Origin of the sequence: Prosthecobacter dejongeii (genome assembly GCF_014203045.1) — a bacterium.
In the GTDB taxonomy this organism is placed as follows: Bacteria; Verrucomicrobiota; Verrucomicrobiia; order Verrucomicrobiales; family Verrucomicrobiaceae; genus Prosthecobacter; species Prosthecobacter dejongeii.
The window spans coordinates 1-230686 of the sequence record NZ_JACHIF010000011.1; the positions used below are offsets into that span (position 1 = coordinate 1).

At 54.9% G+C, this 230686-nt stretch carries 178 protein-coding genes (1 of these 178 cut by a window edge); 92 read left to right on the plus strand and 86 right to left on the minus strand.

Annotated elements, in window-relative coordinates:
• Positions 1 to 505 precede the first annotated feature (505 nt).
• From HNQ64_RS20540 to mdoH, 5 genes are all read left to right on the plus strand, one after another.
• Positions 506 to 1300: an SDR family NAD(P)-dependent oxidoreductase gene (locus HNQ64_RS20540; protein WP_184212255.1), complete on the plus strand. Its 795-nt coding sequence runs from the start codon at positions 506 to 508 to the stop codon at positions 1298 to 1300.
• A 25-nt stretch (positions 1301 to 1325) separates the two neighbouring features.
• Positions 1326 to 2162, plus strand: a complete 837-nt coding sequence (nadC, locus tag HNQ64_RS20545; RefSeq protein WP_184212257.1) for a carboxylating nicotinate-nucleotide diphosphorylase — start codon at positions 1326 to 1328, stop codon at positions 2160 to 2162.
• A 68-nt stretch (positions 2163 to 2230) separates the two neighbouring features.
• A complete protein-coding gene (locus HNQ64_RS20550; protein WP_184212259.1) occupies positions 2231 to 3178 on the plus strand; it encodes a restriction endonuclease in 948 nt (315 codons plus the stop codon).
• A gap of 71 nt (positions 3179 to 3249) precedes the next feature.
• Positions 3250 to 3828 carry a hypothetical protein gene (locus tag HNQ64_RS20555; RefSeq protein ID WP_184212260.1) on the plus strand — a complete coding sequence of 193 codons (579 nt, stop codon included), beginning with the start codon at positions 3250 to 3252 and terminating at the stop codon, positions 3826 to 3828.
• Between the two features lie 2 nt (positions 3829 to 3830).
• On the plus strand, positions 3831 to 5972 hold the full coding sequence (gene mdoH / locus HNQ64_RS20560) for a glucans biosynthesis glucosyltransferase MdoH (RefSeq protein ID WP_184212261.1): 2142 nt from the start codon (positions 3831 to 3833) through the stop codon (positions 5970 to 5972).
• Between the two features lie 3 nt (positions 5973 to 5975).
• On the opposite strand, the gene HNQ64_RS20565 is transcribed toward mdoH, so the two are convergent.
• From HNQ64_RS20565 to HNQ64_RS20580, 4 genes are all read right to left on the minus strand, one after another.
• Positions 5976 to 6494 (minus strand): TlpA family protein disulfide reductase, encoded by a 519-nt coding sequence (locus HNQ64_RS20565; protein WP_184212262.1) that lies wholly within the window; start codon positions 6492 to 6494, stop codon positions 5976 to 5978.
• A gap of 56 nt (positions 6495 to 6550) precedes the next feature.
• Positions 6551 to 7492, minus strand: coding sequence for an ArsR/SmtB family transcription factor (locus HNQ64_RS20570; RefSeq protein WP_184212263.1), 942 nt, complete (start codon positions 7490 to 7492; stop codon positions 6551 to 6553).
• A gap of 73 nt (positions 7493 to 7565) precedes the next feature.
• Complete coding sequence (locus tag HNQ64_RS20575; protein ID WP_184212264.1) at positions 7566 to 8594, minus strand: serine hydrolase domain-containing protein; 1029 nt, start codon at positions 8592 to 8594, stop codon at positions 7566 to 7568.
• Positions 8591 to 9484, minus strand: a complete 894-nt coding sequence (locus HNQ64_RS20580) for an SDR family oxidoreductase (protein ID WP_184212266.1) — start codon at positions 9482 to 9484, stop codon at positions 8591 to 8593. The genes HNQ64_RS20575 and HNQ64_RS20580 overlap by 4 nt, the downstream gene beginning before the upstream one ends.
• Before the next feature lie 74 nt (positions 9485 to 9558).
• Here HNQ64_RS20580 and HNQ64_RS20585 point away from each other — a divergent pair, with 74 nt between their 5' ends.
• Positions 9559 to 10812 carry an NAD(P)/FAD-dependent oxidoreductase gene (locus HNQ64_RS20585; protein WP_184212268.1) on the plus strand — a complete coding sequence of 418 codons (1254 nt, stop codon included), beginning with the start codon at positions 9559 to 9561 and terminating at the stop codon, positions 10810 to 10812.
• 169 nt (positions 10813 to 10981) lie between these two features.
• Positions 10982 to 12142 (plus strand): diflavin oxidoreductase, encoded by a 1161-nt coding sequence (locus tag HNQ64_RS20590; protein WP_184212270.1) that lies wholly within the window; start codon positions 10982 to 10984, stop codon positions 12140 to 12142.
• Positions 12143 to 12213: 71 nt separating this feature from the next.
• On the opposite strand, the gene HNQ64_RS20595 is transcribed toward HNQ64_RS20590, so the two are convergent.
• A complete protein-coding gene (locus HNQ64_RS20595; RefSeq protein ID WP_184212271.1) occupies positions 12214 to 13557 on the minus strand; it encodes a sulfatase-like hydrolase/transferase in 1344 nt (447 codons plus the stop codon).
• A gap of 171 nt (positions 13558 to 13728) precedes the next feature.
• On the opposite strand from HNQ64_RS20595, the gene metK reads away from it, so the two are divergent.
• The 6 genes from metK to HNQ64_RS20625 all read left to right on the plus strand — a co-directional run bounded on the left by metK (position 13729) and on the right by HNQ64_RS20625 (position 25548).
• Entirely contained in the window at positions 13729 to 14949 is a 1221-nt protein-coding gene (gene metK, locus HNQ64_RS20600; protein ID WP_184212273.1) for a methionine adenosyltransferase, read from the plus strand.
• Positions 14950 to 15132: 183 nt separating this feature from the next.
• Entirely contained in the window at positions 15133 to 17403 is a 2271-nt protein-coding gene (locus HNQ64_RS20605; RefSeq protein WP_184212275.1) for a histidine kinase, read from the plus strand.
• Positions 17387 to 18022 carry a response regulator gene (locus tag HNQ64_RS20610; RefSeq protein WP_184212278.1) on the plus strand — a complete coding sequence of 212 codons (636 nt, stop codon included), beginning with the start codon at positions 17387 to 17389 and terminating at the stop codon, positions 18020 to 18022. The genes HNQ64_RS20605 and HNQ64_RS20610 overlap by 17 nt, the downstream gene beginning before the upstream one ends.
• A 134-nt stretch (positions 18023 to 18156) precedes the next feature.
• Positions 18157 to 23091, plus strand: a complete 4935-nt coding sequence (locus tag HNQ64_RS20615) for a DUF1800 family protein (protein ID WP_184212280.1) — start codon at positions 18157 to 18159, stop codon at positions 23089 to 23091.
• A 35-nt stretch (positions 23092 to 23126) separates the two neighbouring features.
• Complete coding sequence (locus HNQ64_RS20620) at positions 23127 to 24767, plus strand: DUF1501 domain-containing protein (protein WP_184212282.1); 1641 nt, start codon at positions 23127 to 23129, stop codon at positions 24765 to 24767.
• 127 nt (positions 24768 to 24894) lie between these two features.
• Positions 24895 to 25548 (plus strand): hypothetical protein, encoded by a 654-nt coding sequence (locus HNQ64_RS20625; RefSeq protein ID WP_184212284.1) that lies wholly within the window; start codon positions 24895 to 24897, stop codon positions 25546 to 25548.
• A 179-nt stretch (positions 25549 to 25727) separates the two neighbouring features.
• Here HNQ64_RS20625 and leuS read toward each other — a convergent pair whose 3' ends face one another.
• Complete coding sequence (gene leuS / locus HNQ64_RS20630) at positions 25728 to 28328, minus strand: leucine--tRNA ligase (RefSeq protein ID WP_184212292.1); 2601 nt, start codon at positions 28326 to 28328, stop codon at positions 25728 to 25730.
• Positions 28329 to 28673: 345 nt separating this feature from the next.
• On the opposite strand from leuS, the gene vccD reads away from it, so the two are divergent.
• The 4 genes from vccD to vccA all read left to right on the plus strand — a co-directional run bounded on the left by vccD (position 28674) and on the right by vccA (position 34983).
• The gene (gene vccD, locus HNQ64_RS20635; RefSeq protein WP_184212294.1) at positions 28674 to 29411 is read left to right on the plus strand and encodes a Verru_Chthon cassette protein D; all 738 of its coding nucleotides are present in this window, start codon (positions 28674 to 28676) and stop codon (positions 29409 to 29411) included.
• A gap of 155 nt (positions 29412 to 29566) precedes the next feature.
• Positions 29567 to 30094, plus strand: a complete 528-nt coding sequence (vccB, locus tag HNQ64_RS20640) for a Verru_Chthon cassette protein B (RefSeq protein ID WP_184212296.1) — start codon at positions 29567 to 29569, stop codon at positions 30092 to 30094.
• Positions 30091 to 31143, plus strand: coding sequence for a Verru_Chthon cassette protein C (gene vccC / locus HNQ64_RS20645; RefSeq protein WP_184212298.1), 1053 nt, complete (start codon positions 30091 to 30093; stop codon positions 31141 to 31143). Before vccB ends, vccC begins: the two co-directional genes overlap by 4 nt.
• A 48-nt stretch (positions 31144 to 31191) precedes the next feature.
• Complete coding sequence (vccA, locus tag HNQ64_RS20650; RefSeq protein WP_184212300.1) at positions 31192 to 34983, plus strand: Verru_Chthon cassette protein A; 3792 nt, start codon at positions 31192 to 31194, stop codon at positions 34981 to 34983.
• A gap of 72 nt (positions 34984 to 35055) precedes the next feature.
• Here the strand turns inward: vccA and HNQ64_RS20655 are convergent, their stop codons facing one another.
• A complete protein-coding gene (locus tag HNQ64_RS20655; protein WP_184212302.1) occupies positions 35056 to 36456 on the minus strand; it encodes an MBL fold metallo-hydrolase RNA specificity domain-containing protein in 1401 nt (466 codons plus the stop codon).
• Between the two features lie 124 nt (positions 36457 to 36580).
• Here HNQ64_RS20655 and HNQ64_RS20660 point away from each other — a divergent pair, with 124 nt between their 5' ends.
• Positions 36581 to 39454 (plus strand): PVC-type heme-binding CxxCH protein, encoded by a 2874-nt coding sequence (locus HNQ64_RS20660; protein ID WP_184212304.1) that lies wholly within the window; start codon positions 36581 to 36583, stop codon positions 39452 to 39454.
• A gap of 203 nt (positions 39455 to 39657) precedes the next feature.
• Here the strand turns inward: HNQ64_RS20660 and HNQ64_RS20665 are convergent, their stop codons facing one another.
• The 3 genes from HNQ64_RS20665 to HNQ64_RS20675 form a co-directional block, all read right to left on the minus strand.
• Positions 39658 to 41778 (minus strand): putative Ig domain-containing protein, encoded by a 2121-nt coding sequence (locus HNQ64_RS20665; protein WP_221305520.1) that lies wholly within the window; start codon positions 41776 to 41778, stop codon positions 39658 to 39660.
• Positions 41775 to 44756, minus strand: a complete 2982-nt coding sequence (locus HNQ64_RS20670) for a Calx-beta domain-containing protein (protein WP_184212308.1) — start codon at positions 44754 to 44756, stop codon at positions 41775 to 41777. Before HNQ64_RS20670 ends, HNQ64_RS20665 begins: the two co-directional genes overlap by 4 nt.
• A gap of 544 nt (positions 44757 to 45300) precedes the next feature.
• A complete protein-coding gene (locus HNQ64_RS20675; protein ID WP_184212310.1) occupies positions 45301 to 48006 on the minus strand; it encodes an AsmA-like C-terminal region-containing protein in 2706 nt (901 codons plus the stop codon).
• A gap of 117 nt (positions 48007 to 48123) precedes the next feature.
• On the opposite strand from HNQ64_RS20675, the gene HNQ64_RS20680 reads away from it, so the two are divergent.
• The 7 genes from HNQ64_RS20680 (at position 48124) to HNQ64_RS20710 (ending at position 53635) form a co-directional block, all read left to right on the plus strand.
• Positions 48124 to 49452: a hypothetical protein gene (locus HNQ64_RS20680; RefSeq protein ID WP_184212312.1), complete on the plus strand. Its 1329-nt coding sequence runs from the start codon at positions 48124 to 48126 to the stop codon at positions 49450 to 49452.
• A 101-nt stretch (positions 49453 to 49553) separates the two neighbouring features.
• The gene (locus HNQ64_RS20685; protein WP_184212314.1) at positions 49554 to 50246 is read left to right on the plus strand and encodes a 3-keto-disaccharide hydrolase; all 693 of its coding nucleotides are present in this window, start codon (positions 49554 to 49556) and stop codon (positions 50244 to 50246) included.
• An 88-nt stretch (positions 50247 to 50334) separates the two neighbouring features.
• Positions 50335 to 51150 carry an Hsp33 family molecular chaperone HslO gene (locus HNQ64_RS20690; protein ID WP_246431151.1) on the plus strand — a complete coding sequence of 272 codons (816 nt, stop codon included), beginning with the start codon at positions 50335 to 50337 and terminating at the stop codon, positions 51148 to 51150.
• On the plus strand, positions 51147 to 51530 hold the full coding sequence (locus HNQ64_RS20695) for a HesB/IscA family protein (RefSeq protein ID WP_184212316.1): 384 nt from the start codon (positions 51147 to 51149) through the stop codon (positions 51528 to 51530). Before HNQ64_RS20690 ends, HNQ64_RS20695 begins: the two co-directional genes overlap by 4 nt.
• 8 nt (positions 51531 to 51538) lie before the next feature.
• A complete protein-coding gene (locus HNQ64_RS20700; protein ID WP_184212318.1) occupies positions 51539 to 52108 on the plus strand; it encodes a hypothetical protein in 570 nt (189 codons plus the stop codon).
• Positions 52109 to 52166: 58 nt separating this feature from the next.
• Positions 52167 to 53129: a 3-hydroxy-5-phosphonooxypentane-2,4-dione thiolase gene (locus tag HNQ64_RS20705; RefSeq protein ID WP_184212320.1), complete on the plus strand. Its 963-nt coding sequence runs from the start codon at positions 52167 to 52169 to the stop codon at positions 53127 to 53129.
• Positions 53130 to 53248: 119 nt separating this feature from the next.
• Entirely contained in the window at positions 53249 to 53635 is a 387-nt protein-coding gene (locus HNQ64_RS20710; RefSeq protein ID WP_184212322.1) for an ApaG domain-containing protein, read from the plus strand.
• Positions 53636 to 53711: 76 nt separating this feature from the next.
• On the opposite strand, the gene HNQ64_RS20715 is transcribed toward HNQ64_RS20710, so the two are convergent.
• A complete protein-coding gene (locus HNQ64_RS20715; RefSeq protein ID WP_246431152.1) occupies positions 53712 to 56057 on the minus strand; it encodes an FAD-dependent oxidoreductase in 2346 nt (781 codons plus the stop codon).
• Positions 56058 to 56246: 189 nt separating this feature from the next.
• On the opposite strand from HNQ64_RS20715, the gene HNQ64_RS20720 reads away from it, so the two are divergent.
• The gene (locus HNQ64_RS20720) at positions 56247 to 57875 is read left to right on the plus strand and encodes a right-handed parallel beta-helix repeat-containing protein (protein ID WP_184212324.1); all 1629 of its coding nucleotides are present in this window, start codon (positions 56247 to 56249) and stop codon (positions 57873 to 57875) included.
• A gap of 85 nt (positions 57876 to 57960) precedes the next feature.
• Here HNQ64_RS20720 and dhaL read toward each other — a convergent pair whose 3' ends face one another.
• Positions 57961 to 58593 carry a dihydroxyacetone kinase subunit DhaL gene (gene dhaL, locus HNQ64_RS20725; protein ID WP_184212326.1) on the minus strand — a complete coding sequence of 211 codons (633 nt, stop codon included), beginning with the start codon at positions 58591 to 58593 and terminating at the stop codon, positions 57961 to 57963.
• A 10-nt stretch (positions 58594 to 58603) separates the two neighbouring features.
• On the minus strand, positions 58604 to 59566 hold the full coding sequence (locus HNQ64_RS20730) for a beta/alpha barrel domain-containing protein (RefSeq protein WP_184212677.1): 963 nt from the start codon (positions 59564 to 59566) through the stop codon (positions 58604 to 58606).
• Positions 59567 to 59667: 101 nt separating this feature from the next.
• Here HNQ64_RS20730 and HNQ64_RS24400 point away from each other — a divergent pair, with 101 nt between their 5' ends.
• Positions 59668 to 60486 (plus strand): helix-turn-helix domain-containing protein, encoded by an 819-nt coding sequence (locus HNQ64_RS24400; RefSeq protein ID WP_184212328.1) that lies wholly within the window; start codon positions 59668 to 59670, stop codon positions 60484 to 60486.
• A 30-nt stretch (positions 60487 to 60516) separates the two neighbouring features.
• Here HNQ64_RS24400 and HNQ64_RS20740 read toward each other — a convergent pair whose 3' ends face one another.
• A complete protein-coding gene (locus HNQ64_RS20740) occupies positions 60517 to 61173 on the minus strand; it encodes a 3-keto-disaccharide hydrolase (RefSeq protein WP_184212330.1) in 657 nt (218 codons plus the stop codon).
• Between the two features lie 120 nt (positions 61174 to 61293).
• Between HNQ64_RS20740 and HNQ64_RS20745 the strand changes: the two genes are divergently transcribed.
• The 4 genes from HNQ64_RS20745 (at position 61294) to HNQ64_RS20760 (ending at position 65683) form a co-directional block, all read left to right on the plus strand.
• The gene (locus HNQ64_RS20745) at positions 61294 to 61914 is read left to right on the plus strand and encodes a L,D-transpeptidase (protein ID WP_184212332.1); all 621 of its coding nucleotides are present in this window, start codon (positions 61294 to 61296) and stop codon (positions 61912 to 61914) included.
• Between the two features lie 47 nt (positions 61915 to 61961).
• Positions 61962 to 63212: a 4-hydroxy-3-methylbut-2-enyl diphosphate reductase gene (locus HNQ64_RS20750; protein WP_184212334.1), complete on the plus strand. Its 1251-nt coding sequence runs from the start codon at positions 61962 to 61964 to the stop codon at positions 63210 to 63212.
• Positions 63213 to 63266: 54 nt separating this feature from the next.
• Positions 63267 to 63713 (plus strand): hypothetical protein, encoded by a 447-nt coding sequence (locus tag HNQ64_RS20755; RefSeq protein ID WP_184212336.1) that lies wholly within the window; start codon positions 63267 to 63269, stop codon positions 63711 to 63713.
• Positions 63714 to 63799: 86 nt separating this feature from the next.
• Positions 63800 to 65683 carry an adenylate/guanylate cyclase domain-containing protein gene (locus HNQ64_RS20760; RefSeq protein WP_184212338.1) on the plus strand — a complete coding sequence of 628 codons (1884 nt, stop codon included), beginning with the start codon at positions 63800 to 63802 and terminating at the stop codon, positions 65681 to 65683.
• Positions 65684 to 65711: 28 nt separating this feature from the next.
• On the opposite strand, the gene HNQ64_RS20765 is transcribed toward HNQ64_RS20760, so the two are convergent.
• The 31 genes from HNQ64_RS20765 to HNQ64_RS20915 form a co-directional block, all read right to left on the minus strand.
• Positions 65712 to 66272 carry a response regulator gene (locus tag HNQ64_RS20765; protein ID WP_184212340.1) on the minus strand — a complete coding sequence of 187 codons (561 nt, stop codon included), beginning with the start codon at positions 66270 to 66272 and terminating at the stop codon, positions 65712 to 65714.
• 1343 nt (positions 66273 to 67615) lie between these two features.
• Entirely contained in the window at positions 67616 to 68443 is an 828-nt protein-coding gene (gene map / locus HNQ64_RS20770; protein ID WP_184212341.1) for a type I methionyl aminopeptidase, read from the minus strand.
• An 8-nt stretch (positions 68444 to 68451) separates the two neighbouring features.
• Positions 68452 to 69960 (minus strand): preprotein translocase subunit SecY, encoded by a 1509-nt coding sequence (gene secY, locus HNQ64_RS20775; RefSeq protein ID WP_184212343.1) that lies wholly within the window; start codon positions 69958 to 69960, stop codon positions 68452 to 68454.
• Between the two features lie 98 nt (positions 69961 to 70058).
• A complete protein-coding gene (gene rplO, locus HNQ64_RS20780) occupies positions 70059 to 70499 on the minus strand; it encodes a 50S ribosomal protein L15 (protein ID WP_184212345.1) in 441 nt (146 codons plus the stop codon).
• Positions 70500 to 70536: 37 nt separating this feature from the next.
• Positions 70537 to 71070 carry a 30S ribosomal protein S5 gene (rpsE, locus tag HNQ64_RS20785; RefSeq protein WP_184212347.1) on the minus strand — a complete coding sequence of 178 codons (534 nt, stop codon included), beginning with the start codon at positions 71068 to 71070 and terminating at the stop codon, positions 70537 to 70539.
• 18 nt (positions 71071 to 71088) lie between these two features.
• A complete protein-coding gene (gene rplR, locus HNQ64_RS20790) occupies positions 71089 to 71445 on the minus strand; it encodes a 50S ribosomal protein L18 (RefSeq protein WP_221305521.1) in 357 nt (118 codons plus the stop codon).
• A gap of 16 nt (positions 71446 to 71461) precedes the next feature.
• Positions 71462 to 72001, minus strand: a complete 540-nt coding sequence (rplF, locus tag HNQ64_RS20795) for a 50S ribosomal protein L6 (protein ID WP_184212349.1) — start codon at positions 71999 to 72001, stop codon at positions 71462 to 71464.
• 16 nt (positions 72002 to 72017) lie between these two features.
• Entirely contained in the window at positions 72018 to 72407 is a 390-nt protein-coding gene (rpsH, locus tag HNQ64_RS20800; RefSeq protein WP_184212351.1) for a 30S ribosomal protein S8, read from the minus strand.
• Positions 72408 to 72433: 26 nt separating this feature from the next.
• Positions 72434 to 73021 (minus strand): 50S ribosomal protein L5, encoded by a 588-nt coding sequence (rplE, locus tag HNQ64_RS20805; RefSeq protein ID WP_184212353.1) that lies wholly within the window; start codon positions 73019 to 73021, stop codon positions 72434 to 72436.
• Positions 73022 to 73106: 85 nt separating this feature from the next.
• Positions 73107 to 73382 carry a 50S ribosomal protein L24 gene (gene rplX, locus HNQ64_RS20810; RefSeq protein WP_184212355.1) on the minus strand — a complete coding sequence of 92 codons (276 nt, stop codon included), beginning with the start codon at positions 73380 to 73382 and terminating at the stop codon, positions 73107 to 73109.
• Positions 73379 to 73747, minus strand: coding sequence for a 50S ribosomal protein L14 (rplN, locus tag HNQ64_RS20815; protein WP_133797521.1), 369 nt, complete (start codon positions 73745 to 73747; stop codon positions 73379 to 73381). The genes rplX and rplN overlap by 4 nt, the downstream gene beginning before the upstream one ends.
• A 44-nt stretch (positions 73748 to 73791) precedes the next feature.
• Positions 73792 to 74073, minus strand: a complete 282-nt coding sequence (gene rpsQ, locus HNQ64_RS20820) for a 30S ribosomal protein S17 (protein ID WP_184212357.1) — start codon at positions 74071 to 74073, stop codon at positions 73792 to 73794.
• A 37-nt stretch (positions 74074 to 74110) separates the two neighbouring features.
• A complete protein-coding gene (gene rpmC, locus HNQ64_RS20825) occupies positions 74111 to 74320 on the minus strand; it encodes a 50S ribosomal protein L29 (protein WP_184212360.1) in 210 nt (69 codons plus the stop codon).
• Between the two features lie 19 nt (positions 74321 to 74339).
• The gene (rplP, locus tag HNQ64_RS20830) at positions 74340 to 74759 is read right to left on the minus strand and encodes a 50S ribosomal protein L16 (protein ID WP_184212362.1); all 420 of its coding nucleotides are present in this window, start codon (positions 74757 to 74759) and stop codon (positions 74340 to 74342) included.
• A 46-nt stretch (positions 74760 to 74805) separates the two neighbouring features.
• The gene (rpsC, locus tag HNQ64_RS20835) at positions 74806 to 75642 is read right to left on the minus strand and encodes a 30S ribosomal protein S3 (protein ID WP_184212364.1); all 837 of its coding nucleotides are present in this window, start codon (positions 75640 to 75642) and stop codon (positions 74806 to 74808) included.
• A gap of 25 nt (positions 75643 to 75667) precedes the next feature.
• Positions 75668 to 76063, minus strand: coding sequence for a 50S ribosomal protein L22 (rplV, locus tag HNQ64_RS20840; RefSeq protein WP_184212373.1), 396 nt, complete (start codon positions 76061 to 76063; stop codon positions 75668 to 75670).
• Between the two features lie 4 nt (positions 76064 to 76067).
• Positions 76068 to 76862: a hypothetical protein gene (locus tag HNQ64_RS20845; protein ID WP_184212375.1), complete on the minus strand. Its 795-nt coding sequence runs from the start codon at positions 76860 to 76862 to the stop codon at positions 76068 to 76070.
• Positions 76863 to 76895: 33 nt separating this feature from the next.
• Positions 76896 to 77174 carry a 30S ribosomal protein S19 gene (rpsS, locus tag HNQ64_RS20850; protein WP_184212377.1) on the minus strand — a complete coding sequence of 93 codons (279 nt, stop codon included), beginning with the start codon at positions 77172 to 77174 and terminating at the stop codon, positions 76896 to 76898.
• A gap of 31 nt (positions 77175 to 77205) precedes the next feature.
• The gene (rplB, locus tag HNQ64_RS20855; RefSeq protein ID WP_184212379.1) at positions 77206 to 78045 is read right to left on the minus strand and encodes a 50S ribosomal protein L2; all 840 of its coding nucleotides are present in this window, start codon (positions 78043 to 78045) and stop codon (positions 77206 to 77208) included.
• A gap of 42 nt (positions 78046 to 78087) precedes the next feature.
• Positions 78088 to 78372 (minus strand): 50S ribosomal protein L23, encoded by a 285-nt coding sequence (gene rplW, locus HNQ64_RS20860; RefSeq protein ID WP_184212381.1) that lies wholly within the window; start codon positions 78370 to 78372, stop codon positions 78088 to 78090.
• A gap of 1 nt (position 78373) precedes the next feature.
• Positions 78374 to 78982 (minus strand): 50S ribosomal protein L4, encoded by a 609-nt coding sequence (rplD, locus tag HNQ64_RS20865; protein ID WP_184212383.1) that lies wholly within the window; start codon positions 78980 to 78982, stop codon positions 78374 to 78376.
• A gap of 17 nt (positions 78983 to 78999) precedes the next feature.
• Complete coding sequence (rplC, locus tag HNQ64_RS20870; RefSeq protein ID WP_184212385.1) at positions 79000 to 79650, minus strand: 50S ribosomal protein L3; 651 nt, start codon at positions 79648 to 79650, stop codon at positions 79000 to 79002.
• Between the two features lie 36 nt (positions 79651 to 79686).
• Complete coding sequence (gene rpsJ, locus HNQ64_RS20875; protein WP_133797533.1) at positions 79687 to 79995, minus strand: 30S ribosomal protein S10; 309 nt, start codon at positions 79993 to 79995, stop codon at positions 79687 to 79689.
• A 36-nt stretch (positions 79996 to 80031) separates the two neighbouring features.
• Complete coding sequence (gene fusA, locus HNQ64_RS20880) at positions 80032 to 82182, minus strand: elongation factor G (RefSeq protein ID WP_184212387.1); 2151 nt, start codon at positions 82180 to 82182, stop codon at positions 80032 to 80034.
• A gap of 51 nt (positions 82183 to 82233) precedes the next feature.
• A complete protein-coding gene (rpsG, locus tag HNQ64_RS20885) occupies positions 82234 to 82707 on the minus strand; it encodes a 30S ribosomal protein S7 (protein WP_184212389.1) in 474 nt (157 codons plus the stop codon).
• 52 nt (positions 82708 to 82759) lie between these two features.
• Positions 82760 to 83170 carry a 30S ribosomal protein S12 gene (gene rpsL, locus HNQ64_RS20890; RefSeq protein WP_133797536.1) on the minus strand — a complete coding sequence of 137 codons (411 nt, stop codon included), beginning with the start codon at positions 83168 to 83170 and terminating at the stop codon, positions 82760 to 82762.
• A gap of 564 nt (positions 83171 to 83734) precedes the next feature.
• Complete coding sequence (locus tag HNQ64_RS20895; protein ID WP_343075914.1) at positions 83735 to 84211, minus strand: Fur family transcriptional regulator; 477 nt, start codon at positions 84209 to 84211, stop codon at positions 83735 to 83737.
• Positions 84212 to 84300: 89 nt separating this feature from the next.
• Positions 84301 to 86034, minus strand: coding sequence for a lysine--tRNA ligase (gene lysS, locus HNQ64_RS20900; RefSeq protein WP_184212391.1), 1734 nt, complete (start codon positions 86032 to 86034; stop codon positions 84301 to 84303).
• 140 nt (positions 86035 to 86174) lie between these two features.
• Entirely contained in the window at positions 86175 to 87278 is a 1104-nt protein-coding gene (gene hemW / locus HNQ64_RS20905; RefSeq protein ID WP_184212399.1) for a radical SAM family heme chaperone HemW, read from the minus strand.
• A 124-nt stretch (positions 87279 to 87402) separates the two neighbouring features.
• Complete coding sequence (gene rho / locus HNQ64_RS20910; protein WP_221305522.1) at positions 87403 to 89307, minus strand: transcription termination factor Rho; 1905 nt, start codon at positions 89305 to 89307, stop codon at positions 87403 to 87405.
• Positions 89308 to 89324: 17 nt separating this feature from the next.
• Positions 89325 to 90074, minus strand: coding sequence for a YebC/PmpR family DNA-binding transcriptional regulator (locus HNQ64_RS20915; protein ID WP_184212401.1), 750 nt, complete (start codon positions 90072 to 90074; stop codon positions 89325 to 89327).
• A 320-nt stretch (positions 90075 to 90394) separates the two neighbouring features.
• Here HNQ64_RS20915 and HNQ64_RS20920 point away from each other — a divergent pair, with 320 nt between their 5' ends.
• The 3 genes from HNQ64_RS20920 (at position 90395) to HNQ64_RS20930 (ending at position 94362) form a co-directional block, all read left to right on the plus strand.
• Positions 90395 to 92341 (plus strand): NAD(+) synthase, encoded by a 1947-nt coding sequence (locus HNQ64_RS20920; RefSeq protein WP_184212403.1) that lies wholly within the window; start codon positions 90395 to 90397, stop codon positions 92339 to 92341.
• A 147-nt stretch (positions 92342 to 92488) separates the two neighbouring features.
• Positions 92489 to 93994: a peptidylprolyl isomerase gene (locus HNQ64_RS20925; protein ID WP_184212405.1), complete on the plus strand. Its 1506-nt coding sequence runs from the start codon at positions 92489 to 92491 to the stop codon at positions 93992 to 93994.
• 26 nt (positions 93995 to 94020) lie between these two features.
• On the plus strand, positions 94021 to 94362 hold the full coding sequence (locus tag HNQ64_RS20930) for a hypothetical protein (protein ID WP_184212407.1): 342 nt from the start codon (positions 94021 to 94023) through the stop codon (positions 94360 to 94362).
• 46 nt (positions 94363 to 94408) lie between these two features.
• Here HNQ64_RS20930 and HNQ64_RS20935 read toward each other — a convergent pair whose 3' ends face one another.
• Both HNQ64_RS20935 and HNQ64_RS20940 read right to left on the minus strand, forming a co-directional pair.
• Entirely contained in the window at positions 94409 to 94789 is a 381-nt protein-coding gene (locus HNQ64_RS20935) for a rhodanese-like domain-containing protein (RefSeq protein WP_184212409.1), read from the minus strand.
• Between the two features lie 86 nt (positions 94790 to 94875).
• A complete protein-coding gene (locus tag HNQ64_RS20940) occupies positions 94876 to 95514 on the minus strand; it encodes a superoxide dismutase (RefSeq protein ID WP_408004367.1) in 639 nt (212 codons plus the stop codon).
• 186 nt (positions 95515 to 95700) lie between these two features.
• Between HNQ64_RS20940 and trmB the strand changes: the two genes are divergently transcribed.
• Complete coding sequence (trmB, locus tag HNQ64_RS20945; protein ID WP_184212414.1) at positions 95701 to 96291, plus strand: tRNA (guanosine(46)-N7)-methyltransferase TrmB; 591 nt, start codon at positions 95701 to 95703, stop codon at positions 96289 to 96291.
• A gap of 7 nt (positions 96292 to 96298) precedes the next feature.
• Here the strand turns inward: trmB and HNQ64_RS20950 are convergent, their stop codons facing one another.
• Both HNQ64_RS20950 and HNQ64_RS20955 read right to left on the minus strand, forming a co-directional pair.
• Positions 96299 to 97090 (minus strand): hypothetical protein, encoded by a 792-nt coding sequence (locus tag HNQ64_RS20950; RefSeq protein WP_184212416.1) that lies wholly within the window; start codon positions 97088 to 97090, stop codon positions 96299 to 96301.
• A gap of 30 nt (positions 97091 to 97120) precedes the next feature.
• The gene (locus HNQ64_RS20955; protein WP_184212418.1) at positions 97121 to 98536 is read right to left on the minus strand and encodes a DUF1501 domain-containing protein; all 1416 of its coding nucleotides are present in this window, start codon (positions 98534 to 98536) and stop codon (positions 97121 to 97123) included.
• Between the two features lie 444 nt (positions 98537 to 98980).
• Here HNQ64_RS20955 and polA point away from each other — a divergent pair, with 444 nt between their 5' ends.
• The 4 genes from polA to HNQ64_RS20975 all read left to right on the plus strand — a co-directional run bounded on the left by polA (position 98981) and on the right by HNQ64_RS20975 (position 104980).
• Positions 98981 to 101875, plus strand: coding sequence for a DNA polymerase I (gene polA, locus HNQ64_RS20960; RefSeq protein ID WP_184212420.1), 2895 nt, complete (start codon positions 98981 to 98983; stop codon positions 101873 to 101875).
• Between the two features lie 46 nt (positions 101876 to 101921).
• Positions 101922 to 102965 (plus strand): hypothetical protein, encoded by a 1044-nt coding sequence (locus HNQ64_RS20965; protein ID WP_184212422.1) that lies wholly within the window; start codon positions 101922 to 101924, stop codon positions 102963 to 102965.
• Positions 102966 to 102977: 12 nt separating this feature from the next.
• Positions 102978 to 104507 carry a molybdate ABC transporter substrate-binding protein gene (modA, locus tag HNQ64_RS20970; RefSeq protein WP_184212424.1) on the plus strand — a complete coding sequence of 510 codons (1530 nt, stop codon included), beginning with the start codon at positions 102978 to 102980 and terminating at the stop codon, positions 104505 to 104507.
• Positions 104508 to 104590: 83 nt separating this feature from the next.
• Positions 104591 to 104980, plus strand: a complete 390-nt coding sequence (locus tag HNQ64_RS20975; protein ID WP_184212426.1) for a rhodanese-like domain-containing protein — start codon at positions 104591 to 104593, stop codon at positions 104978 to 104980.
• Positions 104981 to 105507: 527 nt separating this feature from the next.
• On the opposite strand, the gene HNQ64_RS20980 is transcribed toward HNQ64_RS20975, so the two are convergent.
• The 3 genes from HNQ64_RS20980 to HNQ64_RS20990 form a co-directional block, all read right to left on the minus strand.
• Positions 105508 to 105852, minus strand: coding sequence for a DMT family protein (locus tag HNQ64_RS20980; RefSeq protein ID WP_184212428.1), 345 nt, complete (start codon positions 105850 to 105852; stop codon positions 105508 to 105510).
• Positions 105853 to 105860: 8 nt separating this feature from the next.
• Positions 105861 to 106565, minus strand: a complete 705-nt coding sequence (locus tag HNQ64_RS20985; RefSeq protein ID WP_184212430.1) for a zinc ribbon domain-containing protein — start codon at positions 106563 to 106565, stop codon at positions 105861 to 105863.
• Between the two features lie 111 nt (positions 106566 to 106676).
• The gene (locus tag HNQ64_RS20990; RefSeq protein ID WP_184212439.1) at positions 106677 to 129062 is read right to left on the minus strand and encodes an autotransporter-associated beta strand repeat-containing protein; all 22386 of its coding nucleotides are present in this window, start codon (positions 129060 to 129062) and stop codon (positions 106677 to 106679) included.
• Between the two features lie 985 nt (positions 129063 to 130047).
• Between HNQ64_RS20990 and HNQ64_RS20995 the strand changes: the two genes are divergently transcribed.
• From HNQ64_RS20995 to HNQ64_RS21015, 5 genes are all read left to right on the plus strand, one after another.
• Positions 130048 to 131580, plus strand: a complete 1533-nt coding sequence (locus HNQ64_RS20995) for a LysM peptidoglycan-binding domain-containing protein (protein WP_184212441.1) — start codon at positions 130048 to 130050, stop codon at positions 131578 to 131580.
• 102 nt (positions 131581 to 131682) lie between these two features.
• Positions 131683 to 133299 (plus strand): sialate O-acetylesterase, encoded by a 1617-nt coding sequence (locus tag HNQ64_RS21000; protein WP_184212443.1) that lies wholly within the window; start codon positions 131683 to 131685, stop codon positions 133297 to 133299.
• A 100-nt stretch (positions 133300 to 133399) separates the two neighbouring features.
• A complete protein-coding gene (locus tag HNQ64_RS21005; protein WP_184212445.1) occupies positions 133400 to 135040 on the plus strand; it encodes a fumarate hydratase in 1641 nt (546 codons plus the stop codon).
• A gap of 72 nt (positions 135041 to 135112) precedes the next feature.
• Entirely contained in the window at positions 135113 to 136546 is a 1434-nt protein-coding gene (locus HNQ64_RS21010) for a DNA-3-methyladenine glycosylase 2 (RefSeq protein ID WP_184212448.1), read from the plus strand.
• On the plus strand, positions 136543 to 137052 hold the full coding sequence (locus HNQ64_RS21015) for a methylated-DNA--[protein]-cysteine S-methyltransferase (protein WP_184212450.1): 510 nt from the start codon (positions 136543 to 136545) through the stop codon (positions 137050 to 137052). The genes HNQ64_RS21010 and HNQ64_RS21015 overlap by 4 nt, the downstream gene beginning before the upstream one ends.
• On the opposite strand, the gene HNQ64_RS21020 is transcribed toward HNQ64_RS21015, so the two are convergent.
• Positions 137039 to 138913, minus strand: coding sequence for a monovalent cation:proton antiporter-2 (CPA2) family protein (locus tag HNQ64_RS21020; RefSeq protein ID WP_184212452.1), 1875 nt, complete (start codon positions 138911 to 138913; stop codon positions 137039 to 137041). The two genes, HNQ64_RS21015 and HNQ64_RS21020, sit on opposite strands and share 14 nt — an antisense overlap.
• 318 nt (positions 138914 to 139231) lie before the next feature.
• On the opposite strand from HNQ64_RS21020, the gene HNQ64_RS21025 reads away from it, so the two are divergent.
• The 3 genes from HNQ64_RS21025 to HNQ64_RS21035 all read left to right on the plus strand — a co-directional run bounded on the left by HNQ64_RS21025 (position 139232) and on the right by HNQ64_RS21035 (position 143076).
• Entirely contained in the window at positions 139232 to 140191 is a 960-nt protein-coding gene (locus HNQ64_RS21025) for a class I SAM-dependent methyltransferase (protein WP_184212454.1), read from the plus strand.
• 345 nt (positions 140192 to 140536) lie between these two features.
• Positions 140537 to 141826 carry a sensor histidine kinase gene (locus HNQ64_RS21030; protein WP_184212456.1) on the plus strand — a complete coding sequence of 430 codons (1290 nt, stop codon included), beginning with the start codon at positions 140537 to 140539 and terminating at the stop codon, positions 141824 to 141826.
• The gene (locus HNQ64_RS21035; protein ID WP_184212458.1) at positions 141823 to 143076 is read left to right on the plus strand and encodes a hybrid sensor histidine kinase/response regulator; all 1254 of its coding nucleotides are present in this window, start codon (positions 141823 to 141825) and stop codon (positions 143074 to 143076) included. Before HNQ64_RS21030 ends, HNQ64_RS21035 begins: the two co-directional genes overlap by 4 nt.
• Positions 143077 to 143129: 53 nt before the next feature.
• On the opposite strand, the gene HNQ64_RS21040 is transcribed toward HNQ64_RS21035, so the two are convergent.
• From HNQ64_RS21040 to HNQ64_RS21050, 3 genes are read right to left on the minus strand one after another with little or no spacing between them, the layout of a single operon-like run.
• Positions 143130 to 143702, minus strand: a complete 573-nt coding sequence (locus HNQ64_RS21040; RefSeq protein ID WP_184212460.1) for a DUF1802 family protein — start codon at positions 143700 to 143702, stop codon at positions 143130 to 143132.
• A 40-nt stretch (positions 143703 to 143742) separates the two neighbouring features.
• Positions 143743 to 144090: a rhodanese-like domain-containing protein gene (locus HNQ64_RS21045; RefSeq protein WP_184212462.1), complete on the minus strand. Its 348-nt coding sequence runs from the start codon at positions 144088 to 144090 to the stop codon at positions 143743 to 143745.
• Between the two features lie 34 nt (positions 144091 to 144124).
• Positions 144125 to 144733 (minus strand): L,D-transpeptidase family protein, encoded by a 609-nt coding sequence (locus HNQ64_RS21050; protein ID WP_221305523.1) that lies wholly within the window; start codon positions 144731 to 144733, stop codon positions 144125 to 144127.
• A 158-nt stretch (positions 144734 to 144891) separates the two neighbouring features.
• Between HNQ64_RS21050 and HNQ64_RS21055 the strand changes: the two genes are divergently transcribed.
• Positions 144892 to 145878, plus strand: coding sequence for a metallophosphoesterase (locus tag HNQ64_RS21055; RefSeq protein ID WP_184212464.1), 987 nt, complete (start codon positions 144892 to 144894; stop codon positions 145876 to 145878).
• Between the two features lie 82 nt (positions 145879 to 145960).
• Here the strand turns inward: HNQ64_RS21055 and HNQ64_RS21060 are convergent, their stop codons facing one another.
• The 3 genes from HNQ64_RS21060 to HNQ64_RS21070 form a co-directional block, all read right to left on the minus strand.
• Positions 145961 to 150370, minus strand: coding sequence for a DUF7453 family protein (locus tag HNQ64_RS21060; RefSeq protein ID WP_184212466.1), 4410 nt, complete (start codon positions 150368 to 150370; stop codon positions 145961 to 145963).
• Between the two features lie 486 nt (positions 150371 to 150856).
• Positions 150857 to 151705, minus strand: coding sequence for an SCO family protein (locus HNQ64_RS21065; RefSeq protein ID WP_184212468.1), 849 nt, complete (start codon positions 151703 to 151705; stop codon positions 150857 to 150859).
• A 1-nt stretch (position 151706) separates the two neighbouring features.
• Positions 151707 to 152162 (minus strand): thioredoxin family protein, encoded by a 456-nt coding sequence (locus HNQ64_RS21070; protein WP_184212470.1) that lies wholly within the window; start codon positions 152160 to 152162, stop codon positions 151707 to 151709.
• A gap of 58 nt (positions 152163 to 152220) precedes the next feature.
• Here HNQ64_RS21070 and HNQ64_RS21075 point away from each other — a divergent pair, with 58 nt between their 5' ends.
• A complete protein-coding gene (locus tag HNQ64_RS21075; RefSeq protein ID WP_184212472.1) occupies positions 152221 to 153396 on the plus strand; it encodes a hypothetical protein in 1176 nt (391 codons plus the stop codon).
• 391 nt (positions 153397 to 153787) lie between these two features.
• On the opposite strand, the gene HNQ64_RS21080 is transcribed toward HNQ64_RS21075, so the two are convergent.
• On the minus strand, positions 153788 to 154033 hold the full coding sequence (locus tag HNQ64_RS21080) for a hypothetical protein (protein ID WP_184212473.1): 246 nt from the start codon (positions 154031 to 154033) through the stop codon (positions 153788 to 153790).
• Between the two features lie 152 nt (positions 154034 to 154185).
• Here HNQ64_RS21080 and argB point away from each other — a divergent pair, with 152 nt between their 5' ends.
• The 20 genes from argB (at position 154186) to HNQ64_RS21180 (ending at position 173713) form a co-directional block, all read left to right on the plus strand.
• Entirely contained in the window at positions 154186 to 155037 is an 852-nt protein-coding gene (argB, locus tag HNQ64_RS21085) for an acetylglutamate kinase (protein WP_184212475.1), read from the plus strand.
• Positions 155038 to 155107: 70 nt separating this feature from the next.
• Entirely contained in the window at positions 155108 to 156409 is a 1302-nt protein-coding gene (locus HNQ64_RS21090) for an aspartate aminotransferase family protein (RefSeq protein WP_184212477.1), read from the plus strand.
• 60 nt (positions 156410 to 156469) lie between these two features.
• Complete coding sequence (argF, locus tag HNQ64_RS21095) at positions 156470 to 157369, plus strand: ornithine carbamoyltransferase (RefSeq protein WP_184212480.1); 900 nt, start codon at positions 156470 to 156472, stop codon at positions 157367 to 157369.
• Positions 157370 to 157389: 20 nt separating this feature from the next.
• Positions 157390 to 157842 carry an acyl-CoA thioesterase gene (locus HNQ64_RS21100; protein WP_184212482.1) on the plus strand — a complete coding sequence of 151 codons (453 nt, stop codon included), beginning with the start codon at positions 157390 to 157392 and terminating at the stop codon, positions 157840 to 157842.
• Between the two features lie 18 nt (positions 157843 to 157860).
• Positions 157861 to 158493 (plus strand): GYF domain-containing protein, encoded by a 633-nt coding sequence (locus HNQ64_RS21105; RefSeq protein ID WP_184212490.1) that lies wholly within the window; start codon positions 157861 to 157863, stop codon positions 158491 to 158493.
• Positions 158490 to 159032: a dihydrofolate reductase family protein gene (locus HNQ64_RS21110; protein WP_184212492.1), complete on the plus strand. Its 543-nt coding sequence runs from the start codon at positions 158490 to 158492 to the stop codon at positions 159030 to 159032. The genes HNQ64_RS21105 and HNQ64_RS21110 overlap by 4 nt, the downstream gene beginning before the upstream one ends.
• Before the next feature lie 63 nt (positions 159033 to 159095).
• Complete coding sequence (locus HNQ64_RS21115; protein WP_184212494.1) at positions 159096 to 159677, plus strand: hypothetical protein; 582 nt, start codon at positions 159096 to 159098, stop codon at positions 159675 to 159677.
• The gene (locus HNQ64_RS21120) at positions 159677 to 160987 is read left to right on the plus strand and encodes a CCA tRNA nucleotidyltransferase (protein ID WP_184212496.1); all 1311 of its coding nucleotides are present in this window, start codon (positions 159677 to 159679) and stop codon (positions 160985 to 160987) included. Before HNQ64_RS21115 ends, HNQ64_RS21120 begins: the two co-directional genes overlap by 1 nt.
• A 69-nt stretch (positions 160988 to 161056) precedes the next feature.
• Positions 161057 to 161641: a thioredoxin family protein gene (locus HNQ64_RS21125; protein ID WP_184212498.1), complete on the plus strand. Its 585-nt coding sequence runs from the start codon at positions 161057 to 161059 to the stop codon at positions 161639 to 161641.
• Between the two features lie 89 nt (positions 161642 to 161730).
• Positions 161731 to 163425, plus strand: a complete 1695-nt coding sequence (locus HNQ64_RS21130) for a GspE/PulE family protein (protein ID WP_184212507.1) — start codon at positions 161731 to 161733, stop codon at positions 163423 to 163425.
• Positions 163426 to 163477: 52 nt separating this feature from the next.
• Positions 163478 to 164716 (plus strand): type II secretion system F family protein, encoded by a 1239-nt coding sequence (locus tag HNQ64_RS21135; protein ID WP_184212509.1) that lies wholly within the window; start codon positions 163478 to 163480, stop codon positions 164714 to 164716.
• A gap of 117 nt (positions 164717 to 164833) precedes the next feature.
• Positions 164834 to 165283: a type II secretion system major pseudopilin GspG gene (gspG, locus tag HNQ64_RS21140; RefSeq protein WP_184212511.1), complete on the plus strand. Its 450-nt coding sequence runs from the start codon at positions 164834 to 164836 to the stop codon at positions 165281 to 165283.
• Positions 165284 to 165363: 80 nt separating this feature from the next.
• Positions 165364 to 166065 carry a pilus assembly FimT family protein gene (locus HNQ64_RS21145; protein ID WP_184212513.1) on the plus strand — a complete coding sequence of 234 codons (702 nt, stop codon included), beginning with the start codon at positions 165364 to 165366 and terminating at the stop codon, positions 166063 to 166065.
• 95 nt (positions 166066 to 166160) lie between these two features.
• Positions 166161 to 166496 carry a hypothetical protein gene (locus HNQ64_RS21150; RefSeq protein ID WP_184212515.1) on the plus strand — a complete coding sequence of 112 codons (336 nt, stop codon included), beginning with the start codon at positions 166161 to 166163 and terminating at the stop codon, positions 166494 to 166496.
• Complete coding sequence (locus tag HNQ64_RS21155; RefSeq protein WP_184212517.1) at positions 166471 to 167346, plus strand: prepilin-type N-terminal cleavage/methylation domain-containing protein; 876 nt, start codon at positions 166471 to 166473, stop codon at positions 167344 to 167346. The genes HNQ64_RS21150 and HNQ64_RS21155 overlap by 26 nt, the downstream gene beginning before the upstream one ends.
• Entirely contained in the window at positions 167343 to 168332 is a 990-nt protein-coding gene (locus HNQ64_RS21160; RefSeq protein ID WP_184212519.1) for a type II secretion system minor pseudopilin, read from the plus strand. Before HNQ64_RS21155 ends, HNQ64_RS21160 begins: the two co-directional genes overlap by 4 nt.
• Positions 168333 to 168401: 69 nt before the next feature.
• Positions 168402 to 169616 (plus strand): hypothetical protein, encoded by a 1215-nt coding sequence (locus HNQ64_RS21165; protein WP_184212521.1) that lies wholly within the window; start codon positions 168402 to 168404, stop codon positions 169614 to 169616.
• Positions 169617 to 169649: 33 nt separating this feature from the next.
• Positions 169650 to 170201: a GspMb/PilO family protein gene (locus tag HNQ64_RS21170; protein ID WP_184212523.1), complete on the plus strand. Its 552-nt coding sequence runs from the start codon at positions 169650 to 169652 to the stop codon at positions 170199 to 170201.
• 19 nt (positions 170202 to 170220) lie between these two features.
• On the plus strand, positions 170221 to 170871 hold the full coding sequence (locus tag HNQ64_RS21175) for a hypothetical protein (RefSeq protein WP_184212525.1): 651 nt from the start codon (positions 170221 to 170223) through the stop codon (positions 170869 to 170871).
• Positions 170872 to 170998: 127 nt separating this feature from the next.
• On the plus strand, positions 170999 to 173713 hold the full coding sequence (locus tag HNQ64_RS21180) for a secretin N-terminal domain-containing protein (RefSeq protein WP_184212527.1): 2715 nt from the start codon (positions 170999 to 171001) through the stop codon (positions 173711 to 173713).
• 105 nt (positions 173714 to 173818) lie between these two features.
• On the opposite strand, the gene HNQ64_RS21185 is transcribed toward HNQ64_RS21180, so the two are convergent.
• The 4 genes from HNQ64_RS21185 to HNQ64_RS21200 form a co-directional block, all read right to left on the minus strand.
• On the minus strand, positions 173819 to 174055 hold the full coding sequence (locus HNQ64_RS21185; protein ID WP_184212529.1) for a hypothetical protein: 237 nt from the start codon (positions 174053 to 174055) through the stop codon (positions 173819 to 173821).
• Between the two features lie 57 nt (positions 174056 to 174112).
• Positions 174113 to 176836, minus strand: coding sequence for an SNF2-related protein (locus tag HNQ64_RS24405; protein WP_184212531.1), 2724 nt, complete (start codon positions 176834 to 176836; stop codon positions 174113 to 174115).
• 91 nt (positions 176837 to 176927) lie between these two features.
• Entirely contained in the window at positions 176928 to 177632 is a 705-nt protein-coding gene (locus HNQ64_RS21195) for an outer membrane lipoprotein-sorting protein (RefSeq protein ID WP_184212533.1), read from the minus strand.
• A 138-nt stretch (positions 177633 to 177770) separates the two neighbouring features.
• Positions 177771 to 179144, minus strand: a complete 1374-nt coding sequence (locus tag HNQ64_RS21200) for a sigma-54-dependent transcriptional regulator (RefSeq protein WP_184212535.1) — start codon at positions 179142 to 179144, stop codon at positions 177771 to 177773.
• Between the two features lie 299 nt (positions 179145 to 179443).
• Between HNQ64_RS21200 and HNQ64_RS21205 the strand changes: the two genes are divergently transcribed.
• Positions 179444 to 180214 (plus strand): hypothetical protein, encoded by a 771-nt coding sequence (locus HNQ64_RS21205; protein ID WP_184212537.1) that lies wholly within the window; start codon positions 179444 to 179446, stop codon positions 180212 to 180214.
• A gap of 43 nt (positions 180215 to 180257) precedes the next feature.
• Here HNQ64_RS21205 and aroB read toward each other — a convergent pair whose 3' ends face one another.
• Together aroB and miaA are read right to left on the minus strand one after the other, a co-directional pair.
• The gene (gene aroB, locus HNQ64_RS21210; RefSeq protein WP_184212539.1) at positions 180258 to 181358 is read right to left on the minus strand and encodes a 3-dehydroquinate synthase; all 1101 of its coding nucleotides are present in this window, start codon (positions 181356 to 181358) and stop codon (positions 180258 to 180260) included.
• Positions 181313 to 182224 carry a tRNA (adenosine(37)-N6)-dimethylallyltransferase MiaA gene (gene miaA / locus HNQ64_RS21215; RefSeq protein ID WP_184212541.1) on the minus strand — a complete coding sequence of 304 codons (912 nt, stop codon included), beginning with the start codon at positions 182222 to 182224 and terminating at the stop codon, positions 181313 to 181315. Before miaA ends, aroB begins: the two co-directional genes overlap by 46 nt.
• A 66-nt stretch (positions 182225 to 182290) precedes the next feature.
• Here miaA and HNQ64_RS21220 point away from each other — a divergent pair, with 66 nt between their 5' ends.
• Positions 182291 to 183202, plus strand: coding sequence for a TlpA family protein disulfide reductase (locus tag HNQ64_RS21220; RefSeq protein WP_184212543.1), 912 nt, complete (start codon positions 182291 to 182293; stop codon positions 183200 to 183202).
• 55 nt (positions 183203 to 183257) lie between these two features.
• On the opposite strand, the gene HNQ64_RS21225 is transcribed toward HNQ64_RS21220, so the two are convergent.
• Positions 183258 to 185138: an ABC transporter ATP-binding protein gene (locus HNQ64_RS21225; RefSeq protein WP_184212545.1), complete on the minus strand. Its 1881-nt coding sequence runs from the start codon at positions 185136 to 185138 to the stop codon at positions 183258 to 183260.
• A 145-nt stretch (positions 185139 to 185283) separates the two neighbouring features.
• On the opposite strand from HNQ64_RS21225, the gene araD reads away from it, so the two are divergent.
• Both araD and HNQ64_RS21235 read left to right on the plus strand, forming a co-directional pair.
• Positions 185284 to 185982: an L-ribulose-5-phosphate 4-epimerase AraD gene (araD, locus tag HNQ64_RS21230; protein WP_184212553.1), complete on the plus strand. Its 699-nt coding sequence runs from the start codon at positions 185284 to 185286 to the stop codon at positions 185980 to 185982.
• A gap of 25 nt (positions 185983 to 186007) precedes the next feature.
• Positions 186008 to 186574, plus strand: a complete 567-nt coding sequence (locus HNQ64_RS21235) for an alpha-ketoglutarate-dependent dioxygenase AlkB (protein ID WP_184212555.1) — start codon at positions 186008 to 186010, stop codon at positions 186572 to 186574.
• Between the two features lie 29 nt (positions 186575 to 186603).
• Here the strand turns inward: HNQ64_RS21235 and rbfA are convergent, their stop codons facing one another.
• From rbfA to nusA, 3 genes are all read right to left on the minus strand, one after another.
• Entirely contained in the window at positions 186604 to 186984 is a 381-nt protein-coding gene (gene rbfA / locus HNQ64_RS21240; protein WP_184212557.1) for a 30S ribosome-binding factor RbfA, read from the minus strand.
• Between the two features lie 74 nt (positions 186985 to 187058).
• Positions 187059 to 189332: a translation initiation factor IF-2 gene (gene infB, locus HNQ64_RS21245; protein ID WP_184212559.1), complete on the minus strand. Its 2274-nt coding sequence runs from the start codon at positions 189330 to 189332 to the stop codon at positions 187059 to 187061.
• 79 nt (positions 189333 to 189411) lie between these two features.
• Positions 189412 to 190665 (minus strand): transcription termination factor NusA, encoded by a 1254-nt coding sequence (nusA, locus tag HNQ64_RS21250; protein WP_184212561.1) that lies wholly within the window; start codon positions 190663 to 190665, stop codon positions 189412 to 189414.
• Positions 190666 to 190984: 319 nt separating this feature from the next.
• Between nusA and HNQ64_RS21255 the strand changes: the two genes are divergently transcribed.
• From HNQ64_RS21255 to HNQ64_RS21265, 3 genes are read left to right on the plus strand one after another with little or no spacing between them, the layout of a single operon-like run.
• Positions 190985 to 191764 carry an ABC transporter ATP-binding protein gene (locus tag HNQ64_RS21255; protein ID WP_184212563.1) on the plus strand — a complete coding sequence of 260 codons (780 nt, stop codon included), beginning with the start codon at positions 190985 to 190987 and terminating at the stop codon, positions 191762 to 191764.
• A 31-nt stretch (positions 191765 to 191795) separates the two neighbouring features.
• Complete coding sequence (locus tag HNQ64_RS21260; protein WP_184212565.1) at positions 191796 to 193004, plus strand: FtsW/RodA/SpoVE family cell cycle protein; 1209 nt, start codon at positions 191796 to 191798, stop codon at positions 193002 to 193004.
• Between the two features lie 34 nt (positions 193005 to 193038).
• Positions 193039 to 193581, plus strand: coding sequence for a cob(I)yrinic acid a,c-diamide adenosyltransferase (locus tag HNQ64_RS21265; protein ID WP_184212567.1), 543 nt, complete (start codon positions 193039 to 193041; stop codon positions 193579 to 193581).
• Positions 193582 to 193586: 5 nt separating this feature from the next.
• Here HNQ64_RS21265 and HNQ64_RS21270 read toward each other — a convergent pair whose 3' ends face one another.
• The 4 genes from HNQ64_RS21270 to HNQ64_RS21285 form a co-directional block, all read right to left on the minus strand.
• Complete coding sequence (locus HNQ64_RS21270; protein ID WP_184212569.1) at positions 193587 to 194837, minus strand: PQQ-binding-like beta-propeller repeat protein; 1251 nt, start codon at positions 194835 to 194837, stop codon at positions 193587 to 193589.
• Positions 194838 to 194890: 53 nt separating this feature from the next.
• Positions 194891 to 196294: a Gfo/Idh/MocA family protein gene (locus HNQ64_RS21275; protein WP_184212571.1), complete on the minus strand. Its 1404-nt coding sequence runs from the start codon at positions 196292 to 196294 to the stop codon at positions 194891 to 194893.
• Between the two features lie 37 nt (positions 196295 to 196331).
• Complete coding sequence (gene abc-f / locus HNQ64_RS21280) at positions 196332 to 198197, minus strand: ribosomal protection-like ABC-F family protein (RefSeq protein ID WP_184212573.1); 1866 nt, start codon at positions 198195 to 198197, stop codon at positions 196332 to 196334.
• A 127-nt stretch (positions 198198 to 198324) separates the two neighbouring features.
• The gene (locus HNQ64_RS21285; RefSeq protein WP_184212575.1) at positions 198325 to 198819 is read right to left on the minus strand and encodes a redoxin domain-containing protein; all 495 of its coding nucleotides are present in this window, start codon (positions 198817 to 198819) and stop codon (positions 198325 to 198327) included.
• Between the two features lie 147 nt (positions 198820 to 198966).
• On the opposite strand from HNQ64_RS21285, the gene HNQ64_RS21290 reads away from it, so the two are divergent.
• Positions 198967 to 199629: a putative polyvalent protein kinase domain-containing protein gene (locus HNQ64_RS21290; protein ID WP_184212577.1), complete on the plus strand. Its 663-nt coding sequence runs from the start codon at positions 198967 to 198969 to the stop codon at positions 199627 to 199629.
• A gap of 18 nt (positions 199630 to 199647) precedes the next feature.
• Here HNQ64_RS21290 and HNQ64_RS21295 read toward each other — a convergent pair whose 3' ends face one another.
• Positions 199648 to 200775 (minus strand): prenyltransferase/squalene oxidase repeat-containing protein, encoded by a 1128-nt coding sequence (locus HNQ64_RS21295; RefSeq protein ID WP_184212579.1) that lies wholly within the window; start codon positions 200773 to 200775, stop codon positions 199648 to 199650.
• A 173-nt stretch (positions 200776 to 200948) separates the two neighbouring features.
• On the opposite strand from HNQ64_RS21295, the gene HNQ64_RS21300 reads away from it, so the two are divergent.
• Positions 200949 to 201230: an SWIB/MDM2 domain-containing protein gene (locus HNQ64_RS21300; protein ID WP_184212581.1), complete on the plus strand. Its 282-nt coding sequence runs from the start codon at positions 200949 to 200951 to the stop codon at positions 201228 to 201230.
• Between the two features lie 12 nt (positions 201231 to 201242).
• On the opposite strand, the gene HNQ64_RS21305 is transcribed toward HNQ64_RS21300, so the two are convergent.
• Positions 201243 to 201560: a GIY-YIG nuclease family protein gene (locus HNQ64_RS21305; protein WP_221305524.1), complete on the minus strand. Its 318-nt coding sequence runs from the start codon at positions 201558 to 201560 to the stop codon at positions 201243 to 201245.
• Between the two features lie 37 nt (positions 201561 to 201597).
• A complete protein-coding gene (locus HNQ64_RS21310) occupies positions 201598 to 204840 on the minus strand; it encodes an efflux RND transporter permease subunit (protein WP_184212583.1) in 3243 nt (1080 codons plus the stop codon).
• Positions 204841 to 205032: 192 nt separating this feature from the next.
• Here HNQ64_RS21310 and HNQ64_RS21315 point away from each other — a divergent pair, with 192 nt between their 5' ends.
• Positions 205033 to 205872 carry an NAD(P)-dependent oxidoreductase gene (locus HNQ64_RS21315; protein ID WP_184212585.1) on the plus strand — a complete coding sequence of 280 codons (840 nt, stop codon included), beginning with the start codon at positions 205033 to 205035 and terminating at the stop codon, positions 205870 to 205872.
• 5 nt (positions 205873 to 205877) lie between these two features.
• Positions 205878 to 206750 (plus strand): CAF17-like 4Fe-4S cluster assembly/insertion protein YgfZ, encoded by an 873-nt coding sequence (gene ygfZ, locus HNQ64_RS21320; protein WP_184212587.1) that lies wholly within the window; start codon positions 205878 to 205880, stop codon positions 206748 to 206750.
• Positions 206751 to 206773: 23 nt separating this feature from the next.
• Here ygfZ and HNQ64_RS21325 read toward each other — a convergent pair whose 3' ends face one another.
• Positions 206774 to 208471, minus strand: coding sequence for an exosortase/archaeosortase family protein (locus tag HNQ64_RS21325; protein ID WP_184212596.1), 1698 nt, complete (start codon positions 208469 to 208471; stop codon positions 206774 to 206776).
• A gap of 101 nt (positions 208472 to 208572) precedes the next feature.
• Between HNQ64_RS21325 and HNQ64_RS21330 the strand changes: the two genes are divergently transcribed.
• From HNQ64_RS21330 to HNQ64_RS21340, 3 genes are all read left to right on the plus strand, one after another.
• Positions 208573 to 209631: a hypothetical protein gene (locus tag HNQ64_RS21330; protein ID WP_184212598.1), complete on the plus strand. Its 1059-nt coding sequence runs from the start codon at positions 208573 to 208575 to the stop codon at positions 209629 to 209631.
• A gap of 199 nt (positions 209632 to 209830) precedes the next feature.
• Positions 209831 to 210688 (plus strand): PEP-CTERM sorting domain-containing protein, encoded by an 858-nt coding sequence (locus HNQ64_RS21335; protein WP_184212606.1) that lies wholly within the window; start codon positions 209831 to 209833, stop codon positions 210686 to 210688.
• A gap of 165 nt (positions 210689 to 210853) precedes the next feature.
• The gene (locus tag HNQ64_RS21340) at positions 210854 to 211384 is read left to right on the plus strand and encodes a YcxB family protein (RefSeq protein ID WP_184212608.1); all 531 of its coding nucleotides are present in this window, start codon (positions 210854 to 210856) and stop codon (positions 211382 to 211384) included.
• A gap of 20 nt (positions 211385 to 211404) precedes the next feature.
• On the opposite strand, the gene HNQ64_RS21345 is transcribed toward HNQ64_RS21340, so the two are convergent.
• A complete protein-coding gene (locus HNQ64_RS21345) occupies positions 211405 to 211776 on the minus strand; it encodes a hypothetical protein (protein WP_184212610.1) in 372 nt (123 codons plus the stop codon).
• 8 nt (positions 211777 to 211784) lie between these two features.
• Entirely contained in the window at positions 211785 to 212444 is a 660-nt protein-coding gene (locus tag HNQ64_RS21350; protein ID WP_221305525.1) for a L,D-transpeptidase family protein, read from the minus strand.
• Between the two features lie 109 nt (positions 212445 to 212553).
• Between HNQ64_RS21350 and HNQ64_RS21355 the strand changes: the two genes are divergently transcribed.
• Both HNQ64_RS21355 and HNQ64_RS21360 read left to right on the plus strand, forming a co-directional pair.
• Entirely contained in the window at positions 212554 to 213159 is a 606-nt protein-coding gene (locus HNQ64_RS21355; protein ID WP_184212612.1) for an acyloxyacyl hydrolase, read from the plus strand.
• 9 nt (positions 213160 to 213168) lie between these two features.
• Entirely contained in the window at positions 213169 to 214632 is a 1464-nt protein-coding gene (locus HNQ64_RS21360) for a class I adenylate-forming enzyme family protein (RefSeq protein ID WP_184212614.1), read from the plus strand.
• A 49-nt stretch (positions 214633 to 214681) separates the two neighbouring features.
• Here HNQ64_RS21360 and HNQ64_RS21365 read toward each other — a convergent pair whose 3' ends face one another.
• Positions 214682 to 215809: an aminotransferase class V-fold PLP-dependent enzyme gene (locus HNQ64_RS21365; protein ID WP_184212616.1), complete on the minus strand. Its 1128-nt coding sequence runs from the start codon at positions 215807 to 215809 to the stop codon at positions 214682 to 214684.
• Between the two features lie 110 nt (positions 215810 to 215919).
• On the opposite strand from HNQ64_RS21365, the gene recO reads away from it, so the two are divergent.
• From recO to HNQ64_RS21385, 4 genes are all read left to right on the plus strand, one after another.
• Positions 215920 to 216477, plus strand: a complete 558-nt coding sequence (gene recO / locus HNQ64_RS21370; protein WP_184212618.1) for a DNA repair protein RecO — start codon at positions 215920 to 215922, stop codon at positions 216475 to 216477.
• Between the two features lie 24 nt (positions 216478 to 216501).
• The gene (locus HNQ64_RS21375; RefSeq protein ID WP_184212620.1) at positions 216502 to 217656 is read left to right on the plus strand and encodes a cysteine desulfurase family protein; all 1155 of its coding nucleotides are present in this window, start codon (positions 216502 to 216504) and stop codon (positions 217654 to 217656) included.
• Positions 217657 to 217794: 138 nt separating this feature from the next.
• Positions 217795 to 220269 carry a U32 family peptidase gene (locus tag HNQ64_RS21380; RefSeq protein WP_184212622.1) on the plus strand — a complete coding sequence of 825 codons (2475 nt, stop codon included), beginning with the start codon at positions 217795 to 217797 and terminating at the stop codon, positions 220267 to 220269.
• 139 nt (positions 220270 to 220408) lie between these two features.
• Positions 220409 to 220723 carry an HPF/RaiA family ribosome-associated protein gene (locus HNQ64_RS21385; RefSeq protein WP_184212624.1) on the plus strand — a complete coding sequence of 105 codons (315 nt, stop codon included), beginning with the start codon at positions 220409 to 220411 and terminating at the stop codon, positions 220721 to 220723.
• A gap of 191 nt (positions 220724 to 220914) precedes the next feature.
• Here HNQ64_RS21385 and HNQ64_RS21390 read toward each other — a convergent pair whose 3' ends face one another.
• A complete protein-coding gene (locus HNQ64_RS21390) occupies positions 220915 to 222327 on the minus strand; it encodes a right-handed parallel beta-helix repeat-containing protein (RefSeq protein WP_184212626.1) in 1413 nt (470 codons plus the stop codon).
• Positions 222328 to 222607: 280 nt separating this feature from the next.
• On the opposite strand from HNQ64_RS21390, the gene HNQ64_RS21395 reads away from it, so the two are divergent.
• Positions 222608 to 224353, plus strand: coding sequence for an SUMF1/EgtB/PvdO family nonheme iron enzyme (locus tag HNQ64_RS21395; protein ID WP_246431155.1), 1746 nt, complete (start codon positions 222608 to 222610; stop codon positions 224351 to 224353).
• Positions 224354 to 224521: 168 nt separating this feature from the next.
• Here HNQ64_RS21395 and HNQ64_RS21400 read toward each other — a convergent pair whose 3' ends face one another.
• The 3 genes from HNQ64_RS21400 to HNQ64_RS21410 all read right to left on the minus strand — a co-directional run bounded on the left by HNQ64_RS21400 (position 224522) and on the right by HNQ64_RS21410 (position 226689).
• Positions 224522 to 225430 carry an anti-sigma factor domain-containing protein gene (locus HNQ64_RS21400; RefSeq protein WP_184212628.1) on the minus strand — a complete coding sequence of 303 codons (909 nt, stop codon included), beginning with the start codon at positions 225428 to 225430 and terminating at the stop codon, positions 224522 to 224524.
• Positions 225430 to 225996, minus strand: coding sequence for an RNA polymerase sigma factor (locus tag HNQ64_RS21405; protein ID WP_184212630.1), 567 nt, complete (start codon positions 225994 to 225996; stop codon positions 225430 to 225432). The genes HNQ64_RS21400 and HNQ64_RS21405 overlap by 1 nt, the downstream gene beginning before the upstream one ends.
• A gap of 174 nt (positions 225997 to 226170) precedes the next feature.
• Positions 226171 to 226689: a glutathione peroxidase gene (locus tag HNQ64_RS21410; protein WP_184212632.1), complete on the minus strand. Its 519-nt coding sequence runs from the start codon at positions 226687 to 226689 to the stop codon at positions 226171 to 226173.
• A 159-nt stretch (positions 226690 to 226848) separates the two neighbouring features.
• Here HNQ64_RS21410 and HNQ64_RS21415 point away from each other — a divergent pair, with 159 nt between their 5' ends.
• On the plus strand, positions 226849 to 229206 hold the full coding sequence (locus HNQ64_RS21415; RefSeq protein ID WP_184212634.1) for a DUF1592 domain-containing protein: 2358 nt from the start codon (positions 226849 to 226851) through the stop codon (positions 229204 to 229206).
• 11 nt (positions 229207 to 229217) lie between these two features.
• Positions 229218 to 230480 carry a DUF1552 domain-containing protein gene (locus tag HNQ64_RS21420; protein ID WP_184212636.1) on the plus strand — a complete coding sequence of 421 codons (1263 nt, stop codon included), beginning with the start codon at positions 229218 to 229220 and terminating at the stop codon, positions 230478 to 230480.
• A gap of 3 nt (positions 230481 to 230483) precedes the next feature.
• Here HNQ64_RS21420 and HNQ64_RS21425 read toward each other — a convergent pair whose 3' ends face one another.
• On the minus strand, positions 230484 to 230686 hold the end of the coding sequence (locus HNQ64_RS21425) for a tryptophan 7-halogenase (RefSeq protein ID WP_184212638.1). Its footprint extends 1396 nt past the window's final position; the window shows 203 of its 1599 coding nt (coding positions 1397-1599); the start codon falls outside the window, past its right edge; it ends in the stop codon at positions 230484 to 230486.

The following is a 230686-nucleotide window of genomic DNA, read 5'->3' on the forward strand; positions in this document are numbered from 1 at the left end:
CTTTCCTCAGCCGCTCCTGTTTCGGTGGCGGATTGGAAGTATGCCGAGCCCCAGATTCCCCGCAACTCCTTTTTACTCTTTTTTGAAGGTTTTTTGATGATTCACTGATTTTTAGGCGGCCAAAAACCGCTGTTTTTCGAATACTTTTTTGTTAGACGATCGGTCATAACTTTGAGTGTGTTCACCGTTACGAAGGAGAATCGCGTTTTTGCGGGTTCGATGCTGTGTTTTCACAGAAACGCTCAACCAAACTGGAGATTTTTCGGCTGAATCGGTTCTTTTCGATTCCAAAACGCACGAGATTCGATTTCGAGGCTTTCCCTTGAGAAGTTTCGAGACCCCTTTGTGTCTTTAAAGTGGGCGATTTCTTTGAAAATGTGAGGCTTTTTTCTTCACCTCCATGTTTTTCCAGTCGGTGCCGACGTTTGCCCTTGGTAGACGAGGGCCCTGGGGTTGACTTCCCTTCCCTTCTCTCCGATTTCAGCGCCTCACTTGTTTCTATCTTATGAGCCAACCCCATTCTTTTGATCTAACTGGCCGCACGGCCTTCGTTTCTGGAACTTCACGCGGCCTGGGCGAACGATTTGCGCTAACCCTGGCCAAGGCGGGTGCGGACCTGATTATTTCTAGCCGTACGTTGGCCTCTCTTAAAGACATGGAAAAGCAGGTGACAGACCTGGGACGCAAATGCCTCTCCGTGGAATTGGATGTGCGATCCATGGATAGCATCACCGCAGCGGTCGCTACGGCTAAGAGTCAGGTGGAGAAGATCGACATTCTCGTCAACAACGCTGGCTGCAATGTGCGTAAACCAGCGACGGAGATTACCTGGGATGACTGGAACCTGGTCGTGGACACGAATCTGCGTGGCACCTTTTTTGTCGCCCAGCAGGTGGCAAAGGAATTCATGATTCCAGCGGGTTATGGCCGCATCATCAATATTGGGTCTGTCACCTGCGTGGCTGGCTATGCAGGGCTAGCTCCTTATGGCGCAAGCCGTGGTGGGGTGAAGCAGATGACGATGAGCCTGGCCCATGACTGGGGGAAAGATGGTATCACGGTCAATGTGCTGGCCCCAGGGTGGTTTAAGACTTCTCAAAATCGTGTCATGTATGAAGATGCAGGCTGGGTAGAGTATCTGACGGAGCGCATTCCTCTGGGCCGCCCTGGGGCGATGGATGACCTGGAGGGGCCTCTACTGTTCTTGGCGGCGGAAGAAAGCCGCTATGTCACTGGCCAGTTGCTATTGGTGGACGGTGGAATCTCGGTCGGAGCCACACGAGCGCTGCCGAAAAAGTAACTCTCTTTATTATATAGTCACCTTCATGGACGCTAGCACCGAACAACTCATCCGCACCGCCATTGCTGAAGATGTGGGCAGTGGCGATGTCACGGCTACTTACTTTGTGCCTGCTGATTCCACGGCAAGGGCGCAGATCGCCGCAAGAGAGCCTGGGGTGCTAGCAGGCATGGAGGTGGCTCTGAGGGTGTTTCGAGAGATTGATCCGAAGATCGAAGTCAACGCACGCATGTCTGATGGCAGCGCCTTTGTGCCGGGTGATGTTCTCATGGATATTTCCGGCCCTACACGAGGCATTCTCACGGCAGAGCGCACAGCGCTGAATTTCCTGCAACGTCTTTCGGGCGTGGCCACCCAGGCGCGCCGTTATGTAGAGGCGGTGAAACCACACCCAGTGCAAATCTGGGACACGCGTAAAACGACGCCCGGTTGGCGTCTTTTAGAAAAGGCGGCGGTCAAGGCGGGTGGTGGCACCAACCATCGGCTTGGATTGTATGATCACGTCATGGTGAAGGACAATCACCTCGCGGCCCACGGAGGGCTGCCGGAATTGCAGGCGGCGATCAATCGCGTGCGCAAAGAACGACCAGGCACACGCATCCAACTCGAGGCCGATCATCTAGAGCAAGTGGCCGGCTTCCTCACCCTCCAGGGAGTGGACATGCTGCTGCTGGATAATATGGGTGCGGCACGCCTGCGTGAGGCTGTGGAATTGAATGCAGGGAAACTCTGGCTGGAGGCCAGTGGTGGTATCACGCTGGAAACCATCCGAGACATTGCGGCGACCGGGGTCAATGCCATTTCGGTCGGGGCACTGACTCACTCCGCCAGGGCCTTGGATTTAGGTTTGGATTTCATCTAATCTGCGACGGCTTCAAATAAGCACTTCCTCTTCGTGGTATGTTTGCTTAGCTTCTGGTTTCTGCGCTCATGCTAGATCCCTTTGCCACGCTGAGCTCACCTGGACTCTCCTCTGCGAAGAGTTCCTCTGAACTCACGCCGGGAGAGTGGAGTCCGGAGTTGATTGTGAGCTTGGATTGGATGCGCGTGGCGGAGTTGGTGCGGGGTATCGCCTCTCATGCAGGGTGTGAGCTGGCAGGTTCGCGCGTTCTGGGAGATGGATCGCTGGCTTTTGGAATGATTGAGCGGCCAACGACCATGCATCCACAACGGGCTTTGGTGAAAATTTCTGCCTGGAATGAATGGGGGGCGACGCCTGAAAGCGTGACGCAGTTTGCGCAGGAAGTGAGCACGGCTAAAAACACCCGTGGGATTCTCATCGCACCAGCAGGCTTCAGCCCCTCGGCCATTTTAGCGGCGCAGCAATATCGGATCGAGACGGTGGATGCTGCTGCTTTGTGTGCGGTCCTACAAACCCTGCCACCTGAGCGTAGCGACCTCTTTTTCACCATCGCGACTGCGGGGGCGTTCACACAACCTTCTTGCCCGGTCTGCCTAAACAAGCTGGAGAGAGTGGACTCCGATACTCAGAATGCTCCGCCTGCGATCCAAGTGATCTCCGAACGAGGGCTGTATGCAGAGCACATTACCTGTGATTTACTGGACATTGCCGCAGGGGCGGAGGTGAATTTCCTCTATCCTGTGCAAACGCGGGCAATGCGGGTCTGCGGACATGCCACAGGGGACTTTTCCTGCGATGGCACGATCACGATTGAGGTAGGAGGCACGCTGGATGGCCGTATTGCCGCCCGGGCACTGAATGTGCTGGAAGGTGGAGAACTGAGAGGCCAATTTCGCATTTTAGAGAGTGGAGACTTGGAGCCCTTCGTGACACGGCCAGATCGCTGGCACTGGAGTTGTCGGAACTTGGCGGGAAAAGCAGGATGCCTCAGTATCCAGTTCGCCCCCCACGGATGAAGAGACTTTGAAAACCGCTTCCCTCATGGATAAATCTGCGCATCTTATGCCCGGCTCGCCAGTGAGCGCCCATGGAAGCTGTTAATATTCAATTCGCACCCGCAACGGGGTCGGAAGTCGAGTGGAACGAGGCTTATGCCCGTCTCGCCGATTATTTCCGCTCCTACCAACTGCACAATCGTATCCGCCGCACGCAGCTCATTCTTGAGACCTTGCGACGTGCGGCTGAGGCCCATAAAAAAGACCCGAAACGCACGCCCACGGCGCATAGCATCGAGCAAGCACGCGCGATGATGCATGAATGGCTAGCGGCGATTTACAGCGACATGAATCTCAATGCCTCGCAGCTAGAGGCTGCGGGCCGCCTGGGCTTCCACCTCAGTGGGGGGCCTGCGCGCTGGCCTAACTTCTTTCTCGACAAAGAAAATCTGCCGAAGGATATGACCGAGGCCATGCGTGCAGCGGTGCGCACCTCGGGGCCAGGCATGCAGGTCAGTAAAATGACCCCGCGTGACATGGACCTGGGCATCGTTTCTGAAGTGGCTGAGGACACCTTTGACCGCCTAGGCCGCCACCCCCTCCTGCGTTATTCCATTCTTGTCAGCATCGTGGGGGGCGTGCTGGGTTACCTTTACTTTCTTCTCGGATGAGCATGATCGGAGCTAGTACGGCCAATCTCAATCTTACGGCGGGGATGCCGCCCCCGCGCATCGCCCGGACACGGCGCGCCACGTTCTTTTCATTCGTCGGTCTGGGCACCATCGTTGGTGTGTGGCTGATGTACGTTTATCTGTCTGAGCACGGCATGCGGTGGTCTGAATGGGGCCTCTTGGCAGTTTTTGTCCCACTGTATTACCAGCTCAATGTGGGTTTCTGGACAGCGCTCTTCGGTGTGTGGTTGATGAATCGGCCCAAGCCAGATCCACTGGATCTCTGGCGCACCTTGAAGCCTGAGGACCTGGAGGAGGACATCACGGCCAGTACCGCCATCATCATGCCCGTTTTCAATGAAGACGTGACACGGGTGTTTGAAGGGCTGCGTGCCATTTACCTCTCGCTGGAGCAAACCGGCCAATCCAAAAACTATGACTTCTTCATTCTCAGTGACTCGAATCAGACGAGCCAGTGGATCGAAGAGGAAACGGCCTGGCTAGAACTTTGCCGTCAGCTCAATGCCTTTGGTCGTATTTTCTACCGCAAGCGGCGCAAGCCTATCAACCGCAAGAGTGGTAACGTCAGTGACTTCTGCCGCCGCTGGGGCAAGCGCTACCGCTACATGCTCGTCCTGGATGCAGACAGCCTGATGTCCGGTGGCCTGCTCACCAGCATGGTGCGGATCATGGAGAAGAATCCTGGGATCGGCATCCTGCAGACGTTTCCCAAACAAATCGGAGCGGAGACTCTGCTGGGTCGTGTGATGCAGTTTTCCCAAGCCCTGTATGGCCCTCCTTTCATGGCGGGTCTGGACTACTGGCAGTGCGGTGAGGCGAACTTCTGGGGGCACAACGCCATCATTCGCCTAGAGCCCTTCATTAAAAACTGTGCGCTCCCTGCCCTGCCTGGTAAGGAACCCTTCGGTGGTCACATCTTGAGTCATGACTTTGTGGAAGCCGCTCTCATGCGCAAGGCGGGCTACGCGGTGCGTCTGCTGAATACCAACCGAGGTAGCTATGAAGAAGGCCCGCCCACTTTGGTGGACATGCTGAAGCGTGACCGCCGTTGGTGCCAGGGGAACATGCAGCATTTTTGGCTGCTGTTTGCCAAAGGCTGGCACCCGATGAGTCGGTTGAATTTCCTCCACGGCATCCTCAGCTATGCGAGCAGCCTGCTGTGGTTCCTCTTTTTGGTCTTTTCCACCTTCTTAGCAGCGACCCGCCTGCCGCATGACAATCCGCAGTCCATCCTGGCCGAGCAAATTTTGTTAGGTGTGACCATCATGCTCATCTTCCTGCCCAAAGTCACCATCCTTCTGGATGAGGTGATCACAGGACGTTTGTTCAAGCCTTTAAACCGCCGCCTCATGACCTTCGTGAGCAGCATGGCAGATACCGTTGTCTTCACGCTCATGGCTCCCGTGCTGATGATCTTCCACTCCCAGTTTGTGGTGTACACCGTTCTTGGCAAAGGCGTACGCTGGGTGACTCAACGGCGGAAGATTGACGGTGGAGTGGACTGGGCCGAGGTGTTTTTCACCTTCTGGCCGGTGACCGTCATCTCCGTGGTGTGGGGCGTGATCGGCTGGTTTGTCTCCCATAGTTTCCTCATGTGGATCAGTCCGATCCTGGGGGCCCTGTTCTTGGCGATTCCGGTAGCGCTGCTTGTCTCGGGAGGGAGTTCTGGCTTTCGTTTTGGCCTCTTCACCACGCCAGAGGAAACGGATCCTCCAGGAGTCTTGGCGATGATGAATGAGAACCTGCAGGAGATCAAAGGCCGCATTCATCTGCCGCCTGAGCTTGAGAAACATCATGGCCTGCTGCAGGTGTGCCTAGACCCCTATGTGAATGGTCTTCACGTGAGCCTGTTACGCCGACGGAAAAACATCCATGTTTCCCGGGCTTATCTAGATCAATTGGCTTCACGCCTGATTCATGAAGGGCCACAGTGCCTGAATCCTCAGGAGATCAAAGCCATGATTCATGATACCGAAACGGTGACGGATCTCCACTATCGCCTCTGGTCAGCTCGGGATCATGAGCTCGCGCCGTTTTGGGCCATCGCAATCCGTCAGTATAACCTCGCTGCCTCCAGCCCATTTACACACACGCTGGCACAGCGAGGAGCTGTTGCGGCCTAACCATTATTGTTTAGACAACTCGGTCACCTTTTCGGCCAACTTTTCGAAGGAAAGGCGATCGCTGTTGCTTGTACCGACGTAACGGAAGACTTCCTTGCCATCGGGCCCAATCAAAATGGTGGCAGGGTAGTGAACGACTTGGCCGTGGAATGCGTAGCCATCTGGAATGTCAAAAGCCTTGGCCAGCTTGGCATTCGGATCGCGATAAATGGGGTTCTTTTCCAGCGCTTCCTTGTCAAGCTTGCCAGCCCAAGCCTCGATTTCCTTATCCGTATCCGGTTTTAAGAAGATCTGAACCACATTGGGTAACGTGGCAGCCTTAGTCATGTGATCACGCGTGTGGCGCAAGCAGACTGGGCACTCAGTCTTTAACAGAAAGTGGATGGCAACGAACTTGCCCTTGGCCTCAATCAATGAAAAGGAACCTGTGCCCGTCGCCGATTTGACGGTGAAATCTGCGGGAGCAGCCGCGTTCGCAAGAGCAACCGTCAACAATAGGAGTGAAGAGAGAATAGCTTTCATAGTAGGAGTCTGAGCTCCTGAGAGAACTTTCCCTGTCATTTATTCCCATCCATTCCTCATCCCTTGTTCGCTAAAGCGAGCACGGTCTGAAAATGCGGGCTTTGGCTTTCGCGATGCACGACGCTGGTCTCAGCTTCGCGGAAGCCTGCCTTGGCTAGCATCTCATGCAATTCAGCTTCGGAAAAGCCCAACCAGACATCGGCATAAAGCTCGCGCGCTTTTTCGAACTGATGCTTTAAAAGGTCCAGAATCACAATGCGACCTCCGGGTTTTAAAATCGTGTAAGCCGCACGAATGGCGCGTTCTGGGTTAAGAGCATGATGCAGAGCCTGACTCAGAAAGACTAGGTCCACGGTGCCCGGTTCAATCGGTGGCTCCTCAATGTCTCCCAGCCGATATTCTAGATTGGCAAAGCCGTGCTTGCTGGCGAGATCAGCACCGTAGGCCACCATCTTTTCGCTGTTATCCACAGCGATGACTTTCTGAGCACGCTGCGCGAGCAACTGAGATAATGTCCCCTCCCCAGCCCCGAGATCCGCAATGATCAAAGGCGGCAGTAACTTCAAGAGTGTCTCCCCCAACCCCTTCCAAGAACGACCGGGAATGTAGTGCCGCCCAAATTTCCCGGCTAGGGTATCAAAGTATGCTTGGGCGGAGCGGAGGCGTTTACGCAGCACCACTTTTAGTGCAGCATCGTCCTTTTTGGCTTCCTTAAGTTCGCCGCCTGCAGCTTCCATGAGGGCAATGAAATGCTCATGCGCGGCCTTCTCTTTGCTATTAGGTTCATCCAGCTGATACAGCCGATTTTTGCCACTGCGACGATCTGTGACGAGCCCAGCGGACTTCAGTTTGGCCAACTGGGCGGAGATGTTGGATTGAGGCAGGGCCAAGACTTCCTGGAGCTCTGCCACACTCAGCTCCTCCTGCTTCAGCAGCAACAAGATGCGTACCCGAGTCGGGTCGGAGATGAGGCTGAGAGACTTGAGGATCGAAGGCATGAAACCAATATATCAACATATGATCATTCATCAATGTTGAGTTCAATACCCAAGGGATAACGTAACCATCAGCTTAAGTACCAAGCAATGTTCGCAAAAAATCACCATCTGAAAAACGGGCATTCAGCCCCTGACGAACGATGACTAACCCGAGTGAAGGAATGGCATAGAGGCGCTGATAGCCGCTGCCGATGCAGGCGATGAGGTCTGACGGCACCCCTCTGGCTATGCACACACGAGACCAATTTTGCCGATCCCAGTCCACTTCAAGTTGATCTTCGATGTCGATTTCGCGTGCGCCAGGTTTACTGGCAGCGTGATTGTTCCAGAAACCGAAACTGTAAGCGCTATTGGCCGAGGAACCCTCAAGCAGCGGTTTCATAGAATCAGGTTTTAAAACCGGCTTCCCATTTGCAAGCAACAGATCTCCCATGCGTGACCATTGGTTGGGCGAAAGAAGGAAACCCGCAGCCAATAGGGGGTTCCCTCTAGCATCGGCCAGGTACCGCTGGGGCCCCAGTCCAAGCGGGCGCAGGACACGGCGCTCAAGATAACGGGTGGGAGTATCCGAACGTTTACGCGCTGCAAGTTTGCGCTTCAACACCTCGTGAAAGACCTGGAGAGCACTGGGACCGTAGATAAAACTTTTCCCGGGTGTGCCGACGAGTGGTCGATCCATCGCCATTTGATTGCGGTCGGTCAGCCCATCTTGATGCAGTTTCAGACAGCGCTCCAGACCGCAGTTGAAATCGAGCAATTGCTCGATGGTGATGGCTTTTTTACTACCTGTCCATTCGGGCAGTGTGGTGGATACTTTTTCATCCAAGGTCAAAAGCCCGTCCTCCACAGCCGCCATGGCCGCAAGTCCCCAGTAGCCCTTGGTACCGCTGTAGATGCGTCGGGCTTCTCCTCGCTGGGCCCCATTGGCATAGCTTTCATGAATGACTTTGCCGTGTTGTTTGATGAGGAGCGCGTAACCTTTCCGTTCTTTGACGTAAGCGGCCGCTGCAGATAGGTCCAATTTTGGACCTTCCACACCTACAGCCGGACTAGCGGCCAAAGCGGACACGAGATGCAAAAAATGGCGACGGGTGGTGATCATGAGCCGTGTTTGCTGCGCAGATCAATTATATGCTCTTCTAAGGCATCCTGCCAGCATCGGGGAGACTCGCCCAAAAGAAAACTCAGCCGCGAATTACTCATCACGGTGAACGGTGGCCGCGCGGCTTTGAACTGAGGAAAATCATGCAGTCTTAAGCCATGCGTGAGGTGGGGCCGATCCAACATCCCATGTTGATGAGCTAGATCCAGAGAGACTTGGGCGTAATCTCGCCATGTGGCGACGCCCGTGTTACAGAGATGCAGAAGCCCCTTCACCGAGGAGAGATCTGTAAACAACCTTTCCAGCCAATGCGCAATATCGCGGGTGCTGCTAGGCACGCTCCACTTATCCTCAATGAAGCCGAGCGGCTGGCCCTCTCTCGCCCGCTGAAGAGCCGTTTCGGGCACGCCCCCACCGCCAGTACCAAATAACCAAGAAACTCGTGCGACTAACGCATCGGCATTCGTTTTGAGCACGGCCTGCTCCCCCGCTAGCTTGGACCTGCCATAGGCATTGACTGGTACCGCTGTAGCCTCTTCACTGAGGAAAACACAGCCATTGCCTCCAAAGACATAGTCTGTGCTGATGTGAATGTAACGGAGCCAACGGTTGGCGCAGACCTTTGCCACAATACCGGCGGACTCGGCATTCACCCGCAGGGCGAAGGCCGGATCTTCCTCACAAAGGTCTGGACTGGTCACCGCTGCCGCATTGATGGCCAAATCAAAATCCAAATGCTCCAACTCTTGTGCCACAGTTTCGGGACGTGCCAGATCCAACTCTTCCCGCCCCGGCGAGATCACTTCATAACGCGGTGAATAATGAGCAGCCAAGGTGCGCCCCAGGCGGCCTGTGGCACCAAGAAGTAACAAGCGGGGACGATCCATCATGAGAGGAACATCACAGACGGCACCTGTGCAGCTTGCAATCAGAAATCTGTCCTTCATGTTGCGGCTTATTCACAATGAGCCAACGAACGCCTAGCATCGCCATCATCGGCGCCGGACTTTCCGGGCTGGCTTGCGCGCGCGCGCTAACGCAGGCTGGACTGCGTTTCACCATCTACGAGGCTGGCGCTGCCGTGGGTGGCCGGGTGCGGTCCGATGTGGTGGATGGATTCACCCTGGATCGGGGCTTTCAAGTTTTGCTTCCCTCTTATCCAGAGGCTCGACGCGTGTTAGACTATGATGGGCTGAAGCTCTGCCCGTTTTATCGGGGGGCGGATCTGTTTTATAAAGGTCGCTTTCATCGGCTCTCAGATCCCTTCACCCACCCTCGTGATGCCATCAAACATGCACGTGATCCCTTCGTTTCTTGGATGGACAAGTGGTACACTTTGGTCCTGCGCAAAGAGGTGCTCACGACGCGCAAGATTGAGCGCCGCATCCCGGAAATCGAAACGGAGGACTACCTCCGTGATTTTGGCTTCAGTGAAGAGTTTATTGACCGATTTTTCCGCGCTTTTTTTGGGGGCGTCTTTTTAGAGAAGGATCTGCGCACTTCCGCCCGCATGTTCCTGTTTCTTTACTCCATGTTCAGCACAGGAGGGGCAGCCATCCCGGCCCACGGTATGCAGGCGATTCCGGATCAACTCGCCATTTCATTACCGCCCGGAAGTCTAAAGCTAAACACGCCCGTGACCTCCGTTCGTGCGGGTGAAATCACTCTGACGAGTGGTGAAGTCGTGCACGCAGATCACATCATCGTGGCCGTCAGCGAAGAAGTAGCCGCTCGCCTGATTCCGGAAGCCATGGGTGAGAAACTGCTTCCTGCACGCAGCACCACATGTCTGTATTTCACGACGGACCAACCCGTGCCTGAAACACCGACAATCTACCTGGATGGGGATGGCCGAGGGCCTGTCAACAGCGCCTGTGTATTATCAAAAATCTCTCCGCGCTACGCACCCGAAGGTCAGCATCTTATTTCCGCCAGTGTCATCGGCTCCCCCTCCAGTGGTGAGCTAGAAGGAGTGGTGAGAGACCAAATGGCGGCTTGGTTTGGGGAATCTGCATACCTTTGGAATCACCTGCGGAGTTACCAAATCCGCCATGCACTGCCGGAGGGGCGCCAATTGCGCCTGGGTGAAGGCCCTCTTGGGGCCGTGCTTGCACCGGGGCTTTATCGTTGTGGTGACTGGTGTGAAGATGCCTCCATCAACGGGGCACTGATCAGCGGTCGGCGTGCGGCGGAGGCCGTGCAGGGTGCTTTGGGATGATTTTCTGCCCTCAGTAAGCCCTGACCCATTGCGCAAATGAGCGCTGATTCTTCACAAATTTAGGGCAACATGCGCCGAGGTCCGGCACGCGCCCTGCTAAGGTCGAATTGACAACCAGTCTCAGCGGTCTAGTCTCCGCGCCCTTTTTCATCTCCAAACCTAACCATCAATGAGCACCCCCGCGCCCGGCAAACCCGTCTATAACGTCAAGAACCCCTTCATCGCCAAGGTGAAAAAGGCTTATGACCTCTCTGGCCCAGGCGCACCGAAAAACACTCGGCATTACGAAATTGATCTCGCCGGCAGTGGGTTGGAATACACTCCCGGAGATTCCCTCGCAGTGCAGCCTCAAAATGACCCTGCCCTGGTGGACGATATGCTGAAGGTGCTGGGCTTTTCTGGCGAAGAGACCGTCACTCACCCGAAGACCGCCGCCCAGGTGCCCATCCGCCAAGCCCTCATCGAAGGCAGCCTCATCACCGAGGTAGATAACAAGCTCATCAAAGCAATCATCGAGAAGACCAATGGCCAGACGCTGCTGGCCGACATGGCCACGCCTGAGACCAAACAAGCACTTAAAGATTACCTCTGGGGCCGTTTTGTCATTGATCTCCTCATCGAGAATCCAGATGCCAAATTTGAGCCTGCTGAGTTTATGGGCGTGCTGAAGAAACTGAACATCCGTCTTTACTCCATCAGCAGCAGCCAGAAAGCCCATCCAGAGGAAGTGCACCTTACCGTTGCCACGGTGAAATACACCAGCCATGGCCGCGAGCGTGGGGGCGTGGCCTCCACTTTCCTGGCGGAGCGCATCACTCCAGAGACCACCATTCCTGTTTTTGTGAATCATGGGAAAGGCTTCCGCCTGCCTGAGCCCGAAGAGGAGACCCCCATCATCATGGTCGGCCCAGGCACCGGCATCGCCCCATTCCGCGCCTTTGTGGAAGAGCGCAAAGCCACTGCCGCGAAGGGCAAGGCCTGGTTGTTTTTTGGCGAAGTCAGCAGCGCGACCTGCTTCTTCTACAAGGACGAGTTCGATGCCTACCTGGCAGATGGCACCTTGACCAAGCTGACCACTGCCTGGAGCCGTGATCAGGCCGAGAAGATTTACGTGCAGCATAAGATGCTGGAAAATAGCGCCGAGATCTTCGCCTGGCTTGAGCAAGGAGCCATCGTCTATGTCTGCGGTGATGCCGCACGCATGGCCGTGGATGTGGACAAAGCACTGCATACCATCATCGAAAAAGAAGGTGGCAAGACCCCAGAAGAAGCCGTCGCTTACATGACTGCCTTTAAGGACGCCAAGCGCTACCGCCGCGACGTCTATTAACCCAGGCGGGTTCATTGGTAAGTTTCAGGGCCTCAACGATCTTCGTTGAGGCCCTTTTTGTTAGGGAGCCCTCACTCCATCTCTGCCCGCCATTTCAGAGCCATCTGTTTCAGGCGCGCAGCCTGCTCAGGTTCACGCTCGGTAAGGTTTGTCGTTTCTTTTGGATCTATGATGAGATGGTAAAGCTCCATTTCACGACCATCGGCATTGACCAGCAGTTTCCAAGGTCCCTCCCTCACCCCGACATTGGGCGATTTAGCCCCCGCCTCTTTTGGATAAGGAAAAGTGCGGATCCCCTGCCCTTTCAATGCCGGTTTGCGCCCATACTCCCAGAACAAAGGCCGACCACGCTCACGAGGTGTGCCTTTAAAAGCTGTGGTCATGTCTTCCCCATCAGAGATATAACCTTCAGGTAGAGGTAGCCCAGCCAGTGTGGCCAGGGTGGGAAATAAATCCATCGCACTCACCACTGTCTGCTCATCCACCTGCCCCGCTGGCACCACGCCAGGCCAGCGCATGATGAGCGGCGTACGGATGCCCCCTTCATAGAGGCTCCACTTCATGCCTCGCAGCCCACCTGTGCGTGAACGGTCGAAGGATGGTTCTGGCCCATTGTCACCTGCCAGCAAGATCAAGGTGTCCTTCTCCAGCCCTAACTCTCGAAGTCCCTCCATCAACCGACCGAGTTGGCGATCCGTCTCCGTAAGTACCGCCCGGAATTTTTCCAGTGGCTCACGCTCATCAGCCCCCTCCATAGGGCGGAAAGGCGTGTGGGTATCGTCCAGCCAGAGATTCACGAAGCAAGGCTTGGCCGATTTCGCTTTCAAGAAGGCTAACGTCTCATCCACCATCCAACGAGTGCGCTCATGCCTCGCCACCTGCTGCGGTTCACGCTCCATCGTCCAAGGCATGGATTTTATACCAAGAGCGGCGGCGGGTTCAGGGCTTTCATAGGTGCCCAGTCCCAAGTCATAACCATAAGCGGCAAATTTCGGCGCATCCGTGACGTCCCGCCCACCGCCTAAATGCCATTTGCCAATGTGCGCCGTCGCATAACCTGCTTTGCTAAAAAGACGGGGCAAAGATGGGGCTGAGGGGGCCAGATAATCCACCTGTTCACAGGCACGATTTCCCTCCCGCGATTGCAAATAACTCGTGATGTGCCAGCGTGCTGGATATTGCCCAGTGATGGCTCCACAGCGCGAAGCTGAGCAGATGGGTGAAGCGACATAAAATTGGCGAAACTGCATCCCCTCTCGGGCTAGGCGGTCCAGATGCGGCGTCGGTATCTTGCCCCCGAAAGTCGCTGGATCTCCCCAGCCGAAGTCATCCACTAAAACAAAGACGACATGAGGAGGGGCGGCTTGGCCAAATAAAGATAAAAATAGCCCTAAAATCAGGATCACGTACTTCATGCTCCATGAACGTTCACCGCTTGGCAGATTCATCCAAGGATTCACGCCTGCACCTATCCTAAAACCACCCAGGGAGATCATGAATTCCACATTGACGCCAACGCACAGGGCGATACTCTAGCGTGGACGCATCAACGCATCATCATTCGTCCATATAACCAACACAGCACCATGTCCCGCTCTTACATCTTCTCTTCTGAGTCCGTCGGCGAAGGTCATCCAGACAAAGTCTGCGATACCATCTCCGATGCCATCCTCGACGCATGCCTCACCGTGGACCCGAAGAGCCGCGTCGCTTGCGAAACCTTCGCCAAGAGCAACATCGTGGTCGTCGGCGGTGAAATCACCATCCCAAAACTCCAGGACAAAAAGAAGGGGACCACCAAGCCGATTGATGAAGTGATCAACGTCGGCAAAGTCATTCGTGATGCTGTTCGTGGCATTGGTTATACCAATGACGACGATATCTTCCATGCTGACCAAATCTTCATCAACAACTACCTCACCATTCAGAGTCCAGACATCGCCCAGGGCGTGGACGAAAAAGCTGCTGAAGGTAAAAAGCATGCTGAACAGGGTGCTGGTGACCAGGGCATCATGTTCGGTTACGCCTGTGATGAAACGGAAGAGCTCATGCCAGCCCCCATCATGTATGCCCACCGTCTGGGCCGCGAGCTGACGAAAATCCGCAAGGCTGGCAAGGCTGCTAAGTGGCTGCGCCCCGACGCTAAGAGTCAGGTGTCCGTGGAATACGTGGACGGCCGCCCGACCCGCATCGTCAACGTCGTCATTTCCACCCAGCACGCCGCCAGTGTGGAGCACGCAGAGATTGAAAAATTCTGCATCGAGCAGGTCATCAAAAAAGTCCTGCCAAAAGGCATGCTGACCAAAGACACCGAATACCTCATCAACCCAACCGGCAAATTCGTCGTTGGAGGCCCTCAGGGAGACAGCGGTCTGACAGGTCGTAAGATCATTGTGGACACCTACGGCGGCATGGGCCGTCATGGTGGTGGTGCTTTCTCTGGTAAAGACCCGTCCAAAGTGGACCGCAGCGCTGCCTACATGGGCCGCTGGGTTGCCAAGAACGTCGTCGCCGCAGGCCTAGCCTCCAAGTGCGAAATCCAGTTTGCTTACGCCATCGGTCACCCTCTGCCTGTGAGCGTGCATATCGACAGCTTCGGCACTGGCACCATTAGCGATGACGCGATCCTGGATGCCGTCTTGAAGACCTTTTCCTTCAAGCCCGCTGATATCGTCAAGCAGCTTGACCTCCTCCGCCCCATCTACTCCAAGTCCACCAACTACGGTCACTTTGGCAAGATCGGCGATGCTGACCTGACCTGGGAAATCACCAGCAAGGCCGAGGCACTCAAAAAAGCTGCGAAGTAAAACTTCAAGTTAGACATCTCCAAGTAAAAGCCGCACAGGATTTCCCTGTGCGGCTTTTTTGTCTTAAGTGACTTCCATAAAGAAGTCTTAGACCACCTGAACGATCTTTGATCAGCCAAGAGCTTTCATGAAATTGGCGCTTGCCACGACTCGCTCAAATTTGAGAGACTTGGCACGCCTCAGATGACCCACCCATCTGCCACCACCTTTTACGTTGGGGTTCTCCTCGTCGTTTATAGCTGGCTCGCCTCCCCTCTACAGGCGGCGCAGCCCGTCATCACCATCGCTGAAGCTAAGGCTTTGATGGCACGGCGTGATGTCAAAGACCCGGTTCGCGTGCGGGGCTCTGTCACCTTTACCAATCATCGGCTAGGCATCGCTTTTGTGCAGGATAGCTCAGGCGGAATCGGCTATGACCCGCGCACCCGCACCAGCGCTAAATTTCCGATCCCCGGTGACACGGTGGAGGTGGAAGGATTTCTCACACGACGGCAGGGCTTGGCCATGATCCTGAAAGATAGCAGTGACTATGGGGCACCAGAAGTGCTTCCCGTTCCGGATGAAAAAACGGCGATTCCAGCCCTACCTTTTGATTTAGATGATGCGGCTCAACTCAGACTGGATGGTCACCTCACCCGGGTCTCGGGTGTTGTTCGGCGCATTTCCGTTCCCCCGCTAGAGAGTGCACCCATGCTGGTAGAAATTAGCACCCCCAGCGGATACGCCATCGCACGGTTACCCTGGCGTGAGCCTCAGCCCGTGTTAGATCAGTGGTTAGACTGTCCCGTGACTTTGACAGCGGTGCTGGTCTGCCGGGCAGACCCGCCACTTTTGCCAGAAGATGCAAGTGCGCTCTTACTTGTATCCTACCGTAGCCGTTGGGTCCTGCAGCCTCGAGCTTTAGAGGAAGCCTTCGACAGTCCACCTATCACGGCCCTCCGTGACATTCAGGCCACTCCGCGAACCAATGCGCGTCAGCGTGTCCATTTACAAGGCATTGTCACAGCAGCACGCCCCCGCTCATGGGTGTGCCTGCGGACAGAAGACGGGAGCATTGAAGTGACGACGCGCCAGTTAACCACCTTTGTTCCCGGCCAGCGCCTTGCTGTAGCAGGTTGGCCGCAGAATGTGGAAGGCCGATTAACCCTACAAGACGGCATTTGCCGTTTGATTGATCATTCAGGAGCCCCTGCACCCATTCATCTTGAGCAGGGATTTTTTCACCCTCGCATGCAGCGCGAGTTAGTTTCTCTCAAAGGTATTTTACATACCCACACTTTGTCTGGCGGCATCCCCCGCCATACGTTAGAGCTACCCAGCGGGGTGCACTGCCACCTCGCCTGGCAGACCTTTTTGAGACCTAACCAAATGCGCCACCTCTTGGAAGGTAGCCACATTCAGATCACCGGAATCTGCCACATTCACAGCCCAGGCAGCTTCGAGGCGGGGGCAGATGGCACATCGCCCAGCATCTCCATCCATCCTCGAAGCCTGACAGACCTGACTCTTTTAGAAGGTCCCTCTTGGTGGACGCCAGCGCGCCTCACCCTAACGGTGTGGCTTCTCTCTGCACTGGCAGGTCTGGCTATCCCTGGCGCACTCATTTTCCGCTGGCAACTCTGGCGGCAGGCGCGCCACATCCGTGAAATCGAGAGCCATGCCGCAGCTGAAGAAGAGCGCTTGCGCATCGCGCGCGAATTTCATGACAGCCTCCAGCAGCAGCTCAGCAGTGCCGCCCTGCACCTGGAAACACTCAAAGGCGCCATCCATGCGGCACCGGACATGCTGCCCCGTCTGATCGAAGACACCACTGCGATGCTCCGGCATTGTCAGGTCGAAGCCCGCCACACCATCTGGGACCTGCGCAGTGAAACGACTTTGGCCACAGGTCTCATTGCATCTCTAAAAAATTGGTTAGAGAACCGTGTTCAGCCCAGCATCTCGACCCAGATTGAGTTCACTCATGAAGGTCAAGAAGCGCCTTTACCCGAAGCCATTGCGCTCCAACTCATGAGAATCGTCCAGGAGTCCGTCCACAACGCACTCACTCACGCCTCCGCGCGCCACATTCGGGTCCACCTCAGTACTGTGGCCACCGCACCCGCCCAACGAAAACGCTTAACACAGGGCTTCCATTTGACCAAAGTCACCTCCAAAATCCCAACCCAAGGCAAGCGTTTACGGGAATCTTCAGCAGACTCTTCTGAACGGGTTCTTCAGCCGCAGCGCCCGCCTACCATGCCTCATCTGCACCTCTTGATCCAAGACGATGGAGTCGGCTTTGACCCACGCCTCCTCAGTAGCCCACCTCCAGGGCACTATGGCTTGGCAGGTCTCAAAGAAAGGGCTGCAAAAATACGCGCTCATCTTGAGATCAGCACCCATCCGCAAACAGGCACACGCATTTCACTGCACCTGCCGCTGAGTTTTCCGTCCCATGCAGTCACCCACTGAAAACACCATTCGCGTCATGATCGTGGACGATCACTTTTTCACACGCATCGGCCTAACCGCGACGCTTAACCTGGAAGAAGGCATGGGCGTCATCGCAGAAGGTTCATGCGGACAAGACGCGATTGATCTCTACACGCAGCATCGGCCCGATGTCGTCGTGCTTGACGGTAATCTTCCAGACATGCATGGCACCGACGCCGCACGAGAAATTGTTAAACGCTTCGACGCAGCTCGACTGCTTCTTTTCTCAGTGGAGGAAACAGAGGAAGACATCCACCGCGCAGTCTCAGCAGGTGTCCGGGGGTACTTACCTAAACATGCATCCCGGCCAGATCTTATTCAGGCCATCCGCACGCTCGCCTCTGGCAAACGTTACTTTCCGCAACCCGTTTTGGGGAAATTACACGAGCGCCGCAGCCACGTCACTCTTTCAAGCCGCGAACAAGAAGTGCTTCAAAATATGGCTAAAGGCTGGCCCAACAAACTCATCGCCGCAGAGATGGCTGTCTCTACCGAAACCATCAAGACCTATGTGGCACGCATCCTAGATAAGCTGGATGCTCAAGATCGTACCCAAGCGGTGATGACAGCCCTTGATCGTGGACTTTTGAAAAGGTAAGTGGGCTCACCACATCCCCATATTTCCTGTTATCCTTCATCGCCGAATTTAAGGCTTAAGATTTACCATCCCCCAAAAAGGGGACAGCGCGAATCTTCCCCCCGCCTTCAACGACCGCTGAAATATGCGGCGTTATGGCTAACCAACCACCTCGTTATCAACCTGGGTTAAGAGCCCTCACTTCTTGGGTGCGAAATATCGCCCTCAGCGCCACCCTCGCTGCAGGAGCGGCTTTTGCCGTGCCAGCAAATTTCGAAACTGGCGTAATCACCACTCCAGTCCAAAACACAGGAGATCAGTGGAACTCGATCACCTTTACACGCACCTTCGCCACCCCTCCCGTGGTCGTCATGGGCCCTGCTACACAAACAAATGGTGAGCAGTGCGTGCTGCGCGTGCGCAATGTTACAACCACGGGTTTTCAGTATCAAATAGACGAGTGGGATTTTAAGAACGGTTATCATCCGGCTGAAACAGTTCACTACCTTGCCCTCACCGAAGGAACTCACGTCTTCGGCACTCAGCGCTGGCAGGTGGGGCGCATCAGCGCGGTGAATCGCACCAATATTGCATCTACCCTCACAGGCTTTTCTACAGCTCCCGTCGTCTTGGGCCAGGTGGAGACCACCATCAACACCGCTGGAGTCGCCGGACTAGGAGTCAAGGCACTCAAGACCCGCATCAGCGGTGTCACCAGCACCGGTTTTCAGGTCAAGTTAGAGACGCAGGAACTAGATACAGGCACTATTTCCAATGAAGGCATTGGTTACATAGCCGTCTCCACGGGCACTGGTTATCTGGATGGCAAGGTGTTAAGTGCTGTGCGTACCACCGGTGGTGTCACCAGCACGCTTGCCACGGTCACATTTCCCGCGACGCGCACGGCCCCAGTCCTCATCGCACAGACACAGTCTGCAAATGAAATGGATCCTGGTGAAGTTAAAATGGCGGCGCTCACGACCACCAGTGTTCAACTTCGAATCCAGGAAGAAACCTCCGCAGCAACTGAAACCGCCCACGTCGCTGAAGACCTTGGCTACATCGTGCTCGGGGACATGGCTGGGGAAATCGCGGCCAAGGTGGAAGTGGGTGATGTCATCGTGACTCAGGCCAGTGCCACGACCTGGACCCCCGTCACCTTTGCCATGCCATATACAAATCCCGTCATCATCACCGGCCCACTCTCTTACCGTAGCAGCACCTCCATGACGATTCGCGTGCGCAATGTGACTAGCACGGGTTTTGAATTTCAAGTGGATCGCTGGGACCATCACACCACTCAGAGCCATAACATTGCGGAAAAACTCAGCTACCTCGTCATGGAGTCTGGCACCTTCGCCATCGGCGGCACTCTTTGGCAGGCTGGGGCCAAAACCGGCGTCACCCAGACTGGCACAACCCAGGCCCTCGCCTCAGGCTTCCCTGCGGTCCCGGTCCTTTTCTCTCAGGTCACCACTGTGGCCGATCCACAAGCGGTTCAATCCCGTGTCAGTGCTGTCACGACCAGCAGCTTCGCTGTCGAATTGGATGAATCTGAAATTGATACCACCGCCCATGCTGCAGAGACCGTCCATTGGGTAGCTATGACTCAGGGCAGCAGTAATTTTTTCACCACGCGCATGCGTTTCCAAGCTGGAACCGGAACGAACATTGACAGTGCCTTCCGCACCCGCACTTTTTCTCGGCCGCATGCAGACCCTTACATCTTTGCCTCCATGCAGACGAAGAACGATACTGATCCCGCCACCCTCCGCTGGCGTTACCTCTTTGCAGATCGCGTGGACCTCGTCGCTCAGGAGGATGCCCACCCAGCCCAGTATGGCGAAGGCACCGTCAATAACACCCACAGTGCTGAAACCGTGGCTTTCCTTTCCGTTCAAGGAGCAGAAGACCTTGATGAAGACGGCGCACCCGATGCTTGGGAAACCACGGTCGGGCTGGACCCCAACAATGGCACCGACGGCGCGCTAGACCCAGACAGTGACCTCCTCACCAGTCAGCAGGAATATCATAATCGTTTAGACTTTGTGACATCCAGCAGCCACACCGCTTTTACAGGCGGTGTTATCACCGTCAGCACTGTCACAACCAATGGTTATGAAATCAACGACGTCACTGCTGGTATCACCAGCAGCACAAATGCTCGACTGCGCATCAATCGCAATGGAGGCTTCGCCCCCATGACGGTCAATTTCACACTCGCGGGAACAGCGACGACTGACACCAATCGCGCGCCTGCCAGCAGTGCAGACTACACCGCATGGACCGCTTCCACTGGCGGCACACAGGTTACTACCAGTATCCCTATGACGGCCAACGCGCAGAGCGTGGACATCTACATTCGCCCCGTAGATGACGGTCTCAATGAATATCCCGAGGGACTGCGGCTGACAGCTACCGCCAATGCATCTCTCTACACCATCACCTCTCCCACGAACTCCGTTGTTTTGATCAATGACTCCATGGACATCCCGGCGAATGAAAAGCTCTTCCTGGGCACTTTCCTTGCACAAGGCACTGCCGTCACCAGTGCCTCCGGCTTTGCCACAGTGATCTTGAATGGGCCTAACAACAAAGCTCGCATCTCTACCGTCTTTAACGGCCTGACCACCCCCCAGGCGGACATTGATGGCAGCCATGTTCACTACAACGGCGGCACCATTGTGTATGGTGACCCTGACGGCCTGCCAAACGGCCCTCTTTCTGACTACCCTTGGACCATTGTGGACTCCGCTGGCTATAAAGCCCAGCAGCTCATTGATGCGCTGTTCCGTAAAACACCGGCCGAACTCCTGTATGTCAACGTCCACACCACCCGCTACTCCAGCGGAGAAATCAAGGCGGAGCTCACCCGTGTCACAGGTGTTGGCCCCTTCGTCACCCCACCTGCTGCGCCAGGATTGGAAAACTTCACGACCGATGAACAAGTACGTCGGGACATCATCCGCTTCCTCACTCAGGCCACCTTTGGTGCTAACCAAGCCGATGCCGATGCCCTCTATGCGACCATCTCAGGTGACAAAAAACTAGCCACCAACCGCATCGCCGCCTACACCGCTTGGATCAATGATCAGTGGAGCCGCAGCCAGACCACACTGTATGACTACCATCTCGCCGCAAATAACCAAGAGTTCGCTCTTCGCGGTCTTCAGGCAGATCTGCCCGCAGTCGTGGACAATCCAGCCACGACCACCGTGGATGAAACTTACCCTGCTGCACCACCGCCAGACAACGCACTCGACTGGACTCGCTGGGGTTCAGTCCCCAGCCCAGCGGGCGCCTGGACCTACCGCCCCATCCCCCCAGGCCTCAACAAGGAGTCCTACGATACAGACCATATCAACCGCCGACGCGCCTGGTGGACAGTCGTCAACCGTGCTCACGATCAGCTTCGCCAGCGCACCGCCTACGCCCTGGAGCAGATCTTTGTCGTCTCGGATCGTGAAGGCACTGTGCAATCTCGAACCTACGGCCACAGCCGTTATTATGACATGCTGGGTGACTTCGCCGATGGCCAACGCCACCTCCAGCCGCCTAACGGCACGTATAGCAGCGCTACTGGAAGCACCATCACCTTCCGACATCTGCTAGAGGACATCAGCAAGAGCCCCATCATGGGCAAGTACCTTAGCCACCTGAAAAACCAGAAAGCCCAGTTCGATGTGAACGGAGTGCAAACGCTTTCGCCCGATGAAAACTACGCTCGTGAAATCATGCAACTGTTCTCCATTGGCCTGCTCGAACTGCATCCAGACGGGACCATCAAACTGGCTAACAGCGGCCAACCCATCGCCACCTACGATAACGATGACATCAAGGAGCTTTCCAAGATCTTCACGGGCTGGAGCTTCGCCTACGTTCAAAACAGCGCGGCCAATGGCTATGTCCCCACACTTGTTCAGAACACTTTCCTGAACGCCAGCGAAGGGGCTGAATACTTCCACCCTGGGTATGAAAACCCCATGAAAAACTTCCCCGCCTATCATGACGAAGGGGCCAAATCCATCCTCGGAGTTACGCATGATGCCTACACAGGCACCAGCACTGACACGACGGCGCGAACCAACTATGCAGAAGCAGATCTGGACAAGGCACTCGACACACTCTACAACCACCCGAACACTGCACCCTTCATCTGTAAACGACTCATTCAGCGTCTGGTCACCAGCAACCCTAGCCGTGGCTACGTTTACCGTGTCTCGCAGGTGTTTTTGAACAATGGCAGTGGAGTCAAAGGTAGCCTCAAAGATGTCGTTAAAGCCATTCTCCTCGACTATGAAGCCCGCAGCCTAACCAATGTAGATCCCCAGGTGGTCAACAGCACCACCTCGGTCAACGTGGGCTTTGGCAAGGTGAAGGAACCTCTCATCCGCTATACCCAAATCCTACGCGCCTTCAATTCGACATCCCAGATCAATGTGGGAGATCTCAGCAGCTATGGTTACCCTGCTGGCCAGCTCGCCAATCTGGGCTCAGGAGCCACCAGCTATCGGTATAGCGATACCCTGACGGACCTCGGTCAGATTCCCAACAATATGCCGAGTGTGTTTAACTGGTACCTGCCAGACTATACACCTGGTGGCCGTGTGGCTGCGGCCGGTCTTGTCGCGCCGGAACTGCAGATCATGACGGAAAACCTCGTTGTCCGAACCGTGAACTACCACCGCACGATTGACAATGGCTCCATCATTGATCCTGCCGCTACCACAGCCAGCGGCCAGTCCACAGGCACCATCCTCGGAGATGCCACGGGCAATCTCGACAACGTCTTCATCAATCTCGCTAGCCTCACTACAGACTACCGCCTGGTGCGGGAAACGTCTGGCCAGACTGAGATCAGTGCGACGACTTATCTTGTGGATCGACTGGATGCCCTTCTGTGCGCAGGCTCCCTGAAGGCTAAATATCCCTACGTCTCAGGCGGCAAAGACCCGCGCAGCATCATCATTGATCAGACAGCCGCCACTTATGTGGACGCACCACCGGTGACCCAGGCCAATGCCGGTTCCCGCGTGCGCACGGCCCTCTACCTCATCACCAACTCTCCCGAATTTATCGTCCAGAAATAGTCCGCCCGAATCGAAACCCGAACACCTTGACCTTTATGAAAAATCGCAAGCATCAAGATCACTTCGATACCCGGCGGAACTTCCTCTGCCGCTCCGCCTGCGCCAGCCTCGGCGTCACCTCCGTGGTCAATACCCTGGCTCACCTCCGCCTCGTCCAGAGCGCGATGGCCCAGAGCGCTCCGACGGATTACAAGGCCATCGTCTGTCTCTTCCTTTATGGAGGCAATGATGCCAACAACATGCTGGTGCCCACTGCCGGCACTGCGCGAACCAACTATGATACAGCACGGCCCACCACCCATCCACTCCATATCAGCACCAGCGCCGCGCTCCCCCTCACGGCTCCAGCCGGTGGGTTCAATCAGGCAAGTGCTAGCAGCTTCGGCCTACACCCCAGCATGACCCACACCCAGGGCCTGTTTAATAGTGGCGACCTCGCCTTCGTGGCCAATGTAGGCACCCTCGTCCAACCCATCACCCGGGCACAATACGTCGCCGTGCCGCGCACCACGCCTGTCCCACCGCAGCTCTTTTCCCACAGCGATCAGCAGCTCCAGTGGCAGAGCAGCATCCCGGACAAGCCTTTTCAAAATGGCTGGGGTGGCCGCACCGCCGAGTTGCTCAACTCCATCACCAATCCCACGAGCAAAGTCTCGATGAACATTTCCATCGCCGGCCAAAACTCTTTTCAAGTGGGCAGCAGCGTGGTGCAATACGCAGTCAGCACGGGTGGTGTCGTGGGCCTCTCTGGCTACAATGCCACCACCAATCCGGCCTACAACACCGGCACTTACGGTAACTCTGCCAACTACGGCGTCAGCCCAGTTCAGTATGCCGCCAACAATTCAGGGAATACGCTCAAAGCGCTCGATACCATCACCAAGTTGACACGCTTAGAGTTAGGTGAAAACGAAAGCCATTACCAACACCATCTTGAAGAAGGCTACAATGACGTCATGAAAAGGGCGCGCGACAATGAAGCTGTCGTCGGCGCATCCCTGGGCTCATCCACTGCTGCCATAGATGCGGCCTTTGCTGCCGCCTTCCCCGGTGTCACCACGCTGCCCGATGTAGCCAACCAGCTCAAAATGGTGGCTCGCCTCATGCAAGGCCGGGCGGCATTGGAGAACAATCGACAGATTTTCTTTGTCAGCATGGGCGGTTTTGACACCCATCAAAACCAACTCACCGACCACGCTACTCTCATGGGAAATCTCGACAAAGCTCTCAAGGGATTCAAAGATGCCATTGATGCCATCACCGCCGCCGAAGGCAGTGGCGACCTCTGGAATGACACCCTCCTCTTCACCCACTCCGACTTTGCCCGCACGCTCCAACCCAATGGTGGCATTGCAGCTTCTGGAACCGACCATGGCTGGGGCGGTCACCAGATCGTTATGGGAGGACCTGTCATTGGACAAAATGTTTACGGCAACTTTCCTGACCTAGCCCGTGCCACTGGCCAGGATGTGGACAGCAACCGTGGCCGCTGGATCCCCACCCATGCGGTGGACCAATACGCCTCCGTCATTGCCAAATGGTTCATGAGTCAAGGCACCAGCTACGTTCCCGGCGTCACTGGAGCCAACATCAATGACATCTTCCCCAACCTCGGTCGCTTCCAAAATTCCCTCACCATCCCTACCGAGCTCAGCTTCGTTGACTTCACCGTGTAAACCTCAGACGCCCACAACGCCCAGCCCTTCTTCAAAGGGGGCTGGGCCTAACATTGAGCCTGACTGTCAGTTTACAGATCCCTCAAGTCATCGTTTTAAGTTTATCCTCACCTGATTCCCCCTTTTCATGAAATCCGTCAAACACCTCGATTTCGCCATCGTTCTGATAACTATCCTCTCATTAGCATGGTGGATTGCAGGCGAACCCGAAGTGGCCTCAAGAGATTTCCTCACGCAGCGTGCCGCCACTCAGGGGCCTATCGAACCTGCCTTCTGTGGTCCGTTACGCCCACCGATGCCACCGCCTCCGATTGACAGTCCTGACGGCATCCATCTCTATGCCACCACACCGAAAGGCACTATTCATCCTCTGCCTGTGATTGAAATCGTTGACGCTCTTCCCGCTCCTGAAGGCATACCTAACCCAAAGTACGGCAACGCTAACTACCCCAAAAACGAAACCCTCTTTGACGACGTGCAGACCGTCACTACGCTGCTTGAAGAATTCCGCCGTTCCTTTGGGGCCATGCCTACAGGCGAGCTGAATGACGAAATCGTTCGCCGTCTCCAGGGGGAGAATCCCAAAGGCATCGCAGTCTTGCCAAAAACCCACCCCTCCATCAGTCCAGACGGCGAGCTCCTGGACCGATACGGCACCCCTTATCGTTTCCACCCTGAAAGCGCTTGGCAGATGACGATCCGCTCGGCCGGCCCTGACAAACAGATGTGGACGTCGGACGACCAACTCAGCGAAAACGCTCCCCTCACCACTCAGCTTTAAGCGGGAACGAGCCGCCAGAACGGTTTTCCGCGAGACGCAGAAAACAGCAGGAGGGACGCCCGCGCTCCATGAAGAGCTGCCGCCCCACACGAAGCTTCCAAGATGCGGAACGTCCCACCTCTCATAAACAAAAAAGCCGTGCTCCCAGGCAAGAGCACGGCTTCAACAAATCATCCGGATTACACCACGATGTTAACCAGCTTACCTGGCACCACGATCAGTTTTCGCACGGGTTTACCTTCCATGAACTCCTGCACACGCGGACTCGCGAGAGCGATTTTTTCGATCTCTTCCTTGGTGGCCTGAATGGCGATGCGAGCTTTGTCACGCAGCTTGCCATTCACCTGAAAGACGATTTCGACTTCGTCTTCCACCAGGGCCGCAGGATCATAAACTGGCCAGGTTTCATCACTCAGCAGCCCTTTCACTGCCACCTCAGGGAAGGCCCCAGCGATGCGTGAATTCAGCTCCTCAGCCAGATGCGGGGCAAAGGGGCCCAGCACCTTCAGGAAAGTCACGATTTCACGCACGGGCTTGGCGGTGGCTGCCGTGAAAGCATTTGTGCACACCATCATCTGCGCGATCGCGGTGTTAAAGCTCAGCTTCTCGATGTCCTCTCCGCACTTCTTGATGGTCTCGTGCAGCACCTTCGTCACGGCCTTGTCCGCAGGTACATCTTGCAGCGTGCTGGAGATGCTCCACACGCCTTCCGCGTTCTGTTCCATGACCAGACGCCACACGCGGGCCAGGAAGCGATACACGCCCTCCACGCCCTTCATACTCCACGGTTTCACCTGCTCAAGCGGGCCCATGAACATCTCATAAAGGCGCAGTGCATCCGCGCCATACTCGCGCACCACATCATCCGGGTTCACCACGTTGCCGCGGCTCTTGGACATCTTCTGCCCGTCCTCACCCATGATGAGGCCCTGGTTCACCAGACGCTGGAAGGGCTCTGGCGTGCTGACGTAGCCCAGGTCAAACAAGACCTTGTGCCAGAAGCGCGCATACAGCAGATGCAGCACGGCATGCTCCGTGCCGCCCACGTACAAATCCACACCGCCGGGCTTGCCACCGCCCATCCAGTATTTCTCCGCCTCTTCGCTGACGAATCGTTGGTTATTCTGCGCATCACAATACCGCAGATAGTACCAGCAGGAACCCGCCCACTGTGGCATCGTATTCAGCTCACGAGTCGCCGTTTCGGAATACTTCACCCAATCCGTCGCCTTGGACAGCGGCGGTTCCGGCGTGCCAGTAGGCTTGAAGTCTTCCAAAGTCGGCGGCAGCAGCGGCAGCTCCGTCTCTGGGATGGAACGATGCTCGCCATTCTCCCACACGATGGGGAAGGGTTCGCCCCAATACCGCTGACGGCTGAATAGCCAGTCACGCAGTTTGTAGTTCACCATGCCCTTGCCCAGGCCTTTTTCCTCCAGCCAGGACGCCATCTTCTTTTTGGCTTCTGCGGTGGACAGGCCATCCAGAAAGCCAGAGTTCACGGCAAATCCTTCATTTGCAAAACAAGCAGCAGGTTCCATCTCACAGACGGCCCCTCCTTCTCCGCTCAGCTTCGGAGCAGCGGCAACGACTTCACGGATTGGTAGATGGAACTTCGTGGCGAATTCCCAATCCCGTTCATCATGCGCAGGCACGGCCATGATGGCACCGGTGCCGTAGCCCATCATGACGTAGTCGGCGATCCAGACGGGGATCTTCTCGCCATTGACCGGATTGATGGCAAAGCCGCCTGTGAAGACGCCGGTCTTATCTTTGGCCAGCTCGGTGCGCTCAAGGTCGGACTTGGAACCGATGGCTTTCTGATAAGCTGCCACGGCGTCCTTCTGTTCGGGTGTCGAAATCACTTCCACCAGCGGATGCTCTGGGGCGATGACCATGTAGGTCGCACCAAACAACGTGTCTGGACGTGTGGTGAAAACCGTCACTGTTTGCTCGCTGCCCACCAGGGCAAACTTCACTTCAGCACCTTCGCTGCGGCCGATCCAGTTGCGCTGTAGCAGGCGGATGCTTTCTGGCCAGTCCAGGCCGTCCAATTCATCGATCAGGCGCTGGGCAAAGGCGGTGATGCGCAGCATCCACTGTCGCATGGGGCGACGCTCCACCGGGAAGCCACCCACCTCACTCTTGCCATCCACCACTTCTTCATTCGCCAGCACCGTGCCCAGCTCCGGGCACCAGTTTACCGGAGCCTCGCTCACGTAAGCGAGGCGGCGGGCGTCAATCTCTGTGCGGCTCAGGCCTTGAGCCTCCAGCTCGCTGATGGGCGCAGCTTTGCCTTCGGCATTCACGTAGCTATTGTACAGCTTGGTGAAAATCCACTGCGTCCACTTGAAGTAACCCGGATCGGTGGTGTTCACCTCGCGGCTCCAGTCATAGGCAAAGCCCAGCCGCTTCAACTGACCCCGGAAGCCCTCAATATTCGCTTCCGTCGTCACGCGTGGGTGCTGACCGGTCTTGATGGCATACTGCTCCGCCGGCAGGCCGAAGGCATCCCAGCCCATGGGGTGCAGCACGTTATGCCCCGTCATCTTTTTATAGCGGCCGATGATGTCCGTGGCCGTATAGCCTTCCGGGTGCCCCACATGCAGGCCCGCACCGCTGGGATATGGGAACATGTCGAGCACATAATACTTCGGCTTGGAAGCATCAAAGTCCGCATCCCCAGGATTCGGGGTACGGAAAGCCTGCCTGGCATCCCACTCGGACTGCCACTTCGGCTCAAACTCAGAAAAAGGAAATGCTTTACGCTGCTCGCTACTCATACAGGGGCGCGCAAGAAGGCGTGCCCCGGCCATTTCGCAACCAAGGAGTTTACCTATCCCCAGGATAACGCAGGCTGCACTCAGACTGCGCCCACCTCCAGAGAAGATGGTGACACCGTCCCGACTGAAAAACACTTTTCTCCAAGTCTCACCGTCCCCCTAACTAGATTTGTAAAACAAGATTGGCTTTTTCAAAACCCATTTCCCGTGCAACCGAAGCTGTAAAGCCCGATGACACGCCTCAATAAGAAAAATCTTTCTTGTTAACCGCACAAAGTCATAAAAAGACAATCAAAAATCATTTTTATATTGAGCAAATTTGTCCGTGTATTTACAAAGTAATACATGAGAGCGACTCATCCCACCAGCCAAAGAGTGATTTCCGCTTCTACCCCGGGTGAATTTTCCCCGCCTTCACGGCTCAGGAGCGAGACAGAAGCTTCGCTCCACAGGCTGTCTTTAAACAACGCCCGCCAGCGGCGATCTGGTTTTACCCTGATTGAAGTTCTCGTCGTTGTTTCCATCTCTACCATTCTCCTAACCTTAGCCGCCAATGTGGCTCAGGATGTGGTGGTGGCGAATCAGATCACCTCGGCCGGTGAAACCGTTATGGATGAACTCCGGTTAGCCCGCCATACAGCCATCGCTAAAGATCGTGTGGTGGAAGTTCGGCTTTACCGTCCCAACGTCCCAAACTCCTTTGGTGAGGACCAAGGGGTGAATGCTCTACAAGCCTTCATATTCGACGAGGACAATGCTACAGCGAAACCCTTGCGCGAAGCACGCCGCCTGCCCGAGGCTATCCACATCAGTGAAGATAGCAGCCTCTCCACCCTGATCTCAGATTCCCGTCTGAAAAATGACTGGAAGACAGGGGATGAGCAAATTCCCCTGTCAGATGGTGGCACAGATTACAGCGCTTTTCGCATTCGTTTCCTACCAGATGGTAGCACGGACTTAGATAGCCAACAGCAGTGGTTTTTGACGATGTATCCTCGATCCGTCAAAGAATCACCACCGCCTAACTACGTCACCGTTCAGATCAAACCGGCGCGCGGCACCATCCGCAGTTACCGGCCCTGATTTGAGCTCAGCATAGCCCCGCGTCACTGTAATCCAGCGTGCCGCACACGACGCGGGAAAAGACAAACCCAACAATAATACACTTTTTGTTAGGCTAATATTTAGCTTTCTTTCGAAAAAGGCCAGAAGCCATACCCCTCAGCCCCTATCTCCCCATGAAAACGTCCCTCCCCCCCAGGTCACGTCTCGGATTCTCATTGGTTGAAGTCGTCGTCGCCATCGGCATCGCAGCTTCCACGATCACCCTCATGATCGGCCTGATTCCAGCAGGTTTAACGAATTTTCGCGATGCTCTCAATACCACGGTCACTTCACAGATCGGCCAGCGATTGTTGTATGAAGCTGCGCAGACAGACTACCAAGTCCTCACCGCTGCACCCGCTACGAAGCCATGGCGCTACTTTGACGACGAAGGCACTGAATTAACAAGTGAAGCAGGAGCCATCTATCACGCCCTGACTCGGGTGCAAAATACCACCTCCATTCCCACGGAGGCTGGAGGCACCCCACAACCTCATCTCGCTACCGTCATCGTGCAGGTGGCACTGAATCCTGAAGGTCAAGAGCTGCCGATTGCAGGCCCATCCACAGGCCCCGCAGATCCTCCTGAAGGCACTTTAGACTCCAGCATGACATCCCTGAAGTTTTCCACTTTCACCGGCCATGTGGCTAAAAGTCTATGAGCCCACACCATCATCCTAATACTCAGTTAGGCCAAAGCCATAGAAGCACAGGCTTCACCCTGGTCGAATTGCTAGTAAGCATGGCTGTGGTGACCATTCTCATGCTCATTTTCGCCACATTGACAGATCGTACAGCCAATATATGGCGCAGCACTCGGGGCAAAGTCAGCCAGTTTCAACAAGCCCGAGATGCCTTCGAAACCATCTCACGAAATCTGGCACAAGCCACTTTAAACACTTATCTCGACTACTATGACAGCACAGGGGCCAGACGCGATGCAACGAACTCTGCCACCTTTCAGCCAGACCGTTATGGACGTCACTCAGAGTTACGTTTGCGGTCTGGTCCAGCAGCAACTTTGCTAGAGCAGCCCGCAGCCCAGGCCCCCGGTCACGCGCTCTTTTTTTATGCCCCACTAGGCGAATCGGGAGCACCGGCCAATACAGCTCTGCATCATCTGCTAAATCTTACCGGTTACTACATCACCTACGGGGAAGACACCGAAAGACCAGACTTCCTACCCACGGTGCCCACCTACGGGTTCCGCCTTTATGAGTTCAAGCAGCGGTCTGAAAACCTCATTCGTCCTGGCGCGGGCCGCTGGCCCCCAGATGTGACGAACCATCCTGATGCTCACATCATTGCCCGAAACATCGTAGCCATCACTTTCCTACCCAAACTCCCTTCCCAGGGGCCTGCCGGAGATCCCTCCATTGATGCAGATGGCAGCGCATTAGCGCCTAACTATGAGTATGATACCCTGACTGCAGGCCAGGCCGGAGTGCGCAAAGAGCTCAATAGCCTGCACCAGCTCCCGCCCATCGTGGAGGTGACCATGGTGGCGATTGACGATGCTTCAGCGGAGCGCATCGGTCGTGATCCCACACCTCCAGACTTTGGGCTTTCAGGACTCTTTCAAAATGCTGATCCTCTTTCAAGAAAAGCAGACCTCAAGACCCTGCTTGAAACACTGAGGGCACAGCGTCTGAACCCCCGAGTCTTCACCACTGAAGTCAGCCTCAAGTCGGCCAAATGGAGCCGCGAATAATTTCCAACGCGCGGCTTTCAAACTCCTCCCCCCCTCACTTTTCCTCTCATGAAAACTCACCTCCACACACCCCGCAGCGGCGTGGCCTTGGTGCTCGTCATCGTTTTCCTGGCCTTACTCACAGGTCTCATCGTCGCATTCCTCTCCACCGTCAGCACAGAATCTCAGGTGGCGACTCGCTCCGCAGCCACCAGTCGTGGTCGCGAGTTAATTGATACCGTCAATGCTCTCGTCACTGGACAAATTCGGGAAGCTACTTCGCAGGGGGGCGAGATCGCCTGGGCTAGCCAACCCGGCATGATTCGCACGTATGGCACAGCCGATGGCAAAGCTTCTGCGGCTCCCCTGAAATATTACAAGCTCTACTCCGCCCAAAATCTAGTCTGGGCCCCCGGAGCAGGAAACTTCGCGCCTGGAGCGGATGTGCCCGAAGGTTGGGCTGACAATGCGGCTCTCTACAATGATCTGAATCGTCCGGTTACTACCCTCACAGGTCAGCTTCGCTACCCCATCTTCCAGCCCCCTGCCACCACGCCCCCCGCAGATCCCGCCGCTCAACCACCGGTGGGTCTCAGGCTCACCACTCCACCACTGGCTAACACGGGAGCCAGTCCTGCCGCAGGAATCAATGCTGCGCCCATGCCTGTGCGCTGGCTCTATGTCCTGCGGGATGGCCGTCTCACCTCGCCGACCCAGTCCACACCAGCAGGACCCGATGGTGAAGGCGCCACCGTGAGTTGGGAGCCCGGCACGCCAGATGCCCCCACCCAGGCGAACCCTATTGTGGGTCGTGTCGCCTTTTGGACAGATGATGAGACTAACAAAATCAACATCAACACTGCCGCTGGTGACACCTGGGCATCAGCCTCCCCGCTTGAGGCAGGATCTTACTGGGACCTCCCTCGTGTCACCTCCCAATTTGACCGTCAAGCACTGGCCAATTTCCAACCCGCTCAGCATGAATACCAGCGCTACCCCGGCCACCCAGCCACCACTTATCTTAGCGCAGCTATCCCATCTCTGACGCGAGGCCAGATTGCACAAATTTCCACTCGCATCAGTTCCGGTGGCTCTCTGGGAGGGACCAGTTTAGCAACTGCCCCAGTGACTCTAGATGCCGACCGCCTCTATGCTTATGAGGATGAACTCATCTTTGACGATCTCCGTGCAGCCTCGCCCATCACGCCAGCCCAGCTAGAGCAGGCGCGCTTTCTCCTTACCGCTCACAGCCGTGCACCCGAGGTGAATTTGCTCAATCAGCCCCGCATTGCCGCCTGGCCAGTGAGTGTTAACCCGGCGGCCACCCACCGCAGTGCCTATGATCGCCTCATCGCCTTCTGCTCACGCATCGGTGGACGAAACTACATCTTTGATCGGCTCAATGCCGACAGCGCCACCGCCGATTATGTGGGACGAAATGTACAGCTCTACACCTACCTGCAGCGCCTCACATCTGCGCCCATCCCGGGATTCGGCGGCAGCTTTCTAACCAAGTATGGGCAAGATCGGGATCAGATCCTCACCGAGATCTTCGACTACATCCGTAGCACCAATCTATTTGACGACACCATCGAGCCGCAACCTTACGTTTACCCAACCACGGGCAACCAATACACCAATGGCCGCGCAAACCGCACCGGAGCACAACCAGGGCACGGGCAGGTCACCCCTATCCGCATCGGCACCACGCAGGGATTTGGCCGTTTCATGACACTTTCTGAAGTGGGCATGCACTTCATCGCCACGGCTGACTTCACCGTGCCCGAAAGCAACATCATTCCGAAGGACAACGAAGGCCAAGCTTCTCCGAAGCCGACGAATCGCACTTTAGGTTCAGGCGCGAGTGCGGTGAAGCTGAAGACTGGGGAACGCCGCATCGAAGCCATGCTGCTGTTAGAGGCCTTCTCCCCTAGCCAAGGCTGGGGCCCCCTGCGCCCCGACATGCAAATCCGCATTCGTGGCCTGAATACACTCACTGTAAACGGCATTAGCCTCGGCTTCCCTGCTGAGGGGGTGCTTCGCATCGAATCGAATGGCGGTTACCACAGTCGCATGTGGGGTGGCCATGCAGGCACTCGTTTCATGCTCAATGGCCGCCGCTTACCAGCACGTGGAGTGATGCCTGCGGATTCAGGCCACAATGCGAATAACTCGTACCCTTTTGTCAGCGTGCCCATCACCGTCACCGTGCCCTCTGCTGGCACCATGCAGTTCAGTGGTGGTGAGATCACTGTGGATCTGTTCTCAGATTCGCAACAGGCTGGAGGTGCGTTTGACCCACTGGCAGGTCAGACACCCGTGCAGACTCTTACCATCCAGCTACCTGGCGGCACCTTCCCGGTGCCCCGCCTAGCCATGAGTGGCACCATCTATCCCCCTTCCACCACAGACACTCAATCGGTGCAGACCAACCGCGAATTTTGGTGGACCTTTTCGCGCGACGGGGCCCTCGCCGGCACACCAAGCTTCGTCGGCACCGCTGCGGTGCCTGCGGCTGCCGCTGGTCGCATCCACCGCACTGCCGCAGACCCGGGGAGCCGCACCGCACCACGTTCTGGCAACCCCATCCATTTTGTTAGCGGCACGCCCAGCGATGTCGTTCGCACCGTCCAGGTCAGTCATGGCGACTATCGCCTGCTCGCCGCTCAGGCCGCGCCCCCTTCCAGCCTCTGGGTAAAACATCGTTATTACGACAATACCAGTCAATTCAATGCCCACTCCCTCCAAGAAGCGACAGGTAGCAACTACATGGCCGGGGCCGATGACCAAGCTGGAGCTTATGTAGCAGGAGCTCCCTACAATGGCAACAAACGCCCCGACATGCCTTTTGATGCCATCGCCCTCGCCCAGGCCAGCGGCGACTGGGACACTGGCTCCGCTGCCGTTCAAGATGGCCCCTACATCAACAAACCCGACGAAGGCAACAACTACCGCGATAACAACGGCGTGCCCTACTTTGATGCCAATCAGGCACATGAAACGACAGGTCCCACCTTCTTTTCACCCAATCGCCAAATGCCCTCACCCGCCATGTTTGGCTCTCTGCCTAACCAAGTCAAAGCAGGTAAACCTTGGTCCACCCTGCTCTTCCGCCCAGACACTACCGGCACCCACATCGGTGGCCAGACACCTCCAGATCATCTTTGGTTAGACCTTTTCTGGATGCCCGTGGTAGAGCCCTACGCTGTCTCTGAGCCGCTTTCAACGGCCGGTAAAATCAATCTCAATCACCAGATCGTTCCCTTCACTTACATTGACCGCACCACCGCTCTGCGCGCCCTGCTGCGTAGTGAGCGTGTCCTAGCCGTTCCCACCACCACGGCCAATGTCTATAAATCCTCCACCTCAGCCACAAACTACCGCCTGGAGATAGATGCGGATGAAACCTTGAAGCAGTTCAAACAACGCTTCGACGCCGGAGACATCTTCCGCAGTCCCAGCGAGATCTGCGCCATGCATCTGGTCCCCCAAAACTCCACGCTGGAAAACATGACTGCCTTCTGGGAAACGCATAAACTCACAGCGGATAATAGCCGCGAACATCCGTATGCCACGCTGTACCCACGACTCACCACGAAGTCTAACACCTATCGAGTCCACTACCGTGTGCAATCGCTTCAACAGCGCAGCCGCAGCCGTGGGGATGATGCGGATGCCTGGGCCACCTGGGAAGAAGGAAAAGACCGGATCGTCGCAGAGAATCGCGGCTCCTCTATCATTGAGCGCTACATTGACCCCGCAGATCCTGCGCTGCCAGACTTTGCCACCACCCCGAATTCACCCTTGGATTCATTTTATCGGTTCCGCATTCTGGGCAGCACCAAGTTTGGGCCTAAATAAGAATCCTCTCGTCTTGGGTTAACGACCAGGCTCGATGATGATAATCATCAAGTCTGGCCTCTTGCACGCCTGTTACAGCTCCACCGTCTGCATGAAGTTCGCGACTTCCACGCTCCCTCCCGGATGACGAGTGGCTAGGGCCTCACGCAAAACTTCAGAGCGTTCCCTTTCGCCATGCACCAAGAACACACGTCGCTTCGGTCCAGAGATACGGTCAAAGTATTCCAGCAACTCCTCATGGTCTGCATGACCGGAGAAAGAATCCAAAGTTTCGATCTCCGCTCTTACCGTGAATTCATCACCCAAAATATTTACCTTCTGGTGTCCACTACGCAGCTTCCAGCCCAGCGTGTTTTCAGCACAATAACCAACGAACAACAAGATGTTCTGCGCGCCGCCCACATTGTTTCGAAGATGGTGCAAAATACGCCCACTTTCTGCCATGCCTGAAGCCGAGATGATGACCGCCGGGCCCTTCAAAAGATTCAAAGACTTCGACTCATCCACGCTTCGCACCAGGCGCAGCCCCTCAAAGCCAAATGGGTCATCTCTCATAAAAACGGCATCACGCACCTCCGGCTTGAGGTCTTCGATGTGCAGGCGAAAGATCTCCGTCGCCCTGACTGCTAGTGGGCTGTCCACATACACCGGCACTGGGGGGAAACAGTTCTCCGCACGCAATTTATCCAGCGTGTAGAGCAGTTGCTGCGTTCTTTCCACGGCAAAAGCCGGGATAATCATGTGCGAGCCTCTTCGGTGAATCTCACGGATCAGATGGCAGATGTGCTCAGAGGTCTTGGCTGCCATTTCATGATGCCGCCCGCCATACGTGCTTTCCATGATGAGGTAGTCCACATCCGCACACGGCATGGCCCCGTTGAGGAGATCGTTGCCAGGGCGCCCCACATCTCCACTGAACAGGAGACGACACTTCTTTTTCGTTAAATGATCTTCGAGATCCAGCACCACCTGTGCACTACCCAGGATATGTCCTGCATCTATGAAGGTCATCGTCACCCCATCCGCAATGTGCATCGCACGCCCATAGCCGATGGTCACAAATTGCCGCAGACATTCCTCCGCATCCAGCTTCGTGTAGTTGGGCACTAGTAATGGCAGATCATCGCGCTTGCGGTGCTTATTCAGCCACGCGATGTCACTCTCATGAATGTGCGCCGCATCCGGCAGCATGATGCTGCAGAGGTCTCGCGTCGCAGGTGTGGAATAAATGTTCCCTGTAAACCCCTTCTTATAAAGATGCGGCAGATTTCCAGCGTGATCAATGTGCGCATGTGACAGCACCACACAGTCCACTTTGGCCGGATCAAAAGGGAAATCCGCATTCCTTTCCATCGCTTCTTTCCGCCGCCCCTGATACAGCCCGCAATCCAGGAGAATCCTGGCTCCATTGATCTCGATCAGATGCTTGGATCCCGTTGTCGTTCCCGCCGCCCCACAGAAAGTGATTTTCATAGTTGGTTTTGACTATCCCAGCGGAGACTTCGATCAGTAGCAAGAAGGAAAGCACACCCCATGCTACGTATCCTCTTGTCAGCATTGTCACACGCTTCCATCTTTTTGTGTCTCCCCCCCGCTCATGCGTTTCATCCCCCTGCTCCTCGCCCTTCCCTGCGCCCTCCTGGCAGATTTCCCCAAGGTTTACAACAGTGACCCTGGTGATGCCCAGCCCCCCACCCCGCAGCAGGCCTTAGCGAAACTGAAACTACCCGTAGGTTTTCAAGCCACCCTCTTTGCCGCAGAACCCGATGTGCAAAACCCTGTCGCCATGGCCTGGGATAGCAAAGGCCGCATGTGGGTGGCTGAAAACTACACCTATGCCGAGCGAAGCAAGCGCTTCGATCTGGCCCTGCGTGACCGCGTGATCATCCTGGAGGATAAGGACAACGACGGTGTGGCCGAGACGCGCAAGGTCTTCACCGACGACGTTCAAATGCTGACCAGCGTGGAAGTGGGCCACGGTGGCACCTGGCTCATGTGTCCGCCTCAGGTCCTCTTCATCCCCGATGCCAATGGCGATGACATCCCGGATGGCCCCCCACAGGTGATGCTGGACGGTTTCACCGTCGCCAAAGACAACTATCACAACTTCGCCAATGGTCTGCGTTGGGGGCCCGATGGCTGGCTTTATGGCCGCTGCGGTCACTCCTGCCCAGCCAGCCTCGGCGTCCCTGGCACCCCAGAGGCTGAGCGCATCCCCATGAAGGGCGGCATCTGGCGTTTCCACCCTCAGCGGAAAACCGTCGAAGTCCTCACCCATGGCACCACCAATCCGTGGGGCCATGACTGGGACAAAAATGGCGAAATGTTTTTCATCAATACCGTCACCGGTCACCTCTGGCATCTCATGCCTGGCGCACACCTGCATGACACCTCCCCATCCCTGAATCCAGGGGTCTATCAGCGGCTTGATACCATCGCTGACCACTACCACTTTGACACCTCAGGCTCTTGGCAGGAAAGCCGAGACGGCAAAGCCAACGACCTAGGCGGCGGCCATGCCCACATCGGCATGATGATCTATCAGGCTGACCAATGGCCTAACGAGTACCGTGACAAACTCTTCACCCTCAACATGCATGGCCGCCGCGCCAATGTGGAGCGATTAGAAAGACTCGGCTCCGGATACGTCGGCAAGCATGAGCCCGATGTCTTCCTGACCGAAGACGAATGGTTCCGAGGCATCGAAATCAGCACGGGCCCCGATGGCAGCGGCTACTTGCTTGATTGGAGTGACACAGGCGAATGCCACGACTCCACCGGCGTCCACCGCACCAGCGGTCGCATCTTCAAAATCAGCTATGAAAAACCCAGCGCCCGCCAGCCAGCTCTTTACCCCCGCTGTCTCATCGGCGAGGGCAAACTGCAAACCATTTGGAAACAATATCAAGCAGGTCAAACCACCCCCGCGATGCTGCTATCTCACCTGAAAGACGGAAACGAATACGTTCGCGCCTGGGCTATCCGTTTGCTGACTGATCACTGGCCACTCGACACGCTCAAGAGCCAACGTCCTACAGGAGCTGACGCCGCCACAGCCTTTGATGAATCCATCTACACATCATTGGTTCACCTAGCCAAGACAGAGCCATCAAGCGCCGTTCGTTTGACTCTCGCCAGCACTCTTCAACGTCTGCCGCTTCAACATCGTGCTCTCCTGGCCAGTGCACTGGTGAAGCACAAAGAAGACGCTCAGGATAAATTCCTCCCCTCCCTCGTCTGGTACGGCCTCATTCCCTTGGGCAATAGTGATCCGCAAGCACTCGTCACTGTGGCCAAAGACAGTCAGTGGCCTGACACGACTCGCTGGATCACCCGGAATCTCGCGAGCCGATTGGAAAAAAATGCCACTCCTCTCAATGCCCTCTTAAAGAATACCTCGAAGCAACCCGATGCGCACCGGATCGCTATTCTGCAGGGCATGAGTGAAGCGTTCCAAGGCTGGCGCAAAGCCCCCAAACCTGAGGCTTGGGATAGCTTTATTTCTCAGCCACCGCAGGGCTCCGAAAAAGCCATTCGCGAACTCTCCACCCTGTTTGGAGATGGTCGTGCCTTGGATGAAGTCAAAGCCCTTGCACTGGATGATCAGGCTCCGCTTGAAAACCGCCTCGAAGCCCTCAAAACACTCCTTGATGCACGGCCTGCGGATCTCCGCGCCCTCTGTGAAAAACTGCTGGATGTGCGCGGACTGAACGGGTTAGCCGCAAAGGGCCTGGCTCAGTTTGACGACCCGGCCATTGGACAAAAACTGGCTTCCAATTACCGCAAATTCAGCCAAGAAGATCGCCCAGGCATTATCGCGGCTCTGGTATCGCGCCCGTCTTTTGCGAAGGTGCTTCTCGATCAAGTCGGGGCAGGGAAAATCCCCCGCAGCGAGCTCTCCGCGTTTCACGCACGCCAGATTCGGGGTCTCAATGATAAAAGTCTAACCAAAAAGCTCACTGAAGTCTGGGGAGAATTGCGTGACTCCGCAGGAGATAAAACCAAACTCATCGAAGACCTCAAGGCCAAGCTAAGTCCAGACGTCCTCGCCAAGGCTGATCTCAGCAAAGGCCGCGCCATGTACCAGATCTGTGCCGCCTGCCACGTCATGTATGGCGAAGGTGGCAAAGTAGGTCCTGATCTCACAGGATCCGGCCGGGCCAATCTTGATTACCTCCTCGAAAACATCGTGGACCCCAGCGGGGTCGTCAGTGCCGACTACCGCATGAGCATGCTCACCCTCAAAGACGGCCGTGTCCTCAGCGGAGTCATCGCCCGCCAGAACGACCGCACCCTCACCCTCCGACTGATGACGGAAGAAACCACTGTCGAGAAAAGTGAGATTACCAAACAGGATACCTCCCCCGTCTCCATGATGCCCGAAGGCCTCCTCATGGCCTTCCAGCCTGATCAAATCCGCGATCTCATCGCCTACCTCATGCACCCCTCCCAGGTCCCCCTACCCAAGTAATTCCTAACGGAAAATAATTGCGTAGAACAAAGGACAGCAGCCAAGCGAAGCTAAAGTAGTCACGAGCTTTAGCTCGTCTGGAATCCGCATTTCATTAGACACGTTATTTGGAAAACCACATCACCGCCGTTGGCGGAGCCAAGGTGCGCAAAAGCTTCACGGTCAAACTCAACGCGCAAATCACTCACCAGGACGGATTCAATCTAATAATTCACCGCACTCACAGCATCCAGATCAAAACCGGAACTGCCATTGCCGTTGAGTGAATTGTTTTCTGCGGTATGGCGAACCACCTTTCCTCCTGCATCCCGCATGGCCGCATCGCCCGTGGCTGTGAGTCGAATGAAGCGAAACCATTGCAGATCTGGCCGCCCCAAAGCACTCACATCGAAACTATCGCCACCGCTGCGCGTTGGATTGGAGGGGTCATCCCCAGTCGTAGCATTCACGCCGGCAAATCCTTGAGCGTAGTACGATGGAAGAGTCACATCCGCCGTTCCATCAGCAGCCACATTCACCCGGAAAGGAAAACGCTGCCATTGTCCCTCAAACAAAGCCACCTCAACCGTGGCTGGCTCCATGAAACGCTGATTGGGATCCTTGTTTTTAAAGAAGACATTTTCAAACACCGTGAAATCCATCCCGGCAGAAGACTCGATGATGTTATCCGTAAACTCCAAAATGATACTGCCACCGCCAGCCGAACTGGCATGGAGAGATAATAACTGGTTAGGCAAGTAAGCAGGTGAAAAAGTGCTAGCCCCTTCAGGCGGCCCAGTCACATTATTTGGTAGGCTACCGGAGCCAAAACCACCCGCAGAGAGTGGCGAAAACTGCTCCACTCGATCTGCAAAGGGATCTCCCGAAACACCCTCCTGCCCGCGCTGGCGCGTCATCGGCAAAATCTTGGTGACCGCTGCGGCATAAGGCAACCAGCGCCCATCTGGGGTCACCGCCGTGAGTTCGTAAGTATATCCCATACCCGTGATGAGTTGGCGGTCCACGACATTGGTTCCTTGGCCGCGATAGATCTCCACTCCATTTCTCTTCAAACTGACGCCCGCCACTGCCGTGCCTAAGGCGGCACTCATGGCATCGTATTGCCAGGCCAACCCCGCCTTGTCACGAGAAGGGATGACCAGCAAGCCCTGGCTAACGGGGATCCGAAACGTCTTTTGAAAGATCAGCCCCAGGGAATCTTCCACCTGAATTTGAAATTCGAACCGTGCCTCCACCACAGGTGCAAGCCCCGCCAATACCCCTCCTTCGGTGAGTGACCACCCAGACGGAATTTGCCCCGCCAAGACACTCCAGCGATAAGGCGCCGTTCCACCTTCAGCCTCAAATTGGCCGGTATATTGCACCCCAGGTGCCGCAGGCGGCAAGAGAGACGGATTGACAATGTCCAACCCACCACCAGCCACCACTTTGAAAGTGCGCTGTACTTGAGTGATCGAATCACTCAGCGTGACCCCCACGTCATGTTCCCCAGGCTGGTCAAAGCGCCCTGTTATGATCCCCGTCTGCGCATCGCAGGCCCATCCCGCTGGAGCAGCGGTCAAGCCCCAGGTATAGGGCTGGGCACCGCCTGCTGCGCTCAATGCCGCTTGGTAAGGTTGCCCCGGCACGGCCAGCGGCAATTCCTGAGTTACAATCGACAGAGGCTCCTCCGAAGCGATCACCAGCATTGTGGCAGCAGAGACCTGAGTGCCTTCAGCATCGGTCACATACACATTCATGGGCACATTCAGCGGTTTTTCTGCCATGCCTGAAAACTCACCCGTTTGGGCATCCAAAGAAAATCCAGGAGTTTCCGCCTCCATCTGAACCGTCCAGGCATAAGGCGGCAAGCCCCCCACCGCGGCAAAACGATGGGACAACCATTCCTTGGCTCGCACGGGCGTAGGATGCGGAGTCACGATCATCAAAGGCACGCGATTCAGTTGCACCAATCCAGATTCCGCCGCGCCTTCGTCTGAAATTTGGGACAGGTCAAAGACCGGAAACCAGAGTCCGTGGGACCGGACTTGACGCCCCAGTCCATGCCCGCCACTGCCGCTGATTTCCGTAATCCCACGCGGCAATAGATCATCAAGCGCACGGTCATCCTTACCATGCAAGAAACGGTCTAACAAACTTTTCAACCCAAGATCTTCATCAGCCAATTCACGTTGAATAGCTTTAGTATCCAAAGAAGAAGGAGCCCCGCGATCCCTCGCAGAGCCCCCTTTATAAAAGCCCATCCACGCCCCACCCATCGCCAAAGCCACCAGCAGAGCCAGGACTGAAGCTTTCAAAGAGATGCGTGGCGAGCCTGCGATCATGAGTCAGTCAAGGCAGATAGAATGACTGCGCCCGAGCGGGTCACCCCAGGTGTGGCCGATGGCAGCAGGAAATAACCGAAGCCCTCACTGTCGAAGGCATTGGCCGTGCTGGCATCAGGCACGAGCAACCCCTGAATCGGGATAACTTTTCGAGAAGCCCCTTCCCCAAGTGTAATGCTACCGCTGAAAGCACCCGTCGCATTGACGATCTTCAGCTTCTGCGGGGCAATCATCGTCACGGTTGAGAGACTCACAATGCGCACACCAAAGGTTTTAGGGTTGGCACTGCTACCCACAGCTTCGATACCGCCATCTTGCAGCACCAGCTCCGCGTTTTCACTGGAGGATTCTTGCGCATCCAGCGGCAGTGTTGCCCCAGCAGCGAGGCGATACTTACCGCCCAGCGCCGTAAGCGTCAGCGGAGATTCCCAACCGTCCTGATAGATCGGTCCTTTGGCCTGTTCCGGCTTACTCCAAGTCAGCGTGCCCGTGATGGAATGAGCCAAATTATCTGCCAGATTGACCCGGCCAGCCAGACTCCCCACGGTGGTGTAAAGCGCCTGGTAAATGACCACATCTCCCTGGAGGGAAAGTGGGCTGCTGCTAGTGAATTTGCTACCGTCAGCCAGCACCCCAGTGACAGTGGCGACCGCTTTAGAAGAGAGCTTCAAGCAACCGTAGCTGGCCCCCTGAGGCAAACTGGCTGCCGGAGTTCCAGACTGAGCTGCACGGAAGTTATAGATGCCCGTGCGCTCCGTGGACGATTGAGCCCGCCACCCGGCCAAATCAGCCCCTTCAGGCAATGTCCCCGATAGAGCTCCTGTTGTAGAATTGAGGACAAAGTCCAGACGACGAATGACGTTGCCCATCTTCAGCTCCGCAAAGCCTTTGGGGTGAGTCGTCGTGGCATCCAGATTGCCTTTGATGGCATAGGCTTTTTTCCCGATCATCACTTTGCCTGTGTACGTTGCTTTAGCCGTCGTCGTGAGTGAGACAGAAGCCCCGAGGCCGTCTGTCACCGTCCCCACACGGTCCACCAGACCAGTGAAAGTCCCCACAGCTCCAGAGGGGAAAGCTTCCACATTCATCAGCAGCACGACCGATGTGCTCACGCCGTAAGCATTCGTGGCCGTGAGGATGACTTGATCATACTCACCCGCAATTGTGGGCGATCCCGTGATCGTTCCATCGGCATTGATTTTCAGCCCAGGAGGCAGTCCCTTCGCAGACCATTTCACTGCCGTGCCACCAAAGGTCAGCACTGGCACATTCAACGATGCGCCCACACGCAGCGTGCCGAAATCCTGGTTCGCAGCAATACGCGCCCTGTTGTCATCATCTTGGATTGTCAGAGTAAACTGGCGTGTCCCCGGCAGGCCCAGCCCTACTTCGTTGGCTGGCAGGCTGCCAAAATTGACGACAATCGTCTCATCCGTTTCCAGTGTCGTCGTGTCATTGACCACCTGAAGGGTCAAAGTCTTGGTCAAGTCCCCAGGCTCAATCACCAATTCGCCCACGGTCGTGAAGTCCTCACCGCTCGTCGCTGTTCCTGAAATCATTAAAGGAATCGTGACTGTTTGAGTCACCGTCGGAGAAACATTCACCGTCACATTCACCGCACCGTCCGCTTCATTGACCGTCCGCGATGCTTGAGCAAAACCAATGATCGGCAAAGGATCATTGTCCTGAATCGTCAGCGTAAAGAATTCCGAATTTAATGCCCCCAAGCCAGCCTGAGCAACCGGCGTGGGTGAGCCCAAGGTCACCACCACCGTTTCGTTATTTTCCCCTTTGAGAGAATCATTCACCACCGTGATATCGAAGGTCCTGCTCGTCTCACCCGCAGCAAACACCAGCGCAGCCGGAGCGGTCGTGGTGTAGTCACTGGTCAACGTCGCCGTGCCAGACAAAGACACCGGAACCGTGACTTCCACAGTCGCGGCAGGAGTCAGTGTCACCGTTACCGTTGTCGTGCTTGCATCGCCCTCAGAGACAGTCTGAGAAGCCGTAGTGACCTGTGCCGCACGCACCACCATTTCGGCAGTCGGCCGATAGCCCAGCAATAGGTCTGAGGTGGTAGTGTAATAGCTATCATTCGCCAGGTAGCTCACATACTCCGTCGCTTCTTTGGAAAAGACCTTCACCGAGTACGCGGCTGGGCCCGCCGCATTGGCCAGGGCCGGATGGTCGGGTGTGAATCTCCGCGTTGCACCGGTAGCCGTGTCATAAGATTGGATATGGCCAATCTGATAACCTGTAATCCAGAGACGCCCCAGTGAATCTGCAGCCAGACTGCCGGAAGCATCCGCATCAAAGACAGGCGTAGAGGCACCTACCGCGAGGGGTGCAGGATCACCCGCCAGCACAGCCACCACAGCGGCATCCATTTGCGCGGCAGTGAACTTCACGATCTTGTTGTTAATCGCAGCATTGAAGTCTGCAAGACTCACAAAAACGTTTCCAGAAGGATCCGTTGTTAGGCCACCAGAAAAAGCGCTGATCGCCCCAGTTACCGCCCCGACAGATTGTCCATCGGTCGAAACAAACGTGAGGTTACTGGAAAAGCCCGCATTTGCGCCACCGATGATCCAGCCTTCACGGCCGGAAGTTGGGTGCTTCCAGAACACCGCATTGTAATTCTGTAAAGTTGCTAAAGCTGGTGTTACCAGAGGCGTCGCAGGGGCAGAGGGATTCAAAAGATACACGCCAGACGGCCCCGAAAAACCACCACCGCCCACCAACGCCTGGGTTCCAGAGCGACTCGTTACAAACGAGGGGTCCAGCAGGATGCTCGTCGGGTTCGCCACTTCTGTGGCAGCCGCAGCACCAAAGGCATCTTGAACAAAAACTTTGCCCACCGTGCCAAACAAAAAGCGTCCATCGGGCAGATGATCATGACTGAAAGAAAAATTGGTCAGTTCGCCAACCTTCAGGCTGGTCCACTCTTGAGCATGAACTGCGGAGGACGCGAAGGCCATGGCCGACGCGCAAAAAACCGCAGCCCTTTTGATGAGGCTGATGTGCATAGATAGGTGCTATATGTCTCTAACGGGGTTTGTGCGAGAGACGGGCACCTGACCCTGAGGCCAGCCGATCACATCTCTCACTCTTCATTGTGCGATGAAGTTTTCTCACCTTCCCAAGACGGAAAGGCGGAAGTGAGCATTCTCAGCGAGATATTCGGACTCCGGGTTTGTGGCGGCTCCATGACTCAAAGACTCCGAAAACTCAGACTCATCTGACTCAGGACCGCACGCCTTTCTCACTCGCCTTCACCCCAGATTGCTCTGAGATTGACTTCGCCTGACCGTCATCACTGACGATCACGTTGTGAGATTGTGACCCGATACCGCAGCGCAACTGTGACCGATTCTAACGGTCTTCCCTGCATCTGTGAATGGCTGCCGGAATGACTCATGCATGATTCCGGTCTTGATAAAGAAAACGTGCCTGCGCTGCATGCTCAGGCTCGCCATGAAATGCAGATAGATTGCACCAACCTCCAGCGCAACGTAAAAAAATTCACCGACCGCCCGGGCGATTAAACATTGAGGCAGGCCGCTTGGGTTCTTCCTTCTTGGCTGGCAGTGACTCCCCAGCGATCCGTTCCGCTGCCTCCATATTTTCTTCACTCGGTGGCGCACGATCCGTGGCCTTTTTATTTCCACTCAGCAGGTTTGACTTCCAGTTCGTCTTGCTGATCGAGCCCGTTCCCCGGTATTCGAGGAGTTCACTAAAAGGTAAAAATACCAGCCCCGGGAGCCCCCGAATACGCACCTGAGCCGTGAGATCCACCGCATCCCGAATGAAATCAATTTTGCCCCCCATGGCGATTTTAAAGACGCTCGTGAGTGCTTCAAAGTTGTTCGTTACGGCATAACCATCCGCCACCTCAAAAGTACAATTCGCCTCTTTAGCCACATTGTACCCCTTGATCTGGCCTGGCAAAACACTGCCTAAAATAGGCGTGAGAGGGCCCAGAATGGGCACGGCGTAAAGGTTACCATTCACGATGATGGCAGCCCCGCCACCTTTCAGCGCCATCCAGTCATTCTGCCGCCCAGCAAAACGAAAATGGCCAGTGATGTCCCCCTCCGTATCATTCGTTTCCGAGTACACCTGAGCAAACCGGCGAAAGCTCACCCCATCCAGCCTGAGTTCTCCTTTGTAGGGTTGTGGTAGCTTCGTTTCATCCATGCTGCCCTTCAGAGAAAAAGCGCCGCCCATCAAGGAAGAGCGAATATCAAACGAAGTCGTCCCGCCCTTGCTTGAAACATCGGCAACCACTTTTTCAAACGGCACTTTCTTCCCAAAGATCTCATACGGAAACTCGCCTGCATTCACCACCACATCAAAGTCATTGGTTCCCGGTGCCACATCCACGCTCCCCTTCGCCGAAAGCGCTTCACCAAATAAGCTGCCGCGAATATTGAACTTCATGTCCAGCCCTTTGAACACCAATTCCCCCTCCGGTGAACCAATGATAAAATCATCTCCCCACAACGAATAACGCCCCGTTCCAGTCGGGTGCTTAAACTTCACCTCAAAGTCACTCTTCGATCCTTCACGGTAGTAGATCACGCCATCCATCTCCACCGCCGTGGTCATTGGTAGCCGATACTTCGCGATCTGCTCCGCCACCTTGGGAGCGAAGCAACTGGTCACTGCCACGGGATCAATCCCCGCACGGATGCCCTCCAGCCGCACCCATTTCTCCCCCACCGCATCGTTGACATGCACATGGGCCACTTCTCCAACCCCCTCTTCACGCCGCACCTTCGCATTGCGAAAGTGCATGATCGGCCCCTGAAATTCCACATCCGCTTGTAATTGCTCCAGGTCCACCCCTCGATAGCGAAGATTGCGCAAATCCCCACGACCTTTGTTGAGACACACCTGTAAGTCCGGCTTTGGCCCAGCGCCTTCCACTTCAAAGTAGATGCTGGATTCCGGATTGCATTGAAAGCGACTGATCAACTCCCGAGTCTGCTTCAACTTCGCGAATGGCATGAAGGCATTCGGATCCATACGCAGCACCGCGCGATATTTGAAACCTTCCACCTCATGCGAGAGAGCCTGGGCAGTTAAGGTACCCGTTTCATGTTTCAGGACAAGATCCCGTACATAGACGCCTTCCGGCGCTACGCCGATGTTGGCCTCCAACCCATCAAACACCGCCCCACTGGTGCTAAAACGCCCACAGTCTAAACGACCTGTTGCTTGAACGGGTCGTTTACTTTGAGCTAAAGGACCATCCACATGCCACACCCCGTTTAAGGCCAAGTGTGGGGTGCCATAAAAAACAATTTCACGCAGATTGTCACTGTTCAGGAAAGCCTGTGCCATCCCCGGAAGATCTGCACTGGAGGTGAGCTGAAAGCGCAACTCCGGCGTCCCCATTCTCCAAGTCGCACTGGCATTTACCTGACCTGTCGGATCTTTAAGATACAACCTCGTTAGATCGATCAAACCAGCGTTGTACTCTGCCTCCGCGACCAGTTCTTGACACACATAGGTATCATACCGCAAACCACGCGTTTCAAAGAATAGCCTCGCAGACAACTCCAAAGGCCGATCCAGCGCCCCATTCACTTCCAAGCGCAACTGCGGGGCCACATCAAATTTGAAACGTTGTAGCCAATCCAACCCACGCTGAATGCGGCGGTGATGGGCATTCAGCACCTGCATTTGATGCGCGACCGAAAGGCTGTCCACCTTAGGTTTAGGGGGGTCATCCACCTTTTTCTCTGGCAGCGTCAATAGCCCTGTAAGGCTGAGGCGAATACCAGACAAGGTGCCCTGGGCCTGGCGCACCTCTAACACTCCTTCGCGCAAAAAAGCTCGGGCGCTCAAGTCTTCCACAGCAATCACGGTCTGCCCACCCGCAGAGTCATCCACAGGCAGGGAGACACTGGCGTGGCTGAGTTCCAGTCCTTCCACCACAAACTTTTTCTCCATCAGCTTTCCGTAATCGAAATCCAGATTCAGCCGATCCACCGAGGCCAAGACATGTTGCCTATCAGCCCCTGTAAAAACTCGCACGTCTCGGGCGATCAGTCCCCCAAATGGATTGAGCAACAACCCCTCAAAGTCCAGATGCAGACCTCTCTCCGCCATCTGGCCCACGATAAAATCCCGCCATTGCCGAGAAAAGGAATCCGTCCCCGCATACAGAAGCCCGCCCAGCATGGCCGTTGCCACGCAGAACTTAAAGAGGCGTCTGATCATCCGTTTCATCAGTTTTTAAGCTAACGGTCATCCTTCGCATGACAAGGGGCAGCCGTCTGCATTTCTGATTCATGCAGGTAACATGCCATTTTCCTCATTGCTGCCTCGCAAAAGTACATGAACCATCGCTTCCCCATGCGTCAGTCCACCTATGTACATGCCTCGCGCACCAGTCAGATCATCACCCGCTGGCGTGGCATGGGGGCTATCTTAGCCGTGGCATTTTACAGCCTCTTTTTTGCCGCCCATCAGCATTTTCAAGACACGCCGCTGTATGTGCGGGATCAGGTCCTCTTCGGGGCCGATACCCAAGCGTTCTTTCGTAACCTTACAAACTCTCACACAGGTGACCACAGCAGCATCGGTGCTGAGCACCCCGCCTTCGTCATCCTGCATCACCCTCCCGCGCAACTCCTGATCAAAGGGCTAGAAAGCGTGGGGCTGGATGTTAATCGCGCACGCAAGCACGGCATCGCCATCTTGACCTGCCTCGCTGGCGCTTTCATGGTCGTTATGGTCTATCATGCTCTTCTCTGGAGCGGCGTCCCCTCCCTGCGAGCCATTTTATTAGCCATCGCCTGCGGAGCTGGCCCCTGCGTATGGATCTCTGCTTCTCTGCCTGAGGTGTGGATCTTCGCCGGACTTGGCGTTGCCGCCTTAGCAGCACTCACCGCCCAGGGCACACTCGCTCCTTGGTGGCTGCATGGGTTGGTGACGATTTATGCCTTGGGGTGCTTTGTGGGTAATTTACTTCCCATTGTCTTGCTTGCTCTGGCTCGTTGTGCCCATGACAGCAGCCAGCAGCAGCGTTTCATCCCTCAGCCACTCATCATCGCCCTAGCCGCCGTTACGCTCACCTTTGGTTTGGCCAATGTGCAACGCTCGGTTTATCCACTCTCATCTCCTTTGCCCGCTTCACCCTTGACTTGGGATATCCAAAAAGCCCCCTGGGTAGCAGACAGAGCCCAGGCGGGGTTGGTCGGCCGGGAACTATTTCTTTCGAACATCGTCGCCCCCCACTCCATCGCCACAGAGCCCGACGCCAGCTTTGGCAATCGCCGCCGCGTCGTTTTACAAGAAGCCCAATGGTCAAAGCTAGACTTACAAAAAGGCGTGGGTGCCGCCTGGTTCCTCCTCCTGGCCCTAAGTTTTGCCGGCCTCATTTGGCGGGCGCAGTTGGATCCTTTTACCCTCGGTATCGTGGCTGTCATTGTCTGGTTCATCGCCGCCCTGCCTTGGTATGGCGACCGTAGCAAACTTCTCCTCCAGGCCTGTCTTTGGACGCCTGCGGTCGTCATTGCCACGGGCCTCGGCTTAGAGCGCAGCCTGGAGCATTGGCCAAAAATCAAACTCCCCATCACCGTCCTCCTCGCAGCCTTTGTCGCCGCCCAAATCACTCGGAACTGGATGTTTATTCAGGAAGTGCTCACCCAAGTACGCCTCTAACCAGCCCGAAAGGCTCTCTCGCTCGTTCCCTTCATAGGCCGTAGGATGACATGCCTTGCCTGTTGCCACCTCTGCCGCTCCCGTGTAAATCGGCCTCCTCCATGAAAATCAACCACCTTACCGCTATCGCCGTCCTTCTAGGATTGGCCGTCTGCCAGGCTGCCGATGACAAGTCCGCCGCAGTACCAGCTACCACCGCCGCTGCCTCGCAAGCAGATGGCTGGGTCTCCATGTTCAATGGCAAGGACCTCACGGGCTGGAAATCCAATGAGGAAACTCCCGGCAGCTTCTCCGTCGAAGACGGCACCATCAAAGTCAGCAATGGCCGCTCCCACCTCTTTTACGTGGGCCCCAATGGTGATGCCAAATTCACCAACTTTGAGTTCAAAGGCAAAGTGAAGCACATGCCCGGCTCCAACTCCGGCCTCTACATCGCCACTGAGTACCAGGAAAAAGGCTGGCCTGAAAAGGGTTACGAATGCCAAGTGAACAGTACCGAGCACAAGGACCCCAAGAAAACCGGCGGACTTTACGCCGTGAAAGACGTCCTCAACACCGCTCCCGTAGGCGATGGTGAATGGTTCGACTACAGCATCAAAGTCGAAGGCAAACACATCACCATCAGCATCAATGGTAAAGTTACCACCGACTGGACCGAGCCTGAAGGTTGGGATCCTGCCACGGCTCTGAAAAACATGGCCGGTCGTAAACTCAGCCCCGGCACCATGGCCATCCAGGCCCATGACCCCAAGAGCGTCGTTTACTACAAAGACCTCTACATCAAGCCTCTCTGACTTCTGCATAGGCAGCCGAGAGCTGTCTTCGACCTTTGAAGTGGGGGCTGAAAAGCCCTCACTTTTTAATACCCTCTAAATCCTTGTTATGAGCCAGATGCTCAGCCCAGATCTCTCCGCCACTGAAATCCGTTGCTACTTCGTACGGAAGCGTAACTGCCTGCTTGTGCGTGGCCGTTTCAGTCCCATGTACATGGATTACTACCTGCATCTCATGCAGCACGGCATCAAGCATCCAGACCGCCTTGACCAAATGCTCAAGGATGGGTTCACTGCCGTGGCTCTTCATCTCGCCTCCCGCCCACATGATGAAGGCTGCGCCTGGACCATCAATATTCATGATCCCCTGCTGAATATCTTCGTCACTGGCAATACCATCCCAGGCCGCGTCACAGGCCGTCTTTTTACCGAGGATGTCAAAGACTCTGGCAAGAGCCTTTTCATCTCCCAGACGACCCGCACTCACATGCAAAACCGCCAGAGCATGATCGAGTTTCAGGGAAACGACGTTCTCGCTGCCGTAGAACAGTTTTACACGCAGAGTGAGCAGCGCCTCACTCGCATCTTCCGCCTTCCTGATGAAGACTTCGTCCAGATCTCTGCCGAGCCAGATGCCGATGAAGAGTGGCTGGCCAACCTCACCGAAGCTGAGATTCCGAAACTGGATGAGGCTGAGCACCTTACCCTTCTAGAAACCCGCAGCTACGTCTTTGACTGCGGCTGCACCGCAGACCGCATGTTCCCCATGCTCAGCCGTCTTAGCGAAGAAGATCTCGGGTACATTTTTGAAGACGGCTCTGCCACCATCACTTGCCCACGCTGCGCAGCCATCTTCCGCACCCCCAAGGCTGACTTTGAGGCTTGGAAGTCGCGCCAGAGCGCACAAACGCCCCCACTCTCATGACCGCCAACGCCGCTCCTCAAACCGCGCCTAACTACAAGATCGGCAACGAGAAACTCATCAAAGTGCTGCCTAATGCGGCCCGTAAACTTACGGGTCTGCTGACTAAACAAGGCCGTGCTGAGCATGGAGCACTGCGAGTTGCCGTCGTCGGTGGCGGCTGTTCGGGTCTTCAATACAAAATGGACCTGGTCGATGGACCGGCCAATCGAGACATCATGGTCCTGTCAGCAGATGTTCGGGTCGTGATTGATCCCAAAAGCGCTCTTTTTGTCAGTGGTTCGGAGTTAGACTTTAGCGACGATCTACAGCAGGGCGGTTTTAAAGTCACCAACCCAAACGCCATTGTCACCTGCTCCTGTGGCGAAAGTTTCGCGGCCTGATTTGCACCATGTCTGCGGATGCCTTTGCCCTTTTAGGCCTGTCCCCCAGCGCAGCCCTGAATGAGGAGTTACTCCAGTCAGCCTACCTGAACGCCACCCGTTCAGCCCACCCAGATCAATACGGTGGGGATGCCACGCTCAGTGCCGATTTAAACGCGGCGTTGGAGACCCTCAAGTCTCCCGTCACTCGACTCAAACACCTGATTGAGCAGCATTCCGATACCCCCTGGCGCGCAGTCCCGCTGGATGCTGCCCTGATGTCGCTTTTTGAAAAAGTCGGCCCACTGCTGCAATCGGTCCAGGTCTTCCTCAAAAAGAAACAAACCGCCACGACCGCCCTTTCCAAAGCCCTCCTAGCAGGAGAGGAAATGCGACTGCGGGAAGCTTTGGAAGAACTTGGCTCCCAGATCGAAAACGCCTGGCTGCAGATGGAGTCTCAGCTAGGGCCTTATGATGCCCGCATTGCGAGTGGGGATGAACATGTTTGGCCGGAACTACAGGCCGTCCAGGCACGCCTCGCTTATCTCTCCAAATGGCGGGCCCAAATTCGCGAAGCCTTGCTGGGTTTGATGCTCTGAGGGTTGCACTCCAGCCATTCATGCCGACTGTGCGCGCCCAACTTAAACCGCACACACTATGGCCGACATCAGCACCAGCGCAGCAGACAAGAAAGAGAAGGAATACTTCGCCAACATCCCTCAGGAGGCCCCGGGCTTTTTCCTCAAGGGCTCCCACCAGTATGACTGGGGGCTCAAGAACCGCCTCAGCCAGGTCTTCAATCCCAAGGACGGCCGCACCGTCATGCTCGCCTTTGACCACGGTTATTTCCAGGGCCCGACTACTGGCCTCGAGCGTGTGGACCAGACCATCCTCCCTCTGGAGCCCTATGCCGACTGCTTGATGCTCACCCGTGGCATCCAGCGCAGCGTCATCCCTGCTTCCACTCGCAAAGCCATCGCCCTGCGTGCTTCCGGCGGCACCTCCATGGTCAGCCCCTTTGAAGAGTGGGAAGGCGAACTGGACGGTAAGAAGGTCAAGTTTGGTCGCCCTGGCTTTGAGCCCCTCTCCAACGAAAGCACCGCGCTGAACATTGAGGAAGCTATCCGCCTCAACGCCAGCATCCTGGCCGTGCAGGTCTTCATCGGCAGCGCTTATGAGCGCCAGTCCCTGAAGAACCTGACCGACCTGGTGGATGCCGCCAGCCGTTACGGCATCGCCGTGATGGGCGTGACCGCCGTGGGCCGTGCGATGGCCCGCAACGCGCAGTATTTCCGCCTGGCCACGCGCATCATGGCAGAGCTGGGAGCCAACGTGGTGAAGTGCTACTACACGGAAGAAGACTTTGAAACGGTGACGAGCTGCTGCCCAGTGCCGATCGTGATCGCGGGTGGGAAGAAGCTGCCCGAGTTGGAAGCCTTGAGCATGTGCTACAACGCGATCCAGCAGGGAGCCAATGGAGTGGACATGGGGCGAAACATCTTCCAGAGCGATGCGCCGATCAGCATGATGCAGGCGGTGCGAGGAGTGGTGCATGAAGGTCTGACGCCTGAACAGGGCTACCAGATGTACAACGACCTCAAGGCCAAAGGCACTAAGTAACATTATCCCCAACCACGCACGGTGGCTGATTCGTCTGACCACCGTGCGCTTCTGGTCAAATACCGAAGGGGATGGCCATTTCTTGACCCCTGCCCCCTTTGCCCCTATTCTGCGGCATCATGAACGTCCGCTTTGAGCATCTCACCGGCCTCTCCGTCACTGTGGATGAGGTACAGTATGATCCGACGCGGCCCGCGCCGCCAGATCGGCCCCACCCGTTCGTGTATCATGTCTCCATCCACAATGCTTCCGAGGAGACTGTAAACATCTTCGGCCGTAAGTGGATCGTCCGCGATACCGATGGCGATACTCTTGTGGTGGAAGGTGATGGCGTTGTTGGTCAGTTCCCGAAACTGGAGCCTGGGCAGACCTTCAGTTACAATTCCTACCACGTTATCAAGGCGGAGAGCACCGCCACAGGCTCATTCTTCGGCACCACCACGCAGGGCAGACCCGTCTGCGCTCGCATCCCCCGCTTTGAGATGCATCCCCCTTTACTGGCCTAACCAGGGATGGATTCCTCCCATAAAAAAAAGGCCGATTCCAGAGGGAACCGGCCTTTAAAATAAACGGGCGTAAAGGTTACTTCTTCACCACCTGCACGGCATCCAGGTGAACGTTACCCTTGGAACCTTCCGTCCGGAAGATCACAGAAGCCTCTTCACCGGCATTGAACTTGAACGTGCCAATCGTATGAGCCCCCTGCTTGCCATTGGCAGGCTTGCTTTGGTCCACTTGCACAGTCTTCTCTCCGTCAGCACTCAAAACGGTAATGGGTACAGACTTACCGCGATTTTCATGCGGCTGCCAATAAACGCGCACTTCATATTCGCCACTTTCTTTCACCGCGAAGGCAAACTTTGCACTGGCACCTTTGTCCTGGCCATAGCTGTAATGGTCACCCACGAAAGGCTTCAGGCCTTCACCTTGAGCCCACTTACCCGTGAGTTCAGCATCTGCGTCATCAATCACCAACCCATCCATCTTCTTCACATCCAGCGTCTCATTGACGATCTCAGGCAGCTTTTTGGCATTCGCCGGAAGGTAAAGTGGACCTTCCAAACTGTCGCGACGCATCGCCCCAGGTTGGTTCATCAAGTCCTTCAAAATGTCCAGATACTGCTCATACACACCCCGTGGAGTCGTGTGATGACGCACGCTGATCCACGCAGCCTTGCCCACCACTTCACCGAACATGCCGCACGTACGCATCACGCGTGTGCTGCCCAGAGCGTAACGGTCCACACTGATATTGCGGCCCGCCATGAATAGGTTGCCAATGTCTTTGGAATACAGGCAGCGATAAGGCACCGGATAACCGTTTTTGCGGTCCGTGTGTTTGCCAAATTGAGCGCGAGAGATAAACGGGTTCTCAGGAAATTTCACTGCATACTGCTCTTTTGGATAGTGCAGATCTTGGTCCCAAGTCGTCGGCACGCACGCATCAGGATGAATCACACCTTTCACCATGTCTTCCCCTGGAAGAATGAGGTCACCCACAATGCGGCGGGATTCGCGAGTCCCGCCCACATAGGCCAACCACTGCATGTCGTAGCTGCCATACTTGGCCGGCTCAAACTTCTTCAAAGCACTCACCGCCCCATACACTGCACGGAAGTTCCAGTCACGAATGCGTTCCAGACCATTGATCGGGTCCTGGTCAAAACCGCTCTCCCAGAACCACTCACCATGCAGATAGTCTTCAGCGTTTTCCACCGGGGTGTAACCCAGGTCATAACCCGTCATGTTTGCCTTATTCTTGATGCCCGCAGGCTCCATCACTTTAGGGGCCGGAAAATCTTCCAATTTCAAGTCCAACGCCCAAGGAGTTTCAGGCCAGGCCTTTGGTTTCTCAGACTTCTTCAGGACCCACATGTTGCTCATGCCCATGCGGCCTTTGTCTTCTTGAAGAATGCTAGCCCCTGCCAGGAAACCCACACTGCCATGGCCGGTGCAATCGCTGAAGAACTTGCCACGAAAACGGGTCTCTTTCCCCGTCCTGGTGTCTAGGCCCGTGACGCTGCGAATCTTCTTATCCGCGCCCTTTTCCATCTCCACTGCATAGACGTGAGTGTTGAGGAAAAGATCAATCGTCTTCTCGGCCTTCACCACTTCTTCTTTGAGTTTGTCGTTAAACTCTTCAGGCGTGGCCGCAGGACTGTTACTCGCACGATCGGCGAATTCTTCCACGATCTCGCCCAAGTGAGGATACAGCCCCCGACGAGTGCCCCCCATGGCCCAAACCTGCACTTCGCTGGAGCCATTCCCCCCCAGAACCGGACGATTCTGAATGAAGGCCACTTTCAAACCTTGGCGTGCTCCTGATAGAGCGGCACCCATACCCGAATAACCACCACCGACGACCACGAGATCATACTCCTCAGTCTCCGGGGCTTGCGCAGGAAGGCCTAACAACTTTTTACGCAGCTCATTCGTTGCAGCAAAGTCAGCAGGCGGGGTGAATGTTGCATCCTTGCTCAGAACGAGGGCATCCACTCGGCCATCAAAACCCGTGTTATCGACGAGGCCTATTTTAGCCTTTCCTTTCAATTCGACCGTGCCCGCTTCCTGCCATAGCCAATCCTTGCCCTCCGTGCCCAGCACTTTATCCAGCGTCTTGCCATTCACGCTGACCTGGAATTTCCCTGGAGCTCCCGGGGCATCCCATGGGCCCACCCAGTTTTTGGTGCGCACCCAGACCTTATAGCTTCCAGGCTCTGCCACCGTGATCTCTGTCTCGGCGTTTTTGACAGGTGTGCCCATGCCATGAGCCAGCAGGTAAGGAGACCCCATAATATCAATGAACTGGGTATCCAGCATCCAGCCACCAGGGTTGGCAAAAGACTCCGCCTCCACCCAGACTTGCTGAGCAGGAGAAGAAAGAGCAGTGGCCGCTAGAGCGGCTAATAAGGTGCGACGTAACATCATGTGTGACAAAACAGGGTTGGTTCTTCTAAGACTCTCATAAACGCCAAGAACGGGCAATGACAATCAATCACAAACTGTTACCGTAACATATCTTACCTCTCTTATTTGGCAAACCTGCACGTGTGTGAGCAAAAACAGCGAAATACTGTCCATGAATGGAGTGGGCGCTTCTATCGTCCCATTTTCGTCATGCCTCCTCGCCCAGCTTTCATCGCCCATGTTGCCGCGCTGATTCAACTGACCTTCTTGGTCGTTGGAGCAGTCCTGGGAGCAGAATACCATGTCTCACCAGCAGGCCTGGATTCCAACAATGGCACTCAGGCCGCCCCTTTCCGGGAAATCCGTAGAGCCCTTAGCGCCATTTCGCCCGGAGATACCGTCATCGTCGCCGATGGCAGTTACAAAGGCTTCGATGCCGTGAGCCTCGGTTCTGCAAACACTGTGACGAAAATCATTGCGCCAGGTCGCAAAGCCATCATCACAAAGACAACGGATCGTGGCATCAATAATCCTAACAACATGGTCGTTTGGCTCTGCACCAACGTCGTTTTTGAGGGGCTACAGACCTTCGGCTCCGCCAATGCAGGCATGCGCATCATTGAGTCCAACCACGTCACCGTACGTCATGGAGTTTTTGGCAATCACTATCGCTGGGGCGTTGTCACCAGTCATAGCAACGACATCGTACTCGAATACAATGATTGTTACGGCAGCATCGAACAGCATGGCATTTACGTGGCCAATAGCGGAGATCGGCCCATTGTGCGCGGCAACCGCCTGCACGACAACGTTGGCTCGGGACTTCGTTCCAATGGCGACGTCATTCAAGGGGGAGACGGTATCATCACGGGCGCTTTGTTCGAAAACAACATCATCTACAACAACGGCTCGTTAGGCGGGGCTGGCATGAACCTGGACGGCCTACAGGATGGCATCATTCGGAATAACCTCTTGTATAATAATTTAGCCACCGGCATCGCTCTTTTCAAAGGCGGCGGTGCCGAAGGCCCCAAGGGCATGCAGGTGCTCAATAACACCATCATCACCCCTGCCGCAGCCCGTTACAACCTGCGCATCACCGATGTCATCGGCCCCATCACCGTGCGTAACAATCTGCTTTACAATGCCACCACCGCTAAAGGCCCCTTCTCATGGAACACCCCATCTGATGCCGCGTGGACGGATAGCGACTACAACGCTTTTGGCGGCGGGCGCTTCATCTCTACCGACGGGGAAACCAGCCGCATTTCTTTAGAGACTTGGTTCGCCTCCGGGCATGAGCCCCACTCTATCCCTCTTATAACGCTGGAAAACTCGGTTGTGGCCCCAGCCGGCGCTGACTTCCGCCTCAAAACGGGCTCGCCCTTGATTGATGCAGGAACCACACTTGCCAACGTCACCACAGATATTCTGGGCACATCCCGCACACTCGGAAATGCACCCGACATCGGTGTTTACGAGCACGGCCTTTATGCCGCCTGGAAAGCCACCCTGGGCATCCCTCTTGCCACGCCAGACAGCTTCGATTCCGATGCTGACGGCATTCCCCTCCTGATGGAATACGCCATGAACTCTGACCCCAAAGCAGCCATTCCCATGAGGCAACTTGCCGTGACTCGCCAAGCAGGCTCGTTACAACTAAGCTACCCACTCCAAAGAGCCGATCTTGTGTATGCCGCCGAAACCTCATCCGACTTGAAAAACTGGACCAGCAATGGGGTGGAACATAGCTCTCCAGGCACGGCTTCTAGCGCATCCGTTTTAATCATTCCTAATCGCAGTCGTCAATTCTTGAGACTGAAGATTACCCTGCCCTAACCAAATCTTAAAACAAAAAAACGTGAAGCCAGTTTCCCAGCTCCACGTTAAGTGAGACCCAGAGGATCTCAGACACGAGTTCAAGTTAGTCTGCTGCCTTCACAAAGGACAGCATGGTCTGCAACATGATCGTGACCGAACATGCCCCAGCATCTGGAAACCCGATGCAGGCTTCGCCCAGAGTTTTGGCACGGCCAAACTGAGCGATCATCGCTTTGCTAGCTTCCTTACCGGCTTCAGCCGCAGCGGCCACTGCCACCAAAGCTTCCTCCAGAGGCAGCCCGCTGACTTCCTTGGCTTTTTCAGCCGCAGGAGCTAGCGCGTCGATCATGGTCTTGTCACCAGGCTTTGCACCGCCACGCTTCATCACGCCTTCCAGCGCAGCTTGAAGAAAGAGGGCCAGACCTTCGGCATCCAAAACCTCGCGACCTGCCACAGCCTTACCACCAGCACGATAGACCGTACCAAAAAGCGCGCCGGAGGCCCCGCCCATGCTGGTCATCATAGCTGTGCCTGTAGCGACGAAGACTTGCTCCACGCTAGCAGCTTCCATAGGCTCAAGCTGGGCTTTCACCGCTTCCATCCCTCGCTTCATGCCCAGGCCATGATCACCATCACCGAGATCGCGATCTGCCTGAGACAGCATCGGCTCTGCCACAATGATGGCATCCGCCACCTGCAGCATCATGAGCCGGACTTGATTGGGTTTCAGTTCCATGAGGATGATCTTACTTAGTGCCTTTGGCCTTGAGATCGTTGTACATCTGGTAGCCCTGTTCAGGCGTCAGACCTTCATGCACCACTCCTCGCACCGCCTGCATCATGCTGATCGGCGCATCGCTCTGGAAGATGTTTCGCCCCATGTCCACTCCATTGGCTCCCTGCTGGATCGCGTTGTAGCACATGCTCAAGGCTTCCAACTCGGGCAGCTTCTTCCCACCCGCGATCACGATCGGCACTGGGCAGCAGCTCGTCACCGTTTCAAAGTCTTCTTCCGTGTAGTAGCACTTCACCACGTTGGCTCCCAGCTCTGCCATGATGCGCGTGGCCAGGCGGAAATACTGCGCAGTGCGGGCCATCGCACGGCCCACGGCGGTCACGCCCATCACGGCGATGCCGTAACGGCTGGCGGCATCCACCAGGTCGGTCAGGTTCTTCAGGGACTGGCGCTCATAAGCGCTGCCGATGAAGACCTGCACGGCCAGGATGCTGGCATTGAGACGGATAGCTTCCTCAATGTTCAGCGCGGTGCTTTCGTTGGAGAGGGGCTCAAAGCCAGGGCGACCAAACTTGACCTTCTTACCGTCCAGTTCGCCTTCCCACTCTTCAAAGGGGCTGACCATGGAGGTGCCGCCGGAAGCACGCAGGGCGATGGCTTTGCGAGTGGAAGCAGGGATGACGCTGCGCTGGATGCCACGGGTGAGCATCAAACAGTCGGCATAGGGCTCCAGAGGGAGGATGGTCTGGTCCACACGCTCGAGGCCAGTAGTCGGGCCCTGGAAATAACCGTGGTCAAAAGCGAGCATGACGGTGCGGCCGTCCTTGGGATTGAAGACCTGGCTGAGGCGGTTCTTGAGCCCCCAGTCATACTGGTGGGAGCCCTTGAGGAAAAAGCCCGGGGCCTCCTGAGGGATGTTGGCGAAGTATTCCTTCTCTTTCTTGTCTGCTGCGCTGGTGCTGATGTCGGCCATAGTCGTGGTTAGGTTGGAATTAAGGGAGCACATGCTAACCATCCGGCCCTTGTCATCCATGCCACCAATGGCTAGACTTGTGTCGAATTTCGCAATCCACCGTGGAGAAACCCGTTCTTAGCCTCGTTCCCTCAGGCACCGCACACCGTGTGGTGGGAAATCGCGCCGTCGCCCTTCCTGGCGTCACCGTGGACATTCTCACCACGCGCAAAATCGAACTTGAGCAGTGGGAACTACGCCGGTTTCACGATCCCTACTGGCGTCTCTACTGGCCCCTCATCGCAGGTGGCATAGTCGAGATCGACGGCAAGGAAACGCCCCTCATCCCTGGCAGTGTGTATCTCATCCCTCCACACACCACCTTCAGCACCAGCACGCACCAGCCCTTCGCCAAATGGTATGCACATTTTAATTTGGGGCCCCTCGCCGACCGCGCAGCTCCCGGCATCTATCAATTTCCCATCACACCTGAGATGCGGCGGCTGATGCAGAAGCTGACCAAGCCAGCCAGTGAGTTCCATCGCTTCCCCTGGCACTCCATCCTTTGGGTCACTGAGGCCGTGCAATGCCTGCCCGATAGCGTCTGGGAGCAACAGCGGCTCGACGCACGCGTCTTGACGGCGATGGAGTTCATGAATACCCACTTGAGCCTCAAACTGACGGCAGAACAGATCGCCAAATACGCCGGGCTAAGCGTGCGCAATTTGAACCACCTTTTTCAGCAGGAACTCCAGCAGGCCCCCATGCGGGTGCTCTTGGACTATCGGCTGGATGAAGCCTGCCGCCTACTCCGCCATGGCGATACCAGCATTGACGAAATCGCGGAGCAATGCGGCCTCATCAATCGCCACTACCTCAGCCGCATGATGCGTCAGTACCGGAATACCTCCCCGGCTGCTTATCGCAATGAGATGCTCTGATCCAGAAAAGTCGCGATCCCAAAAGTGTGCTTATTTCGCCGCAGGAATGACTTTAAAACGCACGCTCTTGATCGCCGCCATCGTGTTGTAAGTCGTCAAAGAAAGCGGCGCGTAGGCATCAATAGGGCCCTCACGAAGAGCCACTTTTCGTCCTTTGATATCCTGATCCACCACCTGCTTTTCATCCACCCAGACGCTCAGGTTTTCAGGCGTTACCCGGAGACGAATGGTGTACCACTTGTCATCTTCATAACGCTGGTAGGTTCCCGTCGCATTGTTGGCAGCGTTCAGATCATCAATGCTGCTGATGCCCGTCACACTGCCGCCCCAACCACCGCAAACGAGCGTGGCGCATTTTTTCACATCTCCAATAGGGAAAGTCAGACCGCAAAAGAAGTCCACGCCCTGCAACCGCTTGGCCTGCACGGTGATTTCATAATTCGTCAGAGGCAGCTCTTCGACCTTCTTATAAACCACACCACTCAGACTCTCCCCTTGGTTGATGACCATCTGACCGCCTTCCACCGTCACTTCGCCGCTCCCGCCCATGTCCACCGCCTCCCAGTTGGCCATGGATTTGCCATCAAAAAGCACCCACTCTGTTTTTGCAGGGACCTCTTTTGCTCCCTCCTGAGCCACAAGGGAACAGACAACAAGGAGGGAAAGGACGGAGAACAAGAGTTTCATGGACGCAGATAAAGCAATCAAGCTACTAAACGCGGCCATTCGTCAAGAGTACCGACATTTTCTCCACAATAAAAACGAGTGGAGACACGGCTAGAGCATGCTAACCATTTCCTCCCCTGCATGAAAGCCACTACCCCACGTCGTCTCCTCCAAGCCATCGCCCTCGTCGCGGTGGCCGCTACCATGAGCAGCTGCGCCACCAAAAAGCGCGGTAATTTCTCTACCAGCTTTGACCCACCTGCCAAGGCCGTCACCAATCCTTCCGCCGTGAAGGTGAAGCTTAGCACCAGCGCCCAGCGCGTGTACGTCATGCAGGGCAATGAAGTCCTCCTCGCCACCCCTTGCTCGGTCGGCACTGCCAGCACCCCGACCCCTCATGGCACTTTCCGCATTTACAGCAAGCAGGCAAACCGCCGCCGCCAGAGCAGCCCAGGCGCAGGTTACCCGATGAGCTTTTGGATGGAGTTCAAGACCGCCTACGGCATGCACTGGGGCTGGGTGAAACCCTACCCTTGCACCCACGGTTGCGTCCGCCTGCCCATCAAGTCCGCGCAGAAAATCTTCTCCATGGTCCCCCAGGGCGCTCCTCTGATCATCGCCTCCAGCCATCCTGAAGACGCCACCATCGGCAAGACCCTCCCCGTGCTGGATGACTCCACTCTGGCAGACCCTCCGATGAACTACATGCTGAGCCAGCAGGTCTTCGAAGATGCCAAAAAAGGCAAAATTTACACTTACTAAGCTGAGCCCTCTCTGATAGCTCCCCTCCCCTGATTCCGTCTCCACTCATGTCTGCTACCCCTTCAGCTCCCGCCGCCCGCCGTGTCAACGTACGCACGCCGGAAGTCATGGAACGTGTGCAGGCAGAGGTGGAGACCCATTATCGCAGCACCTTGGTCGAGGCCATCCGCGTCCAAGGCAGCGTGATTCAAATTGGCAATACCACGGTCCGTCTGGCCCGCGATTTTGGGTTTTGTTATGGGGTGGAGCGTGCCATTGATCTCGCCTATGCCGCGCGCCGTGTCTTTGCAGACCGGCGCGTTTTTCTCCTCGGGGAAATCATTCACAATCCCGAGGTCAATCGTCAGCTCACCGAGATGGGCATCGTCAGCATCCCCGTCAGTCAGCATGAGGAAGAACTGGCCAAGCTGAACAGTGACGATGTCGTCATCGTGCCCGCTTTTGGCGCGGAGACCAAGCTGATGAAAATCATCGCCGAACGCGGCTGCATGGTTGTCGATACCACCTGTGGGGATGTCATGAGCGTTTGGAAGCGCGTGCGTAACTACGCCAAGAACGATTTCACCTCCATTATCCATGGCAAAGCCAGCCATGAAGAAACCCGCGCCACTTCCTCCCGCGCATTAGGCGACCAAGGCAATGGCCATTACCTCGTCGTTCTCACCCTTTCAGACGTGGATTACGTCTGCGAATACATCCGCCATGGCGGCGATAAAGCCCTCTTTCTAGAACGCTTCAAAGGTGCCAGCGCCCTTTCCGAAGGGTTTGATCCCGACCTACATCTCCAGCGCATCGGAGTGGCCAATCAGACCACCATGCTGAAGTCCGAGACGGAAGAAATCCAGCGCCGCCTTCAAAAGGCCATCGAAGACCGTGATGGCAACGACGCCACACAAAAGAATTTCCAGGTCTTCGATACCATCTGCGGAGCCACCCAGGAGCGTCAAGACTCCCTCTTTCTTCTCCTCCAGCAGCCTCTCGATGTACTGCTCGTCGTCGGTGGTTACAACAGCTCCAATACCACCCACCTTGTGGAAATCGGCGAGCAACAGCTTCCCACATTCTTCATTCGTACAGCCGAGTGCCTGACATCTCTGGAGCAGATCGTCCACTTTGACCTCCACTTGAAAGCGGAAAAAACCAGTTATTCCACTAAACTGGCTGAAGACGGCCCCGTCACCATTGGCATCACCGCCGGAGCCTCTTGCCCGAACAACCTTATCGAAGACACCCTTCTCAGGGTCTTCCAACTTCGCGGCATTTCGCCTGACCAAGTGCGCGCCCAGGTCGGCGTCTAAAAACCCTCATTTGCCTGAGCGAATGAGCCGATTGAGAGCGTTTTTGCCCTCATCATGACACGCTTGCTTTTTCTCCTCGGCCTCTCCGTCCTCCTCAGTTCTTGCTCCCTCGGCTTCAACCGCGAGTGGAAAGCCGCCCTCCGGGCTCCTGTGACCGAAGGCATCGAAGGTGCCTGGGAAGGCACCTGGCAGAGCGAATCCAATGGCCATCACGGCCGCCTGCGCAGCGTCGTGGGCCCCACTAAAAACAAAGAGGGAGATCACGCCTTTCATTATCACGCCACCTGGGCTGGCATCCTTAGCGGCGCTTATCGTGTGGACCACCGCGTGACCCCAGCCACGCCCGCAGGTCAACTACAGTTCCAGGGCCAGCACCAGATGCCCAGTTGGGCAGGCGGCCTCTACACCTACCAAGGAACGGTCAAAGGTGATGACTTCCACGCCACCTACGAGTGCGCTTTGGATAAAGGCAGCTTCCGCATGAAACGCGTCAAAAAGTAGCCTCACCGAAAAGAGTTTGACCCTCCAGCGCAGCTTTCGGCTCGACATGGAGTTAAAGCCTGCAGCACCATCTAGGAGCTGCCTCCATGAAACTCTTTTCCAGTTTTCGAGCGAAGCTCATCTTGACGATCTTTCCTGTCGTCGCCGCCGTGACCACGGGAGCTCTCCTGCTGGCCGAATGGAAATTCAGCGCCACCTATCAGCACCTCTTTGAGGAACAATTTGAGAGCCAAATCAGCGCAGTTACCCTCGCCAAAGATCGGCGTTTTCACGCCCTCTCAACAGTTCTGGAGCGCATGGCGCAAAAAACCGAACTGATCGCAGCGATGAAAGAAGGTGACTACGCCAAAGCAGGGAGAGACCTCCGCCCGGCCTTGGAATCCCTCGCCCAAGAACGACTCCAAAGTGAATTCACCAACATCGGCAGGCTCACCACACAGCCCCATGAACGCAAAGAAGATCACAAACGCCCGTTTCGAGAACCCTCGCGTTCTACGAATAGCGGCCAATCTGCGCCTTTCATTACCCTCATCAATGCCGAAGGCCAATTTGTCATCAATTCACGCACCCGTAGCAATACGATCCCCTTCCCAGGGCAAGCGAATGAAACCCTACAGCTCCGGCGCAACTCAGACCGAATACCCTGGCTCAGCGATCGCAAATTTGAAGAAATCCTTAAACAGCAAGAAGTCGGTTATTTACTGGTCGAAGCCGGCGAACGTCGCGCCGAACAAGTGCGCGAGGTTTTCATCACCCCAGTCAGAGATCCTCAGACCCAGACCTTTCTAGGTGCCTTCGTCTTCGGCCTGCCCCTCCCTGCCATCGCAGACCGCATCCTGTATGAACAAACGCGCCGCAGTGACTACGGCGAAATCATGGGGGGCATCTTCATCGAGGGAAAACTCGTCTCTTCCACAGTTCCTGAAGACCAAAAAAACGTCATCGAAAAAGCCCTCGCAAACGCCCTCGTGCATTCATCCGAAGACAATCAAGAGATCCTTCTCTCTATCGGTCATAGTCAGCATCGGCTCATTTACCGAATTCTCAACCCAGACAGTCCTTTTCCTAAAGCTCTTCAGGTCAATCTATATCCCCTCGCCTCACTCCAGAGAGAGATTCTGGATCTTCGCCGCAGCGCCATCAGCTTAGCCATCATCACCCTTCTCGTCGCTTTCGTGCTCGTCATGCTCATCTCTCGCAGTCTCTCAGGTCCCATCCGGACCCTCGTCACAGCCACTCAGGAGATTGAACGCGGCAATTACGACGTCCGAGTCCCCGTCACGCGAGATGAAGTCGGCCTCCTTGCCCATGCCTTCAATGACATGGCCGCAGGCTTGGCACTCCAAGAAAAGTATCGCAGCATTCTCAATGCCGTCGCAGATCGAACGGTGGCTGAACGCTTGATCGAAAATCGAGAAGCCTTGGGCGGAGAATTAAGAGATGTAGCGATGCTCTTTTGTGACATTCGAGGCTTTACCGCTCTGACTGAGAGAATGCCACCCCATGAAGTCATCGATCTTCTCAACGAGCACATGACTCTGCTCACTCAAGTCGCCTATAACCACGGGGGCATTGTGGATAAATTTGTGGGAGACCTCATCATGGTCCTCTTCGGCGCCCCCATCACCACGGGGCACGATTCTCAACGAGCCGTCGATTGCGCCCAAGCCATGCTCAAAGCACGTCACCACCTCAATCAAAAATGCCGTCACCCACTGGAAATCGGCATCGGCATCGCCACCGGCAATGTCGTCGCTGGCTGCATGGGCTCAGACCAACGCCTCAGCTACACCGTCATCGGACATCGGGTCAACTTAGCCTCGCGTCTTTGCAGCATCGCCCAAGCAGGTGAAATCGTCGTGGATGCAGAAACTGCCCGGAGTTTATCATCCACCACTCCCATCGCCCCCCTTCCCGTCATGCAACTCAAAGGAATTTCCGAGCCCGTGGAGATCTTCCGTATCGCTTGATCACGAAAGTCTCCACGGCATTCAGGCTTTAAACCTCAGCTCCTTTATGACCGAGCTGCTTCACAGCCTTGTTAAGCTGATCATACTCGATCGGCTTCTTGATGACAGTCACGGGTCCATGAGAAAGAATGCGACTCAGGATTTCACTATCTGGATAGCCTGTGATGACCACGATGGGCAGATCCGGATACATCTCCTTGAGCTGGGAATAGACTTCATCTCCAGGGACATCCGGAAGCTTCAAATCCAGGAAAACAAAATCAAAGCGCTGCTTCTTGGCCATACTGATAGCCTCAGCACCCGTGCCAACGACCAAACGTCCAAAGCCTGCTTTCTTTAAAAATTGCTTAAATAAAGCCTGCAAAGCAGGGTCATCGTCAACAACCATCACGGTGGGCTGACCTGACTCGTCCTCTTTACGCAGCACGTCACGATCCAAAAGACTGCGTTTGATACGCCACCGTCCACCAATCTGGACAGCAGGCAACTGACCACGCTGAACAAGATAATAAACGGTAGGCAGGGGAATGCGAAGATACTCAGCAGTCTCTTTGACCGTCATGAGTTCAGGGGAGGTTAATTCAGCCATAAAAAGTATTGTGGTAAAAATGAAGATTGCTGCCTGTCATTGTGAACAACTAAGCAAAATCAGAATTGAGTCGAAGTTGCTATATAATTACCATGACATCAAGCCTATTCTTGCAGATTTTAGTGGTCTTGAAAAATTCCAAACATATCACATTTGAGAAAATGCCCGTAATTGAGCTCTAAGCTCATTCATTTCCAAGAATCCTACCAAATTTGCAATCTTATTAAAGAAACCTTAACATTATTCTAAAGCTTAGAGATCTCAGAATACAAAGCGTTCAAAAACAATCCCACACTGCCTTTATGTGAAACACGGAGTAAGTCCTCCGTGAGGCCAAACAATAGAAAGGCGACCGATTAAAAAGCCAAATCTCGAAAGACTAGTCAGCCAAACCCAACATGGAAGCGAGCCTCCTCTTCAAAAAATCAATAAAACAGATGCATTAAAGAAACGACAGATAAGACAGACTTGGCAGCCATGTTTTCAAAGCGCCAAAGGCCCACGGCTGGATGAAATTCACACTTTCTCCATCACCTTCTCCAATTTTAGCAGCAAGCCCTCCACGGCACGCCGTCCGACAAGAAAAGACTTGAAACCAAACCTTCGACTTATGGATCCAAGACCAATTTCCAAAAAGAGGGCCTGATTGAAAAGGTGGGCGCGGTGCGATGGGTGGCAAGACCAAAGCTCAGGCTGCAATCTTGACGATAACAGCCAAGTCCAGCTTGCGGTGAACGACAACCGTCCCGCCCCGTCGGCGCTTATCGGAAAAGGTTTTTGGAAATCAGTTCAAATACAAGGCACGAGACGAAAAGGGGTCAGAACATGACCACCAAGTTTTAACACTCTAAAGGCCTCAAATGTGACCTCAATCATTCATCAATGTAGGCGTGAAAGAAGCAGGAAGCACACAGATGTGCAGCCGGGAGAAATAATCCGGATTTTCATCAGGGTGGCGAGATCCCACTGGCAGAAATATTCACGTCATCACCATCCTTCACCATGTTCGGATATGGTTTTTAAAATGGGAAGAACTTGTTATTTTTTCAGTTGGCCGGTGAAATCCTACTGAAAACATGCGGCATGACATGACGATTAAAGCCATGAATAAAGAGCTTCTCGTTCGATCACAGAATCCACCCATCTAGTCTAAATTATAGCACCACCTCAGTATGATAACTGAAGGGAGCGAACACTTCGGCCTCCGTTTTCCTCAGGCCTTCATGAGACTATCCGATGACAAGAAAAGTGTTCAGTAAATAAGAAGCTCATAGAGCCCTGTCAGTACCATTGAATAAAAAAAAGCCCTCTGAATGAGGGCCTTTTTGGAAAATACAAATGAATCAGAACAACTCACTCACAGGTAAGGGTGTCAAATCATTGACTCCCTTTGGGAACATGCGCTTGCGGAATGTCAGGATCTCAGGCTCTTTATCTGTCACCAAAACAACATGCTCGAAATGAGCACTCGGTTTACGATCCTGAGTAATCGCTGTCCAATTATCGGAAAGGACTCGTGTTTTGCCCGTTCCCATATTGATCATAGGTTCGATAGCCAACGTCATCCCGGATTTCAGACGGGGACGATCCCCTTTCGTTCCGTAATTCGGGATTTGGGGCTCTTCATGAAGCTTCCGCCCAACACCATGACCCACAAACTCACGGACAACCGTGTAACCATACTGAATCACGTGCTCCTCAACCGAAGCGCAAAGGTCACCTAGCATCCAACCATCACGTGCGTGCCTGATAGCTGCATGCAAAGACTCCTCCGTGGCCGCTAACAGATGCAACGTTTCTTTGGCAACATTACCCATAGGAACGGTGAGAGCGTTATCACCAATCCAGCCATTGTATTCAATCCCGACATCGATTTTCACAATATCGCCATCTTGAATGACACGTGGCCCACCGATGCCATGAACCACCTCCTCATTGATCGAGATACAAATGTGCCCAGGAAACTTCCTGTAGCCTAGAAAGGCACTTTTACATCCACGGGCTTTCATCTCAGCAGCCGCAAACCGATCCACTTCTCCAGTGGTCACACCGACATGAGCCTGAGCTGCCGTCTTCAAAAGGATATCACGGGCCATTTGACAGGCTTCGCGAATCCCCTGTTGCTGAACGCCGTGGCGGATCGGAATTTTGCTACTGCTGAGGAGTCCCATGGATCAAATCACATGCCTTTGTTGTAGATCAGCCAAGCCACTCCCAAAAGAGTGATCAGGGCGATACCGGTCCAAAGAACGGCAACGGTGGTCGGGTTGGCCACTTCACCAGTCTGCTGCATCCGATCAAAGCGGCCACGAATACGACCCTTCTTCAGGAAGCCATCATAGTGGCTCTTGAGCAAGTGAGTTTCGATCTGACGCATCACGTCCAGGACAACACCCACCAAAATGAGAAGGCTGGTGCCACCGAAAAACTGCGCCGTCTGAGGTGCGATGCCCAGCAAGGCACTAATGACACCAGGCATGACATAAAGAGCCGTCAGGAAGATGGCCCCCGCAAAAGTCAGGCGGCTCATCGTGAAATCCAAGAAATCAGCCGTCGGCTTACCTGGACGAATGCCAGGGATGTAACCGCCACTCTTCTTGAGATCTTCAGAGATCTGGGTTGGCTGGAACATGGTCGCTACCCAGAAATAACTAAAGAAGAAAATCAGAGCTGCAGAAAGACCATAATAGATCCAGCCGGAAGCAATCGCCTGAGAAAAGCGCTGCACCCAACCCACATCAGGGAACATCGAAGCGATGATGGAAGATGGGAAAAGCAAGATTGCCTGGGCGAAAATAATCGGCATCACACCAGAATAATTGATCTTCAGAGGCAGATACTGAGTCTGACCACCATAGACCTTGCGGCCCACCACGCGCTTAGCGTACTGAATGACGATTCTACGCGTCGCCTGGGTCAGCGCAATCACACCAGCGATCACCAGGATCATAAACGCCAGGAGGAGCACCAAGGTAGCGGGCTTACTCATGTCACCATCCACGTTACCTACGTAGGTCTGCCACACCTGCACCATCGCACCAGGAAGATCCGAGACGATGTTCACACAGATCAGCAAAGAGACTCCGTTACCAATCCCCCGGTCGGTGATCATTTCTCCCAACCACATCATCAACATCGTTCCTGCTGTAATCGTGATCACTGAAGGAAACACAAAGCTCCAAAAGCCAAAGTCAGGAACCAAAGGACGCTGAAGACGCTCAATCGTCTCATTCAGCCCGCCCAAGAAAATATTTTGACCTGGATTTTGCAATGACTGCGCCAGCAAATAACCCTGGAAAAGGCAAAGCACGATCGTCGCGATTCGCGTATATTGTGTGATCTTCTGCCGTCCACCATCTTCTCGAGCCATCTTACTCAAACGTGGCACCACAGCAGTAAGGAGCTGTAACATGATTGATGCGCTGATGTAGGGCATAATGCCCAGAGCAAAGATGGCACAGTTTTGCAGGCCACCGCCACTGAACACATTCAGCAACGCAGCCACTTGAGCAGCACCTGAACCGGCGTCCGCTGTGCGAGTTTTGATCCACTCATCCAGCACAGTGACATCTACCCCTGGAAGGGTGATAGAAGCACCGATGCGGACGATGACGATCATCGCCAGCGTGAACAGAATTCGGGAACGCAGGTCTGGGACTTTGAAGCTGTTAGCAAAAGCAGAAATCATGAGAAAGGGGAGTATAAGAAAGCGGGCCTAGCCATCTAACAACCGAAAAGGTTGATTGGTGACTGGCCCGCTGACGGGTTGAGTTAGATCTTAAATGATCAAGCTGCGACTGAGCCGCCAGCCTTCTCGATCTTCTCGCGGGCCGAGGCGCTGACATTCTTGATTTCGATGGTCAGCTTGCGGCTGAGGTCACCAGAACCCAGGATCTTAATCGCATCGCAGTTACGGTTAACAATGTTGCTCTCACGAAGCAGAACTTCATTGATCACCGTGCCGTCTTCGAAGGCATTCAAAGCACTCACGTTCACGACTTCATAGACATCGCGGAACTGAGCATTGCTGAAACCCTTTTTGGGGAGACGACGGTGAAGAGGCATCTGGCCACCTTCGAAGCCTGGACGGATACCGGCACCTGCACGGGCTTTTTGACCCTTGTGTCCTTTACAGGAAGTCTTGCCGTGGCCGGAGCTTTCACCGCACCCGATACGCTTGCGGCGCTTTTTCGCCCCTGGGCGAGGTTTGACGTCTTGGAGTTGCATACTGATTTGAAAATTAAACTTTGAACTTGGGGATCAATTACAGAGCTTTCTTCTCTTTGATCTCTTTACCGCGAGCACGCAGGATTTCGTCTTTCGGACGCAGGGCGCCGAGAGCAGCCAGGGTGGCCTTGACAACGTTGGCGTGATTGCTGGAACCTAGCGACTTGCCGATCACGTCTTTCACACCAGCGGCTTCCAGCACAGCGCGGGCTCCACCACCAGCAATGATGCCAGTACCAGGAGTTGCAGGCTTAAGCATGATGCAACCACCACCGTGTTCACCGATCACTTCATGAGGGATCGTGTTATTATTCAGGTGAACGCGATTCATATTCTTGCGGGAAGCTTCAGTCGCCTTCTTGATCGCATCTGCGACTTCGTTAGCTTTACCAAAACCCCAACCCACTTTGCCCTGCTGGTCACCAGCGACGACAAGTGCGGAGAAACTGAAACGACGACCACCTTTAACGACCTTGGCGCATCGATTGATGTGCACCACTTTTTCAATGGAGTCCGGGCGGGAATCGCCAGAGGATTCGCCGTTAGCGGGACTGAATGTAGCTGCTGCCATAAATGGGATTCGTCGAGATTAGAATTTCAAACCTTTTTCGCGGGCGGCGTCGGCAAGCGCTTTCACTTTGCCGTGGTAGGTGAAGCCACCGCGATCGAAAACCACGGCTGTGATATTAGCTGCCAAAGCACGCTCAGCCACAGTCTGCCCCACCTTAGCGGCGGTGACGCTGTTAGCGCGGCTTTCGCCAAAGCCTTTTTCCTTCGTGGAAGCAGACACTAGGGTCTTGCCTGCCACGTCGTCAATCAGCTGAGCATACACGTTGGAGTTCGAAAAATAAACTGCCAAACGTGGACGCTGAGGAGTGCCACTGAGGGTCTTGCGGATGCGCGCGTGGATACGCGAGCGGGTAAGTTTGCGGTTCTTCGCTGCCATGATGACTTTCCTCCTATTACTTCACACTCTTGCCTGCCTTCCGGCGGATTTGCTCGCCTGCATAACGAACCCCTTTGGCCTTGTAAGGCTCTGGTGGGTAATAGGCGCGGATATCAGCGGCGAGCTGCCCGACGACCTGCTTGTCAATACCTTCGATCGCGATCTTGGTGTTATCTGCCACAGTGACTTTCACACCTGCTGGGATCGGATGGAGACGCGGATGCGACTGGCCCAAGTTCAGGTCAATCACATTACCCTTCACCGCAGCGCGGAAACCGACGCCGTGAATTTCAAGGTTCTTTGTGTATCCCTTGCTTACGCCTTCGATCATGTTGCTGATCAAACGCTGGCTGGTGCCATGCATTGCGCGAACTGTGCGGTCTTCGCTAGAACGTGTGACAGAAAGCTCTTTGCCTTCGTTAGTCACTGTAACGCCCTCAGGGAGCGTCCAGGTGAGTTTGCCCTTGGGTCCTTCGACGACCACGCCACCAGTGGCGCTGATCTGCACGGTGACCTTGTCCGGGAGAGAAATGGGTTGTTTACCGACTCGTGACATGATGATGATCCTCGTGTTACCAGATTTGCGCCAGAAGTTCGCCGCCCACTTTGGCTTTCTTCGCACGGGCACCAGTCATGATGCCGCGGGATGTGGACAGGATAGAGATGCCAAGGCCGCCGAGCACGCGAGGGATCTCGGTGGAGCCAACATATTTACGCAGACCAGGCTTGCTGATACGAGTCAGGCTGCGGATGACCGGGGACTTGCCCTGGTACTTGAGTTTCAGTTTGAGACGAGGATGGGTCTCCTTCGTATCCACTTCGTAGCTCCAGATGTAGCCTTCTTCTTGCAAGATACGGGAAAGCTCAGCCTTCATTTTAGAGAAGGGCACGAACACTTCCTGCTGGCCAGCAGAGGCTGCATTGCGGATGCGGGTAAGGAAATCGGAAATCGGGTCAGTCATGGGACGCGGAATATCGGCTGTTAGGATTAAGCGGCGGCTTCGGCGGACTCACCAGGCTTGGCCTGAGCGGTTTTGCCACGGAAAGGCATGCCGAGAGCGCGCAGCAATTCACGCGCATGATCATCGCTATTGGTCGAGGTCACGAAAGTGATATCGAAACCCAGGGTGCGCTTGACTTTGTCGAGCTCGATCTCTGGGAAAATGGACTGGTCACTGATGCCCAAAGTGTAATTGCCACGGCCATCAAAAGCTTTTGGAGCAACACCGCGAAAGTCACGAATACGTGGCACAGCTGTCTTGACCAAACGCATCAAAAAGTCATACATGCGAGTGCCACGAAGAGTCACCTTCACACCGACAGCCTCACCTTCACGCAATTTGAAGTTGGCGATGGCCTTTTTCGAGAGAGTAATGACAGGCTTCTGACCGGTGATCAAAGTCACTTCGTTAACAGCATCTTCAATCGCCTGCTTGCGCTCACCTTGGGAGCCAACGGAGCAGTTGATGACAATCTTCTCAAGCTTAGGGACTTGATGAACGTTTTCGAGAGCGAGCTGCGCTTTGAGCGCATCGCGAACGGTATCTTTATAGAGCTTTTGCAGCAGGGGTTCCATGGATCAGATTTGGCTGAGCTTCCTTTCCTTTGCAGGCCACGCGAAGACGGGGCGCGAAACAAAGGGGGTGAGCATATTCGTTGACTTACTTCTTCTTCGCAACTGTCTTCTTCGTCGTTTTTGCTTTTGTTTCAGCAAGTTTGACGTTGGAGATGTGAATCGGGCCTTCTTGCTCGATAATACCACCGTTTGGGCGCTCCTGAGAAGGCTTTACAGTCTTCTTAATCATGCGTACACCTTCAACAAGAACACGGTTCTTAGCGGTTTGCACTTCGATGATGGTGCCCTGTGCACCTTTATGGGCACCGGAGGTGACGACGACAGTGTCGCCTTTTTTGACGTGGGTCTTGATCTGGCTCATAGCACTTCAGGGGCAAGGGAGACGATCTTCATGAAGTTTTTGTCGCGCAGCTCACGAGCTACAGGACCGAAGATGCGAGTTCCTTTAGGATTGTTGTCTTTGTCAATGATAACGATTGCGTTCCGGTCGAAGCGGAGGATCGAGCCATCATTGCGGCGGATTGGGTGAGCGGTGCGCACGACCACAGCGCGGACGACTTCGCCCTTTTTAACGCTGGCGGTCGGGGTGGATTCACGAACGTGTGCAGTGATGATATCACCGACGTAAGCGAAACGGGTATTCTTCTTGCCGAGCACGCCGATCATTTTGGCGACTCGGGCACCGGTGTTATCGGCCACCGGAATTGACGACTCCATTTGCAACATAACTTTTCTTCCTCAGATGAATGGGTTGAACTGTTTCAGTCTGGTTAGTGCTTCTGCACTTCGACCAGGTTCCAGCGCTTAAGCTTGCTCAGCGGGCGGCATTCGACGATGAGCACTTTGTCACCCACTTTCGCCTGTTCACTTTCATCATGCGCATAGAACTTGGAAGTTTTGCGAATGATTTTCTTGAAACGTGGGTGTGGCACGCGGCGCTCCACCTCGACCACAATGGTCTTGTTCATCTTGTCGGAAACCACCATGCCAACACGTTCCTTGCGGACGGGGGCTTTGATAGGTTGCGCTTCTGCGGTTGTAGCCTCACTCATGATTTTGGAAAAAGGTCAGGGGGATTTCAGTAGAGCCTTAAGCTGCCTTGTTGGCGACGGCATGAGCACGATCCGTGATGACGGTCTCAATGCGAGCCACTTCACGACGAAGGACTTTCAGGCGGGATGGGTTTTCAAGCTGGCCGCTCTGCTGTTGCAGACGAAGGTTCAGCATTTCCTGGCGCAGCTCACGACGACGGGCGTTGAGCTCTTCGACAGACAGTTCACGGAGTTCTTTGATCTTCATGATGGTCAGGTGCGAGGAATTAGATGGAAGCGGCACGGCTCACGAAGCGTGTGCGCAGGCCAAGTTTATTAGCCGCGAGACGGCTGGCTTCACGGGCAGTAGCCTCGTTCACACCGGAGATTTCAAAGAGCATGTGACCAGGAAGCACCACAGCCACCCAAAATTCAGGAGAACCTTTACCTTTACCCATTCGGGTTTCAGGTGGACGGGCTGTGACTGGCTTGTGAGGGAAAATGCGGATAAACACCTTGCCTTTACGCTTGAGGAAACGGTTGATCGCAACACGGCAAGCTTCGATCTGATTGTTTTTGATCCAGCCACGATCCAGTGTCTGCAATCCAAACTCACCGAAGTCGAGTTTGTTGCCACGGGATGCGGTGCCAGAGCGGCTACCACGCTGGGTCTTGCGATGTTTTACACGACTTGGAAGAAGGGCCATAGGTCAACTCCTGTTGGGAATCCTGAAAAGGGGGTTACTTTGAAAATTACTGAGCTGCGGCAGGAGCGGCTTCTGGCTGAGGAGCTGGAGCCTGGGACTGCTGGTAGGAGGACTGGCCTCCCTGTTGATAACGTGGGGGGCCGGAGCGCTCACCACCGCGGCGTCCGATGCCGCCGGCGCCACCACCACCGCTGTTGCGGTCACCACCACGATCACCACGCTCACGGCGGCGGTCGTTGCGAGGTGTGGTGTTTTCAGGAGCGTTGCCACGATTCATCCAAACTTTAACTCCGATGATACCGTAAACCGTGCGAGCTTCAGTGAAGCCATAATCAATCGGGATACGCAGCGTCTGAAGAGGTACCTTACCCTGGCGATACTGCTCAGCGCGAGCAATGTCAGCACCACCGAGACGTCCGGCAACACGGATACGAATGCCTTCGCCACCCATATCCATAGCGGTCTGCACAGCACGCTTCATTGCACGGCGGAAAGAAATACGGCGTTCAAGCTGAACAGCAACGCTTTCAGCAATAAGCTGAGCATCAAGTTCTGGCTGCTTGATTTCGAAGATGTCAATCTTCACCTGCTTGCCACCACACATTTCAGAGACCTTCTGGCTCATCACTTCGATCTCCTGGCCTTTACGGCCGATCACAAGACCTGGGCGGGCTGTGTGAAGAGTCACGCGGACCTGGTTCCAGGCGCGTTCAATGATGATCTTCGACAAGGCTGCCTGCATGAGCTTTTCCTTGAGGTACTTGCGGATAGCAAGGTCGCTGTGCAGAGCATCAGCGTATTCTTTCTCAGGAGCGTACCACTTAGAGCGCCAGTCTTTAGAGACCGCGAGGCGGAAGCCGATTGGATTAACTTTCTGTCCCATAAATCAGTGTGTGGTGTCTGAGTGATTATTCGGCGGCGACTTTGGCCTTAGCAGACCGATTTTTACGGACAGGCTTTTCAGCCTCTTCCGGTTTGGCGCCGAGCACGACGGTAATGTGTGTCATGCGTTTTTTGATTGGAGATGCAGAACCGCGTGCACGTGGCGTGATGCGCTTCAGGGCTGGCCCTGGAGTAGCGACGGCACTGCGGACGACGAGTTCATCGGCATCCAGTTCATGATTGTTTTCTGCGTTGGCGACTGCCGAACGAAGAACTTTGCCCACAAGGAACGCTGCCTTCTTCGGAGTGAAGTCGAGAACGCTGAGAGCTTGTGACACCGGCATACCGGTGATTGCCCGTGTGACTTGACGCGCCTTCTGCGACGAGATGCGGGCGTATTTATAGATTGAACGCACTTCCATAACCTTAGAATGATCTGTTGATATCCACTTTGCCTCTGTCTCCGACCTTCACCGGATCAGCTGCGTTTGCTAACTCCTGAACCACTGCACCGCTTACAGAGCTGCGCACTTCAGTGACGAGGATTTTTGCGATGGGTTTGTCCTCGCGATAAATTTCAAATGGCATCCCAGGCTTTACGCCATCACGGGATCCAACTGACAAAACGGCAATGCCAAGATCTGGCTTAAGACTTACAATGCGAGCGTCTTGCAGATTAGCGGGCTCACTAGAAGCTTCGCTGCTAGGGGTTGCTGCCGCAGTAAGAACTGCTTCAGCTTTAGAAAGAGCCTTCGAAAGGCGGTCACTGGAAGCTGCATCCGGTGTTTGCACCGTTTTAGCGAACTGCAGAGAGGCCTCGGCTAGCTCCATCAAGCTGTCAGCCAGCTTTTGTCGAGAAGTTTCAGCAATCCGAAGATCGCTAAGAGAAGAGAGCAGACGCCCCTGCGTCTGATCGGTTGAGTTTTCCAGAGCCGCGATGCCAAGACCTTCAAGGAGACTACGAAGTCTCTCATAGCGATCTTTGAGCTCGTTGGCTTCCTGGTTTGCAGCAGCCGCGCTTTGCGTCAGTGCATCGGTTTTGTCTTTTGAAGCCGCTACCTGGGCTTCCAGAGCTTGAATCTTCTGAGCAGCAACCTGCAAAGTCATGTTCAACTCCTGAACTTCAAAAGCTGTCTGCGCCTGCGCACCACCTAACACTGCCACCGCTGCAAAAAGCAGCGAAGCGCGCCGGGCTAGATGGTGATGAAGACGAGAAAACATGAAATTCAGAAGTAAACGATGCGCTTTTAAAGATTACTTAGCAGCCTTCACGGTATGCGCGCCATGGCCCTTGAATATACGAGTCAAAGCGAATTCGCCGAGACGGTGTCCCACCATGTTTTCCGTGACGTAAACGCTCACGAAGTCCTTACCGTTGTGCACCAAGAAGGTGTGACCGACAAGGTCAGGAGTGATCATCGAACTGCGAGCCCAGGTTTTCACCGGGCGCTTTTGTCCCGCGTCGTTGAGCTTGTCCACTTTGTCGAGCAGGGCTTGCTGGACAAAAGGTCCTTTTTTGAGTGAGCGTGCCATAGGGCTATTGAATCAGGATTCGGAAAAGAGGTTACTTCTTGGCGTGGCGAGTCTGAACAATCAACTTGTTCGTCGCTTTCTTCTTGTTGCGGGTCTTCTCACCCTTCGCATGACCCCAAGGGCTGAGAAGGTGCTGACGACCACCACCGGACTTGGAACGACCTTCACCACCACCGTTCGGGTGGTCAATCGGGTTCATACACATACCACGGACGGTTGGGCGGGTGCCTTGCCAGCGTGTGCGGCCAGCCTTACCGGAAACCACATTCATGTGCTCTGTGTTGCCGACCTGACCGATCGTCGCGTAGCACTCAGCGTGAATCTTGCGAATTTCGCCAGAAGGCATTCGCACCAGGGCGTATTCACCTTCACGGTTGGAGAGGATGGCAGCCTGACCAGCAGCGCGGGCGGCAACGCCACCACGACCCTGAGTCAATTCCACATTGTGGATAGAAGTTCCAAGAGGGATTTTGCGCAGAGGAAGGGCATTGCCAACATCTGGAGCAGCCTTTTCACCTGCCATCACACTTGCACCCACCTGGAGGTTGTTTGGAGCAAGGATGTAGGCGCGTTGGCCGTCCTTGTATTCCACAAGTGCAATACGTGCGGAGCGATTAGGATCGTATTCGATAGCAATCACTTTAGCGGCTTCATCACGGCGGACACGTTTGAAATCAATCAAACGGTAGCGGCGCTCATGACCACCACCAATGTGGCGAGTCGTGATACGACCAGTGTTATTGCGACCGCCGGACTTACGAAGAGCAACGGTGAGGCTGCGCTGCGGGGTGTCCTTAGTGATCTCCTCAAAGGAGTTCCACTCCTTGTAGCGATTGGACGGGGTATTAGGCTTGAAAGTTTTCAGCGCCATGGCTCTGCGTCTTTCTGTTTAAAGGGTTACCGAAATTGAGGATTACACGAGGTCGATGCGCTCGCCGTCTTTCAGACGCACGATGGCCTTTTTCCAGTGATTGGTGCGGCCAGAATCAGCACGACGTTCGCGACGGGCTTTGCCTGCATAGTTGGCGGTGCGGACAGCTTCAACTTTCTTGCCGAAGTGTTTTTCAACCGCTTGCTTAATCTCAAGCTTGTTGGCCCTTGGATGGACGACGAACACATATTCATTGTTCGTTTCGCCAAGCATCGTGGCTTTCTCAGTGAGACGGATCGTTTGGATGATCGTTTGCGGATCTTTCATATTAGACTGCAGTCCTCCGGGCAAGGATTGGGAGAGAGTCAGCGATCACCAGAACCTGCGGATAAAGCAGCAGATGTTCTGCATTGACCTCTTCAGCGGAAATGAGCTGGACATTCTGCACGTTGCGTGCGGAGCGGAAGGTCAGTTCGTCGAACGCGCCGACGATCAGAGTCTTCTTAGCGGTGGAGAGAGCCGAAACGGCACTCACGAAACTTTTGGTCTTGCCGTCACTGACGGCAAAGCTTGGGATAGTGGAGATACCACCATCAGTAATGCGGGCAGTAAGAGCCGTGCGGAAGGCGAGCTTACGAACGTTCTTGGTGGTCTTCTTGGACCAATCGCGGGTCTTTGGACCGAAGACGACACCACCACCAGACCAGATTGGGGAGCGCTTGCTGCCCATACGAGCATTACCAGTGCCCTTCTGATTCCAGAGTTTCGAGCCGGAGCCGGAAACTTCTGCGCGGGATTTAGTGTGGGCGTTACCCTGGCGACGGTTGGCGCGGTAGGCGACGAGGACGTCGTTAAGTGCTTGCTTGCCCTGATGACCCTCAACGAGGTTCAAGCTGGCCTGCTTGGCGCTTTCAGTGGAAAGTACGGTTGCTGACATGATTCAATTCCTCGGGGTTACTTGGCTGGAGCAAGCTTTTTCTTGGCAGGGCGCACCACGACGATGCTGCCTTTGTTACCAGGAATAGCTCCGCTGATGAGAAGCACGCCTTCTTCAGGACGGCTCTGGATGACTTTCAAATTCTGGGTGGTCACACGATCCACACCGTCATGACCTGGCATCTTCTGGTTTTTCCAAACAAGACCTGGGGTCAAGCGGCAACCAATGGAACCTGGACGACGATGCATCATGGAACCGTGCGTTTGCGGTTGACCAGCAAAGTTCCAACGTTTCACAACGCCTTGGAAACCTTTACCCTTGGTCGTCCCGATCACGTCCACCCACTGACCAGGGCTGAAAAGGCTAGCATCGATTTTTGCATCAGCAGCAGGGAGCTGATCATCAGAAGTCACACGGAATTCCTTGATGATGCGTTTGGGGGCGACGCCATGCTTCTTGAAGTGGCCCAGCACCGGCTTGGTCATGCGGCTTTCCTTCTGGTCATCATAACCAAGCTGAACTGCACTGTAACCATCCTTACCGGATGCCTGTTTCACCTGGACCAAAGCGTTTCCGCTAACATCCACAACTGTGACGGCGATGGCTTCGCCTTTGTCGGTATAGACTTTCGTCATGCCGATTTTTTTGCCAATCAATCCTAAAGACATAGTGATTTACCTCTTGGGGTCGTTCGAAGAGTGGAACTAGATTTTGATCGTGATGTCCACGCCGGAAGGGAGATTGAGCTTCTTCAGCTCATCCACTGTGCGGGATGTTGGGTCCACGATGTCAAGCAAACGCTTGTGGGTACGGATTTCGAACTGGTCCATGGACTTTTTGTCCACGTGCGGGGAACGGTTCACGGTAAACTTCTCGATGCGGGTCGGAAGAGGGATCGGGCCGGCCACTTTGGCACCCGTGCGCTTCGCTGTCTCTACGATGTCGGCAGTGCTCTTATCAAGCACGCGGTAGTCGTAAGCGCGGAGGCGGATTCTGATTCTCTGATTGCTCATGGCGTGTGTCCGTGAATGGTTATCTTTTAAAGGGTCTTAGTTCTTGGCACCGCCGCGCTGCTCGACGATCTGCTCAACGATCTGCTGTGGCACCTGCTCGAAGTGGGAAGGCTGCATGGAGTAGCTAGCACGACCGGAAGAAAGGGTGCGGATGGTGGTAGAGTAACCAAACATCTCAGCCAGAGGCACTTCGGCACGGATGATGGCAGTCGTACCGCGGGTATCAATACCCTGGATCTTACCACGGCGACGGTTAAGGTCACCCATGATATCACCTTGATAATCTTCTGGCGTAGAAGCTTCAACAGCCATGATTGGCTCAAGGAGGATGCACTTAGCTTTTTTCAGAGCATCTTTGACGGCGAAAATAGCCGCCATCTTGAAAGCGTTTTCGTTGGAGTCCACATCGTGACTGGAACCATCCACCAGATCAATATGCATATCGATCACGGGATAACCGGCGATGATGCCATTCAGAGCTGCTTCGATACAACCAGCTTTAGATGGGTTGATGAACTCTTTCGGAATGCTGCCGCCAACAGTCTTGTTTTCGACAACGATACCAGAACCTTTTTCACCAGGACGGACCTTGATCACCACGTGACCATACTGACCACGACCACCAGACTGCTTGACAAGCTTGCCATCGCCATCGGCTTCCTGTGTGAGTGTCTCACGGTAGGCGATCTGTGGCTTACCTGTGTTGGTTTCCACTTTGTGCTCACGCTTGAGGCGATCGCAAAGAATTTCAAGGTGAAGCTCACCCATGCCAGCAATGATGGTCTGGCCAGTCTCTTCGTCTGTCTTGACGAAAAAGGTTGGATCCTCTTCAGAAAGGCGCTGCAGAGCATTGCCCATTTTTTCCTGGTCACCCTTAGTCTTCGGCTCAACAGCCATGGAGATCACAGGCTCAGGGAAGGTTGGAGGCTCGAGAAGAACATCCAGGCTTTCATCGCAGAATGTGTCACCAGTGCGCACATCTTTCACACCAACGAGAGCAGCGATATCACCGGAGTAACAGCAATCAATGTCCTTGTGGACGCTGGCCTGAATCTGAATCAAACGGCCAACGCGCTCAGACTTACGGGTACGTGGGTTGTAGATAGTGTCACCTTTACGGACACAGCCGGAGTAAACGCGGAAGAAAACCAAACGACCGAACTTGTCAGACCAAAGTTTAAAGCCAAGAGCAATGAACTTACCATTGTCATCCGGGATCGCCTCGATTTCATTTTCAGGCTCGTCAATGACATGGCCTTTCTGAGGCTCAATGTCGAGAGGTCCCGGAAGGTAGTCGATGACAGCATCGATCAAATACTGAACACCTTTGTTCTTGAATGCCGAACCACCCGCCATTGGGATGATCTTGTTGGCAATCACGCAACGGCGAAGGCCTTCTTTGAGCTGCTGAATGGAAATCGGCTGTTCTTCGAGGAACATCATGCCAATTTCTTCATCGTGGCTGCAAACTTGATCCAACAGACCTTCGTAGGCTTCTTTTGCTTTGGCAATTTCAGCGCCTTCAAGGTCACGAACTTTGTAAGTAGAACCGAAACGGTCATCATCATTGTAAATGATGGCTTTCTGGTTCACCACGTCAATCTGGCCAGACAAATTATCTTCAGCACCAATCGGAATCAGGATTGGCCAGGCATTGGCCCCCAGTTTTTCACGGACATCTTTGACAACGTTTTCAAAGTTGGCACCCGTGCGGTCCATCTTATTAACGAAAGCGATACGAGGAACGCTGTATTTTTCAGCCTGACGATAGACTGTCTCGGACTGCGGCTGCACACCTGCCACACCGCATAGAACGAAAATTGCACCATCCAGAACACGAAGAGAGCGCTCGACTTCGGCGGTGAAATCCACGTGCCCTGGGGTGTCAATGATGTTGACACGCATGTCTTCATTCTCACGCAGCTTGAAGATACCCTCTTCTTTAAGCTGTTTCCAGCGAGCTGTTACAGCGGCGGAAGTGATGGTGATGCCACGCTCTTTTTCCTGCTCCATCCAGTCGGTGGTAGCAGCGCCATCATGAACTTCACCAATTCTGTGAATCATCCCTGTGTAAAACAGGATACGCTCAGTCAGAGTGGTCTTGCCCGCGTCAATGTGAGCACAGATCCCGATGTTACGGGTGCGCTCCAGAGGATATTCGCGGCTGGGGGAGTTAGGATTCGACATGTGACAGAAGAAGTGTGGTGTGAGCGAGCAGCGTGATGGGAATAACCGCGATTAGAAGCGGAAGTGAGCGAACGCGCGGTTGGCCTGAGCCTGCTTATGAACGTCGTCACGCTTACGGACTGCGGAACCCTGCCCAGTGGAGGCTTCCTTGAGCTCATTTGCCAGCGCACGGTGCATTGGGACACCCTTGCGACCACGAGCATAACCAACAATCCAGCGCATGGCCAGAGACTCAGAGCGAGACTGATTCACTTCCAGAGGAACCTGGTAAGTAGCACCACCCACGCGGCGAGCTTTTACCTCAACCTTAGGCTTAGCGTTTTCGATCGCACGATTGAAAAGATCCAAAGGATCAATGGAATCGGTTTTCTCATTCAGCTGCTCGATGGCTGCATATACAATGCGCTCAGCGAGAGACTTTTTGCCGCTCTGCATGACGCGGGCAATGAGGTGAGCCACAAGCTCGCTATCATAGCGAGAGTCTTTGTGAACAGGCTTGTCGTAAACGCGTTTTCTGCGGGCCATAACGGGTAAGGGGACGAGGTGGGCTTAAAGGAGGGGTAAATTCAACGAAGGCTTACTTCTTGCCTTTGGCAGGAGCGGCAGCAGCAGCACCCTTCTTCGGACGCTTAGCACCATACTTGGAACGGCCACGACGGCGCTTGTCCACACCCAAGCAGTCCAGAGTACCGCGAACAATGTGATAACGAACACCCGGCAAATCCTTCACACGACCACCGCGAACCAGCACGATGCTGTGTTCCTGGAGGTTGTGGCCTTCACCACCGATGTAAGCGATAACTTCGAAGCCGTTCGTCAGGCGAACTTTGGCAACCTTACGCAAAGCCGAGTTTGGCTTTTTAGGCGTGCGGGTCATGACCTGAAGGCAAACGCCGCGACGCTGCGGGCAGCTTTCAAGCGCAGGCGACTTCGACTTCACCGCTTTATCTTTGCGGCCGTGTCTGACGAGTTGATTGATGGTGGGCATGGTCTGAAAAATATTCCGTTCCTTGATGGCCGCAGAGGGCATGGAATCAGAAGAAGACAGTGCAACCACCCTCAAGAGGGTTTAGCACAGTGTTTTTCCGGTTCACTGCTCCGATAGCAAAGACTCACTCTCGTGAATCATTAGCCAGCACTCACGGGGAGTGCTTGGGCCGGGGAGCGGGCACTTTGGGTTAGATCCTCTTTTGTGCAAGATCTTTTTCATGTCTTTGTGAAGTTTTTCACAAGTAATTGTCTAGGATAACTTAACAAATGCGCCACTTCCACAGTTCTTATGGATTCACTGAGTCTTGAAGTGCTTTTTGTTATTCCCTTCCCCAATCCCTGTAAAATGGGCATTCCAGCCGCACCCGCCAAATGTAGACATGCAAGAAACACCCAATATTCAGGTTTTCGTGGCCAAGATGACAATGGCCAGAAGCTCTGAGTTATTGACACTAAAATTAGGTTAGGCGGACTCATTGCTCTCCCCTTCCCTGCCCGATTACAACAAAGCCACCTCTGTTCGAGATGGCTTTGATCCGCCGAAAACTGTCTCAGAAGCCTTTTATTGGGCGCAATCTGGGCACTGACCGAAGAACTCCAGTTCATGGTAAAGCTTTTTGAAGCCGGATTTTTTAGCGATTTGCTTTTCCAGCGCCTGAACTGGGCAGGAAATATCCAGTTTTTCGATTCTGCCGCAGTCATTGCAGATCAAGTAATCATTATGCTCACCAGGAAGAATCATCGTGTAATAGGCCGCGCGATCATGCAGGCCTAACCGACGGATGAGGGTGCGTTCCTCCAGCTTCATGAGCAGTCGATAGACGGTGGCTTTATCCGCACCACTGCCCAGGTGCTCAGACTCGGCGATATCCGCCAGCGTCAGCGGTTGACAGGCGTGGATGAGGATGGAGAGCACATCCTCCAAGGCTTTTGTGCGGCGTAGCCCAGATTCACGGGCACGCTCCATGGAGTCACGCAGGAGCTTTTCCGGTTCCAGGCGCACGCAGCCGTCGTGGTGGTGATGATGGTGTTTGCTCACGATGCTTTTGGTTATCTCTACAGCTCCGTCTAACGCCAAGTTAAACCTTGGTGACGATACGATCAATCGCCACCAAGGAGAATCAATGGTTAGTCAGCTTTACGCTTCAACTGAGGGAAAAGGACCACATCACGAATGCTTTCGGCCCCAGTCAGCATCATAATGAGGCGGTCAATGCCAATGCCGATGCCCCCTGCTGGCGGCATGCCGTGCTCCAGAGCCAGAATGAACTCTTCATCAATCTTCTGGATCTCTTCCCCGGCTTGGTGCTCCAGGCGCTGACGCTGGACGATGGGGTCGTTCAGCTCCGAATAACCGGGGCTGATTTCCTGGCCATTGATCACCAGCTCATAGACATCCACCACGGAGTCATCTGCCGTGTTCTGCTTGGCCAGTGGCACCAGTTCCTTGGGCACGTGGGTTACGAAGAGTGGGTTAAAGCTTTTTTCCTCCACAAGCTTTTCAAAGATCTTTTGATCCAGCTCATAGTGCTCATCTCCGGCGTGGATCTCATGCACACCCAGGCCCTGAGCGCGCGCCACCTTAGCCTCCTTGCTGAGGCTAAACCAGTCATCCCCCACCGCACCTTTGATGAGGTCGCGATAAGGTGTGCGCTTCCAGGGACGGCTGAGGTCAATGAAAGCGTCTTCGCTAAGGGTGTCCAACTTGGCCAGCATGGCGTCAAAGAAACCCTTTTGCCCAGGATTCAGATCGTTTTCACAAAGGCCTAAGAAGCGGCCCAACTCGGTCCTTGCGGTTTGAGCGATTGCAGAGGCTTTTTCATGATCCAGTTCATTGAGAGCCTTGTGGGCCATGGCAATGACGGCCTGGAACTCTGCATTCGCTTCGGCAGAAAGCACGAGGGAATGCTCCTGAACAAGCCGAGGAATCATGAACAGAATGGCGCGGATTTCCGTGACGCGATTGCGCTTGATTTTGAGGCCCCCACAGAATTTCTCCGCCAGGTGGCAGACGAGGCTTTCCACCAGATCGGCCATCTGCTCGAAATCAGAGTAGGCCCAATAGGCCTCGAGCATGGTGAACTCTGGGTTGTGACGGCGACTCACGCCTTCGTTGCGAAAGTTGCGATTCAGTTCATACACCTTGGTGAAACCACCCACGAGCAGCCTTTTCAGATAAAGTTCTGGAGCGATCCGCAGGTACATTTTCTGGTCCAGCGCATTGAAATAGGTCTCAAAGGGTCTGGCAGCGGCGCCGCCTGGGACGTCCTGCATCATCGGAGTCTCCACCTCGAGGAAATCGCGTCCGTTGAGGAAGCTGCGGATTTCCGCCACCATCTTGCTGCGAGTCACAAAGATTTCACGGCTCTGCTCATTAGAAATCAGGTCCAGGTAACGTTGGCGATACTTGATCTCGCGATCAGCAATGCCATGCCATTTGTCTGGCAATGGACGGAGGGCCTTGCTCATCGGTGTGAAAGTCTTCACGTGGATAGAGTTTTCTCCCTTTTTGGTGACAAAGCTCAGACCCTCAATGGCGACAAAGTCACCAATGTCAATCTGGTGGACAAAGAGGTCGTAGGCTTCATCACCCACATCGTTTTTACTCAGGTAGCACTGGATGCGACCAGTAATGTCACCAATATCAAAGAAGGTGGCTTTGCCCATCTGGCGGCGAGAAAGAATGCGGCCTGCGATGCGAACATCCAGCCCCTCCGTGAAAGTTGCCTTTAGAGTGCCTGGAGCATGAGTCACATCAAACTTGCCACCGAAGGCTGCAATGCCACGTTTCTGGAGCTCCTCCAGCTTGTGACGGCGAAATTGAAGCAGCTCGGATTCGGTATGTTCAGGGGCAGGTTGCATGGTCAGACGAATAATAGGGCCGTGTCTTTAACTGATTTGCAGCCGTTTACCACTGCAAAACCACATTCGCAGCCGCGTGGAAGTGTGGAGAGCTGGGCAAAATCCCACTTTAAACTCAGATCAAAGCTCCTTCGTCCACTCTAACCCATAAGGGCTACGGCGATGGAATCCACCAGCGGCTTGCCCTCACGAGTGAGGATGATGTGACCGTTTTTGAGAATGAGCAGGCCTTCATTTTCCAGGGTGGCCAGCATGCGTTCTTGCTCAGGCTGCACCAGTTCAGTGGGGAGACCACGGATGGTGCGTAGCTCCAGGCCAAAACGCTCGGTGCGGCGACGGTCTTCAGTCAATTCTTCCCCAGGTTGCGCGGTCCCCTGCCCCGCCTGGATGAGCTCCATGTAGCGAGCCGTGTCAGGGATGTTCTGCCAGCGCTGACCTGCGGCTGTGGAGTAGGCACTGGGGCCCAGGCCCAGGTATTCCTCGCCTAACCAATAACTCTCATTGTGGATGGAGCGGAAACCAGGCTTTGCGTAATTGCTAATTTCGTAATGCTGATAGCCAGCAGCTTCTAGACGATCCAGCGCTCGATAAAAAAACTCGGCATCGCGGCCTTCATCTTCTTGATATTGACCTTTGCGGAGGCGCTGGAAGAACTCCGTGTCCTCCTCGTAGTTCAGATTGTAGGCCGAGATATGGTCAGGCTGGAGGGAAATAGTTTTTTCCACCGTTTCCGTCCAGGTTTGCAGGCTCTGCCCAGGTATCGAGAACATGAGGTCAAGGCTGACGCTGTCAAAACCGGCTCCGCGCAAAAGTTGGTAGGTTTCCTCGGCATCCGCTGGGGCATGATCGCGCCCCAAGATCTTCAGCGTCGGCTCATCCCAGGCCTGGATTCCGAGACTGATCCGGGAAACGCCCTGGCTGCGCATCATGGCGGCTTTGCTCGCGGTAATGGTGCGCGGATTTACCTCGCTGGTGTATTCTGTGACACGGGAGAAATCGAAAATCTCTCGCAACCCCGAAAGCAAACGCTCCAAATGTTTTTCGCTCAGTGCCGTAGGCGTGCCGCCGCCGAAATAGACGGTGCGGAGATCTAGCTCACGGAGGGCCTGCTCGCGGCGTGCTTCAGCCAGCACCGCTTCAACAAACCCTGCCATGTCCGTATTGCCGTGCTGATGCTTGTAAAAAGAGCAGTAGGGGCAGATGCGGTGGCAAAAAGGAATATGGACGTAGAGGTGCTGAATCACGGGCCTGCAACTATGGCATAAAAAGAAGGAGAGCGTGAGAAAAAGACATCGCTTACGCCCTAACGAAACGGACCCAGGTTTTCACCTGGGTCCGCGGACATTCATTCAGCCAAAACGGTCAGAGCTAACTCTTGTTGGGTAGATCCACCAGCATCTGCGCATTGCTCGGGTAGCGCTCCATGAGAGTCAGTACGCGCTGAATGGCATCAATCGGCTTATGCCCGGCGAGGCCACGGCGCAGCATGTGAATCTTGTCCAGTTGGAAGGGTTGTAGCAGCAGTTCTTCACGGCGAGTGCCCGACTTGAAGATGTTCACGGCGGGATAATAAAATTGTTCGGCAATTTTACGATCCAGTACCAACTCCATGTTCCCAGTGCCTTTAAACTCCTGGAAAATGAGGTCGTCCATGCGACTGCCCGTTTCCACCAAGGCGGTGGCTAGAACGGTGAGGCTGCCTGCCTGACGAGTATTTCGCGCAGCAGCAAAGAGACGACGAGGAATCTCCATGGCCCCTACGCCCATACCACCACTCATGGTGGCACCGCCCTGCTTGGCGTTATTAAAGGCACGCGCCAGACGGGTGATGGAGTCCATGAGCATGAACACATGCTCACCGCATTCCACTAGGCGCTTCGCACGCTCCACCGCAAAAGCGGCAATGCGGGTGTGGCTCTTGATGTCCTGATCGTTCGAGCTGGCATAGATTTCCGCCTTCGGCAGGATGCGCTTGAATTCAGTCACTTCTTCAGGGCGCTCATCCACCAGCAGGATCATGAGATGCATGCCAGGATGATTGGCCACGACGGCTTCAGCGATGTGCTGGAGCATGGTAGTCTTACCCGCACGTGGGGGAGCCACGATGAGGCCACGCTGCCCACGTCCCACGGGGGTAAACATGTCAATCACACGTGTGGTTAGGCGATCTTTGGTCGTCTCAAGTTGAATCTTTTTGGTCGGGTTCGTTGCCTTCAGTTCTTCAAATAAAGGCAGGTCGCGCATGGCTTCAGGCGCACGTCCGTTCACTTCGGCGACAGAGGTGATCTGAAGCCCACGTTGGCCCTTTTGGGCCACACCCTTGACCTGCATGCCCTCACGTAGGCCATACTGGCGGATGAAATCTGCTGAAATGAAGGAATCATTTGGGTGCTGGATAAACATCCGGTCACGCTGACGCAGGAAACCATAGCCTTTGGGCGTCAATTCCAAGATACCATCGGCAGGCTCAGGTGGGCCCAGCGGGATTTCAGAAGGACGATTGCGATCTTCATCGCCTCCAGCTTGAACTTCCTGATTCTGATGACGCGGCTGCGGCGCATAGGGCTGGCCATTGCCTCCATTGGCCTGCTGACGAGCGATTTTCTCCTGGCGGAAGCGTTCACGACGCTCCTTCCAACGCTCGAATTTAGACTTGCGGCGTTCTCCAGGTTGTCCATCCCCAGGCTGACCGTTAGACTCCCCTCCAGGGCCGCGCGGAGCCTGCTGGTTTTCATACGGGCGCTGGTGCTGCCGTGGGGCCACAGACTCGGGCTGAGCCACTGGGGGATTTTCGATTGGGCGGGAGGCAACAGGTGCCTCCTCGATAACGGGCTGAGAGGCCTCGACCACCGCCGGAGCAGGCGCGGGAGCCTCGACCACCGGAACTTTCGCTACAGGGGCTTCCACTGGCGTCTCAGCCTCAGCCGCTTGCATTTGAGCCAGCATTTCAGCCGCCTTTTTCAGCACCGCAGATTTGCGTGCAGGCTTGGCCTTTTTAGTGGCAGGAGCTTCGCTAGCAGGAATCTCGACCACCGCCGCTGGCACAGAGACTTGCACAGCTTCCACTTCAGCCGGGGCCTGTGCCTCCTTGACCTTAGCTGCCTTTTTAGCAGGTACTTTTTTCGCCGCGACACTTTTGGTTGGAGCTTCTTTCACCGCCACCGCTTTGGTCGGGACTTTCTTCGCGGCCGCCTTTTTCGCAGGTGCTTTTTTGGCTCCCTTGGCAGGTTTGGATTCTTTGGCAGACAGATCGAGCAGGAGTTCTTCGCTCATGGTTTTTTCAAAATTGGTTAGGACAGTTCATCGGCGATCTCATCGGCGATTTCGAAGTTTGCGTGCACGTTCTGGGTATCGTCGTAGTCGTCGAGGACGTCGTAGAGCTTGATGATGGAGCGGCCCAGCTCGACATCCGTGATGGTCACCGTCGTGCTGGGTTGATAAATGAGGTTCTGTGACTTTGTCGCCACACCCTTCTCACGCAGCGCGCTGGCCACCTGGAAGGTTTGTTCAAAAGTGGTGTAGAGGATCCATTCATCCCCATCGTCCTGGACATCGTCAGCGCCCGCTTCCAGCGCCAGTTCCGTCACGGCATCCTCCGTGAGAGAGCCTTTTTCCATGCGGATCTCACCGCGGCGAGTGAACATGTAAGCCACGCTGCCAGCATCGGCAAAGGTACCTTGGTTTTTACCAAACAGCACTCGCAGATCATTGGCCGCCCGGTTGCGATTGTCAGTCACGACTTCCACCATCAGCGCCACGCCACCCGGGCCGTAGCCTTCATAAGTGATTTCTTCAATGGCTGCGCCTTCAAGCTCGCCCACACCTTTTTTGATGGCGCGTTCGATGTTGTCATTCGGCACGTTCGCCGCGCGTGCAGCCAAGATGGCGGAACGCAGGCGGGCATTTAGATCGGGGTTGGAGCCGCCATTCTTCGCGGCTACGGTCAGCTCCTTTGAAAGTTTGCTGAAAACCTTGCCACGCTTCACGTCCACCACGGCCTTGATGTGCTTGACCTTGGACCACTTGTTATGTCCTGCCATGTTGCGATGTCTGGGGTTGGGGGAAAAATGGAAGGGTGCTCCGGCGCTTCGCGGGCGGCGGGTCCCGTTCGGGAGGAATGAATGAAAATGATCAAGAGCGGCCTTGCCGCGGTGTCTGCTCTGAAACAAGCCTAAGCCCGTTGCAGGAAAGGATTTCATGAGCCTTGGCTTTTTGAAATCACAGCTCCAATCGCCGGAGCAGTCACCAGTGTTCACCTGGTTGAGAGAACCAGGAACGACTTGAGTGTGCTGGAGAGCAGGCCGGGATGCAAGGTGTTTTTTCTTCGATGCCGGATGATGGAGTCGTGTTATCATCTCACATGCCCGATCAAACCCCTTCTCTCTGCCCTTGTGAACAGCATGGTTTTGTACGCGTCGCCACGGTGTCCCCAGAGCTGAAATTGGGCGATGTGGGTGCCAATGTGGCCATGCTACGCAAAGAAATGCAGCATCTAGCAGGCCAGGGCTGCCGCCTCATCGTTTTTCCTGAACTCAGTCTCACAGGGTATTCTTGTGCAGATCTTTTTTACCAGCGCAGCCTCCAGCAGCAGGCACTGGCAGGGGTCAAACAACTTGCAGAAGCCAATGCTGGCCTGGGGTGTTGCGTCGTTGTAGGCCTGCCCCTAGCGGTTCAAAACCGATTATACAACGTTGCCGCCGTTATCGCGGACGGTGAAATCCTCGGTTTTGTGCCGAAAACTTTCTTACCCAATTCGGGCGAATTTTATGAACGGCGCTGGTTTTCACCGGCCACCACGCTCACGGACACCCATACCGAGGGAGATGGCATCCCCATCGGCGCAGACTTGCTCTTTGAAGCAACTGATCTGCCTGGCTTCGTTCTAGGCGTGGAGATCTGTGAAGATCTCTGGACAGTGATCCCCCCTTCCAGCCATGCCGCTCTGGCCGGGGCCACGTTGCTTGCCAATCCATCTGCCAGCAATGAAGTGCTGGGTAAATTCACTTACCGCCGCCAGCTCATCACTCAGCAAAGCGCACGCTGCCTCGCGGCCTACATTTACGCCAGTGCGGGTGCTGGGGAGTCGAGCACGGACACGGTTTACTCAGGCCACGGTCTCATCGCTGAAAATGGTTCTTTGTTGGGCGAGACGGAGCGTTTCGCTTTTGAAACCCGAGTCGCCATCGCTGATGTGGACCTCCAGCGTTTGGAGCATGAGCGAGTGCGCAGTACAGCATTTAGGGACGCCCCTGCGACGCAGTCATATTCACGCATCACTTTTAATTTAGGGGAGCCCGCAGCTCAAACAGGCGCAGCTTTGCAACGCCCCCTATCTGCCCACCCCTTTGTTCCACCCGCAGGGGCCGATCGCAAAGCCGTGTGTGAAGAGATCTTTGCCATCCAGGCCACTGCGCTCGCCCGCCGGCTGCGCCAAACCCGCAGTAAGACAGCCGTGCTCGGCCTGTCGGGAGGATTGGATTCTACCCTTGCGCTTTTGGTGATGGTGGAGGCACTGAAACGTGCCGGGATGCCGAAGGAAGCAGCTTTAACGGTCACCATGCCCGGCTTTGGCACCACCGCCCGGACCAAAGGCAATGCAGAAAAACTGGCTGAAGCACTCGGCATACAGCTTCGTACCATCAGCATCGCCGCAGCCGTGGAGCAGCACTTCAAGGACATCGGCCATCCTCCTGGGCTCCATGACATCACCTATGAAAATGCCCAAGCGCGTGAGCGCACTCAAGTGCTCATGGATGTGGCTAATCAAACAAGTGGCATCGTCATTGGCACCGGTGATTTGTCTGAATCGGCCCTGGGCTGGTGCACCTTCAATGGTGACCACATGTCCATGTATCATGTCAACGCAGGTGTGCCCAAGACCCTGGTGAAATACCTCATCCAATGGTGTGCCACAGAACTGTATGCCGCTGAGGCAGGCACTATTTTACAAGACATCATCGATACTCCCATCTCCCCCGAGCTGCTACCTTTAGCGGCTGATGGCAGCATGGAGCAAAAGACGGAAGACACGGTGGGCCCTTATGAACTGCATGACTTCTTCCTCTTCCACTTCATCCGTCATGGCTGTGATCAGGCGAAGATCCGTTTTCTTGCGCTCCAGGCCTTTGATGGAAAATATTCGTCTGAGTTGGTGGATAAATGGTTAGCCACCTTCCTACGCCGGTTCGCCCAGAGCCAGTTTAAGCGGTCTTCCATGCCAGATGGCCCGAAAGTGGGTTCGGTGGCCCTGTCTCCAAGGGGAGATTGGCGCATGCCTAGCGACTATGCGGGTAGCTTGCGAGTATGATTTAACCGCCTAGGTTCCCTCTCTGGAGGCCTAGGCGGGCATCGTATTGGCCTATTATCTCCTGTTGCAGCACATCTGGGCTACTTTTCCGGTTGCCGTCTGAGGGCCAGCGGCTTACTTGCGCGCCCGTTTCACATTCCGCCAGCCATGCTTGAATTTTTCCGCCGCCATCGTGGTGCCTTCCTCATCACCGTCACCGTGATCATCATCATCAGCTTCTCCGTTTGGGGTGGCTGGAAAAGTGGCCGCGAAAGCCTGGAGGCCCAGCCGACCGATACCGCCTTTACTATCTACGGGCGTAACTACACCATCGCCGAAGCACAGCGCCTGGGCCGCCGCATGCAGATGATTTACAATTTGCAGATGTTCGAACTGCTGAGCCTCTCCCGCATCGGCTCCCAGGAAGACCAGAACAATAACATCGTCATCAACCAGCTCATTCTTCAACATGAGATGGAACGCCTGGGTATCCACCCAAGCGATGCCGAGGCAAAAGAAGCCATGAAGAAGCTGCCGACCTTCCAGGAAAATGGGGCCTTCAGCGCAGAGCGCGCTTACAATGTGGAGCAAATGCTGGCGGCCAATGGCTTCAATAGCTCGGACCTGCTGGAAATCGTCAAGCTCAGCATCGGCTTCAGCAAACTGCGTGACCTCATCGGTAAAAACTATGCCGCCAGCCCCCTGGAGGCTGAAAAAGCCTACGCGAGCGAATACCAGACACTCAAGGTCAACACGCTGAGCTTCAGCCTGGAAGACTTCAAAAAAACCGCCGTGGTCAAGGACGAAGAGATCCAGAAATACTACGACGAGAAGAAAGAAAGCTACAAGTCTGCGGGCAAGCGCGCCATCAGCTACGTGTACTTTGAAAATCCAAAAGCAGACGACAAGAAGTCTGCTGAAGATCGCAAAAAAGAAGAGTCTGCCGTGGTGGACCGTGTGAATAAATTTAATGACGCGAGCATCCTGCCTGCCGCCAAGTTTGACGACATCGCCAAAACTCAAAAAGAAACCGTGCTGAAGGCTGACCTCTTCACTCAGGACGCTCCTCCAGAAGCCCTCAAGGCTGAAAAGGAACTCGTAGAAGCAGTTTTCGCTCTGAATCCTGAAGTGCGCCCTATTAGCGACCCCATCAAAGGCAGCAATGGTTACTACATTTTCTCTGTCACCAAGTCCGAAGAACCCAAACAGCAGGAGCTGGCAGAAGTGAAGGAGAAGATCAAAGAAACTCTCGTGGCCCAGAAAGCCCAAGAAGCCCTCACCAAGGCTGCCAATGATGCCCGCACCGCTCTTGCTGAAGGCCTGAAGGCAGGCAAGAAAATCGAAGATCTGGCTAAGGACAAAAAACTTACCCTTTCCCCTCTCACAGACATCACCGTGGCAGAACCTGCTATGGAAGTAGCCAGCAGCAACCTCATCGCTGGCCAGGCCCGTGATACCGCTGCCGGTGAACTATCCAAGGTCATTGATACCGAAACAGGCTCCCTCCTGGTCTATGTGAGTGCCAAGGAACTGCGCAAGCGCGACGACAGCAAAGCCCTGCGTGAAAACATGAGCAATGGCCGCGCCGACCAGGAGCGCACACGTTTGTTTGACGCTTGGTTCTCCCGCCGCCGCGAAGAATCGAAGCCCAAAATGCTCATCACCCAGGCTTAATCGCCTGATGGAGGGACCGTAGAACCATGAACGACACGATCCCTCTCGAAGATTTGTTTGATGAAGCCAACGGTCATTTGGCCGTTGGCGAACTGGAAGAAGCCATTGTCATTTATCGGCAATGTGTGGCCCGTGACCCTCAGTTTTTCGATGGCTGGCAGGCCTTAGGAATGGCTCTTCTCAAGGTCAATGAGGTGAAGGAAGCCATCGGCGCTGGACTCATGGCTACCACGTTGAAGCCCAATGATCTCCTCGCCTGGACTGGGCTGTCCCAGATGTACGTGCGCAACGGCCAAATCGCCGAAGCCGAAGATGCCAAGGGCAAAGCCCGAATTCTGTCTCTGGGTGGCAAAGTGGCGAAAGAATAACAGGGGAATATCCCCTGCTCTCCAGCGCCGCTAAACCGCAGTAGGCTTATTTTTCCACGGGTTTATCCGCTTTCACCCAATCGGCCATGCCGCCATCCAGGTGGTAAATCTCAGTGAAGCCAGCCTGTTCGAGCTTTGGCAATGAACGCGTGCTGCGCCCTCCTGCTTGGCAATGAACCAGCACAGGTTTGGTTTTATTCGCCGCCTCCAGTTTCTTCACAAAGTCTTTGGAGAGGATATCCACATTTGTGGCTCCTTTGATGTGGCCCTCTTTGTATTCCTCTTCGGTGCGCACATCCAGCACCGTCACTTTGCCTTCAGCCACCAGTTTGGCGGCCTTCTCAGCATCCACATGTTTCACTTTGTCTTCAGCAAATCCAGCCAAAGGCAGGACACAAAGCGCGGCGATAAAAGACAGACGTTTCATAAAATAAGCGATTCTGGAAATGAAAGGGATGAAAAATGAAACGGGCTGTGATTTCACTCACAGCCCGCAAAAATCAGACCGATGGATTAGGCCTTAGCGGCTTCGTAGCCTTTGGCCACCGCCGTCCAGTTCACCACATTCCACCAGGCCGTGATGTAATCTGGGCGCTTGTTTTGATACTTGAGATAATAAGCATGTTCCCAAACATCCAATCCTAAAATAGGCGTGCCCAGATCCGCGTCTGGTACCAGCCCCTTCATGAGTGGATTGTCCTGATTCGGCGTAGAGGTCACAGCCAGTTTGCCGTCTTTCTTCACGATCAGCCAGGCCCAGCCTGAGCCAAAACGCTTCGTCCCAGCTTCTCCGAAGAGTTTTTTGAAGTCATCCAGACTACCAAAAGTGCTTTGGATCGCTTCGCCCAGCTTACCCTCAGGGGCGCTCGGGCCACTGCCTGCTGGGGCCATCCACTGCCAGAACCAGGTATGGTTTACATGTCCACCACCATTGTTGCGAATGGCAGCCAGAGAGTCCGCAGGGACTTTAGAAAGATCGGAAATCAGTTCCACGATGTTACGGGTCTGGATCTTGGCCGTTTCTAAGGCTTTGGTCAGATTGGTGATGTAGGCCACATGGTGTTTGCCAAAATGGATGTTCATCGTGGTGGCATCAATGTGCGGCTCCAGGGCCTCAGCAGGATAAGGCAGTGCAGCCTGCTCTAAAGTGATGACTGAGGCGGCCTGGGCCCCCGTGGAAATGAGCGAGCCTGCAACGGCGGCCCCCGTAGTGGTGATGAAAAAGCGGCGGTTCATGATAAACGAATCAATCTCAGGGTTCAGTGGCCAGTGACTTTTGTCACTCGCATACGGATTACGTTGCATGGCGGCGAAAGTCACGGCTGATTTGTATTCGTAATGTCCCTCTTCATCCCGCCTGATTATTTTCGAGAACTTGATACCCGTGAAATCTTTCCCAATCCCGCCCGCGCTCTGGAGGTAGAACTGGGTTGTGGCGATGGCACCTTTTTGGTTGGCATGGCACAGGAGTATCCTGAGCGAGATTTTCTCGGTGTGGAAAGAATGTTGGGCCGAGTCTCCAAAACCAGTCGCAAGATCAATCGTGCGGGCTTGACCAATGCCCACGTCATGCGCCTAGAAAGTGGCTACACCACCGGGTGGCTCCTGCCGACAGGAGGCGTATCTCGCCTGCACTTGCTGTGTCCGGATCCCTGGCCCAAAAAGCGTCATGCCGCACGCCGTCTGGTTAATCAGGAGGAATTCCTCAGCGGTCTCGCCCGCATCTTGAAGCCAGGGGGCGAGTTTCTCCTGAAAACCGATGACCAGGTGTATTTTGAAGATGCCCTCGCCAGTCTGGGCGCACGCCCTCAATTTGAGCGACTGGATTGGCCTGAGAATGCCTTTTTTTATCCCACCACTGATTTTGAGCAGCATTGGCTGGAAAGCGGTCGGCAGATCCATCGCGCGCGATGGAGAAGAGTTAGCTGAGGTTCATTCACTGAAGTGTATTGATGCCTTTCTCTAGCCCATGCATCATGGGCTCGATGAAGCGATACCCCTGAGGCAGCTCGATACGTGCCAGTTCCCCCACTTCGGTGAAGTACCAGCGTACCTCTTCGAGCTGCATCACCTCCAAGGTGACGATGTAACAGCGGCGTTGCTTGCCCGCCAGATCCATCACACCTTCACGCGCCGTCAGCGGCACCGACTTCGCTTGTTCTTGGACCTTGGTGAGTTGGTTCAGCCAATCATAGTCTCCCCCCAGAGTGCCCTTCACCGCCATCAGCGTCTGCACAAACTGGGTATTCATCACCAATTGACCGTCTTTTTTCACCTCCATGGCAGGTAATTTATCGCCTTCTTTCCAGACCACCGTGGCAAAGAGATTGGCCGATGTAGATTTAAACTCCAGATCCAGGCTGCGCCAGCGCTCACCATCGGTCAGCTCCCCACTCAATCTGTAGGTGATGTCATGGACCACTTTACCCTCATCGGGCAATTCCAGAGAGCCACTAGCCAGGACGGAATAGACTGCCGGCACGGCATGCTCTTCGTCCTTCCGGATGGTGAAGGTGGTATGACCGATCTTTTCCTTTTCGTGATAAAGGTGCAGCGTGTTGTTAAACGCAGCGGCCTCGGCCAAAAACAAGTCAAAGACAAAACTTGGCGGCACCACGGCAAATCTCGACTGATCGGGAAAGTAAGTATCCCGAATCAGCAGCCCCATCATCGCAGCCCAAAATAGCACAATGATGGCCGATAATATGCGCCACAGCATGAATGACATACTGATGCCAAAGCCACCTGGATGTAAAGATCAGGCGATCAGCTTCTTCACTAAATTTCCAGCCACCCCCGTCAGGCGAACATCCAGCCCCTGGAATTTCACCGTCAGTCTTTTGTGATCAATGCCGAGCAAATGCAGCATCGTGGTGTGCAGATCGTGCACATGCACCACATCTTCCACCGCACGATACCCAAGCTCATCCGTCGCTCCATAGCTAAAGCCCGGCTTCACACCGCCACCTGCCATGAAGACATTAAAGGCTAGAATGTGGTGATCCCGCCCCGTCCCTTGCCCCATCGGCGTACGGCCAAATTCCCCGCCCCAGAGGATCAGCGTATCGTCCAGCATCCCGCGCTGTTTCAGGTCCTTGATCAGCGCTGCCGTCGCCTGATCCACATCCTGCGCTGAGGTTTTCATTCCCTCTACAATGCCACCATGGTGATCCCAGGCGCGGTGGTAAAGCTGGATCATTCGCACCCCTCGCTCAGCCATGCGTCGGGCTAACAAACAGTTTGATGCGAAGCTACCATCACCCGGCTCTTTTACCCCGTAGAGATCCAAGATGTGTTGCGGTTCGCTTTTCACATCCGTGAGTTCCGGCACGCTGGCCTGCATCTTGAAGGCCATCTCATACTGAGCGATGCGAGTCTGGATTTCCGGATCCAATTTCTCTTCCATGAGCATGCCATTCAGCCGCTGGATCTCCTCCACCACCTGTCTCTGCGTGCTCTGGCAGACGCCATCAGGGCTGCCCAAGTAATGCACAGGCTGCCCCTTCGCCTGAAACTGAATTCCTTGATACTTGCTGGGCAAAATCCCTGCCGACCACTGCCGAGCGGAGACTGGCTGCTGCCCCGTTTTTCCTGCCGAAGTCAGCACCACAAAACCCGGCAGGTCACTCGTCTCACACCCCAGCCCATACAGCAGCCAGGAGCCCATGCTGGGCCGCCCCTTAATGATGCTGCCGGTATTCATGAAGGCATGAGCCGTGTCATGATTGATCTGCTCCGTCTGCATCGAGCGCACGATGCAGAGATCATCCGCTACACTCCCGATGTGGGGAAACAGTTCTGAAATCTCCTGGCCACTTTGCCCCCACTTTTTGAACTCACAAAAAGCTCCACGCGCCTTCAGTTCAGCCCCTTGGAGCTGCGCCAGTTGCTGTCCCTTGGTAAAGGATTCTGGAAAGGCCTTGCCATCCAGTTCTTTCAACTTCGGCTTCCAGTCAAAAGTCTCCAAGTGTGAAGGTCCACCCGCCATGCAGAGAAAAATCACCCGCTTGGCTTTTACCTGAGTGTGAGGTTGCCACATCGCTCCCGCCACCCCACCCAACGCCTGAGGTGTCAATCCCGCCAGAGCCATCCCTCCCAAACCATAGGCCGACTGCGTCAAAAACGCGCGTCGATTTACATTGAGAGCATGGGTCGTAGGGTCAAAAGTGTTCATGCAGTTGGAGACAAATACGTCTCAGCATACCCTGCCCTTACCTGCGAAAGCCAGCCTTCCTTGATGGAGATTTCGCGCATGCTGATCAACTCATAAGCGGGTCCGTTTCCATGTGAGGAAACGGACCCCCTTAAAAAAAGCGGCTTCACGTGCAGTCACGCAGGAAAAAGAGCACGAGAAGAATGGGAACGGGAATACCGATCAGCCACAAAAAGATCCAGCCAATTTTACCCGATTCACGAGGGCGATGCATTGAGGTTTTCATAAACAATTCCTTTCTGGTTGGTTACTCTGTCACCCAGAATTCGGATGAAGCCCTCACCCCAGCCCTGTTTTTTAACTCTGTTATGATCTTACCTCGCTTCTTTTTGAGCACCATCTTCCGAGATCATCCTCCTAGCCTTTTCACTTCACCCCGGCCTCATTCGCGCTAGGCTCACCCCAATGTCCAAACGTCTCTTTCTGCTCGATGGCATGGCGCTGCTCTATCGCGCCCACTTTGCTTTCATCAAAAATCCCATTCGCACCAGCGACGGGCTGAATACTTCTGCTCTCTACGGCTTTACCAACACCTTGCTCGATATCATCAAGAGCTGGCAGCCCACTCACTTGGCTGTGGTGTTAGACACATCTGCCCCCACACCACGCCACGAGATTTTTCCGGAATATAAAGCCCAGCGCGAAGAAATGCCGGAGGATCTCTCCCTGGCTATCCCCCAGATCCATCGCCTGTGCGCAGCCATGAACGTCCCATTGCTCACCCGAGATGGATATGAGGCCGACGACATCATCGGCATCCTCGCCAAACGGTCCGAAGGTAAGGATTTCGAGACTTACATGGTCACTCCAGACAAGGACTTTGGTCAGCTCGTCTCCGACTCGGTGAAGATCTACAAACCCGGCCGCCAGGGCAGCGATGTCGAGATTCTAGGTGTGGCTGAAGTCTGCGCGCGCTGGGGCATCGAACGGCCCGAGCAAGTGGTGGACATTCTGGCACTCATGGGAGATGCAGTGGACAACATCCCCGGCATCCCTGGCTTTGGTGAAAAGACTGCCACCAGCCTCATCCAGCAATACGGCAGCCTAGAAAACCTCATTGCCAACGCAGGTAAACTCAAAGGTAAACAGAAGGAAAAGGTGGAGCAAAATGTGGAAAAGGCCATCCTTTCCAAACAGCTCGCCACCATCATGCATGATGCACCGCTGGAGGTGGAGCTCGACTCCCTAGGCGTCAAGAGTCACGATGACGAAGCCCTGAAAGCCTTGTTCACCGAGTTTGAATTCAACTCTCTAGGCAAGCGTCTTTTTGGCGATGAGTTTAAAGCTGGGCGAGGGCGCCAACTAGCCAAAGACACCCCTTCCACAGCCACAGCCGCGAGCGATCTCTTCTCCATGGAGGAAACCACGCAGCAGACCTCGCACAACCTGCGCACACTTGCCGATACGGAGCATAAATATCATCTGATTCGTACCCCAGAAGAACGCCGCGACTTCATCTCCCAGCTACAAGCTCAGCCACGCTTTTGCTTTGACCTGGAAACCACTTCGCTGGATCCACGCGACACTCAGATTGTTGGCATCGCTTTCTCTTGGCAGGCTAATGAGGGCTGGTTTGTCCTCTTCCCTCGAGACCCAGCCGAAGCAGCCTCGGTACTCGAGGAGTTTCGAGGTATCTTTACCTATACAGCTCCAGCGCTGGAGGTGACCGATGCACCCTGGGATGGTGGCGATACCACAACCACAGCACAGCCAGCCCCTGAATCTGGCGTTGAGAAAATCGGGCATAACCTCAAGTTTGACCTCAGTGTCATGCTCGCTCACGGGCTAGAAGTAGCAGGCCCCTTCTTTGATACCATGCTCGCTCATTCATTGATCGAGCCTGATCAGCGCCACGGCATGGATTACCTAGCCGAGTCCATGCTAGGCTACACCCCAGTGCCCATCACGGCTCTCATCGGCACTGAGAAAAATGATCTCTTTAGCCAAGCCACCATGGCAGATGTCGCCGAGGCAGATCCACAAAAGATCACTGACTATGCCGCGGAAGATGCGGATGTGACCTGGCAACTCGCTGAAAAACTGCGTGCACTGCTGCCCCAGCATGGAGCCGAGCGGGTGTTTTATGAAATCGAATGCCCGCTATTGCCCGTGCTCACTCGCATGGAAAATCGCGGAGTCGCCATTGATGTGCAGGCCCTGCGGGAATTTGGCCTGGAACTGGAAAAGCGGGCCAATGACATGCACCATCGCATTCAGGAAATGGCGGGAGGCCCCTTCAATCTCAACAGCCCCAAACAGCTCGGCGAGATCCTTTTTGAAAAACTCAAACTGACCGACAAACCGAAGAAGACCGCCACGGGTCAATACCAGACAAACGAGCAAGTATTGCAATCCTTGTTAGGACTGCACCCCATCATTGCGGATATTTTGGAATACCGCGAAGTGACCAAACTGAAGAACACCTATGTGGATACCCTCCCGGGCACGGTTTCTAAAGTGACCGGGCGTGTACACACCACCTTTCATCAGCTCATGGCCGCCACCGGACGCATGGCCTCCAGCAATCCGAACCTGCAAAATATCCCCATCCGCTCCGATTCGGGCAAGGAGATCCGCAAGGCCTTTGTCCCTGGCCAGGAAGGCTGGGTGCTGCTGAGCGCCGACTACAGTCAGGTGGAGTTGCGCGTGATGGCCGCCCTCAGTGAAGATGCCGCGATGATCGAGGCCTTCCAAAACGGTCACGACATTCATCAAGCTACTGCGGCGCGCGTGTACGGCGTCACCCTGGATGGCGTGCTGCCTGAAATGCGCCGTACGGCAAAGATGGTCAACTTTGGCATCATCTATGGCATCAGCGCCTTTGGTTTATCCCAGCGCCTCGGCATCCCTCGGGGTGAGGCCGCCACCATCATCGAGAACTATTTCAAGCAGTTCCCGGGCATCCACCAATACATGGAGCAGATCGTTAAAGACGCGAAACGTTACGGTTATGTGGAGACGATCACAGGCCGCCGTCGCATCATTCGTGATATCGCCAGTGGCAACGCCAGTGTCCGTGGTGGGGCTGAGCGCATGGCCATGAACACACCGATCCAAGGCACTGCCGCAGACATGATCAAACTCGCGATGATCAACGTGGACAAAGCCCTGGAAAAAGCCGGACTGAAAACCCGCATGCTGCTCCAGGTGCACGATGAACTCCTCTTTGAAGTCCCCGAAGCAGAGGTGGAACAAGCCAAGTCCCTCATCCTCAAAGAAATGAGCCATGCCCTTACCCTGGGAGATGTCCCCGTCGGTGTGGAGGCAGGCACTGGCCAAAACTGGCTGCAAGCTCATTGACCTAATGCAACTTTAACCGCCATCCATTCGTTGACGCCACAGACTCATGCTTACCCGCCTGTTCATCATTGGCCTCACGCTCGCAGCATCCACCGCCTGTGCTTGCACTATTCCGGTGTTTCGTTATGCGTTGGACCGCTGGGAGGCGGATAAGTTTCATCTCGTTTTACCGCCTTCGGTTACCCAAGATGCCAGCGTCAGTGATCTGCTGCGCCCACTCAGAGCCAACGGGAAAGCCAACCTAGACATCACCACCGCTGCCACAGCCACCACCGCAGAGCTCAAATACTCCCGTGAAAGTGACCGCCCAGTTTGGGCCGGCCAGCTCGATTCAGCGAGTCTCGCCACTCTTCTGGACTCCCCTGCCCGCCAGCAACTGCTAAAGCAGATCCTCGCGGGAGATTCCGTGATCTGGGTCATCGTTCAGGGCAGAAGCGAGGCTGATAAGACCGAGGCTGACCGCATCGAAAAACGTCTTCGCTTCTTGGAACAAGTCGCTGCTCTGCCGGTCCAAAACCCCAATGATCCTGATAGCCAGCTGGGCCCAGGCCCCCCACTGCTGCTAAAATTCACCACGCTGCGTCTCCAACGAGATGACCCAGCCGAGCAGACACTCATTCAAATGTTGGCAGGTCCCCAGGGAAAGGTAGATCCAGCCTCCACCAGCTTTGCCGCCGCCGTTTTTGGTCGGGGGCGTGTCCTTGGGGCCTGGCCTCTGGTTGATCTAGATGATGCCTCGCTGGAAGATGCCTGCATGTTCCTCGTGGGCCGCTGCTCATGCCGAATGAAAAACGAAAATCCAGGCTGGGACATCCTCATGAATGTGGATTGGGAAAAAGCGCTAGCGGCAGCCAAAGAAAGTGGGGCCAGCCCCTCACTACAAGTTGAACAGAAAGTCTCTCCGTCCCCTCACGTTACGGTTACCACCAAAGCTGCCACAGCCCCACCGCCTGTTTCCAAAGATATCAATGCGTGGATCGGGCTTCCCATGGATGACACCTATGTTGTTGGACTCGATAAGCGTGCTCTGGCTGGCATTGCGGCTGCGGCCCTGGCAATCATCGCCATATTCCTTCTGCGTAAAAAGTAATCACTGTCTCTTATGTCTCGGAAACTCATTGCCGCCTTGCTCCTAGTCGCCGCAGGGGCCCTGGTTCTTTACAGCCTGCGCTCGGGCAGTCGTGCAGCGGCACCGACGCTTACCGTGTATTGTGCTGCAGGTTTAAAGAAACCTGTCGAAGCTATCGCCGCACAATATCAAAAGGAGTTAGGCGTCTCCGTTTCCCTTCAGTTCGGCGGTTCAGGGACCTTGCTTACTCAGCTTCGAGTGGCTAACCGAGGGGACATTTTCATCGCTGCAGACGAAGGCTCTTTAGCAGATGCCCATAAGATGAAGGTGACGCGCGAAGTCCTTCCCTTAGCCATTCAGCACCCCGTCATCGCAGTGGCCAAAGGCAACCCCAAGAACATACGCACTCTAGCCGATCTAGAAAAGCCAGACGTGCGGCTGGCCCTCACCAACCCCGAGGCTGCCAGCATCGGTAAGGTCACCCAAAAGTTGCTCGGCCCACGCTGGGAAAACCTGGTCCAAAAAGCCGCCGTCATGAAACCCACCGTCACCGAGGTCGCAGCAGACACTCAGTTAGGAGCCGTAGATGCCGCCCTCGTTTGGGACAGCGTTTTAGCCCAGTTTAAAGATCTCGAAAAAGTGGAGGTTCCAGAGCTTTCGAATCACGAAGAAAAAGCCAGTGCAGCGATCCTCAACAGCGCCGCATCTTCTACTGAGGCCCTTAAATTCGCCAGATATATGGCAGCCCCTGATAAAGGTGGCCTCATCTTTAAAACGTTAGGCTTTCAGCCAGCAGGAGGAGACAAATGGGCAGCTAAACCCGAACTCATTCTTTATAGCGGTGGTGTCAATCGACCCGCCATTGAAAAGCTTGTGCAGGACTTCGCCACCCGTGAAGGCATCAGCATCACCACCGTTTTTAATGGCTGTGGCATCCTCTGCGCGGCCATGAAAACCATGGGTGACAGCACCAGTCCCAAGTTCCCCGACGTCTATTATGCCTGTGATGTTTGCTTTGTCCCACCTGTAGCCGAACACTTTCCAGAAGCGGTGTTGCTAACAGAAGCCCAAATCGTCATTGCCGTGCCGAGAGGCAATCCCAAAAACATCCGCACCCTGGCAGATCTCGCCCAACCAGGCCTTCGCGTCGGCCTTTGCAATGCCGAGCAATCCACGCTCGGTTTCATGACTCAGGGAATTTTGAAGTCCATGAATCTCCTGGAGAGCGTTAGCAAAAACGCATCTAGCCAAGTTCCCACCGGCGATTTTCTCGTCAATCAACTCCGCACTGGTTCCCTAGATGCGGCCATCGTTTATCAGATCAACATTCAGAATCAGTCCCAGCAATTCGACGCCATTCCTCTACCGGCGGACAAAGCGAAAGCGGTTCAACCCTTTGCCGTTCGAGCCAATTCCCCTAACAAACAACTCGGCCACCGAATGCTCCTTTGGTTACAAGAAAATCAAAAGAGCTTCACCGATGCCGGTTTTGTTTGGAAAGGTAATACCCCAGCCATCAAAAGCAGCGAGATTGAAGTCCCCGAATGGCTAAAACAGAAGTGAGCGAAGAGTTGCAGCGCACGTGGATCATGAAGATGTTATCGCTAATCATGCGCCTTTTTTTGCTATCGCTCAGTTTCTGTCTCATGGCTTGCAAGCCTCCATCCATCGCCCCTGCGGCAGTGGAACCGCCAGCTGTCCTTTTGCCAGACAGTGTGCAGCCATTAACCCCTGCTGAAACAGCCACTTGGATCACCACTCATCCTGGTGCTTTGATCCTGGATCTCCGGATGCCGGAGGAAGTCACTCGTGAAGGCAAACTTACGGGATCTCAAAACCACGATTACCTCCAACCCTCCACGACAGAATACCTATCAAAACTAGATCGCCGTAAGCCCTACCTTTTGTATTGTGCCATCGGCGGCCGCTCCACCCGTGCTGCTGTGCAAATGCAAAACCTAGGTTTCACACAACTTTTCATTCTCAAAGGTGGACTTAATGCTTGGCTTACCGAAGGCCGCGAAGTCATCAAGTAGGTGTGGTTGTCAGCCCCTGCGGAGACATCATTCAAACCTCGCCCAACTGAGCTGCCCCACCAGGTTGCACCTGGAGCCATTCGTTCTACTTCGCGATCTAGCTTTTCAGTTCAACCTTCTTGCCTAATGGACTTTAAAAAATTCCAGTCTAGCAATCCAGCCTGCCGTTTATTGACGAAAGCTTGTGGCCACGGCTCCGCAACGTAGAGACATTTTTCACCTTTCCGATCACAATCACGATAAGTCCAAAATTCGTTTTCATCGAGCCTGAATCCGTCGCGCATCTCCCCATGGTAACACTGGACAAAGCCACTGTCACCAAACGACCAAGAACTAGACCGCTCGCTTTCGGCTACGCTCTAAAGGTTAGGCGATCCCCAGATACGGAAAACGAGGTGAAAGCCACGCCCCTAACCGAAAGCACGAAAAAGAATCGTCATGCTTTCAGGTTACTAGATTCACTATTCCGCTCAGCCACTAGACCGACTGATTTCAGGCAACAGTGATTCTACTACCGAGTGCCAAAACTACTTTCTGAAAATGAAATAAACCGCACCACACATGCAACAAGCCGCCCACAGATAATCCCATTTCAAAGGCTGTTTCATGTAGAAGAATACAAATGGCACAAACACCGTCAGCGTAATCACCTCTTGGATGATTTTGAGCTGAGGCAGATTCAATGCGGTGCTACCGATGCGATTCGCTGGCACCTGCAGCACATATTCAAAGAAGGCAATCCCCCAACTCAGTACCGCAGCGATGAACCACGGCTTGGCCTTCATATCCTTGAGATGGGCATACCAAGCGAAAGTCATAAAAACATTCGCCACAGAAAGAAGACAGACGGCTTTAACGATCGCCCAGTTCATAAGCTTTTTTATTCCACCAAATACAAGATGCGGCCACAGCTTTCACACTGGGTCATAAGCTCTCCTGCACGAAGTTGCTGCACGGTACCCATCACTACTTTCATGTGGCAGCCTCCACAGATACCGTTGGTCAAAGCAACCACTGCGGAGTCACCTTTTTTGTTAAACAAGCGGTCATAAAGACTGAGAGTTTCGGGTGCCACGGGCTCGGCCAGCGTTTTGCGTTCAGCCTCTTCACTTACCAAGCGAGTTTTTACCCCTTCCGCACGGACGGCCAAAGATTTTAAATCTTCATTCACACGCTCCTGGGTCACCGCCAGTTTAGCCTGTGCTTCTTTCAAAACGGCTTTGGCAGCTTCCAGCGCTTCCATGTGCTCCAGCTCCGTATCCTCCAAAGCGTGAACGTCACTTTCGTAGCGTTTGATCTCATGCCCTAAGGCCTGGAATTCATCATTCTTTCGAGTCTCAAACTGCTGGTCGTGCAGACGTTTGATGGAGTTTTGACGAGTGGCAATGTCCAGCTCAACCCCTTTGATTTTCACTTCGATTTCTTTAGCCCGCTGATTGGCCGCCTCGACGGCAGCTAAATCACCCGCAAGCTGCATTTTGGCCATCGCCTCATTTTTGGGAATGTCTTTGAGCTCTTTCTGGAGGGCGCGGATACGCTGGTCTCTCTGCTGCAGTTTGATCAGTTGGGTTATTTCTGGAAGCATCTCATCCACATGATGGCGCAGAGTCACCCGAGCATGCAAGAGACATCATCACCGAATGAAAAACCCCCACTCTTGCGAGTGAGGGCCTTTCAAACCTTCATGAAAGATGAATTACATGGAACGACGGCGGCGCAGCCCCAGAACCATGAAGGCAAAGAGCAACAACATGACACGGCTTGGCTCAGGAATGACCACCAAGATGCCTGCGGTGCTGAACAAGCTGGTATCCCAGAACAGGTTATTACCCAGAGTTGGAAGAAGCAGGCTATCCACAGAACCAGGATTGAAGGTGCCGACGCCGCCCGAATCACGAACACCCAGAGTGTTCCAGTCGAAGAGGTTGAAGATGTCCCCGAAAGTGTAGTTCGTGTAGCCATCTGCAGTCACAGCCACCGTTGGTGAGCCAGTGGTGCCATCCGTTAGGTTCAGGGCTCCCGTAACACTGATGAAATCATGATTCCGTGTGCCTGAAGCCTGAGCGGTATTCCAGAGTGCACGCTCTGCGGGTGACAAAACGTTGTTGTAATAGTCGAGCGCTGAAATCGGTGACAATTCGTATGCCGCCGTGTAGCCAGCGGAGTTCAGCGTTGGCATGGAGACATTCATGCGGATCTGACCGCCTGTGGTTCCACCAATCACAGTCCCGAGAGTGCCTGTGATGCTCAGATTGCCATTCCGATCAACAGCAAGCATTGCCGTGGAATCACCAGGGGAAAGAATCCCGCCGCTAGCGATAGTGGTATTACCCCCAAGAGTGCCGGTGCCCGCCAGTGTCGCGCCGCTGGCGACAGAGATGGCACCAGAACCCGTGCTTGCATTCAACACCGTGTTATTGCCGATCTGAAGCAAACCCGCATTCACCGTGGTGGTGCCTGTGTAGGTGCTGCTGCCAGTCAAAATCCAGGTACCTGCACCAGCTTTGACCAGGGAAGTTGCACCACTACCGTTGTTACCCAGCGGAGCTGCAAAGACGTTGGCCGCAGCGTTGATCCCACCTAAAGTAAAGCTGCGAGCAGTATTTGTTCCTGCCAGAGTTGGGGCCGCTGTGTTGGTGAAGTTCACCGCCCCTGTTCCAGAAGACTCAATGGTTGCACCTGTCGTGCCGATGGTGAAGCTGCGATTGGTGCTATCACCTGCCCCAATGTATCGAACGGTGCTACCGTTGATCACCAAGTTGGCTGCGGCATTGGTCGAGTTACCGATGCTGCTGGCAGAACCGCCATTGTCGAGTTTCGTTACTTCGAGCACGCCAGCATTCACGGTGGTGGTGCCTGTGTAATCACTGACGGAACCAGTCAGAGACAGCGTGCCAGCCCCGGCTTTCACAAGAGCCAAGCGGCTGCTAGTCGCGGCAGTGTCATTGTCTGTAAGGACACCTGCGAAGGTGCTGTTGTTCGCGTCACCGACGGTCAGCGTCTTGGTGCTGTTAGCAGAGTTGGTGATGAAACCTGCCCCACTGATGTTAGCCAGGGTTTGATCAAAGTTATTCAGATCATAACCTGCACCTGCACTGACAGCAACGGCGCTAGTCACAGGGACGGCGTTGTTCACACCATTGCGGAGAATACCGCCGATCACTGCCACGCCTGCACCCCCGAAGGTATTGCCAGCACTGGAAAGAATCAACGTACCAGCACCTGATTTAGTAAGCGCTGTTCCCGTTGCCGTGCTCGTGATCGCACCGCTGATAGTTGCGGTAACGGCAGGGCTTGTGACAGCCAAGTTGCGTCCAGCAGCACCTAAGTTCATCGCACCAGAGAGCGTCAGGTTATTGCCTACCAGCGTGCCACCGAAGGTAAAGTCACCATTCACAGTGGTCATGTTACCAATTGTGCGTGCAGTGCCATCGCTCAAGAGAGCCGTGCCACCTTCGATCGTCAGGGTGCCCGTTCCCACTGGACCATTGGTCACTGCTGGAAGGGTACCAGTAGTGCTGTTACCAAAGATCAGACTGCCTTGATTGAGGTTGAAGCCAGTGGTGAAGGTATTTGCACCGCTGAGAGCCAAGGCACCGGCTCCAGTTTTGGTCAGCGTCAGGAAACCGCCCGTACCATTGATCGGGGCCGTGATATTCAGGCCCGTCTCAGCCAGGCCCGCATTCACGGTGATGACTGGATTTGGATGGCTGAAGGTCAGGGCGCTGTTAGCTGCGGCACTTGTAGCGGCAGCAATCGTTGGCGTCGTTGCAAGGCTATTGTTGATCGAGGTGAGCGGTGTTGCGGAGGAGAGCACGATCGTGCTCAGAGCTGTCGGTGCACCGAAGTTCAAACCAGGGTTGGCGGTCCCACCCTCATTATTGAAGGTCAGGCTAGACAAGGTCTGGCTAGTCGTCGCGGTGTAGGCAAAGAGGTTCAAGGAGCCCCCACCATTCAGCGTGACATTGCTTGTAGGAGCGATCTGGCCCACAGTCGCGTTGCCTAGGGTGACGCCCGCATTCGTGATCGCCAGGTCGCCAGGGATCGCGATGAAGCTAGGGTTCGCCAACAAGGTCGTCGAGCCACCATTGATGAAGGTGCCACCTGTGTAGGTATTGGATGCAAACTGAGGACGCAGGCTCAATACGCCGGGACCATTCGAGATCAGCGCCGAGCTACCCACAATCGCAGGCTGGATTGCCGTCGTGCTCTGGTTGATGTAGAAATACAGATCTGCTCCTGTACCCGTGATGGTATTAGTCGCATCCGTCGCAGTCAGCGTAATGCCTACGTTCGCGTTGGTGATCAGACCCACATTCAGAGACAAGGTAGCGCCCGAGTTGAAGGTGAAGTTCGTGGTGGCTGTTTGACCGCCGATGCGCCAGGAGTTCGCCACTCTTGCACCCGTGGTCAATGTTCGGGCTGTAGCACCATCGCTGTAGTTGCCTGTAGCTACGGTCGTAACACTGACGTCCGATCCAGTGAAAGCTGGAGCAACAAAGCCACCATAGCTGTTCCCCATGGCAACTACGCCGAAGGTATCGGAATAAGTAGCAAACGCGCTGCCATCAGCCACGGCCCAACCACCGATCAGGTTATTCACCAAGTTAGCAGAGCTGAATGCAGCACCGTTCAATTGGTTAATCATGATATTGCCATTAGTGGTCAGCCCCTGCCCGCCCAGTGTGTTAGAGCCACTGCTGTTATTGGTAGTGAATCCATTGAAGTTCACGCCGCTGCGGTTGGTTGGATTGCGGACCAGATTGCCGATGGTCAGCTTCACGGTGCTGCCAGAGCTGATGTAGGGCAATGTCGCAATCGTGTTCTGACCGCCTGCGATCGTGACGGAGTTCAGAGAAACCGTCGTATCCGTGGAACCCGCACCATTGATGCTGAAAGAACCACCTTGAAGGGTCACTGGCACTGTCGCTGCAAAACGAGTCGGATTCAGGTTTCCTGCCACATTGAGGCCATAGTTATCCCAGAGCAATGCGCCGTAGTTGACGTTCAGAGCAGAGGTCCCTGTCAAAGCACCGGAGTCACGAAGTTGGAGAGTGCCCCCGCGGATGGTTGTAGCGCCGGTGTAGGCACTTTCGTTGGTAAGCAAGGTGGTGGAGTTACCCGCACGAGTGAAAGCAATGTTACCATTGATCTGGCCACTGAAAGTGCCACCGCCCGTGCTGGTGAGGCTGGAGGCAGCCCCACTGTTGTTGATCACAGCATTCGAGGTTGGGAAGGCATTGTTGTTACTGATCGTGCCAAAGACCTGGCTGCTGCCGTTCAATTCAAGCGTGCCAGAATTGACCTGAAGAGCATTCACGGTCGCAGCTCCCTGAGTAGGGGAGACCACGATGGATCTGTCTCCGCCATTCAGATTCACGGTGCCGCCACTGACGACCAAGCCACCGGTGAAGTAAGTGGCTCGGTTCAGGTTCAGCGTACCACCATCAGCCTTATCCAGACCACCTGTGCTGCCGATGCCGACAAAGCTATTCGCATTGAACACGGCATTACCCACCGTGTGGAGTTTGATCGTCGTGCCACCGTTACCTGCCAAAGAGCCGATAGAAGTTGTTACTGTGCTGTCATTCAGCGCCAGAAGACCTGCGACGTTCAGAGACTGCGTGAGCAGCGTGCCGCCTGGCCCGTAAGAACCGAAAGCGGTCGCATCCAAGCCGGACAGGAGATTCGCAACACCGCTGAGGGTGAGGCTATTCGCGTTCGTATTGGCGCGGATGACTGCATCGCTGTTGAGGATACCCGCGTTCTGAGCCGTAACCCAGGTGGTTGGGGTGGTATTCAACTCAGCGGTCGTCAAAGCACGCACACGGTTGGTGTTTACCGAGTCACGCACCAGGAAGCCAGTGCCAAGCCCAGTCGCAGAAGAATCCACCAGGATGTCTGGACGGATGGACATGTTCGTAGAGTTGTTAGCTCCGCCGCCTTGACCGCCTTGGAATGCAGCGTTGGTCAGAGTCAAAGTAGAAGCACCATTGCCAGCTACGGTGCTAATCCCACGAATGAGTCCAGTTCCGCTAGTGTTGGGGTTTCCAAGAGTCACGACCGTCACGTTCAGAGGCTGGGCCACATCTGGGGTCAAATTCACCACGCCCATACCGTTCTGGAAGGTGAGGTTATTGATCGCCTCGGTGGTGGTGGTGGTGCCGTTACCGATGATTTCAAAGGCTCCACCCTGCATCGTGACCTGGCCCGCCGTGCCATTCAGACTCAAGCGATTGTTCACATTTGAGAGCGTGTTATCGAGAGTCAGCTTACCGTTAGTATTGACGATGAAGGAAACCGCTGATGTCGGAGCCGTCGCCGTTGGGACAGAAACAAAGGCTTTGCCGGCACCGCTGTAGGTGATGCCACCACCACTCACGGTGATGCTACCCGAGGACCCAGTGGTCGCGTTCTGAACAGAATCAAAGGTCAGCACCCCGGTGCCCACTTTATTGATGTTAACCGCGTTTGGAGCAGCGGCATTGAAGCGGCTGAACTGACCGGAAAAGGTTGAATCTGTGTTGTCAAAACCCACCGTCAAAGTCGGCGTGCCAGTGTAGCTAAAGATCTCGCCGCTACCTTCCAAGGATCCCCAAGCTGTGCTTGCACCAGACAAATCATAGCGGGTGCCTGCATTCAGAGCCAGACGAGCAAAGCGAGAACCCGTGTTTGTCGTGCCGTTTCTCAAGCCGCCAGACACCACAGTCAGCTTCCCAGTGAAGATTTGCTGCGCACCCAGTTGCAGGACCCCGTTACCCGTCTTGTTGATACCGCCGGAGGAACCGACGATGCCCTGAACGATAAGAGCGGCCTGAAGCGGCGATACATCGGTCACTCCATTGGCGCTGATCGGAGCCACGTTAATCGTATTGACGGAGGTGCCGAAGTCGATCCGGCCCGCCAGAATGTTTGTGGTTCCCACATTGGAGGAAGTAGCGACCACACCGGCAGAACCGATGGTCAGCACTCCCACGGAACCTGCTCCGGTAGATGAAGTTGTCGAAAAGGACTGCACCGTTGGGTTTCCAGTTCCACCCGTGTTATTGAAGACAAAACCCTGCTGGGTGTTGTTGCCAAAGTAATTCAACGTGCTGCTTCCATTGAGGGTAACAATGTTTCCTGTGGCGATCTGGCCGGCAGAATTATTCATGTTCACCGTCGCGCCATTCAGCACTAGACCATTGGCTGCAACCGTCGCCTGAGGCACAACAACTCCACCGGTTGCATGATTCAGGTTCAGTGTGCTTCCATGCACCACCGTGCCTCCCGTGTAGCTAGCATTAGGATTGACCAAATTGATCGCTCCACCCGAAGGAGTCAGCACGACACGCACAGAGGAACCGATGCCATTGGTGTTATCCACCAACCGTGAATTGATGGTGAGGGTGTTCGCACGGTTGTAGATATACAAGTCCGAGTTTGCAGATGGCGTCAACCCACCCGCAGTGATGCGTCCAGAATCCAGAGTTGCTCCAAAGTTCTGATTCGCGTTAGGCCCGATAAGACCGCCACTGACAATGTTCAGTGTATCCGTAGGCGTTGCAAAATTCAGGGCAATGTTGGAACCAGACAAGCTCAACGAGTAAATCGTAGATCCACCATTTGGAACCGTAGCGGTCGCATTGAAACGGACGTTGTCATTGCTGTCTGCACCGATGAAGGAATTATTAAAGTCGTACTGCGCAGCACCTGCCTGGTTGAGTGAGGCAAGCCCAAGCCCTGGAATGTAGGTCAAGAACTCATTCGCACTGCTGATGGCCCAGCCACCCACAATGTTATTTGTGAGGCCGCTACCATTTGCAGAGTAGGCCACCGACGTTGTAGCCACGCCATTCAGAGTGCCCACCGTTACGCGAGAGTTGCTGCCAATGGTGCCCAAGTTTGTCCCCTGAACAATCAAAGTCGCCGAGGATCCTGCGGGGCGAGACAGACTGGCCAAGCTGACATCGACTGAGTTGATGCCTGTGCCGCCGATCAATGGGTTGATCACGTTAAAGCCTTCAGCCACAGTAACGGCTCCAAGAACTTCCGAAGAAGCAGTCTGGGCGCGGCCCTGAATGGTCAGCGTGCCACCACGAATGGTAATGGTCGCAGAATCGTTCAAGCGATTTGCTAGGTTGATCGTGCTCGTGCCACTATCAAGCAACAGGGTCGCATAGTTCAACTCCAACGACGAAGTCCCACTGAAGGCAGCTTCATCGCGCAACGTCGTCGTGCCACCATTGATCAGGGTGCTGCCAATATAAGTCTGATTGCTGTAAAGTGTCAGAGTGTTCTGGCCAGAACGAGCAAAGTTAACATTACCCTGGATCGAGCCTGCAAAGCTGCGGCCTGCGTTGTCTTGGTTAACGAACAAGCTACCAGTTCCCGAGCTGCTTGTGACAATACCGCCGCCGTTGGCCACCACTGAGTCTCCGAAGAGAGAGAGAATCTGCTGAGAGTTACCATTCAAATCCAAGGTGCCGTTGTTCAGAGCCACAAAGTTATTGGTCTGGATGGCGTTCTTGGTGTTGGAACCCAGACGTAGGGTACCACCATTGATGACCAACTGGCCACTTATGGTATTGATCCCCAATCCAGCAAGTCCAGCCACAGAAGCAGTCGCAGGTGCCAGAGTCAGCATGCCTGCCCCCGCCTTCACAAAGCCGATGCTACCATTCGCCTGACCGTTACCGCCATTGATCGTTGAGTTGATCGTCAGGTCTCCCAAGGTCCAAATATTCAGAGGAGAAAATCCACTGGTCTGGTTGATGACACCACCCGTGATGACGGATGTGCTCCCACTCCGGACGAGGATACCACCGCTGCTCAAATTGAACAATACGCCATTGCTCAAGCTGAGTCCGGCATTTCCTTCGATTGTCACCGAGTTGGGTGTCACCCCGGTTGTCACTGCCGTTGAGCCACTGGTCAAGAGAACGTTGTTGTTCGCAGCGACGGTGTTATTGGCGCTATACTCATTCGCTGCCAGCGGACGTAAGATGGAAGTAGCCGTGCTTGCCGTGGCGAAAGAAGTACCATTACCGTTCGCTGTGGCATCAATCAGAGCCCAAGGAAGAATTCCTTTGGTCGAAGTTCCGGCAGCACCGCCCTGGCCTGCAAAGGTAAAGCCGGTGCCTCCCGTGGAAGCAATCGTGGCGACTCCGTTAGCTGCGGCTGCGCCTAGGCTGGTGCCACGGAAGAGGACGGAAGCGCCCGAAGGAGCTGTCCCAGAGTTCTGTGCAGTCGCTGGGTTATTAGCCTGGCCAGAGAATACCAAGTTTGAACCACCACCTGCACCAGCCGTCACGGTGATCACCGAGTAACCACGGCCAAAGGTTGGAGAGCCGAAGGTTTCTGTCGTGGTCGCGGCAGCATTGCCGATGAGGTTGAGGTTACCACCAGTAAGGTTGATCAAGCGGCTGGAGCCGAGACGGTTGTTCAAGTTGGTAGCCGTATTGTCCAGCGTCAAAGTAGCACGTGGGAGCACCAGGAAGTTGGTGCTGGTGCTCGAGAAGCTGCCTCCCCAAGTGCCGTTTCCATTGAACAAAACGGTACCCGCATTGACACGGAAGCCCGTGGCATCAGAGATCAGGACATTGTTGGCGTTGCCAATCGTCAATGTTCCATTGCCATACTTTTGGACGGCAAAGAAACCGGTCGCTCCGCTGCCAGCAGCCAGCGCAGTGCCGTTAATGTTGATGTTGCCTGCACCCGTGAACCAGAGTTGATGGTTCGCCAGAGTGTTTGTCACACCGCCAGTGATATTCAGTGTGCTACCCGCATCCGCACCAATCGCCGTATCCCAAGGCATGGAGATGGCACCCGCGTAAGTATTGACACCAGAAACGCTCTGCAACTGACCACCGAAGTTCAAACCACCTAACAACTGATTGGTCACACCCTGTGTGGTGAGAGGGTTGGAAATGGTGACATTATTTGCCAACTGGAGTGCCGCACCTACTGCACCAGAGTTCGGTGAAACCAAAATCGCACCAGAGCCCGCCGCGTTGTTATGACTGAGGCGAACTGCACCTGCATTGATATTCAGAGTGCCGGTCCAGCCCGTGTTGTCTGCAGCGATCTCCATCACGCCATTGTCAGCCTTGTGAAGGACATTGTTAAGGGCAGACAAATTGAACGGAGTCGTCAGCGTCATCACACTGCCCACTGTCACCTCAAAGCTATTATTAGCCTGAGCAAGATTGAAAGTGCGAGCAGTCGTGAAGGTACCAGTAGCGCGGAAGCCAACACCTGCGGAACCATCCACATTCAATGTCACAGTGTTCGATGCATTCCCCAAAGCCTGATCGGAATTGACGGAAAGAACACCGTTAAGGATGTCGATCGTCTGGCCAGCACCACCAAAAGTGTTCACCCCGTTGAGGGCAAGAGTTCCTGGACCAGATTTAATCAGGCCAAAAGTGCCAGCCCCATCATCAACTGCCCCTGTGAGATTAAGTCCCTGAACAACGTTGGAAGAGGTGGCGATGCCGACGGCAAAGTGGGCAGGGCCCGTCATGTTCGTGGCACCAGTGAACTCCAAGCCATAACCATTCTGGTTAGAAACACTGATGATGTTTCCAGGAATGGTCAGGCTGCTACGCTGCAGCATTTTGTTGCGCGCGTTCGGGGCTGATCCAGAGCGGTTGACCGTGATGGCGGTATCGCCCGTCAATGCGAGATTTCCCCCCAGAGCCAGAGACTCAAATGTCCCCAGGCCATTTCCGTCTCCCGTAAAGACCAATCCGCCTACAGCCTGAATGGTACCAGCATAGTTACCCACGACGAGGATCCCTAAACCAGACTTGTTGATGAAATCGCCAGCCAGCGATGGTGAAGCATCAGCGATGGTCACCGTGGTCTGCGGCGCCGTCACTGTGGCATTCCAAGTGGAAGGCAGCGTGGTGACACCGTTGAGAGTGATGTTATTCAGGCCATTGAAGACCGTGTCACCCAGGAAGGTGAAGTTGTTGGACACGGTCACCGCTGTGCTAGAGAGCAAGGAGGTATTAGCAGCCATCGTCACATTACCGGTACCTAAAGGCCCGGTAATGACAGTATCACCGATACCACTCGGAGTACTACTAGCACCAATGATGAGTCCACCACCGATGACATTGATGCCGCCAGCGAAAGTGCTCTGGCCGCCCAGTTGCAAGACACCAGCACCCGATTTCACGATGCCCCCATTCTGAATTACGGAGTTGATGGTCAGGCCAGACTGCCAAGGAGCCACATCTTTGCCATTCACCAAAGTCGCCGCCACGTTGACAGGGAAACTTCCAGACGCATTCAGGTCAATGATGCCGTTGCTAATCGTAGAGATGACACCAGCTGCGGTCGGGGTGGAGGAAATTCCACCAGTCAGGGTCAGGGTCCCTGTCGGATTCAGCGTTGGGCCACTGCCACCATTGCTGACGAAGTTGATGTTGGTCAGAGTGTTAGCCCCAGCAAGAGTAGCCACGGCACCACCGTTCATAGTCAGGACCTGGCTTGGAATGATGCCTCCTGCCGTCTGAGTAAAGGTGGCCTGATTGACGGTGATACCACCAGTGCCAAGACGGCCAGTCGCCCCGAGAACCAAGGTACCTTGATTGAGCACTGTGCCACCGGTGTAGGTGTTGATGCCGTTGAAGGTCATCACACTCGTTCCTGTATCACCAGAAGTTTTAACGACACGGACAGGACCCGTTCCGTTGTCGGTGATGGCAGCCCCGATAGAAACAGTGCGATTCGTTCCGGTAAAGTTGGCGTGTGTGATGTAAAAATCACCACCCACGTTCAGCAAACCACTGGTCAGATTGCCATTGTTGATCGCAAAGTTGACGTTGTCAGACTGTTGCGCCAGCAGCAAGCCACCACCCTGAATGGTCAGAGTCTTGCCATTCAAGTCCAAAGTGGTCGCCGCATTCTGGGAAGCGAAATTCAAGGTCCCCAAAGTGGTGTTCGCTGCCAGCACGGTGGTTCCGGTAGCGGTGAAGCGCACGTTGTCTGTTGGGAGAGGATTGGTGTTTAATCCGCTGCCGTCGTAGTTTGCCATACCTGCCTGACCCAATGCACTCACACCGTAAGTTGGGTCATAAGTAGCAAATTCGCGGTCCACGATCGCCCATGGCCCGATGATATTGTTGGTCAATGGCACGCCACCACTGAAGTAAATACGGTTTGCAGAGCCAATAACACCGAGAGACCCCAAAGCGTTAAAGCGAATGGTGGAGGAAGAATTGGCAGCACGAGTGAAGGTGCCGAAATCCAGTCGAGTGGTATTGATACCAGTGCCGCCTTGGTTGGTGAAGATGCTGTTATGACCATCCACAACGGTCAAGTTACCGAACACTTCAGAAACATCACTCTGACCACGGCCGTTGATCGTGATGTTACCAGCCATCAAGGTGATAGGCGCTGCATCATTGATGCGGTTCGTCAGGCTGTAGAGGTTACCATTTGTAAGTGTCAAGCTCCCACGGCTGACAGTGATGGCCGAGGTATTCGCCAGCGTGCCCTTATCAGCTACGCTTAGAGTGCCACCATTGACCAATGTTGCACCTGTATAGGTGTTCGCCTCTTGGAGGTTGAGAGTATTGGTGCCGGTTTTATTGAAATAAATGCTACCGGTGATCTGACCATTGAAGCTGGAGTTGCTATTGGTCACCAGCGTGGCTTCCGCACCGCTGTTGGTAACGGTGCCGCCGCTCAAGTCTGAATTTCCACCACCGCCAGAGCTCGCAAGGTTACCAATGTATTGGACCCCATTTTTGAGATCCACGGTAGCCCCCGAGTTCACTGTCAATGCGTTATTGAACAAAAGAGTGTTGGTCGTGTTGGGGTTCAAGTTCAGCGTGCCTGCATTGACCGTGGTCGTTCCGGAGTAATACTGCTGCTGATTGAAATTCAGGATACCGTTCAGTGACTTCGTTAACCCACCCGTTCCGCTGATACCACTCGTGATGTCCAAGCTGATGCCTGAAGCCACGTGCATGATGGCTTCCGTGCCAGCAAAAGCCAAGACTGGAACTGACAGGATCGCATTGCTACCCGTTCCATTCACCAAGATACCACCACTGGTGACAGTCAGCGTGGTCGGATTTAAACCCGCCAAACCACCGACGTTCAGGCTGCCTGCACCTGTGTTCAGGTTCAGCGCATTCAAGGTTTGGTTGCCTGTCAGAGAATTAGCGGTTGCAGGAGTAGCTCTGAAAGTTTGTGTAGCTGTCGCGCTCAAGATATTCGTCGTAGCAGCATAGCCTGTGAAGGTAGCCACGCCGTTAGCCCCGTAGGTGGCGAACTCATTGTTGTTCGTCAGCACACGAGCCAGAATCCCAGTGTTTGCCGGAGAGAGCGTAGGAGCGGTCGTGAACGTCAAACGGTTCGTTGCCGTGCCAAAGTTACCAATGAGGTTCAACGTCGAACCACCATTCTGCGTCAAAGAACCGAAGGTGATCGTCTGGCTACCACCTGTCACCATATTGATCGTGCTGGCACCTGAACTGATCTGAAGAGCACCTGTGGAGACGTGGCTAGAGCCTGCTGCATTCGGCACAGCCCGGAGCGTGCCGCCGAGAAGCTGCACCACTCGGTTACTGCCAAAACGATTGGCAGTGTTCGTCGCACTGTTGTCTAGAACGAGAGTACCATTTTGGTAAACTTGAGTCTGGAAGCCGCTTGTGCCCAACACACCATTTCCATTCAGGATAAGATTGCCACGATACACGCGCACTTCGCTGTCGGGCATGGCGTTGGCATTGGTCAGAGTCAGATCGCCAGCACCATATTTGAATACAAAGGAGTTACCAGGTGTCGCATTGGCGTTGTCCAAAGTGCCACCCAAATTCACATTCCCTGCACCCCCGATGTAAGCAATGACGTTACGGTTCGTGCCACCCGAAGTATGGTTGAAGGTGATGTTGCCGCTAAGAGTCAGCGTTGCCCCAGCATCTGCTCCAAAGCCAAAGTTACGAGAGGTGTTATCAGTGACGGTTGTGGCGTTCACCGTGATCGGGCTAGAGACGATGTTCGTCCCACTCAAGCTCTGGATCGCACCACCAGTGTTGATACCCGTGAGTGTTTGGTTATTACCCGTGACATCCACAGTGATTGCATTCGCCACCGTGATACCACCCTGAAGCTGTAATGCAGCGCCCACCGAATTGATGGTGATAGGGCCTGAGCCAAGTGAGGAGGCAAGCCCCGTTCTAACAGCACCACCTGAGATTGTCAGAGGACCACTCCAACCCGTGTTCGCAGCCGTCAAAAGAAGAGTGCCGCGATCTGCCTTGATGAGACCTGCGGAGGCACCTGCCCCAGCATTGAGGTCAAAGGCGCTGTTCAGGGTCAAAGTTTTACCCGTTACAACTTCAATGGCACGCAAGTTGGTCGTATTGGAGAGTTGAATAACGCGGGAGGTGCTGATGTCATCCGTCGCACGCAGGGTTGCTGTGCCAGTTTGTGGATTCAAGAGAACGAGATTTGCGGCATTGCCAAGTTGGCTATCGCTATCCACAGAAACAACGCCCTGGTTGATATTGACGTTGCCGGTGAAGTTGTTACCAGCATTGCCCAGAACCAATGTGCCAGCACCCGTCTTGACAAAACCAGTCCCGCTAAGAGCACCATCCAGATAGAGTCCCTGAGTGACGTTGGAAGCCGTCGCATTGGCCACGGTGAAGGCCGGAACACCACTCAAAGTCGCTGCCCCTGTGACGCGCAATCCATAGCCGTTGTTGTTGTTCACAATCAGGCCATTGCCGATGTTGCTAACGCTGGCAGGCACCAGAATTTTGTTCGCCGCATTCACAAATGGTCCATTAGCACCGGCACGGCCAATGTTGATCGTACCCACAATACCAGGGTTAAAGATTACATTGCCTAGAGCAATGGACTCAATGGTGGAATTGCCAACGTTTGGAGGATTACCGTCATGCAGGAGTGACACAGCATTCTGGTTACCGAGTGCAGCGGCATTGAAGTCGCCATTATAACCCGTTGCATTGAAGATCAAGGTTCCAAGCCCCGTCTTATTGAAGGATGTGATCGAACCGATGTTCGGGATATTCCCCAGCAGAGCCACTGTCAGAAGTGGGTTATTGATTTGAACGGTGGAAGCGCCGTTGGCCAAACCACTGATGTCACCGTTGAGTGTCAGCGTCCACGCGGTGTTTGCAGTGCTATCAAACAAGGGGGTTCCTGCAAATGTGACATCGTTACCGATGGTGCGGCTGCCATCCACCAGGAGGGTGGTGCCAGCAGCTGCACTGAGAGTACCACTACCGAGAGGACCACTGGTGATTCCCGTGCCACCATAAGTAGGTGAGCTGTTGCCGCTGATCAAAATTCCACCAGCAGCCAAATTGAGACCTCCTGTGAAGGTGCTCTGGCCGGAAACCTGAAGAACACCAGCACCCGTTTTGTTAATGGTTGCGCCCGGGCTCAAAATGGCCGCAGAAATGTTCAAGGTGGGAGAAATGCGTGTGATCGTATTTCCAAAAACTTGGATGCCAGGAGTATTGATCGTCTTGGTTCCCGTCCCAAGGTCCAGGAAGCCAGCGATGGTAGCCACCGTGGAAGGATTGTTTGAGGCAACCGTGATCGGCGTAGCATTCGATAGAGTCAAAATGCCGTTTGTGGTCACCGTTGGGTTGGTGGTGCCTCCGTTGTTATTGAAGTTGAGGCTGTCGAGCGTGTTATTGCCGACGAGAGTCAAAGCTGAACCTCCATTCAGGGTGACTGCGTTGCTGGATGCAATCTGCCCCGCATTGGTGTTCATGGTCAGGGTAGCTCCAGTCAGCGTGATGCCACCTGCGGGAATCACCGTGCCATTGCCATTAAGATTGACTGTTCCCTGGCTGACAAAAGTGCCGCCAGTGTAGGTATTGTTGGCAGTCAGGTTAAGCACACCGCCACCCGACTTGACTAAGCTAACCGAGTTACCGGCTCCGTTGTCTGCGATAACGGAGTTCACGATCAGGTTGCTCGTGCCAGCGGTGAAGGTAAGCGCCGTAGCGGTCGCTGTCGCTGGTCGGCTTAGAGTCACTTGAGTTGGGCTATCCACCGAAAGAATGAAAGTGCCGGCAGGAATGTTTGTTCCAGTGAAGGTCATGCCTGAAGCCAGACCAACCGTCGAGGACATCGTCACGACCTGAGAATTGATGGTGGTCGCCCCAGAAGGGATGACACCTACAGTTGTGAGTGTCTGGCCAGTCTGCTGGGTAGCATTCGTGCTCGTTTGGCTCACGGTCACTTGGTTGAGCGAGTCAATGGAGAGAATCGTCGTTCCCGCAGGGAAGTTGGCGTTGCTGACAGCCATACCCGGGCGAAGACCGAGCGTCGTAATGCCAGTAACGATGTTGCTCAGCGCAGGAATGGTGCCGCTGCCATAAGCTGGATTACCAGAGCTGTTGTTAAAGATCACCAACTCACGAAGACCACTGGTTTCAGTGCCACCTGCGGTCAGAATACCGCGATTAGCCAAGGTGCCGATACTCGTCTCGAATTGGTTATTGCTACGAAGAAGGCCACCATACTGAAGGTTCAGCACATCGGAGCCACTGCTAAACAAGATATTGTTCGCGGCATTACCAGCGAGTTTCAAAACACCTGTGGTGGTATTTCCTGTAAGGGTTGTGTTGACGAGGTACGTGGCCGGAATCTCGGTCAAATTGCCGATACCAAAGGTCGCATCATATCCAGTAAAACCACCTTGACCGACAATACCCACACCGCGTGCTGTGCTGTAAGCCGCATAATCTGTGCTGTTGGCAATCGCCCAGGCACCTAAGATCCCACTTCCAATGGCGGTCTGAGGCGAAGCGAAAACAATACGCGCATTGTTGCCCTGCTGCCCGAGCTGGGTGCCGGTGAAGTTCAGGGTTGTGCCAATATTTCTTGTCAGGCTAGCGATCGTCAAATCAGCCGAAGTAATCGTGCCACCGCCTGTATTGGAAGCAATCGAGTTAGCACCTTGAGCAAGCGTAATGGCACCGACGGTCTCTGTAGCTGCGGTGCTGAGGCGACCTGTGAAAGTCAATGTGCCGCTGCGAAGAGTGATCGGAGCTGTATCAGACAGACGATTATTGATAGAGGTCTGAATATTGTCATTGTTTGCCAGGAACAGAGTCGCGTGGTTGATGTCAATGGCCGAGGTATTCAGTAAGGTTGCGTCATCACGCAGGGTGGTGGTGCCGCCCATGAGCATCGTTGGCCCCGTGTAAGTTTGTGCCATTTCCAGAGTGAGTGTGTTGCCACCCACGCGAGCAAAGTTGATGTTGCCCATGATTTGGCCAGAGAAACCCGTGCTTCCACCTGCCATGTTGGTGAGGAATGAGGCATTAGCACCGCCGTTAAGAATGGTGCCGCCAGTGCCAGGAAGCCCACCAGGGCCACTGAGTTGGGCAATGTATTGGCTGTTGCCATTCAGGTCCAAGATCGCGCCGATATTCATCTGCAGGAGCTGGTTCGGGAAAAGGGTATTCAGCCCTGCATTCAGCTTCAACGTGCCGTTGAGGATGTTCTGAGTTCCTGAAATAAAACTAGGGGTATTGAGCTGAAGAGTGCCATCCAGTGCCTTGGCCCAGTTGCCAGTGCCAGTCAGAGAGCTATTCACTTCGAGAGTCGTGCCTGCATTCACTTGAATGAAACCAGTATTCCCAGCGAAAGCAATTTCAGGAATATTCAGCGTATTGTTGCCACCAGTGTTGAGGATGGCGCCAGAGGTCAACGTCAGCCTGTTGAGGGCAGCACCGCCGAGAGTAAGCCCCGTGCCATTGATTTTGAGAGCATTCAGTGTGCGGTTAGCCGTCGTGCTAATGCTTGCGGTCACATTCAGGGTATCCGTGGCGCCTGATGTGTTTAAATTATTGGCATTGTTGTAGGCCGTGAAAGGCACAACCCCGTTAGCTCCATAAGTGGCGAAATCACTGCCAAGGAAAACACGAGGTGCGATGCCCGTCGTTGCGGGGATCAGGGTTGGCGCTGCCGTGAAGATCACTTTATTGGTTGATCCCAAGCTCGGAATTCCGGTTAGATCTAAGGAAGAACCACTGTTTGCAAAGTTGACTGAAGCAAAGGTCAGCGTGTTCGGGCCAGAACCTGACATCGTGATCCAAGACTGGATGTTATTGATGGTCAATGCACCGAGAGTCTCAGAAGTTCCGTTGGCATCACCGATGAGATTCAAGATACCTCCGTTGAAGGTCACCGCACCAGTATCAGCCAAGCGCCCAGCCGCATTGTCTCCCAGCGTATTGTCTAGAGTCAGAGTGCCGCCAGCATTTAAAGTGACTGTTCCTGCATTCCAGGAGCCCCCAGCTACGGTGGAGAGAATGGTGTTGCCACGGCTTACCGTAAGCGCACCCGTAGCCAAGTTTGTGCCTGTCAGATTAAGAGTGCCAGTGCCAGCCATCTGCAAACCATTGGCCCCAGTCCCTGCGTTATAAGCACTGTTGATCAGCGTGTTGCCGGTGCCATAAAGTGTGAAGGTGGATGCAGCGCTGTTGGTAATGCCTCCAGAAATAATCAGCTCTGCTGGGCCCGTGAGATCGTTTTGCAGGTTTCGGCTGCCGTTAAGTGCGACACCACCACCGAAATCAATCGAATTGGTTCCTGCGACACGTGGAGGTGAAGCATTGATTTGAGTGGCGTTGGTGATTTTGTTCACGCCTACCAAACCACCAGAAACTCCAGTGGTGAGTGTACCGCCGTTGAAAGCAAAGGTCCCGGTGCCGAGTGCTCCCACTTTATTGAGAGCCAAAATGCCGTTCGAAAGAGTTGTCGTGCCCGAATAAGTATTGGGCGTGGCACCAGCCATGGTGAATGTAGCGTCGGGTGCAATGGCAATGTTCCATGCCGTGAGAACGCCCGAAGTTGCAGAGTTACGAATCACACCATTCCAGACAGTGGATCCGTAACCGCGAATGTTGACAGTGCGAGTGCCAGCCGTCTGATCGAAGTTAACAAAGTCGCCATTGATGGTGAGGAGTGATCCATTTTCCAAGTTGTTGCTCAAACCGGGAACATCATTAGCACCCGTTGCCTTGTAAATGTTGGCGTTGATCGTGATTGGAGCCGTGCCAGCAAACGTAGAAGACGTGTTGTTGTTCAGGATGATTGGCTGGCTCAGAGCCAACCCGCCCGTATTGGAGGAAAAAATCCCAGCGTTGGAAATCAATAAGCCACCGAATACCAATTCACCGCCGGCCGGGATGGTGCGCGCCGAGGAAAGGGTGAAGGAGCTAGAATTAGGAATCGTCGCAACCGTATCGCCGTAACTAATTCCAGGACCATTGACGTTCATACCAATAACGAGACTGCCCGTGGTTCCCGTAGCAAGGTTCACGGTCGCTGAGTTAGCCACTGCCTGGGAGGTAAGCCCTGTAGGTCCTGCTGTGCCCAAAGCCGCATTGCTAGCGATACCGAGGAGACCACCGTCAACGCGAGTTCCCCCTGTGTAAGTGTTATTGGCGTTCAGAATCCAAACACCACCACCGCCTTTGAGCAACCTCAGAGAACCGCCATTGTCAGCAAGGATGGAATTAACTGAGTTAGCATCCGTATTGGAGCCCTGCAATTCCAGAGTCTTGTTGCCACCCGTGGTGTTGACCGAACCAGCAGTATTATTCAAAAGGTTCATCAAGATGAGAGGCCCGCTGCCACTGGAATCAATACGGCGAGTGCCCGTGGTACCCACAATGTTGATCACACGCGTCGTGGTTTCTCCCGGACCAACGTACATGAGGTTGGTCGTAGTCGTGTTGCCAGGATTACCCAGCTCAATGACACCGCCACTCACATTCGTACCAAAGCTCGAAGAGGTGGCTCCTGCTGAACCAATCGAGGTAGCAAAAACGCTCTCCTGACGAATGATCGTTTTGCCAGAGTAAGTATTGGCATCTCCAAGAATCAGAGGGCCGCTACCGATTTTACCCAAACCAGCAGTGCCACTGATCACTCCATTTAAAGTCGCGTAATCGAGATTGGTTGTGCCGTTGTCATTGACCTGGATTTCCTTCCAGCCACCCGCAGTAATGGTCGCAGCAATTCCGCTTCCGGCGGCGGTGGCGTTTTGACTGATGTTGAATGTCGTCAGACCCGTGATCGCGGTGATGTAAGAGCCCGCAGGGATATTGGTACCCGTGATAGCTTGGCCGACCGTCAATCCATTGGTGTTACCTGTAGTGATGGTGATGCCACTGTTGGCATTCGTCGTGGTGATCGTGGGAGTCGCAGCAACACCGGCCACGCCCAAGCTGAAATCTCCATTGATGGTCACATCAGCCAAAGACGTCGCTGAATTGAGGAGCAGCACACCAGCACCCAAAAAGTTTGCCGTGGATCCCCAAACTGGATTTGCCAGAGACGTCCAGTTTACTGTCAAAGGCAGTTCACCAGCAGAGAAACCGCCGTTGCCATTCGCCACAAAACGGAATTGACCTGCCCCAGTTCCCAATGTGCGATTGAAGGTGCCTGTGCTTTCAAAAACACCGCCGCTCAACAGTAAATTACTAGCCGTCGGCAAAGACAAACCATCTTGAGCACGGAGTGCGCCCCCTGTGATGGTCGTAATGCCTGAATAACTGTTTGCATTGTTTCCCAAAATCCACAAACCACCGCCGGACTTCGTGAGGCTGAGGGCTTCATTGGCATTGGGGTTGTTTATAAGGCGGAGATTGATCTGGTTATCTCCTGTCGAGTCGCCCTGAAGGGTAAGAGTGCGAGTTCCCGTGCCGGAAAAGGCCACTGGAGCTGTATTGTTGAAGATCATCGTCGCATTGTTAGCTGCACGAGAAAGGTTGGGAGCACCATAGCTTCCTGAAGAATCCAGAGTGCCGTTACCAGCCAGCGTAAACAAACGGTTCGTGCTGACACTAGGCGTCTGAGTGGTCTGGTAAATCGTGCCCGTAGCGCCAGTGTATTGAAGAATACCTCCGTTGAATACAAGGCTTGCGGCGTTGGTGGCATCATTGCCAGCATCCCCGGTGCCAATACCGCTCGCCACACCGATATTTGCTAAAGAAGTGACAGCCAGAGTCCCGCCGAGAATGTGTAGAGGTCCGCTGAAAGTGTTAGCAGCGGTAAGCGAAAGAGTTCCCGTGCCAGCCTTCACAAAACTCAAAGCCGCAGAGCCGTCTTGGATAACACCCGTGAAATAGCCACTTGCATTGTTGTTGCCAACTCGAAGGGTTGCTGCCGTGGCTCCATTGTTGGTAATAACGCCAGCGCCGTTGAATCCGTTAACGGAGTTTGTCGTAGAAGCAGCCGTGCCGATGTTCACACCATTAAGGTCAAAAGTAGCGCCTTGACGGACAGTCAGCCCGATATTGGTAGCACCAAGAAGACCGCCAGCAGACATTTGAAGAGTTCCCTCATTCACCGTCACGGTGCCGGATTGATTGTTGGCCGCACTCAGAACCAAAGTCCCAAGACCATTTTTGGTCAGTCCACCCGTGGTGGTGTTTGTCATAGGAGCAGCCAAGTTCAGGATGTCACTGGAACCATCCACACGAACGACCAAGTCACCTGAACCAGCCGTGGTGACGCCTGTGCCTGTAATCGTTCCAGAACCACCTGTCTGGAGAATGCCCCCCGAAGTATTGGCACCGACATTGATGGTCAGAATTCCCGTCTGGTTAACCGTTTGGGAACCACCAATTTTCAAGGAACTGAGGCTAATGGCACCTGTTGTGGTCTCAGCAGAGACCAAATTGTGGGCACCTGGGGCGAGTTGAGTGCCGGCAATGACGAAACCATCGTCCATGCCGTACACGGGCGTAACCAAAAGACCATTGTTGGAACGCGCAAAATCAGCCCCATTGATGTAAATACGACCATTGCCTGGAAGGGTATTGGCAGCGGTGGTAGATAAACCTGCAATCGTCACCGATCCGGTGCCTGGAATCACATTCAACCCGGTACCCACGGAAGGTGCTGCAAGGCTGGCAAAGTTCAGTGCGGCAGTGCCACCAGCACCAGCGTTGACACGAATGGTTCCTGCGCCTGCCGATAGAGTCAATGCTCCCACGGTTTCAGTGCTTCCAGCACTTGCAGCCCCGTTGTATTCGAGAACACCACCCGCGACTTGGTTGAACGAATCCACGTTGAAAACAAAGGCTGCGGTATCTGGGAGAATATCAAAATTTCCAGACGCTTCTTGAAGTTTCAAAGTTCCTCCCGAGAGGGTCGTCGAACCTGTAAAAGTATTGTTTGCGGTAGGATTCAAAACCCAAGTGCCAGATCCGATTTTTTGCAGACTCGTCACAGATGCTGGCGTGCTGTTGATCGGAATGACAGTATTGACGGTATTGTCCGCAGTGCCGGAGCCACCTAAGACTAGGGTATGAGCGCCATTCACGGTATTGAGAATGGTGCCAGTCAGCGTCAAGGCACCACTGCCATTCGAATTGATGTAGATTGGCGCTGTGGTGGTGTTCAGAAGGATCGGACGATCTAAAGTAGCTGTTCCACCTGTGTAAGTTAGAGCTCCAGGAGTCGTCGTGGCATTGCCGATATTGATTTGGCTGGTCTGGCCAATCGCACCCACATTGCCAAAAGAAAGCGTGCCGCCATTGATGGTGGTCACCCCTTTGTAACTGCTGGCATTGCCGCCGATGATCAAGGTGCCCGTGCCGTTTTTCGTCACATTGTGAAGCGTAACTACGGGTGCCAGAATACTTCCAGTGACCGTTGTGTCTCCATTGCCGCCGATTGATAAAGTACGTGCTGTGCCATCGGATTGATTCCAAATATTGGCATCCAACAGCAATAGACCGTTTGAGTTGTTATTGATGGTTGTGCCGTTACTCCCGCCACCGCCGATCAATCCGTTGAGTCCTGTGAAAGACACACCGTATCCGTTCCGGCCTGAAATGTTAAACGTGTTGTTCGTATTGAACATACGAAGGTCTCCAAAGGTGACCATCTGATTGATGAGTAGCGAAGAACTATTCATCCCGCGTCCCACGAAAAGCCCGCCAGTCGTGTTGTCACGGATGAAAACGTTGCGATCCACGAAGCTGCCGGGAGTATCTGTGCGGACCTCTAAAGTGCCGTTGTTGATGTCCACGGATTGAGAGGTGGGGTTGATCCCCAAAGCACCGTTATCCCCAACACGAACCGTGCCGCTGTCAATTCTTAACGTTTGGGCATAGTTGTTGCTATTGTTTTGTAACCAAAGCGTAGTCGCCAGAATATTTCCAGATTTGACAAAACGATCCCCCGCTGTGTCCAAACCCGTGATTTGCCCACTGACAATCCAATTTCCATTGCCATAGAAAATGTTGCCTGCGCCTGCACCCAGATACACACCGCCGGTGACATTCGTGATGCCATGCGTTGCAAGAACTCGGCTCTCCGTAGCGCCCGATGCGATGGTGAGACCACCTGCGAGAGTGTTATTGCCGATGCTGATCAATGCAGCACTGGCATTGGCAGCGCCAGGACCACGACCAGCTACAGAAATTTCGCGATTGAGAGTCAGGCCAGCCCCAATTCCAGGCCCTGCAAGAATCAAACTTCCACCCGAGAAACCAGGATTGCCGGTGTTAGCAATACCCGTCACCGAAATGGCCGTGGTTCCCAATCCCAACTGCGCCGGATTCGTCACCACCAAATTGCCCGCCTCGACGGAAAGATCCCCAGTAAAGGCATTGCCATTATTCGTTAATACCAAAGTCCCATTGCCCGATTTGGTGAATCCCTTATTTCCAGCTAACAGGGAAGCGATCGTGGCCCGATCCCCAAAAGTGCCACGATTACCAACCTGAATGAACGGAGAATTGACTCCTGCTGCGGGCGCTAAAGTCAAAGTATTGCCTGTCAGCACATAACCACCGGAGGTGAAATTCAGCCCTCCTGCGGTAATGGCTTCTTGAAGCGTGAGTGTACCAGCAGCTCCTCCAAACACGGCTGTGTTTAGGGCGGCATTGTTCCAAGCCGCTCCGCTCCATTGTAGGGAAGACGTATCCCAATTACCGGTTCCCCCTACCCAATTTAAATTCGCACCCTGGAGTTGCATACTCCACAGGCTGAAAGTGCTGAGCATAAGGGTGGTCAACGGCGTCTTGAGATGACGACGCATCCACTGGAGACTGGGGCTCGATTTGGACATGGTGGTTGGTTGGGGGTCGGAATAATCCGAATTTTCGGGAATTAAGGCGCGAGTGAAACACAAAGGTAATTCCTATTCTATCAAAAAAAGGGTTTATTTATCATTTGCCGATTTACTCTCATTTTGGGCCAATTTGTCTTTAGCTGAATGCGCTTTTGCCCATCCTTAATGAATCGATTGCATGCACAAAATCTATTCACTACCTTTAATTTAAATAAGATGTTTATTTTTCAATTAGTAAAAAAACCAAAAACCAAAAAAAATGCGAGAGGACCGCTAAATTCATTTTCACAAAATCTTATTTTAATTAAGCTGTAATCTTATTTTTTATCATTAATGATAATCAAATTACTTATTATTAAATTCTTTTTAACCCACAATTAAATTTCACCCAAATCCGAACCAAGGCCCTGATTTTTTTTGCTAAAATCGGGAATCACATCGGATTGATGCTCATAAAAGGCGCATTTGAGATGCTTTTAACTTGATCAGATACAAAATTTTAATTTTCTAAAAAGCATTAAATCAAAATTTATTCTTAATATTTAAACTTGAAAATTGCGTTACGCACGACTTCTTTCGCCTCTTTTTATTTTCCGCTTTTTGCAGCTTTTGGACAAATCGCCGACCTTGGATGAAGAACGGGAAAATAGAAGTAAGACTCAAGTTCCTTAGGTGAAATAAACGTGCATATAGCAATACCATTCAGATCTTCCATCATCGGCCTGGAATGTTCTTTGCTCCCCGTCCCCAGAAAAGAAGGCCTGTGAATTTTAAATTCGGCAGTCCAGAATCGAAATATTTGAGCCGCTGAGATCTTTTTGACGTCCGCACAGATCCTGGGCCCTCTCCAAGTTACTTCATCATTTCGACAGAGTGTCACTTGGTGATTTCAGGCGGCCCGTTCTTTTGTTCCCTCGTGAGGTTTCGCAGAAGGACCAAACCAGTGCTTGTGCTCCGCACGATAAGGGCTTTGATCTCAATTATGGCTACGAAATACCTCCCGTTCGGTGCCTCCCGCGCCTACTGGCTGGCTGCTTTCTCCCTGAGTTTTTTACTCACCGGGTGGATTGCAGTTGCGGAATCGCTTCCCCCCGCAATTCATGTCAAACCGCCATTGCCCAGAGTAGAGCCCGGCCTCGAAAAAGCGGTGCAGTGGCGCTGGCTACCGGAGGCCTCAGACCTAGCCGTCTGGGGAGTTGCCTTACCGCCAGTTTCCACGCCTCAAACATTTTCGGCGGAATCTTCCACTCCTTCCACCCAAAAGAAACCACTGCCTCAGGGTCCCCCACAGGAAACTCAGGAATACGTGGTGGCGAAGGGAGACTCTCTTTATGTCATCGCTCGGCAGAATGGGGTCACGATCGACCAAATCAAGGCCTTCAACCAGATGAAGCGTGATGTCATCGTCGTGGGCCAAACACTGCGTATTCCTAGCCTTACGGATATTCAAGCCATGGCACCACCTCCCGCCCCGGAACCCAAACCCAAGGCACGTGCGCCTAAATCCCCACCTAAGCCTGTTGCTGAAAAAGAACCGGAGGTAAAACTCTTGATCAAGCGCCCCCTGCCCTCCCCAGCCTCCAGCGTGGCGCGCATCGTTCTCATGCAGGCGTATCTGGATCGCCAAACATTTTCCGCTGGGCCCATCGATGGTACAGATGGCCCGTTGTATGATGCCGCATTGAGATCCTACGAAACTGCACACCCAGCAGAACTGAATTCAGAAATGGGCCAGCCAGCCGCCGTGCTTCGTGAAATGGGCGGAGCGTATGCGGAATACCAGTTAAAAGAAGAGGACCTGCGCTGGATCATCCCACAGGCCCCTGCACCGCCAGCCCACACCCGGAAATCTCGTCAAGCACCACCGCCCCCTGAGCCTGCTCTGACGTTTGAAGATCTCACCGCGCCTCCATTTCTTGCTTATCGCAGCGTCTGGGAATTTGTGGCTGAACGCTACCACTGTTCGGAATCTTTTCTGCGCCGCATCAACTCGGGGTTGAAATCCCCCATCCAAGTGGGTGCCCTGTTCTTTGTGCCCAATGTGGTGCCTTTTGAGATTGAAAATGCGCTCACAGAGCCCCTGCAACCTACGGCGGATCCTGCGGCCCCCGTCACGGCCACCATCATCAGCAATTCGCGGCTGGAAATCCGCCGCAGTGGCAAACTCATCGCCAATCTTCCGGTCTCCGTAGCCCGCCCAGGACTGCGTGGGCGTGGAATTTGGAAAATTTTAGACGCCATCGCACGTCCCCGTCTTGTTAGCTCAGGAGATCCCGCTGCGCCCATGACTCCACCGTTGGTTCTCCCTCCAGGTCCCAATAACCCTGTGGGTCCTCTTTGGATCAATCTTGCTAAAGGCAGTGAAACCACACCTTTACCCTATGGTTTGCATGGCACCAGCATCCCTGGCTACATGACACGTCAAGAGAGTGTGGGTGGCTTTCGCATGACCAATTGGGACATCGCCAGGGCGGTGCGGCTGCTGCCTGTGGGCACGCCACTAACCTGGGAGTAAGAGTATCTTGAGGCGCATGCCTGTCCTCAGCCCTTGTATCTGGAGAAAGTCCGTTGTTACGTAAAGGCTACGTCGTGCGTTTACACCGTGCGTATCCTTGCCATGAAGCGTTTCCTTGCATCTCTACTCATCCTGACCAGTCTCCCAGCCTTCGCCGAGGTGACGATGCCTGCGTTTTTCACCGATGGACTCGTGCTGCAACAGGGCAAGCCTGTGGCCATCTGGGGAAAAGCGGCTGCTGATGAAAACGTCAGCGTGACCTTCGCTGGGCAAACCAAAGTCACGCAGGCTGATCTGGAAGGAAAATGGCGCGTGACGCTGGATGCCCTGCCCGCCAATGCCACTCCGGCTGAACTCACCGTGGTAGGCAAGAATACCCTGACGTTGAAAAACATTTTGGTAGGCGAGGTGTGGCTCTGCTCGGGCCAATCCAACATGCAGTGGATGGTGTCACAGTCAGCCAATCCAGAGCAGGAAATGGCGGCAGCCCATTTTCCGCAGATTCGCATGTTCAGTGTCGAGCGTGCCACCGCCATGGAGCCTGCGGCAGATGTTAAAGGGACCTGGAAAGAGGCCAGCCCAGCCAATGTCGGACAATTTTCTGCCGTAGCGTACTTTTTCGGTCGTCATCTTCACCAGGTTTTGAAGGTGCCTGTGGGCCTCATCAATACCTCCTGGGGAGGCACCCGAGTGGAGGCCTGGACCAGCCGGGAATCTCTGGAAGAGCGTCCCTGTGCAGCTCAACTTTTGAGTGATTGGGAAGGCACCAGGCAGTCTTATGATGCAGACGCAGAAGCGAAAAAATTTGAAGCGGCCAAAGCCACCTGGAAAGAACAAGTCAAAGTTATTCAAGCCCAAAATGAGAAGCAGCCAGCTTCTCCAAAAAAGGAGATTCCTGCGGCACCTCGCCCCACGGATGATCCCAACAAAACGCCGCATTACCCTGCCGTGCTTTTTAATGCCATGGTGGCTCCACTGATCCCCTACACCCTGCAAGGGGCCATCTGGTATCAGGGCGAGTCTAACCAAAAGCGCGCTTTCCAATATCAGGAGCTACTGCCTAACATGATCAATGACTGGCGCACGCGCTGGAATGAGGAATTCAGCTTTTACATTGTGCAACTCGCCAGCTTTGGCAACGGCCAGCCCACCACGAAAGATGCCGGTGCAGCCGATACCTGGGCTGAATTGCAGGAGGCTCAATACCTGACCGCCATCACGCTACCGAAGACTGGCCTCGCAGTGATTAACGACATTGGCGAAGAAAAAGACATTCACCCGAAAAACAAACAGGAGGTAGGCCGACGCCTCGCCCTTTGGGCCCTGGCCAAAGACTATGGCAAAACGAGCACTGTGCCCAGCGGCCCGTTGTTTAAAAACAGCATCATCGAAGGTAGCCAGGTACGCATTCAATTCGACTATGCGGGTGGAGGTTTAAAGACACGCGATGGCGGTGAATTGAAGCATTTTCAGATCGTCGGTGCAGACCAAAAATGGGTGTGGGCACAGGCGAAGATTGAGGGCCAGGAAATTGTCGTTTCTAGCCCTCAGGTAAGTGCCCCGGTGGGTGTTCGTTATGCCTGGGCAGCCTGGCCAGAGGGAGCGAATTTAATCAATGCAGAAGGCCTGCCAGCGAGTCCCTTCCGCACGGATGAATTCATCCTCAGCACCATGGGTGTGACCTCGCCTTTTCAGGAAGTGCTCAAGGCAGTGAGATAGCTTCTGCGCACCCAGTCGCATGGCCCCAGGAGATCGCACAGGCTCCCCGCTTTCTCCATTGCCCACGCGCGTATGCTTTTCAAAGTAGAATCCCACCCACATGCCAACGCCCCCTTTTCACTACCAGGAATTGTTTGAACTCGGTCAGGACGATACCGAATACCGCCTGCTCACCCAAGACCACGTCAGCGTGCAAAATTTCGGCGGCAAGGAAGTTCTCTGTGTGGACCCACAGGCGCTGACTTTGTTGGCCAATCAGGCATTTCATGACATCAATTTCTTTCTGCGGCCTAAACATTTGAAACAGGTAGCAGCGATCTTGGATGATCCTGAGGCCAGTGAAAATGACCGCATGGTGGCTCTGACACTTTTGAAAAATGCGGATGTATCCTCCGCAGGTCTGCTCCCCTTTTGTCAAGACACTGGCACAGCCATCATCATGGGCAAAAAGGGCCAACAGGTGTGGACGGGTAGCAGTGATGAAGCTGCCCTCTCCAAAGGCGTGTATGAAGCCTACACAGAGAATAATCTGCGCTACTCCCAAAATGCCGCGCTCGACATGTTCAATGAGAAGAACACGGGTACGAATTTGCCCGCCCAGTTTGATCTGTATGCAACCGAAGGTGAGGCCTACAAATTCCTCTTCATCTCCAAAGGCGGAGGCTCAGCGAACAAGTCCTTCCTTTACCAGGAAACTCGCGCAGTGCTGAATCCCAAGAGCATCGTCAAGTTCCTCACGGACAAGATGCTGTCTCTGGGCACCGCAGCCTGCCCCCCTTACCACCTCAGCTTTGTCATCGGCGGCACCTCGGCGGAGGCCACGATGAAGCATGTGAAACTGGCCTCCACGAAGTACTACGATAACCTGCCCACCACTGGCAATGAGCATGGCCGCGCTTTTCGCGACCTGGAGCTGGAAGCTCAGATGCTGGAGGCTGCGCGCACCTGCGGCATCGGTGCCCAGTTTGGCGGCAAATACTTCGCGCTGGATGTTCGCGTCATCCGCCTGCCCCGCCATGGGGCCTCCCTGCCTATCGGCATCGGAGTCTCCTGCTCCGCAGACAGGCAGGCTAAAGGCAAGATCACTCGAGACGGCGTCTTCATCGAAAAACTGGAAACGAACCCGCTGCAATACATCCCAGAAGAGCTGCGCCATCGCAAAGATACCAACGCGGTCCGCATCGATCTCAACCAACCGATGGAAGCCATCCGCGCGGAATTGAGCAAGCATCCAGTCACCACCCGTCTGCTGCTCAATGGCCCCATTGTTGTCGCGCGCGACATCGCCCATGCCAAGCTCAAAGAGCGCCTAGATGCTGGGGGTGAACTGCCAGACTATTTCAAGGCCCATCCCGTGTATTATGCGGGCCCAGCTAAGACCCCAGCGGGCATGCCCAGCGGGAGCTTCGGCCCCACCACCGCCGGCCGCATGGACAGCTATGTGGACCTGTTCCAAAGCCACGGCGGCAGCATGATCATGATCGCCAAAGGTAACCGTGGACAGCAGGTCACGGATGCCTGCAAAAAACACGGCGGTTTCTACCTGGGTAGCATTGGTGGACCCGCAGCCATCCTGGCGAAAGAAAACATCAAGAAAGTCGAAGTCGTCGAGTTTCCAGAACTCGGCATGGAGGCCATTTGGAAAATCGAAGTGCAGGATTTCCCCGCATTCATCCTGGTGGATGACAAAGGTGAAGACTTCTTCCAGAGCGTCGGCACTGGCTGCTCCGTGAAACATTGATGGTTAGTCCCGTATCACTACCATGTCCGAAAACGGCGAGCGTGAAATGAGATTCTGCGCCATCATTGGTGCATGAATCTCACGGATGACACCTGCTACACGGCGCTCCAGGCACGCGATGCGCGCTTTGATGGGGTGTTTTTTACAGGGGTGAAATCCACGGGTATTTACTGTCGCCCTGTCTGCCCAGCGCGGACACCTGCGGCCAAGTCCTGCGCCTTTTATCCCACAGCGAGTGCGGCAGAAGCGGCGGGTTTTCGCCCCTGCCTGCGCTGCCGCCCAGAGTTGGCCCCTGGTTGTCATGGTAGTTCGCTGGCGGAAGCGATCCTGAGTAGGCTGCAAGAACGTGCTGTCGAGGGGGTGTGGCTGGCAGATCTGGACGCTGATCTCGGGTTAAGCACGCGTCAAGTGAGACGCATCCTAGAAGCCGAATACGGAGTAACGCCGGTGCAGGTGATCCAGACTCAGCGCCTGCTCCTGGCTAAGCAACTTCTCCAGGAAACAAGCCAGCCCGTGAGCGAGATCGCCCTAGCGGCGGGCTTTCGTAGCCTGCGGAATTTCAATGCCCTGTTTCAGCAGCGCTATGGGCTAGTCCCCAGTGCTTGCCGCAGGAAAGTTAGCTCAGGCAGCGATGGCATTCGCCTTCGGTTAGCCTACCGTGCCCCCCTGGCTTGGACGGCATTGATGGATTACTTCCGCAGCCGCCTGGTGCCAGGGGTGGAAGAAATCTGTGGTGCCGAATACCGCCGCACCGTCACACTAGGAGAGGCCACAGGGTGGATGCGTGTGTGGCCGACTGAAGGGGCGGCGGTCTTGAACGTTGAAGTCTCTCCTTCTTTGATGCGACACTTGGGAGCCGTGCAGGCCCGGGTGCGGCGCATGTTTGACCTGGATGCCAGACCCGATGCCATTGAGAGCGTGCTGAAAGCCGATCCTCTTTTGGCTCCCGTCTTTGCCGATTTCCCAGGCCTACGGGTGGGCGGTGCCTGGGATACCTTTGAGCTCGCGGTGCGGGCTGTGCTAGGGCAGCAAATCACTGTCGTTGCAGCGACCACTCTCTCTGGCCGATTGGCCGCCCGTATCGGAAGTAAAATTGAGACACCTTTCCCAAATTTACACCGCCACGCCATCCAGGCAGCCGCTTTGGATATACTCACCGTGGAGGAGATGTGCCAACTCGGGCTGGTGCGTGCGCGGGCGGAAACGCTGAAGCACCTCGCCTCTTTTGCTCTTCAAGGTGGGCTTCAATTTCCCCCAGGATTGGATCACGAGAGCGCCGTGGCGCAGTTGGTCGAGCTCCCCGGCATCGGTCCCTGGACGGCACACTACATCGCCATGCGCGCCCTGCGTTTTCCAGATGCTTTTCCAGCCGCGGATTTAGGATTACGCAAAGCCATTGGCCAGGGTGTTTTGATCCCGACCAAGCAGGCCGAACAACGCTCGCTCGACTGGCGTCCCTGGCGCGCCTATGCCGCTGCGGCCCTTTGGAAAAGTCTTACCCCATGAAACCGACTCGCTATTACACCCACACATCCTCCCCCATTGGAGGCATTACCCTTGTGTCCACAGAGGTGGGACTGTGCGGCCTTTATCTCGAAGGCCAGCGCCACTGGCCGCGCGATGCGGACACCTGGGTGCGAGATGATGAAGGCGCGCGCTTTGATGCCACCTTGATGGCTCTTGCGCGCTACTTCATGGGTAAAGATCTGCGCTTTTCCCTGCCCCTGGATTGGGTCACAGGCACGCCATTCCAACAAAAAGTGTGGCAAGCTCTGTTAGAGATCCCCGCCGGTAAAACCTGGACTTACGGCCAGCTAGCGGAGCGCCTGGCAGCCCCAGCGGCGGTGCGGGCCGTAGGCGCAGCCGTGGGGAAGAACCCACTCTCCATCATCATTCCCTGTCACCGCGTGATCGGGCAAAACGGCAGTCTCACGGGTTATGCGGGAGGGCTAGACCGCAAGCGCTGGCTCCTCACGCATGAGGGCGTGGAACTCCCTGCTATGCTCCTTTAGGCGGCCCGGCGGTGTCCCACGCATCTTCGGCATCCAAGTGCTGACGTTTGAGATCCTGCCGAAACACCGACTCCAAATTTTCTAAATGTTGGCGGGCCATGGAGATGTAAGTGGCCTGGTCTCCCCCATAGTGTTTGGCCAGTTCGCGCACGCTTTCTTCGTCGTAGCAGCGGAAAAGTTCCACCGCACGCACAGCCCGGTGAGCGCGGTAGCCCAGCGCGCGTAAGACATCCACACTCAGATCCAAAGAACTGCCTAACAAATCACGCCGATAGTCCATGATGCCGCGTTTGATCAGCTCATAGGCATGATTGCGACTGGTAGCCCTGGCGAGGATGCGCAGGTGAGGAAATTCATGGCGGACGAGGTCCACGATCTCCAAAGACTTCGCTTCATCATCCACCGCGCAGACGAAGATTTTCGCTTTTTCAGCCCCCGCCGCAGCGAGGAGATCTGCACGGGAAGCATCTCCATAAAATGACTTGAGACCAAAACGGCCCAGCATTTCGACCTGATCCGGGTCATTGTCCAAAACGGTCACGCCAAAACCATTCGACTGCAAGAGACGGCCGATGATGTGACCGAAGCGACCAAAGCCTGCCAAAATCACTGGGTGATCATGGCTTTCCACCACGTCATGCTCGCGGGGCGAGGCCAGTTTAGAAAACCGAGGTTGGATGAGCCGATCATTGGCGATCAGCATCAAAGGAGTCAAAGCCATGCTGATGGCGACAGCCGCATTTAAGGGCCCCGCTAACTCGGGACCGACCAACCCTAAACCACCTGCTGTCCCGAGCAGAACAAAACAAAATTCGCCCCCCTGAGCCAGGGCGCAAGAAAAGATGAACGAAGCGCCCCAGCCAAGCTGAAAAAGCCCACCAAGTGACAGGAGCACCAGAAACTTCACTGCGATAAGCCCGAAAACGAGGACGGCAATCAGGCCGGGCTGCGCCACCACCAAGCCCAAGTTTAACCCGGCCCCAACCGCCATGAAGAATAACCCCAACAACAGGCCTTTAAAGGGTTCCACATCCGCTTCCAATTGATGCCGATATTCGCTTTCTGCCAAAACGACCCCTGCGATAAACGTGCCCAACGCGGCAGAGAGCCCCACGAGTTGCATGAGCCATGCTACACCTGCCACCACCAGCAAAGCGACGATGGTGAACATCTCCCGCAGCTTAGATGCCGCCACATAACGGAAGACGTATCGCAGAAAGTAATGCGCCACCACGACCACAGCCACCACGGCACCGATCGTACACAAGGTCTGTGCCCACTGCGGCAGGTGGGCCAGGGCAGATTCATGGCCATGCGCATGCTCCGCCTCCCCTGCCCCGCCATTTGCTTTCGCCAGCCAAGGTAGAGCCGCCAAAATAGGGATGACGGCAATGTCCTGAAATAACAGGACGGAAAAGCAGGCCTGACCTCCTCGGGTATTCAGCAGTTTCCTTTCCGCCAAAGACTGGATGACGATAGCGGTGGAGGACATCGTCAAAATGAGCCCCACCGTAACGGCGATAGGCCAGGTCAGCCCCAAAGCCAGCGCGATTCCTGAGACTGCAGCAGCAGTGCCCAAGACCTGCGCACTGCCGGTGCCTAAAATAGGCCCTCGCAACCGCCAAAGCAAACTCGGCCGGAGTTCCAACCCCACGACAAAGAGCATCATCACGACGCCGAATTCCGCAAAGTGCTGCACATCTTCCACCTCACCAACCAAACCCAAAAGCGAAGGGCCGATGACGATGCCTGCCAATAGATAACCCAAGACAGATCCCAACCCCAATCGCTTCGCTATGGGCACGGCGATGACAGCAGCGATAAGATAGACAACGGCCTGAAAAAGGAACTCGGGAGACATGAAGCGTAAATCTAAAGTTTGGCAGTAAAACTCTGCCATTAAGAAGGCGGTAAACTGCACTCAACTGTCCAAAAAGCACCCTTATCATGGTCCTTTTTGAGTCATTCCGCCCACTAGCGACGCAAATTTGCACACCACCTACCTTTTTTGAATCCGAAGAATCCCATTCTTCGGAATGACTAGAATGGAGGTGAATTTTCAGAAACAAAGTTTCCTCAACAACTCAATTCGCATTTTGCCCGGCCTTATATCTCGGTTATTTTAACAAAATACTTCCACTTATTACCAAGTGGTCCCGATATTTTAAAAATAAACGAGATGCCGCCTCCCTACTCCATCCTCACCGCTGAGTCGCCGGTGCTCTATCGGCGTGATTCGCATCTCTTGAATGCTTTCGACGAGTTGCTACATGACTTCCTCAGCAAAGGAGGGCCGCGCCCGCCAGAATACAGCGTGCTCAATCGCGCCGTCCGTCACTTGGGGGATGCTGTGCGTGGGGGCAGCCTGAGCCTGGAGGAAGTCTCGGATTACGTGCGCGAAATGACGCAACTGCACCTGCCTGGTACCATGCAGGCTGAGGCGCTCGCCCGCAAATATGGCTACAGCGGTGATTTTGAAATCATCGACCATATCTATACCCGGCGAACACAGACAGATCCAAATCTGCGCTTATGGGATCTTTATTTTCATAGCCAAGCGGCCCCGGTCGCTGTGCGGAATCGCAAAGCCTACTTCCAAGACTTAATGGCCAGCCACCTGGAGCATCACCCTAGGGGGCAACCCCTCTCTGTCCTTAATGTGGCAAGCGGCCCGGCGCGGGATGTGCGGGAATTTTTCATGAACACTCCCGACGCGGACGTGCAGATTGATTGTGTGGATATGGACGCTCATGCCATCGCTTATGCTCAAAATCTCTGCACACCTTGGGAATCCAGGTTGCGCTTTCACCACCGCAATGTCCTGCGTTTTGTCCCCACACGCGGGTATGATCTCACTTGGTCTGCCGGTTTGTTTGATTATCTGAGCGATCGGCTTTTTGTCCATGTGCTGAAGGCCATGATGGCCGTGACCAAGCCCGGCGGAGAGGTGGTGGTGGGGAACTTTTCAGACTTCAACCCGAGCCGCGATTACATGGAACTGCTGGGCCACTGGCAGCTCATTCATCGCAGCCGGGAGACTTTAACCGCCTTAGCAGCCAGAGCTGGGGCCTCCCCAGACCAAATCCAAATTCACTGGGAGCCTGAAGGCGTGAATTATTTTTTACATATTCAACGCTAAACTTTAATTCCCCATAGATCTGAAGAAAATTCGTAGAATATTGACTTTAAACCACATAGCAAGGGCGTGCTGCGCCCGGCAAAAGACCCAAAGAATTAGTTGCTAGCCTTTCTCGATCCAGTATAATTTACAATAATTATACAAATTGTGATTGCTCTAACAACCAAGTCACCTAATACGGCTCCGCTGCACTTCCCTGCTGCGACACGTGAGGTGCCTGTGATTTCCAGAGCAGCCCCGCCTATTGATCCAAAAATTCTCGCAGAAGCGGAAAAATCAGCTCGCTTCGAGGGAGAGCTACAAGAGCTCAATATGCGGAATGCACGATTGGGAGCCTGGTTCGTCATGCTCTTGGTCCCGTTCTGTGCGGTGTTGGATTGGCTGGCCTACCCCACGCATTTCAGGGAGTTTGTGTTGCTGCGCATTCTCTGTTCAGCCATGTGTATTCCGTTGCTCTTGGCTCTCGATCGTCCCTGGGCAGCCCGTTATCACCGCGTTTATCCCGTGATTTTGCCCTTGCTGCCAGCCTTGGCCATCTGCCTGATGATTTACTTCTCAGGCGATGGCAGTTCCAGCTATTACGCCGGGCTCATGCTCTGCCTTGTCGGTACCTCCTTTGTCTTTCATTGGACGTTCCGGGAGATTGGAATCACCGTCGCTCTGGTGCTGCTGTTTTATTTCGCAGCGACGATTCCCAATCTCCGTTACGATGGTCACCTCAGCTCCATCGGTCTATTTATCAATAACACGCTCTTCATCCTGCTGACCTGCGTGATTCTTTATTGCGGCAGTCGGCAGCACCACGCCATCCGTCTGCGGGAATTTGTGAACCGCTGCAAAGTCGAGGCGCAACGGGAGGAACTGAGCCGCCGCAATGAGGAACTTTCCGCCACACTCAAACGTCTTCGTGAAACCGAAGCTCAATTAAATCAAAGTGAGAAACTGGCCTCCATCGGTCGGCTAAGCGCTGGCATCGTTCATGAGATCAATAATCCCCTGAACTTTGTTAAATCTGCGCTTTTCGTCCTGAAGAAAAAGACCAAAAACCTCCCGCCTGAAACTGTGGAGTCCCTGGGACTCATCCTCACGGACATCGGTGAAGGAGTGGACCGCGTGGCCTCCATCGTTTCTGACCTACGCACGTTTGCGCATCCGGAGAACAAGGGCTCCTCCCCTGTCAATTTGAGTCAAACGGTGGCCAAAGTGAATCGTCTCATGGCCAAGCAGATCGGCGATGCAGAAGCCCTGCTACACTGCGAAGTCCCGGCGGATCTCATAGCTTTTGGAGATGAAAACCACATCATTCAAATTTTGATCAACCTTGTTCAAAACAGTCTGGATGCCTTGCAAGGACACCCCCATCCAGAAATTACCCTGAGTGCGATGCAAGAGGGTGACGAACTCGTTTTGCGCGTTCGTGACAATGGCACCGGGATACCAGAGGAACACTTGCAGCGCATTTTTGACCCTTTCTTCACCACCAAAGAAGTAGGCCAGGGCATGGGCCTCGGCTTGAGTCTTTGTTATCGAATGATGCAGGGCATGAACGGGTCTATCACTGCGGCTAGCCAGACTGGAACCTTCACTGAATTTACCCTTCGCTTTAAACCCGCCGCCGCCCCCGCAGCCGCATGAATCCCCCCCCTTTAGCTAACTACCACGTGCTCTACGTGGATGATGAGGAGAAAGCGCTCCATTACTTCAGACAGATGTTTGAGGATGAATTCATCATCCACACCGCCAGCAATGCCGCCGATGGTTACCGCATTCTAGAAAATTACGGTCCGCAGATCGGTGTGTTGCTGACAGACCAACGCATGCCTGGAGAAAGCGGGGTCGAACTGATGGACCGTGCCCGTAGGCTGCACCCCAATCTTGTTCGCATTCTCGTCACCGCATTTACCGATTACCAAACTGCGGTGAAAGCAGTCAATGAAGGACGCGCTTACCGTTACCTACACAAGCCCCTGGACCCTGAGCAACTGGCCGCAGTGCTACGCCAGGGGATGGAATATTACGAGACCCTGCAAGAGCGCGAAGGTCTGCTAACTCAAAATGCGGAAAACATCCGCACAACTTTGATGGCAGACCGAGTCGCAGGCATGGGCATCATGGCTGAAGGACTGAATCACCACCTGCGCAATGCACTCACCGTCGTCCGGGCCTTCATTGACTTAGCGCCGATGAAGCTGATGGAAGAGATTGACGCGAGGCCCCCGCGCGATCCAAATTTTTGGGTCGAAACACAGCATCAGGCACAAGCACAGATTGAGCGGATCCAGACCCTGCTGAACCACTTGGCCCACGCCTCCCACGCACGGAAACTGAATCGGCAAGATACGGTGTCTCTCCCAGCTTTGCTTGAGGAGACTTTAAACACTTACATCGGCCATTTTCAGGAGAAAAACATTCGGGTGGAGTTCGATATCTCCCCTACCCTCCCTCCGCTATTGGTACATGAGGAGCGATTCCGCCAACTTTGGCGCCTACTTTTCATTGAGGAGATCACCCACCTGCATCCGGGAGATCGTGTGGTGGTGAGGGCCCGCATGGAAAGAGATGCCTCCGGACAAGAGCAGGCGGTGATGGTCCTCACAGACAATGGCGGATGGGGGGCCCAAGACCGAGCCGCAAACTTGTTCGATCCCTTTTTCACCCGCAGTCGCAAGCCTGATGACTTTGGTGTCAACATGATGGCCTGCTACGTCACCCTTCACCTGCATGGCGGCAGCATCGAGGCCAAGCGATTAGAACCTCAAGGACTTGAGCTCACCATGCGATTACCGCTGGATCCCAACCAAAGCACTCAGGAGGCCAACGATTTTTTTCTTCACGCCACCCAGCATGAGCAGCGGTGGCAGAAACGAGAAGAACTGGCGGCTTAGAGTCAATCCTTCTGAAATAGTGGGGAGCCTTTAAGGCGGAGCCAGACACTCCACTACACCCCCAAAACTGAGCGTAGCTTTGCAGCTATATCTTCCCACTCAGCATTCCCGATGGCGGGCGTTGCTTGATCCGCAAGTGCTAAACCCTCCTCAGGTAGATTGACCCAAGAGCGACATCCCCCATAACTCTTCGAATAGGGAAAGGACCAGCGCTTGGGCAACTTGTAGGCACGCACGAGGGCCACATGCAGGCAACTCTCCTCATCGTAAATAAAGCGCTCTTTGACGATTTCTTCCTTCCAAATATGCAGAGGAGCGATGGCCTCCATCTGCGCCCAGTCAGTGACTTTCCATACCTGCTCTAGCGTAGCAAACCCATCCACATCCACACTCGTTCGCTCTTCTTCTGGGGGAAAGGAACCTGCCCCGTCAGGGGACCAAGTGAGTCGCTCGGACTGCGTATGAAACCAGGTCGGGAAAAGAAAAAACTGCCGATGCTTCCACTCGAAACCACCGCGGCCCTCATGAATGCCGCCTTTGCGTAAAATCAGAGATTGCACTCCCTGAACCAAGGAATCGCAGACATAGGCCCACTCTTTAAATCCGACCGAAGAAGGAGAAAGCATTTCCGATTTCAAAACAAAGAGAAACAAACAATTAATCAGATCAATAACGAGCCATCTCAGGCTCCACCAAATCCGCCCAGGCATCAATGCCGCCGCGCATGGACTGCGCCTGCGTAAACCCATGCTGGCGTAGCCACCCCGCGGCACGCTGACTGCGCATGCCGTGGTGGCAGTAGATGATGATGTGTTCAGCAGGATCGGTAAAACGTTGTGCTGCCAGTTCTCCGAACTGAGAGAGTGGCACTAGCTCCGCTCCTTCGATACGGCAGATCTGCCATTCATCCTCCTCGCGGCAATCCACCACTCGAGGTGGAGGGGTACCGGGACGATTCAGAAGGTAACTGGTATCATCCACACTGACTTCGAGAGGCAGTTCTACAGGAGGCATGATCGCGGAAAAGCTAGGTTGACAGAATTCAGGCTCAGGGGCGCACCGTCACGGGAGTGCCCTGCGTGACATTGTTATAAAAAATAGCCGCCATGTGTGGGGGCATACGCACGCAACCATGGGACGCTGGGTAGCCTGGAAGGAAACCTTCATGCATGCCGATGCCGCCCACGAAACGCATGAAGTGGTGCATCTTGGAACCTTCAAAACGTGTCCCAGGAGGGGCTTTGTCCTTGGTTACGTCCACGTTTGCCACCACCACATTGCCTGCGCCGTCCACAAAGTCTCCGTAGAGATTGGATTTATGCCACTGATCTTTCTGCGTGATTTTGAATCGCCCCAGGGTGGTCGCATGCTTCTCATCCCCTGTGGAAAGGGCAGATACGCCTGCGAGAGAACTGCCTTTGTAAAAATAGGCTTTTTGGTCGCTGATATCAATCACGATGCTAGGCGCACCCGCCATGCCGTCGCCATCCCAGTAGGAATCCATGTCCTGATTATACAATGCCGAATGAGGCACTGAGGTAGGAGCGAAGGCTTCCAAATATTGAGTCTGCCCCTGCGGTCCCGAAGGAGTGGTGCAGGAAGCCAAAACAGCGGCCAGAGAACCAAGGGCAAACGAGCGGAGGGCGGCTAGGGTCATCGGATATAAAAAAGGGGGGCGAAAAATCGTTGCTAGATAAGCTGCCAAATTGCCCCACAGGGAGGGGCCTGTCCAATGCTTCCTCAGGGAAGCCCTGGAGTGAAATCTCGCTGATATGTCGCCTTGCACGCGTGCGTTATCATTCGTCCATGAATCCCATGAATCGCCGCCGCGCTCTCAAGACGCTTTTCTGCTCCAGTGTTGCCCTTTCGCTGAATCTTCGCACTCAAGCCCAGGCTGAGCTTGCTCCAGGGGCGCTGCACCTTCTTGCCATCGGTGATTTCGGCACCGGAGGCCAGGACCAGAAAATCGTCGCTGAGGCGATGAAAACATTCGTGGGCAAAGAGAAACTCACTCCCTCAGGACTCTGGTTCATTGGCGACAATGTCTATGGCCCGACCAAAGGTGGTTTCACCGTGGAAGCGCAGCGCTGGAAAGAAGAGATCGAAGACATGTACCCAGCGAGCCTCTTCCCCGGCCCTCAATGGGCGGTCTTGGGGAACCATGACTACCATGACAATCCCGGGGGGGAACAGGTACAACTGGCCTATGCCAAAAAAGCCGGTGTGCGCTGGCACATGCCTAACAAATGGTATCGCGTGGATGTAGGCAGCCCAACTCCGCTGGTGACCTTCTTGGCCCTCGACACCAATTTCCCCAAAATCAGTGGCGGGAAGGACAAAAAAACAGGAAAACCGAAGACGCACATGGCCGCGGAGGAGGAGGCGCAGCAGCTCGAATGGCTCAAGCTTGAGCTGGCCAAACCACGTGCACCCTTCACGGTCGTTGTCGGTCATCATCCTCTTTATTCAAACGGTAGCCACAAAGACACTCAACCGCTCATCGAACAATGGGGAGATCTGCTGCAAGAACACAAAGTGCATGCCTATCTCTGCGGGCATGATCACGATCTCCAGCACCTCGAACTGGAAGGAAAATTCACCTCCTTCGTCCTTTCCGGCGGCGGTGGCGCACGCATTCGTAAGTTAACAAATGAAGCACGGAAAATGCCGTATGGGAAAGACATCCACGGTTTTACCCACCTGCAAGTCCTGCCAGATGCCCTCACCATCACCCACTTGGGTGTGGACGGCGGCGTGCTGCACCGTTTCACCAAGAAACTCGACGGCAGTGTGGTGATGTAAATACCCCTGCCTCGCAGTTTGTTTTGTGCCGAATAAAAAAGGCGCGACCAGCAAAGGTCGCGCCTTTTTTCATCTGCGTCACTTAAGGGATGATCACCTGGCTGGTGCTGCCATCGGCAAACGTCACATACACCACTATCCGGCCAGTGCTGTCCATGACAGGCTGCTCCCAACGGCGGTCCGTCTGGCCAGAGCCTGGTAGGTCAATCTTCGTCACCACTTTAGTGCCTTCAGTCGTCACCACCGATGCGCCCTTACGAAACACCAGGGACAGTGCACCGCCATTCGGAGCACTTCTCCAGAGCCCTTGGTTGTTGGCAGTGACGGCATCTCCGCCGGCCAGGTTGCCGATGATGGCATACTGGTTATTGCCGCCGACGATTGGCAGATCAAATCCACTGAAGGTCGCACCCGTTGTCCCAGGGGCAGCATCACCCACCCGGAGAGCCAACTGCATGGCTCCCGACAGATCCGTGAAGATGGCGTTCACATCCGTCGGAGCTGCGCTATTCCCATCGCCATTGACATCCAACCAGGCTCTCCAGGCCCCACGGTTGTTGTTGTTCAGCCAGCCACCCCATGGATTCCCAACGAGGCTGCCCACGGGCAAGTTTGACACAACTGAAGAACCATCCCCACGGCGGAGGATGCAGGTGAAACTGGCCGGGGTGGAAGCCGTGCCCCGCCAGATGCCGTCATTGCGCATGTTGGCCGCATTGTCACCGTCCCGGTTCAAGGTAGCACGGAAAGCGACAACGCCGTTATTGCCTGAAGACGGGCGCTGGAGCCGCGCAAAGGTAGCACCGCCAGTGCCGGGGGCCGTTTCACCCGCATAGAAGACCTTCGATACCGCACTGCCCACTGGCTGATACCAGATGCCCTCTTTACTGCTGGTGGTGGTGAGAGCAGAGAAAATGAAATTGCCCTGCGCATCCATGCGGCCAGGGTCCGTGAAGCTACCAGCCACGTTTGCATACAAAGCGGTTGTGCCTGGAGCAGTCGCGCTTTCTTCCGCCACCACGCTGATGGTGGTGGTAGCACCACTGACTTGGGCACGCAGAACAGCGCTCTTGGTGCTCGCTCCTTTAAACGTCACAGACACAATGGCGTGGCCAGAATTCACCCCGGTGCTAGCCGTGGCGTAGATACCCGAAGCAAAGCTACCGATTTTGACGCCGGCCATTCCGGGCACATCGTCATCTTCACGGAGCAGGAGACGCAAGCCCCCGCCACCAATTTCGCTCCAGAGACCGGTGTCATTAGCAGTCGTTACCCCACCAGTGCCGATGGTCATACTCGCAAGGAAACTGACCAGACCCGATTCACTGATCCATGGCACCTCAGGAAGGGTCGCAAAGGTAGCGCTGGGTACATCTGGCACCGTGGTTCCTGTGCGAGCGAGGAGAAACAGATTTCCACCTCCCGTTTTCCAGAGACCGGAATTGCTGGTAGCAGGCACCCCTTGAAGGAAGCCAGGAAAGGCTAAAAAGCCATTTTCAGCCAAGAAACCACCCCGCCGAAGCACACCGAATTGGCCAATGTTCGAGGTGCCATCTGCCCCAGGAGCGTTGCCTGCGGTAACCACATCATCAAGCGTCGAAGGAATCGGCAAAGGAGCCTGTCCGTTCCCTGTGATGGTGAAAGTGTAGGGAGACTCATCGGCATCGTCGCTCAAAAGAGTCACCGTGGCCGTTTTCTGACCAACGGAGGCAGGATCAAAAGTAATGCTGAAGGTGGTGGTTCCCGTCAGGGCGGATACGGGAGTGACAGGCTGAGCGGTAACGGCAAAGTCTGCCGTGGCACCGCTGAGAGTGACATAATTAGGAGCCGTGCCACTCAAGTTTAAAGCAGCGGTGCCCGTATTTACGATTGTAAATGTCCGGACAACACTGCTGCCCGTCACTCCAGCATTGCCGAAATCTGTGTGATTGCCTACGGCGGCCGTGGCACTGCCATCAACAATCGCATTGCCATTGCCAGTGATCGCAATCTCCGAGCTGGCGGGGCTGCCCGTGACGACATCGAAGAACACATCTGCGTTATCAGAATGACGACCTGAACCTATTGCCGTCCCACAAGATTCACAGGCATAATTCCCAACCATGATGTCCCCTGCAGCGCTCTTATCAATGATGGAGGCGCGCAGGTGATGGGTGCCAGTTGGCGAACCTGAGGGAAGTGTGAATGTGAAATTTAAGTCCGTGTGGGTGTTCACGGAAAACTGGCCCGGATTGAGGTTTAAGCTCTGCAAAGTATTCCAGGTGCTGCCATTGAAGTGGAATACCTTCAAATGAATCCCATCTGTGGTGGTGTATGAACCTGAACTGGAAGGGAACCAACGAACTGAAACGCTGAGCGTGGTGGGTGTGAGGTAGGTGACATTGACATAATCAATGTGATCGTCTGTTTCGAGGGCTGTTGAGCTGGCTCCATCAGCCACTAGGATGCCATTGCCCGAGCGAGTGCCGCCAAAGACCACCAACTCAGAATCGGCGCCGCCGCCTGTGATGGCAAAGGTGTAAGGATTTTCATCGGCATCATTGTTCGCGATGCTTACCGTGGCATTTTTAAAGCCGAAACTGCTTGGATCAAAAGTGACGACGAAGGTCGTGCTACCGCTGGCTACCACCGAGCTGGCGGGCTGGGTAGAGACCGTGAAATCGGCGGCATTGGCACCGCTCAAGGTGACATAATTCGGAGCAGTGCCAGTTAGGTTCAAAGCGCCTGTACCAGTATTGGCGATCGTAAATGTTCTAGAAATGGAACCGCTGGAAACAGCCACATTGCCAAAGCTGGTGTGATCCGCCGTGGTGGGCACCATGTCACCATTGTCGATGGTGAGGCCATTACCTCTCAAGACGATTTCGGGAGAGGCAGCAGCTACATTGATGGTGACTGTAATCTCTTGGTTAAGAACCGGCGTGCCATTGTCCTGAGTCAAGAATTTGACGGTGGTAAGACCCACTTGACCCGAGGTAGGCGTCCAAGAAAAAGTGCTGCTCACGCCTGCAGACGCCAAGCCCGAAACTGTGGTGAAGGTGGCACCCGAGGGAATGCCAGCATTGGCAGAGAGGGTCAAGGTCTGAGCCAGATCCACATCCGAGCCAGAAACCACGAAACTCAGGTTTTGCCCAACGGTAACATTGTGGGACAACGTTGCAGTGGTGACCGGCTGGTTGTTGCCAGCTCCAACGGTGATGGTAATGGTCTCGTTATCCGAGAGATTTGGCACACCATTGTCCGTGGCACGCAAGGTCACCCCCGTGTATGTGGTGTTGTTCTGGCCAGCGGTTGGAGTCCAAGAAAAAGCGCCTGCGGGGCTTAAGGTCGCTCCAGCAGGACCATTAAACATCTGATAAGTGATACTATGGCCATCAGGGTCTGTTGCAGAGAGATTGAAGGTCAAAGTGCCTCCGTTGGCCACAGATTTGCTGCCGACGGCTGCCAGCACCGGAGGATTGTTGCTGCCCGTAACTGTGAAAGTGACTTCCTCTGAATCAATCAGAGTCACGGAGGCATTGTCGTAAACTTCAAAGTTGACCACATAAGTTCCTTCCTGACCTGCTGTCGGAGTCCAGGCAAAGGAGGAAGAAGCACCGGTGCTAGGTCCAGTGGTTTGAGGAAAAGTCGCCCCTGTCGGCAAAGCGGAGGACCGGAGCGTCAAAGTCTGACCAGCATCCGGATCGTTCCCCGTCACCGTGAAATTTAGAGAAGTCCCGATGTTGACTGTTTTTGGCCCGATGGAAGCAAGTACGGGCGGGCGGTTAACATTGGTGGCAGTGGGATCTGCTGCGACTACGAGAACATCACGAATAGCAGTGCCACCGGAGCCATCCGTCACACGAATTTTGTAACCCCAGCGCCCAAGAGCCATGGTGGCTGTGCTGGTACCTGGAATGCCAACGGTGCCTGATGCGCTCACACTGATGCCTGGCATAAGGCTCGTTGGAGCGTAATCAGGGTAGGCATTGCCCACCAGATTTTGATAGGTTACAGGGGTTCCATCTGGATCCTGGCTATTCAGGTTCTGGGTGTAAGGGAAACCTCGTCCAATAATATCAATGGTAGCAGGGATCATGGTAGGTCCCGCACTGGCCTGCCCCGGTGTGTAGGCAATCTTCAATTCCAATGACCAGGTGCTTTCAGGCACATTGTTGATACCGCTCACCCAGTTGTTGCTACTCCACCAAGCATAATAAAAACCTGCAGCTCTGCCATTCAGATTGAAGGTAAAAGTGTCTTTTCGAATGGTGTAGGCAGCCCCTCCAAACTCAGTGCCTGTCGAGAAAGGGTTGACCGCTGTTGCCAGAGTCATTGAACCCAGTGAAGTGCCCGTGGCGCCAGATCCTGTGTAAACTTGGAAAAAGGGCGTATCTACAAAACTACCCCAACCTGTGTAAACAGTGACCGTTACCAAGCCACTCGAATTGATGGAGTAAGACGCCGCTCCTCCACGGTAGTGAGATGCCTCTGAAATGCATGGAAACAGCATGGCTGCCGCCATAAAAAACAGACCCCAAAAACGGGTCTGAATTTTTCCAGCGAGTCCAATCGCCGGGTTGTGCTTCCCTTTCACGCATGCGGTCTTCACATCTTCCATAAAGGAATCCTTGTGTAGGAATAAAGGAAAATCAATTTCGATTTAATGCGAAATAAAAATTATAAAATCAGCCGACGATAGAAATTTCATCCTAATCTTAATGATTATTTAATTCAAAGACTTGAAATAGACAAATCCTTGATTATGAATTGATTAAATCATATCCAGCCAAGCCGAAACGTAAGGTTTGAGCAAAAAAGGCATTTGGATAAATCTTAAATCTTAAGATTTAAACGATTAAGTAACACCTAAACTAAACTAGTTGATCGAGATTTTATGACAGTATGCGGCTGCTAAAACGAGGAAAAAAGATGCCAGCTCAACTTATAGACGCTCCACATTTCCTACAATTGGAAGGACTCTAAACCAAATGTTCCCTCAACGCTTTTCACCATCATGAATGGCTTCGAGTAGATCTTCAGAAGTCCAGCGATTGTCTGAATAGAGACGCTGGATCTTCCCGTTCGAATCTATGACTAGAGTGCGTAGGGTGTGGTTGATGAGTCCCTCATCTTCCCAGAAATCAGCCCCACAGCGAGAGGCCAAACGACGGATTTCTGGAAGCGAACCTGTGAGAAATGTCCACACCTTTGGGTCGGCCTGACAGGCCTTCGCATAACTTTTCAGCACTTGAGGGCTGTCATTGAGTGGATCTATCGTGACACAAAGTATGCTGACAGCAGACGCATCCGCACCTTTGCGAGCCTTGAGTTTTTTTTGGAAATCTCCCAGCTTTGCCATCAATAAAGGACACATTTCAGGGGATGGGCAGCGAGTAAAAAAGAAGCTGAGTACGATGGGACGTCCAGATAGCTTTGCTGGCTCAAACACCCTTGCTTCTTGGTCTTTCAAAAGAATATCTTCAAAAGAAAAGGAAGCTCCAACTTTGGCTTTAGCCACTTTCGCAGAGTGACTTTGAATCTGAGCTTTCCCACGACGCAGCACCTCAAAATGAGTGATGCGATCTTCCTTATCCGTGACCTCTAAGCTGAAGCGGACCTCATCCCCGGGCCGCACTTCCTTAAACCAACGAGTGCCCTTCACCGTAAATGGCATCACCATGGCATCCATGTAACCAGGAATGGCCTCATGTTTGATGATCATCTCTTGAGTCTCTGGGCGAAGCTCTCGAATGGTGCCTAATACCTGGAAATTTTGTGATTTCTCACCTGCAAGCGCACGCAATGAGGGAAGCAGTGCAAGGACAATGAAAGCAAATAGACGCATCTTAGTTCCGCTTTTCTGTTTTCCCTGCTCTGGACAGCCAATCATGCAGAATTTTCGCCATGGATTCGACGGTCGCGGCATGGAATTCTAGGCGACCGATCTCGCTGCCATCAGATCGCAGAGAAATCAGGGTCGGAAAATGGGAAACCTGGAATTTTTCCGCGAGTGCGGTGTTGGCTCTTTGTTGCTCAGACGCAAGTTTAACGCGCTGGGGAAAGTCCACCATCATTAGAATAAAAGAGGTTTCGAGAATCTTTTCGATCGTTTGGTTTTCCAAAAGCTCTTTGTCCAAGGTGACACTTCGAAGGCTCCAGTCAGAGCCCGTGAACAGCAGCAAAATAGGTTGGTCACGAGCAGTGGCTTTAACCATGGCGGCTTCCAGAGTGGGCTCGAACGGTAGCCTGCATGCAAACAAGGGTGCTGCTAGTAAACTGAGGGCCAGGGTTATTTTCCACATTGGCATTTGGCACGAGATTGTGTGATGGATGAGACTTGTCAATACGATTGCCCAGAGAATGAGCTCTTTCGTGAATCTTTCCAACATTTGGTTAGTCTGCTTGTTCATCCTAGCTTTCACAGCGGCTGCCGAAAAGCCTGCCGTATTGGTTTGTGGTGCCGATGTGGTAACGGTGGGAGATGCCTGGACGAAGATTTCCCTGATGCGAAATGAGGCGGATACACTGCTAATGCAGGGGAAGATGGACACCTTTACCGCTAAAACGACTGCCATCCTGGTCCACCTACGTTTCATGGAAACAAACGCCATCATGCTGATAGGCCGCCGCCAAAGGATTTTGCAACGCAGCCTGCTTTCTGCGGAAAGCCTGACCGATGAGATCATGCGACTGGCCCAAGAGGGCGAGGCCCGAAGCCTCGACGAAAGATGGACTGAAATGAAAGCGGTGCTCCAACTAGCTGCGGCTCAATTCCCGGATGAGGCCCTCATGTCCACGGAACGATTTGCCCATCTTTTGCCACCGGTAAAACCTATACTGCATATCCAGATGGAGCCGCTGACGGAGCTACAGCCCGGCAAGCCTGTGCGACTGAAGTTTCAAATCGTTTATATCCAGGACCTTCGTCCTGTGGCTGGTGAAGACCTTCTTTTGACCCACGGCGCTCTTCTGCATGCAATGATATGCGACGAGTCACTAACGGACTATCATCACGAACATCCCGAGCCCACCGGCAAGTCTGGCGAATGGGAGTTGACCTTCGTGCCCCGCTTGAACCAGCCTTACCGATTGTGGATCAATGCGGTTCCAAAAGAAACAGGGCGGGAAGAATTTGCGATGAACCAGATTTCCCTTCTCTCTAACCCGAGCGCAGCAGCCAAAAAGGAAACTGTCCTTGCAGCCAATGCAGCAGAGCTAAGAGCAAAGATGGCCTGGATCACGGAGTCCCCGCCTAAAGCTAAAGCCATCAATCGAGCCAATTTGAAGATCTTAGACGCTGCGGGAGATGCCGTCACAGACCTTGAAGATTACATGGAGGCGCAGGCACACATTGTGGGAATCCATGAAGACTTTCGCACATTGCTGCATGTCCATCCAGAAAATGAGCGTGATGAGGTGGGGGGAGAAATCCGGTTCAGCTTTAATCCACCTCAAGCTGGATTCTACAGGCTCTTCGTTCAAATCAAAAGGCAGGGAGTATTTCTCACATTCCCATTTGGGATTCAAGTGAAGTGATCCTATGAAACTAACATTTTGTTAGGATTCATGCGGCCACAAGGACGAAGACCGTGATGCCCATGCGTTTTTTATTGGGTCCTCTAAAACTTAGGGGGTGATTATCTGACGGTGCTGCCCATCGGCCAACGTCACGTTCCCCCTTGTGACCCGTATATTCCATTACGGGCTGAACCCAGCGCGGTCCGCTGTGTTCGATCTTAGCACATGAATCTTTTTACCACTTTGCGCTTTCCTTGGTCGTGATGCACACCTGTTCGCCGTTGGTCAACTCACCATCCTGGGGGATCCCTAACGTGCTGCCGAACGGCAAGCTCGAGATCTTTCGAGACCTCATTTTCTCGACGTCACACAAGCAGTGCTCCAGCTCAAGGATTGAGCCAGATTCAGTTCAGCGGCGCTGCACTCGTACGTCCTCCACCTGTTGCACCTGCCGCTGCAACTCCGAGGAAGATGGAGTGCGGAGGAGGGTCACAATCATGCTGCCAAGCACGTAAATGAGCCCTGCTCCTAATCCGGCACCGATGGCGATGAGGCGGCGCTGAATGACGTTCTCCTTGGAGATCAAAGTGTAAAAACGCATGCACAGCATCACCCAAAGGAAGCAGAGGAAAAGAAGAGCTGCGGTGACGAGCATGACGCTACTGAAACAGAGCCTCTGGGCCCTGACGAGAGAAAAAAAGGAACTTTGGAGACTAGAAACATGGCGGATTTTTTTCAGAAATTTCCCGTTGAAGTGCTTGACGCTGCGCCTGGGTGCCTATCCTTCCCACCTTTCCCCCTTTGCCAATGAACGAGCCCCAGATCCAGAAAGCCGATGTCCTCCTCGAAGCCCTCCCTTACATGCAGGGATTCCGAGGCTGCACGTTTCTGATCAAGGTGGGCGGCAGCGCCATGGAAGACCCAGCCGTGGTGGACACCTTCTTGAAAGACGTGGTGTTTCTGGAGGCTGTGGGCATCAATCCCGTCATCGTGCATGGCGGTGGCAAGGCCATTTCTAAAGCGATGAAGGATAGCGGCCTGGAGGCCAAGTTCATCAACGGCATGCGCGTGACGGATGAGGAGACCATCAAGATCGTGGAACAGACACTGGCGCGGGTGATCAACCCCGAGATCGTCAATAAGATCAATGCCTTTGGCGGCAAAGCCGTGGGCGTGCCTGGCACGGAAGTCTTCACGGGCGAAAAAATGAAAGGCGATCTCGGCTGGGTAGGTGAAGTGAACGACTGCAAGCTGGGCCTGATCCAGGCAGCCGTGGCGGGTGAATTTGTCCCCGTGGTGTCCCCGGTTGCCCGTGAGCTAGCCAGTGGCAAAACGTTAAACGTGAATGCTGACCTCGCTGCGTGTGCCCTAGCCACACGGCTAAAGGCGACCAAGCTGATCTTTTTGAGCGATGTGCGCGGCGTCATGCGCGATCCCAAGGATGACGACACTCTGATTCCGAGCCTGGACCCGGCCGGCATCGAAAACCTGAAGAAAGAAGGCATCATCAGTGGAGGCATGATCCCAAAGGTGGACTCTTCCTTGGAATCTCTCCGAGGAGGCGTGGGCAAGGTGCACCTCATTGACGGACGCATTCCCCACGCACTTATTTTGGAGATCTTCACGGACGTGGGGATCGGCACTGAAATTCATCTGTGAGCTTCGGTAGGAAGACAGAGGCGGATGAAGCAACAGTAGGAACGTAAGCAATTTTTTCAGGATCAAGAAAATGGACAGAATCAATGACTTTGAGCCCGCGTGGCTGGACCAGTATGTGATGCCTAACTATGGGCGCTTTCCCCTGTGGCCAGAGCGTGGTGAGGGGCCGTACCTGTGGGATAGTGAAGGCAAAAAGTACCTGGACTTCGCCAGCGGTGTGGCGTCCTGCCCATTGGGGCATGCCCATCCCGAAGTCGCAGGTGCCATCGCCGCTCAGGCGCACAAGCTCATGCAGGCATCCAACTGGTATTGCAGCAAAGGCCAGGCACAACTGGCCCGCGTGCTGGTGGAGGAAATCGTCAAGGTTCCCGGCAAATGTTTCTTCAGCAACAGCGGGGCGGAGGCGAATGAAGGCATGATCAAACTAGCGCGCAAATATGGCGTCACTAGGCCCCAGGCAGATGGTAGCCCGCGCTATGAGATCATCACCTTCACGGGCAGCTTTCATGGGCGCACTTTCGGTGCCATGAGCGCTACCGCGCAGGAAAAGATCCATGGTGGCTTTGGCCCCATCGTGCCGGGTTTTGTCTATGCCCCTTTCAATGACGTCGAAGCCCTGAAAAAAGCCGTCACGGAAAAGACCGTGGCGATCTTTTTTGAACCTGTGCAGGGAGAAAGCGGAGTGAACCCCGCCACCCCCGAATTCCTACGCACCGTGCAGTCGCTCTGCAAACAACATGACCTGCTGATGCTGCTGGATGAAGTGCAGTGTGGACTGGGGCGGACAGGTGACTCCTGCGGCTGGCGTTCGATCGTTCCGGGCGATGAGATCCAGCCAGACTCGATTAGCTGGGCCAAGTCCATCGGCAGCGGGTATCCCTTGGGCTCTTTCTGGATCCGTAATCGTGCCTTGGCAGATGGCGATGAAAGAAGGCTGTGCGACCTCCTTGGCCCAGGCACCCATGGCACCACCTTTGGCGGCAGTCCCCTGGCCTGTGCGGCAGGGCTCGCGACACTGAATGTGATTCTGCGTGATCAGTTGGCGGAAAGCTCTGCGGTTTTAGGCCGCAAGATCGCCGGTGAAGTCGCTTCTTGGAAACAGCCTCTCATCACAGACATCCGCGCCTTTGGCATGCTGATCGGCTTTGAGTTGGATGAAGCCGCTTTGTTGGCTAAAGCTGCTATCAAGGCCTCTGGTAAGATCGCCTCGATCTATGTGGCGAAGGCCATGCTGGATGCTGGGCTACTGGTGGTCCCCGCGGGCCCCAAAGTGGTGCGTTGGCTGCCACCGATGAACCTCACCGAGGCTCAGGCCGCAGAGGCCCTGACGATCTTTAAAACCATCCTCGGTGAGCTATCGGCACTTGATTGAACAGCCCCGCTCAATTGCGACCTCAGCCCTTTATTTCCGTCCCTCAAAGTCCCTTTAAAGATGAAGCATCTCCTTTCCATTGAGCAGCTCAGCGCCGCTGAAATCGAAAACCTGCTCGCTCAGGCAGCCTTGTTGAAAAAGAACCGCAAGACATCCCCCCAAGTTTTGGCCGGGCAGAACTGGGCGCTCATTTTCAGCAAGTCCTCCACACGCACTCGGGTGAGTTTTGAAGTCGGCGTGCGCGAGCTCGGCGGACAGGTCATGTTCCTTTCCTCGGCAGACATTCAGTTAGGCCGGGGCGAACCCATCAAGGACACCGCACGTGTCATGGGGCGCATGATTGACGGGGCCATCATCCGCACCTTCGCCCAGCAGGACGTGGTGGACTTCGCCGCCTACAGCGGCATCCCCACCATCAATGCCCTGACCGATGACGAGCACCCATGTCAGATCCTGGCCGATTTGCAGACCATCAACGAACGCTTCGGAAGCTGGAAGGGCAAACGCGTGGCCTTTCTGGGCGATGGGGACTGCAACGTCGCCCGTTCCTGGATCTGGGCCAGTGCCCGATTGGGTTTCGAATTGGTCATTGGAGCACCCAAGGAGTTCCAGCCAGCGGCTGATTTCATGGCCAAAATCCCCAGCGGCACTATCACGGTGACGGATGACCCGAAAGCCGCCGTGGCAGGCATTGATGCCATCTACACCGATGTGTGGGTGAGCATGGGCAAGGAAGACGAAGCCGCTGGCCGCATCGAAACGCTGCGCCCCTGGCAGATCAATGCAGCTCTGATGCAGCATGCGAAGTCAGACGCCATCGTCATGCACTGCTTGCCTGCATATCGCGGTAAAGAGATCACTGAAGAAGTCCTCGAAGCCCAGGCTGCCGTGATCTTTGACCAAGCTGAAAACCGTCTGCATGCGCAGAAGGCCGTGATGGTGGAACTGGCAAAAGCCTAAGGCCTGAGTAAGATACAGACATGCACCGTCATACACTCACTGACCGAGTCCAGTTCGCCGATACGGACATGGCGGGCATTGTCCACTTCTCCAATTTCTTCCGCTACATGGAGAGGGTGGAGCATGATTTTTTCCGAGCTCTCGGCATGTCCATCTGGGATAAGTCGGCTGAGATTCCAGTGGAGGAGCGGGTAGGCTGGCCGCGAGTCCATGTTTCCTGCGATTTCCGCGCTCCGCTTTTTTTTGAGGAGGAGTTCACCATGGAGCTTCTAGTGGAGCAGGTGCGCCCGCGCACGCTACGTTACATCATTCGTTTTTGGAAACAGGATGGGGAACTGAGTGCAGAAGGCAAACTGGTAGCAGCTTGCGTACGCAAAGACGCCCAAACGGGTAAAATGAAAGCGGTGGATATCCCCGAACGAATCCGCTCACGCATCTCGGTAGCTCCGCCTGAGCTTTTGAAGCTGCCCTAGCCTAAGGTCTGTGCGATCATGATTCTAGAACCGACAACGGAGATTTTCATCGGTCGCGGTGAAGTGCAAAAAGGCTGTTTTAAGGCGGCTGAGGTAAGGCTTAAACTGGCCAATGGAACCCTGCTGCCTACCGACCTCTATTGGATCGAAGGCATGGAGGAGTGGCACCCTCTGAGTTCCCTGCCCCCGGAACCGCCCCCTCTGCCAGAACGTGCTCTTGAGGACGAAAAAAATCCATATCGTCCCCCACTCGCAGAGACACTTTTGAATCCGGCACCGGTCAAGCATTCAGGCATCGGAAGACGCCTTTACCTGCTGCTCTTCATGCTCCTCACTGGCGGATTGGGCTACCTGATCGACCGTTACCAGTTCAAGCCAGAATCCATGCTGGATCACTTGGTTGTTGTCAGTTTTTTCCTTCCCATCATTGCCCTACGGCTCAAAAATATTGGGTTTCATCCTTGGAGTTGTCTGATCGCTGCGGTCCCTTTGGTCAGCATGATCATCCTGCTGCCCTGCCTTTTTTGCCAGGCGGGCTACGCCACGAGCCGAAAGCTGGATAAACCCGGCCGCATCGCCATGGTGGTGTTCCTGGTGCTATTCGTCGCTACCGTCGTTTTTTCCTCGGGACTTCTTCCTCAGCCCTCATGACTTGCACAGCCTTCATCGCCACCAGTCTAGATGGGTTCATCGCTCGCAGGGATGGGGGCATTGATTGGTTAGCCTCTGTCGAAACGGAGGGAGAGGACTATGGTTACGCTGCCTTCATGGCCACTGTGGAGGGAATGGTCATGGGAAGAGGCACCATTGAAACCGTTGTGAATTTTCCCGAATGGCCGTATGGCGAAACTCCGGTGACAGTTCTCACAAGTCAGCCACTTGCCGTGCCTGAAAAACTTCAGGGGAAAGTCAGCCTCCTTCCGCCAGAACCAGCGGTGGCGGTGGAGCATTTTCGCCAGCGCGGGTTTAACCATCTGTATGTGGATGGCGGCAAAACCATTCAGGGTTTCCTGGAGGCTGGTTATCTGGACCGCTTGATCATTTCACGCATTCCCATCCTGCTTGGGGATGGATTGGCATTATTCGGGGCTTTACCTCATGATGTGAAACTGCGTCATGAAGAAACACGCAGCTTTGCTTCTGGACTCGTTCAGAGCCGATATGCTGTGATGAAGACGGGGCAAAAGTAAGAAACCCTTTTGTTTCGACAGCTTTTTGATCCAAATAGAGGCTGCCTAACGTTTCTCACCGACGTGAATCAAACCACCTCTCCCACTCAAATGATCCCTAACTGGCTTACCTTTGCCCTTCTCACCGTGCTCTCCTGGGGCGTCTATGGCATCATCCTTCATAAGGGCCGTGGGCTGATGCCTGACGGCACACTGCCAGGACCTGAAACGGCGAATGCCAGCCTGAAAGCCTTTTTGTTTGTTGGCATCGCCTACTTTGTCGTGGCCGTGTTGGGCCCCGTTCTGGTACTTTGGCAGCGTGGCACGAACTGGAGCTTCACCAGCAGCGGTATGACCTGGAGCTTTATCGCCGGCGTAGCAGGTGCGCTCGGTGCTTTCACCTTGGTGCTGGCTCTTGGTGCCGCCGCAGCGATTTATAAAGGTGCAGCACCTGCCGCCGTGATGCCCATTGTCTTTGCTGGTGCTCCAGTGGTGAATACCGTGGTGGCCATGTTCATCCATCCGCCAGCAGGAGGTTTAAAAAGCCTTCCTTGGCAGTTCGTCACGGGCATCGTGCTGGCCGCTTGTGGGGCCTTCATGGTGGCCAAGTATGCCCCGACCAACCGCCCTGCAGCCAAGCCTGCAGGCGTCGCCGCGAAGCACTGATGTTCAAAGCCGCCTCCCATGTCATCCGCACGCTGCGCAGCCACGGCCACCAAGCTTTATTAGCTGGCGGCTGCGTTCGTGATTTTTTGTTAGGCAAGGAACCGAAAGATTATGACGTAGCCACCAGCGCCACCCCGCAGCAGGTCGTCGCTCTGTTTCCAGGGGCGCTCACCGTAGGTGCCCATTTCGGTGTGGTCATCGTCAAACATGACCACCACCAGATCGAGGTGGCCACCTTCCGCACGGATGGCAGCTACAAAGATGGGCGTCGCCCAGAAACCGTTACCTTTGCCACGGCGGAGGAAGATGCCCAGCGTCGCGACTTCACGGTCAATGGGCTCTTCCGTGATCCGGAAGAAGACCGCATCATTGATTATGTCAATGGCCAGGAGGATCTCGCTGCCAAGCTCCTGCGGGCGATTGGTGATGCGTCACAACGTTTTGCTGAAGATCGGCTGCGCCTAATGCGCGCGATCCGTTTCGCCACCGTGCTAGGTTTTGAAATTGAGCCCGCTACCTGGCAAGCTATCTGCGACCATGCTGAGGCCATCACCACCGTGAGTGCTGAACGCATCCGCGATGAGTTGATCAAAATCTTCCTGCACCCAAATCGGTTGCGTGGTTTTGACCTGCTGATGGACAGTGGCCTGATGGAGCGCGTGCTGCCGGAAATCCTCGTTTTGAAAGGCGTGGAGCAACCTCCGCAATGGCACCCCGAGGGAGACGTGTTTGTGCATACCCGCCTCATGCTAAGCCTGCTGCCAGAGCAAGTTTCTCTGCCATTGGTACTCAGCGTCCTCCTGCATGACATTGCCAAGCCAGCCACCTTCACGGTGGATGAAGGCACAGGCCGCATCCGCTTCAATGGCCACGACAAACTGGGGGCTGAGATGGCGGGGGACATCCTGCGTCGGCTCAAGTTTCCCAACGATATCATTGAGCCCACACAGGTCGCCGTAGAACATCACATGGCCTTTAAGGACGTGAAGAAGATGCGTAACAGCACCCTAAAGCGCATGATGGCCCGCCCGACCTGGGACGATGAAATGGCACTGCATCGCGTGGACTGCCTGGGTTCCAATGGTTTGCTGGACAACTATGAATTCATGAAGGAAAAGGCCGAGGAATTTTCTCAGGCCCCATTGATCCCGCAAACGCTGATCAATGGTCGCGATCTTATAGAACTGGGCTGGCAGGCTGGCAAAAAGATGGGAGAAGTCCTGACGGCGGTGCAAAATGCGCAACTCGAAGGCCTCGTGAGCACGCGGGAAGAGGCACTGGCGTGGGTCAAAGCCTACAGCCTGCAATGAGAGTCCCAAGAAGCGGCTAGCCCCGCGCTATTTTGTTTTTCACTTTCGAATCCCTGTTTCCCTTTTCCCATGGCTGAAGTCCCCTCCACCCGCATCCTCCCCCTCGGCAGCATTGCCCCTGAATTTGAACTTCCCGACGGCTCGGGGCAGACCTTCACGCTGGATGATGTGCGTGGCCCGCGGGGGCTGCTGATCATGTTCGCCTGCAATCACTGCCCTTTCGTGATCCACTTAGCCAACGCTCTGGCCGCATTTGCCAAGGAACTCGATAGCCAGGGCATCGGAGTGGTAGCGATCAACTCCAACGATGTGGAAAAGTACCCCGCCGATGCCCCAGAAAAGATGTTGGAGTTCACCGCCAAATACGATTGGCAGTTCCCTTATCTCTACGATGCCGACCAGAGTGTGGCCCATGCCTTCGTGGCCGCCTGCACGCCAGATTTTTACCTTTTCGATGGCGAGCTGAAGCTGACGTATTGCGGCCAGTTTGACGGCTCCCGCCCCAAAAATACCACCCCGGTTACGGGAGATGACATGCGTGAAGCCGTTCGAGGAATGCTGGCCGGGGAGGCTCCCCTGCCCTCGCAGCGCCCCAGCACCGGCTGCAACATCAAGTGGAAAGCCGGGAACGAGCCGGACCACTTCACCAAGTGATCCTACTCAGAGAACTGAGGGTGAGCCAAAACTGACCCACATTATTCCGCAACCTTGACGGATCTCGGGCGTTTAAGCACGATTCCCTCATGGCTCTGCTCTCTCTTTCTGATGTGCTTTTTCAAACCGCCAGCCAGGCCGGCTGTCGGGACCAGTCGCGTTTGCGCCATGCGCTGGATGAGGCAACGGACAAAAGGCTGCCGCTCATTGATGCGGTGCTGGATGCCAATGTGGTGGACGAAGAGAGCTTTTTCTCCAGCCTCGCCACCCACCTACGCCTGCCTTATTCCAATGAAGATTCGGCCGAGCAGGAGGGTTTACACAATCGCTTCCCCGCGAAGCTGGCGCTGAGGCACCGCATCTACCCCGCGCATGTCTCTGCTGTGGAAGCCACGGTGCTAACCTACAATCCCTTTGACCTCAATGCCCGTCAAGCCGTGGGCCAGGAATTGCAAAAGCGCGTGCACTGGCAGATCGCCAGCCGCCACCGCATTTTGGAAGCTCTGCACCAGGGCTACGGGGTGGGAGCTGAAAACTTTGAAGAACTGCTGGAGGGCCGCGATGGCGGCGAGCAGGACGATGACATGAAGCAGGAAGTGAACGTCCTGGATGAAGCGGACGAAGAGGCCACAGTGATGAACTTTGTGAATCAGGTCTTTCGCGAAGCTTTGAAAGAACGCGCCACGGACATTCACGTAGAGCCCCTCGAGCGCGACTTGCGCATCCGCTACCGCGTGGATGGCAAGTTGATCGAAGTTCCGGTGCCGCCTAACATGCGAGTGTTGCAAAATTCTTTGATCTCTCGTTTGAAGATCATGGCACACCTAGACATCGCCGAACGGCGCATGCCTCAGGATGGCCGCATCAACTTGGAACTGGATGGCGAACCGATTGACGTCCGTGTTGCCACCATCCCCAGCGTGAATGGTGAGTCTGTCGCATTGCGTTTGCTCACCCGCAAAAAGTTCGACATGGCGGCCATCGGCCTGGATGCCGATACTGAGGCGAAGTTCCGCAAACTGCTGGCAGCCCCGAATGGCATCATCCTCATCACAGGACCCACGGGTTCAGGCAAGAGCACCACGCTCTACACCTTGCTCAAGGAACTGAACACCAAGGATCGCCGCATCGTCACCATCGAAGACCCTGTGGAAAACAAGCTGGACGGCATCATTCAGATTGCCGTGAAGCCAGAGATTGATCTCACCTTTGCTGCCGGTCTGCGAAGCATTCTGCGAGGTGACCCGAACGTCATCATGGTGGGAGAAATGCGTGACCAGGAAACGGTGGAAATCGCCATCCGTGGCGCACTCACGGGGCACTTGGTCTTCTCCACCCTTCACACGAATGATGCCGTGGGCGGCATCTCGCGTCTGCTCGACATGGGCATCGAGCCCTTCATGGTCTCCTCCTCGGTGCGTGCCTTCCAGGCTCAGCGTTTGGTGCGTACCCTCTGCCCGCATTGCAAGGCTCCCGCGCATCATGAGGAAAGCTTCCTCCGCGCCTGTGGCTTCCCATTGGAATGGAAGGATAAACTCTTCCACCCCGTAGGTTGCCGCTCCTGCCGCAATACCGGTTTCACAGGCCGTCTCGCCATCATGGAAATCTGCCTGATGACAGAAATGCTTTCGGAGAAAATCAATCTGCGAGCCACCACCATGGAACTCAAAGCCCAGGCCCTGAAAGACGGCATGGTCCCCATGCGCCAGTACGGCTTCCGCAAAGCCTCCCAAGGCATCACCACTTTGGAAGAGGTGATGACCGTCACGGCCGCCAGCGAGTGAGGGAAATTGTACATCTTTAGAAGACAGCCTGTTTTCCTGACTCAGCCTTTTCATGCCCTCTTTTACTTACATCGCCCTGAATGCCACTGGCCAGACTGTTACGGGCAGCCTTGCGGTCGGCTCCAAAGCGGAGGCTTTTCGCAAGCTGGAGGCTCAGGCCCTAACACCCGTGAAAGTAGCCGAGGAGGCAAAGTCGGCGAAGGCAACCGCAGCTTTGGCGGCGAAGGCGGAGGACAACCAACCCGTGCGACTCAAGCGTAGCCAGATCATCCTTTTCACCGAGGAACTGGCCGACATGCTGGATGGAGGGCTCCAGATTGACCAAGCCCTGCGAGTCATTGCTGAACGCCAGGAGGATGTGGGCCTGCGCAAGGTCTCCGTCATCCTGCGCGATCAGCTTCGCGAAGGCTCCACCGTAGCCAAGGCGCTGAAAAAGGCATCGCCCAGTTTTGACGAGTTGTATTGCAACCTCGTCGCTGCGGGGGAAGTCAGCGGCTCCTTGCCGGAGATCCTGCGGCGGCTTGCGCAGAACCTCATGGTGATGGCAGAACTGCAGGCCAAGGTGACCTCCGCCATGATCTATCCGGCCTTCCTCATCGGGGCGTGCATCGTGCTGATGATCGTGTTCATGACGGTGATGGTGCCACAGATCACAGACCTCCTCGCCAAGAGTGGGCAAAAGCTGCCACTCGCCACGCAGATGCTTATCAGCTTTAACAATTTCCTAGCTCAATGGTGGTGGGTGATGCTGACGGTCATCACCATCGTTTCCCTTTCTTTTAAAGCCTACATCGCCACACCAAAGGGGCTGATGTGGTGGCATGAGACCAAACTCAAGTTGCCTCTCTTTGGCCCCGTGATTGCCACGCGATTCTATGCCCAGTTTGCGCATTCCATGGGCAGTCTGGTTGGAAATGGCGTGCCTCTGCTCAACAGCATCCGGTTGGTTTCCAAAATCTCGGCCAATGTTTACATCCAGTCTCTGTTAGCCAAGGTGACGAGTCTGGTGGCGGAAGGGGGCGCTCTTTCCAACTCGCTCAAAAAGGTATCCCACTTTCCCATGACGCTCATAGACATGATCGCCGTGGGGGAACAAACCGGCACCTTGGGCAAGTCTCTGGAAAAAGCGGCTGGCCGTTATGATAAGGAGTTGGACAAACGCATCAAACGTATGACGGCCCTCATTTCCCCCATCATCATCGTCTTCATGGCGGTCATCGTCGGTGTCGTTGCATACTCCATCATCTCTGCCGTGTTCCAGTCCGTGAATGGCATCAAGAGCCGGGTGTAGCTGACGAGACCGCCTTTCCTCATGCCAAAAAACCATCCTTTTCACCTTCCAAGCCGCCACCCTTTTCATTATTTTCATCTTCTGAAAATCCACGCTTTGCCCATCGTTAATCATCCCATGAATACCTCACACCCCTTCCTGCGCCACTCGCGCCAAGCCTTTACCCTCATTGAAATCGTCATCGTGTTGACGATCATTTCCATCCTGGCGGCCGGCTCCATTTACATGCTGAAAGGCAACGTGGATGTGGCCAAGGAAACCCGCGTGGATGGTGACCTGCAAAACATCATGACGCAGATCCAGCTGTATGAGGCCCGCAACATGCGCCCACCAACGACCGAGCAAGGCCTCAAAGCCCTGGTCGAAAAACCCACCTCCGAGCCGCTGCCAGAGAAGTGGACGGCTCTCATGGAAGAAGTGCCGAAGGATCCGTGGGGACAGGAGTACAAATATCGCTACCCAGCCCAGAAATCTAAAAAAGCCTTCGATGTCTATTCCATCGGCAAAGATGGTGCTGAAGGGACTGAGGACGATATTGGCAACTGGAAAGCCTCCGCTACCAAGTGAGTTGAGTCAGTCGGTCTGCGCCTCGTTAAAAGGCGCGGAACCACGGACCATTTCTGGGGTTGGAATGAACTGACAGCCGAATGATTTCCCTCACCCCCAGTCCTTATATTTCGCAAGCCCAGCCGGGTTTTCCGGCTCGGGCCCAGCGTGTAAGATCGGGTTTCACCCTGGTGGAAATTGTCATTTCCCTAACCATCATCATCGTCATTGCGGCGGGTGCGGTGCCCATGTTTAAAGGGCTGAGAGAGGAACAACAGGCGCGCGAACCCATCCTGGAGTTGGTTCGATTGGCCAAGGAGGCACGCATCCGTGCCATGAGGGAGAAACGCCCTTACCAGGTCGCCTTTTATCCTGGCGGTTTTGTCGCCTCACGCTACTTCACGCCTTACTTGCAGCTTTCTGAACTGACCACCTTTCTGCAAGAAGAAGAGGCAGGAGTTAGGCGATTAAACCCCAATTCGGATGACAATGACTCGGACCTTGATGCGGGAGCTGGGGATGTGCCGAAGACTTCCCTGCCCTTGGCCCCAACAGCCCCTAAACTGGATGATCACTGGGAAGAACACTATGACCTGCCGCAGGACGTCCAATACTCGCTGAAGTTCTGGCACGATCTTGAAGAAACATTGATCGAGGGAGAGGTGGTCAGACTTTGGGTCTTCCAGCCTACAGGCATCTGCCAACCTCTGAAAATTCATCTGGATCGTCAAAGCGCGACCTTTGATGTGGAGTTTGGCGCCCTCACCGCAGACATCACCAAGGAGATCATCGACCTGAAATGAAGATCTCGAAAACACCTCTCTCAGGTCAACCTCACTCAAGTTTGAGGAGCATCCCCCGCGGTTACATCCTGCTCGAGCTGATCATTGCACTCTCCATGTTCGCGATTGGTGTGCTTGGGCTGGCGAATGCACTGGGCACCTCGGTGGAGGTGGCAAACATCTTGAATAAGGACCAACGCATTCGTATCGGCATGCGGTCCTTTTTAGAAGAGGTACGGCGCAAGCCGCTCAATGAAATGTCTGCAACGGTAGCTGATGCTGCCACAGGAGTGACCTACACAAGCAGCATTGAGAGGGTGGCCTTAACGACGACTCGAGGGGAGACCTTGAGCGATCTCTACAACCTTAAAATCATCGCAACTTACTCAGTGGGGAATGAACAACGGGAGGAAAGCGTGGACGTGTATGTTTACAAACCTGCCACCAAATAAATCCACCCAACCAAAAGTGTGGTCAAGCCTTCATCATGGCTTCACGCTGATGGAGGTCGTGATTGCATTGACCATTCTCGGCATGATCACTGGCACTCTTTTTTCCATCATCCAGGGCAGCGTGCGCGCGGCCGCTCAGGTGGAGCAACTGCAGCGGGAAAACGATGCCATCAATCGCTTCCTCGACCTATGCCGGAAGGCTTTTACCACGCTGCCCAGTACCGCCACGCTGACCCTGACCGCGCTGGACCCAAACTCCCCCACCTCTTCTGCACAAGAGCTGACGATCAGCGGCTCCACCCACTGTTTCGGTTTTGGCCTCAGCCCCATTTCCTATGAGGACACCATTTTGGGTCTGAGACCTGACCCCAATGGAGCCACCGATGCCAATGGGCTATTAGTGCAGTACCTATGCCTTTCCCGCGAAGACCTCATCCCCGAAAGTGATGACAGCAGCATGGCCCTGCGCCAGGAAACTACGGGCCTGAGTGCGCCAGATGAACAAGGCCGCTACTGGATGCCGCTGCTACCGGATGTGGTACAGATGAAATGGCGCTTTTACAAAGAGGCCGACGAAACCTGGCTAGAAGAGTGGGACGAAACTAACTGGCCTGCCCTCATTGAATTACAGCTCGTCATGCGGGACCGCACCACACCGCTACGCATGGTCTATAGCGTGCCGACGATCACCATCGTGGCAGGCAATGGCACAGCGACGAGCACCAGTAACGCTACCACAACCACCACAAGCCAAAACAACCCAGGAGGAAACGGTGGCAATGGACGAGGGGGACAAACGAATAACCCCAGAACCAACCCCGATACCCCAAACTCAAATCCACAGCGATGAAGCTGCCACACCGCCAATGCGATGGAGCAGACATGATGGATCGCTCCTCCCGAAAAATAGCCTTCGACATGATGCCAAGGGTGGCTTCACAGACAGGCTCCGCCCTCATGCTCATGGTCTGGGCCCTGCTGCTGATGTCCGTCACGGTCATGGGGGTAGTGGAGTACATTCGGTTCAGCGCCGAGGAGGCCGTCTTAGCCTCGGCCGAATTTCGGGCCCTCCATTTGGCAGAGAGTGGACTGGCCGTGGGGCTGCACCCTTCAGCGAGGCGTGGAGACAAAGTGCTGAAGCAAAAGATCGGCACTGACAGTGGCTTTGACGTGGTGATCAATTATGAAGGCGCGCGCATTCCCATCAATTACGTCACGGATGAACGATTGCGTGAGGCTGTCTATGAACTCTTTGTTAGGTGGGGACTCAACAGCGATGAAGCCAGCATCGCCAGTGAATCCTTAGCAGACTGGGTGGATCGTGATGATAATGTGCGCAGCAATGGTGCAGAAACCGCTTTTTACGAAAGCCAGCGCCTGTTTGAATTACCGCGCCAAAAGGGATTCATCAATGTGGACGAGATGCTGCTAGTCCGTGGCATGGGCATTGTGGACCGACTGAAGCCGGACTGGCGTGAATTTTTCAGTGTCTATGGGGACGGCACGATTGATCTGCGGACGGCGTTTAAAGAAACGCTCATCGCAGTCGCCAGAGCTTCCGAGACGGATGTGGTCAACTACATCAACCGCCGTGATGGGGCCGACGGCATCGCCGGTACAGAAGACGACCAGCGCATTTCAGACAGTGAGGCCTACCGTCTGCTGGGGCTCACTGGAGATCGAGCCCAGGCCATGCAGGGCATCCTAACCAGTGATGATGATCTGCGCCGCATCACCAGCACGGGCTACGTGGGTGAAAAGCGCGCCCAGATCATCATCATTGCCCGCCGGGGTGAAGACAGATCCCTCACTTACCTTGCCCGGATCGAAGAGTGAGTCAGATCCCCGCACTGAATCTGACTTTCCTCGCAACTCCTGACCACTTCACACGTTAAAGCCCACCGCATGTCGTTTGCCGCCACTACCCTCCTACTCCCTTCACCCGATGCCACCTGGCGTGTTTGGAAACCACGGAGTATCAGTGGAGGTGAAGCTGTGGAAAATCCCGCCTCCGTTTCCAGCCAAGGAAAACCTCTCTTGGTGGGCCTGCCAGCCACCGCCTGCCGCACGGTGGGACTCGTGCTGCCCAATGCGGATCATGAAATTTTAGAGCAGATCATCATCACCCAGCTTGACCGCAAAGGGCTGAAGCTGGAGGGAGGCACCCATCGAAACTTTCGCTGGCATCTACTCACTCAAAACGCCTCCGTCGCCACCGTCAGTGTGGATATTTTGGCTGAGCCGTTCCCTCAAGATTTGGCTCTGCCACAAGCCTCTGACTACACTGCCGCACTGCGTCTGCTAACGCTGCCCAACGGCAGTCTCATCATCACCGAGGAACACGGCTCCCTGGTACTCGCGGCCAATTACCAGGGAAAGCTGTACCACAGCCACCTCTTCGCCCCAGCGACAGCCTCGAATGAAGACATCGCCCAAGAAATCCAGCTCTCGCGCCTCGCACTGGAGCAAGATTTAGGCGTGGGGGGCATCACAGGTATCACCCTCGTAGGCACCTCCTGGCAGCCGGGGCAGGCCATTGATTTGGCAGCCCTGACAGACCTTCCTGCAAACATTCTCCCTCACCTCTCGCCGAATACAGATCTAGACACTCGCGCATGGCCACGACTGCTGCCTCACAGTGTGCGGCAGGCCCAAGATAGCACAGCCCGGCGCGGCAAAATGACCCGGTTCGGGATCTTAGGCGGGCTCCTTGTCATCGCCCTGGCTTTTTGTGCCTTTGCCTACTTACGCCTTCAGGAGAGGACGGCGGCAGAACTCGAAGCTGCTGTGGAGGCCACTGCGGAACCGGCTGGCAACGTGAAAAAGACCGTCGAACGCTGGAAGGCTCTCGCTCCAGCTATCGAGCCCAAACGCTATCCCATGGTTCTGCTGGCTGAGATCACCAAACTGATGCCCCCGAGTGGCATCGTCATCCGCGAGTATGAGATCAAGGACACAGAGATTGACATTCGTGGTGAAGCCCGAGATGCGCAGATGGCCTTTCAATTCGTCGAAGACCTGCAAAAACACAAAACTCTGGGTCTCTACAAATGGACCAAACCCCAACCCACCGTGCGCGAAAAGACCGCCCAGTTCCGCGCCCAGGGTAAGCTGCAGTGATCCTTTCCATCCTCCTACCTCCTTTTCGACCGAATGGCTCAGAAACTCACATCACGTGAAAAAAATCTACTGCTCGCCTGCGTAGGCGTGCTGGTCTTCATGGTCTTCGCCATCCTGGTGAATACTTTCCTGGGAAGACGCAGCGTGGCCCTGCAAAAAATCGCCACTTTGCAGGCCCAAAAAAGCGAAAACGATACCTGGATGGCCGACCGGGCCTTTTGGGAAAAACGCCGCGCCTGGTTGGTGGAAAAAATGCCAACGACGGAGAGCCTCGGACGCGCCCAAGGCCAGTTGCTTGAAGACCTACAAAATCAAGCTTTAGAATTTGGCTTCACCACGGAGCAACCCACGCTGCCCCCGCTAGCAGCACCTAACGAGAACTACCGCGAAGTGACCGTCTCTGTGCGCCTGCGGGGCGACCAGACGATGGTTCTGCAATGGCTGGCCACCCTGCAATCCCCAGAGAAATTCCAAGCCGTGCGCCAACTGGAAGTGGAGATTGATACCCGTTCCCGCGAAAAGACCCCGCAAGTCGTCTGCAACCTCACCCTCGCCCGGTGGTTTAAGCCTGAACTTGGACTATAACCCGCACCATCCACAGCTCATGAAGACTACCCCACTTCGCTGCCTCTCCGTGTTGCTGCCCTCGGCTTCCTTACTCGCCGCTGAGCCCGATCCTGACCTACCTCAGGCTTTTGATCCAGCGACTCTATCCCCTGTCGTGACCACGTCCCCCTTCACACGGATGGTGAACATGTCGGATAACTTGGTCCTCACTGGCATTGCCTACATCAATGGCAAACCCGTCGTCACCGTCTTCAATAAAGAAACGAAGCAGTCCTTCATTGTTGGCACCGAGCCTAACTTTCAGGGTTGGACGCTGCAAGAAGCCCAGCCTGCGCCCGACATCACACGCAGCCAAGCGCGCATCAGTATCGGCGGCGAAGTCGTCAGTGTGCGTTACGCAGCCCTGACCTCCAAGGACATGAAACCAGACGCCAAGTCTGGTGAACAGCGATCTGACCGAGGCCCCTCTTCAGGAGGTGAACGTTTTAGAGGCAGCTCCCGAGGCCCCTCGGAAGAGGATCGGAAACGTTATGAATCCCTTTCAGACAAGGCTCGCGAAAAACTACGCGAAACATTTCGGGCGAAGTTTAGCGACCCCAAATTCCAAAACGCACCTGAGGAGGAAAGGCGGAATATAATGCGCAAGACGTTTGAAGACATCGAAAAAGAGGACAAAGGCCGCAAGTAATTCTAACCAAATGCATCGAACAATAGTTGCTCGATCCATCTACGCTCCACATCCCCTTCCCTCACGCCTTAGATCTTCATCAGCCACGCCGCCGTTTCTTCATTTTCCCAGCCACACCCTTTTTTTCATGTTTTTCTCCCGGCTCCGTCCCCACTCCCTTAGCTCCCTGAGCGCGCTGCTGCTCATCACTGGCCCCCTCAGCGCCCAGGAAGCAGCGCCTACGCCCCCCTCAACACCCATAGGTGCCCCTGCGCCCGCCACCCCACCCACAGGAGCGGACACACCCGCACCACCGCCTGACGGTGCGCGACCTCCAGGCACCCCAGGAGAAGGTGGCTTTGGTCCTGGCGGAGGACGTTTCGGCCCAGGTTTTGGTGGGCGCCGCCGGACTGGCGAAGGCGGTCCGGGCTTTGGCAGTGCTCCAGGAGCAGGAGGCCCTGGCGGTGAAAACATTCAGAGCACCCTCGCTCAGACCATCCGCATGGAAGGTGACAGATACGTTCTGCAATTCCCAAACAATCCCGTCGCGGACATGCTCAGCATCTATGAGTTGCTGACCAACATTACCCTGGTGAAAGACACGAACATCTTCAATGAGGGGGCTCCCGTCAGCCTGGCCACCCCAAGAGCTGTGACCAAGGAAGAAGCCGTCAAACTCATCGAGGCCACGCTCCTCACCAATGGTTATGCCATCGTCATGGAGCCCGATGGTAAGAGTGCCCGTATCCTCCCCGCGCGTAATCAGAGCGCCAATGCCGTGCAGTTTTCTCACGGGGTGCGCTTTTACACCTCAGCCAAGGATCTACCCGAAGGAGAGACCATCATCACCTACTTCATGAAGTTGGCGTATCTGGATCCCGAAGAGGCTGCCACCATGCTCTCTGGCCACGTGGGCCTCAGTGTCTATGGCCGCATCACTCCCGTGCTCACACCACCAGGCCTCCTCCTAACCGAAAGTAGCACTGTCATTAAGCAACTCATTAGCATCCAAGAGGCCATAGACATAGGCGATACAGGTTCTTCCCTGGTCACCAAATTCATTCCTGTGGAATATGCCGAGGCTGCCACCATCGCCCAGATCATTCAGGCTACCCTCACCGCTCAAGCTCAAGAAAAAGAAACCAAAGGCGTCAACACCATCCGCGGCAATGCCGCCAGCGATGGCCGTAATCGTGAAGAGCGGCAGGACAATAATAACAACAATAATAATCGCTCACAGCCACCCGTCATCATCAACGGCCAAGTTGTTCAGGGTGGGGCTAAGACACCCATGCCAAGCGCCCAGGTGGTGGCAGACACGCGACTGAACCAAATCCTCGTCGTCTCCTCTCCTGAAGACTACACGTACATCGCCAGCTTGATCGCCGAATTCGACAAACCGCTGGTGGTAGATGAACCGTACGAGCGCAAACTGAAGTATGCCGCTGCAGTGGATGTCCTCAGCGCCATTACCGATCTCCTCCAAGACACCAACACGGGAGGAACCGTCCAGCTTCCAGGCGGCGGCACCATCCAGCAGCAGCGCACGCAGCCGCTGGCCAGCAGCAGTAGCCAGCTCCTGACAGGTCGCACCACCACCGGCACTCGTGGAGGCCAAGTTCTCGCCACCAGCGGCAGCACTTCAGACGATACAGCCACGGCCTCCTCCGCCGGAGCTTCTCGTGCAGATCTCATTCAGGCGCCCACCGAAGACAATGCCCCCATCTCCGTGCTCGTGGGTAAAACACGTGTCGTAGCCGATCCGATGGCAAATTCGATCCTCGTCATGGGCCGCAAGGAAGCGATTGATAAGGTCAATGGCCTGCTGGACAAGCTGGACCGCAAGCCCTCCCAAGTTTACCTTTCCACCGTCATCGGCCAGCTCACGCTGGGGGATGGTTTTGAGTTCGGCGTTGACTACCTCAGTGCGCTTAACAACAAGGATGGCACGAATTTCAGCGCCGGTGGCATCTTCAGCCGTGAAGACATCCTCAATGGTACTGCGCTGACAAGGGCCGTGGGTGATGTGCGCAACAACGCCATCACCAATGCATTTGGTCCCGCTAAGGGCCTCAATCTTTATGGAGCCATCGGCGACAGCCTGGAGGTCTTTGTCACGGCCTTGGAGACCACCAATCGGTTTAAGGTCCTCTCTCGCCCCAGTATTTTTGCCCTGAATAATAAGAAGGCCTCCATCACCTCCGGCCAGCTCATCCCAGTGCCCGGTGAATCCACCACCAATGCCAATGGAAACAACAATGGCATCATCACCACCAATGTGGAATACCGCGATGTGGTACTAAAGCTGGAGGTCGTTCCTTTGATCAATGAAGACGGCGAAGTCACTCTGACCATTGCCCAGGTCAACGACACCGTCATTGGCACTCAGCGTGTGGAACCCAACAACATCCCTATCATTGGCACGGAGCAGATCATCACAACGGTCACGGTACCTGATGGCAACACCATCGTCCTTGGTGGTCTCATTTCCGAACAAAACAAAAAAGACACGGAGGGCGTGCCCTTTCTCAGCCGCATCCCAGGTGTGGGAAATCTCTTCAAAGAGAACAAGGATAGCAACTCTCGCAACGAACTCATCATCTTCATCCAGCCTCAGGTTGTGACGGATAACAACTCTCTGCGCAATACATCCTTACGCGAAGATTATCGCACCCAAGTCGGAGCCGATGCTGCTGAAAGGTTCCCCGAAAATGTGGATATTCAGGCACCACGGATCAGTGACGCCAAAGAGGCCGAAATCATCGAGACCGAGGCTCAACAAAAGCAGGGATTTTTCTCCCGCATGTTCCGCCGCAGTAATACACCCAAGGCAATCACACCCGCACCTGGTTTGAGGAGGTAAAGTCAAGGGGGCTCGCCTTCCAAGGCCTGCTGTATCGAGCTTTTGAGGAATACCTCAAAAGCTCGCTCTATCCTCCACCCTGTTAGGGTGAAAATGCCTTCAAGGTTACCTCAGAGTCTCGGGCACCTGCCCGACTAAGCGAGGCTCTAGACCGATGTTGGTAAAGACCTCCATCAGTTCTTTGAGGCTCGCAGATTCAGGATCATCCAGTTCGAAGTACACCAGCTCATGGTGAGCATCCACCTTGTAACGGATTTTGGGAAACAGGTCCATCTGGCCTCTCAATTCCAGCAGTCTGGACTCAGCACGGAGCCCACGGGCGTAAACTTCGATTTCGATCATTGCGTTCTTTTTAACCAATGAGCGTGAAAACGACCAGCAAAAAACTTGAGCTGAATTTTAAGCCTCCAGCAGGCGCTGAATATCATCCTGGGTGAGACGCAGTTTATCCGCACGCCCAGTCAGCAGTCCTTCGATTAAAGCAGCCTTGGTCTTTTGCATTTCCACGATGCGTTCCTCGATGGTGTCTTGGCAAATGAGCTTATGAATGAAAACAGGCTTCGTCTGACCAATGCGATGTGCACGGTCACTCGCCTGGGCCTCCGCCGCTGGATTCCACCAGGGGTCATAGTGAATGACGGTATCTGCAGTCGTGAGATTCAGCCCTGCACCGCCGGCCTTGAGGCTGATGAGAAAGACAGGCACCTCCCCTGCTTGAAAACGGCGGATAGGGGTCTCCCGGTCTTGGGTATCCCCCGTGAGTTTCACAAAGGCAATGCGTGCCGCTTTCAGTTGTTCCTCAATGATGGCCAGCATCCGGGTGAACTGGGAGAAAATGAGAACCCGATGCCCTTCATCAATGAGCTCCGGCAAGAGGTCCTCCATAAGGTAAGCGGTCTTGGCAGACTCTGCCATCTTTTGGGCAGCCTCCATCTTCAGGAGCTGCGGGTGGCAGCAGACCTGACGGAGTTTTAATAAGGCATCCAGGACGATGATTTGGCTGCGGTCCAGCCCCTGGGCACTGATGGCCTCCTTCACCCGCTGATCCATGGCTGCGCGGATGGTTTCATAAAGGTCTGTCTGCGCCTTGCCTAACTCAATGGTGTGCAGAATTTCCGTCTTCGGGGGCAGATCTTTCGCCACCGCACTTTTGGTTCGGCGCAGGAGTAGGGGCTGGAGACGGGCTGCCAATTGCTTTTGGCGTTCGGCATCGCCGTCTTTTTCGATGGGGTTGCGGTAATAACTCCGGAACGAATCGGCATCCCCCAAAATGCCTGGCATGAGAAACTGAAAGAGACTCCACAGCTCCCCCAGGTGATTCTCGATGGGCGTGCCGGTGAGGCAAAGACGATGGCGGCTTTTCAGGGTGCCACAAACTTGAGCCATTTTACTCTTGGGGTTCTTGATATGTTGAGCTTCGTCCAAGGCGACGACATGCCATTCGACCGTCCGCAAAATATCGGCATCCCGGACTAACAAAGGATACGAAGTGATGACTAAATCATACTTGCCGATGCGGCGAAAATCACTGTGACGCTCATCTCCATGAAGCAACAGCACCCGTAAATCTGGGACAAACTTTGCCGCTTCCCGTGCCCAATTTCGCAAAACGGAAGTCGGTGCCAAAATGAGGCAGGGACGATCCATACGGCCAGATTCCTTTTCCAAAAGCAGGTGAGAAAGCGTCTGCAAAGTCTTGCCCAGGCCCATGTCGTCCGCCAGCACCCCATGCAGGCCAAACTCACGCAGGAACTGTAGCCAACTGAGCCCCTCATGCTGGTAGGGCCGCAGGGAAGCCCGCAAGCCCACAGGCAAAGATACCTGAGACATCTCCGTGAAGCCTTGAAGACGATCCTTCAAAGCAGCCAACTCGGCAGGCACTCGAATAGGCAACCCCTCCAGGCTGGCTAGCTGGGCAGCCCGCAGTTTGTCTAATTGGAGTTTCCCGCCTTTGCGAGCCACACGTGAGGCCAGCAATTCATCCAAAAAACGCAAGAGCACCAGCAGACGCCGGGCAGGCACGGCCAAGACCGGATTTCCAGGTCCAGGGAGGGCAATGAGATACTGCTCATCCAAATTCGCCTCCAGCTCCGCCGTCGTCAGCCCGCGATCAATGCAATCCACCAGCAAGGGCACAAGAGAGATGCGCTCCCCCTGGACATTCACCCCAAGATCCAGAGCGAAACTATCCCGGCTACCCGTCACATCTTCCACATCCGTAAACCAGGCATCATCTTCGGCCTCATGAATGCTGAAACCAAAATCTTCCGGCACCTCCACCTCCCAGCCCTCCGCTCTCAGCACAGGAACATCATCTCTCAAAAATTCAGACCAATGGAGAGACTGGTCCCTGTCACTCATGGTAAACAGCGCCGTCAGAGGCTCCTCCGCACTGGCATCAGGGATGGCTTGCATGACCGGCATCAAACGTGAACGAACGAGGTCCGTCAGCAGCAGGCGCTCCATTTTGGCATTCCGTGTCAGCGCCCGAGTCCGACCATCCTCCCCCTGCCAGCGCGCGCCAGACGACCGGCCTGGCAAAGGGAAACTTTCCGCGCAGCCGTCATACCTAACTGAAAGTTCGGCCACGCCAATGCTGATCTGTGCATGACTAAGCTGGCTACGCCCGATCTTAATCTGAGGCCGCGCCACTGTGACGCGCCTGAGTCGCAGAAAAGGGCGCGGTTTTTCATTGTCTATCTGGACGGCATCGTCGGCCCCACTTGCGGTTCCACCAGGGGCTTTTTCTCCAACTGTGCTAGCACCTGGCCGGGCGATTTTCTCAATGTGCTGCCGCCCCGCCTCACCTTCACACAGCAGCATCAAAGCCGCAGCGTGTTCACAAAGGGAGCCTGCGTGGCAGCTACACTCTGTCGTGAGATGAAGATCGCCATTGGCAGCCAGGCGCAGGCGCACACGGGCTTCTTCATGCGTGAGATCGCTGCGCCCCACCGTGCCTGCCATTTCAAGTTCCTGGGCACTGATGAGCGCCACGGCATTCACCTTGGCATGAAACCGCACCCATTTCGTCGCCGCCTCAATCTGGTGCCGCTTAAAAAGCCACATCCAGGACTTGCGGCGCACTTGAGACCAAAGCTGGGGGAAAGGAAACGGATCAGGCACGCGGACGGCCTGAAATAGCGTGCAGCGCAGTCCTGCCAAGTTCTTTTGCGAAAAGAACAGCGAGAATGAATAACCGAGTGATTCGAGAGCCCTACTGCTTCTCTGGCTTATCCATGGTCATGTAAGTCATGCCCTTGCGATCTCCATTGAGCGGATTGAAGGACTGCACACGCATCTCACGTAGAGCCGTGGCATCACCGACTTTCCAGACTTTGGAAACTTCAAAACGCTTCACCAGTTTGCCGCCTTTGTTGTAGGCTTCCATCTTCGCCACACCACCGCTATCCTGGTGGACCCAGAGATCCACAGTGTAATACGGGCCGCTAGTATCTGGGGCCGTCACGCGCACCAGCCAGCATTTGATACGAGCAGTGGTGAGGCGGGCATTGGCATCCAGCAACTTCACGTCTTTCCAATAAAGGAAGCGCTGAGATAGATCCTCATAATTGAAGTCCATGCCCCGCACTGCATCCGCTCCGTTTTTCAATGGCACCTGACTGCTGCCCCCTGGTTTTACCTGCCAAAGGGTGGCGGGATTGGTCGTGAGGTCCAGATGAATGATCTCTGGCGGTTCACTGGCAAAACGGAAACGCATGACCGATTTCGTGAGTGTCAGCTCCAATGGCTCTTCTTTCCCTGTGTCATCATCCCGCAGTTTCCCGGTCATGCGGTGATCCTGCATGGCGTAACTGCGGCGGACGAGCCCCAAGATTTCTTCAGCACTGGGGGTAGGCTTGTCCTGAGCAGATGCGGTGGTGATCAGAGCTAGGGAAGCGAGAAAAAGACGACGTTTCATGAGATGCATCATAGACCCTGTGGGCAGGGCTTTCATTCAAATGTCAGTGACGAAAGACAACGGCTGCGCAGGTTTCCAGAAAGGTCTCATGCGGCTAGTAGCCGTGAAGATTCGAACATCCCTTCGTATCTGGCCTTATTACGCCGTCGTCTTGCGGTCCACATTCAGGCCCATTTTACGATAAAGCGTCGCGATGCTGACGCCGAGCATGGAGGCCGTTTTTTCACGTGAGCCGTTGTTATACTTCAGTGTTTCCTGAATGAAGAGACGCTCCTGCCCACGAATGAAATCATCCAGAGTGGACCCGATCGGCAACTGGGTAGTACCCCCCGATACCGAAGTCGTCGGGACCTCGATCTGTTGAGTGACTTTGGCAGGAAGATCAGCCGGGCGGATGCGGTCATTTTCAGCAAACGCGCAGGCACGCTCCACGGCATTGCGCAGCTCAGAAATATTCCCTGGCCAAGGGTATTTCTCCAAAAACTCTAGAGCATATGCATCCATGCTCTTGGCACGAGAATCGGTGCGATCTGTGAGTTCTTTGAGAAAGTGGTCCACCAGAGGCTTGATGTCTTCACACCGCTCACGCAGAGGTGGGATCTTCAATGGGACCACCGAGAGCTTGTAATAGAGATCCTCACGAAACGTGCCTTTTTTGGAAGCTTCCTCCAGGCAAATGGTCGTGCTGACCACCAGGCGAAAGTCAGAGCCATTGCTGTTGCTCCATGCACTGCGGCGGGCCTGCATCTCATCCAAGAAGGTATTCAGTTGCGCCTGGATACGGGCTGGCAGGACATGCACTTCGGCTAAGTGAACTGTCCCACCACTGGCGCGACTGAAGATACCGCCCTGGCCATTGGTATGGCCGAAAAGTTCAGCCTCAAGAGCATCTTCAGGCATGGCACTGCACTGGAGTTCTTTGAAAGGAGATCCACTGCGGCGGCTAGCCTCATGCAAAGCACGTGCGACCATGTGTTTTCCTACGCCAAATTCCCCCTCTAGGAGTACGGGGCTGTCATTATCGGCCACACGGCGCACGATCTCAAAAATGCGTTGGATCGCATCGCTATGGCCGATCAATTTTGAGGAGGCAGCACTTCGTACTGTAGCTGAGGTCCCCAGAATGGGGTTGGAAGTATTGGCTGTTGGATTATTCCGATTCAACGCCTGGTTAACCGTTTTAATCAGGTCTCCCAAGTCGAAAGGTTTAGTGAGGTAGTCAAAAGCCCCCAAACGCATGGCCTCGACGGCCGTTTCGACGGTCCCATGGCCCGTGACCATGATGACAGCCGTATTTGGAAACTGGTCCTTGCACATGCTTACCAGATCCAAGCCATTGACGTCGCCAATCCTTAAATCTACGATGACTAAATCAGGCTGCTGGCTACGAATCGCAGCCATGCCATCAATCCCAGTGGTACAGCCGAAAACGGTATGACCTGCGGCACGGCAGAGCTTGCTCATCAGCTCCAGGATAGCTGCCTCGTCGTCAATGATTACCAGTTTGGCCATAAATAGTTAAAAATTGAGAGTCAATTTTGATTATTAAATATGCTAAATGCACAGCCTAGCCCAGTCAACGCCGTTTCCATTGACATAGTAAAATTGTAAGGAAGCGCGTAACACCGTGCAAGTTGAACTCCAATTCACAGGTTAACGAAGCCCGCCCCTTTTAGTTTTCCACCCATTGCCACGTAAGACAACAAGAAGCCTCTGATTTCCATTGGATGACAGCCTTTTAACAGAAATTATTGAGCTTTACTGATTGAAGTCTTGCCTCTTGGTTTGCCACCTGCTTGCATCCGCCCTTGATGTTAAGCCTTCCCGAGAAACAAATCTACATCCTCGCCATCTCTTTTATGGCGGCTATTTTCGTCGCGGCCTTGGTTCGCCTCTGGCTCGTCCGACGCGAAGAAGAGCGTCTTGTGAAAAACAAAGACGTTTTAGAAAAACAGATCGTTCTACAGCAGAAGGACCTCATGACAGTCCGTCAAGAATCCAATGCCTGGCGCACCGAAATGCAGCGTCAGTTTGATCTCTTTCGCCACATGGCCAGCGATCAGTTGGGAGTGGAAGAAAAGCGCTTTAACGACCTTCTGGCCCAATCCACACGCCGGGAATATGAGCTGCAGACAGCCCTCGCCTTGGCCAAAGACATGTGCATTGAGCTGCCCTCTGCCAAGGCCCGCATCCTGCATCTAGAATCTTTGCTGGGAAATCCACGCCCACCAAGCGACAATGATGGAGGCCTGCCAGTCACAAATTCGCCCGTCTGCCCGTTGCCTGATCTAGGAGGTGGTAGCCCCGATGCCCCTTTCGAAGAGCCCGAAACTGAAGCTCTTACTTTCACGGATGCACCGCCACCTGAAATCGAAAAACAAGCCGACATTCCACCTGCACCGGATGTCACCCCAGAAGAGCCTGCTCAAGCGGAAGACAGGCTCAGTGAGTTGGAGCAAAAGCTGAATGACGCTGTAAAAAAAAACAGCTTTTTGCAGCAAGCTCTGACGACGGCGAGACTGCGCTCCCGCCCCCACTTCTCTAAGACCGTGCGCAAAACGCGGGCTAAACAACGGGCATGAAGGCTAGGTCAGGCCGAGTGGGTGAGTCCGCTCGACTGATCACTCAACGCCGAACTTCATCCAGAGCATCCATCAGATCCTGTTCCGTCACGTCACTGCTCACCAGGGCATCTCCCATCTTGGGCAGTAAAACGAAACGAATCTTGCCTGTCTCAAATTTTTTATCCATGCGGGTGATACGCAACAGCTCCTGTGTATCAAAACCTGCGGGTAGGCGAGTGGGCAGATCAAACTGATGAAGGAGGGAGATCATGCGGTCACAGTCACTCTGAGGTAGCCCCGCTTTTTTCACTGAGAGCCAGCCTGCAGCCCTTAGGCCAAGAGAGATCGCCTCCCCATGAAGGAGGGTGCCGTAACCAGCAGCGGCCTCAATGGCATGACCTAAGGTATGGCCGAAATTCAGCAAGGCGCGGAGCCCCTTGGTTTCAAATTCATCGGCCTCGACGATGGCGGCCTTGATGGCAATATTTTGACGAATTAATTCTGCCACATCGCCAGTCCCCTTTGCCACAGCTTCGATGAGATCCAGCATGGCGGCATCGCGAATGCAGGCGTGCTTGATGATCTCTGCAAAACCTTCATTCCATTCCCGCTTATGCAAGGAGTCCAGCGTCGCGACGTCTGCGATCACATGCACCGGCTGGTGAAACGCCCCCACCATGTTCTTCGCGTCGGGGAGATTGACCCCCGTCTTCCCCCCCACACTACTGTCCACCTGACTCAGCACCGTGGTCGGCACCTGCACATAAGGAATGCCACGCTGGAAGATGCTAGCGCAAAAGCCGCCCAGATCCCCGATGACGCCACCGCCAAGGGCGATGACAAAACTTTTTCGGTCCAGCCCGGCGCGCACCATTTCCCCACAAACAGTCTGGGCACTCATCAGTGACTTGCTCGCCTCTCCCGCAGGGACGGTGATCAGGTGTGCCACCTTGCCAGCCGCGCGGAGACTTTGCAGCACGATTTCTGAATACAGTGGGGCCACATTGGAGTCGGTGATGACTGCACAGCTTTTCTTCTCTGGTAAACGAGCCGCCACCTCTTGGCCGATGCTCTCTAGCAATCCCCTGCCCACCTGCACCGTGTAACTACGCGAGCCTAGGTTAACGGCGACAGACTGGATGGTGGCAGTGACTTCAGGCATGGGAAAGACGTGAGGATGGAGTTGGCCAATGACTCTGCCGTGGACTCTGCATCCAGGCAAATCGTTTGCAGCCACGTCTCACGGCGGAACCACGTGACCTGGCGCTTGGCATAACGGCGTGTAGCCTGCTGCATGGCGTCCAGCGCCGCCTCCAGACTCATCTCTCCGCGCTGGTACGCCTGCATTTCGCGCAGGCCGATCGCCTTGGCAGCCGTCAGTCCCAGGGCGGGCAATGCAGCCACTTCGGCCAGCAGTCCCGCAGCCAGCATGGAATGCACACGGGCATTGATGCGTGAATACAGTGCCTCGCGTTCCCAAACCAGCACGCCACCACAGCCAGCGGGCTCGCTCTGGCTAAAAGTCTGGCGCAGGGTGGACTGAGGCAGCCCAGTCTGTAGGCAGATCTCCAGAGCGCGGCTGACATAACGAGGATTGGCCAAAGGAACGTTTTCAACTGCCTGCGGATCCAATTTCAAAAGCAACTCCCGAGCCTCCTGAGCGGACATCTCTGCGACCCGCGCTCGGACCTCTGGATCTGGCTGGGGGAGTGGGGCCAGCCCATGAGAGAGGGACTTGATATACAATCCGGAGCCGCCGACCAAGATGGGCAGCCGATCACGCGCCAAGATATCCGCAATCACAGGCAAGGCCAAGTCGCGATAACGCTGGGCATCGCAGCTCTGCATCAAAGGCACCACGCCGTAAAGATGATGAGGCACACGCCGCATCTCTTCCAGGCTAGGTTTTGCCGTGATGAGGTCCATGCCTTGATAGAGCTGGAAGGCGTCAGCGTTGACGATCTCCCCACCGACTTTTTCTGCGAGGGTCACAGCCAGGGCCGACTTCCCGCTGGCAGTGGGACCCACGAGAAAGAAAGGAAGCGAAAACCGGCTCGACATATTTGCACCTAACTGACGTAATCTCTCCTGTCCATGAAACCCCTGCGCCCTCTTTTTTTCATCGCCCTCCTCTGTGCCCCACTGTCTGCTCAAGAGGCGGCATCCAGTCCCCAGGAGATGATGCAGCGCCTGTTTGATCCCCAGGCTAGCAAGGCGCAATTTGAAGAGGCCGCTAAAAAAGCAGGCATGGCAGGCATCGCCCGCCAGCAAATCATTGAAGCTCGCCTCGTCTGGGGTTTGCGGAATCAAGATGCCTCATGGCTGGAAAAGATGCTGCCTGAACTGGAAGTTTTGGCCTCCAATTTTGATGCGGCCCAGTCCTCGGGCTTCAAGTCGGCGGGGGAAATTCGTTCCTTCATCTCTTACACTAAGGCCCTCATCGCCCAGAGCCAAAAGGACAACGATGCCTTTAAAACAAATATTCTAGAGGCGGTTTGGTTGAATCCTGGACAGGCCCAACTCTTCACGCAAGTCATCGAAAAACAGCGGATGGAAGCCAAGATGGCCAACATGAAAGTGGACCTAAACCTCGTCGTCAATACCCACGATGGTGAGGCCACCACCCTGGCGGACCAACTGGGCGACAAAAAAGCCCTCCTACTGGATTTCTGGGCCTCTTGGTGCGGCCCCTGCATGCAGCTCATGCCAGAACTGAAAAAGAAGGCAGACCTTCTTTCCAAACACGGCATCGTGGTGGCGGGGATGAATAAGGATGACCAAAATGCCCCCGCCGTAACGGCTAAAGTCAGGGAAGAACAAGACATCACCTTCCCTTGGCTCATTGAGCCTGCTGAACGCCCTTTTACCAAGTTGCTCGAGATCGAAAGCATTCCCCGCATGATTCTCATCGCTCCTGGAGGGCAGGTTTTATTCAACGGTCACCCGCAAGACCCTGCCCTGTGGATAGCCCTGCAAAAGGTGAATCCAGAGATTAAAGCACCGTAATTGCACCTCTGCTGCCCTGCCGTTGAAACACCGGCAGGGATCGGTTGGACGACGATTACTCGTGGAACTGCAGAGAGTAGAGCTTTTGATAGAGCTCACTCGTCTTCAAAAGTTCTTCATGGTTCCCCACATCAGCCACTTGGCCGTCTTTCATGACCACGATTTGATCCGCCTGCATGATGGTGGATAAGCGGTGGGCAATGGCGATGACGGTTTTCCCTTCCGAGAGGACATGGATGGCTTCTTGGATGATTTTTTCTGTCTCCGTATCTAGCGCACTGGTGGCCTCATCCAGGAGCAGAATCGGCGCATTCCGCAAAATGGCCCGGGCGATGGAAAGACGCTGCTTTTGACCACCGGAGAGATTGCACCCAGAGTCTCCCACCACAGCATCATAGCCACCTTGCTGAGCCAGAATGAAATCATGCGCGTGGGCTTTTTTGGCAGCCGCGACGATCTCTTCCTCAGTCGCATCCAGGCGGCCGTAACGGATGTTTTCACGGATGGTATCGTGGAAGAGAAAGGTGTCTTGACTGACGAGGCCGATGTTTCCACGCACGCTGTCTTGAGTGACGGCGCGAATATCCGCACCATCCAATAGCACCCGCCCAGAATCGGGATCGTAAAAACGAAGCAGCAGCGAAAAGAGGGTGCTTTTTCCCGCACCGCTGGGCCCGACGAGAGCATAAAACTTACCTGGAGCTAGGTCGAGATTCACGTGAGTGATGGCGGCTTTATCCAGCTTGGTCCCATCCATCTTTCCATAAGTGAAAGCCACATTTTCAAAAGTCACAGCCCCTTTGATGCGCGGTAATGAAGGAGCACCCGGCGCATCTTGAATATCCGCCGGACGATCCAGCAAGTGCACCACTTTATTCACGGCAAAGACGGTCTTTTGCATCAGCAAGTTCACCTTGCTGAGCTCTTTCGCCGGCGGGTAAATCCGCGTGAGCGACATGACGAGGACGATCAAGTCCCCTGCCCCACGTTGCTGCACCCAAAAATACACCAATCCAGCAGCGATGCCGATGGAGGCCACTGACTCCACAATCGGGCCGATCAATTCCATGGCTCGTGTCCAGCGCAGCATGTTCTTGCACATCTCGGCATTAGCATGGTCGAACCGCTGCACCTCGTATTCCTCGCGGGCATAACCTTTCACCAGTCGAATGCCCGTGAAGGATTCATGCATAGTGGTCATCATCGTTCCCACCTCCTTCTCCTCTCGTGAGCCAGCCTTACGCACCTTCCTCCCGATGGCAATGATCGGAGCCAAACAGAGCGGGAAAATGATCAGTGACATGAGGGTGAAGAACCAATCCTTAGCGAACAACACAAAAAGAATAGTGATGATGGTGAGGGGACGATTCGTGAGCAACTGCACCAACTGCACGGCATTGGTCTGTGCGACACGCGATTGGTTGAAGACAGTCTGCATGAGCTCCCCCGCCTTGGCATGGCTAAAGAAAGCCGGCGACTGGCGAAGAATGCTGCGAAAAACATCACTTCGAATATGAAACAACATTTTGTTACCCACCCAGGCCAGGCAGTACTTATTCAAGTACTCTAGGAACCCATTTAAAAACATCAAAATAGGGATGCACGCACAAGCGATGATGACTCCCGTCAATCCCACAGGGGTATCAGTAGCCACACCTAACATGTCAGCCACATTCACGTTTCCAAGAAAGGGGAGGTCCAGTGGCTGTCCCAGCGTTTTACCTTGCCCATCAAGGACCAGTTGAAAAATCACCTGGAACCCCATGATCATGACGCCATTGAACGCGGCCGCAACGACGCCGATCAAAATGCCGACGATGAATCGGCCCATCCAAGGTTTGAGGTATTGCAGGATGCGGCCGTAAGGCATCTTCAACTGCGCGATCTCAGCATCAGTCATCTGAGATGGATTCTTCGAAAAGGGGGCTTCAGCCATGTGGGTAGGGAAACGGCCGCCAGCAGAGCCAGCGGGCTGCATGCGTAGCACGGGACACCCAAAGCGTCGAGATGAAGTTCGTCCTTGCCAAACGCAGATCCGTGCCCTTGAAAAACGGCTTCGCCCATCGCAACATCGCTACCTCATGACTCTTTCCGATCTCAAATCCCAAGTCTGCGCAGCCAACCGTGCCCTTGAGCCCAGTGGTCTGGTGAAACTGACTTGGGGAAATGTTTCGGGTATTGATCGCGCATCCGGCCTTTGGGCCATCAAACCCAGTGGCGTGGACTACGGAGCCCTCATGCCGGAAGACATCGTGGTCATGGATCTGGAAGGCAACATCGTCGAGGGCAAGCTGCGTCCTTCTTCGGATACCAAAACGCATCTGCATCTGTATCGCGAGTTTCCAGAAATTGGCGGCGTGACCCATACCCACAGCCTGCATGCCACTGTCTTTTCTCAGGCAGGCCGTGAACTTCCTTGTTATGGAACGACTCACGCAGACCACTTTTATGGCACCGTCCCCCTCGTCCGTGCCCTGTCACCTGAAGAAGTGAATGCCGATTACGAACACTACACAGGGGTGGCCATCGTCGAGCGCCTGCGTGAACTGAAGCTCAGTCCGCTTGAGATGCCTGCGGTGCTGCAACGACACCACGCCCCATTCACCTTTGGTAAAAATGCGATGGATTCACTCAACAACAGCATCGCCCTGGAAATGTGCGCCCACATGGCCCTGCAATCCCTGGCCATGAATCCCACTCTGGCCCCCATCCCTTCTCACATCCTGGACAAGCACCACCTGCGCAAGCACGGGCCGGGTGCCTATTATGGTCAGAAGTAGCCTTTGGAAACCCTGCACACGCAAAATGTACTCACCGGAAGCCGAGCTCATTCCTTCCTATCTCAGCAACACGGAGGCTTCGGCACTTTACGAGGCCTTGCTGAAGAGCATCGTTTGGGATGAACGAATGAAAGCCCGCAAGACTGCGTGCTACGGACAAACTTATGATGATTCAGGGGTGGATTATCAGGTCGTGCCAATGCATCCACTTCTCGTGCCCATTTGTGAGCGACTGGTCAAAAACCTTGGCTTCCGCCCAACCAATTGTCTGATCAATTACTATGAAACGGGACGCTCCTCGATGGGTTTTCATTCAGACGCCACCCACAATCTTGCAGAAGGCACCGGTGTCGCGATTCTTTCGCTGGGGGCAGAACGTAGCCTGACGTTTCGCAGCAAGACCGATCTAACTCACACGGTCAGTTATCCGCTGCCAAACGGTTCGTTATTCTACATGACCCAGGCGACTCAGGAGTTCTGGACTCATGCGATCAAAAAAACCGAAACAGATGACAGTCGGCTCAGCCTCACGTTTCGACACATCCTTACACCAGAAGAACTGGAACAAAAAAGAGCCACGAGGATGGGCTAGCTTCGTCCCAGTGTCGTTTCAGCGTTTTGCTACTTCATCTCAGGCTCCTCCTCACCTTCAGGGAGAGGATCAGCAGGAGGAGGCAGATTATCAATGGCGTTGAGAATCTTCACCCCACGCTCGACAGATTTATCCAAACGGAAGAAGATCTGCGGGGAGTTTTTCATGACGATGCGTTTGTGTACTTCTCGCTGGATGGCACCACGCTGTTTGTTGAGCTTTTCGATGATGCTTTCCTCATTCCCAGCGGTGCTGATGATGCCTACATAGGCAAAACATTGCTTCAGGTCGGGAGTGGCCCGCACTTCATGCACGGTCAGGATGGCATTATCCATGCGATAATGGCGCTCCAGCACCATGCTAAGCTCGCGTTTTACCAATTCGCTGACGCGTTGGACTCGTTGGGACATGGGGATCTTTGATTGGAATGATCAACCTACCAGCGCACCGAAAAAGCGGTGCTCTGGTGGGCTGAACCATAAGGTTAGAGAGTCTGGGCAAACTTCTCGAGCTCGTAACACTCAATGACGTCGTTCTCTTCGTAATCGCTGAAGCCGCTGAGTTTGATGCCGCACTCGAGGCCGTTGCGGACTTCTGAAACTTCGTCGTGGAAACGACGCAGCGTTTCGAAACCACCGTCATACACGGCCTGGCCATTGCGCAAGACGCGAGCACGCTGCTTACGATCAATGCGGCCATCTGTGACGATGGAACCACCGACGTAACCACGGTTGACCTTGAACACCTGTTTGACCTTGGCATGACCCAGGACCTTCTCACGGGTGAGCGGGTCAAGCATTCCAGTCATGGATTCCTTCACCTGATCAATGAGTTCGTAGATGATAGAGTAAAGTTTGATCTGAACGCCTTCACGCTTGGCCACACTGAGGGCCTTGTTCTCGACCTTCGTGTTAAACCCAATGATGACGGCGTCTGAACCCGAAGCGAGGAGCACATCAGACTCAGTGATCGGCCCCACATCGGAATGAAGGATCTTTTGATTGATCTTGTCGCTGGTGATTTCACCCAGGCACTTGACGATGGCTTCCACAGAACCCTGCACGTCCGCTTTGAGGACGATCTTGAGGGTCTTCTTGTTGCCTTCATCAATGCTATTGAAGAGAGATTCCAGAGTGGAGCGACGGGTGACCGTGAGCTTCTTCTGGCGCATTTCTTCCAGGCGCTCGATGCTGAGTTTCTTGACGGAGCGTTCGCTATCCATCACCACGACTTCATCACCCACGTGAGGCATGTCGCTGAAGCCGACGAGTTCGACCGGCATACCGGGACGCACTTCCTTGATCGGCTGGCCGCGGTCATTGATGAGCGCACGGGACTTACCCCAATGAGGTCCACAAATGAAGGGCTGCCCCACTTTCAGGGTACCCTGACGGACGATGACCGTGGCCACAGGGCCTTTGCCCTCGACCATCGAAGATTCGATGACGGTGGCGCGAGCGGGGGCTTTCGGATCGGCTTTGAGTTCCAAAACTTCCGCCTGAAGGGCCATGGTTTCCAGGAGACTATCAATGCCCAAACCAGACTTGGCAGAGACTTCCATGCACTCGGTCTCGCCACCCCAGTCAACGGGTGCGAGCCCGATCTCTTGAAGCTGGCCTTTCACACGCATGACGTCGGCGGCAGGCAGGTCGCACTTGTTGATAGCGACCATGATGGTCACATCGGCAGCTTTTGCATGATTCAGGGCTTCGCGCGTCTGAGGCATGATACCGTCATCGGCAGCGATGATGAGGACCACAATGTCCGTCACATGAGCACCACGAGCACGCATGCCAGAGAAGGCGGCGTGGCCAGGAGTGTCAATGAAAGTGATGGGCTTGCCATCATGGAAAACGCTGTAAGCACCGATGTGCTGAGTGATACCGCCAGCCTCTCCATGGACCACCTGAGTCTTACGGATCGCATCGAGAAGAGAAGTCTTACCATGGTCAACGTGCCCCATGAAAGTGATGATGGGCGCACGAAGCTCCAGTTTCTCTTCTTCGATCTCTTCAACCACCTGAGCCACGGGCTCGACGATGACTTCTTCTACTTTGTGGACACCGCCGCCTTTTTCGCGCTTCTCGCGTTCCAGGTGGAAGCCGTGCTTCTCACAGACTTTTTCAGCCACTTCGATGTCGATCGCCTTATCTGCATTGGCCACGAAGACCTTCAGGGCGATGAGATCCGCAATGATTTTGAAAGGGCGAAGACCCATCCGCTCAGCCAGCTCTTTGACAATGACGGGAGCTTTCAGGTGAATGATTTTCTCACCTTTTTCTGTCAGCTCAAATTCAGGGGCGATGGCTTCCTCGACCTTGGGAGCTGGAGGTGCCACAGGGGTGGGCAGCGAGGGTGGCGGCGGCATGGCCTGCACCGGGCCTGGCTCACGGATCATCGAGATCGGTGGCAAGGATTTCGCCTGTTCAGGCGGACGACGCTTTACCTTGGGCTTGTCATCGTCTTCGAAAAGATTCAGCGCTTCGCGCTTGTGGTCGTCGAGCGTCTTTTTAGGCGCTTCGGGTGCCTTAGCGACTGGTTTCGCAGGCACTGGGGCTGGTTTGGCACCTAGAGCAGGCAGCGGCGTGGCATCACGTCGGGGCGCTCGGGCTTTGGGTTTATCGTCCTCCTCAATCAATGAGAGCACTTTTTTGGCCGCCACTTTCTTGGGGGGCGTGCTCTCAGCCGTTGCTTTCTCCTCAGCGGTGCTGTCGGGAGTGGCTTTGGCAGGTTTGGATGAAGAGGATCGGCTTGGCATGAGAAACGTTGGTCTTTCGAACGGCGGGGCGGGCTGTCGGTGTGGGATTTGAAAAGTTGAAGGAAGCGTGGCTCATAAGCTACGCTTTAGGGATGTAAGCTGCAACTAGGGCGTACACCTGTTCGGCGAGCTGTTGATCACCCCCAAGGGCGTCCGTGATGGATTCGACATCCTCCTGCTGGAGGGTTTCGATCGCTCCCAGACCGACATTAGCCAGCTTGCGAGCCGTTTCGAGATTGATGCCCAGGGCACGCTCCAGTTCATGGGCAGCAGTGTCCAATTGACCTTCAAAGACTTCAGCGGCGTGCTCATCGCGCTCGATGCTCAGCTCCATGCCGACTAGGCGGGAGGTAAGACGGGCGTTTTGACCACGGCGGCCAATGGCTTTGGACAGATCTTCTTCACTAACGGTGAGGCGAGCAGCCTTTTTGTCAGGGGAAACCTGGATGGAGAGAACTTTGATCGGTTTGAGCGCCTCGCGGACGAACTCGGCCGGATCTGACTTCCAGCGGATGATGTCCACCTTCTCATTGTTCAGTTCACGAACGATGTTCTTCACGCGGGCTCCACGCAGGCCCACGCAGGCACCCACCGGATCCACTTTATCATCACCGCTATGCACGGCAACTTTCGTGCGATAACCAGCTTCACGAGCGATGCTGGCAATCTCCACGGTGCGATCACCGATTTCGCTAACTTCAAATTCAAACAGGCGACGGACGAAATTCACATGAGCGCGGCTGAGGACGATCTCAGGCCCACGGGCCCCTTCACGCTCAACGGCCTTCACGTAGAAACGCATGCGGTCACCCGGGGTGTAGTCTTCCGTGGAGACGCGCTCCTTGGAAGGCATACTGCCCTCAAATTTACCCAGGTCCACAATGACGTCAGATTTGTCGAAACGACGAATGGTACCGTTGACGACATCGCCCGTACGGTCCTTAAATTCATCGTAAAGATTCTCCTTCTCAGCCATGCGCAGGCGCTGGAGCATGGTCTGCTTCGCCGTTTGAGCGGCGATACGACCCATGTTTTTGGGAGTGACTTCGAGGTCAATCTCATCACCGAGTTGAGCGTCTTTCTTGATCATCCGGGCCTTCGCCAGCGGAAGCTCTTCCCAGGGATTGGAAACGGTTTCGACGGCGAGCAGCTTGGCCCACGCCTTGATCGTCCCCTTGTCAGGATCAATGTCAATGCGCAGCTCACGTGCCGGACCGATGCTCTTCTTCGAGGCAGCGAGAAGAGCCTGAGAAAGTGCTTCAACCATCTTCTGACGGTCAATCCCCTTCTCTTTCTCGTAGTAATCGAATAGTGCTTTTAGTTCGCTGATCATAAAAATGGTGACCTATCCAGACAAAAAAGAGCGGGGAAGACCCCACTCTTGCCAAAAAACAGTGCCTTGTCCCGGAAAGGAAGCGAGATTGTAATTCAGGGAGGCATTTCAGCAAGCCGAAATTCCGAGAGACTTATCGTCAGAGAAATAATGAGGGGGGATGGGCAGAATTTTGACCTTTCCGCAACTCGATTGGCCAAGAAGTGAGTTGCTAGAAAAATTCAGCCTGGAGACTTTGGCGAAAATTTGCTCATTCCAGGCCCATATTTCCTCCAGCCATCATTTGGCACGGGGACGCGGTGTGATACACTGGCGGCTTATGGCCCTCCTCCGCGTTGAAAACCTGCAAGTTCATTTCCCGATCCGTTCGGGCTGGCTGGGAAAGCGTGATGTTGTGAAAGCGGTGGATGGAGTGAGTTTTGAAGTGAACGAGGGTAAAACCCTGGGCCTCGTAGGGGAGAGCGGCAGTGGTAAGTCCACCGTCTCCCGCGCACTGTTGAAACTCATCCAGCCTACCGGCGGTAGCGCCTATTATAAAGACCGTGAGATCTTTGGTATGGCTGAGGCGGATTTTCGCCCGCTGCGCAAGGAGATCCAAATGATTTTCCAAGACCCCATCGGCTCACTCAACCCACGGATGACCATTGAGTCCATCCTGGCGGAACCGCTGACGATTCATTTTAAAGAAATGACAGCCAAACAGCGCCGGGATGTCTCCGCCGCCCTCCTGCACCGCGTAGGCCTGCCAGAGGACTCCCTCCACCGTTACCCGCATGAATTCAGCGGCGGGCAGCGGCAGCGCGTTGGCATTGCACGAGCCTTGGCCGTGCAGCCGAAATTTCTGATCTGTGATGAGCCGGTGAGCGCTTTGGACGTGAGTGTGCAGGCCAGTGTGCTGAATCTGCTCAAGGATCTTCAAGATGAGTTCAAACTGACCTATCTTTTTATCGCTCATGATCTAGCCGTGGTGAGGCACATGAGTGATGACATCATTGTCATGAACCGTGGCCGAGTCGTTGAAAGTGGGCCTGCCGATGATCTCTGTGAGCGCCCGCAGCACGACTACACTCGCAAACTTTTGGCCTCTATCCCTGCTTAATTCGCGGATAGCCCCCCCTTCCCCAACCTCAATGACACCCCTTTTTAAAAAGTTTCTCGGCATCAACTGGATTCTGATCCTGACGATGCTCGGCCTGCTAGCCTTCGGCGTGTATGCCATTTACAATGCGTCTTACTTCCGTGAGACTGGGGATCTGGCGCTCAAATGGAAACAGCAGATGACCTGGATCGGCCTGGGAGTGCCTTTCCTTTTCACCGCCAGTTTGATTGATTATAAGTGGGTGCGCTGGGCTTGCTGGCCTATGTATTTGGCAGGCATCGGAGGCCTCGTTTACCTGCATTTCAAAGGCATCGAGATCAACGGTAACAAAAACTGGGTCATCATCGCAGGACAATCCATCCAGCCTTCGCAGTTTGCCATCATGTCCGGCATTCTGATGCTGGCCGTGGTGTTTGGGGAGCTACCTCGCATGTGGCCAGTCTTTCGTCGTCCCTGGTTGCGGATCATTGTGGGAGGTTTGCTGGCGGGCATTCCAGCCGCCATGGTTATCAAGGAGGACTTGGGCTCGGGCTTGGTTTGGGGACCGGTGTTCCTTTCGATGATGCTAGTGGGCAGCATCCCATTCCGTTACCTCATCACCTTGGTATTGGGGGCTTTATGCGTCATCCCTCTGATTTATTTCTTCGTGCTGAAGCCTTACCAGCAAGCGCGTATTGACACCACCTGGTATCTCCTGACCAATCAGATGGAAAAAGTGGACACTCGCGGGGATGGTTGGGTGCCTAACTTCGTGCAAACGGCCGTGGCTTCAGCAGGCTTTGAAGGCAAAGGCCCCATGTCTGAAAAGGTGCCAGATCAACGCAGCATTCACCGCAATTTCTTCCCTGAAGCTGAGGCTTTCAGTGACTTCATCTTCAGCGTGATTTGTGAAGAGTTTGGCTTTCGAGGAGCGGTGCTGCTGCTGACAGGCATTGCCCTGCTTTTGATCCAGGGGATCTTCATGGCCTTTTACTCCCGAGATCAGGTAGGGCGATTGTTGGTGGTAGGCGTGGTGACGATGTTCTTTGCCCACACATTTCAGAATGCGGGCATGAATCTCTGCATGCTTCCCGTGATCGGGCTGCCCATGCCCTTCATCAGTTACGGGGGGACTTTCATGATCGTGACCCTCTTTCTGGTGGGGATGATGCAGAGCGTCTGGGTCCACCGGAATATTTCTCCTGTGAGGAAAAAGACCGTCGGTGGACGTGAAATCCGCGACGATGACGACGAAGATTAAGGCAGCCCGATTCTCCCAGGCGTAGATTACATTCATGTCCATTGCCACCCGCCGAGGCGACCAGGGGGAGACCGATCTCCTCTTTGGTCAACGCACGTCCAAGTCCCACCCTCGTGTCCATGCCCTCGGGGCGGTGGATGAGCTCAATGCCGCCTTAGGCCCTCTGCGCATTGCCGCGCTAAAATCTGAGACGAAGGAGATCGTAAAAAAGGTGCAGCCCCTGCTGATCAGCCTCATGGGGGAACTGGCAACGCCCGCTGGGCTAGAGGCCAAGTATGCGGCCACGCACCCGCCTTTCGAAGCAACACACGTGCTCTGGCTAGATGAATGGGTGGCCAAGCTGGAAGCGGGTGGTGCCCTGCAATTCAAAGGCTGGGCACTCCCCGGTGAAGCCGGAGTGATGAGCGGGGCCTATGCGGATCTCGCCCGCACCGCCTGTCGCCGTGCGGAGAGGCACGTAGTGGACCTTCTGGGCACCGATCAAGAAGTACCGAACCAAGAGGTCGTGCGCTACTTGAATCGGCTGGCCGATGTACTCTGGCTACTGGCCCGCTGGGAAGAGCGGCCTCTGCGCTGAGTTTCTCACTTTGAGCCGATGCGCCACAGATGGCTCTCGGTGCGAATGAGAAAGTCATCTTCAATCACTGCGTAAGAAGCCAGTGAGCGTTCAGCGAGGTCATTCTTGGCCAAAATGCGGAAGGTTTTGCCGGGCTGGACAATCACACCGAGCCCTTTTTCATCCTGAAGATAGAGCTTACCATCGGCATGCAGAATGGAGGCACTGATAGGGCCTGTGCAACGCTCTTGGTAATGAACGGTGCCTGTTTTAGCATCCGCACAGGTGAGCACTCCATTATCAGCGACGAAGTAAATCTCATCCCCCACAATGACCATGCTAGGATTGTGCGGAACGAACTTTTCAATCTTCCAGGCGATATGAGTATCCGTCACGTCACCTTTGCCATCCACGCGAATGGCGAGAGCCAGGGGTTTATTATAACCCGTACCAATGTAGATCATACCATTCGCATACAAGGGACGCGGCACGACGGAATAACCCTGGTCATAACGTGCCTTCCAGATTTCGGTGCCCGTGAGAGGATCCAAAGCATTCACCACCCCACTACCCGCACTGATGAGTTGGCGCTGTCCATTGACCTCAATCACCAGCGGGGTGCTAAATGAGAACTTGTTCTTGGCATCGCTGATGCGGGAAAATTTCCAGACCTGAGTGCCCGTTTTTTTGTCCAGAGCAATCACAGCAGGATCCGTTTCAGCATCGGCATTGAAGATGAACAGCCCCCCTTCGATAACAGGGCTGCCCCCATTGCCATGCACTGGCTTGTAGCCAAAGGATTGGGTTTTCCAGACCATAGTGCCGTCCGCCGCATTCAGGCAGGCGCTGCCCTGGTGACCAAAGTGGACATACAATTTTCCGTCTTCATAGACAGGCGTGGGGCTAGCGTGACTGTTCTTTTTATGAACGGCGGGAGCGTCTTTGGGTTGGATGAAAACCTCCTGATCCCACACCACCTTACCATCTACAGCCTGGAGGCAGAGAGCCCGCAGGCTGCGCTCTGCATCTGGCTTTTCCACTCCGCCCTGAGTGACCGCAGTAGTAAGATAAACACGATCACCCATCACCACTGGAGACGACCACCCCACCCCTGGCACCGATGCCTTCCAAAGGATATTTTTGTTTACGGAAGGACTCCACTCCGTGGGAAGGCCCGTCGTTAAAGTCTGCCCCTGGTGAGTGGGCCCACGAAATTCGGGCCAGTCTTCAGCGTGACAGAAGGAGGAAATGGCAAGAAGGGGAAAAAGAAAACGCATAGGGTAGGTGACTGAAAGAGAACTCATCATTGATCTAGCGTGGAATCACCATCCTAAAGTTTCCATCCGGCACGTGGGGTGCGGCTGAGGAAACGATTCGCGGCTTCATTGTTGGTGATTTTCATCGCTTTGGCATCCCAGAGAATTTTGCTACCGGCACGGAAAGCAACATTGCCGAGGTGATTTGCCTCGCTGAGGGGGCCTGCATAACTGAAGGGGCTGGCAGTTGGGCTGCCAGTCTTGATCGCATTCAGCCATTCGGTGTGCTGCCCTGGAGAGTCAGGAATGAAGGGCGCCGGGCGCTGGAAGTTCTTGAAGTCGGCCTCAGGAAGCAGGACGTGTTTATTGTAGTCAGAAAGCAGCATGCCTTTGTCGCCAACGAAAAGCACGCCGCTGTTCCATTTGCTGATGAAGGGATCGTTCTTCCACACTTCTGGTTTGGCGCTGCCTTGGTTCCAGTGGACTTTGCAGGCAGCACGCGAACCACGTGCTGCATATTCGTAGGTGGCCGACATGGAAGCTGGTGCAATCTCTGGATGTGGCTCAGGGCCGAAAGCCTCCACGCTCAGCGGGGCGTCCAGGTTCAACGCCCAGAAAGGCAGGTCATTCCAATGGCTGCCGAGATCTGACATGGTGCCATTGCCAAAGTCCCACCAGCGATACCACTTGGGCCCAGGAAAATAGACTTCATGATAAGGGCGGTAGGGGGCTGGGCCTAGCCAGAGATCCCAATCGAGATACGGCGGAGGTGTCTGCCCCTCCTTCGGGCGCTCGGTGACAAAGACGATGTCCTTGTTCGCTTCAGCTTCTTCCTTACTTTGCAGTCCCCAGGCACGAGAAACGCATACGTGAGCGTCGGTGACTCTGCCGATGGCTCCGCTCTGGATCAATTCCACCACACGACGATAGTTAGGCTGACCATGAATCTGCGTTCCCATCTGGGTGGCGACTCCGGCCTTAGCCGCAGCCTCGGTGATGAGACGTGCTTCCGCCACATCGCGGGTCAGCGGTTTCTCACAATAGACAGGCTTGCCCATGAGCAAGGCTGGCAGCGTGGCATAAGCATGGGTGTGTTCTGTGGTGCTGACGACTACGGCGTCAAAGTCCTTGGACTCTTCATACAGCTTCCGAAAATCACGGAAAGCTTTGGCTTTTGGGAAAGCCTCGGCAGCACGATCCAGGTTCATACCGTTCACATCGCAGATAGCCACCACATTCTCCGAGGGTTCTTTGATCGGCGGTGCGGCCTCTCCTTCCTTGAGTTTCGGCGGGTATAGGGAGGTGCCGACGAGGCTTTGAATATTCGCGGCACCACGACCGCCTACGCCAATGAATGCCAGATTCACCTTGGCATTGGGTGAGCGTGAACTGACGATGGCCGGGAAGCCCAGGGCTGCTCCAGCCGCGAGTGAACTTTGCGTCAAAAACTGGCGGCGAGAGGAAAGTGAGCTGGACATGGCGAAGGAACGCCCGTTCCCCGCCAGGTCTTACGGATCAACCGACAGCCTCTTTGGCAATCAAGGCTTCTAACTCACCCGCAGCTTTTTCCCAAGCCGTGGTTTTGGTGGCGACGCGAGGTTCGATCTCTTCCAACTCCTTGCTCAGGGCCTTAAACCGAGCGGCATCGGAATACACCGCCCCATCCTGCAGCATCTCCACGAGCTCCATCTTACGTTTGTCGAGCGCGGCGAGTTCTTCTTCAATACGGGCGACATTTTTCTCCAGGTCCTTTCGGCCTTTGGCTCGGTTGTTCCGGGCTTCTGCCTCCAGGCGCTTTTGTTCTTTCGACTTTGGTGGGGCGTATGCCTTCTTGGGTGCATCCCAGGCACCGGGCTGGCTGTTGGTCAAACTGGCAGTCAGGGCCTCGCGGGCAGAGGTGGCCTTGGTCTTGTCGAGGAAATACTGGTAATCTCCGGCATAAGGAGTGAGCACCCCACCGGCAATGTGGATAACACCCCGGGCCATGGCACGGATGAAGTGAACATCGTGGCTGATGAAAACCAGCGTGCCTTCATAGTCTTCCAACGCACCGATGAGCGCATCAATGCTGCCCATGTCCAGGTGAGTGGTCGGCTCATCCATCAGCAACAGGTTCGGCGGATCCAAAAGCAGGCGCACCAAAGCGAGTCGGGATTTTTCGCCACCGCTAAGAACTCCGACCGGCTTGAACACATCGTCGCCATGAAACAGAAAGGAGCCTAACAAGGTGCGGCACATGTTTTCCCCCGGGCGGCTGGGGAGATCCATGGCTGATTGAAGCACCGTGTGCTTCATGTTCAGCACGTCGCCACGATACTGCGCAAAGTAGCCCTGCTTCACATTGTGACCGAGCTCGCGCTTGCCTGCCTGCGGTGTCAAAGCGCCGGCGAGGAGCTTCAACAGCGTGGATTTACCGGCTCCGTTTGGCCCCACGAGCACGATGCGCTGACCTCGTTCGATCTCAAAATCCAAACCATTGTAAACCGGTGTTTCGCCGTAGGCGAAGTCCAGCCCCTTCAGCGTCAGCACGCGCTGGCCACTGCGTGGAGGCTGGGGAAAACGGAACTTCACGGTCTTCGCCGCTGCTGCCGGACCCTCCAGCTTCTCCATGCGATCAATCATCTTCAGTTTGTCCTGGGCACGGGAGGCAAAGTTCGCCTTGGCCTTGAAGCGGTCGGCCCACTGTTGGAGCTTGGCGATTTCGCGCTGCTGATTTTCAAATGCGCCTTTCATCTGCTCCTCACGGGCGGCTTTTTCTACCAGGTAGGCATCGTAGTTTCCACGATAGCGGTTCACCTTGCTGTGGGCGATTTCGAGGATGGCATCCGTGAGCGCGTTGAGAAATTCACGGTCATGTGAAATCATCAAAATGGCACCTGGATAACTCTGCAGATAGTCTTGGAACCAGATGAGGGACTCAAGATCAAGATGGTTCGTCGGCTCATCCAGCAGCAGCAGATCAGGCTCCTGAACCAGCAGTCGGGCCAAATGAGCGCGCATCACCCAGCCACCGCTAAGCGTGCGAGCGTTGCGATCAAAATCTGTTTCACGAAAGGCCAGACCTTTGAGGATACGCTTGGCCTTCGGTTCGGCTTCCCAACGGCTGTGTTCGTGAACATGGCTCGTCGCCAGTTCTAGCACCGTGACGTCATCCACTGGAGCACTTTCCTGGGGAAGAAACCCAAACTCCAAGTTCTTTTCCATCGTTACCAACCCATCATCGGGCGTCGTCTCACGCAGCAGCAGGGAAAATAGCGTGGACTTGCCAGCTCCATTGGGGCCAATGAGGCCGATCTTTTCCCCCCGGTTGATGTGAAAAGACACACCGCTAAAGAGGGTGCGGCCTGCATAGGTCTTGCTGACATTGGAAACGGAGAGCATGGGGGGCGCACTCTGTGCCCTGAAGGGAGCCGGGAGTCAAGCAGGAGCGTGGGAGCTCCGCCCCCAGTCTCGGCCATAAAAAAGAGGGAGCCCTCACAGGCTCCCTCTTCGCAAAAACGGTCTAAAATTAGGCCAATTCCTTCAGCTTCGCCTGGATAGCAGTGAAGTTTGGCAGGTCACCGGGGCTCTCCAGAACTTCTGCGTATTGAATCACGCCGGCCTTATCAATGATGAAGGCGGAACGCTTGGGCACGCCGCCCATGATCAGGTTTTTGGCAGGCAGGAAGCTCTCATAAGCCACGCCGTAGGCCTCAGTGATCTTGTGATCGTAGTCGCTGAGAAGCTGGAGCGTGATGCCTTCCTTCTCAGCCCAGGCTTTCTGAGCAAAGGGATTGTCACCGCTGATGCCGATGACCTTCGCATTCAGGGAGGTGTAGGCATTGATACCTTTCGACAGTTCGCAGAACTCAGTGGTGCAAACGCCCGTGAAGGCCATCGGCACGAACAGAAGTAGGATGTTAGAAGTGCCGATGTTTTCGGACAGCTTGAACAGCTCAGGGCCATTGGCGCCGAGGGTGGTGACGGTGAAATCAGGGGCGGAAGAGCCGACAGAGAGTGCCATGATGATAAAGATGGGTTGAATTCAAAAACACCGGAACCCGGCGCGGCGCATAGGAACGCGGCAGAGGCAATAGGTCAAGCAGGGAAGCTGAAACGAAGTTTTCCATTGCGCCCCTCAGGCCCTATGGAAAACTAAGCTATCAATGACGTGGGAAGAGATAGCCGCCAAAATGCGCAAAACACGCTCAGAGATGCCGAAATGCACCTCCGAGCAAGCCTACGCCCAAATGGCACTATTGATGAGGACGACTGGGACTACCCTGACAAAGAAAAAGCTGCGTTACACATCTGGGCAAAAGAAAGAAACCTGATTCTACCGCCAAGTTTCAAGATGCCACCTGAGTCCAAGAGCAGGGAACACGATGTTATTTATGACGAGGAATCTGGCCTGTGGTTAAAATATACAAAGCCAAACGCAGCAGGATATGCTGTCGAGTGGGATACCCAAGGGAATCCCTATATGGTTTCTGCTTTTCCTATCGAATATTTTCAAAGGCTGCGCCTTCAAAACGAACTATTTGGTGACAATATTCAATTAAAGGGTTTGTGGTGTGACCTCAATGGAGGTTGGCGCATTGTCACCACTCAGCCCCACGTAAAGGGAACCCAACCAACTTCAGATGAGCTTGTTCATGCTTTCGTTGCACTCGGATTTGAAAAACTGCCCTGGACCGGTATCGGCTATGAACATTCATTGGCTTTTTGGAAGGATGGATACGACGTCTGGGACGTAAGACCGGCAAATGTAGTGCTCGCAATAGGTTCTAACCTCCCTTTGCCTTTTGATGTAATTATCAGGTCCGTTCCCTGAAATTAAATACTCCAATCTTCACTTCTGATAAATCGGCAGAAAGTGGTGATACACACTGAGGCTGAGGAGGGCCAGAGAGGTGGCGTACACGGGGCCGGCGGATTTTTCATTGCCGTTGCGTGGGAACCAGGCGCCTTCGGGGCTTTGGGCTCCCACGAGCATCTGCTCGGTCTTCTGCCGGGCGGTGGCGGCGTGGTCGCCCCCACGATGATACATGCCTTGAGCATAATAATAGCAGCCGTAGTAAAACCAGGGCTCATTGACCTCCGGTGGAAACTTGAGCAGCCAGTTGGATGAGCCCAGCACTTCAGGAATGTTGTATTGGCCAGCCACTTGGAGAGAAAGCAGGCCAGCAGAGGTGGTGGAGAAGGTTTGCCGCCCCCCGTAAGGTTCATAGCTGAACGCGGCCTCCAGTTGCTTGAGGTTGCCATTGCTATCTCGCTCCGCTCGGTAGCTGCGCTTGATGTAGGCAATGCCATTATCAATGGCTTCTTTGGGGACTTCGATGCCGCTATTCTTGGCAGCACGGAGAGACATCAGTTGCCACACACTGACGCTGATGTCGCTATCGCTGCTAGCTGGCTCGTAGCGCCAACCGCCTTTGTTGGCATCGCTTTTAGGAACCTGCTGGGCACGAATGATGAGCTTGATGGCTTTCTCCGTCATGGAGCGGACTTTTTTATCCGTTTCGATGTCGGGAGACATGCCAAGCATTTCAGTCAGCATCAGTGTGATGATACCGTGGCCATACATGCGGCTACGGTCGCTGCGCCCCAGATAGCCGTTTTCGTCGGGCTCCACGTGGTCCACCACGTATTTCAGGGCGCGCTGGGCCGCTTGACCTTCAGGAGTAGGATCGCCTGGGAGATGCCCCACTGAGGCCAGTCCCATGATGGCCAGAGACGTCATCGCTGCACTGTGGCTAGGGATGTCCCCACGCTGGATTTTTTTATCTGTCTTTTGTTCCGAGAAGAAACCGGCAGGCTGCTGCTGCTTCAAAAGCCAGGCCAGTCCACGATCCACGGCGATTTTGACCTGAGGAGAAATGATCTCCGCCCGAGGTGCCTGCGCGTGAAGGCCAGCCATCGGTGCATAAAGCGCCAGAATCAGAACGAAACCGATGATTTTGGCAAAAAGAGAGGGCATAGAACGAAAAGGGAACATCCAAAGTCTGCAAAGAACACAGAGTGTGCATAACGCCTCTGGCGCGGATTCCTCGCCTCTTCACCCATATTTTTGCAATTTGCCTGGGGAGCCTTCACCGAATTACCTACAATCACACGTATTGACTTATCCGGCGGCGTCTGCGAAAAAGAGAAATGGCTAAAACAGCATCTACCACTCCACGTAAACCCAACGAAGCCCTGATGAAACCCGTCCAGCCGGACGAAACTCTGGCCGCTGTGGTTGGATCCACTCCGCTTCCACGTGGCGAACTGACCAAGAAACTTTGGGACTACATCAAGGCTAAAGGCCTTCAGGACACCAAGAACAAGACCCTCATCAACGCAGACGAAGCGCTGAAGAAGGTGTTCGACGGCAAGACCCAGGTCTCTATGTTTGAGATGACCAAGCTCGTCTCTGGCCACGTGAAGAAGTAATTTCCTTCAGAGTCAGATTTTTGAAGATGGCTGGAGGTTCGCCTCCAGCCATTTTTCTTTTTGAGCTCGGCTGAGAGCTTTAAAGACACGCTCGGCTTTCAATGCCGCAGGCATATCGCCATGTGGCCAAGAGCCTAGCAGCCATAGAGGTCCCCTACCCCGCGTGTACTTCGCCCCCTTGCCTTCGCGGTGCATGTCCAGCCGCCGATGCAGATCATTGGTGATGCCACAGTAGAGGCTCCCATCTCGACAACGCAGCACATACAGGCACCAGGTCTTGGCTTCGATGGATTTACCTTCAGCAGGAGTCGGCGAGTCAGAACTGGACATAACGATCAGCCAAGTGACTTTGGGCCAAAGGCTAACTTTAAGCCGAAGGTGCCCCTAATGGCATGGCGATTGGTTGAGGTTTGCGCCCTAAGATGCGATTGATGATACGGCCCAGGTCATCCACTGCCAGATAACAGAGGGGAACCAAGAAGAGCGTGATCACCGTGGCAAAGAGGCTGCCGTACCCCATGGAAACAGACACCGGCGTGAGGAACTGGGCGCTGGTGGCCTGCGCAGCGCGATTGTCACCAAAGATTGCCGTGAGAATGTGACTGATCCCCGGAGGCGAATTTTCAATGAGACTGCCAAATTCAAACATCAAGGGCATGAGGCCAACGAAGGTGGTGATCTGAGTCAAAAAGATGGCTCGGAAGCGACTGCGCCCTCCCTCCTGGACGGCATATTTCAGGTCGCCCGTTTCTTCACGCAGTTGGTTGATGCGATCCACTAAGACCAGCGTGTCATTCACGATCACCCCAGTGACCGCCAGCATGCCGCAGATGCTCATGCTACTGACGGGCATGCTGTGGAAAAGATGCCCCAGCACGGCCCCTACGATGCCGAAGGGGACAACCAATAAAACGATGAATGGTTGGGTGTAGCTTTTGAAAGGGATGGCCATCATCGCATACATGCCTAACAAAATGATCGCCAATGCCCACTTGCCCGCATCGGCCCCTTCACGCTGTGCCCGGGCTTCGCCTTCAAAGCTCCACTGAATGTGCGGATGCGTGGCCATGAGCTCCCGGACATAAACTTCCACATCCGCCCTCACCTTGGCGGGATCGGTCGTGGATTTATTGACGTCGGCCGTGATGTTCATGGCGCGGCGCCGGTCCACCCTTTTGATGTTGGTAAAGCTTTTCCCCACCTTTGCCTCTGCCACGCGGGAAAATGGAATCTCCAAACCCGCCGCAGTACGCACCCGCATGGTCTCGAGAGTGGCGAGGTTTTTGCGATCATTTTTCGGGTAACGCAGCATCACCTTGACCTCATTGCGCCCACGCTGGATGCGTTGCACTTCATTGCCATAAAACGCCTGCCGCACCTGCTGTGCTAGGTCACTCACTGTCACGCCAAAAGACTGTGCTTCCGGCTTGAGGCGGAGCTGGATTTCATTGCGGCCGCTATCGAGAGAATCTGTAATGTCAAAGACGCCTGCGTAGGTGGCTAGGTGGGCTTTGATCTTGTCTGAAATATCCAACAGCTCATCCGGATCTGTGCCGGTCAACTGAAGGTCCACGGGATCACCACTGCGAATGATTTCAGCTCGGAAATTCAGCTCCTCTGCGCCCACGATATTGCCGATTCGCTTCCGCCAGTCAGCGGCCATGTCCACGGTATTTACCTTGAGGCTGCGCTCTTCAGGACCGTAGGTCTCGATATTGATCTCTCCCACATGAGAGCTGCCGGTGCTGCCACCGCTTCCCCACGTCAAGCGGGTGGTGCCAGTGGTGGCGAGGATAGCACGAATAACCGGCTTCCCATCCGGTCCCACGTACTCTTTTTTCATCTGCTCGGCGATCTCATACATCCGCTGGATGTGGCCATCAGTGACTTCAAACGGGGTACCATCCAGCATGGTCAGCTTCGCCTCAATACGCTCACTCTGCACACGGGGAAAAAAGATCCAAAGGATGCGTCCGCTAAAAAAGAAACCGCAGAGGATGATGAGCCCCCCAAAGAAAGCAGCGAGAGCCGTGTAGCGATGATGCACACACCAGCGCAGTGCAGGGCGGTAAAAGGTATCCACGAACTTCCTCAGTGTGCGCTCTGACCACCGATGAACAGGCCCCAAGATATCCGAGGCCCCACTCAGGCCGGGCACTGGATGAGCGAGGTGAGAAGGCAGGATGATCTTGGTCTCCACCAAGGCGATCAACATCACCAAAATGAAAACGATGGCGATGGGCTTAAACATCATCAAGAAATCGCTGGCTCCAACCGCCATAGGCAGGAAGGCGATGACCGTGGTGAGAACCCCAAAGGTGATGGGCACTGCCATTTCCTTGGTCCCTTGAATCGCCGCATCCAGGGCCGACATGCCACGCTGACGCAGCGTATCCACGTGCTCTGAAATCACGATGGCATCATCCACAACGATGCCTAGAACCAGGATGAATCCGAAGAGCGAAGAGAGATTGATGGCAATGTCAAAAAACGGCATCAGAGCAATGGCCCCCATGAAGCTGGCCACCATGCCCACAGCTACCCAAAACACGGCATCTAGCCGCAGGAAGAGTCCCACACAGAGAAAGACTAAGATGAGACTGCTCTGAGCATTTTGAATGAGCAGGCTGATGCGGCCTTTGACGATCTTGGAACGATCATTCCAGAATTCGATCTGCACCCCATCCGGCATCCGTTTCTGGGCCGTGGTGATGTATTCTTTCACGGACTCAGCGATGTTGATGGCGTTTTGGCCACCTTCCCGCATCACGTTTACCACCACACAGCGTTTGCCATTGAGCCGGGCTAGGAGGGGGTTCTCGTTAAAACCATCTTGAATGATGGCGATCTCCCCCAGCGTCAGCTTGGTGCCATCGGGCCTGGTGAGGATGACCACGCGGGAGTAATCCTCCCCAGTGTAGGCGCGTCCACGGGTGCGGATGGAAACATCGCCCGCTTCGGTTTGCACCACGCCCGCAGGCAGATCCAGCGCACTGCCTCGGATGGCCTGACTGACACGCTCCAGATTCAGGCCATACTTTCTCAAGGTAGCCTCGGGGATTTCGATGCCGATCTCATAAGGCCTCACCCCTGAAAGCCCGGCGTGGGTGATGCCTGGCAGGGCGGAGATCTCATCGCGGATTTGTTCCCCCAAACGGCGGAGGTCCGCCTCGGCCATGTCCGCTGCTACCGCGACGGTGATAACAGAGTGGAAATTGTCATCAAGCTGGATGGTGGGTTTTTCGGCCAACTCCGGCAGATTCGGGATGGCATCCACGCGGATTTTGATGTCATCCAGCACCTCGCGCGGGTCCTTCCCTTCTTCCACCTCGATCACGACTGTCCCGCCGCTGGAGGAGGCTGTGGAATTGATATGCTTGATGCTGCCCACCTGCTGGATGGCTTCCTCGATCTTGAGGACGATGCTTTCCTCCACCTCCTCGGGAGCTGAGGCCGGGTAGGGCACGGTCACGGAAATCATGCGCGAGGGCATGTCTGGGAACACCTCCAAAGGAATGCGATCCGAAGCAAGAGTCCAGATCCCCGCGATCACCGCCCCCAGCATGAGGAGATTGGCAGCGACGTGATTGCGGGCGAACCAGGAGATCATGGGAAAAAGTAAAAGATGAACAACGAACGAAGCACCGACCAACAAAGTTGCCCGAAGCCGAGGGCAAGGGCGAGCATAAAGAAAGCTCTCAGTGCGCAAGTTTATCCGCTGAGGCAAGGCCGATTCACCTGCACGGCATCAGCCAGAGCTTGCAGACAAGCGTAACCCGGCGAAGCATCTTCACACAACTTTATGAATCAACCCTCTCCCGTCGGCGTTCTCGGGCTCGGCATCATCGGCAGCCGGGTGGCTGAAAACCTGCGCCGAGCTGGCCACCCCGTGCACGTCTGGAGCCACACCGCCCGCAACGTTCCTGGGGCCTTACCAAGTCCGCGAGACGTGGCAAATGCCGCCATGGTCATCCAGATCTTCGTTCGCGACGGCGAGGCCCTGCTGACAGCCCTGCGGGACATGCAGCCTGCATTGACGCCCGATCACGTCATTCTGAACCACGCCACCGTCAGCAAGACAGCTACGCTGGAAGCCGCTGCTCTTTGTGCGGAAAGTGGCGCTACATTCCTAGATGCCCCATTCACAGGCAGCAAGATGGCGGCACAAAATGGCAAGCTCGTTTACTACATCGGCGGGGCCACTGAAGTTCTCGAAAAAGCACGTCCCATCCTGGAGGCTTCATCGGCCAAAATTCTTCCGCTGGGAGAAACCGGCGATGCGACGGTGCTGAAGATCGTCACCAATCTGGTGACCGCTATCACCGTCAAGGCTCTGGCGGAGGCGGCGGCCATCACACACAGCCAAGGAATCCCGCTTGAGAACCTTCTGACCGCTTTGGAAAATAATGCGAACTACTCAGGCCTCATTGGAATGAAGTTACCGACCATCATCCAAGGGGATTTTGAAGCACACTTTTCCCTGCGTAACATGCTGAAGGATGCCAACTTTGCCCGCGAGCTTGCTTCGCAAGGAGGTGTCTCAACGCCTGCCTTAGACTGCACTGCCGAGACAATGCGCAGCGGTGTGAACCAAGGGAAAGGCGATCTCGACTTTTCTGTCATCGGCCAGATTGCCTCTTAATTTTCATGACTGCCGATCGTTACTCCACCCTCGCCACCCAGGGAGCCTGGGTGAATCTGTCCACCCGCGCCAAGTGGCGGCTCTCCGGAGCGGATCGCGTGCGTTACCTCAATGGCCAAGTGACCAACGATGTTCGCACGGCCAACAGTCTCACGGCGCTCTATGCCTGTGTGACCAATCTTAAAGGCAAGATCGAAGGAGATATCTTCATCCATGCGGCTCCCGATGGTGAAAGCCTGCTGCTGGATGCCGATACAAGCCTGCGTGAATCTTTGGGCATAAGGCTGGAGCGCTACATCATCGCTGACGATGCGGTGCTGGAAGATATCACGGATGACTGGCAACTGTGGCACAGGATCTCTCCACCTAATGGGACAGAAAATCCACCCTCCGCCGAAGGTCACTACCTAACCAATGAGTATCGTTTTCACCTCCCGGGTTATGATGTATGGCTACCAAACACCAGCGCACCGCCAAGTGAGACATGGCTGAGCGAAGCCGAGGCGGAGACCCTGCGCATCCTGAACAGAGTGCCTGCTTACCCGCACGAATTGAATGCCGAGACCTTCCCTCAAGAGGCCGGGCTGGAAAGCCGCGCCATGAGCTTTACCAAAGGCTGCTACATCGGTCAGGAGATTCTTTCCCGCATCAAAACCACTGGCAAGATGCCTCGCCAGCTCATCGCCTGGACCAGCGAAACGGAGCAACCCCATGGAGAGTTTTTGATGAATGCCGAGGGTAAAGAAGTCGGCCAGATCACCAGTGCCACTTGGCACCCCGAAAAGCAGACTTACGTCGGCCTGGCGTATGTACGCCAAGCTGCCGCAGATGCAGGCACATGGCAGACTTTCTCAGGGCAGACGGTGCAGGCGGTTTGATCAAAATCACGTCGTTCCCTTTTTTAATCTTTAGGTGCCGCTTCCAAAAGAGGCGGCACAAACTCACGCATGAAGACTTTCATATCTTCCAAGGCGTTCAACTCCGCATAGGGATCCATGCTGCCAAGAGCCTGATCTTTCAGGGGTGCAAAGAAGGACAGCAAAGCCCAGCGGTGGTCAATGTTGCGCAGCAGAGCATCCGCATAAGAATAGCCCACATGCTCATCATAAGAGGAGGCGGTGCGCCCCTGGGAACCTTGATACCAATACACATTGAGAGCCTTTGTCCGCACGACAGCCCCCGCCGCGTTTTGCACATCCCGGTGCATCGTCAGCAGAGTCGCCTGAACGGGCTGAGGGAGACCGCAATCAAACTCAATGAAGCTCTTGCCGCTGATCACCCACCCCTGCCCAGGCAGACAGATTTGAGGTTCATGGAGGGAGCGTTTCACGGGCCCGCTCAAGACCACAGAGGCCAGCACCGCACGCTCTCGCGTGAAGTAAAAGCGACGCCCGATCTGCACCCCTTCATTTAGGTTTTGCCGTTCGACCGCCATCATAGGCATGTCCTGACTTTCAAAATTTCCCAATCGCTCTGGCAGATCCAGACTGATGGGCGGTGCCCCCACCCGATACGTGGTATCCGTGACCGCACAAAAGGCCAGCCCGACGCCACAAATGAGCACCGAAACAGCCAAAGGCAGCCACGGACTTTTGCCCACTATCACGGGCGCAGGACGGGGCGCCTCCGGCGACTGCGGGCGTTTTTTCGACTCACGTTTTTCGAGAATGGTTGCGATGGCAAACATGCCCGCCAGGGCCACGCCAAAGACCGCGAATCCAGCCAGGGTATGAAAGGCGCTCATCTCCTGCTGCCCGGCGATGTTTCTTCCCACCGCGAACTCAACGCCAAACCACTTGCTACCCAAGGTAAGCAAGATCATCCGGACAAAATTCCCTAACACCGCCAGCGGAATGGCGCTGGCGAACAGCACGGTGCGCGCGCCCCAAGTCTTCAGCATCAGCCAGCCGTAGAGGGCGCTGATCATCAGCAATGAAAAGAGAGAACGAATGCCGCTGCAGGGCTCATCCACATCCAGCTTAAACTCAGCCCCCTGGGCAAGACCACGCGCGGCATCTGCGGCGGAGTGGATGCCCGTACCATCCCGCACTACGTCCAGACCCACCAAGTTCAGAAAGCCAGAAGAAGCCTTGGCCGTCAAAATGCGCAGTGGGAAGGCGAGGCGCGTCTCCAGAGGAACCATCGGCCACATAAAAACAAGGAAGGCCCAGGGAAAAACCAGCCACTTTACCCAGTGCCAACCGCCCAGCATGAGGATGAGACCGAGGGTCACGAGCTGCACGGCCATGAAACCTGGGTAACCCGTATCCACCTTATACCCTGCCCAATAACAAACCATGCCGACCACCAGCAGCGGTGCACCGAACCACGAAACCCGCAATGGCAAACGCCGCAGATCATCCCGCATGCGCCAGATGAGCCAGCCCACGATGGGAGCTACGGCCAAGCAGTAGTACCACTCGGAATCGGCAGCGGCTTTGTTCACGATCCCCATCACGATGCTGGACCGCGACTCAAACTCCCAATGCTGGTAAGGCCACAGGACGGTCAGCAAAAACACAAGAAAGCCGCCAATGGACCACACAATCGTGGCCTGACGCGAAGCATTGGGAGAGGGCAGAGGGGGGGGCGAACTCATCTCGATAAGCAGCAGGCTGAAAGCATGCCTGCCACAGTGGCAGACAACTGTCCACGTTCACAGGCTGGAATTTATTTGATATTGAGCTTAATTATTTCCACATGGCCGAAACTCCCCCCTCCTCCCCGGCACGGAAGCCCTTGCTCAAGGATGCTCCCGAATCCACTCCTGCCCCCGCCCCAGCCCGCGCTCCCAGCACCGCCCAGCGCAAAAAGCAGGAACCGACAAAGCCGACCTCCAGCGTGTGGAAACCAGCCCTCATTTTATCTGCCGTTCAATTCGTCTTCGTGGGAGGCCTTGCGCTTTGGGGGAGCTCTTATTTAGCGCAGAAGGCACCTACTAGCAGCCCAGGTGCAGCATCACCGGAGGTTTCCGCCTCCATGAAAGTGGCTCTCGACCAAGCGAATGCCCAGATCGCAGCGCTGCAGCGGCAATTGGATGCCCAAGGTGAAGAACGGGCCAAGACTCAGAGCCGCCTTCAGGAAATGGCGGACCGCATGGCCCTCGTCATACAGCAGTCCTCCTTCGTCCCTTCGGCAGACACGGCCCGCGTCTCTGACCAGGATGCCTCCCAAGTCGCCGCCATGATGCCCAGTGTGACGCCGGCCACGGGGGAGCTGATTCTCATCAAGGAGCGCAATCGTCTCACCAGCTACGCCGATAAAGCCATCGCCACGGGCAGCCGGGAATCTCTCCAGGCCCTGGTCGAAGCCATGATGGACCCCGCCATGAAAAACTTGACCCATGCGGCGCAGGCGGAATTTAAACGCGTGCAGGCTTACTACGACATGGGCATCAGCATTGACCCAGGCTACACCCTGCCCGTGCGCGAGCTGTTTAAAGACAGTCCCGTCACGCGTGAGGCGGATCTCTCCCCTGCCCAGCTTCATGGCCTGATGCAGGATGCAAAACAGCCCTGGGAGGCACGCCTGCGTTCAGCTTTCCTGCTTCGCTCTAGCACAGAAGCTGAGACCAATGCCCTCCTGCTCAAAGTCCTCAAAGAAGATCCGATTCTGGACGTGGCCAAACAAGCCCAAATCACCTTTGAAAACCGTGTGGGCCGTAAGTTCCGCCTTTTTGATATCCCTTCCATTGAGGCCTGGTGGCAGGCGCAGGGGGGCGACAAGCCCGCCTTAAAGATGATCGAGCCCGGCAAATAAACAGCCGTTATGGGGTCGCATCGGTGCCACCCGCTCGGCACCACCCTAAAGATCTGCCTGATCTTGCCGCTAGATCCCGCCTCGGCCTTGATGCCTGGGGAGGTTCAGATACATTTGCTGTCCCCCCACCCAATGAGAGCCCCCGCACCACCAGCAGGGGCATCTCCATTTTTTTGGTTGGGGCTCACCTGCCCTAACCATGAAATTGCCCCCTCTTTTTCGCGCTTCGGCCCTGCTTCGCTCCCTCCTGTTCTTGGCAGCTTGGGTTTTAGCCGGTGCTGGGATTTCTCCAGCCGCCGTCTTGTTACAGGACAGTTTTGAAAACGGCATCAAAGCCACCCCAGACAGCAGCAGCATCGGCAACTGGACCAATTTCGCGGACGCAGGGGTGACCGAATCTGGTGGGGTGCTGACCGTGATGACGACCAACAGCGGCGTTTCCAATTCAGGTAACTTTTCCACCACCGTCCGGCCAGAGCTGAATCCCTTCACTTCCACCATTCAGTTTTCGGTCACTGACTTTGATCTCGCCGGCACGGGAGATTATGCGGCGGACAACACCGGGCGCTTCCGCATCGGCCTCACCTCCACGCTGGGATCCTTCTTTGGTAGCAACGACGCCTTCGCTCTGGAAATCAACAATGGTGGCCATGGCTTTCGCCTGGGTACCAAAGCCGACAATACCGCCAATGATCCCAGCGGCTCGGTCGCTTCAGGCTTCGGCCTCACCAGTGCCATCACCGCCTTTGATTTTACCTTCACTAGCACCACTTGGGACCTCGTGCTGTATTCCGGCGAAACCATTCTCTTCGATCAAGCCGGGAACTGGTCTCTAGGAGATGCGGCCAACTGGGGCGCGGGCACGGCCAATACAGGAGCCTCATCCCTCTTACTCGCCGTCCAAAACACCAATACCACCGGCACCCCCACGGGTTTCAAATCCTTCTCCATTGGCAGCATCGAAGTCAGTGCCACCATCGTGCCCGAGCCCTCACGCGCGCTGCTACTCGGCCTAGCTCTCGCGGGCCTAGCGCTGAGAAGGTCCCGGGCGCCATAAAGAAGGTCTCTCGAACGAGATATCGTCGGTTCATCACTTCAGGAGTTAGACTGAGGATCGTCCATCTCCCTCATTCACCTCATCCGCAGGCAATCAAATTCCGAACCGATTCCAGTAACAGATGACTTTTCACCGAGACTTTCTTATAACCTGGAAAGCTCCCTGATGAACACATCCTCGACGACTCAAAATCCCATCCGTCACGAAGTCGAAATTCAAGTGACTCGCGAGATGATGATCAAGGCTTGGCGGGCCTGGTTTTTCAAAAATGAACATTGGTTAGGCCTGAGCCTAGCTGTCTTGCTGATTGGCATTGGCGTCTGCATGGATCTACGTGATGGCATCTTAGGCAGCTTCTCCATCATCTCCCTCACATTACTGGCGATGGGTTTCTTCATTTACGTGGGGGGTTATTGGATGGGGCGAAGCCGCGCCATCACGAAGTTGGAAAGTATCATCGAGGGCAAAGCCCGATACACCTTTACCGAAGAGACTATCCAAGCTGAGAGCTCGCTAGGCAGTATGACCCTGGGCTGGGCTGCCTTGGACGAGGTGAGGCAATATGAAGACCTGATCCTCCTGGGCTTTCGTGGAGCCTCGTATTCTACCCTGCCCAAAGCACAGCTCACACCTGCAGCCCTCGCCTTTTTGCTGGAGCGCGCGGAGGTGAATGGGATCAAGACCCGAGGGTTTTGACATCCTCGCCAGCCATAGTGTCACTTTTTTGCAGAAGCGTTAATGCGTTGTCTCCATTCATTCACCGAAAGGATTTCAACCTCTTCAAAAGGCAGTTCCTTGAGGCTCGTCCAGCGATCCTCGACCTTCGCTCCACGGAAATCGAAGGTCATCACATGGATGGAGCCGTCCTTAAACACATAGTTGACCTCATGCGGTCGCTGAAGAGAGAAGTGCTTTTCCACGCCCATCACTTCGGGGCTGATGTGCACGGCGATGCCGCGCAGCTCTGGATGAGCCTGAACCGCGCTGAGCCATGAAGGCAGCGAGGTTTCACTCGTCTTTTTAGGGGCCGTCACACAGCCTGTCATTAAACAGACAGCTAGGGACAACAGATGAAATTTGCCAGTCATAACACCCCTCACGGCACCACCGTCACAGGCGTGCCCATGGGGCAAGCGAGGAAGAATTTCTCGGCCATGTGGCCGGGGAGGCGGATGCAGCCGTGGGAGGCGGGGTAGCCGGGGAGGTAGCCCTGGTGCATGCCCACACCGCCGTAGATGCGCATGAAATAGTACATCTTCGCCCCTTCAAAGCGGGTGCCAGGCGGGCGGCGGTCCTTGCGGTTGTCAATGTTTGTCATCACCACATTGCCGTACATGTCTTCGTAGTCGCCGTAGATGGAGGATTTGTGGTCAATGTCCTTCTCGATCACGCGATAGCGCCCTGGGCGAGTATCATACCCTTCGGAGCCGGAGGAAATAGGCGAGCCACCCGCGAGGTGACCACCTTTGTAGAGATAGACCATCTGCTCGCCCAGGACGATGCGGATGGAGGGCCGGCCCTGCATCCCATCGGCATACCAAAAGGAGCCATCGCTGCGAAACAGGCCCATCACGCGGGAGGGCAGTTTTTTGGCCACATTCACGCCCTGCTGCCCATAACGAAACAGGTTCTGCCCATAGGACGGCTGGCCCCCGTATGCGGGCTGCCCGCCATAATAATAAGGCTGGGTGGAGCAACTGACGCTGAGCAGCGGCAGAAGAAGCAGGCAGGCGGAAAGCAGGCGGGGGAAGGTCATGCGGAGGGTGATACGGATGAAAGCATAAAGATAGCCTGCTTGGACAGATAAGTTTCAGCCCTGCTTCTGCCCTTGCATCTGAGAACGCTCCATGGCTTCATGGGCGCGCATGAAGCGTCTCCTTACTCTTTTCGCCTTTCTCACCACGGCAGCCTTTGCCGGGGAACCTGCGTCCATCGCCCCAGGTCTGTCTCCAGATGTCAAACCCTGGCAGCAAAACTCCATCGACCTGGAAGTGGGCTACCTGTGGAAGGTGGGCGGTGATACGCCCCTGGACTATGAAAGCGCCCCAGTGATGCTGTCCTGGCGCCCAGCCTACATGATGCACCATGTGTTTGAAGATGGCTCCGCAATCGTCGTGCGCAGCCGCTTTGCCGCTATCGGCCAGGCCATCCTCCAGGGGCCTGAAAATCATTACTTCGGCTTCATGGCCGCCCCTTCCCTGGAATATTGGGATGCCACCGGCACTTGGTCCGTGTATGGCCAGCTCGGCGGTGGTCTGGGCTGGATTGACTCCCAGGGCGTGACCGGCGGCCAGGGCCAGGACCTAACCTACAATTGGTTTGCCGCCGCTGGCGTTTCCTACGCTGTGGCTGAAAATGTGGACCTGCGCCTAGGCGCGATGTTCCAGCACCTGTCCAACCAGGGTGCCACCGATCCGAACCCGGGGCTGAATTCCCTGGGTGTCACACTGGGCGTTACCTGGAGTTTCTAATACGGCTTCATGTTCAGCATCGTCGAAGCCATCCGTCAGCGTGCGACGCCCCAAGCGGTCGCGTTGGTCCAGAAAGACCGCACGCTCAGTTACGAGTCCCTTTTCCAGCAGTGCGATGCCCTCGCTGCGATGATCCAGCAGCATGTGCCGCATGATCCCGCGCGGGTGGATCGCCTGCGCATCGGCGTACACTTCCCCAGCAGCCTGGACTATGTGCCCCTGGCGCTGGCCACTCTGGCCGCCGGAGCCTGCTTTGTCCCCATTCCGGATGAACTGGCCGATGAGGAAAAGCGCGACCTCGCCACCCGCACCGGCATGGATGCCGTGCTGGTGCTGGAAACGCTGGCCGGCTGGCTGCCTGAGGGCACGCAAAAGCTGGGCGCCTTCAGCGTGGCCGAACAAAAAGTGCTGATCCAGCGCCTGCCCGCTGTCACGCCCGGTTTCCCAGCAGCGGCGTTTGAGGGGATTAACCCCGCCTTCATCCGCTTCAGCTCCGGCACCACGGGCAAATCGAAAGGCGTTCTGCTTTCCCACGAGTCCCTGCTGGAGCGCATCACCGCCGCCAATGAAGGCCTGCGCATTGGCCCTGGCGATCGTGTACTGTGGGTGCTGCCCATGGCGCATCACTTTGCCGTCTCCATCGTACTGTACCTCTACCACGGGGCCACAACCATCATCGAGGAAACCCACATGGGTGAGGACCTGCTGCGCGCTGGGGCTGAGCAAAAAGCCACCGTCATGTACGGCAGCCCCGTGCACTATCGCCAGCTGGTGGAGGCACCGCCCGTGGGCGAGTGGACCACCCTGCGCCTGGCGGTGGCTACCGCCGCTGCGCTGGATGCTGCCACGGCGGAGAAATTCCGCGCCCGTTTTGGCCGCGATCTGGTGCAGGGCCTGGGCATCATCGAACTCGGGCTGCCCGTGCTGAACCTCACTGGCGCGCAAGAGGCCCCCGAGGCCATCGGCCTGCCGCTGAGCGCCTATGAATGCCTGCTGAAGGATGATACGGGCCGCGAACCACCTGCGGGTGAGCCAGGCGAAATCTGCCTGCGTGGCAAAGGAATGTTCGATGCCTACCTGGACCCCTGGATGCCGCGTGCGGAAGCCCTGGATGCGGAAGGTTGGTTCACAACCGGTGACCTGGGCCGGCGTGATGCGGCAGGCCGCGTGACCATCTGCGGACGCAAGAAAACCCTGATCAATGTCGGCGGTATGAAGGTCTTCCCAGAGGAAGTGGAGCGCGTCCTGGATTCCCACCCGAAGGTGCAGCGCTCCCTCGTCGAAGCTCGTCTGCATCCTCTCTATGGGGAGGTGCCCATCGTGCGCTACATCGCCAGTCCCGAAGGTGCCCCCACCACCATGGAGCTACGCAATCACTGCCGCGCTCACCTTGCCGGGTATAAGATTCCCCTGCTCTTCAGCGCCGTGCCACAACTGCCGCTGACCGCCAGCGGCAAGCTCAAGCGCGCCTAACCAAAGGTTAAGCGGGGATAAAGAGCCTAACGCTTTTTATCCCCGTTCCTTAAGCCACACATCCGCGCAGCACTTCTAAGGCACGTCTCACATCGGCCCGGGTATTGTAGCCATGCACCGCCAGCCGAATACGGCCCGCACTGTGCATGACATGAACATCGGCTTTTTCCAGCGCTGCATGGATCTCGCCACTGCGTTCATGCATGAAGGCGATGATGCCCGTCTTCAGGTCTGCATGCAGTGGGCACATGGGTTTTAAACCGAGGGCGATGAGGCCTTCATAAAGCTCTTTCACTAACGGATCCGCATGGGCCGAGATCGCGGCCACGCCCACATCATCCACGTAACGCAGCGCCGCATTCAGGGCATACAGAGCCGCGAAGTTCGGCATACCCACCGAGAAACTCAGTGCCCCCGGCTTAGTCACCGCCCGGTCAAAGCGATCGGCATCAAAGGCGTTGCTCAAATGGTACCAGCCGCCAGCATGGGTCGTTAGACGCTGAGCATTCTGTTTCGGCACCCCGATGATGCAGCCCCCATGCACTCCCAGCGTCCATTTATGAGTGCTGCTGATGAGAATATCTGCCCCAGGGCAATTCAACTCCACCCGGCCAAAAGCCTGCGTGATGTCCACGGAGATGAGCGCATTCGGTGCTAGCTTACGCACGCTCTCGTGCAAGGCCGTCCAAGCAATGCGGTGCCCGTTAAAAAAACTTATCAGGGAGACCTGAACGAGCTTCGTTTTCTCATTCAGTAATGAAGCCAGTTCAGTCGCTTTCAGTTCTCCTTCGGTGGCCTTCCATAAGCGTACCCTGGGAGGCTGCACCGCACGCAGCCACGGAGTCGCCCCGGCGGGAAAGTCCAGATCGGTCACCACCACCTCATCCTCCGCGCTCAAATTCAAGGCGCTGGCCAAAAGATTGTAAGCCTCCGAGCTGCAAGAGCAGAAAGACACTTCGTCCGTGTTCAGTCCTAGCATTTTAGCACTGATCTCCCGGCAGTTTTCCACCGCAGCAAAGTGCCCTTCACGCCCTCGCATCCCCCGTGTTTTGTCCTTCCAGTAAGCTTGCAGTGCTTCGCCCACGCCCAGAGGCGGGATGCTTTCAGCCGCAGTATTGAGGTAGGTGATGCCTTGCAGCGTGGGAAAATCGCGGAGCCGGGAGGAGTCTGTAAGCATGGGTGAAAATACAACGCAACATCCTAGCCGCTGCAATCAAAGGACCGATCTTCCCCCGCAGAAAATGGCGCAACTTGCAGCGGGGGCATTTGAATGAGACATACTCACCCATGGAAAAAACGGAGGCCATCCTCATCGGACGCACACGCTACTCGGAGACGACGCTGATCGTCCAATGGTGCAGTGCTGATCAAGGGCTCTTCCGCACCATTGCCAAAGGGGCTCTCCGCCCCAAATCCGCTTTCGCAGGCTTGTTGGATCTTTTTGTCTCAGCAGACATCAGCTACACCCAGTCTCGCAGCAGTGATCTGCACAAACTGGTGGAGGCTCATTGGCAAAATCCACGTCTCGGCCTGCGTAGCAGTTACGGGCGCGTACTCGCTGCCACCTATTTGGTTAAACTCATTTCTTTAGTGGTGGAGCCTCACGCGCCACTGCCCGCCATTCATGAACTCCTTATCAAGGCGCTGGATTACCTCAATGATCACGATCCCAGCCGTGCTTTGATTGAGCGTTTTGAGCTCCGCCTAGCTGAAGACCTAGGTCTTGTAGGCGAAGGTTTAGCCGCCGGAGGTCAAGCGGCCCATGCCATTGAGGATAACTTTCACCGTCGGCTACCTGTGCAACGCAGGCAGGTGCTCACGTGGATTGAAGAACGCCCCACCTGATCCATTCGTATCTCTCCTGCTCCCATGATTTACCTTGATGCCAATGCCACTACACCGCCGGACCCGGCTGTGATTGAGGCCATGCTGCCGTTTTTATCGCAGCACTACGGCAATGCTTCATCCTCCCACGCTGCTGGCCGCCATGCCCGACGGGCGGTGGAGAATGCGCGTAAACAAGTCGCGACACTGATCGGAGCTGACGAGTCCGAGATCATCTTCACCAGTGGAGCGACAGAGAGCATCAATAGCGTTCTTCTTTCAGCCCGCCACACCTGTCCAGACCGCTCGCTGCTGATCATCAGTGCTACCGAGCACCCTGCCACGCTGGAATGCGCCGAACGCTGGCAGGCCCAGGGAGGCCAAGTAAAGGTCATTCCCGTCCACCAAACTGGCCTGCTAGACCTTGAGGCTCTAAAGACGGCCCTCATTCCCGGCGAGACAGCTCTAGTGTCCATGCTCTGGGCAAACAATGAAACGGGGGTCATCCAGCCCATGACCGAGATCGCAGCGCTCGCTCATTCCGCCGGCGCACTGGTGCATGCAGATGCAGTGCAAATGCTGGGCAAGCTATCTGTGGATGTGCGCGACGCGGGCGTGGATTTCCTCAGCCTGAGTGGGCACAAGATGCATACGCCCAAAGGCATCGGTGCATTGTTTGTTAGTCACCATGCACCCTTTCAGCCCATGATCATCGGCGGTGGCCAGGAAAAAGAACGCCGCAGTGGTACCGAGAATGTCCCCGGTATCGTCGCTCTAGGAAAAGCGGCTGAACTGGCCATGATCAGCCACATTGACATGCAGCCTCTGCGTGACGCGCTGGAGCAGCAGCTCCTCGCGGCTCTGCCAGAGCTAGAAATCCACAGCCAGTCCGCTCCGCGACTGCCCAATACTTCTTCCATTCACTTTCCTGGAGTGGATGCGGCAGCCCTCCTCATTCGCCTGGATCAAAAAGGCCTCGCCTGTTCGGGAGGATCGGCTTGTCACACTGCTTCCTTGCATCCGTCCCACGTCCTGGAGGCCATGGGATACGATGCGCGCCACGCCGCCAGTACCCTGCGTTTTTCTTTATCTCGACTCAATACCGAGGCCGAAATTCCCCAGGCCGCGCAGGCCATCATCGCTGCTGTGCACCACCTCCGCGCCCAGTGGGACCCATCGGTGGTCGTTACGATGGCGTGACAAAAGGCCTTTTTGGCCTATCGTGCATGTTCGGTGTGATTTCCACATTGCCGCGCAAAAGTTTTTCTCGGCTAGTGTCGAGACCTCGCAACCATTTCCCCTGCTCATCACCACCTGTTTTGAGCCTCTTTCCCGCCCATGCCCCGCCACCTTCATTTGCCTGAACTCCTCTCCCCTGCCGGAAACTGGGAGTGTGCCCGTGCCGCCGTCGCCAATGGTGCCGATGCCATTTTCTTTGGCCTGCCACGCTTCAATGCTCGCATGCGTGCAGACAACTTCACGGCCGAAGATCTGCCGGAGTTGATGCGCTTCCTCCACAGTCACGGGGTCAAAGGTTACTGCGCTTTTAACGTTCTCATTTTCACCAGCGAACTGGCCGATGCAGAAACGCAACTCCGCGAGCTCGAAGCCGCTGGCGTAGATGCCGTCATCATTCAGGATCTCGGCCTCGCCCGCATGGTCAAGGAACTCGCCCCGGGCCTGCGCCTGCATGCCAGCACGCAGATGACCATTACCTCTCCCGAGGGACTCGAACGGGCCAACACCCTGGGCATTGACCAAGCCGTGCTCGCCCGAGAACTGAGCCTGCGTGAACTGGAACGTTTCCAAGCCAACGACAAACCGGAAGTCCCCTTGGAAGTCTTCGTTCACGGTGCTCTCTGTGTCGCTTACAGCGGCCAATGTTTGACGAGCGAGTCGTTAGGCCGCCGCAGTGCGAACCGTGGCGAGTGCGCCCAGGCCTGTCGCATGCCTTATGAAATGATCGTGGATGGAGAGCTGAGAGACTTAGGCGACAAACGCTACCTCTTGAGCCCACAGGACCTCGCCGCTGTGCAGGAAATCCCGCGTCTCATCGAGCTAGGCATCCGCAGTTTTAAAATCGAAGGTCGTCTGAAAACCCCGGAGTATGTTGCTGCCGTCACCCGAGTTTATCGCAAAGCTATTGATGCCGCCCTCGCAGATAAAGACCTCAGCGAAATCATCACCGAGGAAGATCGCTACGAACTGGAGATGACTTTCTCGCGCGGACTTTATAGCGGCTGGATGCATGGTGTGAATCACCAAGAATTGGTGGGGGCCTACTACGGTAAAAAACGCGGTTATTATGTCGGCGTCGTCCGCTCCGTCGCGCGTGATGCCGTTGAGCTCGAAGAAATCCCCGACCACCTCAAGAACGGCGATGGCGTTGTTTTCGAAAACCTGCAAGACACCAATAACGAGCAAGGCGGCCGCATTTATGGTCAGCAGGGCAACTGGATCGAATTCCAGCATGGCCGACTTCGCACAGATCTCATCGCCCCGGGCACGCGTATTTTTAAAACAGGCGACCAAGCCCTTGACCAGCGACTTCGCCAGACTTTTCAGGGAGATATCCCGCTACGTAAAAAGCAGCCTCTTGACCTCATTATCTCCGGCAAAGCGGGGGAACCCCTCATCATTCAGGTAAAAGGCCAAGCCGTTAATGTCGCCTCTAGCATAATGCTGGAACAAGCACTGCAACGCCCGCTCACACTAGAGACATTGCAAAATCAGTTAGGTCGCCTTGGGGGCACTCCCTTTGAACTCGGCACCCTAGAGCTTCACCTGGAAGGCAACGTCATCTTACCGGTCAGCGAACTAAACCGCATGCGGCGTTCTTTGGTGAGCGCTGACTTGAAGTTCATTGGCTCCGCACCCATCCAGCGCCCCGCATCCTCCCGTACTGTCACGCAAATGCTCGCCGAAGTGGGGAGCCAAGTGCCGACCAAATCCGAGGCAGCAGATGCGGCCCCCACCCTGCACATCCTCTGCCGCGACCAGCAGCAGATTGAAGCAGCTCTGGAGACGGGGGTGACCCATCTCTACGTGGACTTTGAAGATGTGCGTCAGTATGCCGATGCGGTGAAGTATGTGAAGGAAAACAGCAGTTCCAGCATCTACCTCGCCACGCCACGCATCCAAAAATCGGGCGAGGCAGGCATCTTCAAGCTCATTAGCCGGGCTGAGCCCCACGGTGTACTCATCCGTAACCTTGGCGCCATCGCCTTTTTCCGCGATGCAGGCATCCCGATCACAGGCGACTTCTCCTTGAATGTGGCCAATCCCCTCACTGCTGACTTTCTGAAACAAACGGGTCTGGAGCGCCTAACCATCAGTTACGATCTCAATATTGATCAAGTGCTAACCCTACTCGAAGGCGCACCCCCCTCCTGGTTTGAGATCACCCTGCACCAGCACATGCCCATGTTTCACATGGAGCACTGCGCCTTTGCGGCCTTCCTTTCTGAAGGCACCGATTTTACCAATTGTGGCCGCCCCTGCGAAAAGCATAAAGTTCGCCTGCGTGACCGTGTCGGCATGGAGCATCCGCTAAAGGCCGATGTCGGCTGCCGAAATACACTCTTCAATGCAGTGCCACAGACCGGAGCACAATACTTCAATGGCCTCATGCAAACCGGTCTCCGCCATTATCGCGTGGAGCTCCTGGAACAGACCAAAGAAGAGTCCACGCGCATCATTCGCACCTATCAATCCCTCCTCGCCTCCCAGCGGGGTGGCGAAGACATCTGGCGAGATCTCAAGGCTCAGTCCCAGCTCGGAGTGACCCGTGGTACGATGGCAGAGGCGATCTAGCACCAGATGGCCATTTTTCATTTTTGTAGGGTCTGCACCTCGGATGTGGATTCGGGGAATCCACGTTTTTTATCTCAACGAGCCACGCCAAAACCATGTCTCAAACGAATGTATTTAGACAACGACAACCCCAACTACCATGATCATCCAAGTCAACACCGACAATCACATCACGGGCCGTCAGGAATTCACCGCTGAGGCTGAAGCCGTCGTCACAGACGCCCTTTCTCATGTCAGTGACCACGTGACACGTGTGGAGATACACATCCATGATGAGAACAGCAAAAAGAGCGGTCCTCAGGACAAACGCTGCATGATGGAGGCTCGGCTGGAAGGCCATCCTCCGATCGCCGTGACCCATAAGGCAGAAACCATCGCCTTCGCCATGGACGGTGCGGCTGAAAAATTGAAAGCCACGCTCGAACACAAGTTGGATCGTCTCCAGCGCCATTGAGCGAATGAGTTGAGCGAATAAAAGCAGGGGTGGTCTCTATACCGCCCCTGACTCAAATGCACCCACCGCCAGCATGTTCGTTTTTTTCTCCAATCGGCTGGGCTGCGTCAGCTCAATCCTCGTCTCACTTGCGGGCAGCGCGCTACTTTTTCTCATTCTGCGCGGATGCTCCGGCGCTGTTTAGGCGACTTTTATTCCTGTTTAAATCCATCAATAGCCCGAATTTTTGCGCCTGTGATTTTCGGGTTAATGAGGCGGATGTTTAACTCAGGGTTCCGCGCACGATCACTGGTGGTAAAGCCAAACTCCAGGGTCTCAAGAGACTGCACATTTTCCGCACGGCAATCTTTAAGCGTGATGTTTCGAGGTGAGCGTGTTTTATCAAAACCGAGTTCAAAACCAGCGATGCCATTGGAAGCTCGTCCGGGGCGCACCCAGTAGCCCTGCACTCCAGTTTCGAGAGCAGCGCAGTTGATGAACGAAATGTTTTCACACTCAGATCCGATGGTGAAACTGCGGAAGCCCGCACGCTCTGAAGTGCAATTGATGACTCTGCCGTTCTTCTGCGGATGCGCGTATTTGAAGCCGTAGGAAAAGCTGTCGCTGATTTGGATGTTTTCTTGTAAAAAGCCATCTGCGCCTTTCCCTGTGAGATCAATACCCTCCCAGGTATTGGTGATCACACAGTCTCTCATCACTAGCCCTTTTACACCGCCCACGGTCACTCCATCGGCCTGCCACGGCAGAAATTTTCCGTCCACACGAGTGCCGATCCTTTCGATGCGCGAGTTGATCAACTCGACATCCTCACAGTTACCGATCGTGATGCCAGTGAGCTGCTCCTGCACGCGAACCCGGATGAAGTGACCAGCCCGCTCATCGAAGTCATAAATGGGACTGTTGTTCCAGCCAAAATCACGACCTAGCACTTCGCCGGAAAACATTACATCTCCCTCATACGGAGCCCAATGAATGTCGTGAATACTCAGTTTATCCATCCTCACCTTCGCACAACGGTTGAGATATAGACCGGCACCTTTACCGTCCCCAGTGATCTCGATCTCTTTCAAAGAAATGGGCGCGGCATCCACCAGATAAAGACCGGCAGAGTTTGAATGCATCCCCGCCTCTGGGTGGTTACCACGCAGGATTTTCACCCGGTTCAGCTTCACCGAAACAGGCTGTTTTTCCGTCCCGTAAATGAATAAGGTGCGGATGTTTAGCATCGCACGAATGGCCTCTAAATCAGATCCCGTCACGAGGGGGTCTTCCGCATAGGTGGCCACTCCATCATAACGCAATAGGGGTACCCCATTGACCATTTGGGTCAGGGCCTCGGCTGGCACAACGGTAGGAGTCGTGGTGTTTTGGGTCGAACGAATAAATTTTGTCGTATCTACTCGCCCCATGGTTTGAAGGAGGGTGGCATTGCTTAGATTTACCGCTACACGGACATGGACGGAGCCATGCACCGCATAGGTCAGCCCCTCGCCGTCCACTGGCTGTCCCGCACTTTGTCTCAGCGCGGCTTCCAACGCGGCCCGGTCATCCGTCACCCCGTCGCCCTTAACCCCCATGGAGCGCAGCGTGAGGGCGGCAGACAAAAATGAGGCAGTTCCCCAAAAGAGAGAAACTATGAGAAAGAGCAGTTTCATGCGGAGTGGGTATATCGTAATGATAGTCCGAACCAGTAGCGACTTTTGATCGAACCATCTTGCTATTTAGCAGAATAATACAGGTTCGTGTCAGAATCGGCTCAAAAGCCGCGTACAGGTGATGGCGCTTTCGAACGCCCTTACTCAATCCACTTTTATCTTCTCGCTTATCCCCCGCATCCCCTCCCGAGTGGACAAAAAGCCCCACTCATGCTAAACCAACTCTTCCATGTTAGCCCACCGCCCCTTAACCTCTGCCTTTCTCGCCCTCGCCGCGATGCCCGGACTCACCGCGGCAGCCGCCACGAAGGTGGATTTTAACACTCAGGTCAAACCCATCCTCGAAGCTGCCTGCACCCACTGCCACGGTGTGGACAAAGACAAAGGTGATTTCCGTCTCCACACGAAGGAAGACATGATCAAAGGGAATGAAAACGGCCCAGGTTTGACGGCAGGTGACCTGAAAAAAAGCGCCATTTACACCACCCTCATCCTACCCGCCGAAGATGAAATGGTGATGCCTCCATCCAAAGAAGGCCTGCTGGCCGCTAATCAGATCGAAGTCATCAAAAATTGGATCGAGCAGGGAGCCGAGTGGCCCGCCGGCGTGACCCTGGAGGTGAAGCCTCGCATTGACTTTGTGAAGCACATCCAGCCCATCTTGGAACAGAACTGCGTGAGCTGCCACAACCCTGAAAAGGACAAGGGTGACTACATCCTCAGCACCAAGAAAGAAGCATTTGAGAGTGGCGAAAACGCCCCGAACATCGTTGCCTTCGACCTGGCCAAAAGCGCCCTCTATCATCTCACCACCCTGGGTGCCGATGAAGATGACCTCATGCCTCCTGCTAAAAGTGGCGGCCCGCTGAAGAAGGAAGAGATCGCCATGCTGAAAGGCTGGATCGAGCAAGGGGCTGTGTGGCCCGAGGGCGTAACCCTCAAGGCCAAGGAAAAAGGCGCTGCGCCAACCAACAATCCAGACACCATGGAGTTGGTGAAAAAGATTCACGCGAAGATCGTCGCCACGGCTCAAGAAAAAGCTGAGGCCGACATGAAATCCTACGATGCTAAGGTGCCAAAAACGGGCGCTCCCTACTCCATGGTCGCCATCAAAAGCGGTGAGTTCCTGATGGGGAGCCCCGCTGGTGAAGCCAACCGGGCGGACGACGAAGGCCCGCAGGTGAAGGTGCAGATCAAGCCTTTCTGGATCGGCAAATACGAAGTGACCTGGGATGAGTATGAGCCCTTCCAGCTCACCGCCGAAGGTCGCAATAAGGACGGTAGCCGCAAAGTCTGGTCCCCCAATGACAAGCCAGAAGACCTCATCTCCCAGCCCACCCCACCCTACCAGCCGATGGATTTTGGCATGGGCCGCAATGGCTTCCCCGCCATCTGCATGACTCAGCACGCCGCCAATAAGTACTGCCAGTGGCTCAGCGCTCAGACGGGGCATTTCTACCGCCTGCCTACCGAAGCTGAGTGGGAGTATGCAGCCCGCGCCGGCACCACGACGGCCTACTTCTTCGGTGACGATCCCAAAGACCTCGGCGAGTACGCCTGGTATTTCGATAACGCGCCTAACTTCCAATACAGCACCGTCGGCAAGAAGAAGCCGAATCCCTGGGGGCTCTACGACATCTACGGCAACGTCTGTGAGTGGACGCTGGACCAATACAACGAAGGCACCTACAAAAGCCTGAGCAACGGAGCTGTGGGCAACAAATGGGTGCCCTCCAAGACCCCCTACCCGCACACAGCGCGTGGCGGCACCTACGACGACGATGCCGAATTCCTTCGCAGTGCCTCCCGCCGTGCTTCCGAGCCCGCCTGGAAGCAGCAGGACCCGCAATTGCCCAAGAGCATCTGGTATCTCACCGATGCCACTTGGCTGGGCTTCCGCATCGTCCGCCCGTTGGAAATCCCAACGGTGGAAGAAATGTACTCCGCGTGGAACAATGGCGTGGCTCGCGAATAATCTTCACTGAAAGCCTCTCCCTAAAAATCCAAAAGCCCATGCGAAAGCATGGGCTTTTTTCATAACTGTTTGGAAGGTCGTTCCTGGTCGGAAAGGTCGCGTGAAGAAGGCCTCTTCACTCACAGGTAATGATCATCTTATCCACAAGGAGTCCTCAGCAAAAAGATCTCACGGCCCAATCAGAATGATAGGGCCCTCGTTCTTCGCGACGCCGCCTTCACGCTCCACACTCAACGCAAATTTGGCAGCACTGCTGACTTCTTCCACAGGCTTGAACTCCACCTTAGCAAAGCCCTGTCCGTCCAACTGAACCACCCCTGCATTTACAGGAGTCGGATTCTTGGGGTCCACGACCCAGAGTTGATAATCCTTGCCCGATTCCACCGGAGGCATTTTCTCCAGCTTGAGCAGGCCTTGATGCTTCTCACTGTCCCACACCACTACAGCCACGCCTTCCTTGTAGGCAGCGACCGTGCTTTGCAAGCTAGCGATCTGCACCTGGGCAAATGCATCTTTCTTCCGCAGATCTGAAATCTCTTTTGTCAGGCTGACCAGTTGCTGCTGGGTAATCTGGCTGCTCTCACGCATGCCTTCAAGCTGAGTCGCCAGTTGCACCATCTGCTCCACAGATTTTGCATTTTTCTCATCCAGAGCATCGCGTTCATCACGCACACGGATGAGCTGCTGGCGAGCTTCTGCCTCCACCTCTGTCATGGCTGCCACTTGTTGGGCCAACTGGGTTCGTTCATTCCATAACCAAAAGCATCCCGCCGCCAAAGTGGCCGCTATGCCCCAGGCCAAAGGCTGCATGCGAGAGGAAGATACAGGACGTGATTTAACCAACTTCTGAACGCGTGCGCGCTCCTTAACTTGGGCCATGATTGAGGCTTTAAGAGCAGCAGGTGGACGGATGGCAGGTGCTAGAGCGGCCAGTTCTGCCACCGTCAGTTCCAGCTCCGACGCCAGATCATCCAGTTCGGAATCACGGGTGCGCGAAATCTCCAGCGCGCTTTGCTCAGATTCATCGAGAGCATGCAGTGCATTCAGAGCAGCGAGTTCTTCTTGTTGCTCGTCCATCACGCCAACCCTCCTTTCATCAGATCGCGAAGCTTTAGCAAGCCGCGTCGAATGTGTGTTTTAACGGTGCCCAAGGGTAATTGTAGATCTTCGGCTATCGCCTGATGGGTGAGCCCTTTTAAAAATGCGAACTCGATCAACTGCCGTTGTTCGCCAGGCAAGGCCAGCAAGGCGGCATGCACTTGCTTTTGGCGTTCTTTCATCTGCATGGTGTCATCTCCACGGGTCCCTGGGGCATCCAGGGTCGCCTGCTCTATAGCTGCGGTTTCATTCAAACGCAGGCGACGTCCCAGCGCCCGCATCCGATCAATCGCCTTGTGGCGGAAAATCATCACCGTCCAGGTAAAGGCACGGCTGCGGCTCACATCATAGTCACGGGCATGGTCCCAGAGGTAAAGGAACCCCTCTTGCAGCACATCCTCAGCCTCGCGCTCATCGCCTAGCATCTGGCGCATGAGGCCTAACAATCGAGGTGAATACCGATCATACAACGTCTCAAAGGCACGCATGTCGCCAGCACCAGCCCGCTGGAGTAAAGTTTCATCGCTGATTTCAGAAGATGGCATGAGACAGACTGGAACAGCTTTAGAACGTCTAGTAATCGTGACAGGGAAAACCCAATTCGCTTTCCGCGAGGTCGTTGGGGTCATCCATGTCAAAGATTGTGTGTTCACACAAGCATTTGCGTCAGGAAAACGAAGTTGGATTCGGGAAAGGTAAAAAAGTTACTTTTTAAAAGCTTATTTACTCAAGGCTGTTTTCAAAGCCGCTTCAATCTCTCCTCCCTCAGGTTCCGCGTCAGACCCATAACGATCAATGAGTTGCCCATCCTTACCAACCAAAAATTTTTCAAAGTTCCACTGCACAGGCGAGCTTGAGGTCAAAGCAGCGAAAAGTGGATGTTTGTTTCCCTCAGTGATAGAGACCTTCGCAAACATGGGGAAGCTGACCTTGTAGCGGCTGGTGCAGAAGTTCTTGATGTCTGCCTCAGAGCCGGGTTCCTGACCGCCAAAGTCATTGCAGGGAAAGCCGAGCACAGAGAATCCATCCTTCGCGTACTTCTCATGCAGAGCCTGCAGACCCGCATACTGACTGGTGTAGCCGCACTCAGAGGCAACGTTCACGATCAGTAGAACCTTCCCCGCGTATTCTTTCAAAGAGGCCTCTTTGCCATCAATCGTTTTCAGCGGAATGGACTGGAGATCAGCAGCAGAGACAGCAAGAGAGATCATGGAGAGGAACGTCAGGAGAGTTTTCATGGGGAGACAAAAGCCACGGCTTCCGTTCAAGAACGCTTCTGGGGCTCATCCTGCGACAGGATTTTTGCCTCCTTGCACATTCGGCTCCAGATTCCCCTAACCATCGCTATGGCATGCAAGCCGCTGATAACTGCGCCAGTTTCCTGCGTTCCCCTTAAAATGTCCCCCCGTTTTTACGTTTTGTTCAGCGCAGTTCTTTTTCTGCACTCACTCCACGCAGCCCCTGCGCCCCCGCCTGCTCCTGTCGCGAAGTTTTTGGATCAGCATTGTGTGGAGTGCCATGATGACGACGTGCAAAAGGGAGGACTGAATCTCCAAGCGGTAAATTTTGACCTGAAGAATCAAGAAACCCTACGCCGCTGGGTGCGTGTGTTTGACCGAGTGCATGAAGGAGAAATGCCACCCAAGAAAAGCGAGAAACCTGATACTTCGGCGGTCAAAACCTTCCTCACCACGCTACAAGGCGATCTGTCGCGTGCGGATCAAGAAGAGACCGTCACTCTTGGCCGAGTGCGCAGCCGCAGACTTACCCGAGTTGAGTATGAACACACGATTCATGATCTTTTAGGGATTGATATCCCGCTCAAAGATCTGCTGCCAGAGGACCCTGAATCGCACGGCTTTGCCACCGTGGCAGACGGCCAGCAGCTTTCCCACCACCAACTTGCACGTTATCTGGATGTGGCGGACTTGGCCCTGGGCGAAGCTTGTGAGCGGGTGCTCAAAGGCGATTCCAAATTCAATAAATCCTTCACGCCCGATCAACTTGCGGAAGTTACCCGAGGCAACTATCGCGGCCCAGAATCTCGCGGTGGCCGGAGCCTCTCTTGGCCCATCACGCTGCAATTTTTTGGCAAGATGACCGCCACCACTGTGCCAGAGGATGGCTGGTACCGCATCACCGTGCATGGAGTGGAGTCCATCAATCCAGGGCCTGGCGGAGCCGTATGGGGCACACTACGCTCCGGTGCCTGTGTTTCAAATGTCCCCATGCTGTACATGATCGGCCTTATTGAGGCCACCCCAGAACAGCGCGACTTTGTTTATGAAGCTTGGATGCATAAAGGCCACATGCTGGAGTTAAAACCTAACGATGCCACCCTGCGCCGTGCCCCCACGGGAGCCCAAGGCGGCAATGTCTCCTTCAAAGGCCGTGACCTCGCAGGCGATGGTTTTTCCGGCATCGCCCACCGTGGCATCGAGATGCAGCGCATCTATCCCATGGCAGACCGCGCCGGCGTTCATCGGCATTTATTTGGTGAGACGAATCTGAAAAAGGCAGATCCCGCCACCGCACTGGACAAACTGGTCGCTCGCTTTGCCCGCCGCGCGTTCCGTCGTCCGGTGACCGATGAACAACTGGCCCCTTACCTGAACATGGGGCGCCAGGCTCTAGCCTCGGGCAACTCTTTAACAGACTCCTTGTTAGTCGCTTACCGCACCATTTTGTGTTCTCCTCGCTTTCTTACTTTCATTGAAGCCCCCGGTGAGCTCGAAGCCTACGCCCTTGCTTCTCGCCTTAGCTACACCTTCTGGCTCAGCCAGCCAGACAACTCCCTGTTAAAGTTAGCCGCCGATGGCCACCTTAAGCAACCGGAGGTCCTCGCTCAACAGGTGGAGCGCATGCTGGCAGATCCCAAGGCAAGCCGCTTCATCCGCAGCTTCACTGACCAGTGGCTCAAACTTTCCAAAATGGACTTCACCTCTCCTGACTCCCGGCTCTACCCCACCTACGATGCTGTGGTGCAGGAATCCATGCTGCAAGAGACTCGCACCTACGTCACCGAGCTTGTACAAAAAGATCTCTCCGTCACTCACTTGGTGGACTCGGATTTCACATTCCTCAATGGTCGTCTCGCCCGCCACTACCAAGTCGCCGCTGAAGTGACACCAGGCCGTGGTCTGCAAAAAATTTCACTGACTAACTCAAAGGATGTCAACAGAGGCGGTCTGCTCACTCAGGGCGCTATTCTCAAAGTCACTGCAGATGGCACCACCACCTCTCCGGTTATTCGCGGGGTCTTTGTCAATGAGCGCCTACTAGGCCAGCACATTCCCCCGCCGCCGCCTGACATCCCCGCCATCGAGCCAGACATCCGTGGAGCCACGTCCATTCGCGACCAGTTGGAAAAACACCGCTCCAACGAATCTTGCAACTCCTGCCACGCCACCATTGATCCGCCCGGCTTCGTTTTGGAAAACTTTGATCCCGTCGGTATCTGGCGCGAGCGCTACGGCCTCCGTGGCAAAGGTGTGCCTGTTGTAGCCTCTGGAACGACTCCCAAAGGTGATCTCTTTACCGACCTGAAAAGCTGGCAGCAGATCTACCTTCACAAACCAGAACAGCTTGCAGCCGGCTTCGTCGGCCAATTTCTCACCTACGCCACGGGTGCCCCCATCCGCTTTGGTGACCGCCCTGCCGTAAAGGCCATCGTCACCCAGACTCAAGGCAAGAATTTCGGCCTTCGTTCGTTGATTCTAGAAGCCGTGAAGAGTCCCATCTTCACGCACAAGTAGTTCTTCCCCCCATGAACACAGCCTCCTTCACCACCCAGCGCCACCTCTCGCGCCGCGCCGTCTTGCGTGGCCTGGGCATTTCCTTGGGCCTACCTGTGCTAGAGGCAATGACACCTGCCTTTGCCGCCGTGCCGGAAACTCGCCAAGCCAAACGTTTCGTCGGCATCAGCCTCGCTCTTGGTTTGCACAATCCTCACCTCGTGCCCGAAACTGCTGGCCGTGATTACAAGCCCTCGCAGTACCTGCAATCCTTGCAGGACATTCGCCAGGACTTCACCGTCATCTCTGGGTCTTCTCATCCCGGTGTCTCCGGCGGCCACACCGCAGAGGGCAGCATCTTTTCTGCCTGCCCTAACCAACGTGGGGCCACCTCCCGCAACACCATTTCCTTAGACCAACTGATGGCCAAACAACTGGGCCACGAAACGCGTTTCCCCTCCCTGGTACTCAATACCAACAGCCAGAGCAGCCCTGCCTACACGGAGAATGGAGCCATGATTCCGGCAGAGAACAATGCGATGAAGCTCTTCGCCAAACTTTTTGTTAACGACAATGCTGCCGAGCAGGAGCGGCAGACCGAGCTGATCCGCCGTGGGCGCAGCGTCATGGACGTCGTCGGCGCCGAGGCCAAGACTCTCATGCGTGAAGTCGGTTCTGGAGACCGGGACAAACTGGACGCCTGGTTCACCAGCGTGCGAGACCTGGAGCAGCGCCTCATCGCCAATGAGGAATGGATCCGCAAACCCAAGCCCAAGGTCAATGCCAAAGCCCCCACTCAGATTCCGCGCGACAACGAGGTAGCGGTGGAGCGCATTTACCTGGACATCATTCATCTGGCCCTCGCTACAGACTCTACCCGCTTTGTCACCCTGCATGTGACGGGCAATGCCGTGACTGGCCTGGATGGTGTGGATGAAAGCTACCACGGCCTCAGCCACCATGGGATGAACGAGGAAAAGTTGCGACAACTCGCTATCGTGGAACAAGGCATGATCAACGAATGGGGAGGCTTCCTTCGCCGGCTCAAGGCGGACTCCATGCTGGATGAAACCATGGTCCTCATGACTTCCAATTTGGGGAATGCCTCCAGCCACGACAACAAGAACATGCCTGTGCTTTTCGCCGGAGGCGGCTTCAAACACGGTCAGCATCTTGCCTTCGACCAGAAGAATAACTATCCGCTGCCTAACCTCTACCTCAGCACCCTACACCGCCTCGGCCTGCAGGAGGAATCTTTCGCCACCAGCACAGGTGGCATGGATGGACTCATTTAGATTCTAGCTCACCGCAGGTACGCCTTCAACAGATTCGGCCGCGCTTACCTTCGCGCCGGGATTTTCAGCAGCGCAGGTTTCATCAAACCAGCTTTTCCATCCTTCGGTAATTTCCAGCCAGGCCCAGCTTTCTAGCATGGGGAAGAGCTTTAGCATGTTACTACGCCTCAGCATGAAACCAGGGATGAGGCAGCGCCGAGAACGAT

What these genes read in the sequence shown, in the direction of transcription:
- HNQ64_RS20540 (WP_184212255.1), top strand. Translation starts at nt 506, where the DNA reads ATGAGCCAACCCCATTCTTTTGATCTAACTGGCCGCACGGCCTTCGTT.
- nadC (WP_184212257.1), top strand. Translation starts at nt 1,326, where the DNA reads ATGGACGCTAGCACCGAACAACTCATCCGCACCGCCATTGCTGAAGAT.
- HNQ64_RS20550 (WP_184212259.1), top strand. Translation starts at nt 2,231, where the DNA reads ATGCTAGATCCCTTTGCCACGCTGAGCTCACCTGGACTCTCCTCTGCG.
- HNQ64_RS20555 (WP_184212260.1), top strand. Translation starts at nt 3,250, where the DNA reads ATGGAAGCTGTTAATATTCAATTCGCACCCGCAACGGGGTCGGAAGTC.
- mdoH (WP_184212261.1), top strand. Translation starts at nt 3,831, where the DNA reads ATGATCGGAGCTAGTACGGCCAATCTCAATCTTACGGCGGGGATGCCG.
- HNQ64_RS20565 (WP_184212262.1), bottom strand. Translation starts at nt 6,494, where the DNA reads ATGAAAGCTATTCTCTCTTCACTCCTATTGTTGACGGTTGCTCTTGCG.
- HNQ64_RS20570 (WP_184212263.1), bottom strand. Translation starts at nt 7,492, where the DNA reads ATGCCTTCGATCCTCAAGTCTCTCAGCCTCATCTCCGACCCGACTCGG.
- HNQ64_RS20575 (WP_184212264.1), bottom strand. Translation starts at nt 8,594, where the DNA reads ATGATCACCACCCGTCGCCATTTTTTGCATCTCGTGTCCGCTTTGGCC.
- HNQ64_RS20580 (WP_184212266.1), bottom strand. Translation starts at nt 9,484, where the DNA reads ATGATGGATCGTCCCCGCTTGTTACTTCTTGGTGCCACAGGCCGCCTG.
- HNQ64_RS20585 (WP_184212268.1), top strand. Translation starts at nt 9,559, where the DNA reads ATGAGCCAACGAACGCCTAGCATCGCCATCATCGGCGCCGGACTTTCC.
- HNQ64_RS20590 (WP_184212270.1), top strand. Translation starts at nt 10,982, where the DNA reads ATGAGCACCCCCGCGCCCGGCAAACCCGTCTATAACGTCAAGAACCCC.
- HNQ64_RS20595 (WP_184212271.1), bottom strand. Translation starts at nt 13,557, where the DNA reads ATGAAGTACGTGATCCTGATTTTAGGGCTATTTTTATCTTTATTTGGC.
- metK (WP_184212273.1), top strand. Translation starts at nt 13,729, where the DNA reads ATGTCCCGCTCTTACATCTTCTCTTCTGAGTCCGTCGGCGAAGGTCAT.
- HNQ64_RS20605 (WP_184212275.1), top strand. Translation starts at nt 15,133, where the DNA reads ATGACCCACCCATCTGCCACCACCTTTTACGTTGGGGTTCTCCTCGTC.
- HNQ64_RS20610 (WP_184212278.1), top strand. Translation starts at nt 17,387, where the DNA reads ATGCAGTCACCCACTGAAAACACCATTCGCGTCATGATCGTGGACGAT.
- HNQ64_RS20615 (WP_184212280.1), top strand. Translation starts at nt 18,157, where the DNA reads ATGGCTAACCAACCACCTCGTTATCAACCTGGGTTAAGAGCCCTCACT.
- HNQ64_RS20620 (WP_184212282.1), top strand. Translation starts at nt 23,127, where the DNA reads ATGAAAAATCGCAAGCATCAAGATCACTTCGATACCCGGCGGAACTTC.
- HNQ64_RS20625 (WP_184212284.1), top strand. Translation starts at nt 24,895, where the DNA reads ATGAAATCCGTCAAACACCTCGATTTCGCCATCGTTCTGATAACTATC.
- leuS (WP_184212292.1), bottom strand. Translation starts at nt 28,328, where the DNA reads ATGAGTAGCGAGCAGCGTAAAGCATTTCCTTTTTCTGAGTTTGAGCCG.
- vccD (WP_184212294.1), top strand. Translation starts at nt 28,674, where the DNA reads ATGAGAGCGACTCATCCCACCAGCCAAAGAGTGATTTCCGCTTCTACC.
- vccB (WP_184212296.1), top strand. Translation starts at nt 29,567, where the DNA reads ATGAAAACGTCCCTCCCCCCCAGGTCACGTCTCGGATTCTCATTGGTT.
- vccC (WP_184212298.1), top strand. Translation starts at nt 30,091, where the DNA reads ATGAGCCCACACCATCATCCTAATACTCAGTTAGGCCAAAGCCATAGA.
- vccA (WP_184212300.1), top strand. Translation starts at nt 31,192, where the DNA reads ATGAAAACTCACCTCCACACACCCCGCAGCGGCGTGGCCTTGGTGCTC.
- HNQ64_RS20655 (WP_184212302.1), bottom strand. Translation starts at nt 36,456, where the DNA reads ATGAAAATCACTTTCTGTGGGGCGGCGGGAACGACAACGGGATCCAAG.
- HNQ64_RS20660 (WP_184212304.1), top strand. Translation starts at nt 36,581, where the DNA reads ATGCGTTTCATCCCCCTGCTCCTCGCCCTTCCCTGCGCCCTCCTGGCA.
- HNQ64_RS20665 (WP_221305520.1), bottom strand. Translation starts at nt 41,778, where the DNA reads ATGATCGCAGGCTCGCCACGCATCTCTTTGAAAGCTTCAGTCCTGGCT.
- HNQ64_RS20670 (WP_184212308.1), bottom strand. Translation starts at nt 44,756, where the DNA reads ATGGCCTTCGCGTCCTCCGCAGTTCATGCTCAAGAGTGGACCAGCCTG.
- HNQ64_RS20675 (WP_184212310.1), bottom strand. Translation starts at nt 48,006, where the DNA reads ATGATCAGACGCCTCTTTAAGTTCTGCGTGGCAACGGCCATGCTGGGC.
- HNQ64_RS20680 (WP_184212312.1), top strand. Translation starts at nt 48,124, where the DNA reads ATGAACCATCGCTTCCCCATGCGTCAGTCCACCTATGTACATGCCTCG.
- HNQ64_RS20685 (WP_184212314.1), top strand. Translation starts at nt 49,554, where the DNA reads ATGAAAATCAACCACCTTACCGCTATCGCCGTCCTTCTAGGATTGGCC.
- HNQ64_RS20690 (WP_246431151.1), top strand. Translation starts at nt 50,335, where the DNA reads ATGAGCCAGATGCTCAGCCCAGATCTCTCCGCCACTGAAATCCGTTGC.
- HNQ64_RS20695 (WP_184212316.1), top strand. Translation starts at nt 51,147, where the DNA reads ATGACCGCCAACGCCGCTCCTCAAACCGCGCCTAACTACAAGATCGGC.
- HNQ64_RS20700 (WP_184212318.1), top strand. Translation starts at nt 51,539, where the DNA reads ATGTCTGCGGATGCCTTTGCCCTTTTAGGCCTGTCCCCCAGCGCAGCC.
- HNQ64_RS20705 (WP_184212320.1), top strand. Translation starts at nt 52,167, where the DNA reads ATGGCCGACATCAGCACCAGCGCAGCAGACAAGAAAGAGAAGGAATAC.
- HNQ64_RS20710 (WP_184212322.1), top strand. Translation starts at nt 53,249, where the DNA reads ATGAACGTCCGCTTTGAGCATCTCACCGGCCTCTCCGTCACTGTGGAT.
- HNQ64_RS20715 (WP_246431152.1), bottom strand. Translation starts at nt 56,057, where the DNA reads ATGATGTTACGTCGCACCTTATTAGCCGCTCTAGCGGCCACTGCTCTT.
- HNQ64_RS20720 (WP_184212324.1), top strand. Translation starts at nt 56,247, where the DNA reads ATGCCTCCTCGCCCAGCTTTCATCGCCCATGTTGCCGCGCTGATTCAA.
- dhaL (WP_184212326.1), bottom strand. Translation starts at nt 58,593, where the DNA reads ATGGAACTGAAACCCAATCAAGTCCGGCTCATGATGCTGCAGGTGGCG.
- HNQ64_RS20730 (WP_184212677.1), bottom strand. Translation starts at nt 59,566, where the DNA reads ATGGCCGACATCAGCACCAGCGCAGCAGACAAGAAAGAGAAGGAATAC.
- HNQ64_RS20740 (WP_184212330.1), bottom strand. Translation starts at nt 61,173, where the DNA reads ATGAAACTCTTGTTCTCCGTCCTTTCCCTCCTTGTTGTCTGTTCCCTT.
- HNQ64_RS20745 (WP_184212332.1), top strand. Translation starts at nt 61,294, where the DNA reads ATGAAAGCCACTACCCCACGTCGTCTCCTCCAAGCCATCGCCCTCGTC.
- HNQ64_RS20750 (WP_184212334.1), top strand. Translation starts at nt 61,962, where the DNA reads ATGTCTGCTACCCCTTCAGCTCCCGCCGCCCGCCGTGTCAACGTACGC.
- HNQ64_RS20755 (WP_184212336.1), top strand. Translation starts at nt 63,267, where the DNA reads ATGACACGCTTGCTTTTTCTCCTCGGCCTCTCCGTCCTCCTCAGTTCT.
- HNQ64_RS20760 (WP_184212338.1), top strand. Translation starts at nt 63,800, where the DNA reads ATGAAACTCTTTTCCAGTTTTCGAGCGAAGCTCATCTTGACGATCTTT.
- HNQ64_RS20765 (WP_184212340.1), bottom strand. Translation starts at nt 66,272, where the DNA reads ATGGCTGAATTAACCTCCCCTGAACTCATGACGGTCAAAGAGACTGCT.
- map (WP_184212341.1), bottom strand. Translation starts at nt 68,443, where the DNA reads ATGGGACTCCTCAGCAGTAGCAAAATTCCGATCCGCCACGGCGTTCAG.
- secY (WP_184212343.1), bottom strand. Translation starts at nt 69,960, where the DNA reads ATGATTTCTGCTTTTGCTAACAGCTTCAAAGTCCCAGACCTGCGTTCC.
- rplO (WP_184212345.1), bottom strand. Translation starts at nt 70,499, where the DNA reads ATGCAACTCCAAGACGTCAAACCTCGCCCAGGGGCGAAAAAGCGCCGC.
- rpsE (WP_184212347.1), bottom strand. Translation starts at nt 71,070, where the DNA reads ATGGCAGCAGCTACATTCAGTCCCGCTAACGGCGAATCCTCTGGCGAT.
- rplR (WP_221305521.1), bottom strand. Translation starts at nt 71,445, where the DNA reads ATGGCAGCGAAGAACCGCAAACTTACCCGCTCGCGTATCCACGCGCGC.
- rplF (WP_184212349.1), bottom strand. Translation starts at nt 72,001, where the DNA reads ATGTCACGAGTCGGTAAACAACCCATTTCTCTCCCGGACAAGGTCACC.
- rpsH (WP_184212351.1), bottom strand. Translation starts at nt 72,407, where the DNA reads ATGACTGACCCGATTTCCGATTTCCTTACCCGCATCCGCAATGCAGCC.
- rplE (WP_184212353.1), bottom strand. Translation starts at nt 73,021, where the DNA reads ATGGAACCCCTGCTGCAAAAGCTCTATAAAGATACCGTTCGCGATGCG.
- rplX (WP_184212355.1), bottom strand. Translation starts at nt 73,382, where the DNA reads ATGAGCCAGATCAAGACCCACGTCAAAAAAGGCGACACTGTCGTCGTC.
- rplN (WP_133797521.1), bottom strand. Translation starts at nt 73,747, where the DNA reads ATGTTGCAAATGGAGTCGTCAATTCCGGTGGCCGATAACACCGGTGCC.
- rpsQ (WP_184212357.1), bottom strand. Translation starts at nt 74,073, where the DNA reads ATGAGTGAGGCTACAACCGCAGAAGCGCAACCTATCAAAGCCCCCGTC.
- rpmC (WP_184212360.1), bottom strand. Translation starts at nt 74,320, where the DNA reads ATGAAGATCAAAGAACTCCGTGAACTGTCTGTCGAAGAGCTCAACGCC.
- rplP (WP_184212362.1), bottom strand. Translation starts at nt 74,759, where the DNA reads ATGGCCCTTCTTCCAAGTCGTGTAAAACATCGCAAGACCCAGCGTGGT.
- rpsC (WP_184212364.1), bottom strand. Translation starts at nt 75,642, where the DNA reads ATGGGACAGAAAGTTAATCCAATCGGCTTCCGCCTCGCGGTCTCTAAA.
- rplV (WP_184212373.1), bottom strand. Translation starts at nt 76,063, where the DNA reads ATGGAAGTGCGTTCAATCTATAAATACGCCCGCATCTCGTCGCAGAAG.
- HNQ64_RS20845 (WP_184212375.1), bottom strand. Translation starts at nt 76,862, where the DNA reads ATGTTTTCTCGTCTTCATCACCATCTAGCCCGGCGCGCTTCGCTGCTT.
- rpsS (WP_184212377.1), bottom strand. Translation starts at nt 77,174, where the DNA reads ATGGCACGCTCACTCAAAAAAGGACCTTTTGTCCAGCAAGCCCTGCTC.
- rplB (WP_184212379.1), bottom strand. Translation starts at nt 78,045, where the DNA reads ATGGCGCTGAAAACTTTCAAGCCTAATACCCCGTCCAATCGCTACAAG.
- rplW (WP_184212381.1), bottom strand. Translation starts at nt 78,372, where the DNA reads ATGAAAGATCCGCAAACGATCATCCAAACGATCCGTCTCACTGAGAAA.
- rplD (WP_184212383.1), bottom strand. Translation starts at nt 78,982, where the DNA reads ATGTCAGCAACCGTACTTTCCACTGAAAGCGCCAAGCAGGCCAGCTTG.
- rplC (WP_184212385.1), bottom strand. Translation starts at nt 79,650, where the DNA reads ATGTCTTTAGGATTGATTGGCAAAAAAATCGGCATGACGAAAGTCTAT.
- rpsJ (WP_133797533.1), bottom strand. Translation starts at nt 79,995, where the DNA reads ATGAGCAATCAGAGAATCAGAATCCGCCTCCGCGCTTACGACTACCGC.
- fusA (WP_184212387.1), bottom strand. Translation starts at nt 82,182, where the DNA reads ATGTCGAATCCTAACTCCCCCAGCCGCGAATATCCTCTGGAGCGCACC.
- rpsG (WP_184212389.1), bottom strand. Translation starts at nt 82,707, where the DNA reads ATGGCCCGCAGAAAACGCGTTTACGACAAGCCTGTTCACAAAGACTCT.
- rpsL (WP_133797536.1), bottom strand. Translation starts at nt 83,170, where the DNA reads ATGCCCACCATCAATCAACTCGTCAGACACGGCCGCAAAGATAAAGCG.
- lysS (WP_184212391.1), bottom strand. Translation starts at nt 86,034, where the DNA reads ATGCAACCTGCCCCTGAACATACCGAATCCGAGCTGCTTCAATTTCGC.
- rho (WP_221305522.1), bottom strand. Translation starts at nt 89,307, where the DNA reads ATGAGCGAAGAACTCCTGCTCGATCTGTCTGCCAAAGAATCCAAACCT.
- HNQ64_RS20915 (WP_184212401.1), bottom strand. Translation starts at nt 90,074, where the DNA reads ATGGCAGGACATAACAAGTGGTCCAAGGTCAAGCACATCAAGGCCGTG.
- HNQ64_RS20920 (WP_184212403.1), top strand. Translation starts at nt 90,395, where the DNA reads ATGCCCGATCAAACCCCTTCTCTCTGCCCTTGTGAACAGCATGGTTTT.
- HNQ64_RS20925 (WP_184212405.1), top strand. Translation starts at nt 92,489, where the DNA reads ATGCTTGAATTTTTCCGCCGCCATCGTGGTGCCTTCCTCATCACCGTC.
- HNQ64_RS20930 (WP_184212407.1), top strand. Translation starts at nt 94,021, where the DNA reads ATGAACGACACGATCCCTCTCGAAGATTTGTTTGATGAAGCCAACGGT.
- HNQ64_RS20935 (WP_184212409.1), bottom strand. Translation starts at nt 94,789, where the DNA reads ATGAAACGTCTGTCTTTTATCGCCGCGCTTTGTGTCCTGCCTTTGGCT.
- trmB (WP_184212414.1), top strand. Translation starts at nt 95,701, where the DNA reads ATGTCCCTCTTCATCCCGCCTGATTATTTTCGAGAACTTGATACCCGT.
- HNQ64_RS20950 (WP_184212416.1), bottom strand. Translation starts at nt 97,090, where the DNA reads ATGTCATTCATGCTGTGGCGCATATTATCGGCCATCATTGTGCTATTT.
- HNQ64_RS20955 (WP_184212418.1), bottom strand. Translation starts at nt 98,536, where the DNA reads ATGAACACTTTTGACCCTACGACCCATGCTCTCAATGTAAATCGACGC.
- polA (WP_184212420.1), top strand. Translation starts at nt 98,981, where the DNA reads ATGTCCAAACGTCTCTTTCTGCTCGATGGCATGGCGCTGCTCTATCGC.
- HNQ64_RS20965 (WP_184212422.1), top strand. Translation starts at nt 101,922, where the DNA reads ATGCTTACCCGCCTGTTCATCATTGGCCTCACGCTCGCAGCATCCACC.
- modA (WP_184212424.1), top strand. Translation starts at nt 102,978, where the DNA reads ATGTCTCGGAAACTCATTGCCGCCTTGCTCCTAGTCGCCGCAGGGGCC.
- HNQ64_RS20975 (WP_184212426.1), top strand. Translation starts at nt 104,591, where the DNA reads ATGGCTTGCAAGCCTCCATCCATCGCCCCTGCGGCAGTGGAACCGCCA.
- HNQ64_RS20980 (WP_184212428.1), bottom strand. Translation starts at nt 105,852, where the DNA reads ATGAACTGGGCGATCGTTAAAGCCGTCTGTCTTCTTTCTGTGGCGAAT.
- HNQ64_RS20985 (WP_184212430.1), bottom strand. Translation starts at nt 106,565, where the DNA reads ATGCTTCCAGAAATAACCCAACTGATCAAACTGCAGCAGAGAGACCAG.
- HNQ64_RS20990 (WP_184212439.1), bottom strand. Translation starts at nt 129,062, where the DNA reads ATGTCCAAATCGAGCCCCAGTCTCCAGTGGATGCGTCGTCATCTCAAG.
- HNQ64_RS20995 (WP_184212441.1), top strand. Translation starts at nt 130,048, where the DNA reads ATGGCTACGAAATACCTCCCGTTCGGTGCCTCCCGCGCCTACTGGCTG.
- HNQ64_RS21000 (WP_184212443.1), top strand. Translation starts at nt 131,683, where the DNA reads ATGAAGCGTTTCCTTGCATCTCTACTCATCCTGACCAGTCTCCCAGCC.
- HNQ64_RS21005 (WP_184212445.1), top strand. Translation starts at nt 133,400, where the DNA reads ATGCCAACGCCCCCTTTTCACTACCAGGAATTGTTTGAACTCGGTCAG.
- HNQ64_RS21010 (WP_184212448.1), top strand. Translation starts at nt 135,113, where the DNA reads ATGAATCTCACGGATGACACCTGCTACACGGCGCTCCAGGCACGCGAT.
- HNQ64_RS21015 (WP_184212450.1), top strand. Translation starts at nt 136,543, where the DNA reads ATGAAACCGACTCGCTATTACACCCACACATCCTCCCCCATTGGAGGC.
- HNQ64_RS21020 (WP_184212452.1), bottom strand. Translation starts at nt 138,913, where the DNA reads ATGTCTCCCGAGTTCCTTTTTCAGGCCGTTGTCTATCTTATCGCTGCT.
- HNQ64_RS21025 (WP_184212454.1), top strand. Translation starts at nt 139,232, where the DNA reads ATGCCGCCTCCCTACTCCATCCTCACCGCTGAGTCGCCGGTGCTCTAT.
- HNQ64_RS21030 (WP_184212456.1), top strand. Translation starts at nt 140,537, where the DNA reads ATGCTCTTGGTCCCGTTCTGTGCGGTGTTGGATTGGCTGGCCTACCCC.
- HNQ64_RS21035 (WP_184212458.1), top strand. Translation starts at nt 141,823, where the DNA reads ATGAATCCCCCCCCTTTAGCTAACTACCACGTGCTCTACGTGGATGAT.
- HNQ64_RS21040 (WP_184212460.1), bottom strand. Translation starts at nt 143,702, where the DNA reads ATGCTTTCTCCTTCTTCGGTCGGATTTAAAGAGTGGGCCTATGTCTGC.
- HNQ64_RS21045 (WP_184212462.1), bottom strand. Translation starts at nt 144,090, where the DNA reads ATGCCTCCTGTAGAACTGCCTCTCGAAGTCAGTGTGGATGATACCAGT.
- HNQ64_RS21050 (WP_221305523.1), bottom strand. Translation starts at nt 144,733, where the DNA reads ATGACCCTAGCCGCCCTCCGCTCGTTTGCCCTTGGTTCTCTGGCCGCT.
- HNQ64_RS21055 (WP_184212464.1), top strand. Translation starts at nt 144,892, where the DNA reads ATGAATCGCCGCCGCGCTCTCAAGACGCTTTTCTGCTCCAGTGTTGCC.
- HNQ64_RS21060 (WP_184212466.1), bottom strand. Translation starts at nt 150,370, where the DNA reads ATGCTGTTTCCATGCATTTCAGAGGCATCTCACTACCGTGGAGGAGCG.
- HNQ64_RS21065 (WP_184212468.1), bottom strand. Translation starts at nt 151,705, where the DNA reads ATGCGTCTATTTGCTTTCATTGTCCTTGCACTGCTTCCCTCATTGCGT.
- HNQ64_RS21070 (WP_184212470.1), bottom strand. Translation starts at nt 152,162, where the DNA reads ATGTGGAAAATAACCCTGGCCCTCAGTTTACTAGCAGCACCCTTGTTT.
- HNQ64_RS21075 (WP_184212472.1), top strand. Translation starts at nt 152,221, where the DNA reads ATGAGCTCTTTCGTGAATCTTTCCAACATTTGGTTAGTCTGCTTGTTC.
- HNQ64_RS21080 (WP_184212473.1), bottom strand. Translation starts at nt 154,033, where the DNA reads ATGCTCGTCACCGCAGCTCTTCTTTTCCTCTGCTTCCTTTGGGTGATG.
- argB (WP_184212475.1), top strand. Translation starts at nt 154,186, where the DNA reads ATGAACGAGCCCCAGATCCAGAAAGCCGATGTCCTCCTCGAAGCCCTC.
- HNQ64_RS21090 (WP_184212477.1), top strand. Translation starts at nt 155,108, where the DNA reads ATGGACAGAATCAATGACTTTGAGCCCGCGTGGCTGGACCAGTATGTG.
- argF (WP_184212480.1), top strand. Translation starts at nt 156,470, where the DNA reads ATGAAGCATCTCCTTTCCATTGAGCAGCTCAGCGCCGCTGAAATCGAA.
- HNQ64_RS21100 (WP_184212482.1), top strand. Translation starts at nt 157,390, where the DNA reads ATGCACCGTCATACACTCACTGACCGAGTCCAGTTCGCCGATACGGAC.
- HNQ64_RS21105 (WP_184212490.1), top strand. Translation starts at nt 157,861, where the DNA reads ATGATTCTAGAACCGACAACGGAGATTTTCATCGGTCGCGGTGAAGTG.
- HNQ64_RS21110 (WP_184212492.1), top strand. Translation starts at nt 158,490, where the DNA reads ATGACTTGCACAGCCTTCATCGCCACCAGTCTAGATGGGTTCATCGCT.
- HNQ64_RS21120 (WP_184212496.1), top strand. Translation starts at nt 159,677, where the DNA reads ATGTTCAAAGCCGCCTCCCATGTCATCCGCACGCTGCGCAGCCACGGC.
- HNQ64_RS21125 (WP_184212498.1), top strand. Translation starts at nt 161,057, where the DNA reads ATGGCTGAAGTCCCCTCCACCCGCATCCTCCCCCTCGGCAGCATTGCC.
- HNQ64_RS21130 (WP_184212507.1), top strand. Translation starts at nt 161,731, where the DNA reads ATGGCTCTGCTCTCTCTTTCTGATGTGCTTTTTCAAACCGCCAGCCAG.
- HNQ64_RS21135 (WP_184212509.1), top strand. Translation starts at nt 163,478, where the DNA reads ATGCCCTCTTTTACTTACATCGCCCTGAATGCCACTGGCCAGACTGTT.
- gspG (WP_184212511.1), top strand. Translation starts at nt 164,834, where the DNA reads ATGAATACCTCACACCCCTTCCTGCGCCACTCGCGCCAAGCCTTTACC.
- HNQ64_RS21145 (WP_184212513.1), top strand. Translation starts at nt 165,364, where the DNA reads ATGATTTCCCTCACCCCCAGTCCTTATATTTCGCAAGCCCAGCCGGGT.
- HNQ64_RS21150 (WP_184212515.1), top strand. Translation starts at nt 166,161, where the DNA reads ATGTTCGCGATTGGTGTGCTTGGGCTGGCGAATGCACTGGGCACCTCG.
- HNQ64_RS21155 (WP_184212517.1), top strand. Translation starts at nt 166,471, where the DNA reads ATGTTTACAAACCTGCCACCAAATAAATCCACCCAACCAAAAGTGTGG.
- HNQ64_RS21160 (WP_184212519.1), top strand. Translation starts at nt 167,343, where the DNA reads ATGAAGCTGCCACACCGCCAATGCGATGGAGCAGACATGATGGATCGC.
- HNQ64_RS21165 (WP_184212521.1), top strand. Translation starts at nt 168,402, where the DNA reads ATGTCGTTTGCCGCCACTACCCTCCTACTCCCTTCACCCGATGCCACC.
- HNQ64_RS21170 (WP_184212523.1), top strand. Translation starts at nt 169,650, where the DNA reads ATGGCTCAGAAACTCACATCACGTGAAAAAAATCTACTGCTCGCCTGC.
- HNQ64_RS21175 (WP_184212525.1), top strand. Translation starts at nt 170,221, where the DNA reads ATGAAGACTACCCCACTTCGCTGCCTCTCCGTGTTGCTGCCCTCGGCT.
- HNQ64_RS21180 (WP_184212527.1), top strand. Translation starts at nt 170,999, where the DNA reads ATGTTTTTCTCCCGGCTCCGTCCCCACTCCCTTAGCTCCCTGAGCGCG.
- HNQ64_RS21185 (WP_184212529.1), bottom strand. Translation starts at nt 174,055, where the DNA reads ATGATCGAAATCGAAGTTTACGCCCGTGGGCTCCGTGCTGAGTCCAGA.
- HNQ64_RS21195 (WP_184212533.1), bottom strand. Translation starts at nt 177,632, where the DNA reads ATGAAACGTCGTCTTTTTCTCGCTTCCCTAGCTCTGATCACCACCGCA.
- HNQ64_RS21200 (WP_184212535.1), bottom strand. Translation starts at nt 179,144, where the DNA reads ATGGCCAAACTGGTAATCATTGACGACGAGGCAGCTATCCTGGAGCTG.
- HNQ64_RS21205 (WP_184212537.1), top strand. Translation starts at nt 179,444, where the DNA reads ATGTTAAGCCTTCCCGAGAAACAAATCTACATCCTCGCCATCTCTTTT.
- aroB (WP_184212539.1), bottom strand. Translation starts at nt 181,358, where the DNA reads ATGCCTGAAGTCACTGCCACCATCCAGTCTGTCGCCGTTAACCTAGGC.
- HNQ64_RS21220 (WP_184212543.1), top strand. Translation starts at nt 182,291, where the DNA reads ATGAAACCCCTGCGCCCTCTTTTTTTCATCGCCCTCCTCTGTGCCCCA.
- HNQ64_RS21225 (WP_184212545.1), bottom strand. Translation starts at nt 185,138, where the DNA reads ATGGCTGAAGCCCCCTTTTCGAAGAATCCATCTCAGATGACTGATGCT.
- araD (WP_184212553.1), top strand. Translation starts at nt 185,284, where the DNA reads ATGACTCTTTCCGATCTCAAATCCCAAGTCTGCGCAGCCAACCGTGCC.
- HNQ64_RS21235 (WP_184212555.1), top strand. Translation starts at nt 186,008, where the DNA reads ATGTACTCACCGGAAGCCGAGCTCATTCCTTCCTATCTCAGCAACACG.
- rbfA (WP_184212557.1), bottom strand. Translation starts at nt 186,984, where the DNA reads ATGTCCCAACGAGTCCAACGCGTCAGCGAATTGGTAAAACGCGAGCTT.
- infB (WP_184212559.1), bottom strand. Translation starts at nt 189,332, where the DNA reads ATGCCAAGCCGATCCTCTTCATCCAAACCTGCCAAAGCCACTCCCGAC.
- nusA (WP_184212561.1), bottom strand. Translation starts at nt 190,665, where the DNA reads ATGATCAGCGAACTAAAAGCACTATTCGATTACTACGAGAAAGAGAAG.
- HNQ64_RS21255 (WP_184212563.1), top strand. Translation starts at nt 190,985, where the DNA reads ATGGCCCTCCTCCGCGTTGAAAACCTGCAAGTTCATTTCCCGATCCGT.
- HNQ64_RS21260 (WP_184212565.1), top strand. Translation starts at nt 191,796, where the DNA reads ATGACACCCCTTTTTAAAAAGTTTCTCGGCATCAACTGGATTCTGATC.
- HNQ64_RS21265 (WP_184212567.1), top strand. Translation starts at nt 193,039, where the DNA reads ATGTCCATTGCCACCCGCCGAGGCGACCAGGGGGAGACCGATCTCCTC.
- HNQ64_RS21270 (WP_184212569.1), bottom strand. Translation starts at nt 194,837, where the DNA reads ATGCGTTTTCTTTTTCCCCTTCTTGCCATTTCCTCCTTCTGTCACGCT.
- HNQ64_RS21275 (WP_184212571.1), bottom strand. Translation starts at nt 196,294, where the DNA reads ATGTCCAGCTCACTTTCCTCTCGCCGCCAGTTTTTGACGCAAAGTTCA.
- abc-f (WP_184212573.1), bottom strand. Translation starts at nt 198,197, where the DNA reads ATGCTCTCCGTTTCCAATGTCAGCAAGACCTATGCAGGCCGCACCCTC.
- HNQ64_RS21285 (WP_184212575.1), bottom strand. Translation starts at nt 198,819, where the DNA reads ATGGCACTCTCTGTCGGCTCTTCCGCCCCTGATTTCACCGTCACCACC.
- HNQ64_RS21295 (WP_184212579.1), bottom strand. Translation starts at nt 200,775, where the DNA reads ATGCCCTCTCTTTTTGCCAAAATCATCGGTTTCGTTCTGATTCTGGCG.
- HNQ64_RS21300 (WP_184212581.1), top strand. Translation starts at nt 200,949, where the DNA reads ATGGCTAAAACAGCATCTACCACTCCACGTAAACCCAACGAAGCCCTG.
- HNQ64_RS21305 (WP_221305524.1), bottom strand. Translation starts at nt 201,560, where the DNA reads ATGTCCAGTTCTGACTCGCCGACTCCTGCTGAAGGTAAATCCATCGAA.
- HNQ64_RS21310 (WP_184212583.1), bottom strand. Translation starts at nt 204,840, where the DNA reads ATGATCTCCTGGTTCGCCCGCAATCACGTCGCTGCCAATCTCCTCATG.
- HNQ64_RS21315 (WP_184212585.1), top strand. Translation starts at nt 205,033, where the DNA reads ATGAATCAACCCTCTCCCGTCGGCGTTCTCGGGCTCGGCATCATCGGC.
- ygfZ (WP_184212587.1), top strand. Translation starts at nt 205,878, where the DNA reads ATGACTGCCGATCGTTACTCCACCCTCGCCACCCAGGGAGCCTGGGTG.
- HNQ64_RS21325 (WP_184212596.1), bottom strand. Translation starts at nt 208,471, where the DNA reads ATGAGTTCGCCCCCCCCTCTGCCCTCTCCCAATGCTTCGCGTCAGGCC.
- HNQ64_RS21330 (WP_184212598.1), top strand. Translation starts at nt 208,573, where the DNA reads ATGGCCGAAACTCCCCCCTCCTCCCCGGCACGGAAGCCCTTGCTCAAG.
- HNQ64_RS21335 (WP_184212606.1), top strand. Translation starts at nt 209,831, where the DNA reads ATGAAATTGCCCCCTCTTTTTCGCGCTTCGGCCCTGCTTCGCTCCCTC.
- HNQ64_RS21340 (WP_184212608.1), top strand. Translation starts at nt 210,854, where the DNA reads ATGAACACATCCTCGACGACTCAAAATCCCATCCGTCACGAAGTCGAA.
- HNQ64_RS21345 (WP_184212610.1), bottom strand. Translation starts at nt 211,776, where the DNA reads ATGACTGGCAAATTTCATCTGTTGTCCCTAGCTGTCTGTTTAATGACA.
- HNQ64_RS21350 (WP_221305525.1), bottom strand. Translation starts at nt 212,444, where the DNA reads ATGACCTTCCCCCGCCTGCTTTCCGCCTGCCTGCTTCTTCTGCCGCTG.
- HNQ64_RS21355 (WP_184212612.1), top strand. Translation starts at nt 212,554, where the DNA reads ATGAAGCGTCTCCTTACTCTTTTCGCCTTTCTCACCACGGCAGCCTTT.
- HNQ64_RS21360 (WP_184212614.1), top strand. Translation starts at nt 213,169, where the DNA reads ATGTTCAGCATCGTCGAAGCCATCCGTCAGCGTGCGACGCCCCAAGCG.
- HNQ64_RS21365 (WP_184212616.1), bottom strand. Translation starts at nt 215,809, where the DNA reads ATGCTTACAGACTCCTCCCGGCTCCGCGATTTTCCCACGCTGCAAGGC.
- recO (WP_184212618.1), top strand. Translation starts at nt 215,920, where the DNA reads ATGGAAAAAACGGAGGCCATCCTCATCGGACGCACACGCTACTCGGAG.
- HNQ64_RS21375 (WP_184212620.1), top strand. Translation starts at nt 216,502, where the DNA reads ATGATTTACCTTGATGCCAATGCCACTACACCGCCGGACCCGGCTGTG.
- HNQ64_RS21380 (WP_184212622.1), top strand. Translation starts at nt 217,795, where the DNA reads ATGCCCCGCCACCTTCATTTGCCTGAACTCCTCTCCCCTGCCGGAAAC.
- HNQ64_RS21385 (WP_184212624.1), top strand. Translation starts at nt 220,409, where the DNA reads ATGATCATCCAAGTCAACACCGACAATCACATCACGGGCCGTCAGGAA.
- HNQ64_RS21395 (WP_246431155.1), top strand. Translation starts at nt 222,608, where the DNA reads ATGTTAGCCCACCGCCCCTTAACCTCTGCCTTTCTCGCCCTCGCCGCG.
- HNQ64_RS21400 (WP_184212628.1), bottom strand. Translation starts at nt 225,430, where the DNA reads ATGGACGAGCAACAAGAAGAACTCGCTGCTCTGAATGCACTGCATGCT.
- HNQ64_RS21405 (WP_184212630.1), bottom strand. Translation starts at nt 225,996, where the DNA reads ATGCCATCTTCTGAAATCAGCGATGAAACTTTACTCCAGCGGGCTGGT.
- HNQ64_RS21410 (WP_184212632.1), bottom strand. Translation starts at nt 226,689, where the DNA reads ATGAAAACTCTCCTGACGTTCCTCTCCATGATCTCTCTTGCTGTCTCT.
- HNQ64_RS21415 (WP_184212634.1), top strand. Translation starts at nt 226,849, where the DNA reads ATGTCCCCCCGTTTTTACGTTTTGTTCAGCGCAGTTCTTTTTCTGCAC.
- HNQ64_RS21420 (WP_184212636.1), top strand. Translation starts at nt 229,218, where the DNA reads ATGAACACAGCCTCCTTCACCACCCAGCGCCACCTCTCGCGCCGCGCC.